Here is a 230686-nt window from a genome sequence, read left to right as displayed (position 1 = left end):
AGCAATCGGGCTACTTCTGCTTTCGTCGCCATGTCAGCCAGCTTGAAGGCGATGGCTTGCTGCTTGGCAATCGGTTGTCCGAACTGCTTGCGTTCCCGCGCATACTCTGTCGCGTACTGGACTGCGGCCTCGGCTATACCAAGGGCTTGTGCAGCAATCCCGATCCGACCGGAATCCAGATTCGCCATCGCGATACAGAAGCCTTCCCCTTCCTGCCCCAACAGGTTGGCAGCCGGTACACGCGCATTGTCGAATACGAGCTCTGTCGTATAGGAACCGTGTAATCCCATCTTCTTTTCCTTTTTCCCCACCGTGAAGCCCGGTGTATCCTTGTCTACGATAAAGGCCGATATTCCCTTGGTTCCCTTTGTAGAATCAGTTACAGCAAACGCGATATACGTATCTGCTTCTCCACCGTTCGTGATGAACACTTTGTTTCCGTTCAGGATGTACTCATCGTCTTTTTTCACGGCTGTGGTTCGGATACTGCTCGCATCAGAACCTGCATGCGGCTCGGTCAAGGCAAAAGCTCCGAGGTATTCCCCACTCGCAAGCTTGGTCACGTATTTACGTTTTTGCTCCTCGGTACCGAAGTAGAGAATCGGGTTCGTCCCGACGGAGGTATGCACGGACAAAATGACGCCTACTGTCGCACTCACCTTGGAAATCTCGTGAATGGCCAAAATGTAGGACATAAAGTCCGCTCCTGCTCCTCCCCACTCTTCGGCGATCGGAATGCCCATGAGCCCCATCTCGCCCATCTTTTTCAGGATCTGACGCGGGAACTGGTCCGTCTCTTCCATCACAGGGACGAAAGGTACGATCTCTTTCTGGGCAAAGTCTCGCACCATACGGCGCATCATCTCTTGCTCTTCGTTCAATCGGAAATCCATGTCCGTCCTACCTTTCTGCGAAAAGTCCTCTCTAGCAAAAGTTCAAAAAGTCGTCATTTCAGCACCGAGAAAGTGGCGAGAACCTGAAGAAGGAGGAGCGGAATGTAGAGAACTACATGAGCTCCGGACTTCGAAGGTGAACGCCACTTTCGACGTCGCATACACTCTCAGTACTACTTCGTGATCAAAAGACGACTTTTTGAACTACCTTGCCTAGTTGTACACGTAGAAACCACGACCGGATTTTTTGCCTAGCCATCCTGCTTTGACGTACTTGCGCAGCAACGGGCATGGGCGGTATTTCGAATCACCGAACCCTTCGTGCAGTACCTCCATAATGTAGAGGCAAGTGTCCAGCCCGATGAAATCAGCCAGCTGAAGCGGTCCCATCGGATGGTTCATGCCCAGCTTCATGACTTCGTCGATCGCTTCCGGTGTTGCAACTCCTTCGTACACGCAATAAATCGCTTCATTCAGCATTGGCATCAGTACTCGATTGGACACAAAACCTGGGAAATCGTTTACGCTCACGGGTACCTTGCTCATTTGCTTGGACAAATCTTCTGTCAGCTGATAAACCTCATCGGCTGTTTGCAGGCCGCGGATAATCTCAACCAGCTTCATCACTGGAACGGGGTTCATAAAATGCATCCCGATTACTTTTTCCGGCCGCTTCGTAACTGCGGCAATCTCTGTAATTGGCAGGGAGGATGTATTGCTCGCGAGCACCGTATGCGGTGGACATACCTCGTCCAGCTTGGAAAAGATTTGCGTTTTGACTGCCATGTTTTCCGTCACCGCTTCTACCACAAAATCCGCATCAGACGCATCTGCCAGATCAGTAGACAGTGTCAATCGACCGAGAATCTCTTCCTTTTCCGCTTCGCTAAGCTTGCCTTTTTCCACGTTGCGCGACAAGTTTTTCGTAATCGTAGCCAGGCCGCGTTCCACAAAAGCCTGCTGGACGTCGTTCAAATAAACACGAAAGCCAGCCTGTGCCGCTACTTGGGCAATCCCGCTGCCCATCTGTCCTGCCCCGATGACCATAATCGTTTGTACGTTCATGCAAAAAGGCCTCCCTTACTCTACTTTAATCAAGATGGCGTCACCCTGTGCGGCACCACTGCAAATTGCCGCGATCCCTAAGCCGCCGCCTCGTCTTTTCAATTCATAAGCAAGGTGCATAATGATCCGAGCACCACTCGCGCCAATCGGGTGTCCGAACGCAATCGCTCCCCCGTTTACATTCACTTTCTCTGCATCCCAGCCAACGATTTTGCCACTGGTCAAAATCACCGCGGCAAATGCTTCGTTTACCTCGAACAAATCGATGTCAGAAAGAGCTACTCCTGTCTTCTCTAGGAGCTTGTTAATGGCAAGCCCCGGAGTTGTCGCGATATAAGGTGCATCTGCGCCGACCTCTGCGTGACCAAGAATCGTCGCAAGCGGCTTGATACCCAGTTGCTGCGCTTTTGCATCCGACATCAACACCATCGCTGCCGCTCCGTCGTTGATTCCTGGAGCATTGCCTGCCGTGATCGTCCCGTCCTTTTTGTACACGGGAGGCAGCTTCGCCAATCCTTCCTCGGTGGTATCTGGACGCGGTCCTTCATCCACGATTACTTGCAGCGGCTCCCCTTTTCTTTGCGGAATGGAAACCGATACTAGCTCTTCGGCAAAAAGTCCATTTTCCATCGCTTGAGCAGCTCTCTGCTGACTGCGCAGTGCCCACGCATCCTGCTCTTCACGCGTAATCCCGTTCTCTTCCGCCACATTGCTGCCGTGCACAGCCATCGCCACTTGATGAAACGGGCAAGTGAGGCCGTCGTACATCATGAGATCGCGAACCGTCGCATCTCCCATTCTCATCCCGTTGCGTGCATCCGGCAGTGCGTACGGTGCGTTGCTCATGCTCTCCATGCCGCCAGCGACAATGATTTCTCCATCTCCTGCGCGAATGATCTGGTCCCCCAACGTCACTGCACGCATCCCTGACGCACATACCTTGTTAATCGTCTCGCTCGCTACATTCCACGGCAAACCAGCCTTGCGAGCCGCCTGGCGTGAGGGCACCTGACCCGCACCTGCCTGCAAGACCATGCCCATGATCACTTCGTCCACCTGATCGCCGGAAATGCCAGCACGCTCTACCGCTTCCTTGATTACAATGGAACCGAGCTCTACTGCCGATAGCGCTTTCAAAGATCCGCCAAGCTTACCAAACGGGGTACGCGTTGCCCCTACAATGACTGTTTTCATCGAATGACCTCCATTCGGATGGTGTTTCACATCAATAAAAACTAAATTGATCGAGCGTTCGTTCATTTTGCTTACTTTTATTTTGCCGTCTTCCGTACGAATAGTCAATCAATAATGAAAAAAAGAGCAGCCTGACTTTTGGGAGAGTCAGGCTGTTCTTGCTATTGTTGTGCCATCCAGCTTAGTTTCCAGAAGCCTTGTTTGTTTTTCTGCATTTTATATGCAACCTTATCCCTGTTGTCCTTGAAGGTCACCCATACAACCGCTTCCTTGTCAGACGTTTGCTCAAGCGTTATGTCACTTGCCAATTCTCGCATCGTTTTCAGCTGCTTCCAGCTATTTCGTGCTCCAACCGGATCTTTCTTCCTATCTTCCAAGTATTGCTCCAGTGTTGGCTTCTCTGATCCATCGTCCTCGATATGCAAAGCGTACTGCATTTCGAGCTGACCCTCTTGCTGTGCTGTCACATACAGCTTCCATACATCGATTGGAGATAAACCACGCAAAAGCTCATCTTTTTTCTCATACATGTAATTGTAATAACGATCCTGTTCCTCTGGCTTTAAATCAAATACGGACGTAGCTACTGGTGTTTGTGTCCCATCCTGGGGGACATCTACGACATCCTCATGAACGGTACCGTTGCTGTTCATTTTGAAAAGATAGACGTCTTTTCCTTGGACATAGCTTACGGTATACCAATGAAGCTTTTTATCCTTCCATCCAACTAACAGCTCCAAGCCCACGTCTCTTTTTAACAGACTTTCTGTCTCGATCATCGCCCAGTCTTTTCGTTTATACCCTTCTTTTGCGAAAATCGAATAGCCCCAATACTCATCTGCACCATCGTCCCCGCCGGCTCCGTAATCATCCATGGCTGTGTAAGTCGTCGAAACTTTGTCTTTGATTTGATCTTGTGTCATCCCAACACGCAAGGCACCGACGATTTCATCCACCGTTTCCATAATCGCCTGATCATCAGAGGCAGGATGAGCCTTTGGATCGGGCTTTTGATGGGTACCTGGCTCGGCAGACGTTCCGCTCGGCGTATGTGTACTCGTACTTTCCTTTTGCAGTAGATAAGGGGTAAACCCAATGACAAGCACAACCGCAACAAGTGCTGCGCTTACAGGGTAGGTGAAACGAAACCTTTTCTTGCCTTTCTTCTCGATATTCATGCGAATCCGCTCCTCCAAGCCAGTCGTATCGTCCATTCCGCGCAACAGTGTCCGGTCAGCCGTTCCCTTGAATTCCTCCAGCAATTTATCCAGGTTCATTCGATCCCCTCCTTTTCCAGGAGCGCTTTGAGCTTTTGACGTGCACGGTGCATTTTCGTATAAATCGCTCCTGCGGACGTGTCCATAATCACCGCAATCTCCTCGACGGACAACTCTTCGTAGTAGTGAAGAACAATCAACTGACGATAGCTATGCGGCAGCTTCATGACAAGATGAGCAAAACGGGCGCGAAGGTCATTTTGCAAAACGGTCGACTCTGCTCCCTCGACTACCTCTATGTCCACTTCTGGTTTGAAAAACAGGTGACGGAACGACCACGAGCGCAGGTGTTTTTTCGCTTCGTTGACGGCGATTCGGTACACCCATGTTTGCATCGAGCTCTCTTGGCGGAATTTCTCCAAGTTTTTGTAAGCTAACAGGAACACTTCCTGTGTGATATCCTCTGCCAAGCTGCGGTCCTTGACCATCAAATACACGAGTCGCAACACCTTTTTCAGATAGTGCCGGATCAATTCATCAAATAATGCCTCTTTTGTTTTGGTTAAGCCTTTCTCTGCAAGCTCCAGCTTCCTCACTCCCTTCCCACTCCTTTAGATTCAGCTGGCTCCTCTATCTTACAGTTTTTTTGCAAAAAAAAATGCGCAAGCCTCGTCGCTTGATCAGCATGAGACTTGCGCATGGTATGAACCTAGATGGCGTCTGCGAGAATTTCCGCGACGTCGCGTGTTTTGACGTGATCTTCCTGCTCTTTGGTCTTGATTCCATCGTTCATCATCGTCAGGCAGTATGGGCATGCACTCGCGATTTCCGTCGGCTTGACCTCCAGAGCTTGCTCCGTACGCGTAACGTTGACACGAGAGCCCTCATGTTCCTCCATCCACATCAAGCCGCCGCCCGCTCCGCAACACATACTGTCGCAGCCGCTGCGCTTCATTTCAACTACCTCTACGCCAGGAATGGCTTCGAGGATCACGCGTGGCTTGTCGTAAATTTCGTTGTAGCGGCCCAAGTAGCAGGAATCGTGGTAGGTGATGCGCTCCTTGACTTCCTTGGTTGGCTTCAATTTGCCTTCCTTCACCCACTCCGCCAACAGCTCGGAGTGGTGGTACACCTCTGCATTCAACCCAAACTCCGGATATTCGTTCTTAAACGTATTGAACGCATGCGGGTCGCAGGTGACGATTTTTTTGACTTCATACGCTTCAAACAAGGCGATATTTTCTTGGGCGAGCTGCTGGAACAAAAACTCGTTCCCAATGCGGCGAGCCGTATCACCAGAGTTCTTTTCCTCGTTGCCTAAAATGGCGAACTTCACACCTGCTTCGTGCATGAGCTTCACAAATGCCTGCGAAATTTTTTGGCTACGCAAGTCAAATGATCCCATCGAGCCTACCCAGAACAAGTACTCAAATTCCTCGACCTGCTTCACAGTTGGAACCTCGTACTCACCGTTCAGACCTTCAATCCATTTCGTCCGGTCTTTACGGTTGATTCCCCACGGGTTACCCTGACGTTCGATGTTGTTCAAGGCGCGCTGCGCTTCTGCTGGCATACTGCCTTCAGTCATGACCAGGTAGCGGCGCATATCGATGATTTTATCTACGTGCTCGTTCATTACCGGACATTGGTCTTCACAGTTGCGACAGGTCGTACAAGCCCACAGCTCCTGCTCGGTAATGACATCGCCGATCAAGCTTTTCTCATAAACCGCAGTTGCTCCTTCCGCTGTCGCCGCTACTTCAGATGCTTGGATCGCAATCTGGTTGGCAGTCGTCTGCGAAAAAGCGAAGCTCGGCATCCATGGCGTACGCGATGTCACCGACGCACCTTTTTCGGTCAGATGGTCGCGCATTTTCGTAATCAAATCCATCGGGGAGAGCATTTTTCCCGTTCCAGAAGCCGGGCACATATTCGTGCAGCGACCGCACTCCACACAAGCGTACAGGTCGATGAGCTGCGTTTGTGTAAAATCCTCAATCTTGCCGACACCGAATTCTTCCTGTGTCTCGTCCTCGAAGTTAATGCTGGTCAGCTTGCCTGGCGGGTCCAGCTTCTTGAACCACACGTTGACAGGCGCAAACAGCAAATGCGCGTGCTTGGACTGCGGCACATACACCGCAAAGCTGAGCAAGATGATTAGATGCAACCACCAGAAAATGTAAAAACCTACCGCTGCACCCGTTGGCCCTACCCCAATCGCAGAGAAGACGATCGCGAAAACAGATGAGATCGGAGCGAACGCCGATAGCTCATGTCCGAACCAAATTTGTTCAAAAGCGAGCGAGAGCAACACGGTCGCCATCAGGGAGGAAATCAGCAAGAGGACGAGCCCTGATTTGAAGCCGCGCTTCAGACGCTTGAGCTTTTCGATATAGCGGCGGTAAAAAGCGTAGCCGACCGCAGCCAAGATGAGAAACGTCGTGATCTCCTGCATGACAGAGAAGTACTTGTGAGCGCTACCAAAAGGAAGCTCGTAGCCTTTCGAAAGCCCTTTGATAATCAGCTCGATGGCTCCGAATTGCAGGGTGATGAAGCCGTAAAACATCACGACGTGCATCACGCCGCTCTTTTTGTCCTTCAGCAGCTTCTTGTGGAAAATGACGTTGTCCAGCATCAGATTGATGCGTGCCCCAAAGTCATTTTTCACATCTGGCTTTTTCCCCAGCTTGATGAACAAGTATCTGCTGTACACGACATGCCCGGCTAAATATAGCCCGTAAGCGAGAACCAGGAAAAAGGCGATCAAATTAATGAGTGCCAGCATGTTTTCTACTCCCCTCTATTGCGAGTTTGTCTTTGGACGTGGAAATCGTTTTTTCTATCTTATCAGAATCATGGAAATAAATGAATGAGTATTCAGTCAGTTTGTTTATTTTTTTCGAAAAATGAAACGATACTGAGCGACCGCTCATAATGGGCATAACTCGATCTTATCACACAAGTTGCGAATCATCCATCCTCTTCGTAGAGTTGGAAATATTCTTACGAAAAAAAAACAGCTACCTTTATACGGGTAGCTGTTGATCCTGCTTATTTTCCTGAGGCTTCCTTCGTCTCGGCAGTAGCCTGTTCTTTTTTGGTCTTTTGCTCCGACCGCACATCTGCGAGTGATTTGACCTTGGTTGCTTTGATACGCTTGTTGCGCGGCAGATCAGTCGGCTCCAGATTGTCTACCTCGTCTTGCATGAGTGCTGCGATACCAACTGCTTTGCCTTTTGCAGCCATGCAGTATTCGCAGTTTTCTTCATCATGCTCATGGTATTGCTTCGGCTCTGGATACGAGGTGATCACACCTTCAAAGTTGCGCAGGACAACTTTATCGGACGCTTGCGAAATGATGTAGTTCGGGCTGACAGGAATTTTGCCTCCGCCGTGTGGAGCGTCTACTACAAAGGTCGGAACTGCATAGCCGGAAGTATGGCCGCGCAGGTGCTCAATGATTTCGATACCTTTGCTGACAGGCGCGCGGAAGTGTCCGATTCCCTCCGACAGGTCGCATTGATAGATGTAATACGGGCGAACGCGAATTTTCACCAGGTCCTGCACCAGCTTTTTCATCGTATTCGCACAATCGTTAATGCCAGCCAAGATTACTGCCTGGTTGCCGAGCGGAACACCAGCATTAGCGAGCATTTCGCAAGCCAGCTTCGCTTCTGGCGTAATTTCCTTTGGATGGTTAAAGTGTGTATTGAGCCAAACCGGATGGTATTTTTTCAGGATATTGCAAAGGTTTTCGGTAATGCGCTGCGGGAAAACAACAGGTGCACGCGTACCGATCCGAATAATTTCAACATGCGGGATGTCACGCAGGCTGCTGATGATGTATTCCAGTACGCGGTCATTGATCAACAGACCGTCTCCACCGGAGAGCAGTACATCGCGGACTTCTGGTCTTGAGCGGATGTAATCGATACAGGCATCCAGCTGTTTCTTTGGCACACCCATGCCGATCTGACCGGAAAAGCGGCGGCGCGTACAGTAACGGCAATACATGGAGCATTGGTTCGTCACCAGGAAAAGCACGCGATCTGGATAACGATGTGTCAAACCAGGTACAGGAGAATCCGTATCCTCGTGGAGTGGGTCTTCCATGTCGTATTTTGTACGAACCATCTCAGAGGACAAAGGTACAGACTGCATGCGAACCGGATCGCTTGGATCGTCTGGATCCATCAGATGAGCATAGTACGGTGTGATGTTGAGTGGAATCGTTTGCGTAGAAATACGTACGCCCTCTTCCTCTTCAGGTGTCAGGTTGATTACCTGCTTCAAATCATCGACCGTCTTGATGGTGTGCGTAAGCTGCCACATCCAGTCATTCCATTGCTCGTCCGTGACATCCTTCCAAAGTTCTATCGAACGCCAATCACGTTTTGTCGCTACTGTCATGTGCATCCCGTCTCCTCTCGTCTTATGGTGAACCTCTTCGTTTCACTCAACCAAAAAGAGATGCAAGTGCCATGCCAACAAATCAAAAGATTTAGAAAATAAGGAATAGAGCGTTTCGTGAGCGCTTCTTATCCATTTGATCCTTCACGAGTCTGCCGAATTTTCGGCACTCAACAGGGAGGGATCATCCGCTGCGAGAGCTTGTATTGCAGTGTCTGTCTTGGGATGCCCAAGAGCTTGGCAGCACGAAGTACATTGCCGTCTGTTTGCTGCATCGCATCTTTGATCACTTTTTCCTCTACCTCACGCAAAATCTCGGGCAGCGTAAATCCTTCCTTTGACAGGAGTTGTGCCGAAATTGGCGCTTCATCTTTCTCAGACTGCGAGCGTTCCAGCAAATGAGCCGGAAGATGATCCAACAAAATGATGTCCGACTCCACCATATTCATGGCTGCTTCTATGACATGTTCCAGTTCACGTACGTTCCCCGGCCAATCATATGCAGCAAACAAACGTGCCACTTCACTGCTGATTCCACGCACATTCATACCGAAGATCCGGTTGAACTTTTGCAAGAAATGATCAATCAGCATATCCACATCTTCTCTGCGCTCGCGTAGTGGCGGCAGCTCAAAAGAGACGACGTTGATCCGGTAATACAGGTCGGTTCGCATGACTCCTCGCTCCACGAGCGACTGAGGTGCTTCGTTGACTGCGGCGATTACCCGTACTTCCACTTTGGTCGATTGGCTCCCACCGATCCGTCTAATCTGACCGTCTTGGAGTACTCGTAGCAGCTTTGCTTGTAAATCGAGCGGCATGCTGTTCAGTTCATCCAGAAATAAAGTACCGCCGTCCGCCAGCTCGAATAACCCTGGCCGATCATCGGCTCCCGTGAAGCTTCCTTTTGTCGTGCCAAACAGCAAGCTTTCGAGCAGCGCGGCCGGCAGCGCGGCACAGTTTTGCGCGATAAACGGCTTGCTGCTGCGGACAGACGCGTGGTGAATGGATTGGACAAACAGTTCTTTTCCTGTCCCTGTTTCGCCGTATATCAAAACGGGAGAAGTTGTCCGCGCAGCTTTTCGAGCGCGTTCTTTGAGGCGCTTCATTTTTTCACTCATCGTCAAAATATCTTCGAAATGGAAAGTCGTTTCATCCACCGAGTGTTTTGTTCGTTTCGGCTTGCTAATCTTGGCCTGAAGATCGACTAAGCGCTCCGACAGTTCTTTTAGCTTGCCAATATCCTTCGCCACCTCGACTGCACCGACTAACCGTTTGCCTACTCTCACCGGAAGTGTCGTGTTGATTGTCTCCACACGCATTCCCTTCCAGTTCTTATATGTCTGTGTCTGGTTGTAGATTGATTCGCCACTATCGATGACACGAAGCAGGGTACTCGACTGTCGATCAAGTGAAGGAAAAACCTCCAACAATGGCTTCCCCAACACCTCTTCTGAGGTCAGCCCATCGAGCTTGGCTGCGACGTGATTGTAGAAAATCGTAATGCCATTAGCGTCCACAACGTGAATTCCTTCATCGATAGCACCCAAGATCGCCTGCAACATTTCTACCGTATCTGACAACGGCATCCTGGCTTTCACTCCTTCCTTCCATCCATGCTGCCAAAAAATCATCACTTCGCCGAATATTCGGCACTTTTACAATGTTATCGATTACGCCCTACCTGAATGGCAAGCATTGCGGTATACAATAGATGTCCCAATACCCAGATGAAAAACGCTGTCAAACTCATCGCAGATTGACTCAACAGGCTAAATGGGAAAAACGCGATAGAAAAACCGAGCATCCAGTACAGCAAGTATCGTACCGATCGGGCTTTTCGTTCCCGCGGGTAAAAGTACATGAGAAAAAAGGCGACGATCACACTAATCAGCAGATGAATCAATAGTTCTACAATAGAGGGCAGATTCTCCATGCCCGGTACATAGCTGACATCAATTAAAACGGGAAAGGTATTGGTATCAAACAAACCATCTCCGAGCGCCAAAAAAGCAGCAAGACCCAGACCGGCTATTAGTCCATTTGCGAGTACAAACATGCTGTATCCCCCTTTCACTTCAGCCGCAAGTAATCCTATTGTACGTGCAAAAAACCGCCCTTGCAAAGGGCGGCTTATTTTCCTAGCTCTATTTTCAGCTCATGCTCACCAGCGTACTGCTCATTCATCCATAGCTGGTACGCGATTTCTACCTGTACAGGAACCTCTGCTTCGTAGCGGATTCGCAGCTTGTTCGTATGCGTCTCCATGGCAAACGGACCATAGGGACTTTGATAGGTAGAATGGGTGCTGGCTCCTTTTTCGAATTGCTGTCTGGTTGAAACCCCGCCCTGACGAACCAGCGTAATGGACGTATCTGTCAGCTTCAATGTCGTGCTTACTTCGCCTACGCCTTCCATCTGCTCTTTGTAGGTCAAATACCACGCAGATGCTTTTTGTACGCGCTTGCCTTCGTAGCTGTGGGTCGTTTCTTCCCAGTTTCCTTCGACATGATGCCGTGCCGTCAATTTCACTTGTATGTCTTGCATGCTGCTTCCACACTCCACTTTCTTTCGCTTCCCATTTATCCCTACATTCTACCCTTCATCGCTCCTGTGTGGCAACCGCCGCCTCTGCTTTGGCATCCGCCAGCAGGTATCTCATGGTAGCAGCAATCCCGATCGCCGCAAGCAACAGTAGACCCGCCAACACCAAGTACCCGACTCCTGCCCCCGTGTAATCGATCATAGCCGTAAACAAACCGATAAGGATCAAACGCATCATCATGCCGATTGAGTTGAAAAAGCTCATAACCCGCCCCATCTGATGCTTCGGCACAACTGTCATATAGAGCAATTGCCGAATCAAGCGCACAGAAGCGTTACTCCACCCGTAAAACGTGTACGCCGCAATCAGCGCCCAGCCATACGGTAAAGCTATCATGACGACAATGGCAATCGCGAACAACAACGTATTGCCGATCATGGCTGCCAGCTGCCCCATCTTGCGAACGACGATAGCAACGAGTAAACCTGCTGCCACGGCACCCGTTGCATACGTTACCTCTCCTAGCGAATAAACCGAGACACCCTCCTGCAGCGTTTGGCTTATGTAAACAGGCTTCAATAAGTTCGTCGCCATAACAGCAATGAAGGGCATGAGTGCGGATATCCCAAACAGCAGGAATCCTTTCTTTTGCCGGATGTACCGCCAGCTTTCCATCAGCTGCTCCGTCCACCCGACCCCCTGGTTTTGCTTCGCTTCTTTTTCCAGCGTGAAGGTATACGTCATGCTAGACAGCAAGGTAAAGGCGAACAAGTAGGTAATCGCATTGAAAATAATCACCACATGCAGCCCGTAGGAGCTAAGCAAGATCCCCGCAAACGCGCCAGCAAGAACGGATGCAGTCTGTCCTTCGATCTCGAGCAGACTGTTGATGCTATTGTAGTGCTTGGGCTCAAATGTCTCCTGAACCAGTGCGGACTGCGTCGGGTAATGAATTTGGTACATAAAGGTCGTCGTCAAATAGATAACAATCAGCATCCATTCGGTGTACTCTCCGAAAAAGCCCCAGATCGCAAGCATGCCAAGTACGCTAAATCCGATCAAGTTTTCTACCAGCAGCATTTTTTTGCGGGAATAACGATCGATGAGCGTCCCGATATACGGCCCAATGAAAAACATTAGTACGGCAGAAGTAAACATGGTGGAGCCCAAAAGTTGAGCAGAGCCTGTCGTTTCCACGAGGAACCAGGCAATCCCGATCATCGTCATGCCTTGCCCAAAGCCGGAGAATAGATTGGAAAAGAACAGCTTTCGAAATGGTGCGTAGGCAAATACTTCTCTCATGCAAACAACTCCTTTGTAAGAAAACCTCCGTCGACCTAAATCATCTCACTATTATGATTGTACTGATAATTTTATACTTTGTAAACAAAAATGTTTATTAATCAAACTGAACGTCTACCACCAATAAGAAAAGCCCCCGGTCTTTTTGCAAAACCGAGGGCTTATTTAGCGGATATCTTATTTTACAAAGCTCAAGAGCAGCTCGCGAACGAATTTGGACGCCGCGATTTGCGTCATTTCACTGTGGTCATACACAGGAGCAACCTCCACCAAGTCACAACCGATGACATTCGCACCGTTGTTTGCCATGAAGTGGATGGTATCGAGCAGCTCACGAGACGTGATGCCACCTGCTTCTGTTGTACCTGTTCCTGGAGCGTGCGCAGGGTCCAATACATCGATGTCAATCGTCAGGTAGATCGGACGGTTGCCGATGGTAGGCAGCACTTGCTTCACTGGCTCCAGTACATCGTATTTATACAGATGCATGTTTTCTTTTGCCCACTCAAACTCGTCCTTCATCCCGCTGCGGATTCCGAACGAATATACATTTTTACCGCCGATCAGGTTGCATACCTTTTTGATCGGAGTGGAGTGGGAGTATTCGTATCCCTCGTAGTTGTCACGCAGGTCTGTATGCGCGTCAAAGTGGAATACGACCATATCCTTGTACTTTTCATAAACCGCTTGGAATACTGGCCAGGAAACCAAGTGCTCTCCGCCAAGACCCAATGGGAATTTGCCATCTGCCAATACTTTTGCCACGAATGTACGAATCGCATCCAGGCTACCTTCCACGTTTCCGAAAGGAAGGGGAATATCGCCAGCATCAAAGTATTTGATGTCTTCCAACAGCCTGTCCAAGTACGGGCTGTACTCTTCCAGACCGATGGAAACCTCACGAATACGGGAAGGGCCAAAACGAGAGCCCGGACGGAAGCTCACTGTCCAGTCCATCGGCATACCGTAAATAACCGCTTGGCTTTCTTCGTAATTCCCGTGACTACGGATAAAGACATTTCCAGAGTATGCTTCGTCAAAACGCATAGGTGTAGTTCTCCCCCGATTAGTCGCGGGTCAGCTCAGCCACAAAGTTAGGCAGTTTGAAAGCAGCGTGGTGAACTTCCGCATTGTAGTATTTAGTGCCCAAATCTTTGATTTTCGCTGGATCTACTTCCAACGGATCGTGTTGCTTGGAAGCGATGGTGAAGCTCCACAGTCCGGATGGATAAGTAGGGATGCTGCAAGTGTAGAGACGAGTAACCGGGAAGATCGATTTCAAGTCTTTGAACACGCGCTTGATCAGTTCACGGTTGAACCAAGGAGATTCCGTTTGAGCAACCATGATACCGTCTGGTTTCAAAGCATCGTGAATGCCTTGGTAGAAACCTTTTTCGAACAAACCTACAGCCGGGCCAACTGGCTCTGTAGAGTCAACCATGATCACATCATACTCACCTTTGTGGTCATGAATATGTTTAATACCATCGATTACTTGTACATCTACACGCGGATTGCCTGTCAATGCACTCGCAATCTCAGGGAAATATTTTTTGCAAGACTCAATGACGCCACCGTCGATTTCAGCCAGAACTGCTTTTTCTACAGACGCGTGCTTTACGATTTCACGAATAGCACCGCCATCGCCGCCGCCCACAACCAGAACCTTTTTCGGGTTTGGATGCGTATTCAACGCGATATGAGAAATCATTTCATGGTAGACAAACTCATCGACATCGGTAGTCATAACCATGCCGTCGAGCACTAACATGCGACCAAACTGCTTCGTATTAATTACGTCGATTTGTTGAAACTCGGATTTCTCGCTGTATAGGGTCTCTGTAATTTTCGTTGTTATCCCGTGATTTTCCGTCTGTTTTTCGGTGTACCACAATTCCATATTCATGGCTATGTAACCTCCTTCAATTAACCGCATGAAAATACAATATAACAAGAAAATTATAGTAGCTGTCTTCCAAATTGCAAGATATTTTTCTGACGAGGAAAGTTTAACCAGCTTGCAAGCAACCCATACTACTAGTAACGTAGTATGTCCTATTTTATTGATTCAACCGCAGAAAGGAGGAGAGGCACACATGGAAGTCATTCGCGAAGCCCCATTGCTGCGCTATTTGCGTTGGGCTAAGAAATTTGTAAAATTTACCATTCTCAGCCTATTATGTTTCTCTTTTGCCATCTTGCTACTCATTTTGTACTTACGCTCACAACCACTTCCGGAAACGTTTGTGAAGCAAACCACAACGATTTACGCTTCCGATGGAGAGGTTTTGGATACGATGCACCGTGGCGAGAACCGGATTTCTGTGCCACTTGCAGAAATTTCACCCGCATTGCTTGATGCGACCATTGCGATCGAGGACCGTTCGTTCCGCGAACATTTCGGTTTTGATTGGAAAAGATTAGCTATGGCCGCTTATGTCGATGTCATTAACATGGACAAGCGTCAAGGTGCCAGCACCATCACTCAACAATTGGCAAGAAATCTGTACCTCAGCTTGGACAAAACATGGGAGCGAAAAATCAAAGAAGCCTTGCTTTCGATTCAGCTTGAACTGAATTACAGCAAGGATGAAATATTAGAAATGTACGTGAACCAGATTTATTATGGTCATTCAGCTTATGGCGTACAAGCTGCTGCCCAAACCTATTTCGGCAAGGACGCTAAAGATTTGACGGTTGCAGAGAGCGCCATGCTGGCAGGCATCCCTAAGGGTCCTACTTATTATTCACCATTTGTCGATTTGGAACGCGCCAAAGCCAGACAAAAGCTCATTTTGAATGCCATGGAGCGCGACAATCTACTGACATCGAAGGAAGTAGAGAAAGCCTACGCGGAACCAATCAAGCTGAAACAGCGGACAAACGAGAATGTAACCGAGCCAGCTCCTTATTTCCGCGATTACATCGCCAATTTGGTCAAAAACAAATACGGCATTGACGAAGAAAAATTTATTCATGGCGGTCTGAAAATCCATACGACCCTTGATCCAGTCGTACAAAAAAAGGCCGAGGATATTGTCGCCTCCGTCTTACCGAAGAACAATACGAATTTGCAGGTAGCCCTCGTCGCCATGGACCCTGCTACCGGCTATATCAAAGCAATGGTAGGTGGACGTGACTACAAGGTGAGTCAGTTCAATCGCGTGCTTGGTAAGAGGCAGCCCGGTTCCTCCTTCAAGCCGATCATGTATTTGTCAGCCTTGCAAAACGGCTATACACCGCTCACTTTGATGAAGAGCGAACCGACCGTTTTTACCTACGATAACAATAAGCAGTACATTCCCGGCAATTTTGGTGGAAAATATCCAAACGCACTGATCAACATGCGTGAAGCAATCAAAACCTCCGACAACATTTATGCCGTCAAGACCATTGATTTTCTCGGGCCGCAAAAAGTGGTCGATCAGGCAAAGCAATTAGGCATCTCCAGCTCGATGCAAGCAGTTCCCTCTCTGGCACTTGGAACTTCACCTGTCTCTCCCTTAGAGTTAAACGCAGCTTATGCAGCAATCGTCAACAAGGGACAGGCAGTGAAGCCTATTGCCATTACCTCTATCGAGGACAGCGAGGGCAACATTTTGGTTGAAGAAAAACCAGAGAAAACACAGGTAGCCGATCCTGTCGCATCTGCTCTCTTAGTGAATATGATGCAAAGTGTTTTTGAACAAGGTGGTACCGGATATCGCGTTGCTGGTGAAATGAACCGACCTGTTGCAGGGAAAACAGGTTCGACGGATTATGACGCTTGGCTGAGCGGATTCACTCCGCAGCTGGTTTCGACCGTATGGGTGGGTTACGACAAAAACCAAAAGGTCGATGACGTAAAGGAAGGCTATCTGTCCAAAAAAATCTGGGCCCAGTTCATGGAAAGTGCGCTCAAAGGTCAGCCCCCTGCACTCTTTGACATGCCAACTGGTGTTGTTTCTGTCTATATCGATCCCACTTCTGGAAAACTGGCGACCGAGCATTGTCCGAATCCACAGCTCTTTTATTTCGCCAGCGGAACAGAGCCTCAAGATTACTGCACGGATCACATCCCGAAGAATGAGACACCGACACCTTTAAAGCCGCCAGATTCTTCGACCTTCTGGCAGCGCATGGGCAGTTGGTGGAAACCGAATCAATAAAGAAAAAAAGGACGTTCCTCTTCATCGAGTACGTCCTTTTTGGTATGCCTATTAACCTTGCGTGCTCTGATTGTCCCCGCCGCCCACAACTCCATCTCCATCGGCAAAAACATGGTCGTTGACGATCGTAATCAGACCGGCATGATCAAGCTGTTCCAATACTTCAAACAAGCTGTCCCTTTTTCCAGCAGGGAGCTTGCGCACAAAGTTGTTTATCTCGGTCGGAGTCACGTGTGTGCGGAAATGGACGCCACCGTGCTTCACAAAATGATCATGCGATTGTTCATTACCACGGAGATCTTCTCCCAATGGGTACCGCCCCTTCCGTCAAAACAGTTTGGTTCAATCCTCATTAGTGTTCCGCGATATCCCAAAAACTATGATCAATCAAAGAAATTATATACACAAACAGGGAAAGAGTGACGGCTCTCTCCCTGTTTGTTGACCTAGTGTACATGTACACAGATATGGAAATAAGTTTACCTGACTTCAATTGTGTGAACAATTGATTTCACGATTTGTTCACAGACCGTTCACGATTTCCAACTTTAGGACAAATTTTGCTTTAATTCCTCAGTGGAATTCTCAAACATATCCGCGTTATTATCAATCAAAAGCTTTTTCAGAGCGGCTTTTTCCTTCTCGGATAGATCGGACAGCATAATGCGTCTCTTCATGGAGTAATCCATGCGATTCACGTGATCTGCCAAAATTTTGTAGCCCCGACGCGCTTCCCTATCGATTTCCATATAGCACGCGGTTGCCCCTGCATAATAAGGACCAGCTTCATTGCGATCGACTGTTACCCAAACGAGCCAATAAGGCTTTCCATTTGGTACTTCTTCTTTATTCATCGTCCATTTGATGCCCTTTTCTACAGAACTTTTGGCATGCAAGGCACCCATGTCAATGTACGCTTCGTCCCCATCGATAATGACCGAGGACACAGCATTCAGGTCGAGTACACCTTGACCAAAACCTCCGTGTACATCAGTTTTTCCACTCATAATGGTAAAGCCGCCTTTTTTATTATCAAAAATATCCATTTGAATACCCTCCAGACAATCATTCTCCTTCCTTTTATTCTACTCGAAATACGTGCTGTGACGCAATTTGCGTATGTGCCCAGTTATTTATCCATGGGCTTTTGGGTGTTTCGTGTTTCGTTTTTTGTTTACGAGCTGGATGATTTTTTCGATGCCCCATATGATCAGGATCGTTACGATAGCTGTATGGACCGCCATGGCAACCTTCATGACAAACAGTTCACCTAGCATCGTGTCAGAGGGAACAATAAACAAGTAGTACACAAAGCTGATAAAAAGAACACTTAGAAAGATCAACCAGCCGCGAAAGCCTAGCGTGAAGCGAATGAAAGCGGCGATGAGCAAACCGAGCAAAGACCCTGCAAACATCAATGAAAATACGAAAGGGCCGAGTATGAACCAGACAAACCAATTATCATCCATTGTCTTACACCCTTTGCTTTTGATGGCTACACATCATTGGAATCCGTAGATTCTTCTACCTCTGCCAGTCCACGCTCATCGAGCACGTAATGTCTGCCTGTTTCTTTGTAACGATCCGAATCATCTGACGAGAAGCGTTTGATCAGAAAGCGCGCTGACTCTTCTCCCTCTACAGCTACAGGCGGCTGGAATTTCAGGTCTTCACCATCTCGAACATGGATGACAACGATGCGATCGTGATATTCAATAGACAAGTCTTCCCGTACTTCTTTTTTATTGGCGTCGAGCGTAAAGGTCTGGCCGGATTTGTGTACCGTCACTTCAGGAAAGCTTTTGTCATCTTGTGCAATGATGTAATACAGGTAGTCAGCATTTTGATCCGGAACATTGCGCAATCCTGATTGTAATTCCTCATCTCCCTGTAGCAATCGTGTTACTTGGTCGATGACTTCTGGTATGGTTGGCAACTTGGCGTGTTCGCCTTTCACGTAGTAACGTTTTTTCATATCCTTCTGGGCGTAATTGGCACTCATATACGGCACGGTACCGTCCCCAACGCCAGGATCGAGAATAGGGGACCATTCGTTGTAAAAAGAATCATAAAAGTAACCGAGCAATGTTACTTGGCCTGTACCTACGATGGAATACTGTGGAACATTGATCGTTTTGTTATCCCACTTTTCATGCATCTTGCCGCCATGCCTGACGAGTGGCGCATAGTCGAGGCGAATATTTTTGTCCTTTAAAAATTCGTCGTAGGTGTAGTACTGAATGTTACTCTTTTTCAGGAAGCCAACTGTTTCAAAGTATTTTTTGGAGGGTAACAGCTCGTAAACGGCAGGCGCATAAGAGGAAATCACTTTCCCTGTTTCCTCATCCAGCCAAGGGATCGAAAAATTGTATCCGTGCTTAAGGGCCTGATATGCCCGTGGAGAGCCAAGGAAGGGTGTGCCCATATACACGACACGATTCACTTTGCGCTGGTAGGACACATTGGATAGAAGTGTTTCTTTTACCAAGAGCCCACCCATGCTATGTGCCACCAAATGCACCTGATTTGCCCCACTTGCCTTTAGTGCAGCATCGATTTCTTCTTTTAGAAGTTTGGCATTTTTGGTGCTGCTGTATCGCCAATCGTAAGGAAGTGCAAATAAGGTTCGGTGCTTCTTGTATCCCTGCTTCTCCAGTTCCTTTACCATGCTGTAATACTGTTCGGTAAGCTCTTTTAAAAACGGCGCATAGGAAAGATATTCGATGGCGTAAAAATCGTCTTTTTCCGGATGGATCGTCGCGTCACGGACGACTGGCTGTACATCTACACTATTTGGCTTGATCGGCTCCAGAGAGAGTAGCCTGCGGTGTTTGGGATCATTAATACCAATGAGACTATCGCCAAGTGCCAACCATATTTCCGATCTCTTTCCATTCTGTTCCACTTCGAGTCGCGATCCACCCACTCCCGGGATTAAGATAACCGGAATCGTTCTGTCTCCAATATAAAGACTGTACGAGTTTGCGGTAAATCCTGAGCGTTTGCTGGCCATGACCTTGACTTTGTAGGTTCCAGGATAGGCATTGAAAATCATATGTTCATCCGAATTCTTCGCTTTCTCGGATCTAGCGACTACTTTTCCAGCCTCGTCGAGCAGAAATACGTCCATATCCATTCCAGTAGGGATATCCTTGAGGGAGACCCCCACAGTAGAGGAGAGCTTAAAAGATACGCTGTAAAAATCCACATCCGTCTTTGAATGAAGATTTCCTACGATATTTCGTTTATACGCATCTAGCTCGTAGGCCGCCTCCATTGTGTCATTCGGCTCGTATCCATCTACCTTGTCCCCTCCTTGATCCGCGAAAAAATCAGCTCGCAAGCGGTAGTAGTAATCTTTCGAAAACGAGCCCTGCTTTCCAACGACCTTGATGTAGTACCATTTGTCTTTTTCCAGTGCCAGTCCCTCGATTAGCTCAGGCTCATTTCCATGCTGCTCTGAACGGGCAAGCTCCCGCTCCTCCTCATCATACACATACAAATCGTAGTCTTCGTTTGCCTGAATATCTGTGAGGGAAATATTCATCTTTCCATTTGTTGTTCCTCTGATTTTCCAAAAATCCACATCATCTTTGCTGCTAATCTTTCCATGGCTGTCCTTTCCATCAAATAGCCAATCCGATTTGCTGCCTAAGCTATCATTCGGCTCTACCTCAAAGCGAGCTTCTCTATTGCGTAGTTCCGCCTCTCCTGGCTTATTCTCGCCTGAAAAATGCGCATAAAATTCCTCTGCCAGCCGCGAAAGCTCTTCATCGGTGGCATCCTTCTCCTGTTCTTGTTCTTCCTCTTCTGGCGGAGCTTCGTTTTGGTCTTCGAGCTCTATTTCGATCAATTCTAACGGTTCTTCCTGATTGGCAGCCATTTCATCCCAAGGCGCCTTTTTGATTTTTATTTTTTCTACGGTCGGCTCTATGTGTTCAGGTAACGATAGCTCCCAGATACGTAACGGCTCTTCTGAATCATCGATGAACATCGTTACCTGGATAGGACGATCATCCATAGGCATTACGGCGAGGGAAATCTGAGACTCCCCGTGAAAAGAACGGGTTTTGCTGTCGCTGTCCTGATTAACAGACAGCTCGACTTTATCCGGAGTACCCGATAATAGTGCCTGAAAACGCACCTCTCCTTCGTCGATCCATGCCCACGCTTCCTCTACGAATATCTCCCGTTCTTTTGCCCAGCCCTGTTCCACTGTATTTCCCAAGCATAAAGCGAATAGGAGAAGTACACATAGCAAGCGCCGCGTGATTATTCCCACAAAAATCCCCCTCATCCTTTTTCTAGCTTTACAGTAGAAAAAGACAGAGAGGGGGTGCAAATATTTTTACTGAGTCGTATGGTTTCGGATTCCTTGTCGTTCCCATGCATTTGCAATGATACGGAAGGGTAGTTGATAATCTTTTAGTTCGTGTCCTTGCCCGGAGGCTTTATTTTGATAGGGGAAGCCCTTGTTTACATCAAAACGAAAGGAAACGGTGTAATAAACAGCATAGCTCGCATCCTTTTGGAAGCCATGCTGTTTATCCCCCATCAAAGGCGTATCTACGCCCACTTCACGAGCTCCTAGCTTGGAAGCGGAATAAGAAGGTCCTCTCCAGAGCTGGGGAGTCGCTTGTTGCAAGGCTAACAACGACTGTAACGACGTTTGGCGTAAGCCAGTTTCTGAAATCCACGCCCGCGCAGATGTCACGACAGGAAACTGGTTGCTCACAGGATGGCGGTGTCGATCCTGCAGCTCCACTTGTGTCAAAATGCGCTCCCCCGCGTAGTAATCATGTGGCTGGCTATTTGGATACCGGTCTCTGGCATGATACGCTGCCCATTCGGCTGTATGGCGAGTCGAGCCTGTTGCATTCGGCTCAAATACTTCAAAGGAGCGCTCTGCCCCTTTTACCGTAATGGTATAGCGTCCTGTCATTGTTTTGGATACGTTCTGTGGTTCACACATCTCTTCATCTTCGTCGTTCGTCGCGCAGCTCTCGTAGGACAGTTCAAAATCGACCTGATAATCCATCACGATGACAAAGCCGTTGATTTCTGCTTTGTACTTTTGCGATTGGAGTACTTGGCGCCAAGTCGTCTGCGTTGGGACCGTGGTTCCTGTGTACACAACCTCAGTGCCTGTAGATGCACTGCTTACCTGCCATTGCATCGGCGCTCCGGGGCCTGTCAGCTTCAGATCAAGCTGCGATGGTGTATAAACTGCCATGCTCTTGGCATCTGAAATCCACCCGGGATTCGCAGTGACGGTTACGTTTTTGATATCGTCCCCACTGACTGAACTCTCCAATTGTGCTTTAAATTGCGTGATTTTCTGATTGATCTCCTGCTCTGTTTTTTGGAAGCCTTCGTTTATTTTCGACTGATCAATGATCACGCGAATCGTAGCAGGCTCACGTTCCCACACGCCGTCTGTATGTAGCGGCAGTTTTTGTAGCTGTCGACCATCACTGTCATAAATCTCTAAGCCAATTTCACCGCCATCAAAATCGTCTCCACCATCAGGCGGCTCGGGAACTTCCCCACCAATTATTTTCACTGGCCAAGTCGCACGATTGTCCGTCCAGATCGTCTCGTTTTCCGGCATGGATTTCGCAGGGTTGATATGGGCAATAAAATCCTCGGATTTTTGTGGATACTTCGTCGGAACCGTGATCTTACGCACCTCACCCGGCTTGAATTCCTTCACGTCCAAGCTGGTTTCCTTTTCTGAACTAGCCCACCGTACAGCCAATTTCGTATCATGCGTTAATTTCCCGGCATTCTTCACGTTGAATGTAATCGTCCCATCGGTTCCTGCGGCTTGAGGGCTCTTCGGATCAATTTGAAAGCTCGATTTCACAATAAGCAAATTCTCTCCATCCGGTTTTGGAGCGCCTTTGCCGATTTGCACAAAAAAATGACCGTCGCAGCCATCACTCTGGGTTGAATAAAATTGCACCTTGTACAGCCCTTCTAAAAGTAGACCATTTTCGTCCCTCGGGAAATACACCCAGTGGCTATTTGTGGAGGTGTTTGAGCTATCGAGTGATTTTCCGTTTCGCTTTCTTTCCCAGGAGTTTGACGCAGGATCGAACCATCTCATAGAAAAGTGACTATCATCTGACAAAAACATACGAAACCGATACTTGTCTGGAATCTCATCTGCTGCTATTTCAATGGTTTCACCATGTTGAACATCCTTGCTCCACTTTTGGTTGTTTCGATTGATTTCTACTGACGCTAGAATATCCCAGCATTTTTGGTCGGATTCAATGGTGAATCGCACCTCCCCCGTACAGCCCGTCTCGGACTCGAACAGCAGTACGATTTCATCGCCAACATCTACGCTTGCCGGCAACATGAGCCTGAATGGCTCGTCCGCTGCAAGCTTGTCTGTTAACGCTGTTTTTCCTCCGGGACTCTTCCAATACCAGGTACCAGATACCTTCGAGGAAAACGATAGATTGGTATCGTATTGATCACCAGCCTCCGTAAAGTACTTGATGTATACGGGGTCTTTCAATGTAAAGCCTGAGCTGACTGATCCATTCATGCTTTCCCCTTCAGGAGAAAATGGCAGAGGTGGTTCGCTATGTACTAAAAACGCAACCTTTTTTTGATCAGCGATTGTGCAAGAAGCATCTTTTACGACGATCGTTATTTCCCAATTGCATTCAGGTCGCTCCCCCCACTTTGTCCCATCGAAGTTTAGCTTCAGTTTGTACGTTTTCCCTCGCTCGAATGGAAAATAGTACGGGTCATGAACATCCCCGTACGGAAGCTTTAAACTGGAGGAATCATAGGGTCCCCATCTGCCATTGTCATTTTCCTTGACTGGCAAGGTATAGCTTTTTCCGTTTGGAAGTGATACATCCCACTTGAGCGATGCCTCCGAGCTATCTCCGTGTTTGGTCGTGTATTTGGCTCGGAACGTAAGCGTATCGAACGGCATAATCTCAATCGTTTCACCGTTTCTTACTGCAGATGCCGACAGCGTTACAATGGGGCATGAGTCCTCCCCGTCTAGCGACTCTACTCTCAAATATTTCTCCCAGCACTCTGTTCCATCATCACTGATGTAGACGACTTTTACCCGTCCAGAGCTACCCACTCTACCTGTTGCGACCTTCCGATTCCCATTCGCTCCAGGCTTCATGTCATAACCATTCATTGTGTATTTTCCTGGTTTATTGGCAGATAGGGTGATATCGGCATTTTTTTCGACAGCAATATCTGAGCCGCCGCTTGCAACAGCATTGTGGTCTTTTATATCCTTGTCGCCAACGACTTGAATGTTCAGTTTGGTTTTTGTTGATCCGATCGAGCAGGCTGGACCTGGGTCAGGCTTTTCGGGATCGGGTTTTTCCGGTGGAGTTACATCACCTACTGTGAATTGTGCAGTATAAGGTGTCGAAACGCTTATGCTGCTTGATCCTTGGCGGCTTCTTTGATGCAGGTCGGTAATTGTTAGCGATACTTCATACACGCCTGGCTCGGTAGGCTTATATTCGGTATTTTTATAGGTCCACTTGTAGCCTGGGGGACTGCTTGTCTCGTTTACTGAGGGGATAGCCGTGCTTGGATCGTTGAATTTTTGATTAGATAAGATGCTCTTGTATCCACGTCCTGTTGACTTGTTGATCACATTTAAAGACCATACAAAAATGCCGCGGTCATAGTAAGAAAAGTCCGTGGCATTTGCATGGATCTCAACTGTTTCGTTGAGGTTGTATTTGGTTTTGTCAGTGGTTATGCTGCCGCTGGGTTGTGGGGTTGTTCGAAAGTGGCCTACTGAGATGTATCCGCCTTTGCCGTCTGGGACGAGGTTGTCTCCTTTGGTGTAGCCTGCGCCGCCTGATGCGGAGGCTAGTTCTGCGAGGTTGTAGGCTTGGTAGGCATCGAAATCAATTGCAGTATCGCTGGTAATTTTCTTACTATAAACATTAGCAGCCCCTCCGAGAATATAGTTAGGGTTTCCACCAAATCGATTGATCCAGTAAGCAGCTTCGTATTCGTCAACGAAGTACCATCCTCTGTCGGCCTTTTTGTATATATCTGCAAACCCTAATACTTTATTACTATCAATGGCCCGATCTACTTCAATCTGAGAAACTGTTGCACCAAGAAGTCCATCTATCTCTTCGATTTGAAGTACATCGTACACACCTTCTGGTACAAGCACCTTATTTGAATTAACCGTTGCGACTTTAATATTATGATAGTTTGGTGAGGCACCCGCAAAATTTGGATACGTAGTAACCAAACCAACTAATAGAAAAAACACAAGCACAGATAAAGTAAATTTTCTGCGCTTAATTAATAACATATGCATTTATTTCGTACCCTTCTCTGTATAAAATTTTCGGGTGTAATTAGTTTGTTCTAGAACAGGCAACTTTGTATATTTGTAGACTCCTGCATCGGTTGAGTCATTGTAGTTTATTATCAAAAAGGTTATAAAACTTACGTTATTTACAGGAATGTTAAAAGATTGATTGTTTAAAAAACCTTCTCTTCCGTCTGGCTTTTTATTGACTTGAGCTATGATCTTAAAATCACTATCACCCTTAGGCACCTTCCCACTAATCTTCCCATTCACAACCTTTAAGCTCTTATGAAACTCATCAGCAAATTTCGCCCCTTGCTCAAGCTGCCACTTATCCTTCCACAAATAACGCAAAATCTCCGCCGCTTCCCCTCGCGTCACAGGTAAATCCTCACGAAATTTAGGCTGACCACTAGGAGCTGGCTTCATCCATCCCCACGTGATAAGCGCCCCGGTATTAGTTAAATTCGGATTCTTTTCACCGCGAATCGGCTTCCATGCAGCATACACCAGCGCTGCCGTTTCTTCCTTCGTTAACAGTCTGTTCGGCTCAACCTTCACCCCCGCCAAAATCCCCGCTTTCTGCGCCTTCTCATAGCTCATCTTCGCCCAGTGCCCTGCTGGGAGCTGTGGCACGGGTGCTACCTCCTTCAATTCGCGAATGGCTACTAAACTCGCGATAAACTGCCCCTGCGTGATTTGACTATTCGGATAAAAGTTCCCCTTGCTATCCAGCCATAAGTATTTCTTCTGTACACCGAAATCAATAGCTGCCTTTGCTGTATGTGAAGCGTAATCCTTCGCTGGCGCAGCAGCTTGTACGGTAAGACTGTCAGCAACTCCAGTAAACCCTGCCATTGCAAGGACAGATGCTAGTAGGTATGACATCATTGCACGTTTGTTCATGGAATGACCCCCTCTTTATCGGATATTTTACCTATATTATCCATTTTTAGAAAGAGTCTGATTTAGGTTCCTTTGCAAAAAGCTTCGCAACGTATTCTCGGGCACCGCCCCTTCCAGCTTATCAACCACCTTACCTTGTTTGACGACAAAAACAGTGGGGGTTGCCTCTGCACCTAGTCGCGACGCTTCATCCAGCTCTTTCTGCTTATGGATATCCAGTCGTTGGATCATTTCGGGTGGATATGCCTTCACAACTCTCTCGAATGTCGGGCCGAACTCTGTACAATATCCGCAGCTATCACTATAGACGTACACCACTCTTACTTCTTGTGCACTGGCTGTACTCCACGTACTTATACCGACGGCAAGCATAACAACACCGAGCACGATCCACAGCCACCATTGCTTGCTTCTACTCACGTCCATCTCCCTTTCGCGAATCAAAATGTTTCATACGTATGCACTTGTCAAAGAACGATGCCCGTATTATGCAGCTCCGAACTGAGACAAAAAAAGCCAGCCCCATTGGACTGGCTGACATGTATAAAAAAAAGACGTACCACAACTCTTGCAAGTTCGTACGCCGTGCTTTTCCTCGTATGATGTTCCCTATTGCATAAGTGAACTGCCGCCGTCTTCCTTCATCAGCGCACGCAGTTCTTCAATAAACGCCTGCCCTTTTTGAATCTCTTCTTCGGTGTAGCGCTGCTTGCTCTTAAACGTAAAGATTTTGCCCTTCATTTCCTCATAGGGCAGATGGTTGAAATACAGAATCGTAGAAACCAGCTCGAGAAAACGGGAATTCTCCTCGTTCATACGCAAAATCGCACGTTCTCCACTACCGAAGTCAACCTCATGAAACTTGAGAAAATCATGACCGGTTTCGTTCAAAGAGTAACGATACATATGAATAGCACCTTTACTCTCCATTTGCTCATCCAGAAGCCCCATGTTGCACAGCTCATCTACTCTGAGCGTCAGCTCTTCCGAATATGGACCGTACATGTGAAACTCGTAGCGCTCATCGAAATCCATCTCCAGATGTTTTCCTATGTACACCATCTTTTGCAATTTTTTTCGCCCGCTCACTTCGCCGACTATCTCAATCAGGCGTATGATCTTGGCGTGACGATTAAGCATCCTCCATCACTCCCAGACGTTCTCGAATCTTACGGGAGAGATCCCCCGGCAAAGCCATGACTTTATCCAATGGAAAGTACAGCTTGTAATCAAAGCGCCGCTTTCCGCTAATGGCCTGTACAATTTCTGACTTCTGTGACAGCTCGACCAGTTCGCCTGAAGGCATTTGGAGCATAATCGGAATGCGCTCCTCTTCTTCTCCGGCACGGTAAAAATCATACGGAAGATCGGAGGTTGTGTCTACCTCCAAATAATACATCGGATCAATTCCGGCAGATTGAAATAGTTCTTTCAACTCAGACAGCAAGCGGAAATCCCTCGGATTATATTCGACGTATTTAAAGAGATTCCTGTCCAAAAAACGGGCGCACAAATCTTTCAACACAGGGTCTTGCTCTCTGCGCCAGAGCTGCATATAGAAAAGAATAATGGACTCATCCAGCGCCAAATAGTCAGCGAGCTCTACCTTCTCCTGCAAGAAAGGCAGCAACATGACAGGCTCCTGCATGAACGGATAGCCTTGGGAGAATAAGAGCTTCGCCCTTTGAAAAATTTTGCACAAGATTACTTCGGCACTCCGTGTCACGGGATGGAAATAAACCTGCCAGTACATTTGATAGCGAGACATGATGTAGTCTTCGACAGCATGCATCCCGCTGAATTTAAAGACAATGCCATCCTCCTGCGGCCGCATGACACGCAAGATTCGCTCAATCTCGAAATTGCCGTAATTGACGCCCGTATAGTAGGCATCACGCAGCAAGTAATCCATCCGATCGGCATCGAGCTGGCTGGAGATGAGGCTTACGATCAGTTTATTGTCATATGTCTTATTAATCACTTCTGCCAATTTCTTCGGGAAGCTATCATCAAACCGACGAAGAATTCGGTTGATTTGCGTATCTCCAAGCAAAATGGCACGCGTCCAATCCTCGTGGTGATACTTGAACACCTTTTCAAACGAATGGGAAAACGGACCGTGGCCCACATCGTGGAGCAAAGCCGCACATAGACACAGCAGCTTTTCCTCATAAGTCAACTGAATACGGCCTTCGAATGTCTCCAAAATTCTGCGCATCAGTTCATACACGCCAAGCGAGTGGTTAAAACGACTATGCTCTCCACCATGAAAGGTAAAAAAACTGGTGCCCAGTTGCCTGACTCGGCGCAAACGCTGGAATTCTGCCGAGTTGATCAAATCCCAAATGAATTTGTCACGCACGTGGACGTAGCGGTGGACAGGGTCTTTGAATACCTTTTCTTCATGAAGAAGCTGTGGCTGTTGCATCCTGGACACTCCCTTCCTGTAACTTCTCTTTTTTATGATTAATGAGTAGTTGCCTTTATCATATCAGTTTCTCATAAGATAATAACTCTATAATTGATTAAAAAACAACCACAAATAGAAACGTACGTTCCTTTCAAAAAATATAAAAAGTCATTTAATTTTGATATAAATAGAAGTCATAATATAAATAAGTTTTACATCGAATGAAAACACATATTCAAATACTAAACAAAATAATTAGAATATTGATAAATCTACAAACTGATCTATACTATAAATAATACACGAACAGAAAATACAGGAGATGAGACTCTATGATAAAAGATTTATCCACCTTGAGCACTACATCCCACTACATAACGTTAAAAGGAGTTCAAGGAATCCAATTCAACCATAGTGTGATATCAACACAATGCACAGTGAATAATATACTAAAGTTTATGGACGTAGATAAAAGCGTTCAAAGAGATACGATTGAACAACAAATTTCAAACATATCTAAATATATTCAATATGGCTTAGATGGAAACGACATATATTTCCCACCCATGATATTTTCAGCACGAGGTAAAGGAACCTTTCATAATGAAACTAACGATTTCCATTTAGATTTAGACGATAAGATGTACATTTTAGACGGACAACATCGCATTAAAGCATTTGAATTATTAACAAAACGCTTAGAATTAAAAAATGACCCTATAAATAAAGATAAGTTAAAAAAAATTCTAAATTTCCCTCTCAGCATTCAAATTTTCACCAATCTAACAACTGATCAAGAAAGACAACTCTTCACTGACATAAATACCAAGTCTTCAAGAGTAAATAATACTCTTCTCATTATGTATAAAAATAATGATCTATGTGGTGAGTTAGTAAAAGAAATTATTCAAAATCATCCATCGATCTCAGAAGATCGATTTGAAATTAGAAGTAAAACAACAAGAACTAAATTAATGACATCCGCTACTCTATACTCACTAATTAACGTATTAAATGAAGGGTTATTAGGCGGGCCGATGGTCATAAAAAGCAAGATAAATCCAGATAACTATAAATTATACAAAAAAAGAACTGAAGAATTTCTCACTCTATTAATCAAATACGCCCCAGAATATGCCTACGATAGAAACAAACACATAATTTTCATTCCAAATATCATCTCTTCAATTGCCCTCTTCATTTATACTACACAGAAAAAAAATCCAGCTATAAGTATGGAATTATTATTTGAAAAAGTTATTAAATCATTTGATTGGACTCACAAAAATAAAGAACTAAGAAATTTAGCTGTAAGTTATAATCCAAATACTAAGAAGTACAATTTTACAACAGGGGTAAGAACAATAAAATCAATATCACAATACTTAGAAAAAATTTTTGAGGGGGGCAAAAAATAATGTTCAATATTAAAGCCTTTGGAACCATAGGTTTAATAAATTTCTCAAATGACAAAGGAATTATGACATCTCAGCTTAAAGTCAAAGATATATTAAACATTTATAGAATCGACTCAACAATTAATAGAGATCTATCTTACAATAGACTCCCTCAGATAATTAAGTATATTGAAAGCCTTGATGGCAATATCGGGGTATTCTTACCATCTCTAGTTTTCTCATTTCCAGAAAATCCCCATAATTACTATAGTCCACAGGTTCAGGAGCTTACTATACCACCTGACATAAAATTAACTGTAATTGATGGTCAACATAGAATTAAATCCTTTGAAAAAATGGTTTCTACTATTACTGATAATGAAAAAAAACAAAAAGTTTTAGAAAGCTATATGACTGTTCAAATTTATTTTGGATTAAACCGTGATGATGAAAGAAGACTATTCTCAGATATCAACTCGAATGCAAGAAGAGTCTCTATGTCACTTGTCACAAGTTACGACACAAGAGATATCATGAATATTCTTGTCAATGAAATATTCAACTCATCAAGTTCTTTACAGGCAGTTCAAATTGAATTCAACAAAAGTAAAATTTTACGTCCAAGAAACACACACTTTTCTACGAGTGTAAGAATTAAGAAATTTATCAGCATTCTTCTTTTCGGTAAAAGGTCACTTAGTAATAAAAATGAAGCACAAGTAAAAAAACAGTATGATGATCTTTTTAGTTTTTTAGACAAGTTTTTTTCTTTACTATTTGGCGTTCTCCCTAATACCCCAGGAGACGTTTTACAGTATGTCTTAGGACATGAATCTTTACAAAACGCATTAGCTCTACACCTACACAACAAAATAATTATAGATTGTGAGTCAGAAATCACATGGATTGATAATTGGGAAGAAGAAATTGAATTGCTAGGACTTATTGATTGGTCTATTCGTAATACACTCTGGCATCCACACATGATTATAGCTAGAAAAAATTCGCCATACGAATTTAAGGCATTTGTTGATTCAAGACATAATGACCTACTGGAAATCCTACAATCAGAACTAGGCTAAACAACCTAACCACTAGTTCTTAACTAACAGAGTCCATTAAGTTATATTCACATTTTTATACATTATAAAAAAATGTAGCCAAAGCAATCTTGTTGGCTACATTTTTCATGTCTGTTTATTTTCCTTTTAAATGTTCAATTACCCATCATGAGTCTCTGCCTCAGGCCCATACAAATCCGGGCGCTTCGCGGCCTTTTTCGCCAGCTGTTTGATCTTGTGCTGCGTCAAAACCGTATAGAAGGACGGTACGACGATCAAGGTCAAAAGTGTCGAGAACGCCAAGCCGGAAATAATAGTGACCGCAAGCGGTTTGAATAAAACGTCACCTGAAATAGCTAACGGCATCATACCTGCAATCGCTGTAAGCGAGGTTATAAGAATAGGCCGTAGTCGTGCCTCACACGCAGAAATAACCGCCTGCTTCAGCTCCATGCCTGTATGACGTGCCTCCTCGATGAACTCGATCAAAACGATCCCGTTACGCACCACGATACCCGCCAAAGCAATAATTCCCATCATCGTCATAAAGCCTAGTGGCGTCTGGGTCACGAACAAGCCGATCAAGCTCCCCGATACAGCGAGGTAAATCGTACTGGTAACCAGTACAGGAATGGTCAAGGAATAGAATTGCATCGCGATCAAAATCAGGATCAGGAAAACGACAAGAATCGAGAGTTTGCCCATGTCGATAAAAATATCAGTCTGCTCAGAGGTCTCGCCGCCAATCTCATAGCGGTATCCTTCAGGCAAGGACAAACTATCGAGCATCGGTTTGATCTCTGCCATTACTTCTGTCGCTGTTCTACCTTTCAGATCACTCGTAACTGTCACGCTCCGTGACAAATCGCGATGCGGGATCGTCTGTGTACTAAAAGTCGGTTTTACTTCCGCGAGCTGTGACAACGGAATCAGTTCTCCACGCGCATTGGCAATGCTGAGTCGTTGGAACAGCAATGCAGGGTCTTCCTCGCCTTTTTGCAAGAACAGCTTCATATCTATCAGGTCTGAGCCCGTATCAAACTCGCTGACGGTAATGCCTTCGCTCACCAGACGCAATGTCGTGGACAAGTCCGTGTAGTTGACGAGCTTTTGCTCCATCAGCTCTTTATTGACGACAAATTCCAAGGTGTAGCGTTCTACCCCAAAATCGTCTTGCACATTGTACGTTCCCTCTAATCCAGCAACCTTTTCTTTTGCTTGTGCAGAAAGAGAGCGCAGCGTCTCAATATCCTCTCCATAAAAACGAATCACGACTGGTTTTCCAACCGGAGGACCTGCCTCCAGCTGCTTCGTTAAGATACTCGCTTCCGGATACAGCTTTTTGAATTCCTCCGTCCACGGCTCCAGCATGTTCTCGAGATGGGTCTCTTTTTCATTATAACGAACCACTAGCTGTCCGACGGTAATACCGCTTCCGGCAGCTGTATCTCCACCGAACATTTTCGGTGCACTACCTCCCGCGTACGCAGATACTGTCTCGATACCAGGCTGCTTCAACACCCAGTCTGCCGTCCCACGCACCACTCGGTCTGTTTCTTCCAGACTGTTGCCTACGGGGAGACGGATATCGATGAGAAACTGCGGGCGATCATCGTTCGGGAACAATTCAACCGGAGTGAGCGGTATCAATCCATATGCTGCCGTTCCAATCAATACGCCAATCATTCCTGCCAAAAGCGGTCGCTTCAAAATTTTCGGCATGAACTTGCTCGCATACCACTTGGTCAACTGCAACAGTTGTTTCCCCAACAGTCCAGCGGGCTTACGATACCCTTCTACGCCAGCCTTTCTACGTTGCTCATACCATTGGCGAAAGATCGGGATGATCGTCAGCGACATGACCATCGACGCCAGCATCGTCATCGAAATAATTACGGGAACCGGTCGAATGAACTGCCCGACGTTGCCACTCAAAAACATCAAGGGCGCAAACGACGCAATCGTAGCCAGCGTAGCGGTCGTGATCGAAATCGATACTTCCTTGGCACCATTAACCGCCGCAGCCATTGGTTTTTCACCCAGGACAGACAGTCTCCGCTCGATATTGTCATTGACCACCACGGCGTCATCGACCAAGATCCCCAGCACAATAATCAAGGAAACGATCGAGATCATGTTGAGTGAAATACCCAGAGATGGCAGGAACATAAGTCCCACAGCCAAGGAAATTGGAATCGCCATCGCTACTACCAACGATGTGATCAGGTTCAATCCGAGTGCACACACCACCAAAACAGCAACGATGGCAATCATCATTTCCCGGGTCAAGTCGCTAAAAAGCTCATCGACGCGTTCATTTTGACTATAAATCGAGTGTCTCTCGGCCCCAGCTGGAAGTGTTTTATCCAGAGTCACCATCATCTCGTCTACGCGCTTCTGCAAGGACGGCACATCACTTCCCGTCTCTGCATTGACGCTGATCGTGATCGAAGGCTTCCCATTGAAATACGAAGTCGTTTTCACCGTCTCCGTCGTCATTTTGACCGATCCAATGTCCTTCAGATAGATCGGGAAGCCCTCTTTTGAACGGGAGATAATGACTTTGTTCAGTTCTTCGACATCTGTATTTTCCGCCAGCTTGAGCTGGTAGGTCCGTTTTTCTGTGGTCAGGTCGCCAAGCGGGATTTTTTCATTTTCCTTTTTGACAGCCATCATCACCTGACTCCACGTGAGCCCGTACTGGCTCAGCTTTTGCGTATCAACCTCGATGTGGACTTCCTGCTCCGGTAGACCTTCCACCAGTACATCCGCTACGTTTGGAATGGTACGAAGCTGTTCTTTCCACGATTTTAGCATGGTACGCATGCTGTACAATTCCTCACGCGTGTCAGCAGTGACCGCAAACGATTGGACAAACGTACGGTTCAAATCATCATTGATGATCGGTTGTTTCGCATCGGCTGGCAGATCAGCCTCTGCGTCCTTTACCTTCTTCCGCAATTCATCCCATTTTTGCTTCGGGTCTACGTCACTCTTTGCTTCCACCATGATAAAAGAAACTCCGAGGGAAGATGAGGAAGATATATAGTTAAGTCCCTGTAATTCATTGATTTTCTCTTCCAGCTTTTTCGTAACAGCCTGCTCGACCTTTTCCGGCGAAGCTCCCGGGTAAACGGTCGTGATCGTCGCCATGTTCACGATAATATCCGGCATTTCTTGCTTAGGCAGTTGAAAAAAGCTGAGGGAGCCTACAAGTACAATCATGCTGAAAAATAGGAGCGTGATTTTGCGCTTTTGTACGATGTACTTGATCACGGTTGTGTACCTCCTGCCGCCTCGATTGGGTCACCGTCAAACAAACGGTCCACCCCTTTGACGATCAGTTGGTCTCCTTCTTTTAATCCGTTCTTGATCTCGAGCTTGTCACTTACAATCTGCCCGATGACTACGCTTGTTTTGACAGCCTTGCCGCCGGCATTGACGAAGACATGCGCGTCATCTTTTCCTCTACTGATGACTGCTTCTACTGGTACGTAGACACCTTCCTGCCCCGTTACCGTTTTGGTCGCTTTCACCACCTGACCAGCAAACCAGTCACGAGCTTGGTTGGCGATTTGGACCTCTACGCCAATCGTTCCGGTATTTTGGTTCGTGGCAGGAAATATTTTTGTCACTTTGCCATCCCGTTTTTGTCCATACAGGTCTAAGGAGATCGCCTCGCCTACTTTCCAGGCAGAAATCTCACGGTCAGGAACAGGCAATACGACTTTTAATGTGTCGATGTTGCCAACTTGATAGACGGGGCTACCTGAACCGACCAAATTACCTGCAGACGAGAGCTTCGCGATGATCGTCCCGTTAATCGGCGAGCGAAGCTGCGTTTTGGCAAGCGTATTGGCTGCCACTTCTTTGGCGATGACCGCCTGGTTGAAAACAGCCTGACTCAGCTGTTTGTCTTCTACACGAGCCCCTTGAGTAACCAGCGAATAGGACTGCTGTGCATTTTGCAAATCCTTTTGCGCAATCGTCAGTCCATTTTGTGCACTTTCAAACTCGCTTTTGGAGATGGCGTTTTGCTGATAGAGCTTTTCAATCCGGTTGAAATCATCCTGCATTTTTTGCAGAGCGACTGTTGCCTTCTCCACCAGTAATCGCGCCTGCGTCACTTCTTGCTCTCTCGCCCCATTAGTTACCTTGCTAAGATTCGCCGCACTCTGCTGCATAGCAGCGTTTGAAGAGGCGACTTGGAGCGAGTAATCCTGGGCGTTCACACGGGCAAGCACATCTCCTGCTTTAACCGTGTCTCCTTCTTTCCGGTTCATCTCCACGATACGACCGCCTACTTCAAAAGAGACGAGTGCTTCCTCCAAAGGAGCCAGTGTACCAGACAACTCCGTGACGGTTACAGCCTGCTCCTTCTTCACTTGTGCAACGACGACATTCTTCACTTCCTTCTGAGGTGCCGAAGCAGGTTGTTGCTCGCTGCAAGCCGTCGTTGCCAATAGTCCGATCATCATTACAGATACAAGCCATCTTCTCTTCATGACTTCCTCCGCCCCTATGTAGCTATGCTGTTTTTTATCGCTTGATGCCTTGTAGCAAGATTTCAGAAGCATTTTCAAAAAGCTCTTCTTCTGCCCTTCCGATATCGAGATTGACCCGATACTTCGCCATGAAGGCATAGAAGAAAGTGGAGACGAACATAAGAGCTGCCGTGAACGGATCTCCCTTTGGCAAATGCCCTTGCTCCTGAAACGCTAGGAGCTTGTTGGACAATACCTCGACTGCGGTCATCGGCAGGCTGCTGAACATCTGCACGACTTCCGGGTGGTTATCCGCTTCAATCATGCAGATCATGAAAATTTCTTTGCGCTCGACCAATAAGCCGTAATACGTACGTGCGTAGCTGACTAGCATTTGCTTGAGATCAGAAAACTCGCCTTGCAACCCTTGCTCCAGCTGCTCCCGGACATCCATGATTTCTTTCAGGAGCTCTGTCAAGATGCCTACCTTGTTCTTGAAGTGACGAAATACCGTCACCTCATTCACCCCTGCAAGCTCAGAAATCTTGCGTGTAGTCGCTCCCTTGTATCCCTTTTGTGCCATTAGCTGACGTGCGGCTGATAAAATTCGCTCACGGGTTTCCTGTTCCTCTTCGCCTCTCCCCCCCAGCTTCTGTTCTATATCTGGGTGATCCATAACGCACCTCCGTGCCAAGCAAGCAATTACTTGCATTATCATTTTTTCCAACCTCATTATAAATAGGAACTGCATGTATGTAAACACTTGCATGCAGTTCCAAATGTTAATTTTTCCTTGTCAGCCTTACCGTTGTGTCTTCGTCTTAATCTGCGAGCTTGGGTCTTGCTTGCATTCTGTGCTGTATTCGACCAGGTCGATTTCGCAGTCTGGTCCAATCTCGATCTTGTTGCCGCGAACGACCTTGGCCTTTGTGTTTTCCAAATAGATTTCGTCACCTTCAATCGTCTCTACGGACAAGGTATTGTTGAGAAAATGCTTTAATAACTTGCCCAAGGTGCTATTCCCTGTTCGACGTACCTCGATGTGCTCTCCGCCCATTTCTTTTGCTTCACAGCTGCCATGCAGAAGTACCTCGATTCGCCCTGCATTCAGCAGTCCTCCGATACTAAACGCACCGTTTGCCCGAAATACTTCCGCTTCGCAATCCCCTGCGGTTTTCAATGATCCGAGAACTTTTACATCCTCGCCTGCCATATTGCCCTGTACTTTGACATTGCCACCGACCTTTAGACTCATAAAATTCAAGTCGTCCGCAACATCAAGCTGACCATATACGGATAACGTATCCATCTTCACTTTGCCTTTAATCGTCGCATTGCCCTCTACTCTTGCCGATGATCCAGTGAGATCTCCCGTGATACTGACATGTCCCGCGCAATGAAGCGACTCGCACTCTACGTCGCCATTAATCTTGCCGTAACCCTGCACATCTACTTTGTTGTAAACGCCACCCGTAGCATTCACTGCTCCATGAAAGATCAAATCTGGCTTGTTATTGTTCTCGTTCTGCATGGTATGGTCTCCCCCTACAAATATTTTCCTTTTAATTCCTCGATGCAATTGGCTAGAATGAGCCGCGTCACTACCTTTACTCCGCTATCAAAATACAATTCGGTAGAGCCAGACACCAACACGAACGTGGAAATCCCCATCTTGCGCATAAAGATCAGCTCACACGGCTTCCCTTCGAATTTGGGATAGTGGCTAGCCAGTACCTGTAGCAATCCGCCGCCTTCTTCTACACTCAAGTCTCCAGCTGCCAAAAGCTTTTCCAACACATAGGCGTATAGTGCCTGCTGGAAGGTAAAGGTCCGTAAGCTCCCGAGAAAAACGTTAAACACTTCTAAAGAAGTAGTTGAAACAATGTTTCGTGCCAATAATTCATCTGCGGTCAACGACGTTCCACTCATACTTGGTGAAAACATGTCCGCCAATTCATCCAGCGATAGGTCGTCTTTCATGTTCAGAATCTTGTCGATTCGAGCCAAAATCTGTTCACGTGGGAAAAAGGTTTCTTGCCCTGTAAAAGTCGCTCGGCGAATGAACCACTCCTCTGGAATCAAGTTCTTTCGTTTCCAACGGTACAATTGTCCGTACGAAATGCCAGTTAGCTCCAGCAGGTCCTTCTTCGAGATATGATTTGTGTCCAAGTGAAGCACCTCCAAAAACAATGTAACATAACACTGTTACGTTATTCAACTACAGACTGTTTGACACTCGGGTGACTGTCACAAAATCTCTTTAGCTGGATCAAATAAGTGATTTGAATGCAGAAAGGGAGCATGACCTATGAAAAAACAAACACTAGCGGTGACAAGTATGATTGCCTTGCTGTTATCCGTTGCATCTCCATTTACAAACACACAAGCGCCAGCATATGCAGCTGGTCAGACGCCAGCAGTAGAGCCAGAAATGAAAACCCTTGCTCAGTTAAACAAAAATGTCGTAGAAGCGGCGAAACAAGCGATGCAAAAACAGGCTGGCGGCGTACCGATCGAACTGGACGAGATTATGGGAGAAACGGCAGATTGCTGGGTGATTGCGGCCAAAAACAACAGAGGTGAGGTGCTCGTTACCAAGCAGGAGGGCAAGGTTGTATCCGTATCCGTGAAATTAAAATGGAGCGAAGTAGCTGCTGATTTGCAAAATATAGCTACGAGCACATTAAAAGGAATGGATAATCAGCATACCTTTACAATTGATTGGGTAGAACGGATCAATTGGGAAAAAGAAAACATTTGGCTGTTCAAAGGGCAAAATGCATCGGTCAGCATTGACGCTGCCACTGGGAAGGTCAACGCTGCGACATTGAATTATACAAACGAGCAAATGAACCCCAATGTGGTCGATACAGCGCAAAAGACACTGAAGTCTCTTTCCAGCGGTAAAGCATCGGCTCTGCTCCCTGACGTAACACTAGTGAAAGAATCGCAAGACCGCTTGGATCAAGTATGGATTTTCATGGATACCGAACGAAAATACAGAATCGTCATAGGGGCGAAAACAGGGAAAGTAGTGGCAGCGACCATGATCAGTGAGTTCAGAGATGGGAACTATACCGCGGACGAAGATATTCCCAAGGTGTTTGCCAAACCGTTCTTTACAAAAGAAAGGGCGATTGCTGCTGCCAACCCGCTGATGAAAAAGGTTTTCAACCTCGATTTGACCGGATACAATGTTTCGTCCAAATATAACGTATATACGTTTACGAAAAAGGGGAATCCGACTGTTACGGTATCGATCAACCATAAAGGAGTCTTCTATGATTTCGCCGTTACGCCGGAAAATGGCTTGATTAACTAGGGAAACTGGACGCTGGCCGGACACAATCTCCCTTTACCAAATACACAAATGAAACCACCTAGTAAAGGTGGTTTCATTTGTTGTCCATTCTTATTTAAATTCCGCTTGCATCAAGCGTTTCATATCTGATGGTATCGGTGCCTCGACTACAATCTCTTTTTCGAGAAGCGGATGCAAAAAAGACAACTTCGAAGCATGCAGAGCCTGTCGACGTAACAAACCTCTCGCTCCCCCGTACATCGTATCGCCAGCAAGCGGGTGTCCAATGTGGGCAAAGTGAACACGAATCTGATGGGTACGACCCGTTTCCAGCCAGACTCGCGCAAGCGTCATTCCCTCAGAGGTCTGTTGCACCTCGTAATGCGTGATGGCAGGATCGCCACTCTCCACGACACGGCGCTTCGTAGGATGACGCGCATCTCGGCCAATTGGCGCATCAATCGTTCCAGCTCCCTCTGAGAGCACGCCACTGGCAACGGCAAGATACTCGCGATGAATGCCCCCTTCGCGCAGTAGCCTGTCAGCCAATTGATGACCGTAGCTGCTTTTGGCTACGAGAATAGCTCCTGATGTATCTTTATCCAGACGATGCACAGGATGTACGCTCTTCTGCTCACCACGTGCAGCAAGTGCATGTACCAACGTGTCGGTCTCTTGTTTAATCGGGTGCACCATCATGCCTGCCGGTTTGTTTGCAATCAAGAGATGATCGTCCTCGTACAAAATATCGATGGACGGCATTGGTGTGATCGGTCCCTCGGGCTTCGTATCATGCTGGGGCTGGCTAGACGGTAGCTCTTGTCGCTCGATGACCCGAACAGCGATTGTATCTCCTGCTTTTACTTGTCTTTGCAGGAAGGGCTGCTTGCGATTGAGCAAAACCCCCTTGCTTCTCGTCAGCCGCTGCATCATACGACCCGACACGTTGAGCTTTTGCCGGACGATTTGTTCTACGTTCATTCCCGTGTCTTGTTCACTGACGATGTATTCGATCCACTCTTTGCGGCTCACGTCTAATCCCTCTGTTCCATGCTTTTTTCTTATTGTAGCAAAAGGTTGCCCGAGATGCTCGTCTGTAGTCGTCCTCTTACGTTTGGCGGTGGGGGAAGCCCTGCCACATGTCTTCCAGTCGCCTGTATCCTCTCTTCGTTCGGGCGGTCTCCTTCCAGACATGTGACAGGGCTTACGAACAGCTTGTGATTACTTCGTGCTTTTAGAGCGTTTTGGTTGATATTCAGGGGAGAGTGTATGTAATGAAACAACAGCCCCGTAGGAAGAAGCGCATTTCCAGTCCAAGCGCCTCTGGAGCCCAACCCAGCTCCGGAATAAATGGCGGGGGTTTTCAGCTTCACTTATGAAACCCTTCCTCGAAACTTCTACGTTTGAAGCGCTCCCGCCATTTATTCCGGAGCGAACAGTCAATCCCCCTTGCAGGGCGTAGGCCGAAGCGTAGACTGGAAATGCGCTTCTTCCCTCATCGACAGCTACGTTAAAATGTGAAAAAACCACCACGCTAAGCATGATGGCCCTGTTATATCAACTTACCCTTTTAAGTTTTCCGGATTGAGTCCTTGCAGCTCTGGCAAAACGAACAAACCGTCTTTGCGAATCAGCACATCATCAAACCAGATTTCGCCGCCGCCGTACTCAGGACGCTGGATGTTTACCATATCCCAGTGAATTTGGCTGCGGTTGCCATTATCTGCGTTGTCGTATGCACGGCCTGGAGTGAAGTGGAAGCTGCCGGCAATTTTTTCATCGAACAAGATATCATTCATTGGATGCAGGATGTACGGATGCACGCCGATAGCGAATTCCCCGATGTAGCGCGCTCCTTCGTCCGTATCAAAAATTTGGTTGAGTCTCTCGGTGTTGTTAGAAGTTGCTTCGACGATTTTTCCGTCTACAAACTTCAGGCACACATTTTCGAATTTCGTACCCATGTAGCTTGTTGCTGCGTTGTACGTAATGGTTCCATTCACGGAGTTACGCACTGGGGCTGTAAAAATCTCGCCGTCTGGAATGTTGCGCAGGCCAGAGCAAATGATACTAGGGATGTCCTTGATCGAGAATTGAAGATCTGTTCCAGGTCCAACAAGACGCACTTTGTCCGTGCGATCCATCAATTGCTGCAAAGGCAAAAAGGCTTCGTGCATCTTTTTATAGTCCACGGAACATACATCAAAATAAAAATCTTCAAAAGCGACTGTAGACATGTTGGCATTTTGCGCCAAAGCCGTGGTCGGGTAGTTGAGTAGTGTCCAACGTACATTGTTCGTCAGGTAGTCATTCAATTCTTGCATCACACTTTGGTGTGCACGACGACGCTCTACCGGGACATCGGCCATCTCACTGTCGTTGGACGGACCATTGATGACGATATATGTATTCAAATCTTTGTACATTGGCTCTTCCCATTTTGCCAAATGAGTCGCACGCTCTGCACTTGCACCGAGCATCAGCTCACGTTGGATAGACGGGTCAATAATCCGTACGAACGGATAAGCTTCCAAGTCGTACGCCTGCTTAACCAATTCCTTCGCTAAAGCGTGACCCTCGCCACGAACTTCAATCAACAAGCTTTCTTTTTCCTTCAGGCGTACAGAATGGCTCAGCAAGTTTGTAGCCAGCTTGACGATGCGTGTATCCAGCATGCGATATCCCCCACATTCCTAACATGATTGGTTATTGTTAAAAAATATTTTACCGAATGAAGGTACCTTTTTCAATTCTCGATGTTCTTGGTACTATTCAAAAAAAACCAAAAAATTATCTTGCATAAATTCGACTCTTTCGAGTATTCTAATCAACAAGAGTTTACCTATGTAAAAAATTTGAAAGACGGGAGTGCTGAGTTCATGGTGTTTTCTGTAGTTATCTTCGCTTAGGTGGGGCCTCTTCTAAGGGGCACTGCCTCTTACAACCCTATCAAAAGCTAGAAACTGCAGGATGCCTGAACCGCTTCCGTCTTTTTCTCGATATGAATTGCGGGCCATGTTCTCGGGTGAACAGTCGGTTTACTGTACCTAAAACCATAGGTAGGTAACCGTCTCTCTTTTGTACCCCGTTGAACTGGTGATTTCCCGCCACCCTTGTATCGTTTGATAAAGCGCAAGCGGAAGAGCAGAGTCTCTACCCCGCTTGCGCTTTTTTACGTGGAATTTTTCCAAGAAGAGAACCGAGGTCAAAGCACCTGCAGAAATGAATGGAGGAATTCGTGTCATGATTTGGCGTTCGTGGGATCTTAACTTGAAGGTACGTCTTTTTGGCGAATTGATTACGCACACCTTCTTTTGGATGTACTTTCCGTTTATGGCGATTTATTTTAGCGATACGTTCGGGAAGGATGTAGCGGGGCTTCTGTTGATGGTGCCGCCGCTGCTCGGGATGCTGTCCAACCTGTTTGGTGGATATTTGGCTGACCGGGTAGGGCGCAAGTTTACCATGCTGCTCTCGCTCTGTACATCGACCGTGATGTTCGCGCTGTTTGCTTTCTCCCCGTCCCCTTGGGTCGACTATATTGCCTTCATCGGGATCGGGATCGCTGGTGCTCTCTACTGGCCTGCCAGCTCTGCCATGGTGGCTGATTTGACCACAGAAGACGATCGACGAATTGTCTTTGCTACCTTTTACACAGCGATGAACGTCGGGGTGGTTGCGGGTCCCGTATTAGGTTCTGTCTTTTTCGTCCATTATCGCCCGCAGCTGTTGATGTTCTGTACCATCGTTGAGTTACTTTTTGCAATCACCGTCTTTTTCCTGATCAAAGAAACGCTACCTGAACACGTCCGTCAGGAGAAGGCGAAGGAGCGTTTTTCCCTGATTCAGCAATTCAAGAGTTACGCCATTATTTTCCGAGATAAAGCATTTGCCCTGTACATTGGCGCAGGGATTTTGATCGCCATTGGATTCATGCAGTTGGATATTTACATGGCGTTGTATGTCAAAGAGCATGTTATGCAGCAACCATTATTTTCGTGGGGCAATTGGACTTATTCTGTCGGCGGAACCAGCGCATTCGGCTGGCTCATGGCCTTAAATGGTTTTTTGGTGGTTCTGTTTACACTGCCGGTCACACGCTGGTTTGAAAATTGGAGCGATCGCAACAGCCTCGTCATCTCCTCCATCTTATTCGGTCTCGGTCTGTTCTTGATGGCCTTTACGACGGATATTTGGCTTCTGTTCGGCTGTATGGCGATTTTGACATTCGGCGAGCTGATGCGCACACCAGTTGCCCAGAGCTTCATCAGTAAATACTCGCCGGAGGATGCACGCGGTCAGTACATGGGAGCCTCTTCGCTCCAGTTCTCGATTGGTCGCTTCATCGCTCCCCTGACGATCGGTCTATCCCAATGGATCGCTCCTGTTGGCGTATTCGGTGTCATCTTGGGCTTAACCTTAGTCAGTGCGTATCTGTATATCATTTTGTTCCGCATGATTGGTGCCAAAGAAGTTAGCTAGAGTAGAGCATGTCCGTTCTACCAAATCCCCTCCTCTCATATAAATGGGTCATAGATAGCTTGACCAGGAGGGGATCGTCACGAACCAGCCGAATGCCTTTGCAGCATTTAGAGAACAGCGAGGGGGCGTTTACCGAACTTCTACCTATCTTCAGTGGGGACCGAATTCAGAGGGCCATCGTTCTCTTGGGAGCTGTCTCTTATTGAACCCTGGTAGTGCCAAGCTTTTTCGTGAAAGACCTGCATCCGGCCATAGCATCATGGGTCAAACCACACTCGATCCCACCATGCGACAATTGATCCGGTTGGTGGAGGCGATCTACGGAAAACGGGCATTGGCAGGCAGATTTCATATTTACAACCTGTTTTCCGTACAAAATGCTGCTGCCGTTAGTGCCATTTCTCATTTCGAGCAACTCATTCATGAAAAAGAGACGACGCTCGAGGCTCAGCTTGTATCTACGCAGGAACTGCAAAAGCATCCGTGGCTCCTGCTCGGTTGGGGGCTTTCACACCACCATTCCTGGCAGCATTTTTCTTCGCTCAAGAAACTGTGGAAACAACGGATCGCAGCAGCAGGGGTACCGACTTTTGGCAAGCCCTGCCCCAAAGGAATCAATTACTACCATCCGAGTCCCCCTCTGCATGCGACGAAAGAAATGATCGTGGAGGAGCTGGTGGAGATCTATAGGAAAACGATTGGGCGAGAGTCTGCCCATCCGATTTAGATAGAAAAAAGAGTCTGTCTCCCCACAAAGAGGAAACAGACTCTTTTCCATTTACTACGGCATCTCGCTGCCCTCGAAAAATTCTGTTCTGTCAAAACGACCGCGCATCCACTTGTACGTATCCTCATAGATGGCGCGCTTGACAGGGTCCGTGCTCTTGACAGACTCTAGCAATGTCTTGGAGCCGAAGTAGTAAGCGTGTACGTTGTTTTTATCCATCCCCAGCTTGTGGGTGGCAACTAACTGATTGTAGTAGGTCTGATAAAACTTCGGATCATTGTACATCTTCCAGTCGCCTTCGATCTCGATGTCCATGTCGTACTTGTTGACGACGTCCAGTACCCCTTGAATACGGTCAATTCCTACCGGCTTGTCGCTGTAATAGCTCGGCTGCAGGAATGCCTTATCGAAATAAAGAGATTTCCACTCCGACACTCCCGGTGAACCGAAATACGGAATCCAATAGTATCGCAACGCCTCGTCATGCACCATGCTACCCATGTCACGAATCAGCTGGCGTTCTTTCGGTGCACTATCCTCTACCAGCTCATGGAACCAATAGATTCCTTCCAGCTTCAGATAAGCATATCCTTCCTTGTTCCAGCGCTTCATGAGCTCCTGGAAGTACCATTCCAGTGCAGCTTTGCGGTTCTGATACGCTTGCTCTTCCCCAATTCCCGCAGGGTTGAAGGAAAGGGATGCTTTCTTTTCATCCAGCTGGCCAAAATTGGTCTGACTGGCATTCGGATATGGCAGAGCCAACACGACATTTTCCTGTGTCGGTGTTGAATACAGCGTTCCGCGCAGGCGATTGTATTCCCGCATAGCTTGGTTAAGAGCATCCAGCTGCTTATTCGAACCGAACAAATCATTCATATACTTTGTCCAGCTTTCCTTCGTAGCAGGAATAGTCTGATACGGCAGGAACAGAATCGTATCAAACATCTGGTCACGCATATAACCATCTACGGTGCGGTAGCCAACCATCGGGAGGAAATCCTCTTTGGTCCATGTCCCGAGTTCGCCATGCTCTCCAGTATAAGCGAGCAGCATATTTTCCACACGACGCCCTGCTTGTTTGGCTTCTTCCAGCTTTGCCGGGTTTGGTGGCGGCAGCAAGACAGCGCCATTGTTCCACTCGCTATCCGTTTTTGCCCATACCTCCAGCTGGCGAGCGAACGTAAATACTTTCACCGGGAAGGATACCCGGACATAGCGAGTGTTGACGTCAGGCAAGGTCACGCTCAACGTGCGTGTAACCAGCTTGTCCTCTTTGGCGGAAACATCGTGAACGGCTCTTCCCGCATACGACCACACTTTCCCGTCGCGAGATACCTCGACTTCCATGTATTCTGGCATCGTGATGCCTGAAGTCTTCTGCTGCTTAAACGTCAGCGCAACTCTCTCCAATGGCTTCGCCTCGTCGAGCTCAACGGTCACCTTGCGCCCAAACTGACGGTGGTATCCCGTCCAGTCTTCTGTAGGCGTAACAAGCCCCCCTACTGGACCTGGATACTGCTTCTCCAGCTCTTGGAAATACGAGTCTGGCGCTCCAAAAGTAGTAACCGCTGTATAACTGCCTGGTGCGATATTGACCAGTTCGTCCTTCTTTGCTGGCTCCTCCGACTCTTCCTTTGGATCAGCAGGCTTCGTTGCATCCGTTTCTGTTGTACCTTTGTCTGCTTCTGGTTTTTCTCCCTCTACTACCGTCTTGCTTTCATCTACTTTCGTTGCCGAGTCATTGGACGAAGTCACCGGTGCAGTCTTTGGCGTGTCCTCTGCCTTTTCGACAGCTGGCTTACCAGCGTCCTTGATCTCAACCGGAATTGTCGTCGTTTTGTAGCCGACTGTCACCGTGAGATTCCCTTTTCCCGCAGTGGGGCCAGCAACAAAGGTTCCGTCAGCTAAAATGGTTCCCAGCTCGGGACGATCAAAAGCGAAAATAGGTGTAAACGGCAGCTCATCACCGTTGATACTGTTTACCTTCAAGCGTTGGCTCGTGCCAGCAGCCAAACTCAGCCGCTCTACATCTACCTTGTATTTCACCTGTTCTGCTTGCTGGTAGCGTGCATCCAAGACGCGCTCAGCGATCACAGCAGCCTCCGCACGCGTGACGGTTCCTGTCGGATTAAACTTGCCGCCAGCACCTTGCATCCAGCGCTGATTCGTTACTTCTTCCACGGCCGTTTTGGCGTAGTCTGCGATTTCTTCTTCATCGCTGTATGCAACAGGAATCTGACCTGCCACTTTGGTCACAGAGCCCTCTTTCATCAAACGAGACAGCATGACAGCCAGCTCTTGTCGTGTAAGCGGGTCTAGAGCACCCATGGCATGCTCACTTCTGCCGTTCATCACACCCAACTCAGAGAGTCCATATACGTACGGTGCATAAGGACTTTCCAATGGCACATCTTCAAAAGCTGCATCCTCGATTTCTGTTGGTTGAAGACCGATTACTTTTGTCAAAAGCACCGCAATATCCTGTCGAGAAATCGTGTTTTGTGGGTTGAAGCGGTTTTCTCCCTGACCACTGATCATATGAAGGGCTGCAAGTCTGTTTACGGCTTTACTGGCGTAGCTGTTGCCCAAATCTGTAAACTCCGTGTACGCTTCTTCTTGTTTTTTGAACTGATCTTCCAGCTTCTTGGTGTCTACCGCCGGTTTCTCTGGCTCTGTCGCAGCATGAGTCAACGGCGTGCTTTGGACCAGTAATGTAGTCGCTGCCAATAAAGCAACCAGCATTCTGCTCCCGAATCGTTTCTTGCTCATTGCATTTTCTCCTCCAATTATGCCCCTTCTTTATGTTTATTCGGTCGGGGTAACCATTGGCCCGCGCGGCGGTCTAGGTCCGAAAAACTGATAGTAATCTACCTTGATATTTCCGTTGTAGAGCTTGCGCTTTTTGCTTGCTGTACGACCAAAATGCTCCTCAAACTGTTCGTCGGACGTAATTACGTAGAATGACCACGTATCCATGGCAGCAAAGGTTTCCCCCATTTCGCCATACATCTTGGCAACCTGCTTCCATTCTCCCAAGCGCTCCCCATAAGGTGGGTTGCAAATCAAGTAGCCGTACTTGCGCTTGGTTCGCACATCCCGCACATCCATACGCTGAAAATGAATCAGGTCATCTACACCAGCCTCAGTCGCGTTGTGGCGGGCAATTTTCAGAATCTCGTCATCCATATCTGTCCCGATAATCTCCAGCTTTTGATCATAGCGCGCCAAATCATGGGTTTCTGCGCGAGCTTCACGCCAAGCTGTTTTCGGAATGATAGGCCACGTCTCAGAAACGAATTCCCGGTTCATTCCCGGAGCGATGTTTTGTCCAATCAACGCCGCCTCAATCGGAAGTGTACCCGATCCACAGAATGGGTCCATGAATACCCGATCAGGCTTCCAGCGAGACAGCATAATCATCGCCGCAGCCATGGTTTCCTTCAGTGGCGCTTGTCCGATCAATTCCCGGTAGCCGCGCTTGTGCAGGCCCGGTCCTGACGTATCAATCGTCAGCGTCGCCACATCCTTGAGAAGTGCCACCTCGATCTTGTACAGTGGCCCTTGCTCATCGAACCACTCACGCTTGTAGGTCTTTTTCAGACTTTCTACGACTGCTTTTTTCACGATCGCTTGGCAATCCGGCACACTGAACAAGGTAGATTTGACCGATTTCCCTTCCACAGGAAACGTCCCGTCCTCTGTGATCCAATCAGCCCATGGCAGTGCTTTTGTCTGTTCAAACAGCTCGTCAAACGTAGTCGCTTTGAACTCCCCTATCTTTAGACGCACGCGGTCGGCAGTTCGTAACCACAAATTTGTGCGGGGAATTGCAGAAATATCTGCGGTGAACGTTACCTTGCCGTTTTCCACCTGTACCGGCCCGTAACCGAGGGCCTTTACCTCTTCTGCTACTACTGATTCCAAACCAAAAGTCGCCGTAGCGATCAATTCTACTTTTTGCATTATGTAATCTCCTGTCCGTCCAATAATCCTTCGGGCAATGCCCTCATCCTACTACCTTACATATTATATTACCCCATTTACGAATAGCGTTGGTAATCTTGTGTGAACCTCTCTCCAATGGTTGGAGAGATTCTCGTTTCATTAAGCTGACTATTGCCTCGCTCTCCACGAAGGCTAGTTCCTAGCCTAGGCTTTTTTACGATAAGTTGTGAAGTTGTTGTAATGCCCGCTTGAGGATGTTTTTGGCTGCATTTACATCCCTATCACATTCCAAGCCACAGAAAGGACAATGATGTGTCCGCACAGCTAATGTTTTCTTTACGATTTCATCACAACTTGAGCATAGTTGACTTGTGTTTCGTGGATCAACTAGCATCACACGCTTACCAGCTCTTTCAGCCTTGTAAGTGGTGAACTGTACAAGTTGATTCCATCCCGCGTCAGCAATACTTTTTGAAAAGTGATGATTTTTTATCATATTTGTTATTTCCAGACATTCAAAGGCGATCAAATCATAGCCATTGACCAATTTGCTTGACACCTGATGGGCGTTATTGTTACGTTGATTCGCAACATACTCATACTGCTTAGCAAGGAGTGCAACAATTTTTTGGCGGCGAGTTGACCCTTTCTTTCGTCTGGATAAGATACGGTGCAGCTTTTTTAGTTGTCGCTCGCTCCTACGCAAATACTTCGGTGCATCATAAAAGTAACCATCCGATGTGATGGCCAAATGTTGTAAACCCAGATCAACACCGACCCATCTCCCTGTTGTTTGTATTTGCGTTTCAACTTCGCAAGATAAACAAACATAGTACCTTCCGTTTTTAGCGATGACTGTACATGTTTTAATTGTACCCTGCACTTGGCGATGAAGTTTGACGCGGACTAATCCAATTTTTGATAAATATATGTGGTTGCCTTCGAGAGAAAAACCTGTTTGTGGATACGTAAAGCTGTGATAGCGATTCATCCCCTTGAACCGAGGAAATCCAGCCTTTTCTCCATGCTTCAAACGTCTGAAAAATGCTTGATAAGCTTTATCCAGACGTTCGACTACATTCTGTAGGACCTGTGAATGAACACTATTATACTCTTTACATACCTTTTTTAATGAGGGCAACTCTTTTTTTTGAGAGTAGAACGTCAGAGATACGCCAAACTTTTTGTACGCTATGATTCGCTGTTCAAGCAGAGCATTATAGAGCCAACGACAATACATCAGCGTTTCGCTAATTTTTTCTAGTTGCTCTTTGGTGGGTTCAATACGGAACTTATAAGTTCGTAGCATTACAAGTCTCCTTCCTTAGTTTTTCTATGTACTTCCGAAGCACATATTCTGAGAAAAGAACCAATGGTTTTTATATAAAAATTATTGTTCCAAATCTAACCTCCCCATAGTTTTACAATATCCAAAGAAGGAACTTTTGGATGAACAAAAGGTGAATGTGGTCTTGCTCACCTCCTTCCATCATAATAACTTCACCTCTTTTTCTTGCGATTTCCAGAAAATATCCTTAAGGCAATGATCTATCTACCTATTAGATTACCGTCCGTGAATCCTAAATTCAAAAGACCCATCACCGAAAAACAGTGACGGGTACAGCATGTGGATCATCCATATGGGAAATCCTACGAAAAACTTTGCATACGGGAGGGAGTCAGCGTGCCAGAATTACCTGAGATGGAGACCTATCGCCGACTGCTACAGGAGAAAATCGGTAGCGGAACGATTACAGCCGCACACGTTCAGCGGGAAAAAACGATCAATCTGCCGCCTGCGGAATTTGCTCGTCTTTTGCAAGGCAATCGCCTGACACTTGTCGACCGACGTGGCAAGCATCTGCTCTTCCATCTGGAAAGTGGACATGTCCTGCTGCTTCACCTAATGCTCGGCGGCTTTCTATACCTAGGCTCTGCGGAAGACAAGCTAAAGCGAACCGCCCAAGTAACTCTTGCCTTTGGAGAACGCATTTTATATTTTCACGGCCTCCGTTTGGGCTACCTGCATTTACTCACCAACGTTCAGATCGACGAAAGACTGGCTCCACTCGGTCCCGAGCCATTGGACCCGCTGTTTATCTTTACCCGATTTACGGAGCTGCTCACTGACAAACGCAGTGTCCTCAAAACAGCATTAGTCAATCAGCATTGGCTGGCGGGCATCGGCAACTGCTATGCGGACGAAATCTGCTTTCATGCCGCCATCCTGCCTACCCGGACGATCCCGACACTTTCTTTCGAGGATCAAAAACGACTGTATCATTCCATGCAAACCGTGCTTAAAGAAGCGATTCGATTCGGCGGTTACATGCAGCCGCTCTTTTCTGGCGATTCCCTGACAGGTGGCTTCGATGAGCGCTGCCAGGTGTACGATCGCGGCGGAGAGCCTTGCCCGCGCTGTGGACAGCCTATCGAAAAGAGCGAGCTCTCCTCCCGCAAAGTATTCGCCTGCACGAACTGCCAGCATTGACAGACGTTTTCACTCCCTAGACGACAGGAGTCTTTGCGGCTTCCATCTGCTTAATCATAAACACCTGCTCCGTCTCGGAAGGACCAAATCCCGACGCTTGTAGTATTTCAACAAGCAAGGTATCAGCCGCGCGCAAATTAAACGTAGACCGGCGGCAATCGTGCTCAAGTGGCCCATACACATGCGCGAGTGCGGTTTTCAAAATGTCTTGTGCATCAGGATGCTCTGACTGTGCTACACATTGACGCAGCACGATCCCACTCACTTTGCCTTCTTCGTTTACTAAACACTTGTACATCGCATAGCCGACCGCCTGACCCTCTCTGTCTTCTACGAGCAGAGCCTGCGCATCTCGCAAGCTCAGCCAGTAATTTTGCCACGGGACATCGGTCACGTAAAACGGCACCAAGGCAGCTTCTGGGGCCAAAATGCTCCGAACCCGATAATCAGCCTGCACATTTGTCTGAAAGGCATTCTCCGCCAGCGGTCCACTCTGCTGCAAAAACAACAAACGATCCACGACGTCATAACCTTTTTGCTCATACAAGGCAATCGCTTTGGTATTTTGACTCAATGCCTCCAAGGTGGCTACTTCCACCCCTGCTTCCCGGTACAAATCCAATGTCGCCTCAATCAGTTGCTTTCCTACTCCTTGTCGACGATATTCCGTGGCGACACCCGTTCCACCATTCCACGCGACTTTTCGCCCTGCAATGGTCCTCATCCCGCTGGCCACTACGCCAATCGGCTCCGTACCGTCAAAAGCAACCACAGACAGGGATGGCACGTATCCTTCGCCCCCCAGTCGCTGGACAAGCATTTCTTCCGTCATCGTAAACTCGATAAAATAGCCTTCAAATCCTCTGTTCCACGCTTTGGTCACTTCTGCAAAGGTACAGTCGCTCATCCGTTTGATGGTAATCACGGTATCACCTTCCTAGTTTTTGATAAAATTATTTTAATCGATAAAATCTAAAAATTCAATCATCTCCATGCACTTTCTCTAGCTTTGTCACCCACATGCCTGACATGGTAATATGAAAAAAATCACTTACTCGGGAGGTTCCTATGCGCAAACAGCTTACGGTCGGCTCGCTCATTCCTGGACGATCTGACGTACAGATGTCGAGTCCAGCTCCCGTTCCCGTGCATACGTATACGTCGTTGAAAAAAACAGAAATGAGCCCGGCTCGCCCCAAATCAGAGCAGAAGCTCGTACAGGTGAAGCAACGCTCACAAACGATGCCAGTCCGATACACTCCCTCTCAGACACTTTTACAAGCTGCGCTCACGCAAGATCAACCCATCGCGTACAAATGCCAACAAGGGCATTGCGGCAAGTGCAGTGTACAGATCGTAGCTGGTGCATCATTACTCGACACCCCAACCGGACAGGAAAAAGCAAAGCTGGGAGAAAAACTCGCTACAGGCTATCGCCTCGCTTGTCAGAGCACATTTCGATCTTCGATTCCTACATAGAGGATATTTATAAAAGAAAAAGGTGGCCGTAGCATGAATCCTACACGCATCCTACTATTCGCTGGAGGCAATCTGGGCAACTGGGCGATCCAAGAGATTCGCGAAAATGACTGGCTCGTCGGCGTTGACAGAGGTGCCTTATTCCTCGTTCGCAACGGTCTTGTGCCAAGATTGTCGATCGGGGACTTTGATTCTGTCAGCTCCGAGGAAATGGCAGAAATCGAAAGCCACAGTATGCACGTCTCCTCCTGCGATCCCGTTATGAAAGATTTAACCGATACAGAGATGGCCCTTACTTGGGCAATCGAGCAGCAGCCCGAGGAAATTGTGCTGCTCGGTGTGCTCGGCTCTCGTTTTGACCATATGCTGGCAAACGTACACTTGCTGAACAAAGCATTGCAGACGGGCACCAACTGCCGTATCCTCGATGAGACCAATGAAATCCGTCTGATTGACCGCCACAGTACGATAGAGCAGAATCATTTTGATCATATCTCTCTGCTGCCTTTTACACCGGAAGTCACAGGGATTACCTTAACCGGATTCCTCTATCCGTTGAAAGACGCCACCCTGCGGATCGGTGACACGCTTGGCATCAGCAATCTACTAACGGAACAGACTGGAACGATCACGATTCAAACGGGCAAGCTGCTCGTTGTCAAAAGCAAAGACTAATCGTTAGAAAAAGAAAGGATCTCCTTTGCATGATGCAAAACAATGGAGATCCTTTTCCTTTTACCTGCACAAATCAAATGCAGACTACTCTTCCTCTACCTGCATCGGCAACTGCCAATCAATCTCTTGAAGCCCGCGCGAACACAAAAATTCATTGGTCCGCGAAAAAGGACGACTGCCAAAAAAGCCGCGATTCGCCGAAAACGGGCTCGGATGCGGGGAGGCGATGACGAAATGCTTGTTTCGATCAATGAATGCCGCCTTCTCCTGCGCATGCTTTCCCCACAGGATGAAAACGAGTGGAGTCTCCCGGTCGTTCAACAAATGAATAATTCGATCCGTAAACGTCTCCCACCCAATGTCCTTGTGCGAATTCGGAGTGCCGCGACGAACCGTCAGAACGGTGTTCAGCATCATGACGCCTTGCTTTGCCCAATGGTTCAGGTAACCATGCTGGGGAATTTCAAAACCGACATCGCTTTTCAACTCTTTGTAAATGTTGACCAGAGACGGCGGAGGCTTGATTCCCGGCTTGACCGAAAAGCTCAATCCATGTGCTTGTCCCGGTCCGTGATACGGATCCTGCCCCAAAATTACAACCTTTGCATTCTGATATTCAGTCAGGTGCAGCGCTGTGAATATATGATACATATCTGGGTAGATTGTCTGCGTCTGATACTCTTCCTTCAACGTCTGACGAAGCTTTACATAATAGGACTTCTCGAATTCATCGGCCAATACGGGGGCCCAGTCATTTTGCAATATGGTAGTCATGTTCCTCACCTTGTCCGCTGTTTTTTTCTACCTTACCACAAACCTTTCAATCACTGAACCACTGATTCGAGAACTAGGACCATTCTGATTTAGTCCTATCTTTCTCATGATTCCTAGTCTTTGTTTCCTAGTACCCTCGTTTGATAGCTTTTATCCTATGATCTTTGACATAATGATTGCTGGGAAGATTTAGACAAAAGAGAAAGGGAGAGGGTTTCACATCATGAAATGGGACATCAAGTCATTTTTAGGGGGCATTGTTGTAGGTTCGGTGCTCTTTTCCGGAATTGCCATTGCAGCACCCGCTTTTCCAGACGCGGAAGAAGGAATGAAAACACCGTTCACCTACTACTTTGACGGGTTGCCGAAATCACCAAGCAGCGACGTACAAGGCATCATGTACAAAAACTCCGTCTATGTGCCAATCCGCTTCGTAGCAGAGAACCTGAACAAACCGGTCATTTACGACGCGAGAACCAAATCGATTTTCATCGGTAAAATTCCAACAGCAAAAATGTACTCCAAAATGGAAGCGATCGAGCTGGTGAAAAAGAAATTCGCTGGCAAACTCTCGCCGACACATGTAGTCGAGTACGCTCACGACGACGAAAAAGGTCACTATGTCATTCAGGTGTACCAAACAGTCGTAAACAACTTCCAATCTGGCGACAGCTACACCAGTACGTATGGCTGGTTCGTAGTGAACCCGAATACCGGGGAAATTAAGTCGTTGTTATAATTTCTTCTGCACTTATCTATTCGTACGAAAAAGACAGCGGACTAGGGACCCGCTAGCACCGGAGGATATCCTTCCGGTGCCTTTTTTATTTTCTGGAAAAATTTAGATTGATCACCACTTGTCCCATGTGATAAGATCTCCCTACCGAAACTTAACAGACATTTTTATTTACTATTTATTTTATATAAGGAGTGAACTTGTTTATGTCTACCTTACCGAACTGGGCGAGTTTATACCTTCAACGTTTACAGCTAGATCACAAGTCTCCTAACCTCTCTTATCTTAGTGAGCTCTGTCGCGCGCATCTGCAGACCTTCCCTTATGAAAATGTAAGCAAGCTGCTCTTCTTCCGTGACGGAAAACATGTGGCACCGACCCCTGAGGAATATGTGCACAATGCGATCCACCATCATTTTGGCGGCACATGCTATACCACTAATCACAGCTTTCTCGCGCTACTTCGCTCCCTTGGCTTCTTCGGTCACCTCATCTTGCCAGGCGGTGGACATACTGCCATCCTGATCGACGGTCCGAACACAGGAGAGACACCCGTCTATGTGGATACGGGGGCTACCGCTCCTATCTTTGAGCCGATTCATTTTCTGGAAGACGGGAACCATTCCAGGCCTTTTGGCACTGTTTCGATGGAATTGACCAAAAGTCCCGATCATCCTGAACACTATCGCTTTACGCGGTATGAAAACGGAAAAGTGGCAATTCCTCCGTGGGATTTTCATCCGAATGAACGAAAAGAACTGTCCGACTTGTCGGAAGTCATCCGCTCCTCTTTTTTACCAGACGCCTTATTTTTGAATCGACTTCACATTCATCGTTTTCAGCTAGAGCAAGATCGCTTCGTGGTCCTCAAAAACAACACTCTCCACATCGGTTATTCAGATGGCACAGACCAGATAACACCACTCCACACTGTCTCTGATATAGAAGCTGCCGTAGCCGATGAAATGCAATTGCCACTTCTCCCTGTTCGCGAGGCGGTAGAAATCTTGCTCGAACGTGGTATTGATATTTTCTCTGCCCCCAAGAAAGAAAAAGTCCCACGTGAAAACGAAGCTCTCGATCGTCCTACCATTTGCTAATATCTGGTTGACAATGATAATATTTCTCAATAATATGGAAAAGTAGGGAAATGGTATATAAGGAGTGTCGCACTTCATGATGATGGAAATAAAAACATACGTCGTCCAGGAAGGTCATTCTGACAAAATCGTACAAGGCTTTAGCGAGCCTGGTGCTGTTGAGAAGGCTCCTGGTTTTGTAGATTTGAGCGTGCTGGTACAGAAGCCACGCAAAGGTGAAGAAGAAGTAGTCGTCATAATCCGCTGGGAATCAAAAGAAGCGTGGAAGCAGTGGGAGCTGAGTGATGTTCATCTGGCAGGTCACCGCGAAGCGCGCGAAGAAAAAACTCCTGAGTGGTACATTAGCGGCAATACCGGCCATTACGAGCTGAAAGCGAAAAAAGAACCGCAGTCTTCGTAAATACAAACAAACCAGCCCGGACCTCGGAAAACTCCGATCAATCCAGGCTGGTTTTTTATTTTCCCTCTATCCTTTTTCCAATCCGTACTTCTCCATCTTCCGGTACAAGGTCGACAAGCTGATTTGCAGCTCATTGGCAATCGCGGCTTTGTCCTGTCTATACTTGCCTGCGTTCAAGTAGCGCTGGAGAATGGAGCGTTCATAATCTGCCACCAGCTTTTCCAATCCCAAATCGCTGCCTACTGTCGTCGGTTCATCCTCGAACAACAAATACTCAGGAAGCTCCTCGTTGCCGATGACTTGCCCCTCCACCATGTTGACCATATACTCGACGGCATTTTCCAGCTGACGAATATTTCCCGGCCACTCGTATGCCTGTAGTCGTTGGACGAGTTGGGCTTCGAGCTCCAGCCTGCCTTTTTGCAGCAATGTCCCGTACCGATACAGAAAATGCTTCAGGTAAAGCGCGATATCCGCCGTGCGTTCACGTAACGGCTTTAACCGCAAGGGAATGACGTTGAGTCGATAATACAAATCCTCGCGAAATGTCCCTTCCCTGACCATGCTCTCCAAATCTCTGTGTGTAGCCGCAATGACACGTACATCGACACCCAGCGTTTTTACGCCGCCTACCCGATCTACTGTTTTCTCCTGTAGGACGCGCAACAGCTTGGGCTGGAGGGACAACGGAATATCTCCTACTTCGTCCAGAAAAATCGTTCCCTTGTGGGCCAATTCAAATTTCCCCGGCTTCCCTTCGCGTCTGGAGCCCGTGAATGCACCGCCTTCGTACCCGAACAACTCGCTTTCTAACAAGGTCTCGGGAATCGCCGCGCAATTGATTGCCACAAATGGCTGTCTGCTGCGCCCACTCTCGCAGTGAATGGCTTTTGCCAACAGCTCCTTGCCCGTTCCGCTCTCGCCCCGGATCAAGACAGTGGAAATGCTGTTCGTCACTTTTTTCGCTTTGGCAATCACATCGCGCAAGCCTGATTCTGCCCCAATCAGCTGGGCGAAATACACCGGATGAACCGAGGCCTGCGGCATTTCCTCTTGAATGTTACAACTCTTCTCCCGTTCCGCATCCAGCTCTAGCAGCTTGTGCTCAATCAAGGAGCTTGTATGCTGCAAAAACGGCATCCATTTTTCCGAATGGTGCAGCATTTTTTCTTTTTGCTCGGGGGAAAAGCCGATAATTCCGATGACCCCTACCGTCTTCTCCCGTTTGTGCACCGGAAATCCAATCGTCGCCAGCTCTCGGCATTGCTGCAAAAACTTGCAATTGCCGCACTCCGACTCGTTCTTTTTCATGTCAAAAATCATTCCCGGCTGTCCGGTTTGCAGGATCATTCGGAAAAACGATCCCTCCGGCGCAGGCAATCCAATCAACTCCTGATAGTAGCCGGTTCCGCTCACACGTATCCCTTGTTCATCCAGGATGGTGACATCGAGTCCCAGTACCTTGGAAATATTGTCGGCGTACGATTGAATGAAATCCTCAATCCGGGAAAACTCTGTCATGCCCAATCCTCCAGTTTCACGTTCCTTTATCCCCTAGACGCTGCCGCCATTGGCAGGCTAGCTAGCGCCTGCTCCAAATCCACGATGATATCCTCCACATCCTCCAAGCCAGTCGATAAGCGAATCAGACCGTCCGTAATGTTGAACTTGATCCGCTCAGAGGCAGGAATCGAGGAATGCGTCATCGAGGCAGGATGCTGTACCAGTGTCTCGGGATCTCCTAAACTAAACGATATCATAGCCAAGTGCAGAGCGTTAATGAAAGATTTGGCTGCCTCATAGCCGCCCTTTACTTCAAAGGAAACGATCCCGCCCATTCCGGCCATTTGCCGTTTAGCCAGCTCATACTGTGGATGCGAAGGCAGACCAGGGTAGTAGACGTGCGAGATTGCAGGGTGCTGCGCCAAAAACTCCGCCACTGCCTGCGCGTTTTTCCCATGCTGTCTGACACGCAAGCCGAGCGTTTTCAGCCCACGTAAGATCAAGAAAGCATCCCAAGCATTCAAATTTTGTCCCAAGTCTCCCATGACGTTTTTGCGCATGAATTGGATATGTTCCTGCTTCCCGACGATGAAGCCCGCGATGACATCGCCATGTCCGTTCAAATATTTGGTGGCGCTATGCACGACGACATCCGCCCCTAGCTCAAGTGGTCGCTGCAAATACGGCGTTAAGAAGGTATTGTCGACGATTACTACAATGCCATGTGCGTGCGCCAAACGTGACAACGCCGAGATATCTAAAACAGTCAGACACGGGTTCGAGGGTGTTTCGATGTACAGAACTTTTGTGTTCGGCAAAAAAGCTCTCTCGACAGCCTGCAAATCAGTGCAATCGACGAAGTCTGTCGCAATGCCATAACGTGGGGCCATCGTTGTAAGAAACTTGTAGCTCCCCCCGTACACATCTCGCGTACACACGACATGATCACCCTGCTTCAAAAAGGCGAGCAAAGCTCCAGAAATAGCTGCCATCCCACTGCTTACGCCCAAGGCAGCTTCGCCATTTTCCAATGCGGCGATTTTTTGCTCCAAGGTGGTGATGGTAGGGTTGCCGTATCTTCCGTAGTATGTTCCTTCCCGCTCGCCAGCCACGCACGCCGCTGCGGAGTCTGCATCTGGAAACGCGTAGGCCACAGCGGGCACCACCGCGGATACAACTGCTCCTGTTTTTTGGCAAGGCGTTTGTGCGGTATGAATAATGGAGGTGTCCATCTTCCACTTGTTTGTCGTCATTTCTCGTCTCTCCCTTTGGATTTTGCTGTTACCAAAGCATGTAGCAAGGAACATGCCAAGATGAGAAACCGCATCATTCCAGTGCTTTTCGCTTTTTGCACTCATAGACATTCGCAATCGTGCAAATGAACTTTTTCAGATCCACGCCAAAAAAGCCGTTAGTTGCCCTAACGACTTTTCGCATAGTTGCAATTGTGTTTTGCATAACTAAAAAAACAGCTTATACGAGCATGCCGCCAGCGCTTTTCCTGTATTTCAAAATGCCTTCTGCTGCTCGATAGGAGAGAGCACCCATCGTTCCTGTCGGGTTGTAGCCGCTATTGTGCGCAAAGGCAGAAGCACCGACGACAAATACGTTCTCCGCATCCCACATCTGCAAGTAGTTGTTAACTGCCGACGTTTCTGGAGAGGCTCCCATGATGACGCCACCTGTATTGTGCGTCGATTGGTATGGTGTGATATCGTAAGGTCCGAGCTTGCGGTTGATTTCGAGCTTCTCGTTCGCACCCATTTCTTTCACAATTTCCGCGCACTTATCTGCACAAAAAGCCGCCAGCTCCCTGTCCTGATCGACGAAATCATACGTAATACGCATCAACGGATCACCAAATGCGTCCTTGTATGTCGGGTCCAGATCAAGGAAATGCTGTCGAAATGGCATCGAAGCTCCTTGGGCGCCTACGGATATGAACCGATTCGTATATTTGATCGATGCAGCCTTGAAATCCTTGCCCCAGCTAGGCGTTTCCGGTGGCACCTTGTTCGTCCCGATTGGTCGGAAGCCGGTTTGTGTGACAGCGATATTCGCCCCATGGATAAATTTCAAATCGGCGTGATCGAAGTTATCACCATTGTAGTCATCCAAACACATTCCCAACGAGCCTGCGCCTGCAAAATTGTTAAACTCCTTGTCGTCGAAGAAGCCGACCGCGCCTCCTCTCATGACCTGGTAGGCGTAGTTTTTTCCGATTACGCCTTTTCCCGTTGCTGGATCATACGGTTTCCCCAGCTTGGACATGAGCAAGATTCGCGCGTTGTTGAATACATAACTGGTCATCACCACAATATCGGCGGGCTGTTCGAATTCCTCCCCTGTCGTGACATCCGTATACAAGACGCCTGTCGCCTTGTTCCCTGTATGTAAAATTCTGCGGACATGGGAATGCGTGCGAATTTCAAACTTCCCTGTCTTCTTCGCTACCGGGATCACCGTCACCACTGGATCGGCTTTTGCTCCGTACTCGCAACCAAACCTTTCACAGAAGCCACAGTACTGACAAGCTGCCCGAGCCACCCCGTCTGGATTGGTATACGCTTGCGAGAGATTTGCTGATGGAAGGATGTATGGATGCAGGTTTTTCTTTTTCGCCGCATCCGCAAACATTTTCATACTCGGTGTAGTACGCATCGGAGGTACCGGATAAGGACCGGAGCGTTTTCCCCCCAATGGATTCTCCTCGCCTGCGATTCCCGCCATCTTTTCAAACTTATCGAAGTATGGCTCCAGTTGATCGTAGGTAATGCCCCAATCCTGGATCGTCATTCCCTCTGGAATTTTCTTTGCCCCATACCGTTCAATCGTCTTGGAGCGAATTTCGAAATCATACGGCAGGAAGCGGAAGGTCTGTCCGTTCCAGTGGATACCAGCTCCCCCGAGTCCTGTCCCGATCAAAAAGGAACCGTATGACCGCATGGGAAGCGCGCGAACGTTCATTTGACTGCGGAACGTAATCGTTTCCTTGGACAAATCTTGCATCATCTCGTAACGAAGAGCGTAACGCAATTCATCGTGTACCATGAAGTAGTCTTCCGTTTTGCGCTCCTTGCCTCGCTCTAGACCCACTACTGTCAAACCTTGCTTGGTTAGCTCAGAAGCAATAATGCCTCCTCCCCAGCCCACCCCCACGATCACGACGTCAACCTTGGGCAGCTTTTTGGCCATATGTACAGTCCCCCTTAATGTTGTTGATGATCCCGCAGACTTAAGGGAGCCATCTTCACAAACTCAGGCTTATCGATCAGCTGTGTATACGCCATCTGATTACCTGGGAAATTCTTCATTTTCCAGCCTTCCATATTTTTATTGCCTCCGTACAGAGGGTCTGCATAAACGCCTTCGATCGTACTCGCCCGCAGCATATTGAAAAAAGTGCTCGCCGAAATGGTCGTCAATTTTACTTCATCGGTTTCAAAGGCCTTTAAAACTGCGTCCTGCTGCTCCGCCGGAAGTTCATAAAACCGTTTTCCGTGGGTACTGTTGCTATAGTTGTTCATCTCTTGAAGGCCGATATCGAATATTTCCCTACGTTTCAACCTGCCTTGATAGCCCTGTGTGATCTCACCCGGAAAAAAGGGCGCTTGCATGTATTCTCGAGCATTAAAGCCCCAATCACCCGCTAGCTGGTGGTCAATGAAATAAGCGGCACCGAGTGCCTTCGCGCCCGGACCCAGCTCATCCTCAGGATAAATGCGCTCACAAGCGGCATCCGCCACCTTAAATTGCTCAGGCGTAAAAAACATGAGCGCCTGATTGTAATCGGCCGCAGGGGGCGGTGCTGCTGGCTGCACCGGAGGTTCCGGTTTGCGGAGCAAGCTCCCTGCCACGCCACCCACGACCAAGCTACCGAGCACCAGGCCGGAGTTTTTCAAGAAGTTCCTTCGGGATACTGGCTGCTCCTTCACGTTGTTTGAATCTGCCAAATCTACCACCTCCAGTGATTTCCTTCCTTTGGTTTGTGCAATTTTTCCACAAGATAATCGTGTTCAACAGAAATTTTTCCAAGATGCTCCACTCATAACTTCATGCAGTGAACAAAGGATAAGTTTATCTAGGTAGGAAGACTTGGAGGGATCGTGATGAAGCACTTCCACACATGGGCTGGAACCGTAGGTTTAGGGACTGTACTTCTAATGACAGCTTGTATGAATCAGGCTGCTCAGCCTACGAAGCCACATCCGCCAGCACGTACACAGTCCATTGCACAAGCTCCAAAAGGCGCAACGGTTATTCCAAGCGTAGATCTCAATAAGAAATTCACGACAAACGCGCACGGTCATACGTATAGCGGGATGGGCAATGCTCTCTATAGCTCCATGGGCAGCTCACACCTACACACGGGTGGTCCTTCCACAAAGCTGGAGGCCCAATTGAAGGCAGCGGGCGTTCACGGTGTCCAGGCGTTGATTGTGAATGATGCCATCTACTTGGCCCCTTCTACTGCCAATGCGCAATCGATCAATCAAATGGACCCGATGCAGTCCCATCTCATCAGCAATTACTCCGGTAGCTCCAGTCGAGGACATGATGCCGCCCATACAAAATCAGGGAGCGGAACCGCAGGGACATTGGGTACGAGCGATCATCAGAGCACATTCGCACAAGCACGCTCCCAAATCGAGCGTATCTATGGAACGGATACACCCGTAAAGGTCGTGAGCTCGAAAAAAGGCATCAAAGCGCTAGAAACGGTGAAAAAGCACACGAGGGATCAAAAGGATCAGCAAGCCATGGCAGAACAGTTAAACGTGCTCATACGCGAAGCGAAGCGGTAAACAAAGAAAAAGGGACAAGCATACTCGCTTGTCCCTTCCTTATTTCGATAAAAAATCATGGATTTCGTTCACTGTCTCTTGCGGGTGCGTCACCATCAGCAAATGTTGTGCCTCCGGTATCATTTTCACCTTGGCCTGCTTCACAATCCTCTGGTAATTGGCGACTGCCTGTCGATGAAACTGCTGCTCTTCCTTTGACAATAAGCTGTCGTCAGCAAGCAGTAATAGCACGGGGCATGTCAGCTGTTGGAACAATTCCGGTTGGCTATAGACGCTGTACTCTTGGAAATAGGCCGAGAACGCCTCCCTCGGCAAACGGTATCCGTAGCTGCCGTCTTCCCTTTTCAAAAGCTCGTCTTGCATCCAGCCTTCTGGCATCACTCTCGTACCATACCGCTCTGCGAACTGCCTTTCCGCTTCCTCTACGGAAGTAAACCGCGTGGTAGCCAGCCGCTCAACAACCTTCTCCCTATTGAACCCGGGCACTTCTCCCAAGGAATAATAGCCTCCATCCAGCAATACGAGCGAAGCTACTCGCTTGGGCTCGCGAATCGCAAGCATCTGGGCAGGCACAGCGGAAAAGGAGGCTGCGACAATCGTCACTTGTTCGAGCTGTTCTTTCTCCAAGAGTTGAATCAAATCCGTCACGATTTGCTCAAACGAAAAGGAACCCTGGCTCACAGAATTCCCATGACCACGGATATCTACCGCAATCACCCGATATCGCTCAGCCAATGCTGGCAGGATGGGCGCAAACAGTAGCTTGGTGTTGCGAATGCTATGCAAAAGTAGCAGTGCAGGTGCATGTGGCTTTCCAGTGACGCCGTACTCCAGCGTGCCCCCTACTACCTGCAAACGATTGACATGCGAAAACAAAGCTTCGTTCATTTTGCCTGCCTCCTTACTAAATACGCCCCGGAATCAGCACGCCAATATGATCTGGATGTAACCTGGCGATGTAAAACAGTGCTGCGACGATACATACACCAGCCACTAGTGTGAGTACTTCTGTTTTTTTCCACCGTTTGCTGCGGTAAAACCGATGCTGACTGTTACGCATGCGAAAGCCTTTGGCATCCAATGCATTGGCGATCAGTTGTACACGCTTGAGTGAGTTGAAGATGAGCGGTACGAGCAAGTAGCTGTACTTCCTGATGCGTTCTGGAACATTTCCTTCGCTCGTCGACATCCCTCGTACCATCTGCGCTTCCCGAATGATCGCCAAATCATTTTTGACGAGGGGAATAAAGCGAAAAATGAGCGAGAGCAAATAGCTGATCGAAAACGGAACGCCAATCCCGCGAAGTCCCATCGCTATTTCTCTGGGCGAAGTTGTAAACATATAGTACATCGATAATAACGCGACATTTGCCAGTCGAAGTCCCATTCCCAATGCCCATAAGACACCGACATCCGTGATTTGCACGGGATAGTGGATCAACGGAATGGTGCTGCTCCAGTACGGAGTGCCTACATTGGTAAAAGGGAGCCACGTAATCACAGCAAAGCACGAACCGATTCCACCAACCAATACGTACGCCTTAATCATGGAGCGCTCCCAGCCCAGCTTGGCAATCAATGCGATGTTTATCGCCAACAGAACAATTAACGCACGTGGGTCCTGGAATAAAAAAGGGAGTAAGCCCAGCAGCACGAATACAAGCAGCGCGTAGCTCGGATGGGCATTCTTCATCTTAGATCCCCTCCCCCAGCAGCTGTTTTTTCATCGCTGTTAGCGTGAGTGGAATGGGGTCATGGACATCCACTGCTTTCCCGAAACGATAAATGGCAGGCGCTTCTACTTGGGCAGCAGCTAATACTTGTGGCTGCGAAAAAACGTGTTGTGGGTCCCCGTCGCATAGCAGCTTTCCTTTATGCATAACGATCACTCGCTGGGCGTATTCCGCTACCAAACGCATATCATGCGTGATGACGATGATCGTATGACCTTCCGCGTGCAAATGCCGCACCAGCTCCATCATTTCTTGCATGCCTCGGTAATCGAGACCGGTCGTAGGTTCGTCCAGCACGATCACTTGCGGCTTCATCGCCAAAATCGAAGCCACCGCAATCTTTTGCCGCGTGCCTTTGCTCGAAAAATGGGGCTCTTCTTCGCCCTTGTCGGATAATCCCACTGCTGCCAACGCCTCCGCGACAGCTTGCTCTATTTTTCCAGGCGGCCAGCCCATGTTTTTGGGCCCAAATGCTACCTCCGCCTTTATGGTCGAATGAAAGATTTGGTGATCAGGATTTTGATAGCAGTACGCCACGATTCTCGATAGTTGGGCAACGCTCATCGTCTTGGTATCGAGACCATTCACTTTGACGGTACCCTGTGTCGGCTTGTATAGACCGTTACAATGCTTGGCCAACGTCGTTTTACCGGAACCGTTTCCCCCGATGATCGCGACGAATTCTCCCTGCTTCAATTGGAGCGAAACGCCATGCAGCACCGGCTTTTCCTTTTCATAGCCATACCAGACCTCATCGAACTCAATGACGACACTCACATGCTTCCCTCCCGAACGAGCTGTGCTTCCTGGTAGTGGTTGTTCAAAAAATCGTCTTTTGATCACGAAGCAACTCTGAATGCTTTGTCACATCGAAAGTGACGTTCACCTTCGATGTCCGGTGCTCATGTAGGTGCCCCTACACTCCGCTCCTCCCTCTTCAGCTTCTCGTCACTTTCTCGGTGCTGAAAAGTCGATTTTTTGAACTCGCAATTGTAGTGGAGTGCCAGCTCCTCAACAGTCAGAGGCACACCAGCAGAGGACGCCGACATGACGCCTTCCTGGCATAGCATGTGATAGAGTCGGATGACATCCGGGACCAATATGCCATGCTCGTCCAACACGTCCACTTGAGCAAAAAATTGGCGAGTCGGCTGGTCCAATACGATTTTCCCCTCGGCAATCAGAATCATTCGGTCGCAAAAGGCCGCAAGCTCTTCTGTCGCATGGGACGATACCACAATCGTCATTTCTTTTTCCTGCTTCAGCCGTGCAAGAAGCGAGAAGACCTCCCGCGCTCCCACCGGGTCCAGCTCGGAAGTAGGCTCATCCAATATGAGCATCTGCGGACTGTGGGAAAGAGCGGATGCAATTGCCACCCGCTGCTTTTCTCCCCCCGATAGCTCAAGAGGTGACCGATCAGCAAAGCCGTTTAATCCGATCAGATCGAGTACCTCTGCCATTCTTTTTTCAATTCGCTCGTCCGACCACCCGACATTCTCAAGCGAGAAGGCAAGTTCCTCTTCTACAGTCAGCCCGATGAACTGGGTTTCCGGGTCCTGAAAGACGATGCCTTGCTCGCTTGTGGACTCGACACTCCCCACGAAATGTCCACCGTAGTTAGATGGAATCAGACCTGACATCGTCAATAGCAGTGTCGTTTTCCCTGCGGCAGCAGGTCCGACTACGCCGACTACTTCCCCTGGATAAAGAGCCAGATGAATGTCAGTTAGCGCAGGCAGTGCTCCCTCTTCATAGTGCCAATAGACTCCGTTTACTCGCAGCAATGGTTCTGTTTTCACCTTGCGATCCTGCTTTCATTCCCGAGATAGTTGAATTCCTGCAAGGGACGGCCCCGATAAAGTCCAGAGCGCTTCACGAATGGGTACAACAGCTTCAAGAGGATTGGTCCCAGAATCGCGGTTGAAATGGCTTGGTTCAAGAACACGGTTGGGATGTACCAGACCGCCACTTCTTTTGGTGTTAGACCCAGTGCCACGTTAATCAAAATCGCGCACGCTACCACAATCGAGCTGATCATGACAACAAACACGATATATTGAAGAACGCTGCGTTTTGTTTTCAGTGCAGGGTGACTCACAGCAAGCAACCCGATAAAACCACCCATAAAATTAGAAAAGAAACCGACCGCGATCGCATGAGGCGGTGCGCTTCCGGTTAACAAATCACTGACCATATTTCCAAAGGCAAGACCAATGCATCCCGGCAAGCCGAATAACATGCCAAATACGGGCTGAAGGGCATTGGCCGGACGGATCGGTACGGAAGGAATGAGCTTGATATTGGCAAGCATAATAATGGCAACAGTGTAGAGCGCGGCAGTGACGACAATCAGGACGTAATCTACCGTCGTCCACTTCCGCCGGAACAGATTTGAGAGCATCAGAATAACCCCTCCTTGTGTCAAGTGTTAATGTTTGGAATATTCCTGTAGCCAGTTTACTCTCTCTTTTCTGGATCGTCTAGAAGAGGGTGGGTAAAACATCACATTGATCTGGCTGTAGTGGTGGGGAGGAAACAGGAGAAAACGCTCAGCTTCTAGGGCCACCCCCTGGGGGATTGACTGCCCGACTCCATGCAAAAAGCGAAACCGCGTCCAAAGTGGTCGGTTCAGGATGTGTTTCAGAGGTGGACGCTTAAGGGCGTGTTTCGCTTTTTGCATTCCGTCTCGGTCGGTGTCCCTAAGATCTTCGCTGTTTTCTCCTGTTTCCTCTGCGAGCTGTTTGCTGTTCTCTTGCTTTGATTAGGGAGAATCAAAATCAATAAAAAGAGAGAGAATCATTGTTCTCTCCCATCCTGAATTCACTTTCAAATATTGTTACCAAAGCCACGTATGAAGAAGTGCATTTCCAGTCCAAGCGCCTCTGGAGCCCAACCTAGCTCCGGAATAAATGGCGGGGAATTTCAGCTTCACTTATGGAATCCTTCTTCGAAAATTCTACGTTTGAAGCGCTCCCGCCATTTATTCTGGAGCGGACAGTCAATCCCTCTTGCGGGGCGGAGGCCGAAGCGAAGACTGGAAATGCACTTCTTCTCCACGACAGCCACTCTACTCCTCAAACTTCACCATTTCCAAATTGGTTTTCTTGACCTTTACCAAGTACAACAAATAGATCAAGCCGACAAAGGTCCAGAGCAAGCCAAGCATCATGGACGTTGCTTCCAGGTTGACCCATAGAAAGGCGATGAACGTTGTCCCGATGAATGGAGACAACACGAAGCCCCACCAATCCTTGATATGCTTGTTCTTTTGTTTGCGGAAATAGTATGCCATTACGCTGATGTTCACAAAGCTAAAGGCGATCAGAGCGCCGAAGTTAATAAAGGAAGTTGCCGTTAACAAATCCATATACAAAGCGAGCAGCATCAACGCTCCGACCAGCAGGACGTTAAGCAAGGGAGTTCTCAGCTTTGGATGTACATAACCGAACCAGCGTCGCGGCAAAAATCCATCTCGTCCCATTGCGTACAATAAGCGCGTTACGCTCGTGACAGATACGAGCCCGGATGCTAGTGTCGAAGACAACGCTGCCGCTAAAAACACCAATTGAAAGATCGTCCCACCTATAAACAAAGCAATCTCCGCAGAGGCCGCTTCTGGATCAGACAATACCGAAACATCAGGAAATAATGATTGCATGAAATAAGATGCCGTAATAAACAACGCTCCTCCTGCGATTGCTACGAGCATAATCCCGCGAGGAATCGTCTTTTTTGCATCGACGGTTTCCTCCGTTAGCGTGGTTACTGCATCAAAGCCAAGGAAGGAAAAGCAAAGAATCGACGCACCAGAAAGCAGTGCAATGACAGACATATCCGGTGACACAAATGGACGCAGGTTGAATACTTGCCCAAGCCCGTCACCTTGCATCAGACCACGGATTGCCAATCCCGCAAATAACACGACGACCACGACTTGAAACAGCACCAGAATCGAGTTAACGGATGCGGTTACCGTTACGCGAAATACGTTTAACCCCGTCACCAATACAATGAAACCAATAATCCACCACGCGGTCGACACGTCAGGAAACACGGATGATAGGTATACTCCCGTCAACAAGGCGTTAATCATCGGTAAAAATAAATAATCCAACAAGGACGCCCATCCTACCAAAAATCCTGCATAGGGATGAATCGTTTGTTGCGTATACGTATATGCGGTCCCTGCTGAAGGGAATAGCCGTACCATCTTTCCGTAGCTTGCCGCCGTAAACAGGATCGCAAGAAGTGTGACTGCATAAGCAGCAGGAACGTGCCCCCCCGTATCTCCAGAAACAATGCCAAAGGTGTCAAAAACGGCCATCGGGGCCATGTAGCCCAGTCCAATTACGACAATATGTCGCAACTTCAAACTACGTGTTAGTTCTGCTTTCCCGTTCACTGCCTGTCCCCCTTTTTGTAACAGAATAATTATACACGCTGATTTATAATCACGAAAGAAAAAAGCACTGCTGCACACGGGTTCTCCATGCACAGCAGCGCTTGATTTATATGGGTATTTCCTATGCTTTTGGCAGTTCAAAGGAACTCTTCAACGATACAATCCGGTTGAATACGAGCTTATCATCTGTCGTATGCTTCGAATCGACATTGAAATAGCCATGACGGAAAAATTGATACTTGTCTTGTGGCTTGGTTTCTTTCATATTTGGCTCCACATAGCCTTGCAGCACTTCCAACGAATTCGGGTTAACGTTGTCGAGGAATGTGCCCTCTGCGTCTTCATCATCCATAATCAACGGCTCGTACAGACGGAATTCAGCAGGAACTGCATTGGTTGCATCCACCCAGTGGATCGTACCTTTTACCTTGCGACCTGTAAAACCGCTGCCGCTCTTCGTCTCAGGGTCATACGTGCAATGGATCTCGATCACGTTGCCATCTGCATCCTTCACGATGTCATTGCACTTAATGAAGTACGCGTGCTTCAGACGCACTTCATTTCCCGGGAACAGGCGGAAATACTTGCTCGGCGGGTTTTCCATGAAGTCATCCTGCTCAATGTAGATTTCGCGGGAGAACGGAATTTGACGATTGCCCATCTCTGGGTTCTCTGGATTGATCTCCGCTTCGAGCATCTCGACTTGTCCTTCCGGATAGTTCGTGATGACGACCTTCAACGGATTCAAAACAGCCATCGTACGTGGTGCCTTCAGTTTCAGGTCCTCACGGATGAAATACTCCAGCATTTTCTCGTCAACCGTGCTGTTAGCGCGCGCTACCCCTACTTCACGAGCGAATGTACGAATCGCTTCTGGTGTATAGCCGCGACGACGGAAGCCTGCGATGGTTGGCATGCGCGGGTCATCCCAGCCGTCTACTACATTCTCATCGACAAGCTGTTTCAGCTTGCGTTTACTCATAACGGTGTTGGTCAGGTTCAAGCGAGCAAATTCGTACTGGCGTGGTACTTTCTCCATTTCGCACTCGCGGACTACCCAGTCATACAACGGACGATGATCTTCGAATTCCAGTGAGCACAGGGAGTGTGTCACGCCCTCAATGGCATCCTCCAACGGATGAGCGAAGTCGTACATCGGATAGATGCACCATTTGTCTCCCGTGTTGTGATGCGTTGCATGGGAGATTCGATACAGAACCGGATCACGCATGTTGAAGTTCTGAGAAGCCATATCGATTTTCGCACGCAGCACCTTTTCTCCGTCCTTGAATTCCCCTTGGCGCATCCGTGCAAACAGATCCAGGTTTTCCTCCACAGATCGATTGCGGAACGGACTATCTGTGCCTGGCTCTGTCCATGTTCCACGCATTTTACGCATGTCTTCGGGAGACAGATCGTCTACGTAAGCCAAACCTTTTTTAATCAACAGCACCGCACGGTTGTACATCTCTTCAAAGTAATCAGATGCAAAAAACAACCCGTCCCATTCGAAGCCCAGCCATTGAACGTCCCTTTTAATGGCCTCTACGTATTCGATGTCTTCCTTTACCGGATTGGTATCGTCAAATCGAAGGTTGGCCTTGCCGGAAAATTCACGTGCCAACTCAAAGTTGAGGCAGATTGCTTTTGCATGTCCAATATGAAGATACCCGTTCGGTTCTGGGGGAAAGCGGGTAATGATTTCCTTTACTTTGCCCTCTTGCAAGTCATCAATCATGATATTGCGGATAAAATTGGATGCCGCTACCTTGTTTTCCAATGAAATCAACCTTTCACTTCACCTTTACATTCCATAATACTGATTCTCTACTCAGAGTTCAACAAAATCGGGTCGTTGACCGACCCGCTCACGTCTTCCATTGCTGCCTCGTTTGCCATTGTGACCTGCAATACAGATGAATGACAGAATCAATGGCTAAGCGCTGCTCCGTGATCCCACGAATCGTTTCGAGATGCTTCGGGGAAATCAGATGCAGCAAAGGCTGTTCAACATGATTGAAACGTTGGAATGCTTCCGCAGCAATCCGATCCCACTGCGGGTAATACCGAAGCAAGTCATCGGGCATTACGCGGGAGCGGTCCGTGTCGGACTCGGGCAAACAATCAAAAGGTTCATCCAGATTCAACGTCCCATAATCATCAGTCAACTCTTCACCCGGCAAAACATCCCGTGCAGCCAATTCCAGATCATACATGGTCGGCACACAATTCGCATGAAAGCTGTGGTTCACGTACCTTGCCTTATCCCAACAAAGAATGTACTTTCCGAACTGGTTCTTAAAGGAGTATTTTTGCACGTCCTGTTTTCGTAATGAGTCAAGTCTTTCCACAAATACAGGGTCCAATACCTGGTCCAAATTATCCTGTGCCCATACAATCGTTCCTTTTGGGATAAACTTTGTCGCAAACACACCGTACCCGATCTCATCGTTGATATAGCGCAATTCTGTATCGGGATGCATCATGGTCTTTGTTTCACTCCTTGGCGAATGTGCCTTTTTATCATCATAAGCAGTTTTGCCCCAGGAGGTGTGTGAATGTCTGCGAAAAACAACCTTCCCCATAACATTTCTCACTATTTTTCTGGATTAAAATATTTTTTCTTATTTACCACAAATGGTAAATAGTCTATATTATTGGCAAACGGAGTTTTAGGAACATTTTCCCACAACGATCGAATCAGTATATGTGTCAATTTTCTACTTCATCCATTGATATCGAAACGGCATACCCGGGGAAATCCGGCGACGCAAAGCTACAGGGGCTACCTCCGCAACAGCGGACACGCTTGCCAGCTACCGAAGTATTGATGTAGGACGAGACCAATGATCCTATATCATTGGTCTTTTTTTGCGCTCATAATGTCTATTTTTGTCTATTTTTGTATGTTTGTGTATTTTTAGTTTTTAAAGGAGGTGAGGCAACAGCGGATAGCCGGTTTAATGAATTATTATTCTATTCATCATGAAGGAGGTTTCATAGGAATGTCATTCTGGAAGAAACTCTCGACCGTCGCGCTGACTGCTGTCATCGGGCTATCAACGTTCTCTGGAGCACAAGCTGCTAACCGTCCAACATCGATGTCACCGAACGCAATGGTGACGACTCCTCACTATCTGGCTACGGCTGCGGCCCTGAAGACATTGGAAGACGGTGGAAATGCAGTAGATGCTGCTATTACAGCCGCTTCCACATTAGCTGTCGTCTATCCTCATTACACAACCATTGGTGGAGATAACTTCTGGCTCATCTACAATGCCAAAACAAAAGAGCTGAAGGCGCTGAACGGCAGTGGTCGTGCAGGCGAAAAAGCAACCATCGACTATTACAAAAACAAAGGCTACGAAAAAATCCCGTCCCGCGGTTATGAATCGGCAAACACTGTCCCTGGTGTCGTCTCCGGCTGGTGGGAGGCGTACAACTATGCCCATAAAAGCATGGGCAAGAGTAAGCTTCAATGGAACAGACTGCTGGAGCCTGCTATTGGATACGCCGAGAACGGATATCCAGTCTCCCCCAACCAAGTATATTGGACGAAATACGCGACAGATCCAACTGACAATGCCTTGAAGAATCTTCAACGTTTTGATGGATTCCGTAAAACATTCCTGAAGCCCAACGGCGATCCCTATGCAGCAGGCGAAATCCTAAAACAAAAGGATCTTGCCAATACTTTGCGAATCATTGCGAAAAAAGGCGCTGACGGTTTTTATAAAGGAGAAGTTGCTAAAAAAATCGTAGCAGACATGCAAGCCAACGGCGGATTGCTCACGTTGAAAGATTTTGAGAAGCACACCTCCACTTGGGCAGATCCGATTTCGGTAGACTACCGCGGTTATACAGCGTACAACGTTCCGCCTAACTCCCAAGGCATGGCTTCGCTCTCTATTCTTAATGTTTTGAACAATTTTGACCTCAAGAGCATGGGTGAAGGAACACCCGATTACTATCACACGATTGTGGAAGCTACCAAACAATCTTTTGCTGACCGCGACAAATGGCTGACTGACCCTGCCTTTGTGGATATCCCTGTGGATGAGCTATTGTCCAAGCAGCACGGGAAAGATTTAGCTGCGCGCATTGATATGAAGCAAGCCGCCAAATCCGTAGAACCGCTTGATCCAAAAGGCGATACAACCTGGTTCGGGATCGTTGACAAAGATGGAAATGCCGTGTCCATCATTCAAAGTCACTATTTTGACTGGGGTTCCGGCATCGTAGCGAAAGATACGGGCATCCTTTTGCAAAACCGCGGAAGCTATTTCTCTTTGGATTCCAAACACATCAATCACTTGGAACCAGGAAAACGCACCTTCCACACCATTAACCCAGCTATGCTCTTTAAAGGGGACAAGCCTTATCTTCTCTACGGAACACAAGGGGGAGAAGGACAGCCGCAAACGCAAGCCGCTCTCGTCACGCGTATCATCGACTTTGGTTTCAGCGTGCAAGACGCAATCGAAGCGCCAAGATGGCTGCATGGACGCAACTGGGGATCTGATTCCAACAATCTCAAGGTGGAAAGCCGCATCCCTCAAGAAGTCCTGGACGAGTTAATTAAGCGTGGGCATCCAGTCGAAAAGCTGGAAGCAGCCTATACCGATACGATGGGACAGTCCGGCGCAATTCTGATTGACCCGCAAACTAATGTAAAATTTGGCGGTGCTGACCCTCGCGGTGAAGGCGCAGCAATGGGATATTAATATTTTGTCAGACTGCTGAGACAATCTCAGCAGTCTATATTTCCTTGTGGCAACGGCTTTTCACAAAGAAAGAAATACCTCAATCACGGATTAGGAGCGGAAAAATCCTATGTTTTTGTTCAACAAACTCAGGAACAAAATGATCCTTTGGTTTCTCGTCGTGGCCGTCATTCCACTTGCTGCCGTTTCGTTGTTTATCACGAGTAGCTTTTCAACCATTCTGATTGATAAACAAAAATCATCCTATGTTGACCTTACTTCCAGTACAGCCATAGCTATGGATCAATATCTGGACCGGCGTATGACAGAAATTCAGATTTTAGCCCGTACCTCGGATATTCAATCCGATGATGCAGCGGCAAAAAATGAATTCATCCGCAAGTTTACCGAGGAAATGAAACTGTATGACGGAAATACGTTTATCGCAAGCGATGGAAAAGTAACGGCTGATACGTTCCCCAAAAGCGTTGGAATCAATCTTGGCGAGCGCCAATTCTTCAAAGACGGTATGCAGGACAAGCCCAGCTTCTCCGATGTTCTTGTTGCGAAGACAACCGGCAATCGCTCTATCATCGTCGCTTCCCCGGTAAAAACGAAAAACAATGAGAAGCTTGGTGTCTTGACCGGGCTCGTCAATGTAGATGACTTCACAGCTACATTTCTCAAGGATTTGAAAGTAGGCAATGATGGTTATCCGATTCTCATTGATAACAAGAACCAGATTCAGTACCATCCTACCCAGGATCTGATCGGAAAACCGCTTGAGGAATCCGCTCTGCCGCAACCATTAATAGAAATCCTTAAATCAGGAAAAACGGAAAAGGGCTCATACAGCTACTCGGACAATGGCAAGGAATACGTTGTCACCTATTCCCCCATTCCCAAGACCAACTTTGGTTTGTATCTGCATATCCCTGTCGAATCCATAACGTCTGCGGTTTCATCCGTTACCACCATGGTTACGATCATTGTCATCGTTGTTGTTGCTGTCGTGATCGCAATCGCATACGCTGTTTCTCGGCAAATCTCACGCCCTATTGCGGCAGTTGCCTCTGTGGCTAACCGCATTTCCGAGGGTGAACTGACTGTACAACCCTTGCAAATTCGAACCAAGGATGAGGTTGGACAGCTATCCCAATCAGTAAACACAATGGTGCTCAACCTGCGAACGATTATTCAACAAGTAAATGATTCAGCTTCAGATCTTGCTTCTGCAGCAGAGGAATTGTCGGTCAACGCCGACCATACGAGCAAGGCTACCGAGCAAATCGCAATAACGATTCAGGAAGTAGCTTACGGTGCGGAAAAGCAAGTGAAGAGTGTAGAGGAAAGTGTCACAGCAATTCAAGGCGTATCGACAGGGGCTCAGCAGGTTGCCACGAATGCACAGCAATCCGCCGAATCGGCTTTGGACGCTTCCCAAATTGCAGTGGAAGGCAATCAGGCCCTTCAGATCGTTATCAACCAGATGCAATCGATCGAGAACACTGTCGGCAACATTGCCGATATCGTCAAACGATTAGGAAACAGCTCGCAGGAAATCGGACAAATCGTACAAGTCATCACCGCCATAGCTGAACAAACAAATCTGTTAGCGCTTAACGCAGCTATTGAAGCGGCGAGAGCTGGTGAACAGGGGCGCGGATTCGCCGTTGTGGCAGACGAAGTGCGCAAATTGGCTGAGCAGTCCGCGCAATCCGCGCAACAGATCAAACTGTTGATTACGACGATCCAGCTCGAATCAAACCAGGCTGTTCTTTCGATGGAACAGGGCACCAAAGAGGTCGCCACTGGACTTACGGTCGTTAACAATGCAGGCAAGTCCTTCGAACAGATCCAAGATGCTGTCACACAGGTGGCAAGCCAAATTCAAGAAGTAAAGGCTTATTCTGAGCAAATGTCATTTGGCACCAAACAGGTGGTAGAATTGGTCAGTGTCATTGAAGACGTAGCGGAGAATTCTGCTGACGGAACACAAAGTGTGTCGGCCGCCACCGAAGAACAGCTGGCAGCTATGGAAGAAGTCAGTTCATCAGCTACTTCTCTGGCAAGAATAGCCGAAGAACTGCAATCTCATGTAAGCAAATTCAAGATATAGTCCAAACAACGAAAACAAGGAAAGCCGCCTGGCATGTTGCCCGGCGGCTCTTTCCTGCTTGCGCTTATACAAACTCCCACATCCGGTCAGGATGGTTCGTGCAAATTTGAACCTGAGGATGCCACGAAATGACTTCACGGATATGCTTCGGATCATCCAGCGTCCACGCGATGACTTTGAAGCCTTTTTCGATCGCGGCTACAGTTAGCTCACGAGTCAGGAACGGATATCCCATGGAAAGAATCGTAGCACCTGCTGCCTCCATCTGTTCCAGCATGAGTACAGGGCGGCCATATACAATCAGACCTGTCTCTACTTCTTGATCGAGCGCGCGGACGTGACGGATCAAATCATGGTCAAATGAAGTCACATGCACCGCTTGCTTCATCTCATGCTTTTCCAAAAGCGCGAGCACCTTTTCTGCGATACCAGGGTACATGTCACTTGTTGCTTTCAACTCGATATTTAGCGTGCAGCGACCTTTTACTGCGACCAGGACTTCCTCTAGTGTAGGGATTCGCTCGCCCGCAAACTTGTCGCCAAACCAGCTCCCTGCATCCAGCTCACGCAGCTCTGCCAAGGTATGATCCATGACCAGACCGCGGCCATTAGTCGTGCGTTCCAGCGTAAAGTCATGAATCAGCACCGGAACACCGTCACGCGTCAGTTGAACATCAATTTCCATTGCTTTGATAGCTGGCTCTGCCAAAGCCAGTCGAATCGCTGTCATTGTATTCTCCGGGGCTTTGCCTGACCACCCGCGATGTGCCATACAAATGTTCATTTCGCCAGCTCCTCTATCGCTTCGATTCTGTTATTTTTTCAAAAGCTTGCTGCCTTTTTCCGTCGCCGCCTGCATCGCTTCATCTACAGTCGCTTGGCCGAGCATCGCACGCTGCAGTTCTTTTTGAATCACATCCTGCAATTCTTTGTAGCCTGGAGCCATTGGACGAGGATAACCGTATTGCAGTTGCTCTACCGCGACCTTGAAGTTTGGATCTTTTTCGTAGAATGCCTTCATTTCAGCCGAATCAATTGCTTCTGTGGTGACAGGCATATAACCGGAAGCGATTGACCACGGAACTGTTTGCTCGGTATCCGTCATCCACTTCATGAACTCCCACGCTGCTTTTTTCTCCGCATCGGTCGACTTCGCCAGCATCACGAGATTCGCACCGCCCGTTGGCGTACCAAACGTTTTATTAGCTGGCAGGAAAGCTGCACCCATGTCAAATTTGGCATTTTTCTTCAATTCCGTCAAGGAACCTGTCGAGGTAAAAATCATGCCCACTTTTTGATTCAGGAAGTCTTGCTCTGCTACATCCCACGCATTGTAGTTCTCTCCTGGAGGGTTTTTCATGATGCCTTCCTTCACCATTTTGGACCAGAGCTCAAGCGGTGCTTTTCCTGCTTCGTTGTTGATCGTCAGCTCCTTGCCGTTCTCGCTCAGGATGTTGCCCCCGCCTTGGAAAACAAGCGCTTCGTAGAACCAGATATCAACAGGTGTCGAGAAGCCGTACCGGGTAATTTTGTCTCCTTCTTTTTTGCTCAGCTTTTGAGAAAAGCTGACGAGCTCATCCCATGTTTTCGGACCGTTTGAATCAAGTCCTGCTTCCTTTAACATATCACGGTTGATGTACAGCAGTGGAGTGGAGCGGTTAAATGGTACTGCGTACAGTTTGTCATTCCAATAAGAGTTTTTCATAAGACCTGGAATGTACTTCTTCTCATCCCCTTGCGAGTAGGGTGTCAAATCTTCCAATACCTTTGCATCCGCAAATGCTGCGATCGAAGCGATCTCGACCATCGTGACATCTGGATTGTTACTCGCTGCTACAGATGCCAGTACTTTGGAGTGGTTCTCTTGATACGCACCTTGGTAGGCTGGTTTGACGATAATATCTTTATGTGTTTCATTGAATTTTTTGACCATATCCTCAATTGTTTTCCCACGAACGCCACCCAACGCATACCAGAAATCAATTTGGACAGGGCCGCTGGTTGCTGTAGACGCTGCTGGCTGAGAAGTGCTACCTGTACTTGTAGACTGTTCTTTACCAGATGATCCGCATCCAGCCAATACTCCTGACAAACCGATAGTCAATGCACATAGAATCGTACCAGTCTTTTTCATTGAAAACATAGTTTGATTTCCTCCCTATTGTGATCCAATAATTTGACTTCCTTTTATTATTTGGATTGATAGATGAACGCTTTGATAATATGCCGTTGTGCCACGAAGAAAATGACGAGAATCGGTAGAATGAGAATCATGTTGCCCGCCATCATGACGTTCCACAATGTGCCGCCGTCGGACATGTGCAAGCTGGATATTCCGATCGGCAAGGTGCGCACCTCGTCACTGTTGGTCATAATCAGCGGCCAGAAATAGTCGTTCCAGTGGTAAATAAAGCTGAATAGTCCAAAAGTGACTAGCACAGGTTTCGCCATCGGCACCATGATCGTCCACATGATCTTCCATTCGGACGCATTATCCAGGCGTGCTGCCTCGATCACTTCATCGGGCACCTGCATGAATGCTTGCCTGAGCAGGAAGATTCCGAATGCACTGGCTGCGTACGGCAGGATGAGCGACCATAGTGTGTTGACGAGTCCCCAGCCACTCAATTGCACGTAAATCGGCAAAAAGATGACTTGTCCGGGAATCATCAAGACAATCAAGACAAGACCAAACAACAGATTGCGACCGGGAAACTTGTAACGTGCGAAAGCGTAAGCCGCAGGCACCGCCGTTAAAAATTGGAGGATCAAAATACCTACCGCAACCAGAATGCTGTTCCACGTATACATAAGGAACGGACCTGATTCCCACGCTTGGGCGAAGTTGCTCCACTCCCACGTCTCAGGCAAAAGCGTCGGGGGAAATTGCCGGACCTCTGGCATCGTTTTGAAAGCCGTCGATGCCATCCACAGAAACGGGAAAACGAACAGGAAAGCCACGATCAAAAGCCCAATCCATTCCACGGTCTTGCGTGAAGCCAAAATCACTCGATACATGCTGCTCCTCCTTTCATCACGAGTTCATCAACGATAATGCACGCGCTTGGACATCACCAGAAAATGCACAGCTGTTAAAATCCCTACCAGTATCAGCAAAATGACAGAGGCAGCCGAAGCAATCCCGCCATTGTAGAAGTCCATGCCCTGCTCGTAAATGTAGTAGACAAGCATGTTCGTACTATTGATTGGACCACCCTGCGTCATAATGGCAATCGTGTCAAACGCTTGAAAGGATGAGATCGTATTGATAATGAGTAAAAAGAATATCGTCGGTGACAGCATCGGTATCGTAATCCGTCTCAGCGTCCGCCACCACGGCGATTGATCGAGCGCTGCTGCCTCGTATATATCGCCCGGAATGCTTTGCAAGCCTGCGATGAAAATGAGAGTGTTATAGCCGACACCTTTCCAAATGCTGACGATAATCAGTGACAACAAGGAGCTTTTTGGGTCAGTCAGCCACGTATACGCAGGCAATCCGACCGCTTCCAGTCCTGCGTTCAACAGGCCAAACTGAGGGTCCATCAGCCACATCCACAGCATCGAGACAGATACCAACGAAATGATGTGAGGACTGAAAACAGTCGCCTGAATAATGCCGTACACCTTTGCCTTTTTATTCAGCCAGAGTGCGAGCAGGAAGGATAGCGTCAGGCCGATCCCCACTGTCGCAATGGTAAAGACCGCGGTATTTCCCAATACTTGATGAAAATCTCCGTCTACCATCAAGTCCTGATAGTTTTGCAAGCCTACCCATTCCATTTGCTCCAAATTGATCAATGACCAGTCCTGAAAGCTCAAATAAATGATCGAGCCAATCGGGTAAAAGAAGAACAGGATAAAACAAATCAATGCGGGTGCCAGATACAAGTACGGACGCAGTCGGGATGCGAGCTCAGACCATGCAAATGCCGACGGACGCACTTCTGTTTTCGACTGGCTTACACCCGGCAACTCCTGTACAGTTGCCGCTTTTCGCATCAGCTATCCCCTCCTGCACGTGCCGATACAGGCTCTCGTCCGCTCATGCGACCCACTCGTTTTCCGTTCCCTTTTTCAAACACATATATGTACTCCCACGGTACAGTGACGGTGACCGAGGAGCCGACCTGCATCGCTACCTCCGAGTCCGCTTTAACGATGACCCTGCCTTTTTCCGTCTCTACATGCAGGAGCGTGTCTGAGCCAAGAATTTCTCTGGATACGACCTGACCTCGTGCGTTCCACATCTCTTCGCTCGTAATGGCAGATACAGCAGAAGGCAACAACACTGCTTTTTCCGGGCGGAATCCCCATACGTGCTCACTCTTGCCCTCCGCAGAGACAATATTCATCGGCGGAGAACCGATAAATTGGGCAACAAACAGATTTTCCGGCTCCTGATACAAATCCATCGGGGTCGCTACTTGCATAATGTGTCCGTCATTCATGACGACGATCTGATCGCCCATGGTCACCGCCTCTACCTGATCATGTGTCACGTAGATGAAGGTGCTGCCGAGCTGCTTGTGCAGACTGGTCAATTCCACACGCATCTGATTTCGCAGCTTCGCATCGAGATTGGAGAGCGGTTCGTCCATCAGGAAGACCTTTGGCTTTTTCACCATAGCCCGAGCGAGTGCAACACGTTGCCTTTGGCCACCGGAGAGCTGAGAAGGCTTGCGTTTGAGATAATCGGATAGCCCGACGATTTCCGCGATCTCCTCTACCAGCACCTGACATTCCTTTTTCGATGTTCCACGGTTTCTCAAGCCATAGGCGATATTGTCATACACGTTCATCGTTGGGTAGAGGGCGTAATTTTGAAAAACCATCGCAATATCACGCTTGCCAGGTGGCAATTGGTTCACCGTTTGATCACCGATTATGATTTTGCCGTCCGTCACTGTTTCCAAACCAGCGATCATCCTGAGTGTGGTTGATTTCCCACAGCCGGACGGACCTACCAGAACCGTAAAGGAGCCGTCTGGAATGACCAAATCCAATCCTTTGACCACGCTTTGATTCTGAAAGGCTTTCGTTACCTGCTCCAACACCACACGTGCCATCTGTTTTTATTTCCCTCCTTGTGCTTTTGCGGCCAGCATTTCCGTAACAAATGTCTCGAAATCGGCGTAGCGGTAATCCGGAGAAGCGTAAAGCCATTTCTCTTGTCCGTACCACTCCAGCACGACAGATTGCACACCCGCTCCTACCGCAGCCAGTACATCGTAGCGACTGTCACCGATCATCATGGCTTGCTCGGGACTTTTACCTAGTGCCCCCAAAGCTTTTTGTACAGGCTCAGCCGACGGCTTGCCTCGTGATACATCATCGACGGTGACGATGCCCTCAAACAGATGCTCAATCCCTGCCATCTCCAGACCAGCCAATGTAAACTCTCGTTGCTTGTTCGTGACGATCGCCATCGTAAAGCCCGCCGCCTTCAGCTTTTCCAGCCCTTCGCGAACAAACGGAAACAGTTTGACGTGTTCTTCATGATGCTCCCGTACATAGGCGAAGTATCTCTGCAGCACTTCTTTTTTGTCAGGGACACCTGCTGCTGTAGCAACTGCCGCCAAAAAATCATCAAATGATTCGCCAAAACGCGCAAGAAGCTCTTCCCTGCTAAAATGTCCCGGTGCGTACTGCTCAGCCGTAAAAGCAACGGCATCCACGACCGCATCCCGACTGTCCAGCAAGGTCCCGTCCAAATCAAATAACAACGCTTGAATCAAGGTTCTTACACTCCTTCCACAGCAGGGGACTTCCGACTGAAACAGCTGTCGCTCCATGCTTTAATACTTCCTCCATCTGTTCCCGCTTGCGAATCAGCCCGCCAGAAATGATCGGGGTATCGATCACACTTCTGAATTCTTCGATAAACTCCGGCAGCAAACCAGGCATCAGCTCAACAGCGTCAGGCTGTGTTTCCTGCAAGGAGGTTAGTCCTGATTTAATCGAGTCGCTATCGACCAAAAACAAACGCTGAATCGTCAGCAGGCCTTGCTTTTTCGCCAGCTTGACCAGTGTGTTGCGCGTAGTGACGATCCCGTCTGGCTTGACGTAATGCGCCAGAAATGCGATGCCTTCCCGGTCATGACTGATTCCGCCAATCCGCTCCAAATGAAGAAATACAGGGATATTTTTCGACTTGAAATAATCCACGTAGCCTTTGATCACACCAATGTTGCCAATCGAGAGTACCGCAGCACTCAAATTTGCCTCTGCCGCTTTTTCCAGGTGCTTCGCTTCTTTTACGGAAGCGATCAGCTTGTACTGTGCCAGTCTTGCATGAAATTGTTCCTGGTTCACTCGCTTTAAGCCTCCTTATGCCCAAGACAAAAAACCCTGCGACATGACAATACCAAAGAACTCTCGATGAAAGTGCTTGGAAAGGCTGTCGGGGGTTTCTCCATGGCTCCAACCGAAGGGATGTGTTCACTTGTTACTTTGAATACTACTGTACGAGCGTTAAGGAATCTTGAAGCGAATGTTAATAAACGGAAAAGTTCATGTAAGGATGGAATTGACGGAATGGAAGAGCAGATGTATGATCCATCTATATTCAAATAATCAAATATTCGAAAATACGAAAAGAAGGGTTGCAATCATGAAGTGGGCACCAAGATTCGAAGGCTACGATCTCGTTTCCTTTCGAAAAGACTGTGTATCAGGGTTAATCGTCGGCATTATCGCGATACCATTGGGGATGGCATTTGCTATCGCCTCCGGAGTAAAGCCTGAATACGGGATTTACACGACCATTATCGCCGGCATATTGATTTCTCTCTTTGGCGGTTCCCGCTACCAAATCGGAGGACCTACTGGCGCTTTTATCCCGATATTATTTGCAATCGTCATGCAATACGGTTATGCAGACTTGCTCCTCGCTGGATTTATGGCAGGGATTCTCCTTGTTCTCATGGGGATTCTACGGCTGGGCGGGCTGATCAAATTCATTCCGCGCCCTGTCATCATCGGATTCACTTCGGGGATTGCCGTTATCATTTTCTCAGGTCAAATTGCCAACTTTCTCGGTCTGGAGCAGTTGCAAAGACATGAGGATTTTTTGTCCAACATGAGGGAAATCGTCCTTCATCTGAACACGATTAATCTATACAGCGTAGCCATTGCGATTTTGAGTCTCGCCCTTATTTTGGTGACTCCCCGATTCTTCCGTAGCATACCGGCCTCTCTCGTTGGACTCGTAGTCGCTAGTGTCGTTTCCGTCCTCTTTTTGGAAGGAAAGGTAGCGACGATTGGCTCTACCTTTGGAGAGATACCGAGTACATTACCCGGCTTTCATTTTCCTGAAATCACATGGGAACGTGTCCAAAAGTTACTGAGTCCTGCCCTGATCATTGCTATACTAGGAGCGATAGAGTCTTTATTGTCCGCTGTCGTCGCCGATGGAATGACACGCAGTCGCCACAACAGCAACCGGGAATTAATCGGCCAAGGAATCGCCAACATCGTGACTCCGTTATTTGGGGGAATTCCGGCTACTGGCGCGATTGCGAGAACAGCCACTAACATTCGAACCGGGGCAACCTCCCCCATGTCTGGCATCATTCATGGTCTGGTTGTTTTGCTGATCCTCCTACTGTTCGCCCCTTACGCCTCGCATATTCCGTTGGCGAGTATGGCGCCGATCTTGATGCTGGTTGCCTGGAATATGAGTGAGCGCAAGGAATTTGCCCACATGCTAAAAGCGAAGACGAGCGATTCTCTTGTGCTGGTGCTCACCTTCCTTTTGACCGTTTTCACCAATTTAACCGTCGCTATTGAAGTGGGGTTGGTGCTGTCTATCCTGTTATTTGTCAAACGAACGCGCGATAGCTTGCGGGTAGCTCAGGTGCTGCCTGATCCCTCTTCCAAGAACGACAAGGTCATGCCGCATATGGTTACTGAGGGGCACGATTGCCCGCAAATCAGCATCTACACGATTGAGGGTCCACTGTTTTTCGGGGATGCCGACTTGTTTGAAAGCTCCCTCATGCAAACCCTTCAGCGACATCCAAAGGTATTGCTACTGCGGATGGGAAAAGTCCCCCTGATGGACATGACCGGGGAAGCGAATTTATCCCGGATTGTGAAACAATGTATGGACCAAGGGACAACAGTCCTTATTTCCGGAATCCAAGCTGGACCCAAGAAAATCTTGCAGCGTACGGGGCTATATGGCCTCATAGGCGAAGCTCACTTTTTTACTCATACTGGAGACGCGATAGCGTATGCCCTCAGTCTACTGGATACCGGGAAGTGCCTCGGATGTAAGCATTTTGCCTTCCGCGAATGCACGCGCCTGTCCGCTCCTACTGAAACTTCCACATGATGTTACGATCGGAGGAACCTATCATTGAATTTGGAACTACAACAATTTAAAGCGAATTTTTTCAAGGCGTTGGGACATCCCCTACGGATTCGGATTCTGGAGCTGCTGGCGGAAGGTGATAAGAATGTAAACGAGCTTCAGACACTCATTGGGAGTGAAGGTTCCGCTGTTTCCCAACAGCTCGCCATTTTGCGGAACAATAATATCGTGTACGGAACGAAGGACGGAAACAAAGTCACCTACTCGCTGCGTGATCCGATGATCATCGAGCTATTGAGTGTGGCTAGACAAATTTTTAACAATCATCTGATTGATACGATCTCTATGCTGGATCGTTTTAACGAGGAATGATCGCTTTGGTTTGAGTCAACATAGTGGAGGAGAAGAAAAAGCACAGTTCTCTTCGACTCTGACACGCCCGCAAGGGGGATTCACTGAGCGTCTACACTGCAAAAAGGGGACCGTCGAGCCAAAGCCACCCTACGGGCGGAAGTTTCTCGAGGAAGAAGTGTTCGACATGCGGGTCCCCTTTTTGAAGTTCCGACTGGGTAGGCGTTGTCAAGGTCTACGAGCCCTGTGCTTTTTCTTCTCGCCAGCTTTGTTAGTTCATCGATGCCTTTTAAAACTACAAGAAAGCCCAGGACCTCTGAAACGTCCTGGGCTTACCTATTGTTACTGGGAAACTGCAATGGCTGCATCCAGTGCGATCAACGCTTCGGCTTCAATGGCTTTTGCCATCACATCGGTGTGCGGGTTATACGATTCGATCAAGTCTGCATCTGCATACCCGTCAATCGCTAAAATGGAGCCTGCCTTCATACCGCGAAGCGCCGCAATCACGAAGAGAGCGGTGTTTTCCATCTCGACTGCCAAAACGCCAGCTTTTTGGTACAGCTTGTGCGGGAACTCCAACACTCCACTGTAGAAGACATCGAGTGTCAGCGTGATTCCTTCAAATACCTTCAAGTCTGATGCGTTTGCTCCTGCTGCTTGTACAAGCGCGTCCACGACATGGCGATTGGCAACAGCCGGGAAGCCCGCCGGAACCAACTGACTGGTCAAGCCGTCTTGGCGAACCGCTGCGGAGCTGATGACGAGGCTGCCTGTCTCGATTTCTTTTTGGTATGACCCGGCAGTTCCTACGCGAATGATGACCTGAACGTCGCCCTTCGCCAGCTCCTCGAAGCATACCGCTGCTCCAGGTGCGCCTACCCCATGACTCACTACCGCTACCTCGACGCCTTTCCAAGTACCCGCATAGCTGTGATACTCGCGGTTTTCCCCGATTTGGCGCTGATCGTCGAGTTTCGAAGCAATCAAGGCTGCACGTTTTGGATCACCGCACACAATGACGCGCTTTGGCAGTTGTTCGGGATCTACCTTTAGATTCGTCAACATCTCAATCGAACTCCTTTTTCTCCCACTCATCCTCTGGTATCGGCAACGCTTCACCGGAGAACCGCTCTTCGCGGAACGGGTCTGCGATCAGATGAAATCCATTTTGCTCCCAGAAGCCGGGCTTGTTTTCCGTCATAAATTCAATTCCTCTGATCCACTTCACGCTTTTCCAGAAATACAGATGAGGAACAACCAGGCGAAGCGGCCAGCCGTGCTTGTCCGTCAGTCGCTCTCCATCAAAGGAGTGAGCCAGCAGCACATCATCACGCTCCAGATCAGCGAGCGGCACATTGGCAGTATAGTCGTGATCACCGTGCAGCATGACGAAGTTCGCTCGCGGAGTCACGTCAATTGCTTGCAAAAAATCACGAAAACGCACGCCTGTAAACGCATTGTCAAAACGGGACCAGCGCGTCACGCAGTGAATGTCGCTCGTCACTGTCACCTGTGGCATCGCCATGATCTCTTCGTAGGAGAGTGTCACTTCCTGGTCTACCTCTCCAAAAACGCGCAGTGTCCATTCGTTCATGTCATACACCGGCACGTCTCCCTCATGCAAAATGGGAAAGCGCTCTGTCAGGATTTGTCCTGGCGGAAGTCGTCTGGCGAGTCCCGGTCCCACTGGGGCAGGTACTTTCATTCTTTTGATCCGATCTGCCTTGTTCATATCGCATTTCCCCTTGTCTTCGCTGTCTATATGGCCTGTTGTTTAACGGGTGCTCTGCTGATTGTCGCTACCGATCTGACTCTTGTTCTTCAAGAAGAACATTGCCGCAATCGTCAGCACGTATGGCAGCATGGCCGTAAATTGCGTCGGAAGCGAAAAGCCCTGCAATCGAATACTAAGGGCATCCATCAACCCGAACAAAAAGCTCGAAGCCAAAATACCGAGTGGATGTGACTGCCCCATCATCATCGCTACCAATGCGATAAAGCCCCGGCCAGCCGTCATACCTTCTGTAAACATCGTAACTTGCCCCAGTGAAAGCTGTGCCCCTGCAATCCCGCACAATGCGCCACTCATCACAATCGCCAGCACCTGAAGTCCCGTCACTTTCAGACCGAGACTGCGCGCCGCAACGGGATTCAGACCAACTGCGAGGACGCGGAAGCCCGTAACCGTCCGATAAAAGAACACATACAACAGAATGGCAGCCAAAAAGGCAAAATACACGAGCGGCGAATGACCAGAGACAATGCCTCCGATGACCGGAATATCGTGAATGAAAGGAATCTCGACGGTTGGCAAGCCAGCCATATCCTTATCGTAAAACGCTCCTTTGACACCGAAGATCGCCCGCAGTGCAAATGTCGTCAACCCGAGCGCGAGAAAGTTAATCGCCACACCGACGACGATTTCATTCGCCCTAAGCTTGATCGTCATGTACGCGAACAAGAGCGAAAAGACAATGCTGACCAGCGCAGCAATCAAAACAGCCAGAATCAGATTCCCGGTAAAATGATTGCCGACAATCGCGGAAAAGGCACCGACCAGTACCAAGCCCTCCAGGCCTACATTAAAAATTCCGACACGTGCGCAGAGCGCTCCACCCAAAGCTGCCAACAAGATCGGCGTGACCATCCGAATGGTAGAACTGAGGAGGGACCAATCAAAGAGCTCCATGCGATTCCCCTCCTTTTGCCTTCCGCTTTTTCCACCAGTCGTAGCTGAACTTGGCAGAGATGAACAAAATCAATACGGCTTGTATAACACTTGCCAGCTCCAAAGGCACATCCGTATTGCGCTCTACACCCATGGCTCCTGTCTGAAAAGCAGCAAGCAGGATCGAAGTCACAATGATGCCAAGCGGGTGCGAGTTCGCAAGCAGCGCTGCCATCAGGCCCGTCCAGGCGAACCCAGGTACACTCAGGGCACCGTCAACAAAACGATAGTGCGCCCCCATTACCTCAACGGTTCCCGCCAAGCCAGCCAGTCCTCCACTGGCAAACATCCCGGTCAGCATCACCCGAATGCGATTAATTCCTCCGTATTGAGCAAACAGCGAGTTTTGACCCAGCATCTTCACTTCATAGCCAAAAGGCGTAAACCGAAGTACCCAGAACAACAGCAGCGCTGCAACGATCGCAAACAAAAAACCTGCATGCACGCTCATCCCGGCAAACAGCTTCGGAAGCCAAGCGCTTTTCTCCAGCATGACGGTCTGTGCCAGTGCCGCAGAACCCGAGCGATCCCGGAACGGCTCTGTCACGAGATAGCTCGCAAACAATACCGCGATGTAGTTAAAGAGCAACGTAGAGATGAGCAACGGAATGCGAAAACGGGCTTCCATAAAACCTGGCAACAACGCCCAGAACCCTCCGACTGCCATTCCTGCAAAAATACCCGCCACAATTTTGATCATTCCCGGTGCTGGCAAGTAAATCGCGACTAACGCAGCACTGACGGCACCCAGCACCATTTGCCCTTCCGCCCCCAGGTTGAATACCCCTGCCCGAAATGCGAGGGAAAGACCCAGGGCAATCAGCATGATAGGCGTAGCTCTCGCTAATGTAGACGTAAAGAAATAAAAACTGCCAAAGGCCCCTTTCCACATTTCCTGGTAGGTGCCCAAGATCGATTCGCCAACTGCAGCAATGACCAGCGCCCCGGTCAACAAACCGATGACGACAGCCAATAACGGCTGAACCAATGACTTAGATAGCTCTTTGATTGCTGCCATGAATGCTTCCTCCCGCCATGATCACGCTGATTTTTTCTTCGGTTGCCTCCAGGCGTGAAAGCTCTCCAGCGATTCGCCCTTTATACATGACCAAAATCCTGTCAGACAAGGCGAGAATTTCGGACAACTCGGAGGAGACGAGCAAGATCCCGTCTCCCTGATTGCGCTTTTCGATCAGCGCCTGATGGATGTACTCCATGGCACCGATATCTACCCCTCGCGTAGGCTCAGCCGCAATCAAAAACGGGGTTTCCTGTCCGAGCTCCCTTGCTACGATCAGCTTTTGCAAGTTTCCACCTGACAGATTCCCTGCCAGCTCCTGCAATTGTCGGGAGCCTGTCTTGATGGCAAACTGCTCAACCCAGCCTTTTACGACTTGGCGGAATTTCTCCCGCAAAACAACGCCGCGACGGTTGTAAGCAGGCTTTCGCTGATAGCCCATCAACGCATTTTCCTCGACGCTTGAGAGTTTGGCCGTTCCCCACAGGTAGCGATCCTCCGGAATATGCGCCAAGCCGGCATCCCGAATGGTGGCAACTGATTTGTTCGTCACGTCGTTGCCGCCTAACCGCACCTTTCCCTCCTGTGCCGCTCGCAAGCCGCTGATCGCTTGCAGCAGCTCGGATTGACCATTCCCGGAAACACCTGCGATTCCTACGATTTCCCCGTGGTGCACGGTAAAGCTGACTTGATCAAGCAGTGTCTGCTTTTCTCGAACCGTGAGATTCTCCACCTGCAACAAAGGGCCTTTATCCAGAGGAACTCGCTCAGCTAGCTCCTGCAATTCACGTCCGACCATCAGTCTGGCTAAATCGTCCGCATTGGTTTCTGTACGGGATACCGTTCCCGTCACTTTGCCTCCGCGCAGTACCGTAATACGATCAGCTACCTCCATGACCTCCTGCAACTTATGTGTAATCAAAATGACGCTCTTGCCGCTCTCGGCCAGGTTTCGAATCGTTTGCAGCAGGTCGCGTACCTCCAGTGGGGTAAGTACAGCGGTCGGCTCGTCCAGCACGATAATATCCGCACCCTGATACAGAACCTTCAGAATCTCGACCCGTTGCTGTTCCCCAATCGAGCAATTCGCTACCTTGGCCTGCGGCTGAATCGGAATGCGATACTGCTCACTAAGAGCCCGCACCTTGTCCTCCGCGTCATTTCTTTTGAAAAAACCCGCTTGATTCGGCTCGTATCCGATCACGATATTTTCAGTCACACTGAATTCTCCGAAGAGCATAAAGTGCTGGTGAACCATCCCGATTCCATTTCGAATCGCGTCCTCTGGTCCGCGGAAAACAACTGGCTTGCCATTTAACACGATCTCTCCCGACGTCGGCTGCTCCATCCCGTACAGCATCCGCATCAGTGTCGTTTTGCCCGCTCCATTTTCCCCGACAATCGCGTGGACTTCTCCTGCTGCCAGTGAGAACGACACCTTGTCGTTGGCGGTAAAATCTCCGTACTTCTTGGTCATGGCCCTCATTTCCAAGCGATCGGTCATTCCCACTCCCTCATTTCTGTACGTCCTTTTATGAAAATGGAAGACCGACTACACAGCCGTAGTCGGTCACATCCATCACTGTGCACAAGCTATAAATAAACGTTCAAAAAGTTGGCTTTTCAACACCGAGCTACCTTTTTAGAACTGGTCTGGTACTTTGCGAGTGCCAGCTACAATCTCATCGCTGATCGCTTTCACTTTATCCACCACTTCTTGTCCAATAAAAGCGTTCAGTGGCGTTTTGCTTTCGTGCGTGACATAGGTTACCCCAACACCTTTTTCTTTCAAGCCGTACGCCACAACACCTGGTTTGAACGTTCCTTCTACAAAGTTCTTCACCGTTTCATAAGCTGCCGCGTCGGTCCCTTTCAATTGGGACAGAACAATATGCTCTGGATCAATCGTGGTACGGTCAACGTCCTGACCTGCTGTGAAGAAGCCTTTTTCCTTCGCTGCTTCGAAAACGCCGAGGTCTCCTACTGCTGCTGCACCGTTAATGAAGTCAGCGCCTTTGGAAGCTTGGAGCAAAGCCAATTCCTTCGCTTTTGCCGGGTCAGTGAAGCTACCTACATAGTTGACCATCAGCTCTGCTTTTGGATTCGTCGCTTTCAAGCCCTCTTCGAAGCCAACTGTCCATTTTTTCAACTGCGGAATATCAAGAGCGACAACCATACCTACTTTGTTCGTTTTCGTTGCCAGACCTGCTGCTGCTCCCACCAGGTAAGCCGCTTCCTGCTCGCGGAAGGTAACACTGCGAACGTTTGGCAAATCCACTACAGTATCAATAATCGCAAAATTACGGTCAGGATTTTCGGTAGCTACTTTTTTCAATGCATCCTCTGATGTAAAGGAAGAAGTGATGATCAAATCATAATTTTCTGCAACAGCCACGCGCAGATTCTCTTCAATCGCTCCATGGTCCGTAGATTCAATCGTTTTCACTTCTGCGCCCAGCTCTTGTGCGGCTTTCTTCGCACCCTCATCCATTTGTTGGAAGAACGGATTCACACCGATTTTCTCGGGCAAAATCAAGGCAATTCGCTTTTTGGCCGCGCCCTCTTGTCCTGCTGATTGTCCTCCTGGCTGATCTGCAGGTGCGCTTGTGCCAGTCGAGCACCCTGTTGCCAATACTGCGAATGTCGTTAATGCCAGCAATAACTTCTTCATGATGTATCTCTCCCTATCCGAACTTTACGTTTTTCTTTATCCTATTAGGTAATGTACGGCTTTTTACCCAATTTTTCAATACTATTTACGAATATTATCTTATAAAATATATTTATCGTTCGTTTATTACCCCCTTTCCTTTTACAAATAAAACAAAAAAACTCTTCCCGGAGGAAGAGTTTGCGTACGTAGCCGTTCTCTTCCTCATCTGTCAAAACCATGGTACAGGTTTTGCAGGAATTGGCACCTTTCTGTTCATGCATAGACATGATCAGTGGTTGCCGGGCATCATCGGGCCAGTCCCTCCGCCGCTCTAGATAAGGTAGGTGAATATATTTAGTTACAATGGAATTCATTCTAGCAGAACGGTTCAAAAATGCAATTCTTTTTTCTCAATTCCAAACACTTCTAAAAGTGAATCGAATTTGAAGTTTAAAAAGTCGTCTTTTCAGCACCGAGAAATTGGCGAGAACCTGAAGAAGGAGGAGCGGAGTGTAGGAGACCTACATGAGCACCGGACTTCGAAGGTGAACGTCAATTTCGATGCCGAATCAGCTTTCAGAACTACTTCGTGATCAAAATACGACTTTTTAAACAACCTTTAACTAATTTACGTGAAAGGTTTGCTGGAGACGATGAGACAACGTATTCAGCTCGCCCAGCTCTTCCGTAATCTCACGCACTTTTTGATGCTGGTTTTCTGCTGTCGCAAACAGCTCTTCTAAGTTGGCTACGGATTCCTCGGTTACGGCTGTAATAGTCGACATCTCGATGGCAACTTCTCCGGAACGCACTTTTACCCGGTCCATGCTGGAGCTTACTTGATCAGCTGCTTCCAAGAAGGCCATCATCCCGGCACGCACTGCTTCAATGGAGGCCACTGTTTTCACGGCCAGCTCTTGGCCTTTTGCAACAGACGTTTCTCCATTGCTCATATGCTGCACCGCATTCTCACTTTCCTGATGGAGAGATTTCAGAATGTCGGTAATTTCCTGCGTAGCTGTCGCGCTTTGTTCCGCCAGCTTGCGTACCTCATCCGCTACAACAGCAAATCCACGTCCATGCTCGCCTGCACGCGCCGATTCAATCGCCGCATTCAGCGCCAAGAGATTCGTTTGTGTCGCGATCTGATTAATAGCGCCAACAATTTCTTCTACGCGATTCGCCTGTCGATTGAGCTGGTGAATCGTAGAGGCTGCTACATTGACTGCCTGCACAATTTGCTCCATCTGCGAGGACAGCTCGTTCATCATCTGAACGCTGTCTGTCAGACGACGGTTGTTTTGTTGCGATTCCGATTTCATTGCGTTGGTCTGTGTTGTGACTTCCTCGATTTCCTGGTCGATGGATTGAACCTCTTCTTCGATTTTCACCGTAGAATTCGCCTGCGATTCCATACCTGTGGCGACTTCCTTAAAGGCTACCATCATTTCATCTGTATTGCGCTTCGTACCTTCCGCATGCTCATGCACATGATCGCTTGTACGATCCAGCTGCTCCGTCATTTGCTGGATGTTCAAAAGCATTTCTCCCAGACGGCGCTCCTTCTCTTCCGCTTCCTGCCTTGCGTCATCAGCTTTTCGCAAGGAGGCTTGTCCGGCGAGACACAGATACGTGACGGCTCCCATCATCATGAGAATCGTGACAATACGCATAAGCAAATTGAGCTCCGAAAAATCACCTTCGAAAATCTCGTAGGTTCCCGTATAAAATCCGACAATCGTAACGATGATTTGGGCGATTCCCGCTGTAACTACCAGCTTCCAGTCCAAATAGGCTGCCAAAAAGCCCATGACGATAAAGGCGAGGAAGGTAACCTCCTGGTAATCGGTAAAGTGATCGAAGGAAATAGCATAAAACATAAGTCCGATTGCAACCAGATAACGAATCACATGACTATCTTTGCGAATGAAATAATACGGCGAAACAATTAGAGTGACCAGCAATCCCAAGGACGTCACTTTCCAGAAGTTCACATCCACTTGGTAGGCAATGAGTCCTGCCATCCACAAATGATTCCATAGGATGAAAATCATAAAGCCTTCTTTGTCAGTCAAGGTATTGCGAATCAATTGAATCATAATTGCCCCCCTTTTCCTTTTTACTTATGTATCGGATTCTTTCCCCATTATATAGCCAAACCTTTGCCAAATTTGTGAAAAAAGTAAGAACAGCCAAAAACAATTTCGAATAGGCTATTACACAACTCTCACGTACAGGAGGCAAACGGAGAAAAGTGGAACTCAATCAATTGCCAGCTACTGTGCTGACACGGACGATTAGCCGTCCGAACACCACGATTTACTATCCACAATTGGCAGGCCTAGCCAACCAACAAGCGGAAAAAGATATCAACCGGGCGATTTATCAAACGGTTCAAGGCTTAATTCACGAGCAACAACGGGTCCAGGTACCGGGAAATACAGAAATGCAAGGAAGCTACGAAATCAAGACAAACGAACGCGGCATTTTCAGTGTCGTGCTGAGCAACTACGCCTACACACCACAAATGGCTCACGGCATGACCTTCCTCGGGTCGATCACCGCAGATATCCAAACAGGCAAGCTGTATACGCTGCGTGAATTATTCAAGCCAGGAAGCGATTACGTCAAGGTGCTTTCCGAAAACATCAAGCGTCAAATCAAAGAAAGAAGCATCCCCACACTCAATGGCTTTACTTCGATTAAACCCGATCAAGATTATTACCTCGCCGACAAATCGCTGGTCATCTACTTTCAGTTGTACGAAATTACACCTTACTACGTCGGTTTCCCCATGTTCCCCATCTCGGTCTATGAACTGGAGCCGCTCATCAATGAAAAAGGACCATTGAGTATCTTGTCCGCAGATTAATCCTCCACCGTATTTTCCACCCAGGTGAGTGTCTTCTTCCATGACACTCGCCTGATTTTATTTGTGTCAGAAAATCCATTATTTCGCCATCGAATAAACGTTTACTTATATGTCCGAAACTGCTAGTATGTTATTGTACATATTTACTTAAGCAATAAAGTGTACGATATATCGGACCAGCTTTCCTGGAGGTATATACTCATGCAATATTATGGTCATCGAATTAGCCAAACCGCAAGAATATTCAGCAAATCATTAAATGGGACTATGTCTCCCATGGGATTATACAGTTCGCAATGGGGGATTATCCTTTGCTTGCATTATCGTGAATCGCTCACCCAGGTTCAATTGAGTAACTACCTGAATGTGGAAGCGCCGACGATTACCCGGACACTCACCCGATTGGAAGAGATGGGCTGGATTATTCGCTCAGAGGGTGATGACAAGCGTGAGCGCTATGTGTCCCTGTCTCCACAAGCAGTCGAACGGTTCCCGGAATGGCTGGAGGCCGCCAAAGAGCAAGAGGAACTGGCACTCCGCGGCCTTGACGAAGCAGAACTCGCTATCTTTAACCGCGTACTGAAGAAAATGAATGATAATTTGCAGACATCGTAGTAAGTAAAAAATGACTTCGCCCAAAAGCAATTTGGTGAAGTCATTTTTTGTTAGCCATTTTTCCTTGTACTATGGATGATGGTGTTGAGCTCTTGTTCCAATTGAATCAATTCAAGCTGTATCTGTTGCTTTTGCAATTGTTTTTTCTGTTGCAGCACTTGTTTTTTCAACTCATTTGATTCTTTGTCATTTGCTACGTTCGTTGTAGAAGTATCCTGATCCGGTTCCACCTGTCCAGTCGTGCCTATAGCCGATAGGAAGGCAGCCAGAACAGCGATCCACCCGCCTACCGCTGCCAGCTCATTCGCCAGATTTTTGTCAATCATCCTTCTTCCCTCCGTTTTTGGATGGCTTCTCCTGCAAATTCTTCTTTATATCTTGCATACTGTCTCGTAATTGAGCCATTTGCTGTTCAATTCGTTTGAATTGCCTATCATCATCTTTGTCATTGTCATTGTCATTGCCATTCTTATTCTTCCCATTGGCTTTCTTGTTCGATTGGATCAGCGGTTGCGCCGAAGTCGCATTTCCGCAAGCAGGCTTTTGACTTAATTTCGTTGTTTTATCAATGGCGAGTATGACAAAGCCAATCGAAATAATCCAAAGTGCTATTACAGCGGTATCGTCATCATCACAAAAAAACATAGATACCTCCATGCCAACAAAAGGTCGTGGTTTGATTATTGGCCCTTCTATACAATACGCTTCTGCCTAGTTCCTCGTGACATCGGGATCATTACTTTCCTGATGTTGTTCTGTCATGAAAAAGGCTCCCCACCAAGCACAAGCGTGCCCAGCAAGAAGCCTATTTGTTATGATCGTATTCGTTATTGCATGCGCTTCGCGATATTGCGAGCCATCCAGACCCCAGCAGCTCCAGCCTGAGCCAGACCACGCGTAATTCCGGCACCATCCCCGCCACAGAACAATCCTTTGATTTCTGTTTCGAATTCCTCAGTCAGTTTTGGACGTGCCGAGTAGAATTTCGCTTCCACTCCGTAAAACAATGTATGCTCGGAAGCGATTCCCGGCGTTACCTTGTCCAGAGCTTCCACCATCTCGATCAGACTTTTCATCGTATTGTAAGGCAACACGAGTCCCAAGTCACCCGGTACCGCTTCCTTCAGAGTAGGCTCCAGGAAGCCTTCCTTAATACGCGCCTCTGTAGAACGGCGACCGCGCAAAATATCGCCGTACTTTTGCACGATGACCCCACCGTTTGACAGATCATTCGCTCGCTTGCAAATTTCTCTCGCGTACTCATTCGGCTTGTCAAACGGCTCTGTAAACGTATGAGATACCAAGAGCGCAAAGTTCGTATTCATCGATCCCAGCGCTGGGTCTTTGTAGGAGTGCCCGTTTGCCGCCATGACTCCACTGTGGTTTTCCACGACCACGTGACCGGATGGATTGCTACAGAACGTCCGTACACGCGTTCCGACAGATGTATTGAAAATGAATTTGCCTTCGTACAAGTGCTCATTGATTTCGCGCATGACGACATCGGACGTCTCCACACGTACGCCTACGTCGACTTGATTGTTGTACATTTTCAGGCGGCGCTTTTTCAGGATATCGGTCAACCATGCGGAGCCATCGCGGCCTGGTCCGATTACCACGTAATCAGCTTCATACTCTTGGCCGTTTTTCAAGACGACACCTTTTACCTGATGTCCCCCTGCTTCTTTCACCGTAATGATGTCCTCGACCTCTGTCTTGAACATCATGTCGACATGCTTCTTCAAATGCTCGAAGATCGACTGGAGAATCTCCAGGTTTTGCTCCGTTCCCAAGTGACGCACCTGCGCTCGCAACAGCTTGAGTCCTGCTGCATACCCGCGCTGCTCGATGCTCTTGATCGTCTCTGTGGTCGGGTCCGTAATCGATTGGGTAGCCCCATGCTCCAAATTGATTTCATCTACGTATTTGATCAGCCCAAGTACAGTGGAAGGGCTGAGATAGTCTGTCATCCAACCGCCAAATTCGGTGGTGATGTTAAATTTACCATCGCTATAGGCGCCTGCTCCACCAAAACCACTGGTAATCGAACAGGCCGGCAAACAGCCTGCAAAATCTTTTTTTCCTGCTGGCGGCGGGCAGAGCTTAATCTTTTCCTCCAAGATCGGACAGCGTCTGCTATAGATGTCATGCCCTTTATCAATCAACAGCACCTTGGCATTCGGTGCTTTTCGCATTACCTCGTAGCATGTAAAAATCCCTGCTGGTCCTGCTCCTACAACGATCACATCATACTTATTCATTTCGTTCCCTCCCCGAAAAAATGCAAAAAATTCCCGGCCGACGAATAGGGTATACCAAACCTGCCCTATTCGTAGCCGGGAATTTACGGTTCCCTGTAGAGACCCTCAAACCATATTTCTGAGGATATACGAATACAAATCACTATTTCATTCGTCAAACCTGCGTTGTTCTTCACAACAATATGTATCGTAGCTTATAAGGTGAATCAAGTCAACCAAAAACAACCTATTTATTCGTCTTTTAAAGTTATTTTTATCGTAAACATGCCTTTACAATTCGTAAATACAACAAAATCCGAACATTTAAAAACGAACATTCGTTATTTCTGTTCATGCCTCTCTTTTGTCAGGAAGGAATCAAACACAAACGAATAGAATAGATAGAATTTTATGAAATATTTACAGTTCTTTCTTTCATTCAAATTCGAATTCAAAAAAGGATGAGGCCTGTACATGCGGGATTATCGCTATTATCAGTCTGCCTTTGCCGGTGTTCCCAAGCCGTTCGCTTTCGTCGACCTAGATCTGCTGGAGGAAAATGCGGAGCAAATTAGTTTGCAAAGCAATGGAAAACCCGTTCGAATCGCGAGCAAGTCGATTCGAAGCGTTGCCATTCTCAAACATGTATTGCAGTTGGACGATTGCTTTCGTGGTCTCATGTGCTATTCCGCTCCTGAGGTGCTTCACCTGTGCGAGGCAGGCTTCGATGACCTGCTACTCGGCTATCCTCTCTGGGAAAAAAGCTGGCTTTTGGCACTCGCCTCTGAGATTAAGAATGGACGCTCCATTACTTTGATGATCGACTCTCTCCCTCATGTCGAACAGCTCGAACAAATCGCCCGGGAAACAGGAACCAGACTGCCTGTCTGTCTCGATATCGACATGTCGTCTGATGTGTTGGGACTGCATTTCGGCGTCTGGCGCTCACCACTTCGCTCTCTCGAGGCGTCCCTCTCCCTTGCCAAGCGCGTTACTTCCTCCGATCATCTCTACCTAGATGGCGTCATGGGGTACGAAGCTCAAATTGCTGGCGTGGGTGATCGATACCCTCGTCAATTCCTGAAAAACAGCGTCATTCGTCTCCTCAAGCAATATTCCGTGAAAGAAGTGGCTGCTCGTCGTGCCACACTGGTGCATGCCATTCACGAGCTAGGTATTTCTCCCCGCTTCGTAAACGGTGGAGGAACGGGCAGCTTGCACTTGACCGGGAAAGAAGACGCCGTTACAGAGGTTACAGCAGGCTCCGGATTTTTTTCGCCTGGGCTCTTTGACTACTTTCAAGATTTCCGGTTTCATCCTGCTGCCGGATTTGCTCTGGAGATTATCCGCAAGCCCACAGAGCATATCTACACATGTGCCGGCGGAGGCTACATCGCCTCTGGCTCTGCTGGACGTGACAGACTCCCCAAGCCATACTTGCCAGCGGGAGCAAAGCTGTTCCCCAACGAAGGAGCAGGTGAAGTACAGACACCGATTCACTACCAAGGCATGGAAACGCTGGAGCTGGGAGACCCGATCTTTTTTCGCCATGCCAAAGCAGGAGAGCTCTGCGAACGTTTTACCCGGCTGTATTGCATCTCTGGCGGGAAAATCATCGAGGAAGTGACCACCTATCGGGGGGATGGATTATGCTCACTGTAAAGAAGCACGCGAATCACTGGACCAATTGGACAGGAAATGTACAAAGCCAGCCAAAGCAAGTCGCGATGCCAGGGTCCGTGGATGAAGTCGTGCAGCTTGTCCTTGCTTGCAAGAAGGCAGGTACACGGATTCGAGTCGTCGGCTCCGGTCATTCCTTCACTCGGCTCGTCCAGACAGAAGACTGCTTGCTATCCTTGGATCATCTCCAAGGAATCGTCAGTGTAGACCCTGCCTCTGATACCGTTGAAGTCTGGGCAGGCACCAAGCTCAAGACACTCGGATACCTCCTGCATCAAGCGGGCTACTCCCAAGAAAACCTCGGAGACATTAACGCCCAGTCCATTGCAGGGGCCGTCAGCACCGGAACACATGGCACAGGCATTCATTTTGGTAGCATCTCCACGCAAGTCGTCGGGCTGACAGTCGTGACCGCAGCCGGGGAGGTTTTAGAAGTATCCGAGCCATCTCGGCCGGAGCTGTTCAAAGCCATGCAAGTCTCTCTCGGTCTCTTGGGCATCATCGTACGCGTCAAGCTGCGTGTCCTCCCAGCCTATCGCCTGCGCTACCAAAGCCGTCGCATGCCCCTCGATGAGTGCCTGTCCTCTCTGGAGACGTTTAAAACCGAGCATCGGCATTTCGAATTCTTTATCTTCCCGTATTCGGACACCGTTCAGGTGAAATTCATGGACGAGACCAGCGATCCCCCTAGCGGCAATCAACGATGGAGCTATTTGAAAAAAATGGTCGTAGAAAATGGGCTGTTTTGGCTCTTGTCCGAGAGCTGCCGATTGCGCCCTTCTCTCACCAAAAGCGTCAGCAAGCTGTCCGCCCAAAGCGTTCCCTCTGTCCATGAGAGCGGCTACAGCCATCAGCTTTTTGCCACCCCTCGCCTTGTGCGTTTTTACGAAATGGAATACTGCATACCCGCTGAGCATATGGGCGATGCCATACGGGAGCTGTGTCAGGCGATTGAGCAGGAACGCTTTGCTGTTCATTTTCCGCTGGAATGCCGGTACGTCAAAAAGGACGACATCTGGCTCAGTCCTGCTTACGAAAGGGATAGTGCCTTCATTGCCGTCCACATGTACAAGGGCATGCCTTACGAAGCGTATTTTGCCCGGATGGAGGAGATTTTCGCTCGATATGGCGGACGTCCACACTGGGGGAAAATGCACAGCATGACCGCCGAGCAGCTTCATCAGGTTTATCCGCGCCTGCCCGATTTCCTCGCCATTCGCTCTGAGCTCGACCCTGACGGCTTGTTCGTGAACCCGTATTTAGCCGAGCTGTTCGGCATCTCCTGAAGACCATCCTTACGCCACAAAAATGCCCCTACCATATCATCATGGCAGGGGCATTTCTATTGAGCAGGAAGGCTTAGCCTTGCGTTGGGAGATTCGGTTTATGCGCCTTTTTGCGTCCATAGCGCACATAATAGAAGGTATAGAACAGCACGAGTGCACCAATTCCATAGAAGAGTCCAATTCGCTGTGTCGGGTCAAACGCCGGAAAGATAAGAATGAATGTGCAAAGAGCCAGACACAGGAGCGGCATCACCGGGTAAAACGGTGCTACGAACTGTAAATCTTCTATTTTTCCACCCTCACGCAAGTATTGACGGCGGAAATTGAATTGAGAGAGAGCAATCCCCATCCACGTGAAGGTAACCGCAATACCGGATACAGCCATGAGCAGCACGTATACCGTATCCGCTGCAACCACGCTGGTTAACAGAGATAGAAGCGAGAACGCCAGCGTCGCCAAGAGCGCGTTCAAGGGCACTTTACGCTTGGTCAATTTTCCAAAAGCAGGATGAGCCATATTGCTATGGGAAAGGGACCACAACAAGCGAGTGGCTGCGTACAAGCATGAGTTGCCGACAGACAACAGAGCCGTCAAGATGACGAAGTTCATGATATCCGCTGCAAATGGAATCCCCACTGCATCAAATACCGTCACAAACGGACTTTCCAAGAGTCCCAGCTCACTTGAGGGAAAGAGGGCGGACAAGATCGTGACCGACGCCACATAGAACACGAGAATACGAAACACAACGTTGCGAATCGCCCGCGGAATGGTCTTTTGCGGGTTTTCTGCTTCCCCGGCTGCAATTCCGATCAGTTCAGAGCCTTGATAAGAGAATACAACGTTCATCATCGTCACAAAGACGATCGCAATGCCAAACGGGAATAGTCCCCCATCTGCCGAGAAGTTGGAGAGAAACGGGGCGGGCCTTCCTTCCATACTGACAATACCGAATATAGCCCCTAGTCCGACAATAATAAAAATAAGAACGGCTAATACTTTAATTCCGGCAAACCAGTACTCGGTTTCTGCAAAACCTTTTGTCGTCAGCGCATTGAAGGTAAAGAGCAAAACGATAAAGAGCGCGCACCAAATCCAGATCGGTGTATCCGGGAACCACCGTTGCATGACCATGCCCGCGGCAGTAAACTCTACCCCTGCCGTTGTAGCTGACCCTAGCCAATACATCCATCCCAGTGTAAACCCGCTCGCCGGACCAATATACTTGCTGGCGTAGGCTTGGAAAGAGCCTGTTACTGGCATCTTTACAGAAAGCTCACCTAGGCACGTCATGACCAGATACAGCAAAATCCCGCCGATGATATAGGCGACAAGCGCTCCGCCTGGTCCAGCCTGATTGATCGTGAAGCCAGCGTTGAGGAAGAGCCCTGTCCCGATCACACCACCTAACGACAGCATAAACAGGTGGCGACTTTTCATGGAGCGTTCTAGCTGTGTATCTCTTTCATTCCCAGTGTTCATATGATTCCTCTCTTTCACCAGCTTTTTAAGAGGTATATCAGAGGTCTATAAAAGAAGAGAGAACTGCCTGCACTAGAAACGCAGGGACAGGCAGCTCAATCCTCCGTCTTGTTTGCGGAATTCAGACATATCCAGCTCAATCACATTGTAGCCAGCGTCAGTGATTTGCTTTTTCGTGCTATCAAAGCCTTTTGGAATAATGACGTAGTCGTTGATATGGATGCAGTTCGCAGAATACTCGACTTCTTTTTCCACGATCAGATGCTTGTATTGGCTAAATACTTCAGAATCGATGAATTCCCCAGCCAGAACCAGCAAGTCATTGCCAAGGTAGGCGATTCCTGTTTTCAGGTGGAAAAACTCTTTCAACGGAACAATGGTGACTTCATACCCGTATTTGGAGAGAATCTCGCGGAACTGGATGGCTCCTTCTTCATTGGTGCGTGTCGACAGACCGACATAGAAATGGTTATCTACCTGCATCACGTCTCCACCATCGAGGAAGCCAGGGGCCTGAATATATTCAATCGTGTCATAAAAACGAGGAAGCACCAATTTCATATCCTCAATTTCACCATTGCGGCTTTCTGCACCAGGATTGGTGATGACGGCGCACTTTTCCGTGAGGACAGCTGTATCTTCCACAAACGTAGAATCCGGGAAACGCTCGTCCGCTTCCAGAACGGTTACATCCAGACCTGTCTGTTTCAGCGCTTCTACATAAGCGGCATGCTGTTTGAGAGCAAGTTCAAAATCAGGTGAACCCAAATCAGAAGTCGTCAAACCATTTACATAACTCTTTCCCGGTTTTCTTACAATCGCACGTGAAAATTTCATGATGATAGATCTCCCTTCTGTTTTCGAATCTTGCTTTTGTCTAACAGTGGGCGACGGAGAAACGAGCATGTAAACGCTTCCTCATCTGCTGCTTTTGCTTGTTCATCGCCACCATGTTGCATTCATTTTCCTCTGAGCAATCACTCAGAAATATTCCGCATTGTGGAATCACTTCTGCAATACAAAATTACACTCTTAATGTAAAATAGTTTCAAATTTTTTGTCAACGAATTTTTATCTAGTCTGAATTATATTGATTCGGCTGAAAAATTCTGATAGATTGAGGTCATATTAAGCTGGCGTGACATTCAACGAGCAGTCACTATGCAACAAAGCCAGGAGGTAACCCACGTTGGTACAATCGATTGACCGGGCAATGAGCATCATCTCCGTCCTGGTATCAGATCCAAACAAGCAGCATTGGTCCATCTCGGAAATTGCTGAACAAACGAACCTACCACTGAGTACGGTACACCGTTTAATAAGCAGCCTCATCAAGCATGGACTCATCCTCCAGGTTCCTGAGAACAAGCAGTACAAGGTCGGCTATACGTGGATGGAAATCGGGCTGCGCATCCTGGACAAGATGGATATGCGCGCTGTCGCCCGAACTGTCATGGAGCGATTGGCAGCAGATGTAAGAGAAACTGTCTATCTGAACATTCCACAGGGCTCTCATGCCATCGTACTCGAACGAGTGGAAGGTCCCATGTCTGTCAGAAGCATGGATAATCTGGGCGAGCGTATTCCGCTACATATCGGTGCGGCAAATAAAACGATTCTCGCCAGCATGAATCCGACCGAAGCAGAGCAAATCGTGACCGATTTAATCCCGGATGCAGAAAAACGCCGTGAGCTGTTAGAACGGCTGCCAGAAATCAGACAAAGCGGCTATGCAGTCAGCTACGGTGAGAAAACCGAGGGCACCGCATCCATTGCCGCTCCTATCTTCGGCGTCAACCAAAAGGTCGTGGGCGCTTTGAGTATCGGCGTTCCGAGCTATCGGATCAACGAGCAACTCTTGTCCTCACTCATTGAACAAACCCAACAAAGTGCCAAAGAAATTTCCCACAAGATCGGTGCCTTACCTTAATTTTTTTGCCCACTAACCGGAAACAGTTTTCACTATACGGAAAACGGAGGCGTTTTTTATGCAAAAATGGCAATCAAAAGAGCAACTCGTTGATCTCTTGTGCAATTTGGTAAGCATCCCAAGCATTACAGGATCATCTGCCGAGAAGGACTTGCCTGGCTACGTCGTCGATCAGCTGCGCACCCTGCCTTATTATCAAGCCAATCCCGATCATGTGCGTGCGAATCCGACCGGGGACGGGCGCCATTTTGTCACTGCTCTGGTTAAAAAAGAAGGTGTACGAGACACCGTTATTCTCGTCAGCCATTTTGATGTGGTCGATGTCGAGGATTACGGCGCCTGGATGAAGCATGCTTTTGATCCGAAGACCCTCACTCCTCTCTTCCAACAAAACCAAGCGGATATGCCAGCAGACGTTCAACAGGATATTCGTACCGGCAACTGGCTGTTTGGCCGTGGCACCATGGATATGAAATGCGGACTAACACTGCACATGTCGATGATTGAGCAAGCGATTGCTGGAGAGTTCGACGGCAACATTTTGCTTCTGACCGTCCCTGACGAAGAGGTAAATTCTGTCGGGATGCGTGCAGCAGTCCCAGCACTGCTGAAAATCGCCGAAGAGTTCGACCTGAGCTACACGACCGTGCTCAACTCCGAGCCGATGTTTACCCGCTATCCAGGGGATACGAATACGTACTTGTACACAGGCTCTATCGGAAAAGTGCTGCCAGGCTTCCTCTGCTACGGCAAAGAAACACATGTCGGTGAGCCTTTTGCTGGGTTAAACGGCAATTACATGGCCTCTCAAATTACATGTGAGCTCGAGCTGAACACATCCTTCTGCGAGGTCGTCGAGGGAGAAGCATCTCCTCCGCCAACGAACCTGATTCAAAAGGATCTGAAAAAAGAGTACTCTGTGCAAATTCCGCATCGTGCTGTGACGCTGTTCAACCTGTTCCTGCTGGAAAAGCAAATGGAGGATGTCGTAGAGCCGCTGCTGGAATCGGCAAAAAATGTCGCAGAGCGCATGAAGCAAAATTACCTCAAGCACGCGAGCCAGTTTGCCAACTTTGCGCCTTTTAGCCCGCGGGATCTGTCCATTTCCGTCATGACTTACGAAGAACTGTATGCCTATGCGAAGAAAACGTACGGGGAAGAAAAGCTTCGCCAGCTGGAAGCAGATGTGATCACCAATCGCGGCGACAAGGACGATCGCGACACCACGATCGAGCTGGTGGATCAATTAGCGATTCTGTGCAAAGAACTGTCGCCGATGATGATCTTGTTCTTCGCACCACCGTTTTACCCGGCAGTTAGCTCGCGCAATCAGCCTCTGATCCAGCAAACGATGGAAGAGATGAAAGCATACGCGAGAGATCATCACCAGGTCAATTTGGTCAAACAAAACTACTTTGGCGGTATCTCTGACTTAAGCTACGTCGGACTCCAATATCCGGCGGCATCCATGAAGCCATTGGTAGCGAACATGCCTTTATGGGACAACGGCTACTCCATTCCGCTTCAGGAGCTCGAAGCTTTTGATGTACCTGTCATGAACCTCGGTCCAGTCGGACGTGACGCCCATCAGTGGACAGAGCGTCTGGACATCGACTATGCATTCGAAACGTTAAAAGACATGCTTCCTCGTTGCATCCAGTCTCTCTTGCAAAATGGGAAAGCATTGAAGGAATAGCAAACGGGAAAAGGTTCCTGTACCGATAGATTACTGTCGCGCGGGAGCCTTTTTCCTTATAATGAAGAAAAACCATTTCAGGGGAGGGTTACGCATGGAATTTCAAGCGAAAGAAAATGGCTTTGTCACTCAACTGTCCTACGGTGAGCTGCACGTATCAGGTGATGAACAGTATGGCTTTCGCCCCTACCAGCTCTTGGTCTCTTCCATCGCTGTTTGCAGTGGCGGTGTTTTGCGAAAAGTATTGGACAAGATGAGAATGCCGTGCACGGATATGAAAGTAACAGCAGATGTTCAGCGAAATGAGGCAGAGGCAAATCGGGTTGAAAAAATTCACCTCCACTTCATCATTACGGGTGAAAATATGAAAGAAGAAAAAGTGCAAAAAGCTATTGAAGCCGCGAGCAAAAATTGCCCGATGGTCCAATCTGTCAAGGGAAGCATCGTCGTAACCGAGTCCTTCGAATTGGTATCTTAATGGAAATGTGAGGTCATCATGCGCGACAATCGTGCTGCACATACAAGTACGTCTCTACCGCCAACTTCTTTGTTTCTTCTAAAAGACATACAGCAGATCACCTTGTCCCAAGCAGAAGAATGGCTATTTTCAGGGGAATCTACTCATGCCATACTCATCGTGACAAAAGGAACAGGTCGCATGCTGGACGAATCGGATCAAGCCAACAACATGCCAGAGGGAAGTGTTCTCATCATTCCACGAGAATCTTCCAGACAAGTACGGGCTGATACAGAAGATCCACTCCGCTTCCTTGTGTTCTGTTTTGACGTACTGCAACAACAAGATCCGCTCACCAATGCCTATATCCCGAATCGTTCCTGGCAGCTTGACCAAAAACAAAATGTCTTCAGCCAGATCGACAACTGCACGGAGCTTGCCCTCACTTTGTACGCCCACCAGCACGCCAGTGAGCCATTGGAAGTGTTTCAAAATCAGATTCGCTTTCAGCAATTGCTGCATCTGATATGGAGGCATGCAGAGCGACAAGCTGCTGTAGAGACGTCCACAGTCATCGATCAGACGATTTCCTACATCCATGCGAATTATGCGGAGTCCATCTCCTTGGATGACTTGGCGAATCGAGCTGGCCTGACCCCTCGGTATTACGCCGAGCTCTTCAAGAAAAAGGTAGGAAAAAGCCCGATTGATTATTTGACAAGCTGTCGGATGGAGCATGCGAAGACACTTCTGCGAGAATCGAATAAACGCTTGCGTGAGGTGGCACGCCTCGTCGGATATGCGGATGAGTTTTACTTCAGCAGACGTTTCAAGCAACAGATTGGGGTATCGCCCACTGTCTTTGTCCGCATGAACCAGAAGCAATTGGCTCCCATCACCTTCCACTATGCTGAGTATTTATTGGCTCTCGGAATCAGACCGATTGGCGCTCCGGAAGAGCAAGTCTTATATTTACGTGAGCAATTACGCGTGAAAGAAGCAGATGAAATCGTTAGCCTGCCTGAGAACACACCGGACTTGATCAAACCATTGCAACCGACGTTTATTTTGACGGAATCTACAAGAGATTACGCTGCTTTCTCCAAAATTGCCCCTACCTTTGCACTTCCCTGGCTTGCGCAAGATGTATTCGGTCATTTGAACATGTTGGCCGATATGTTTGATATGAAGGATCGGGCACACTCGTGGCTCAAGCAACATGAACAGAAGGTTGTAAAGGCGAAGCAATGCATCGACGCTCATATTCAGAAGAACGAAACATTCTTGATCCTCAATGTGCGTCCAACGAACCTATTGGCATACGGCGCCAGAAATATCGGACATGTGCTGTACAAATCTTTGAAGCTGACGCCGCCCAAAATGATTCAAGAGGAGCTGCAACGGAACCCAAATTTCTGGGCGACCCAAATCAACGAGGCTCAATTGAGTCAGTGCGCCGCCGATTGGCTGTTTGTCCACATTTTCGATGATGATCTCTCACGGTCACATTTCAAAAAGCTGATGGAACAGGATGTCTGGCAACAGATTCCGGCTGTGCAAAAAGGCCAGGTAGCCGTCCTCAACCCGATCTGGTTTTCGTACGACCCCCTCTCCCTCGACGTTCAACTGGAAGAGGCTGTCCATATATTGACTCAATCAACCACCGCCACATTGTCCAAAGAAAAACGGAATATTCTCCATGGATAATAAGAGCGGGTTCAGGGTAAGATGATCCTTGTTATTGAGAATCATTTTCAACCTTGGAGGATATACGAATGAAACGATTACGCATACAGGCTTGGCTTCCCGGATTCATGATTCTTTCCTTGCTCTTGCTCACTGCATGCGGTCAGACAGCCAGCCCTAATCCATCGGCACCTGCACAAGAGAACAAAGGTAGCGAAACACGCGTATTGAAGCACGCGAAAGGCGAATCCACCATTCCCTTGAAGCCAAAACGTGTCGTAGCCCTGCAATATGTAGGCTCTATGCTTGCTCTAGGTATGAAGCCAATCGGAGCATTGAAGGGACATATGGAAGGTGCCGACATGGCTCCGTTGGTCAGTGGCATCGAAGTCGTGGGAGATTATGATGCTTACAATCTGGAGAAAATCCTTGAATTGCAGCCTGACTTGATCTTGACAGGCTCCGATGACGAACAACAAGTATATGAGAAGCTGACAAAAATCGCTCCCGTTGTTGCCATCGATTTTGATCAACACGATGTCTTTGGTCATGTACAGAAGGTAGCGGAAGCACTAGGTATGGAGAAAGAAGGAAAGGCTTGGGAAGAAAAGTACAAAGCAAAGGTGGAAGAAGCTCGCAAGCTCGTACAAGCCAAGATCGGAAAAAACGAGACCGTCGCAGCTATGAACGTCCGTGCGAAAACAATCAAAATGTACGGCGCTCGTAATATGGGGCATGTTTTGTACAACGATCTACAGTTGACGCCACCTGCACTCATCAAGACCGAGATTGAAAAAGACCCGCTGTTTTGGTCAAATGACCTGTCGATGGAGCTTTTGCCAGAATATACGGCCGACCATATTTTCCTGATGCTGTTCCCAGGGGAAGATGCCACCCAATATCTAAAAGAAATCGAGCAAAGCAGTCTGTGGAAGAACTTGCCCGCTGTCAAAAACAATCATGTTTACGTAGTCGATGTGGATAGATGGCTTGGCTACGAGCCCATTTTGATTGAAAAGCAGCTGGATGAGGCTGTGCAGGATTTGACTGGAACGAAGAAATAATAAGAAGATCTGTGAAGGGCATTCTGGTTTGGGTCAACATAGTGGTGGAGAAGAAAAAGCACAGTTCTCTTCGACTCTGACACGCTAGCATGGGTGATTGACTGCTCGTCTCCATTTCAAAAAGGGGACCGTCGAGCCAAAGCCACCCTACGGGCGGAAGTTTCTCAAGGAAGAAGTGTTCGACAAGCGGGTCCCCTTTTTGAAGTTCCGACTGGGTAGGCGTTGTCAAGGTCTACGAGCTCTGTGCTTTTTCTTCTCACCAGCTTTATTGGCTTATCGATACATCCGACGATTATGAGAACAAACAGCCCGTCAGCTTAGTGTGCCGGGCTGTTTGTTTATTAGTTGCTAACAGGCTGTTGTTGTGGAACCTTCGCTCGGTTCTTTTTTCCCTCTGGAATGAGCAGATTCAAAAGCACCGTTGCCAAGGCCCCTACTGTAATACCTGACGATAAAATGTAGTTCACGAAATCTGGTACTCCTGCGAGTGCGTCCTTCGGCAGGACCGTTACCGCCATTGTCAGCAGGATCGGCAGACCAATGACCATCATCGTGCGATCATCAATCGTTATGTTCTGAATGACTTTGATCCCATTTGCCACAATCGCTACACACACGATCCCAAAAATTCCGTTGATGACTGGCTCCGGTATACAGGTAATCGCCGCCGACAGCTTCGGCACCAACCCAAGGGCAATCAAGATCAATCCTCCAGCCATAATCGCCATCCGGCTTCCTACTCCTGTCACCGCGATCAACCCAGCATTGGAGGAATAGCCAGTCGTTGGTGTACCTCCGAACAATGCCCCAACAAAGCACCCCAAGCCTTCACCGACAGCACCGCGATTCAGTCGCTCCTCGGTCAAATCACTGTTCGTTACTGTAGAGACGACGAACCAAGTCCCTGTTGTTTCAATCATGATAATCAAATAAACAAAAAGCATCGTCAAAACAGCACTGAGATCAAATACAGGAGCTCCATACGGAAATAGCTTCGGCATGGACAGCCACGGTGCTTGTCCAACCGGACTAAAATCTACCGTTCCAAAAAAAGCAGCCGTTACCGTTCCGACGAAAATCGCAATCAGGACAGATACAAGTCGAAAAAACGCACCCGCAACCTTTGCTCTTGTGCCAAGCAGCATACAGATGACAAGCACACCAGCAGAAACGACGGCAATTAAAATGTTTGTCCAAATATTTCCCGGGGAGTGATAAATGTTTCCCATCCCTGTAGGCATCAAGGCAATGCCCACGATGATGATTACCGTCCCGCCGACTAGCGGTGGAATGAATTTGCGAACCGCTTTGGCAAACCACTTCAATGGATAACCCATCAAGGCTACAAACAGCGCTCCGGGAATCATGCTGCCAATCATCGCACCCATCCCCAGCTTACTGCCGATCGCAGCCAGCGCACCGATGGGTACATAGGAAGGGCCTTGCACGACAGGCAAACGCAATCCAAATCCAGTCTGGATCAACGTCCCGATACCCGTCGCGAGAAAACACATTTGAATAAAGAAAGAAGTGCTTGAAGCGTCCATGGTCAGCAGCCCAGCAATAATAATAGGAGCAATGTACAAGTCCATAGCTAACACATGCTGCAAACCAAGTAAAAACGCCTTGCCCACACTGATTTTGTCATCGACGCCCACAACAAGCTGATTGCTTTCTCGATGTTGTTCCACTTTCAAAAGGCCTCCCTAGTGGTAATTTAGCTAATTACGAACGATATAAGTGGGATTATAACGGATAAATCCGTTTTTAGGCAACTATTCACGTAATAAATAGGTGGTAGTGTTTAATAATGTTCGTGTTTTCTGTTGACTTCCCTTCTGATCTCCCGCTACAATGGGTGAATAACCGAAGTATCGACAAAGGAGTGTCTCATCAATGATCGTGCAAGATACCGTGCTGCGTAATGAGTGGATCGTCGCCTGTCGTTCGGTGGATGTGCAAGACCGCCCGATCCAGGTCACCATTATGGGCGAGCGGGTCGTCCTCTTCCGCAACGAAGAAGGAATCCATGCGTTTAAAGACCTCTGTATTCACAGAGGCGCTGCCCTGTCTCTGGGCTGTGTCCGAGAAGGAAAGCTGGTCTGTCCGTACCACGGATGGGAATATGAAGCATCCGGAGCCTGTGTAAAAATCCCTCAGCTGCCTGCCGATCAAGCCATTCCAGGCAAGGCGCGCGCTGTTATATATGGCTGTGCAGAGCGCTATGGATTCGTGTGGGTGAATCTCGCTAACCAATCTCCTGAGTTTTTTGCCCTGCCGGAATTTGAGGATCATCGTTTTCGAAATGTCATTTGGGGGCCACAGACAGTAACGGCCAAGCCTCCACGCATCGTAGAGAACTTTTTGGATGTAGGCCATCTGGCTGTCGTTCATGAGGGTTATTTGGGTGTCGAAACACATATGGAAATCGGGGATTACCGCGTTCACCGCGACGAGAACGGTGTTATTCGCACGGATGAGATCAAGATTTTTCAGCCTGACCCGGACGGGACTGGTCAAGCGAAACACGTCTATTACACCTACGAAATCCTCCGTCCACTCACGGTAAAATTCACGAAACGCGATGCAGAAAACGGCAATCTGATGTCTATTTTGCTTACTGTGATGCCGCTGGATGAAGAGCGAAGCGTAGCTTATGGTGTACTTTCTTTTAATTATGAGACGAACCTTTCCGATGAGGAAATCATTAGCTTCCAAAACCTCATCTTTGCACAAGATAAACCGATCGTGGAAAATCAAAAGCCTGAGGACCTGCCGCTCGATCTGCAAATAGAGCTGTCCTTAAAATGCGATCGTGCGAGCATCGCTTACCGTCAATACTTGACGGAGATGGGTGTCACGCACGGTACCGCATAAAGCGTAAATAGTAAAGGACCTGCCAGCCCGTGTTTGTTCACATAGGCTAACAGGTCCTCTTTTGCTTTTCAGTCCCGCTATTATAAAAGTGGAGACAACAACCTCGTCAACGATTCCAGCAAGCGCAAACGCAGCGGTCGGTTCACATATTCTCCCAATGTCATTTCCCGGCAATCAGCCAGATCGGAGACAAACAGTTCCTCCAGCTCCTCTGCCATTTTCGAATCGTACATAAACGCATTCGTCTCGAAATTCAGCTTGAAGCTGCGAATATCGACATTGGCCGTTCCCACAGACGACAACTGGGTATCAACCACGATTGTTTTGGCGTGCATAAAGCCTTTTTCGTAGAGGAAACAGCGCACACCGCTCTTTAACAAATCACCAAGATAAGAATGCGTCGCCCAGAACACCATCAAATTATCAGGTTTTCCTGGGACCATGACCCGCACATCTACCCCAGACATTGCCGCCATTTTTAGTGCGGTCAGCATACTTTCATCGGGAACGAAATACGGCGTCTGCAAGTAAATCTTCTTCCGTGCCTTGTAAATCATCTTCAAAAAAGCATGCTTAATTTGCTCTTTTTCCGAGTTTGGTCCGCTCGATACAATCTGAACGCCAATCGTGCCCTCGGCCTCATGGATTTCTGGAAAATACACGAGTGACTCATGCATTCTTTTCGGTGCAGACAAATTCCAGTCCAGGAAAAAGCGTGCTTGCAGCATGTACACCGCTCTTCCCTCTATCAGCAGATGGGTGTCACGCCAATACCCCAGCTTCTTATCCTTGCCCAAGTATTCATCCCCGATGTTGAAGCCTCCGATATAGCCAATCTTGCCATCGATAATCGTCAGCTTGCGATGATTCCTGAAGTTGACCCGAAAATTCAGGAACGGAATCTTCGCCGGGAAAAAGGAGGCGACTTCCCCCCCTGCTTCTACCAGTGGGCGCAGAAACCGGGATGAGACACCAGAAGAACCTACCGCATCATAGAGCAATCGAACCTCGACGCCCTCCTTTGCCTTCTTCGTCAACAGTTGAATGAGCTGTTTCCCTAAATCATCGTCATTCAAAATATAGTAGAGCAAATGTATATGCTCGCGTGCTTCCTCCATCTGTTTGAACATGAGGTTGAACAAACTATGGCCTTCCTTAAAAACCTGAATGGTATTATCCTGCGTATAATACGCTCCATCACTTACCACGTTCATGAAAATCATGTCGCGGTGTCTCTCCATCTCAGGGTCGTTCACCTGTAGTTCACCATGGGCAAGCAACTGCTTTTGTCTATCGACCGCAGCCCGAAAATGAGAAAATTCCCCTTCCTTGAGCCGATACAGCTTTTTCTTGCTTAGCTTATGTCCAAAAATCAGGTAAACGATAAACCCGATGCCCGGCAAAAACAGCAAAACCATCAACCAGGCCCAGGTTGCCGCAATGTTTCGCCTCTCCATGAAAATAAGAACGGCAGCCAAAATCAGGTTACCTATTGTTATAATCGCAAATATTTTTTCAGACATTGCCATCACACCACATCCACCTCTAGGATTTCTCCCATATTACAACATTTACTATTGGGATTCATCCTTCCTATCCATCTAGTCTGTCCTATGTTGCCAATAGTTTTCCGCTCTTCATGATACATTTGTCGTCCAAATACACATCCGGCTCTTTGACAACCAGATCAATATGTACCCCCGCGACAATCGTCCCGCCAAACGTATTGTTGCTACCAAAGGCTACGTGAATCGTTCCGTATACCTTCTCATCCTCTAACACAACTCCCGTGATACGCGCCTTATCATTCGTTCCAATTCCGAATTCACCCAGCATCCGCCCGTCTTGGTCCCCAAGCATTTGCAGAAGGCGTTCACCCGCTGTTCCTTCTGCCTCTATGATCCGACCATTTTGGACCGTCAGCAGCAGGGGCGAATCAATTTTTCCGATACCCGCGATGGAGCCATCGACGAGGATTTGTCCCTCTGCTGTCCCTTCCAGTGGGGCAATATACGCTTCCCCGGAAGGTAAGTTGCCCGATTCACCAGGATTGACGTACATACCCGTACTCGGCACCCCATTGCGATCTGCGATGGAAAACGTCAGTGACTTGCCCGCTTTTTCGATTCGCACGGTACTTGCTCGGGTCAGCATCTCGGTCACGCGCTCGGTGAGTGCCTTTACTTGTGTATAGTCAGCGGAAATCGCTCCCGCAAGGAACATGTCTTCCGTAATAGCTGGCATGGTAGCCAGTCTCGTACCATTTGCTGCTGCTTCTTTTCGTGCTTTTGTATGCGTCAAAGAGTGCTGGGTCACACATACCACCACATCTGCGCTCTTCATCGCCGCTGCAACAGCCGCAGGAGGCTCTTGACCGGACTTTTCCCGCTCCTTCATGACCATCAGCATCGCTTCTGCTCCGAGCTGTTTACCAGCTTCCCAGAGCGCCTCCCCGATGTCCCGCTTCCGCTCGTCGGCCACCACCAAAAATGTCTCATTCGCCTGTAATGCCAAGCAATTCATCAAAATGCCTTTGCTGGATTCTATCAATGTCATGCCGCATCATCCTTCTCATCTATCTTATGGTTTAGATTATATCCACTTTTTTCTTGCAAACTCTTCTGTCTTCGCTAGATTGGATCGTTAGTCCTGCCCTTATTATGTTTATCGGAATCTTCTTGCTTTTGCTGTTAAATTTAGTATGATTAGAATACAAATGAAAACGCTTAAGACAATGAGGTCTTCTACCCGCGCTTTATTAATAGGCGCGGGGAAGGCCTTTTTCTTTTGAAAAAATGATAACGTTTTCATTTGGGGGATCGAGAAAAAGAAAAGGGGATGACAACCATGTCACACAGAAAAGCACAACCCAAAACGTGGTGGCTGACCATGCTGATGATCGTCGCTCTACTCGCGATGCAGATGCCAGCTTTGGCCAAAGACACCAACGTGCAGATGCTCGACAAGGGGAAATGGGCACCTGCGACTTATCAAGCCGTCCATGAATTGATTGAGAAAAACGGCATCAAGAGTGCCTCCTACAATGCCAAAAAGAAGCCGTATGCCATTTTTGACTGGGACAATACGAGCATCATGCATGACACAGAGGAAGCGCTGTTTGTTTACCAGATCAACCATTTGGCTTACAAGCTCACACCAGAAGAATTCGGGAAGGTCATCCGCACGAATGTACCAGAAGGACCGTTTTCCGACTCGTATAAAAATGTCGACGGCAAGCCTGTCACACTCGATGCCATCGCGACTGATCTCGTAGTCGACTACACGTACTTATATCAAAATTATCAAGGTCTTAAAGGAACGAAGTCGCTGGAGGAAGTAACAGCAACAGAGCAATTCGCAGATTTCAAAGCCAAACTGTTTTTCTTGTATGAAGCTATCAACGATACGCACAGCACCTCGATTGGCTATCCGTGGATCCTCTACCTCTTCACGAACATGACAGTGGAAGAAGTGCAAAAATTGGCGGAAGCATCCAATGATCACAGCCTAGGCATGGCGATTGAAAAAGTAAGCTGGACGAGCCCGAAATCGTTGGCAGGCAAAGCAGGCGTGGTGAAAGCATCCCATACAACGGGTCTGCGCCTCACTTCCGAAGTCGCAAACCTGATGAACACGCTGCGTGCTAATGGCATCGACGTGTATGTCGTGAGTGCCTCCTTGGAGGATGTCGTTCGTGTCTTCGCCACTCTCCCGAAATATGGCTACAATCTCCCATCGGAGAACATCATCGGCATGCGTCTGAAAACAGAAAACGGACGGATCACGAGTGTGTACCAGCCTGACTACCCGATCACGGTAGCCCACGGCAAGACGGAAGTGATCCAGGATGTATTGGTGAAAAAGTATGGTCATGGTCCTATCTTCATCGCGGGCGATAGCAACGGTGATTTCGAGATGATGACAGAGCTGGACAGCGTGCAGCTCGCTCTCGTCGTGAACCGCGTCAAGGGCGGCAAAATTGGGCAGCAAATTACCAAGGGTGCCGAACAGATGGGTAAGGCCAACCCAACGGTAGTCCTGCAAGGACGTGACGAGAACACAGGCATGTGGATTCCGAGCGAAGCCACAATCCGACTTGGGCAGAAAGAGCCGCAGTTGGTCGCGAAATAAACATGAAAAACCGCCCTTTGTACGGGGCGGTTTTCTTCTTTATTGATTGGTAACTGGAATTCTCCACTCTAGCGGATATTTTTTCTGAACAGCATCCAGTCGTAGGGTGAGCTTCTCCGGGAGCTTGGTTATTTCTCCTCCTTCCCAATCTCTGCTGTCCTCCAGCCGAATTTTGTACGTTGCTCGCTCGCGTCCTGACTGATCAACGGGTCCCTTGGATTGATGACCCATTTTAGCCCGGTAGGTTGTCCCCTGCCCACCTTGAAGTACCCACCAAGGCAAATAAATTCTCGTAATATCTTTGGAAAGTACATCGATCTCCATTTCCATTTGCTGTTTTTCCGAATCATCATCTTTTGCCAGCTTGATGCTTTTCAACGTAAAGATATCTTCTCCCACTTGTTTGATCACTGGCTTCTTGTTCAATTCATCCGGATGGAAGGTGACACTCATATCGTACGGGATCGCCTTATGGAGGCTATTTATGACGAGTGTCGCTGCTTTGCCTTTTGGCAACGGATCGGTGTCATTGATCCAACGGAAATGCCCATAGCGATCAATGGAATAAGAATTATATATGATTCTTTCCTTCCCCTTGCTGCCATCTGCTCCCTCGTAGTAATATCCCAGCCTATATTGCTGATACGGAAGAAATGGAGCATAATCGGGGTTCGTGGTCTTTCCGGTTAGCTTTTTTGCTTCTTGTTCCAGTTGTTTTTTGGTCGCCTCTGTCCATTGTGTTTCCAGCTCAATTCGAGTAGCCGTTGGCGTGTTGACGATCTGGTGCAAGGTCATCTTCAATCCATGCTTCGTCACTTGCGTTTGATTGACAGGCAGCACAGTTGTTGCAGCTGTTGTTTTTGCCATCGTGATCGGAACTTGCAGCTTCCAGTGTCCTTTTCTATCACCGATTTCATCAAAATGTATCGACAACGTCTTCGGAAGGGGCTCTTGTTCTTTTTCCCCGAGGATAAACCGGACGAATCCCACATTTTCTTCAAAGTTAGTTCCCCACTTGTCAGTCATGACCTCCCCATTGGCATCCAGCAATTCAACGGCATTGGATTCTGCGTTTGTCGCTGACGGATATGTAGGGAGCAACGGCTTGCCATCCGACTGCTTAATCATTAAAGCAACCATGACCTGCACCGGATCAGCAATGATTTCCTTTACCTCCAAGGTAATCCCCTGATCCGTAACAGAAAGATTCGATGTTTCGGAGAAGCCTTGTCTCGCCGCCTGTTGCACTCCTTCATCGGATCCGTCTTGAGCAAAGATCGATTTGACATAAGCCGCAAATGTTGGGGACACTTGCATGGTTCCGAGCAGCCCGAGTACGACAGCGGAAGCGATGCCGATGGAAGCCCATCTTTTGCTTCGGTAAAACGGACGCCCTCTCACCTGCAATGCGTTATTCTGGCTTGGCATTTGAAAACTCGGTGTCTCGACAGCTCCCGCTACTTTCCTAAGCGTCTCTTGGATCTGCCGCTCCTCGTTAGTCATGAGTCATTGCCCCTTCCCGCAAAAAATCAGATGGAATGCATTCCTTTTCCAATTGCTGCGCAATCAGCTTCCTGGCCTTATGCATGCGCGATTTGACCGTGCCCTCAAAGGAACCCGTAATTTTGGCGATCTCCGACACGCTGAAGCCCTCGTAATAGTAAAGAATAATAACCGCGCGATGCTCCGCCTTCATGCTGCGAACCGCCCGCCATATTTGCCGCTGCTCCTCTTGCTGGATCACGTTATCCAGCGGCGTCATCGCTTCTTCCGGGATCATCTCCTCATATTCCACTACAGGCTTTTGCTTGCGTACCAGATTCAGAGCCCGAAACGTAATGATCCGGTATAGCCAATTGCGAAAGGCCACTCCCCGTTTTTTATCGAGTCGGTCTATGTGCTGATACGCTTCGATGAGTCCTTCCTGAACGGCGTCCTGGGCCAGATGCTTGTCATGGATGATCAAATACGCTGTCCGGTATGCCATCGCCAGATAAGGCTTGACCAATTGTTCAAAAGCTTCAGGCTCGCCCTCTTGGCATTTGGCAATCAACTCCCACTCATCCACAGCACGTTCCCTCCCTTCGTTTTTGCTCTACTGTATATTCACGAGAACGCGGAGTTTGGTTCACGTTACATAGGCGAAAAAATACTGAATATGGAAAAACCCGTCCCCTGAACAGAAACGGGTGAATACTATTACAAGCACTTTCCACCTAAAGACTAAGTTTCATTTTTTCCTCGACGCTTATTACGTCCCAGTTATAAAACGAGGATTTCTGTAAGGTGAAAAGGAGATTTCCTGCATATACTTTTCGAATTCTATTATTTTCATCGTAATCTATCATGAGAAACTCTGCGATTAGCTGTATATGATCTCCGGTTCCTTCTACTTGTCTAACTGAAATCTCGGGTGATTTTAGATTATTCTTAGCGGCAAATTCAAAATAGGAGCGAATTAATTCAATTTGCTCTTGTTCCATTTGCACGTGGTTTTGTGTGCCATTTGCTATATTGTCTATAACGGTCCTTACTGCATTTTCTGGAGAGTATATCGTTTTTAGAATAAACCATCCTGCAATAGATATTATGAAAATAGCGATGACTATTCGTATCTTTTTCACTTCGATACCTCCTCTATAACAGGTCGAGAGGGTAAAGCGAATGGCTAAGGCTCTAAAATAAGAAATACAAAATTAAAGTGACCACATACAATTGCCATACTTTCATTTTGAATTTGATACATACCTTTTCCAATACGCCCGATAAGTATTCACAACATTTAAGTAATAGCCAAAAAACTCCCATACCAACGACTATGGCGAAATCGAACGGGCTGAGTCTGCTCTCGATGAAGTTATACACTTTCGTGATATGAAGGAAAATCACAAAGACGAGGAATGAATAGTATTGCATTGAAAAAACCTCCCCCATGTAATTACAACGAAAACAGGGAGCACCTAAGCCCCGATTTCCATTGTAATATCAGTTATCTTCTCTTCCTGTCCACTTCGTAATGATCTTGTAGTTGAGATAGACTTTGGGGAGCTATTTGGGAGGGGAAGAAAGGAGTTGTTCAACTTCGTTTCTAAGCTCAGAAATATTCTGCCCTGAATAATTTTCTTGCAGAAAATAAAGATTATTATGTTCTATTACTTCCAATGAAACTTGGGATACAAGGGTTTCCTCGTCATTAATCTTTATTTTTCCTTGAACTGACCCTACTATGTTATAGACGTCATCTTTATCTTCTGTTAAGAAAACAAAATATTTATTTCCTTCTTTCATAGGAATACTTCCTTCAATCCCTACCGATGTCATTCTGGGTTCACCATTATCATCATTCACTAATTTAGGTCCTGGCTTTCCTGCGAAATATTTGGCCGCCTCTCTTTCATCGAATTCCCCTCCAGTTTCCAGTACAGATACTGTATCACCTATCTCTACATCACCTTTATAGACTTTCGTTAATCTTAATTCAGAGACTGTATACACATCTAGTCTTTCATAATTAGGGTTATTTTTTTGAGAAATAACTTCAGCTTCGGCTATGATATCTGCATTTTCAGCTAGACCCTCCACGTCAGTGAATGTCTCGGTTAACATTGCTTCACCAGAAACTATTCTATAATCTGAATCACTGGAATAAAGAAAATTTTGTTTTTTTAAGTCACCTATATAGTAAGCAGCAAATCCTGCAATTGCTATAAAACCAATAGTAGCTAGTGCTATTTTTTTTGTGGATTTTAGATTCTTAATGCTAATCATTAGTATTCTCCTTCCTACAAAATGATAGACAAATTCCTTCTCTTGATGGGCATGGGGTCTGCTCACGATGCAAAAAAATAAGATATGGACCGAACCTTTTTCCGCTAAAGAGGCAATATAGTGTGTAAGCTGCTTATTCAGAGAACAAATAGAACAATCCTATCTCAATATTTACAACAAAAAAGGAGCGAATTAACTATGAAAAAACGATTAATTGGTGGAATGGTTGCTACTGCCATTTTGATTCCAGTTGCAGCATTTGCGGCTTCTGGCGTGATTGAAATGCCAACAAGAACAACGATGACTACTGAACAAATCCAGGTGGATGAGGTTGGCAAATCATCGCTTGAAAAGCTGTATCTCGCATTTCCCGAAACAAAATCGTTTGAGATTATCGATGCAAGCAACGTTCAAGGTGATGTATCCAAAGGGAAAAATTTAATCAACGTGAACCAAACAAGCATCGTACTACAGGAAAAAGGAGGAACCGGCAAAAAGATTACCCTCCATACAAACGGTAATACGGGTGAGATTGAACACGTGATTCAAGAGAATTGGGAGCCTAAGGAGAAGTCACTCATTACTTTAACCGATCAGGAAATCAAGGCGAAGGTAAATCATCTTATTGATAAAATGTATGGCAACGTCGAACAGTACGAGGTTGCTATAGAGCAAATGGAGAATCCAAATCAAAGAACATGGATGTTGAATTACACCAATGAGATGTTTGACAAACCGGTCTACCAGGTTTTTGTTCAGGACAATACCATTAGTGTTACTAAGATCGTAGGTATTCCTACAGGTCCAAAACCTTCAAACATGAAAGTAGAAGGTCTATTCTCTTTAAATGGTAAGCCTGATTATACCGCTGATGCCTTTTTAAACGATGAAAAACTGTTTGCTTTACTAAAAATGAGCGCGACAGAATTAAAGCAAGAATTAGCAAAAGGTAAAACTGTTGTGGAGATTGCAGCATCTAAAAATGTCTCGAAACAACAAGTGATTGATGTGATTGCAGAAACACAGGCTAGAGGACAACTTCAAGGTGATGGAGGACCGATCACCGAGCATTCACTGAAACAAATGATGAAAGCAATTGAACCAAAATTATTGCCAGTCATTGAACACAAAACGGAAACGGAATGGTAGAAAAACAGAGTTAACTGGGTTACACAGTAAAAGAGAAGAGGCGGGAGAACCGTCTCTTTTTTTATGGACTAATTTTTCAGAATTCAGGCCAAAATAAGCCAGATAGTCTGGTTTATTGGACTCGAAGGGTAACATACTTTACTGGACTTTCTTTTGAATCAAACGTAAACCTTAGTATATTCCCATTATTTTCATATTCCAATATAAACGTATGATCACCTGAGTCATCCATAAACTCTCTAGCGGGTTCTCCTAAGTTTTTTTTGATTTCCTCAGGTTTTCCAGTCATTCCAACAGTCTTTGGTTCGGCATTCATTAGGACGACTTTACTCGTATCCTTTACTTCATCAATTGAATTAGCATAGTCTTCGAATTGTAAATCAAAACCCTCATAATATACTGTGATTCCATACTCAGAATTTCCACTCTTGACGGGATTTCCGATTTTATCCAGAACCTCTTTCTTTGTTGCTCCAATGCCTATTAAGACACCTTCTAATTGTCCATTTTTCACCTTATCCAAAGTGTCCGATTGAGCAGAATTAACAGTGATATCTTCAGTTTTTTCAGAAATATTAGAGCAGCCAAGTACAGTTATTGAGCTAAGAACTACAACAAGCAAAGCATTACGACATATCTTAGGCAGATCAACCGCACTCCTCATAAAACCTGATTTACCTTAAATTGTATAAAATTCAATATAATAACTCAATTGATTGTTATTAAAGATGGGGGTGAGACATCAGTTCAATGTGAAGAGGGGTAGAGCCAACATTTTGACGGTTTTATACGATAAGTAATAGTGGATGGGTTCCTGACGGGCCTTAGCGGACATATTATTACGTTTAACTAGTATATTTTCTTTAATGACAGCGTTGGCTAGTTTAGGTTTTTCCAGACCTAATTTGCTAGTTACCTCTTCCATTTTTTCCACTAATGTAAATGTCTCGCAGCGCTTCTGGTTTTTCTTGTTTTTCAAGATATAACTCCTCAGACAAAAGCTCGTATTTCTCACTCCCACTCTATTCTCGAACTGTCACCTAGATGTTCAAATCCTTGATTTCGAGTGTATTCCTCAACATCTGGATGTTCTTTTAGGTCTTCCGTATTAATATTCTCTAAAACAGAGGGAGAAGTCTGGTCCTGTGTAAACGCAAAATTAACAAGACTTCCTGTGAGCAATGGTAGGGGTCACACCACGAAACAGAAAAAATTGTTAAGGATTTTCTGGAAACAAAAACAGAAGCGATTTCTCGCGTCCGTTGCTATTCTTCGTAAGGTGTAATCCAGAATTCCTTCCCTTCATGTTCGATTAGCTTATCTAGCCACTCCGTAAATGTCAGGTCTATATCAATCGGGTTGTCGAGGTCCATCGATTCAATCCATGTAAGATAGCCGTTACCACTATGTATTCTGTCTTGATCCACGCACACACAGCCTAATGAATGGCTGCTCCAAGCGATAGGATAGTAAGGATGGTCGATACTATACCCTTTCCAATAATCAATGATGTTGTGAGGGCTGAGTATCGTGCAGCGACTGCTGCCAAATTCTAAGTCCCGAAATAGTGCGGCTCTGCTGTACTGACATAAATAGCTGACATAATCCTCGGGTAAATCAAACGATTTTAGTATCTCTATCTCGGTGCCAGGATCGTTAGATTTATAAAAAATGAACTCAAACTCCTCGCCGATAATACGCAAATCCCCGTTTAGTATTTCTCTTATTCCTTTAATCTTTTCTAAAATGCGGTCAATAGAATTACTCACTCTGCTCTCACACCCTCCAATGAAATTAAGGACTGCCACTCAAATGACAGTCCGTTTTTACGTTTATTTTCGGTAATTATCCCACCACTTAGTGACTTCATGATGATACAGGATGTACTGGTTGGTATATTCTTTTCTGAGAAGCGGAATCAAGTTGTCCATATCGTTTGTTCCCCAATATTGTAATGGGATCATGTGATGGATTTCAACTTCATCCCAAGAGAAGTATTGAGGGGCGCCGTAGTGATTAGTATAATGTTTCTCGAATTTCGCTTTATACCCCGGCTCCCTCTCTCTCTTCTGGGGCAACAAGTCAGCGGGCGGTTTGATCAATTCAATGTTGGACTGGGGATCGACGTAATCTGGATATATTTCTCCTAAATTGTTAGTCAGGATACTTTTTACTTCCTTCAATGTGTCGATAGGTGCGGAACTACCACTCTGGAATGTAACAGTGCCGGTAAAAGTACCTGACCACCAGTAAGTCTCTGCATTCGCGCGCACCCTATCCTGTGATAGACTGACGTAAGGGGGTCTCCAATATGGTTTATTCGTTCTTTCTACTCGATATTTCCCGTCCTTTGTTACTGAGCGAGTGATAGAGTGAGTAGCCGATACAGAGGACACGCTACCGATCACGGCGGATACTTTAATATTCGAGTATATATCACCGCCTGCCCAGTCGGCTGTCATGATGTGGTCAAAGAACACTCCAACAGGTCTAGGAAACACACTCATCGGATTAGCAGCCCTAACCTCACTTATGTCAGATTCATCAACCTCATTAGCTCCATCGGCTTCGGCAGCTTCTTCATAAGTGAAGGCACCGAAGTCAAATTTAGAATCGTCTTCTTTTGTAACTGGTGCTGCATTGGGGCTATACACCATTTGACGCTCTCCGATGACTTCATCCGCTGTGCTGCTCTCTATAATAGTTACGTTTTTGCTTTCAAGGATGCGTGGTTCATTGATGGCCTCCGCCAATTCCTCCAGTGTTACCCCTTCCGCCAGCTGTATGGGAAGGTTTTCGAAATCAATGACTTCTTCTGTCTCAGCGATTTCCTTTGTACTTTCAGCAGATGCAGGCGTCGAGACTGACACAGGAGCAAATAACAATGAGAATACGACAAAAGGCACTAATGCTCTTTTGAATTTCTTCATAGCCTTCCCCACTCCCTCTTTTCATGTTTCTACATCTTTGCGCTACTGATCTAATTCTGTAGAAATTAATTCTTTCATTTTTTCATCATTTTTGATTGAATAACCAGAATGTACTGATCCAATTGCTGGCTTAATGCCACGACTTCATCATCCAAGAAATCATTCTTCTCTAAATACATTTGCACCAATTGTTCTCGCAATTGTTCCACAATGTTTTTCAAGTGATCAATATTGTAATAGGTTACTCCTTCTCGATCTAGAGGTAGCATGATACATTTACTTATAGGAGCTGTAACTGCTCCTCCTGCGGGCGTTCCTTTAACCTGTCGAAGGGGTGGAATGCCCTTTTTAAATGCAATTGCTGCTATAAGACTCACCCTACTTCCTTTACCACCGGATTATTCACTTGCTTTTAGTGACACCTGCGGCTCCTCTTTTTAGAGATGTTCTTAGATTTCTATTGCTTCATGGAACATTGTCACCACCTCCTCTTTTTTATATTTATTACATAATTAACCATATGTCGTTATGCGGGTTTTTACCGACTGCAAAAAATGGAATAAAAAAACATCCTGGCAGAGGATGTTTCATCAATCTACGATATATTCACAATGACCTAACAGGATGCTAGCCACCTAACTCGTTTTGGTTCCCTATTCGTTTATTCAAATTCCCTAACCATCCAAACAATGCTATGTATGTAAGAGCCTCATCATGTCGATTCATCAAATCTGCTAGGGAAAGGTAATGTATACTTTCTTCAATCCCTCTCTCGATCCGCCCTTTACCAAACTCATAAATGGCTGTCTGATACCGAAACTGGAGGTGTCGATCTAATCCTATTGCTTCTGTAAATTGATCGAAACTAGCAATTTGCGAAGAAAAGCGATCCAATATCTCATCTACACAAAAATTGTAGGTATTTGCTGATTTCATAATAGAAATCATACCAGCAAGTATTTCATTGGTGGGCAGGATCTCGAGATAGTCTGCATACTCTTCAATGATGCTTGTATTGCCAGACAACACCTCCAATGTGTAGGAGTTCGCCTTTGCCCATACTTTGAATCTTTCTACCTCTTTACGTCCGTCTTCATCAAGTAATTCAAACCCTCCTAAATCAGCGTAAACTTGCACATACTGCTTCGCCTCTTCATACAGTCCTTGCATTTCCAGTGCTGCGCCTTTATATAAATGTCCCATTCCGTAATAGTAGACAAGATGGCGCTCGTTTTTCAGGGGTTCCCCTTTTTTGTTTCTTTTTAACCTCTCCAATTCATGCATGTGAACAGTTTCTGCAAGAAGCCGTAACTCGTCACCGTACTCGCCTGATTTGTTCCACTTTTGCAAAGCAAAACAAACCCGTGCTAATTGGAATAAAGCATCGAGCTGGTAGTTCTCTGGAAGCCGATTTCGATACGGAGAAAACCGAATCACATTCTCCCAATTTTCTTCTGCATTTGTCCCTAGTACAGCACAAAATAACCGATACTGACTCATCACGAAGTGCTCAGAATAGCTATCTTTTTCATTCTCAATCACATATTCATAAAAGGGCACTGACTCTTTCAGTTGCCCTTTCTCATATAGTTGCTCTGCAAGGACAAACAGAATCAAGATGTTTTTCGGATTCTCTAACAATATGGAAACAACAGTCTCTATGCAATCCTTTCTCCCAACCTCCACGCATCGAGCCAAATACGGTATTAATCGTGGGCGCGAAATTCTCTGCACTGACAAACATTCTTCCGGGTATAATTCATATAACCAACCCTGCTCGCGTCCAAATACCTTGGCAAACGCATCTAATTGCCCTATGGTCATAGCCCGCGGCGGATTTCCATTAAGAATCTCACTCAAGCTTCCAGGGTTAATGCCCGTTAATTCCCCCAGCTTGCTTAATGTATAATCGTGCTTTCTCCGGCATTTTTCAATTTCTGACCGCAGCGACCGATGCATTGTCCCTTGCAGCCCCCCATAAAGGATCATCCCTAGAACCTTTCCTCCATTTTACAATTTATATTTTTAAAAAAAATACTACTTGACCTTCCTATCAATTCGTAATCCAGTTCGATACTATGATTCAAACATGTCAAGAGTCGGCAATTGCCTAGATAGATAATAGGTTAATGGAGGGTTTTAGAGGCCTTGAAGTGTGAGAAGGACTGATCTAATCCTTACTTTTCCGTTTTCAATCTGTTTTGTGCAATGACAATATATTTATCCAATTGTTGGCTTACAGCCAAAACCTTATCATGTACGAGACCATACTTTCCCGCCAATTCCATCATTTCCAGTCGTAGCTGTTCGATTCTATTATCCAACTCTAAGTGGCAACCGATTTCCTTTACCATGCCCCGGATCGTACACCTACTTTTAGGGGCTGATGCTGCTCCTCTTTTGGGGGAGTTTTCAGGGTGAAGAGAAACATCCATATCTAAAATACTTGCGATAGCAGTAATATCCAACGCCCCCTCTCTTTTACAATTTATTACATATAATTACTATACAGGGATGTGCAGAAATTCACTGACTAAGAAAAATTGAATAGAAAAAAACATCCCATCGGAGGGATGTTTTTTCGATCTCGATCTATTTAACTAACTATCCATGAATATCAATTCTTTAGCCCTCTGTTCCATGGTCGTACATAATTATACTGATATTATGGGGCTTCTCTGTGTATGGAGAACCAGTAAATAAAGCTAGAACCATAACCAGTGATAGAAAGAAACTTTTCATAGATGTAACCTCCTTGATTTTGTGTAAATCTGCCAAAAAACAGCATATAACAAGGTTACAGGTATTACTATCTAATTCTTTTTAGAAAGAATGTTCTCCTTTTTTCTGCCCGTTACAATGGTTTGATATCGTTCCACTTGTATTGGCGATGCATGTTGCCGGTACTCTTCAAATAACGCTATGCATTTAAGAGCATCTTCAAAGCGATTTATCAAACTGGCTAAAGAAAGACAGCATATCGTTTCTTCAATCCCTTTCTCTAGTCGCCCTTTACCGAATTCATAAATGGCTGCCTGATACCGAAATCGAATATGCCTGTCCAAACGAATTGCGTCGGTATATTGACCAAAATTGGCGATGTGCATTGAAAAGCGCTCTAATATTTCATCCACACAAAAATCGTAAATATTAGCTGATTTTATAATAGAAATTAAACCAGGAAGTATTTCATTTGGGGGAAGACTCTCAAGATAATCGGCATACTCCTCAATGGTGTTGGTATTACCAGCCAATACCTCTAATGTGTATAAGTTAGCCTTTGCCCAAATCCGGAACCGCTCTACCTCTTGATGTCCAACTTCATCCAGCAGCTCAAACCATCCTAGATCAGCATAAATTTGTACATACGACTTGGCTTGTGCATACATTCCTTGCATTTCCAATGTCGCGCCTTTATATAAATGTCCCATGGCGTAATAATACACAAGAGGACGTTCTGTCTCAGGCAGTTCACTTTTTTTATCTCTTTTCAATCTGTCCAACTCATGTATGTAAATCGTTTCCGCAAGATACCGTAATTCATCAGCGTACTGTTCCGACTTCTTCCATTTCTGCAAAGCATAAGAAACCCGCGCTAATTGAAATAAAGCATCCAGCTGATAGTTTTCAGGAAGCCTATTCCGATAGGGGGAAAACCGAATAACTGCCTCCCCATTTTCTTCAGAATTGGTCCCGAGTGCAGCCCGAAACAATCGATACTGACTCCTTACGAATTGCTCAGAATGTCCATCCTTCTCGCTATCAACGACAGCCTGATAAAAAGGTATGGATTCTTTTTGTTTCCCGCTTTCATATAGCTGTTCCGCCACTAAAAAGAGGGTCGAAATATTTTTAGGGTTGTCCAACAATTTAGGAACAACCTCTTCTATGCAATCCTGCCGCCCAACCTCTGCACATCGTATCAAATATGGTATCAACCGAGGGCGCGATATTCTCCCCTCTGATATACATTCTTCCGTATACAATTCGTACAACCAACCTGGCTCGCGACCAAACACCGCAGCGAGCGCATCTAATTGACCAATGGTCATAGCCCGCGGTGGATTTCCGTTCAGAATCTCGCTCAAGCTCCCATGGTTGATGCCCGTTAATTCACCTAATTTACTCAAGGTATAGCCGCACTCTCTACGGTGTCTTTCAATCTCTGACCGCAGCGACCAGTGCAATGTCCCTTGCAGCCCCCCCATAAAGAATCATCCCCTAAATTTTTCCTTTATTTTACAATAAAATATATTTTTTTGGTAGATTCGTCTTTACATTTCTTCATATTTTATTAAACTAGTTCGTCACTTTCCGCACAATTCCTCCAATGTCTTACAGGTGTTTGCACTACGTGACAATTACGCCCTCTTGAATCAGCTTTCATGCGAATACAGCCCCGTAGGAAGAAGCGGATTTCCAGTCCTAGCGCCTCTGGAGCCCTACCCAGCTCCGAAATAAATAGCGGGGGTTTTCAGCTTCAACCTCTGCAAATACATCCTTGAAACTCTACTTTTGAAGCGCTCCCGCTATTTATTTCGGAGCGAACAGAACCCGCCCTCAGCAGGGCGTAGGCCGAAGCGTAGACTGGAAATCCGCTTCTTCCCTCCACTACGGTTACTCCATCCACATTGTAAAAAAAGCTCCGCCAAAACATCTGGCGAAGCTTTCATTTTAAACCCGTGCTTATGGCATAGCTACTTTCATAACAGCACGAACGGAATCTGCGGATTTATCCAATGCTGCTTTCTCAGCAGCAGTCAGATCCAGCTCGATGACTTGCTCGATACCGTTTCCACCCAAGAGAGTTGGTACACCCAGGTAGATATCGTTGTAGCCATACTCGCCTTGGAGCAAAGCGATGGATGGCAGGATGCGCTTCTGGTCTTTCAAGATCGCTTCTGCCATTTCTACCAGAGCTGCCGCAGGTGCATAGTAAGCGGAACCGTTGCCCAAGAGAGCTACGATTTCGCCGCCGCCTTTGCGTGTACGCTCGACGATGGCATCCAGACGATCTTGTGGGATCAATTTTTCGAGTGGGATGCCGCCAGCGTAGGAGTAACGCAAGAGTGGTACCATGTCGTCACCGTGACCGCCCAATACGAAGCCTGTTACGTCATTTACGGATACATTCAGTTCCATCGCTACGAACGTACGGAAGCGAGCTGTATCCAGTACGCCGGATTGACCGATTACGCGGTGTTTCGGGAAACCGGACGTTTTGTAGAATGTATAGGTCATCGCATCTACCGGGTTGGACAGGATGAGTACGATGGAGTTTGGTGCATATGTTTTCACTTGCTCAGCAACAGAGCGCATGATGGCTGCATTCGTTGCTACCAAGTCGTCGCGGGACATACCTGGCTTACGAGCAATACCTGCTGTGATGATTACGATATCGGAGCCTTCGATGTCTTTGTAGTCAGAAGTACCTGTAATGCTAGCATCGAAGCCAAGGACTGGGGAAGCTTCCATCATGTCGAGTGCTTTACCCTTTGTTGGGTTTTCCAATTGAGGGATATCGACCAAAACGATGTCAGCCAGCTCTTTTTGCGCCATGATGAACGCAGTTGTCGCTCCTGTAAAACCACTACCGATGACGGCTACTTTTTTTCTACGAAATGTCATGCTGAATCCTCCTCGTCATGTTACAAGACTAGTTTCACACCACTTGCTTTTTGCTCCAGCATTTTGGAGAGAATGGTCCCAATGTGGGCACCCGCCTCAACCGGAGAAGTACCTTGACGATGAATATTCGAGATCACTGTACGCTCTGATTCTACCATACCTTTGCGTGGACGGTAGCACATGTACGCACTCATGGAATGTGCTGTAACCAATCCTGGACGTTCTCCGATCAGGAGCACCAATACTTCTGGCTCCAAAATCTCGCCAACGTGATCCATGCTGGCTACGCGTCCGCCCTTGATAAAAAACGGAGTGCCGCAGGTCAGTCCGTAGCTTTTCAGAGAGTCCATCAGGGATGGAAGTACGTCTTTCAGGTTTGCATCCACCGCAGCAGCACTCAAGCCGTCTGAAACGACGATTTGTACCTGTGGCTTCTTTTGGCCGCGCTCTTGCAGCAAGCGCACGCCTTCCTCAGTGAGGACGCGCCCCATATCCGGACGCTTTAGATAGTTTTCGGTGTTGTCATACTGTGTTTCCACTGTGAACAAGGAGTACTGATCGAGTACCGCTTGACTGACTTCACCGTATACAGCATCTACAGCCGCAGCATGGTCGCGACGCAATTCGAGCATCGTTTTGGTCAAAGGTCTCACACCTGTACGCCAAACTCCGATGCGCGCTGGCGTGCTGGACAGCAGTTCATCCAAGCCTTCCTTGTACTTCGGATTCGGTACATGTGTGGTTCTCTCTGGTTCTGTTGATGGAGCAGGCTGCTCGTTCACTACAGGAGCTTGCGCCGTCGTCGCATTCGCTACCGGCTCTGCCTTTGATTCCGATCTCAGTTGAATCAAGCCCGTCTCTGCTTTTGGTGACGGAGCTTGTTCTGTGGCCTCACCCAGCTTCTTTTGCAGTTCTGCTACTACTTTATCTACCAAGAAATCTAATTGTTGTTCCATCCGTCTTTCACCTCCTGATCTTACATGAAGATTGTCGGATCGCCTGCTTTTGCAGTCAGCCTACCGTTTTCCATGATGCCCATTTTCTCCAGCCATTTTTCAAAATCAGGAGCAGGGCGCAGTCCCATTACTTCACGGAATGCCGCAATATCATGGAAGCTCGTCGATTGATAGTTGAGCATGACGTCGTCAGCCATCGCTACGCCGATGACAAAGTTAACGCCTGCCGACGAGAGCAAAATACCGAGATTGTCCATGTCGTTTTGGTCGACCTTCATGTGGTTCGTGTAGCATACGTCACAGCCCATCGGCAAACCGTGCATTTTGCCCATGTAATGGTCTTCCAGTCCAGCACGGATCACTTGACGGCTGTCGTACAAATACTCAGGTCCAATGAAGCCAACTACTGTGTTCACGATAAACGGATTGTACTTGCGAGCAAGTCCGTAGCAGCGTGCTTCCATTGTTACCTGGTCCATGCCGTGATGCGCCTCGGCAGACAGCTCAGAGCCTTGGCCTGTCTCGAAATACCAGAAGTTCGGCCCGTAGGAAGTGCCTTGTTTGCGCATCAGCTCATCTGCTTCATCCAACAGTGCTACATCAATACCAAATGCATTGTTTCCTTTTTCACTACCCGCCAAGCTTTGGAAAATCAAGTCTGCTGGTGCCCCATTACGGATGGCACGCATTTGCGTGGAAACGTGAGCCAATACGCAGTTTTGCGTCGGGATATCAAACTTGGTCATCACGTCTTTGGTCATGTTCAAAATATCCTTCACGCTGTCGGCTGTATCGATAACCGGGTTGATCCCGATAACCGCATCGCCGATTCCGTAGCTCAATCCTTCGTACAGGGATGCCTTGATTCCTTGTACGTTATCGGATGGATGGTTCGGCTGTACACGAGAAGCCAATACGCCCTTATGACCGATTGCCGTGTTGGCATGCGTCACAACTTTGATCTTGGACGCAGCCGTGATCAAGTCCAGGTTGCTCATGAGCTTGGCAGTCGCTGCGATCATCTCACTGGACAAGCCGCGGCTGATTCGCTTGAGTTCATTATCGCCAGCTTGATGGCTCAAGATGTACTCGCGCAGCTCAGCTACACTCCAGTTTTTGATTTCGCTGTAAATCTTTTCGTTGATGCCTTCTTCGATCACACGCGATACTTCGTCTTCTTCTGCCGGAACCATCGGATTGTTGCGGATATCCGCCAATGTCAGATCAGCCAAAACTTGCTTGGCAGCTACACGTTCCCGGGAATCAGCAGCGGCGATACCAGCTAGCTGGTCGCCTGATTTATCTTCATTTGCCTTCGCGAAAATCTCTTTCAAATCGCGAAATTGATAGGTCTGTCCAAGCACAGTCGTTTTCGTGTTCATCACGTCCACCCCTTCTTACGTTACGGCCTTTCATCAAACGCGAGTGTTTTGACGACGACGGGAATGATCGTTCCCGAGATCGGCTCACCCAGATCGATGTAATCGCCGTATTCCACACGCACCTGATCGATGCAAATGATTTCCGGTGCCCCTTTGCAACGTAGCGCCAAGGCCTGCCCGAGCGCTTTCGCCATATCTGTTTCACAGATCACGACCATGGTTTGGCTCTCGGGGAAAGTTGCCCGGTATTGCTCCGACAGCTCCTGGGACAGCGTCTGCAGTAGAGCGTACGAGCAGTACCCGATGCCGGAGATCGCGAGTGCGAAAGGAATCCCTGTCGTTTTTTCAAACAGACGCTCACCCAGTTGGTAGATCGAAGCCACTTCCTGTCGCAGTCGTGTGGCATCTGCCAATTGTTCCTCGGTAAGCTCCAGCTTGAGAATCGGAATATTTTTGATCGGCAACAGCTCCGGCTTGATATGCACGGTTGAACCACTAATCTCCGTGCTCTGCATCCCCGCGCCAATTACCGTTGCCCGCACCGTTTGATCCGGGTCTAGCCACTGTACCGGATACGTTCCTTTTTCGCGCTCCTGCTGGAGTACATATCCGAGCAGTGGGCCAAAATCGCCATATCGGCTCGCATCCGAAATATTTTGGACGGGAGGTCCGCTCATGAGCAGACCCACACCGCCTGAGACAGTCAATTCAGCAACAGGGATGGAATCGCGCAAATGCGGTCCCACTACGAGCAAGCCCGATACTTGGCGCTCTTTGCCCGTCAAATAATCGAGCATGCTGCGTCCTAGCTGTTCGGCAACCTCTGTGAGCTGCGCGAATCCGATTTCCTGTCCGACTTGAATATGCAGTCCTTTTGCCGACAGCCATTGTTGAATGTTCGGCGACACGTATTGAACGACACCTTGCGGACTGAGACGGATCAGCCTTCCTCCGACGTGGAACGTAACCGTCGCAATCGCTCGGCCACGTTGGAAGTAGGCTGCATTCGCTGTTCCTCCGCCAATATCGACATTGACGATCACACCTTGCATGGCTTGCGAGCGTTTTTCTGCACCAGCGCCCTTGCCCGCCAGCACGCCCTCGAGGTCAGCACCTGCTGTCGCTACCACGAAATCCCCGGAGCGTTCAGCCAACAGATGAACGATATGCTGTGCGTTCTTTTTGCTGGCTGTTTCTCCGGTAATGATGACCGCCCCGGACTTGATTTGAGACAAGCTGATTTGTGCCTTGTCGTACTCGGCTGCAAGAATCGATCCGATTCCGTCAGCGTCGATTTCATCAAATCCGATGAGCGGTGTGGAATGTACTTCACTCGCATACAGCAATTGTCGCTCCACGATCTGATAACGCGGCAGCGAAAACGTGCTGGACATGCGACCCAATCGCAATCGGCTTACGATCATTTTGGTCGTGCTTGTTCCCACATCGATCCCGACGCTTTGGATCCATTGTTCGTCCATATGAACCTCCTTGAACCATTGGCGTGTCAGACGGGCCTTACGAAAAAACGCTTGAACAGCCGGATCCTCGCTTCCGGTCTGATTCAAGCGCCTTTGCTCTCTTCGTATCTACTTGTCACTGCTTTTTATGATAACGTCAGTACTAGCCTTGTATAAAAATGGCCTGCTCGCCCGACAAAATTTCCTCTGCCAGCTTCACAAGCGGCATGCGCCGTTGCATGCTTACTTGCTGCATCCATTTGTATGCCGCATCCTCTTCCAAGGATAGGGCACTCATCAGCTTTCCTTTTGCCTTTTCCACTGCCTTGCGATCCTCGATCTTTTGCTTCAGATCATTTATATCCTTCTTCAGTGAAACGACTTTTTCCTTTTGACTGAGTGCGATTTCTACTGCGGGAATCAAGTCATCCTCCGACACCGGCTTCACCAAGTAAGCCGTCACACCCGCTTTTCTGGCATCCTGGACGAGTTCCTTTTGGCTATAAGCCGTCAAAAGAAGAATGGAACTGTCTGAAAAGGAACGAATGATACTGCTTGCCTTGATTCCATTCAAGACAGGCATTTTCACATCCATGATAATCAGATCGGGCTTGTGACGATGGGCCAGTGAGACTGCCTCTTCTCCGTTTTTCGCCTCGGCAACCACTAAATACCCTTCATTTTCGAGCATCTCGCGCAAATCCATGCGAATAATCGGCTCGTCATCAACCACCATAATCTTCGGCTGTGTCATCTTCATCCTCCTTTTGGATCGGATAGAGTATGGTAACCTCTGTTCCGTTCCCAGTGTTGCGGAAATGCATGGTGCCTTCGAGGTCTTCCCTGACCAGCGTATCGACAATTTTCAGGCCGAGATGGCCCTTTTTGTGGATTTGCTCCATGTCCTCGATGCCTACTCCGTCATCTGTCACAGACAAACTAACGAAGTCTTCCTTGGCAACCAGTGCAATAGAGATTTTCCCTTCTTGCTGCTCATGGAAACCATGAATCATGCAATTTTGAATCAGCTCGGTGACGATTAAGGCAAATGATGTTGCTTTGTTGGACGGCAGATACACTGACTCGCCCGTCACCACAACGTGTATAGCTTGCTCAGAACGTCTCATCGAAGAGACGATTATTTTCGATATTTTGGTTAAAATCTCTTTGAAGTCAATCTGCTCCAGACCATCCTGTGCCAAGTATTCGTGAATAATGGCGATGCTGTTGATGCGATTGATGCTTTCCCGGTATACCTTTTCAATCTCGTTGGACTGCGAACGCCGCATTTGCAGGCGCAACAGGCTAGAGATGGTTTGCAAATTGTTTTTGACCCGGTGGTGAATCTCTTTGATCACCGCGGATTTGATCATTAATTGCTTTTCTTTTTCCCGAATGTCCGATATGTCTCGCAGGAGAATGAATCCCCCAATGATGTCTTGCTTGCGGACGGACGAAACCGCTTTCATCATGATAAAATGTTTGCCTTTTGACAGCTCCTCCTGAATATAACCCCCGTTGCGTACAAAATTCTCCGGGGTAACTCTCCAGGAAAAAATACGTTCGATGCTCTCGCCTTTTTCCGGCCGTTCAAAGCCAATCAAGGAGAGCAGCTTGTGGGCACGACCATTGGCGTACGTGATAACCCCACTCTGATCAAACAAAATCATGCCCTCGTGCAAAAGCGACGAAATGGGCAAATCAGGCACAGCAAACTGGATGAGCGTCTCGCTTAATTGCTCCGTTGTTTCCTTGAGCATTTCAACGTTCTTTTCCTGTTCCACCTGTTTGGATATATCTTGTTCAGTTATCAAGGTCCCGATTGTTTTTCCAGCTGCATTCGTGATGGGTACGACGCTTTGTCGCATCACGACCTGCTCCTGTGAAACCCCACGTGAACCGATGACGGGCTTGCCTGTAGTCAGACAATACATAACGGCCGGCTCATTAATCGCCGTCGCCAAATGCCCTACGACCGATCCACTGTACATAGAGCGTGCCGTACTCGGTGCAGCTTGTGCGACTACCATCGCAGCGCTCCGATCTACCGTCGGACAATCGATAAACATGTCCGCTTGAGACAGATCAGCAAAAATCTGAAGCTTGGAAGCCAGATCCTCCACAATCCGAATGTCGTCATCACTCAACGTCGTGGACGCTTTGCACACTTCTCGTATTGATTGCATGTGAACCTCTTTTCACCTGCTAGGAGTTGATATGACCTCATTTTCTCACAGACACGCTACGGCGGAAAGGGGTGTAATACTGGTTAATCACTCTTACTCGTTTACAATTTCTTGCAAATACGCTCGCAATTCTGATACTCCCTCACTTGTTAGCGAGGAGGTCCGGAAAATTCTCGCATTGCCGAGCGATTGACGCAGGAATTGTTCTGCTCTCTCCACATTTGCATCAGGATGATCCATTTTGGTAATGACCCCGATGCACGATTGCGGAAACCCTTGCGAAAAGCCAGGAGGGAAATAATTGCGTTCCCGCGTAGCATCCTGCACCATCACAATGACCTTCGCCTCAAGAGAGGTAGCCATAAGCGTGCGATAAAACATCGGGTTTTCGCTGTACTCACCCGGAGTGTCGATCGCCCAGTCCCGATATTCGAGCGCTTGAGTCTTCCGGGCAGGCTGTTCGTCATTGAACAGCGCCCGCACCAGAGAAGACTTTCCTGCTTCAATTGCACCGATAATCATTACACGGCCGGTCATGATTTCGTCACCAAGGCCGGTGTAAACCGCAGTTTTTCGCTCAGCACCTGATTGACCGCTTCGACTGCCATTTCAACAGCAGATACATCTCCTACGACAATCAGTGAACCTGTAAAACGATCGAGAAACCCAAGCTCGACGCCAGCAGCCTTTGTCGCAATATCTGCGGCAATAATGGCTGTTTCGGTAGGCGTCAAAGTCAAGATGCCGATCGCACCAGCCTCATTGATACCTAGCTTGGTATAGAGCATTGGGTCAGGGTTTGCGATTACATGAGCCAACGTGACCTGTTTCCCTGGTACGAATTCCTGGATGACTCGTGAACGTTCCTGTTCCATTCCTATTCCTCTCTTCCTGCGGCACCCGGCACCTCAAACGAATCCACAATGCCTACGATGATCGCATCGATCGGCACACTGGTGCCGGAGAAAAGGATTCGGGCAGGCGTCCCACGAGAGACGATAACCTGCTCCCCGATTCCCGCACCGATCCTGTCCGCTGCGATAACGGTTTGTCCGCCTTCTTCGCCACGCCAATCAATCGGCTGAACCACCATGAGCTTGAGATTTTCCATACCTGCTTCTTTTTGCGTGGCCCAGACGCTGCCGATCACTTTTCCCAAAAACATGCGATCACCCTTTTCCTAAATAGCTGACCGTAATGCCGCGTTCTCTCATGCTGTCATAAGCAAGCGGAGAAACAATTGCACCTTTTTTCACGATCAAAGTCGTATCGCGAAGCTCAGGCTGAGATCTGATCCAATCCGCTGTCAACAGCTTCCCGGAAAAGACGGCTTCTTGCTCATCCAAAGGAGTCAATGTCGGTTGTTCTGTCTTGGTAGTAGTCTCCACTTTTTGCAGCTGAGACTTCAGCTTCGAAACCACGCGATCAGCCAGACGGCGTTGCTCAGCAAACTCCACACCCAGTTCTTTCATGCCCTCAACGTGACGGTTGAACAGCTTTTCATAAGCAGGTGTCAGTGTCAATGTTTGCAGGGTACGACGGTCTGCGCGCTTGATTCCTGGCACATCGGAACCAGCGATGACGAATTTACCCGTCACCAATGCGGAAAAGACGATTTCCGCTTTGATCGTTCCTTTTAGACCGGAAGCAATTCTTGCTGCATTATCCAAATCGATTTCAGGAATCACGATACCGACATAATCTTTCGGCACTTCCAACGGAGCAGGAGCGTACTCATCTGCTGTAAGGATTCTGCCTGCTCCCCCACATTCGATCTTGTGCATTCCCAACCAAGAGGAGGTTTCTCCGTCCAGGAAGAGAATGTCATGGCAGATCCCGTGGTTTTTCAGTTGGATAAAATGATCCTGAAACGCCTCATGAGCCTGGCTGTCGCAAAAAACGTACAGGACACGAGGCGCTGTGCTTTGCTTTTCCGTATTCATCGACTGCAAAATTTCTTTTGTAATCGACGCCACCATTTCTCTGATGTCCATCAAGCTCAACCTCCGTTAGCCGGAGTAAAATTGCCCGTTCTTGCCGATCACTTTTACCCGGTCGCCCGTTTTCAAATTAGCGGCATTTCCTTCATCCGTATCAACGTGGAAATCAAGTGCAAACTGCGGATGTACACGAACGACTACATCTGGATAGATGATAGGACGATCGCTTTGCGTCGCCAGAATCAGCGAATCGCCATCCTTCACTTGATATTGCTCGGCATCTGCCGGAGACATATGAACGTGGCTCTTCGCTACGATTACGCCTTTGTCCATCACGACTGTCCCTTTTGCCGTAACGAGTACCATACCTGGTGTTCCTTCAATATCTCCAGACATACGCACAGGTGCCTGAACACCTACCGCAAAGCCGTCTGTTCTGGAAATTTCCACTTGTGTCGCGCCACGAGCTGGTCCCAAAACGCGAACCCCGTGGATGCTGCCTTTTGGTCCCACGATGGTAACTGTTTCTTGGCAAGCAAACTGGCCCGGTTGCGACAAATCACGCATTGGCGTCAATTGATGTCCGGCTCCGAAAAGCTTCTCGACATCTGCTTGCGACAAATGAATGTGACGGTTAGATACGCCCAAAGGAATTTCTCGCACTGCCTCGGCAGCTTGATTGGTGGAAGGCTGCTGGTTCTGATCAACTTGTTTCACTTGAATCCCTCTTCCTTTCAAGAAATCTGCCGCTGCTGGTGTTATTTTATCCCCTTTCTCAACGAGAAAGGGGTTTGGAATGCCTGACTTATGCATCGCTCTCAAGGATGCTTCTGTAATCACTGCCATAGGGATTTATTATCCTTCGAGTTTAGGCAGGATCAGTTCAATGTCTCCATGAGGGCGTGGAATTACGTGAATAGATACGAGTTCTCCTACTTTTTCAGCAGCAGCGGCACCTGCGTCTGTGGAAGCTTTTACTGCACCTACGTCACCACGTACCATAACAGTCACGAGACCGCCACCTACGTGTACTTTACCGATCAGTTTTACGTTCGCTGCTTTTACCATTGCGTCAGCAGCTTCAACTGCTCCTACCAAACCTTTTGTTTCTACCATTCCCAATGCGGACATTTCTCCAGCCATTTTCATTTCCTCCTTAATTATATCTCCAAAATTTTAGTGTTTTACGACTCTAAGTCGTCATTTCTGTTAACACGGATTTGATGATGTTTTTGATCTCATCGCGGCTCAAGCCAACGTTCATAGAAGAGACAGCCTGTAGGACAGCTTCTTCCGCTTGTGTCGCAGGAGCTGCTGGTGCTGGCGTTGATTGCGGCATTTCTTTGATGCCAAACGCAACACGCTTGATGTTGAACATATGCTTCGCACCGATGTTATCGGAAGTGACGTTGCCCCCTAAAGAACCGCATCCAAGTGTGAACGCTGGTTGTACGCCAGTCGTTGCACCAATTCCTCCGAAGGTCGTACCCGTATTTACCGGAATTCTAGATGCTGGCATTGCTTGACCATACGCTGCGATGACATTGTCATCCTGGGCGTGAATACCCGCTGTATGTCCAAGACCACCATGCTCCAGCAATTCGCGGCAACGGGCAAATGCTTCGCTGTCGCCTTGAACCGTGTAGAGAGCAAGGACCGGAGCCAGTTTTTCAACGGACATCGGATATGCTTTACCTACATTGTTCTCCTCCGCAACCAGGACACGCGTATCAGCTGGGATGGTAATACCCGCCATTTGAGCGATCACATGCGGAGAGCGGCCTACGATCTTCGCGTTCAGCGAGCCGTTTATCGTGACGATGGCAGCTACCTTTTCCTTCTCTTGCTCGTTCAGGAAGTAGGCGCCTTCACGCTTCAGGGCAGCAATCAATTGGTGCTTCATGGATTCTTCCACTACCAATGCTTGCTCAGAAGCGCAGATCGTACCATAGTCAAACGTCTTGCTCTGCACGATGCGCTTGGCAGCAGCAGCAAAGTCAGCACTGTGGTGGACGTAGACCGGAACGTTACCAGGTCCCACACCGTATGCAGGCTTACCGGAGCTGTACGCTGCGCGTACCATCGGCGTTCCGCCAGTCGCGAGAATCAAATTGGTCAGCTTGTGCTTCATCAATTCGTTTGTCGCTGGAAGCGTAGGCTTGGTAACGCAATGAATCAAGCCTTCTGGTGCTCCAGCCGCTACTGCCACCTGCGCCATCAGTCGCGCTGCTTCCAGCGTACACTTGGCTGCCGACGGATGCGGGCTGAAGACAATCGCATTTCTCGCCTTGAGGGAGACCATCGATTTATAGATAACCGTGGACGTCGGATTGGTGGAAGGTACGATACCAGCTACGATTCCGAATGGCTGCGCCACTTCCCACACTTTGTTCTCTTCGTCCTTACGGATGATGCCAACTGTTTTTACGTCTTTTACAGATGCGTACACATCTTGCGCAGCAAACAGGTTTTTCATCCGTTTGTCTGGAACGTTACCAAAGCCCGTTTCTTCTACAGCCATAGCTGCGAGTCGATCCGCATGCTCCACGCCCGCTTTGGACATGGCTTCGATGATCCGGTCAACTTGCTCTTGGCTGTAAGTAGCGAACTTGGCCTGTGCTTCCTTCGCTTGTGCGAGGTAGGTACGCACTTCCTGTATGGAATACAGATCAGCGTCGAGTGTCATTAGGCTTTGTCACCTCCGCCTTGTTTCTCTTCCAACAGACGAATGAGATCTTCTTTCTTCGCCATGTTGATTTCGTTCGTTGTCAGCGGGAAGTCCGCATACGAACGCGCCATTTTTCGCAGGTCATTGATGGATTGATCTTGCAATCCGGACACTGGCGCTTTAGCCGGCTCTGCCTTAACCTCTTCTTTCACTTCCGGTTTTAGCAGGTTTTTAATCATTCTTGGAACATTTTCGTCAGGACGTGGAATCACGTGTGAGTGCAGCAATCTTCCGACACGTCGAGCTGCGTCGGCGCCAGCATCTACTGCTGCCATAACCGAAGATACATCCCCGATCACGTATAAAGTGACGATTCCTGCGTCCGCTCCTTCATAAGAAACAACTTTGACGTCTGCCGCCTTGGCAGCAGCGTCTGCGGCAGCGATGAGAGCAGGCAAGCCCAGCGTCTCGATCATGCCGAGTGAATATGTTGTAGCGCGCATTTACATTACCTCCCCTTCAAGAGGAAAAATCCCTATTATCGTTTGACAGGCTGTTTGGCGACACTTCTTACGGCCTCGGCAAAAGCATCGGCGGCTGCCGTGCAGGCCGATTGGCTGCCAGTGAGTAGTGCTCCCCCAAAGTTCGTTTCTGTCGGTGGACCAAAAAATTGAACCATTTGTACATCTGCAGCCTTGAGGGCGGCATCAATACCATACATGGCCTCCAGCGGCGGAGCGATCAAGTAAGCAAGCGGCTCACCTTCGCGAATTCCGGCGGTTTGAGACAAGTAGCTGCCCGTCCGCGACACAACATGGGCGTAATACGCATGCGTCCCTTCATCATTCAAAGAGTAAAAGCATGCTCCGCTTTCCATAAATGCAACGGCTGCATCCAGTCCGCTCTGCACCTCCGATGGCGTCGCGCCTCCGATCATCCCGATGAACTCCCCGGACAACGGTCCAGACGCATGGCCTGAGCCTGCATAAAACGACTTGGCATACACAACTTCCACCGCTGCACTTTTGGTCGCTTCATCAATGGCCGTATACCCCACATCGTCAATCGTTGAGGTCAAAAGACCCAGACTGCGAATATGGGAAGGCAGGTTCAGCTTCTCCGCAAATTGAGGATCGACATTGGGAATCAGTCGGATCGCAAGCGGCGTCGCTCGAATTGGTTTTTCCATGCGTGTCACTCCTTTCAAGACAACATCCCTGATCAAAAGTAAAAAAAGGTGCCTAAACACGAAAAAATAAGCCGTGTTCAAGGGCACCTTTGCCTTTTGATTATTCACTTGTGGGTAGAAGATTACACGCTATTTACGTGGTCTTTTACCTGTCTCTAATGTAGAACAAGGTACAGAAAAATGCAAGCGTTTTCGGCATTCCGTCACTTTTCCATATTCCGGTCATATTACGGACACACACCCCCGTTACATTTGTGTTGTAGCCGAGACGGGCAAGCCCGCAAACAAGGCTCACCACAATCTAAAGACCCCCCAAGGAGGAATTTTACAATGAAAAAGAAAATGGCAATGACAGTTATGGCTTTGGCAGTATCCGCAATGGCAGGTTCCGCGTTTGCGGCAAATGAACCAGCGAAAACGACTGGTTCTTCTGCTCCACTGAAAATGGTGACCAAAGATGGTACAGATGCTCTTAACAAACCGATTTTTAACCTGGAGCAAATGGCAAAGGAAAAGGGCATCTCTGTGGAAGAGTTGATCAAGCAGCTTGAAAAAGAAGGAAAACTGACGAAAGGCGCAGCTACTATCACGAAAGACGGCGATCTGACAACTAGCTTCTCCTTCATTCCATTCGATGCCAACAGCGATAACAGTAAGCCGATCGACCTGGATGAAATGGCGAAAGAAAAAGGCATCTCTGTAGAAGAGTTGATCGAGCAGCTTAAAAAAGAAGGCAAGGTGATGACAGGAGTTGCTACCAGCTCCCCAGACGGCACCAATCCAGGCCTCACAGTCATTTCTCTCGATCCTGAAAACAAGGACGGCGGAGCATTCATCGCTCTGGACCCTGCTATGAATCTGGAAGAAATGGCGAAAGAAAAAGGCATCTCCGTAGAAGAGTTGATCGAGCAGCTTAAAGAAGATGGCAAGCTGGCAATGTATGCTTCCACGGCAGTTATCAATCTGGAAGAAGTAGCGAAAGAAAAAGGCATCTCTGTGGAAGAGTTGATCAAGCAGCTTGAAAAAGAAGGCACGATCGCCACTGGTGAAGCAGCTTCCTTTACTCACCCTGCAATCAGTTTGGAGCAAATGGCAAAAGAAAAGGGCATCTCCGTGGAAGAGTTGATCAAGCAGCTTGAAAAAGAAGGCAAAATCACACGGGGCGAAACAGTAGCACCTGCCTCCCTAAAATAAACCGTACGTCAATTGTGATACAAGCACACTGTCAAATAACGAAAACAAATACCTCTGACGCGATGTTGTCAGAGGTATTCCTCATGCATTTCAATTTATAGCGTAAGTCCACCGTCTTCAGCCACTATTGTATGCAAGTGTTTTCGGCATTCTGTCAATTTTCCATATTCTGGTCATTTTCCCGACACACGCCCCCGTTATCTTTGAGTTGCAGCCGTGACGGGCAAACCCGCAGGCATGGCTCAACACTATCTTCCAAAACCCCAAGGAGGAATTTTACAATGAAAAAGAAAATGGCAATGGCAGTAATGGCTTTGGCAGTATCCGCAATGGCAGGTTCCGCGTTTGCGGCAAGTGAACCAGCGAAGACGAAAGAAGCAATTTTCACGAAAGACGGCGATCTGACAACTAGCTTCTCCCTCATTCCATTCGATGCCTACAGCATTAACAGTAAGATGATCAGCCTGGAAGAAATGGCGAAAGAAAAAGGCATCTCTGTGGAAGAGTTGATCGAGCAGCTTGAAAAAGAAGGTAAATTCACACAGGGTAAAGCAGTTTCCTTTATTCAACCTGCAATCAGCTTGGAGCAAATGGCAAAAGAAAAGGGCATCTCCGTGGAAGAGTTGATCAAGCTGCTTGAAAAAGAAGGCATCACACGGGGCGAAACAGTAACGCCTGTCTCCCAAAAATAAACCGTACGTCAATTGTGATATAGGAACACTGTCAAATAACGAAAACAAATACCTCTGACGCGATGCTGTCAGGGGTATTCCTATATACATTTCAATTTATAGCGTAAGTCCACCGTCTTCAGCCACTGTTGTATGCAAGCCTTTTCGGCATTCCGTCACTTTTCCATATTCCGGTCATATTACGGACACACGCTCCCGTTACATTTGTGTTGTAGCCGAGACGGGCAAGCCCACAAACATGGCTCAACACCATATACAGAACCCCAAGGAGGAATTTTACAATGAAAAAGAAAATGGCAATGACAGTTATGGCTTTGGCAGTATCCGCAATGGCAGGTTCCGCGTTTGCGGCAAATGAATCAGCGAAAACGACTGGTTCTTCTGCTCCACTGAAAATGGTGACCAAAGATGGTACAGATGCTCTTAACAAACCGATTTTTAACCTGGAGCAAATGGCAAAGGAAAAGGGCATCTCTGTGGAAGAGTTGATCAAGCAGCTTGAAAAAGAAGGCAAACTGACGAAAGGAGCAGCTACTATCACGAAAGACGGCGATCTGACAACGAGCTTCTCCTTCATGAAATTCGATGGCAACAGCGATAACAGTAAGATGATGAACCTGGAAGAAATGGCGAAAGAAAAAGGTATCTCCGTAGAAGAGTTGATCGAGCAGCTTAAAGAAGAAGGAAAACTGACGGAAGCAACAGCTACCAGCAACCCAGACGGCACGATTCAGGGCTTCGCAGTCATTTCTCTCGATCCTGAAAACCAGGACGGCGGAGCATTCATCGCTCTGGACCCTGCTATGAATCTGGAAGAAATGGCGAAAGAAAAAGGCATCTCCGTAGAAGAGTTGATCAAGCAGCTTAAAAAAGAAGGCAAGCTGGCAATGAATGCTTCCACGACAACTATCAATCTGGAAGAAGTAGCAAAAGAAAAAGGCATCTCTGTGGAAGAGTTGATCAAGCAGCTTGAAAAAGAAGGCGCGATCGCCACTGGTGAAGCAGCTTCCTTTACTAAACCAGCAATCAGTTTGGAGCAATTGGCAAAAGAGAAAGGAATCACCGTTGACGAATTGATCAAACAGCTCGAAAAAGAAGGCAAGATCACAAAAGGTACAACAGTCGCAGTACCTACCATCAAAAAATAAGCGTTGCCTTTCAAGCACACACAAAAACCTCTAGCAGGAAACTGCCAGAGGTTTAGTTATGCCCTTCGCCATTCAACGGACACAAAACTCCATTATGCTAAACAACTGAACAAGAACATTTTTTACAAATGATGTCAGTCAAAATGATGTCTATCATTGCTATGATAAGTACAAATTGACTTGAGATAGATAGGAGGTGTTTCTTCGTGAAACGAATTCTACTCATCGAGGATGAAATGCCGATTGCCCGACTTGTCCAGGTCTACCTGGAACGAGCGGGCTATGAAGTAAAATGGAACGAGGGTGATCACGAGGCAATTCCGACTTTTTTCTCCTGGAAACCAGATCTTGTCCTACTTGACCTGATGCTGCCCGATCATGACGGCTTGGATATACTCGATCAGATTCGCCAATACGGCAGTTGCCCGGTCATTATTATCACAGCTCGCGGTACCGTGCCGGACAAGCTCCAAGGGCTGGCACAAGGTGCAGATGATTACATCGCCAAGCCATTTGATCCAGAAGAAGTGCTCGCCCGTGTACAAGCTGTGCTCCGCCGTTCCTCTTATATCGCCGAAGCAGATACGATCAGACTCGGGACACTTTCCATAGATGTTACTGCCCAAAATGCCTTGATCGGGAAAACACCCCTTGCCATGATGCCACGGGATTGGCAACTGCTCGTTTTCCTGGCGCGACATCCGAACCAATGCTTCAGCCGAGATCAGTTGCTGGATCAGGTGTGGGGAATGGATTTTGAAGGGGGCGATCGCTCTGTGGATACCGCAGTGAAGCGCTTGCGCAAAAGCTTGCTGCCTTGGCCGACTTCCGAAGGGGAAATCAGCACAATCAGAGGAATGGGGTATAGCCTGCGTGTTTACTAAACGATCTACTTCTACTAGAACTGCTGTACCGCTCTTGCGTTACTGGACGTGGCGCTATGCCTTGATATTATCGGTCATTCTTTTTGGTATCGGCTTTTTTGGCATCTATTGGATTAATAAAGCAGCTACAGAACAACAGTTTGAAGTACTGGAAGCAAGAACAGAGTTACTCGCTGATTCGTATACCAAGGTGTTGCTTGCCAAGAGCACCTCGACTTCTTCTGTAAAGATAGAGGATTTGGCACAAACAACAGTTGGTGTTTCTAGTCAGGCTGTCACTGGTGTGACTGGCCCTGCGTCTCCGGCTATTCCTGACACCGCAACACCCGCAGCCAATACCGCCATGATCGCATTTCGAGTCATGCCGACTGTCCCAATCGATCACGTGGTACAGATTTACGATGATGCGGGCAAGACGTTCAAGAAGGATATGCTGAATCAGACGACGACCGTTACCGTTGCGCAGTTGCCTACTCCTGCCCAGCCTGTGGACAAAACAAAGGAAATACGGGAGGTCGTTGCCACAAAGGGAGCTACCTGGCTGCGTGTAGGTGTCCCTTACTATGAACACAATGCAGTCGCAGGCACTTATTACGTCAGTACCCCCCTTAACAATGATTTGGTCCACACCTATATCACGATCATGGTTTCCATCGGAATCATCACTTTGTGCGGTTGGGCCATCGTCTATGTACTTTCTCGCTCGTTAACACAGCCCTTGCGGCAGTTGGCAATAGCGGCAGAGCAAATATCCAGCGGGAATTACACGCCGTCCTTGCCCAATTCTTCCAAAATCAAAGAAGCGGAAATCAGTCAGCTGATTCATTCCTTTGACGATATGGCGAAACGGCTTGGACAACTAGAGCGGATGCGCACCGACCTTTTGGCTGGTGTTTCCCATGAGCTACGTACCCCTGTCACCTCGATCCGCGGGATGATTCAAGCGGTCAAAGACGGCGTCGTGAAAGGTGCAGATGCGGATGAATTCATGCAAATCAGCATGGACGAAGCCAAGCGACTCCAGACAATGGTCAATGACCTCCTCGACTTTTCTTCAATGGAAGCAGGTGAGGTATTCGTCGAAAAGCAATCCATTCAAATCGACAGCACGTTAAATCAGATAGTCGCACAGGTGCAAACCTTGCCTTCATTTGCAGACGTATCTGTGACAGTTAACCCGACTGGACCAGAAATCGTATGGATCGGCGATGAATCACATGTTAAACAAATTTTGCTCAATTTATTAGGGAACAGCGCTGCTGCAAATGCAACGCAGATCGAGATCGGTGTCCATAATCAAAGCGACTTCCTCTCCATCGACGTGACCGACAATGGAAAAGGGATTCCTGAGTCAGAGGTTCCATTCATTTTCGAACGGTACTATCGCGGCGATAGCAAACGCAAAAAGAAACAGGGATTGGGGCTTGGCCTGACGATCTCCCGACTATTAGCAAAAGCACACAACGGAAATGTCGAATTGATTCGGACTTCTCCAGAAGGAACAACCTTTCGTCTTTCACTCGCCCATCCAGACCTCGTCCGCTTGAAATAAAAAGGAGGAAGCAGCACGTACCGAACGTGCCGCTTCCTCTTTTATGTATGGGCCCCCTCCGGCACATGTGTGCGGATAAGATCCATGAAGATGTCCAATGCTTTGGTGTGAAACTCGTCGGATTTCGTGACGAGCGAAAAGTCACGGGTAACCGGTGTCCCCGTCACCTTCAATGTGCAGAGCGTGCCGAGCTTGCGTTCCTTGCGGATGGCCCAATAAGACAGTAAGCTGATTCCCAGACCAGCCTCCACTGATTCCTTGATCACCTGTGTACTGCCGAACTCCATTCGCTTTTGCGGTGTGAATTGCAGTTGGCGAAACATTTTTTCAGCCGCTTCCCTCGTGCCTGACCCTTCTTCCCGCACAATCCACGTTTCCTTCATCAGCTCGTCAATGCTGATCTCAGACTGCCCAGCCAATCGATGCTCTGGAGAAGCAATCAAATACATACGATCATCAGCAAACGGCTCCACGCACATTTTTTCGTCCACATACTCCCCCTCAACAATCCCGACGTCGAGTTGTCGCTTCGCCACCAGCTCAGCAATGACTGTGGAATTGTGAATCGTAATCGTGGGGGTAATCATTGGGTAATACTGACGAAGACGCGCAATGACATGAGGCAGCACATACTCTCCATATGTGTAGCTGGCGCCAATAGTCAAATGCCCGCTTGGCGTATTCATCAAATCATCCACGAGGCTCTGCATCCGCGTGTACAAGCCCAAGATCTCCCGAGCGTGATGATAGACAATCTCCCCCGCTTTATTCAAGCGAACATATTTGTTGCTTCGCTCCAGGAGCTTTGTCCCTATCGTGCGCTCGAGCGCATGAATATACTGACTAACGGCAGGCTGCGTCATATGGAGCTCTTCTGCCGCTCGGGAAAAGTTCTGTCTGTCTGCAACGGTCACGAACACGAGCAAATGCTGATCCAACTGCCTTCACTCTCCTTTCCACCACTAACCATTCATTTCACTTATGATGATCATCGCAATGATTTATTTTTCTTATTATAACAGTTGCCGTATGCTGAGTTTGTAAATCTTTTCGAGGAGTGATGGCAATGGCAACTCCGATCAAAAGCAGCGTGCCATTGAATGAAAGCAATGCCGGCGTACAGACCGCAAAAAACAACGAAAGCAACCCCGCATCCTTCTCACTGTGGATGGCTGGAATCGCTTTTACTTTTTTCATCGCCCTGACAGGCTACGGCTTAGCGAAAATACCTGGCTTTCAACAAGTCGGCCCCCTCGCCTGTTCGATCCTGATCGCGGTCGCATACCGGCATTTTCGTGGATATCCGGAAGTATTGCGATCAGGGATTCAATTTTCCGCCAAACGTTTACTGCGTCTGGCTATTATTTTGTACGGTCTTAAGCTCAATATCGACGTCGTCTTGAATGAAGGCCTCGGGCTTCTCGTCTATGACGCTGGTGTCATTATCTTTGCCATCGCGGTTACGATGCTAATAGCCAAGTGGTTGAAAGCAGACTCTTCCCTCTCCCTCATGCTCGGAGTCGGTACAGGCGTCTGTGGAGCAGCGGCAATTGCAGCCGTTTCGCCTATCATTGCCGCCAAGGATGAAGATACCGCCATCGGGGTAGGAATGATCGCACTCGTCGGAACCCTATTTGCTGTTGCCTACACGATCCTGCGTCCATTTCTTCCCCTGTCCGCGGTCGAATACGGCATGTGGTCAGGAATTAGTCTGCACGAGATTGCCCATGTCGCATTGGCTGCTGCACCAGCGGGTCAAGATGGGCTAGCCATTGCACTGCTGGCAAAATTGGGGCGTGTGCTCCTGTTGGTTCCGCTCTGTTTTATCCTGATGGTTTGGATGAAACGCTCCGGGAAATTACAAAGTGGCACCAAGATTGAATTCCCTTGGTTCCTGATCGGCTTCCTCGCCATGAGTGTTTTTGGAAGCTACGTTCTCGGCACATCCATTCCTGTCTCAGAAGCGTTCCATAATGGCGTCGCCAATGTCACAACCTTTGTGCTCACCATGGCTATGGTCGGGCTTGGCCTCAATGTCAATCTGCGTGCACTGCGGACAAAAGCGGCGCGCCCACTGATTGCCATGAGTATTACTTCGATTCTTTTATCGGTACTCTCCTTTGTATTGGTATAAATAGCTGTGGATAACCAAATATTCGAATTCGAATTCGCCGATTTCTTGATAATCGGCGAGTTTTTTTGTGGATAAGGACAAACTTTATCCCCATATGTTGATAAAGATGTGTACATCTTTGCCAAGGGGGATCTATATGTCGAGAAAATGGTTGAGGAGACGACCGAACATCTTGTTCATCATTGTGGATCAGGAACGGTTTCCCCCTGTTTATGAAGAGCCTGCGATACGCGAATGGAGCGAGGATACACTCCACGCTCATGCTTTTTTGCGAGAGCATGGGTTGGAGTTCAAGCGTCATTACGTTGGCTCCACAGCCTGTTGCCCTAGCAGAGCTACCCTGTTCACCGGTCAGTATCCCTCTTTGCACGGCGTCACCCAGACCAGCGGTGCCGCTAAACGATCTCCCGACAGCGACATGTTCTGGCTTGATCGCAATACCGTCCCGACGATGGGAAATTATTTTCGTCAAGCGGGCTATCGGTGTTTCTATAAAGGCAAGTGGCATATATCCGATGCCGACATCTGGGTACCGGGCACCCACTTTCCTATCCCCAGCTATACCCCTATAACGGGAGTTCCTGATCCAGATAAAGAGCGCTTATACTTGCTTGCTGATCGGCTGGACGGCTATGGCTTTTCCAGTTGGATAGGGCCTGAACCGCATGGAATAGCGCCGCATAACTCCGGTTCGTCCGCAGCCATCGGAGTAAATGGTCGTGATGTGGTATACAGCAGCGAAGTCATAGAGCTGCTCCATGCACTGGACCTGAAAAAAAACTCCGTTGAAAGCTACCATCCTTGGCTGATCGTGGCGTCTTTCGTCAATCCACATGACATCGCGATCTATGGGGATATCTCTGCGGGCACACCGTTTTTTCGCTTCCATGTGGATAAGTCCGTTCCCACAGTTGCCCCGCCCCCTACTCAGCACGAATCACTTGCGACAAAACCGCGCTGCCAAGCGAGTTATCGGGAGGTATATCCACAAGCGTTCCAGCCCATTTCGGACCAAGCCCATTATCGAAGACTGTACTATCAGCTCCAGAAAAACGCCGATCGGGAAGTGATGCGTGTTCTTGAAGCACTCGCCTCCTGCTCGTTTTATCCCGAGACACTCGTCGTGTTCACATCCGATCACGGCGAATTGTTGGGCGCTCACGGCAATCTGCATCAAAAATGGTACTGTGCCTATGAAGAGGCGATTCACGTTCCTCTGATTATCCACAACCCACTCCTTTTTCCACACGCAACCTCCACAGAGCTGTTAACCAGTCATGTGGATATTCTTCCGACACTACTCGGGATGGCTGGAGCAGACACAGATAGGCTTAGTGAGGAGCTGATTTATACACATAGCGAGGTACGCCCGCTTGTCGGTCGTGATCTTACTCCCCTCATCTTGTCTCACGATACGGAATCTATCTCCAGCGAGCCGATCTACTTCATGACGGACGACGATGTGACAAAAGGACAGCATCAAGTGAGTGTGCAGCACCAACCCTATGACTCTGTCATCCCTCCGAATCGGATTGAAACGGTCCTCGCCTACATGTATTCCGCCGGGCACAGCGCTTTATGGAAATACTCCCGCTATTTTGCCGAGGATGTATACAACCCCACAATGACTGATTACGAATTGTACAATCTCACGACCGATCCTTTAGAAATACGGAATTTGGTAATCCTGCTCTACAAAACCACACACTCGGAGCGCGTCCGCCTGAAAATGGAGCTGCTTTTAGAAGAACAACGAGCCCAGAAGCGACTGACACCCTTTTCGCACCCTTTTGCACACCTTCTGTCTACTTGAACTTCCCGGAACAACAGAAAAACCCCTCAATTTTTGAGGGGCTTATCGTCTTTCCTTTTCTTTTCGCTATTCCTTTTCAGTCAATGCTTTTTCCAATGCTGCCATCGCTTCTTGTTCATCGACACCATCCGTGATCAGGGTAATTTCTTCCCCTTTTCCAATCGCTGCTGCCATAATTCCCATGATGCTCTTGCCATTTACATTTTTCTCATTTTTGATGATTTTAATTTCGCTGGAAAATGTCGTGGCCACCTTCACAAAATTCGCAGCAGGACGTGCATGCAGGCCGTGCGCCAATTGAACCACTATTTTTTTCTCTACCATTCTGATATGCCTCCTTTACTACACTCTCTCAAGCCATTCCTTCACGAACGCCTCTACTTGTGCAGAAGTGCTCATCTGTAAAATCGTATCAATCTGTTTCGCTGCGTCCTCCACGTTCAAACGACTCAGCTGTTCTCGCGCAGGCAAAATGCTCCCTGCACTCATACTAAATTCATCCAGACCCATTCCCAATAGAATCGGGATCGCGATTGGATCGCCCGCCATCTCTCCGCACATTCCTACCCATTTGTTCTGTGCGTGCCCTGCTTTAATGACGTTGTGCAGCAAGCGCAAAACGGCAGGGTGATAAGGCTGGTAGAGATAAGCGACCTTCTCGTTCATACGGTCGGCTGCCATTGTGTATTGAATTAAATCATTGGTTCCAATGCTGAAAAAGTCAACTTCGCGTGCAAATTGATCGGCCATCAGTGCCGCAGCAGGGATCTCAATCATGATACCCACTTCGTACTGATCGGATACTACAATTCCACGATCTACCAATGATTTTTTCTCTTCCTCCAAAATCGCTTTCGCCTGGCGGAACTCCTCCAGTGTCGCAATCATCGGAAACATGATTTTCAGATTGCCGTGTACACTTGCGCGCAATAGAGCACGCAGCTGCGTACGAAACAGTCCTTGGTTGTCGAGACACAGCCGGATGGCGCGATGTCCAAGAAACGGGTTCATTTCTTCTGGCAAAGCCAAGTAAGAGAGATGCTTGTCCCCGCCAATGTCCAATGTGCGAATAACCACCGGGCGGTCGCCCATATGCTCCAGCACGTGCTTGTACGCAATGTATTGCTCATCTTCCGTCGGAAAATCATTTCGTCCCATGTACAGAAATTCAGTGCGGAACAGCCCGACACCTTCAGCACCATTGGCGTTTGCCCCAGCAACATCTTCAGGACTTCCGATATTGGCGGCAAGCTCGACATGATGATTGTCCAACGTGACCGTTTTATTGTTCACAAGCTTCGCCAGTTCGGCTTTTTGCGCTTCGTAATCAGCCTGCTTGCGTTTGTAGACAGCGATCTCTTCTTCACTCGGGTCGATAATCGCGATTCCTTCATGCCCATCGAGAATGATGAGCGTCGCGGGCTGAACTGCACGAGTGATCCCTTGTGTTCCGACAACAGCAGGAATCTCCAGAGAACGTGCCATAATCGCAGAATGCGAGGTTCGTCCACCAATATCCGTGACGAAGCCTTTGACATAGCGACGGTCTAATTGGGCCGTATCGGAGGGCGTCAAATCATCCGCTACAATGATTACTTCCTCTGTCAGCTCACCAAGTCCTGCAAACGGTACCCCAAGTAAGTAAGAAAGTACACGTTTGGTCACGTCACGAATATCTGCTGCTCTCTCCCGCATGTATTCGTTATCCATTTGCTCGAAAAGTCCGATGAATGCTTGCGCGACATCATTCAAAGCACTTTCGGCGTTTGTCTTTTCATTTGAGATTTTATCTTTGACGGTATCGACTAGTTCCGGGTCTTCCAAGACGAGCAGGTGAGCTTTGAAAATGTCTGCATGATCCGTCCCCATCTCCCGCTCCACGCGCAGAACGATGTCCTCCAAATCATTTTTTGCTCGAGCCAATGCCTCTTGAAAGCGTTGGATTTCACTCGCCGGATCTTCAATCGCTACGGTATTGATCTGTAAATCGGGCGTTGTCAGTAAAAACGCCTTGCCAATGGCTATACCTGCTGAAGCTTTTACACCTGTGATCTTTTGGGACATCGTAACACCAGCCTCTCTCAATGGCTACCTGACCATTCCTTCAATCTGCGTGCCTGTGCGCGCACGATCTCCTCAAGAGGATGACCTGCCGGAATGCCGGTACAATTGTGTAATGTATTTTCCCATCCAAACTCTTTCAGGCTTGCTTGTATCTGTGCGGACTCCGCATCCTCGGGATAGTCGAATGCCAGTGCCGCTGCAATAGCCAGACCTAAATACTCTGGATTCATTCCTTTTTCCATACATTGCAGCGCTGGTCCGACCAAACGATCATGCTGCGACAGCTTGCGGATCGGCGAACGTGCCACCCTGACAATATCGTCAGACAGCAGCGGATTGGTGTATCTGCCGAGGATTTTTTCTACATACTGCCCATGAACTGGCGGGTCAAATCCGTACTTGGCAGCAAGCAGTGCACCTGTCTCCTGAAGAGCCGCGCGTGTCGCCTGAACAATCCGGTCGTCTCGCATCGCTTCATCAATCGTTTTCATCCCCAGCTGATACCCCAGGTACGCGATGACCGCATGGCCTGTGTTGACGGTAAACAGCTTTCTTTCGATGTACGGCGCGAGATCCTCCACATAGGTAACGCCCTCTATGGTAGGGACTTCTCCAACCATCTGCGACGAATCTACCACCCATTCGAAAAACGTTTCAACCATAACCAGCAGCTTGTCATCATGCTGCTGCAAAGGAACGATCCGGTCTACCGCTGCATTGGGGAATCCGATCCATTGTGCTGCCTTGGCTTGAACCGTTTCCGTCAGATGCTCATACACATGTTCCTTCAGCTTCTCACTGCCGCCAATCATATTTTCGCATGCAATCACATTCAGTGGCTTCGCATGAACAGAAAGTCTCCGGGTAATACCGGCTGCGATGGCCCCTGCAATGTGCGGAAGAATGCTGGGACCAACTGCCGTCGTAACCAAATCGGCAGTTGCGATCGCTTCAGCTACCGCCGTTACATCCTGACCATTTATCGCTCGAACTCCTTCCACGACCGACTCCGGTTTTCCTGTTGTTGCTAGTTGTACGCGATACATTTTTCGCTCATTTAGCTCATCGACCAAAGCCGCATTGACATCCACAAACGCAATTTCATAGCCAGCCTTTTGCAACAGTTGCCCGATAAAGCCTCGCCCAATGTTCCCTGCTCCAAAATGTACAGCTAGCATAGGAGATTACACCTCCTCGGAGAACATCGCGATGATTTCTTCCGCCGAAGCCGCGTTTACAATCCGCTTGACGTTTTCTTCCTCGGAGCAAAGAATCGCGATGTTCGAGAGCACCTCCAGATGCTCGTCTCCAACAGCAGCAATACCTACCAGCAAGTAAGCTGTATTTCCTTCTCCAAAATCTACACCCTCGGGAACTTGAATGATGGAGATCCCGGTGGATTGAATCTCTGCCTTGGATTCGTTTGTTCCATGAGGGATGGCTACGCCGCTTCCGATATATGTGGTCGCCAACTGCTCGCGCTCTTGCATTTTCTCTAGATACGCCTCCGTTACGTGGCCTGCACGCACTAGCAATTGTCCTGCCAGTCTGATCGCTTCTTCTTTATTGGCTACCTTTGCATTCAACATGATTTTTTCTGCTGTCAGTATGTTTTTCATTTCGATCTCTCCAATCCTATCTTTTTGAGGCAAAACGCATACATTTTGCCTGCTATATAATCAGCAATTTGCTGTGTTTCTCCGGTTTTCAAAACCACTTGCATTTCTTCTTCAATCAAAAGGGAGCTGATCTCACTGAGTACTTCCAGCCCTTCCTTCGGCACTTCTTTCGGCCCTAAAAGTAGCAGAAGCATGTCAATGGATATCACTTCTTCATCCATCGAGCGAAGAAGGACGGGCTCTCGCAATTGGTGAAACGTAAAAGACGCCTGGTTCACTGCTTCATTTCTTCCGTGAAAAAGAGCCAAGGATGTTCCCGGAATCCCCAAACCGCCGAGCTTTTCCCGCTCGATCAACTGCTTGACTACCGGTTCGACCTCCTCGATCGTTCCACGCTCTTTCAGCCTCTTGCTGATTTGGCTCAAAAGCTGGGCGATGTCCTGATCACGGTTATCCCATCTCATTCCCCACAGCCCGTCGTAAAGCTCATTGGCATACGCAGTGTAGTATTGCATAGCCCTTAGTTGTTCGATGGACTGCTGTCCTACGGGAACCAGCTGACTTTTCTCCTGATGGGATCGTTTCTGGTTCGTCGTGTGCAATTGATATTTAATTTTTTGGATGTCGTCTGGCGGAAGCAGCGGGCTGACCACGACATATTCTGCTGGATCGAGCGGCAATGGAAGGGTGGAAATGACCAAGTCATATTCCGTTGCTGGAACCTCTTCCAAATCGAACATGGACAGATTTTTCAAGCTGACGATTTCCGGTATTTCTTTTTTGATCCGCGTTGCCAAAATCTTGGAGGAGCCGATTCCGCTGGAGCATACCACTAATGCCCGGTACCACTGCTGCTCATGGCGCGTTCTCTCCAATGCCGCACCAAGATGCATCACCAGGTACCCGATCTCTTCATCTGGAACTTGTAGCTCTGGCAAAATCGTTTGGACTGCTTCACTTGTTACGGTAAATAGCTCAGGATAGTTTTGCTTGATCTGCTCGAGAATCGGATTGCGAATCTCCATCTTCCGCTGTAATCGGTACAACGCTGGCTCCAAATGCGTCAGTAGACCATGGAACAGCGAGGCGTCATTGCCAAGCGGGATGTCCAAGCGTTCTTCGCAGGCTTGAATGAAGCGTTTCGTAATGACCATGAGCTCCGTATTTTCGGTCCATACCTGGTCATCCGGAGAATGCCGCAGCTTGGCTCCCCTCAAATGCATCGTAATATAGCCGATCTCATCTGCTGGGATATCCATTTGGAAAATCTGCTTCAGTCGTTCCATGATGTTGCTGGCTATTTCGTATTCGGGAGTTCCATTCAATTCACTTAGGGTATTCTCGTCAAAATGAATGCCCTCGCCTTTTTCAATCCGTTCCATGGCCAATGCCAAATGCGTGACCAATCCGAGATAAGCGCTGTCTGCCAAAGGATAGGGAAGCTCCTCGTCCAGATGGCTCAATGCATTCTCGACCTTAATCAGCTTTTCCCGGTCAATCAAGCCAAGCAGCCGTTCTGATATCGAGTCGATGTCTCGCAATGCCTTGTTTTGAATATTTTCTTTGATAATCCCAATCAGCTCGTGATCGTCCAGATGCTCGGCAATCAGTCTGCTGATAGCCCGTCGCTTGGATGACTCTGTACCTTGCAGCTCTACGCCGTACCCTCTTTTTCGCAAGAGTGACAGATCGTAACGAGCAAGCATGGTCTCCAAATCATCCAGATCATGGCTGATGGTCGCTGTCGTCACTTTCAAATCGATCGCCAGCGAAATCAGCTTGACTGGCTCCGATGCCTCCAGAAGCGCGCACAGGATGATTGCCTTTCGTTCCTGCGCGGTGTATTCCTTCGTCATGTGATGCAGGACAGACATTCTGAGTGCAAGCTTTTGCTCGTCAGTCCCCACCACTTCAAGCCCTGAACCTGTTTTTCTGACCAGCTCCAGTTCAAATTCGTCAAACAAGGAAGCCAGCGCATCCAATTCCCTGTGAACGGTACGACCGCTTACTCCAATCTGCTCGGCGATCGAACCAACGGTAACTCCTTTTTGTTCCTTCAATAAAATCTCGATAATGGATCGCTGTCGAGAGGATACATGCATGTCTTCGTTCCCTCCTCAACGCCAAAGAGGGAAGACGCTAGCTCTCACTAGCGTTGATTCCCTTTACCCCAGGCGTTTGACCAACTTGTCATACTCGGGACTATTCAAGAAATTTTCAATGGAGATATGCTCCGCAGAAGGCGCTTTGACCTGCGCTCTTTCTGTTAAAGACTTGTGCGTAATGACGATATCAGCGTCACTTGGAATGTCGTTGATCGCCGTATTGATGACCGTAATCTCGGTCAGGCCCGCATCCTTGAACTTTTTGCGCAAGGACGCCGCACCCATCGCACTAGAGCCCATTCCCGCATCGCAAGAGAAGACAACTTTTTTCACGTCAGCAGCAGCTACCTCATGCTTCACTGGAGCTTCTACCGCTTCTTGTGCCTGTGCTTTTTTGCCTTTCATCTCTTGCATTTTTTCTGTCGCTTTTTCCAGTTCATCTTCGTCTGTCTTCGCGCTCATTTTCAAGAGAGCAGACGCGATGAGGAAGGACACGACAGTCGCTGCCAACACACCAGCCAGTACCGGTAGCAATCCACCACGCGGAGCCATTGCAATCAAAGCGAAAATACTACCTGGAGAAGGTGGCGCCACCAATCCTGCGCCAAGCAGCGTGAAGGTAAACACACCAGCCATCCCGCCACCAATGGCCGCTAGAATCAGACGCGGATTCATCAGCACATACGGGAAGTAAATTTCGTGGATACCCCCGAAGAAGTGAATGATGACAGCACCTGGCGCCGATTGCTTGGCACTGCCTCTGCCAGCAAGCCAGTATGCCAACAATATTCCCAGACCTGGCCCCGGATTGGATTCAAGCAGGAAGAAAATCGATTGCCCCAGCTTCGCCGCTTCATCCAGACCGATCGGGCTCAGAATACCGTGGTTAATCGCATTGTTCAGAAACAGGATCTTCGCTGGCTCGATGAAAATGCTGGCAAGCGGCAGCAATCCTGCACCTACAATGACTTCTACACCCGCTGCAAGCGCCTTGCTCAAGCCTACAACGACAGGCCCAATTGCTTGGAAAGCCAAAAGTGTCAGTAACCCGCCCACAATACCAGCGGAAAAGTTATTCACTAGCATTTCAAAGCCGGAACGAATTTTTCCTTCGAACAATTGGTCCACTTTTTTCATGACCCAGCCGCCCAAAGGCCCCATGATCATGGCTCCCAGGAACATCGGGATGTCTGCACCTACGACAACCCCCATCGTAGCGACGGCACCTACGACCCCGCCTCGAACATCATGGACCATCTTCCCGCCGGTATAACCGATCAGCAGTGGCAGTAAATACGTAATCATCGGTCCAACCAGTTTGGCCAAATTTTCGTTAGGCAGCCAACCCGTTGGGATAAATAAAGCGGTAATCAATCCCCAAGCGATGAAAGCACCGATATTCGGCATCACCATCGCACTCAAGAACCGTCCAAACTTTTGTACCGAGACCCGTATTCCACCCGAAGAGTTTTTTGTTTCCACGCTCTCCATACTGCACCCTCCTTTACCCCTATTTATGAGATGTTGACATGTTTAAAATGATAATTTGTACACCTCAAATATAAAGCGTTTTCATAGGGGGTAACAACAAAATCAAAGCGCGAATTTGTCTGACTCGTTGTTGCCAAAACTTAATTGCCCATAGGAAAAAGACCTCTGCCCAGTTGCAGAAGCCTTCTCCTTACAAATTATCCGATTCAACCTTGATCACTTTTCCAGTCTTCACATCGACATCGATCTCAAACACCTGATTTTGCTCGGTGAGAATAATAATTTCATACACGGGAACACCTTCGTCTTTTTCCAATTCAACATGGACAACCCGCCCTTTTACCTGCTGCAAGGCGATTCGTATAGCGTCCTCCTTGGTAATGTCTGTTGGCTCGATAATCGCAGAAATCTCCTTCGCCTGATCAAGGGAATGTCCAGTTGCATGAACCGACATCCCCCCACCCAATACGGCGAGCCAAATACCAGCCCACTTTCCAATGGCTGTTTTCCTCATGCGTGCACTCTCTCCCTGCGCGAAAAATCCGTGCCAAAACACTCCTAGTTTGTCACGGATCCCCCTAAATATTCGCAGGCAGGTCAACATGAAAAAAAGACCGATGCGCACAAGTGCACACCAGTCTTTGCTTACAATACCGCTCGATTCTTAGCTGCGTGGTGAACGAGATTCGCCACTGCGTGGACGGGAGTCACCGCTGCGTGGACGAGAATCACCACTGCGTGGACGAGAGTCACCACTGCGCGGACGAGAGTCACCACTGCGTGGACGAGAGTCACCACTGCGTGGACGAGAGTCGCCATTGCGTGGGCGAGATGGACGCTTTCCACCAAAACCGGAACCGGAACCGAAGCCACCTTTTCCTTTTGGAGGTAGCTTTTTCTTACCTACACGAAGAGGAGCCTCTTCTGTTAGGCGAACAGGAGTCATATCTGGCTCTTTGGTCAACAGCTTGAGTGCTGCGGATACGAGTGTTACGGAATCGACATCCTCCAGCAATTGCTCTGCCAGCGTTTTATAAGGAGACAGATCGTCTCTTCCAGATGCTTCGAGAATTTTGTCTACTGTCATCTTTTGTTGACCTTCCAAAGCCTCAGCCATCGAAGGAACCGCACGGCGCTCCATGCGACGGTTCGTTGTACGCTCAATCAGACGCAGATGGTCGATTTCACGGGAAGTCACAAACGTGATTGCCAGACCTGTTTTACCAGCACGTCCCGTTCTACCGATACGGTGAACGTAGCTCTCGGAGTCTTGTGGAATATCAAAGTTAAATACATGCGTTACACCACTGATGTCCAAGCCACGTGCAGCCACGTCAGTCGCTACCAGCACTTCGATCGTACCTTCCTTGAACTTGCGGAGCACGCTGTCGCGTTTCGCTTGATTCAAGTCACCGTGGATACCTTCTGCACCATAACCACGCTTGGTCAGGGCTTCGGACAGCTCATCAACTCTGCGCTTGGTTCTACCGAAAATGATAGCCAGCTCAGGGGAGTGAATATCCAGCAAACGGCACAGTACATCGAACTTCTGCTTTTCAGCTACTTCCATGTATTCCTGTGCAATGTTTGGCACGGTTACTTCTTTTGCTTTCACTTGAATAATGGTTGGTTCGTTCATGAACTGTTGTGCAATTTCCTGGATCGCTCTCGGCATCGTAGCAGAGAACAACAGCGTTTGACGATTGTCTGGAACCTCTTTCAAGATTTCCTTGATGTCGTCGATGAAACCCATGTTCAGCATTTCATCCGCTTCGTCCAAAATAACAACCTCAATGGCATCCAGACGAATGGTTTTTCTTCTCATGTGGTCCATGAAACGACCAGGTGTTGCTACGATGATTTGTGGACGTTTTTTCAACGCTTTGATTTGACGCGTGATGTCTTGACCACCATAGATTGGCAGTGCAGAGATGTTTTTAAATTGGGCAATTTTATTAATCTCTTCTGCAACCTGAACAGCCAGCTCACGTGTTGGAGTCAAAACAACCCCTTGAATATTTCCGCTTGTTTCATCCAAGCGTTCAATCAATGGAATACCGAATGCAGCCGTTTTACCAGTACCTGTTTGTGCCTGACCGATCAGGTCACGACCTTGCAGTGCTACAGGAACCGTTTGATCCTGAATCGCTGTAGCCTCTTCGAAGCCCATGTTGCTCAACGCTCTAACAATGGAGTGATGTAAGCCAAAATCATTAAAAGTCGCCAATGAATGTCAGTCTCCTTTATCAATACCTTCATCTATAAAATTCTCAAAAAAAAGGGCACTATTCCTTACGATCCGGAACATGCCCTTTTATCCCCGATTGTACGTAGCACCCTAAAGAACATAGCTGTAATCGTACCATGCAATGACTGAAAAAGCAAACTGCATATATACCCAAATTGCCTGATTTTGTGATGCTACCGTTTTTTAAAAATAACAAAGCAGCCCAGAATCAGGCTGCTTGTCTGTTATCGGATTATTTTACCCATTTGTTGTAAAGCTCATCAAACATTCCTTGAAGTTTCATCTCGTCCATCCACAGATCCAGGTAGTTAGCGAAGATAGTGTCTCCACGATGGATCATGTACGCTTTTTCACTCTTCGTGAACGGATTGTCGGTCAGAGCTGGATACAGGCGGGAATCTGCTTTGGAATACACAATTGCTTCCAGCGTATCTGTGATCATTACATCGTACTTACCGCTCGCTACCAGACCAGGAATATCGAGGTTGTTTTGTTCAACCGTTACAGTTGCTTTTGTCAGATGCTCACGAACGAATTTTTCGTTAGTGCCACCTGGATTCACACCAATGCGCACCTCTGGCTTGTTGATGTCTGCTACAGTCTTGTACTTGTCCTTGTCTTCTTTGCGGATGAGTGGAGCTTTACCGAACTGAATGTAAGGATCGCTCATGTGTGCTTTTTTCTGACGATCTGTGTTGCGCGTTACGCCTCCGACAGCAATATCGAATTTATTTGCCAAGAGATCGTCCATCAGTTTCGGCCAAGACGTTTGGACAAAACGCGCCTCTACTCCCAGGCTTTTTGCGAATTCTTTCATCGCGTCGATATCGTAACCTTCGAATTCGTTTGTTTTTGGATTCAAATATGTAAACGGTTTGTAGTCACCTGGAGTACCTACGAGGATGTAGCCTCTCGCAATGATTTCGTCCAAACGAGACTCAAACTTCTTCGCTTGCGGTTTTTTAGCAGCTTCAGCAGCTACGGTTGGGACAGGCTTAACCGCAGTTGCGGCAAAAGCACCTGTTCCTGAAGTCATGAGCATAGTTGCAGCGAGTGTGCTCGCCAAGATTGTTTTTGTAAATTTTTTCATCTGGTTTCTCCTCCTGTTAAACGGTAATGAATTTAGTGATCAGAAACAAACTCCATCATCCTTAATGGCATCCCCCCTTTCAAAGAAAGAGGACTTACAACCTGTTGAGCTGCCTCCTACACAGTAAACCTGCCGATTCCTTGCTGTAATTCTTCTGCCACTGCGTTCAAACGCTCGACAGACTGGCCAATTTCCTGGATGGCTTGAAGCTGCTCTTCGGTTGCCTTTGCCACCGTTTGCGCGTCGAGTGAAGCATGTTTCGCAATGTTATGCATTTCATCTACAGAAGCACTCACCTGTTGGGAGCCTGCTGACATTTGTTCAGATGCTGCGGATACTTCCAAAATGTGCGCGGCAACGTTACGGGAAGATTCCAAAATATGCCCGAAGATTTCACGAACCTCTTCAACCAGTTGGATACCATGCTGTGCGTTTTGGTTGCCCGCGGTCATGACCTCTACCGCGTGACGAGTATCCTGTTGGATTTCCCCGATCAGCATTGCGATTTTGGATGCGGATTCTTCGGATTGGTTCGCCAGCTTTTTCACCTCTCCGGCAACGACAGCAAACCCACGTCCATGCTCGCCGGCACGTGCTGCCTCAATCGAAGCGTTCAAGGCAAGCAGATTGATTTGCGAGGTCAACTGACTGATCGTATCGAGAATGCCTTCGATTTCTTTGGAACGATTGTTGAGCTGCTCGATGGCTACTGTCGCCTTCGATGTTCCCTCGCCAATGCTTCCCATCTGGAGAACTGCCTGCTCTACCACAGCAGTTCCTTGTTCTGCCTGCTCTGTTGCTATCTGGGCAGCCTCTGAAACATATGCAGACGTCTCCGCGATTTTCACGATGCCTGCTGCCATGTCATTCATAGACAACGCGACATCCTGCGAACTGGTGGCTTGCGCCTCTGCTCCCTCAGAAATCTGTGCAATAGACAAACCGATTTGGTTGATGTTTTCCGTCGCTTGTTTAATGCCTTCGGATACTTCCTGACTAAACTGCTGTACTTGATCAGATGACAGAGATACGTCTTCGATCAAATTTTTCAAGTGCGATACGGTCTGGTTAAAGTCACGGGACAGAACGGCAATCTCGTCTTTTCCATCAACCGTTACGGTCTCTCTCAAGTTCCCCTGCGCCACTACATTTACTGCGTGATTCAGACGCTCAATTGGTTTCACCATGCGTACAGCTAAGAAATAAACGAGGACAACCCCAATTGCCAACACGATGAGGGAAATAACCATCAATCGGACTGACAGTTGATCGACAGGCGCATGCAGCTCCGCTACAGGTGCAGTGATGTATACGCCCCAGTTCAAACTGGTAGGAGAATAGGAAGCAAATCGCTCTGTATTCTCGTATATATATTGGGCGATTCCATGATTCCCTTGCTTGATATCTTCGAAAGCAGTCTGAAGCTCAAGAATCCCCAAGTCGAGAATCGATTCCTTCAGAATGTACTCGCTATTCGGATGATAAATAAATGTTCCTGTTTTGCTTACTAAAAAGGCGTAGCCAAATTCTCCAAATTTCTCCTCGGACACCTTTTTTTGGATTTCATTGATAGGAATAGTAGAACCGATATAACCGTATTGACGATTGTCCTTCATCAATGGAACGACAAGGGTCACGATGTTATTCCCTGTCCGCTTCGAAATGACTGGCTCGGAGACAACAACCTTCCCTTCCCCTTTACTAGCTTCCTTAATATGCGGACGATCCGAGATGTCGGTCACTTCTCCCATGAAATTGATCACTTTCTTACCACTTAAGTCATGCGAAAAGAAGAACGTCTCAAACTCGGGGTTTTTCTTTTGGGCTTCTTGAATGAGTTTCAGGTCGAATTCGACATTTTGATCAGCCGACATCAACCCTCCGATCGTACTTACAATCTCAATTTTTTCTTGAAAGAAACCATCGATACGAATCGAGAGATTGCTAGCTGACAACTCAGCTTCTTTGTCCAGACTGTCTGCTAAAAGATTGGAAGCACTCCAATAGCTTGCACCGCAAACCGTACCCAAACTAATAACCAACAGCAGGCACAAAACGATAATTAGCTTATTCTTCAAACTATTTTTCATACCGAATCACTTCTCCCTTCTCTTTTTTCAACAAAAAAAAGACTGCCCACCGACAGTCCATCATGACTACGGTATGGCAACCCGGCTGTCCTAGCTGCGAAAGTCATTTGACTTCCGTCCTTAGACCCGTGGCTTTGCGTCCCTGCCTTTCAGCAGGTTTGCCTTTGTCATTCCTTGTTGTTTTTTCAATTAAGGTCCATATTTTTTTAATCTCACCTTTCATTTCCCATAACTTTCCGCCAATAAACCTCGAAATGGAAAAAAAGCTGACAACCTTTTACAGTTGTCAGCTTTTTGTCAAACTTTTTTGATTAGCTTAATCCGATCACTTGCCCATCCTCGTCTACATATAACGATTCCGCAGCCGGCTTTTTCGGGAGGCCTGGCATCGTAACCAAGCTTCCGGTCAGTGCGACGATAAAACCAGCTCCTGCTGATATGCGCACTTCGCTCACTTGAATCGTGAAGTCAACAGGTGCCCCCAACAGATCAGCGCGATCCGTAAAGGAGTACGGTGTTTTCGCCATGCACACAGGCAGATGGGACATGCCCATTTCTTCTACCTTTTGCATCGTTTTCAATGCAAGCGGCGAAAAGACAACCCCTGATCCACGGTATACTTCTTTCACGACTGTCTCAATCTTGTCTTTTATGCTGAGGTCTTCTTCATACAAGAATCGGAAGGATGAAGGACGCTCTGCTGCACGGGTCACTTTTTCTGCCAGCTCAACACCGCCTGCTCCTCCTTCTGCCCATACTTTGGACAGCGCCGCTTCGGCTCCGGCCGCTTGACACAGCGCAATTACAGCATCGACCTCTGCTTGGGTATCCGTCGCAAAATGATTGATGGCCACCACTGCTGGCACACCGAACTTCTGCAGGTTTTCCAGATGGCGCTTGACGTTTTCGAAGCCTTTTTCCAGAGCAGACAAATTCTCCACTGCGAGGTCAGGTACTTTTACCCCGCCGTTGTATTTCAACGAACGAACCGTAATGACCACGACAGCAGCCGATGGAGTCAGGCCTGCTTTTCTACACTTGATGTCAAAAAACTTCTCTGCTCCCAGATCCGCACCAAAGCCCGCCTCTGTTACGACGTAATCCGCCAGTTTCAAGGCCGTCTTGGTTCCAATCACGCTGCTGCACCCATGCGCGATATTGGCAAAAGGCCCGCCGTGAATAATGACCGGAGTTCCCTCGATTGTCTGTACGAGATTGGGCTTGATCGCTTCCTTCAAGAGAACGCACATCGCATCGACCGCGTTGATTTCTTCTGCCCGTACTGGCTGATCATCAAAATCGTAGCCAATAATGATATGGTTCAACCGCTCGCGCAAGTCTGTTAGATTCTCACTCAAGCATAAAATCGCCATGATTTCCGACGCGGTCGTAATCATGAAGCCATCCTCACGCGTCATTCCATTGCCGTCACCCAGACCAACAACGATGTTACGCAGTGCGCGGTCGTTCATGTCCATTGCCCGTTTCCAGACGATTTTCTTTGGATTGAGCCCACGCGAATTGCCATGGAAAATATGATTGTCGATCATCGCTGCCAACAAGTTATGAGCAGCTGTAATCGCATGAATGTCCCCTGTAAAATGCAGGTTAATTTCATCAGCCGGGAGAATTTGTGCTTGGCCACTTCCGGTTGCGCCTCCTTTGATCCCCATGCAAGGACCCAAGGACGGCTCGCGAAGCGCTGCAATTGTTTTCTTCCCGAGATAATTTAATGCTTGTGACAGACCAATCGTCGTAAGCGTCTTGCCTGCTCCCGCCGGGTTAGGGTTCATCGCTGTAACAAGAATCAGTTTGCCATCAGGGCGATCCTTCACTTGCTCCCATAGCTCATCTGATAGTTTGGCCTTATACTTTCCGTATAGCTCCAAATGCTGTTCTTCGATACCTGCAATCTTGGCAATTTCAACAATAGACTTCATGCTTGCCTCCCTGCCACACCAGAATGTAATGCACCAGTTACCAATCTTCTACATTCTGCATTTTTCCTTTTTCTCCTCTCCTCTTCGACACATTACGCAAAAGAAAAAGCCCACATTCTGACAAACGTTCAGAATGCAGGCTCTCTGTTATTTCTCGAAAATTTTTCCCGGATTCAAAATACCGTTCGGGTCCAGCACATGCTTCATGGCTTTCATAACGTCCAGTGCTTCTCCGTGTTCCTTGCGCTGGTATTTGATTTTCCCCACACCCACACCATGCTCTCCAGTGCAGGTTCCTCCCCGACTCAATGCGTATTCCACCAGATGGGCATTTACTTCCTCGGCACGCGCCACTTCTTCGGAGTCATTCAGGTCGATCATCAGGATAGCGTGATAGTTCCCATCCCCGACATGGCCTGCAATCGCTCCATCCAGCCCAGCTCGATCAATGGCTTGCCGCGCGTCCACAACTGCTCCTGCCAGCTCGGAAATCGGCAAGCAAACATCTGTCACCATCAGCTTTTTCCCGGGGGATTTGTGCAGGAAGGCATACGCTAGGTTATGACGAGCATCCCAGAGCTGCGTCCGCGCCTTTGAATCAGTTTCAAAAAGAAACTGCGTGCAGCCATGTCCATCGGCGATGTTCTGCGCAAAGTCGATATCATACGCGAGCCCTTGTTCACTGCCGTGGAACTCGATAAACAGCGTCGGCGCTTCCGGGTAGCTCGTTTCTTTGTACAGATTCACTTGTTGGATGGAACGTTCATCAACCAGCTCGATTCGCGCTACTTGAATACCCGCTCCGAGAATATCCACGACGGTATCGACGGCATCCTGCACGGAAGGGAAGCTGGCACGTGCCGCCGTTGTCGCCTCAGGGATGCCGTAAACACGCAAGGTCAGCTCTGTGAATACACCAAGCGTTCCCTCCGACCCCACAAACAGCCCCGAAAGATGGTAGCCTGAGGAGGATTTGGCTGTCATGCTCCCTGTACGGATGATACGTCCGTCCGCCGTCACCACTTCCAGATCGCGCACCTGATCACGCATTACGCCATAGCGGACAGAGGTTGTTCCACTGGCGTTTGTAGCAGCCATCCCACCCAAAGTCGCGTCCGCGCCAGGATCGACGGAGAAAAACAATCCGTGCTTTTTCAATTCTTTATTGAGCTGGGTGCGCGTCACACCGGGCTGGACTCTCACAAGGAAATCCTTCGGTCGCACCTCCAGCACTTGGTTCATCAAGGAAAAATCCATACTAATACCGCCCGCATAAGGAATCGCGTGGCCTTCCAGACTGGTCCCCATGCCAAACGGCGTTACCGCAATGCGCTTTTCGTTGGCCAGCTTCATGATTTGACTGACTTCCTCTGCCGTCTGCGGGAACACGACCACTTCCGGAAGATGCGGGGTATGGTACGATTCATCATGGCTGTGGTGCTCCAGTACAGTGGGATTGGTCGATACTCGTTCTTCCCCCAGCAGTCCCACTAACGCTTGCTTGTAATCCACGTTGGTTCCCCCTCCGTTACTTGCTCAAGTTAACAAGGAATAAGCTGATTTCAGGAATGTAAGTGATGAGCATCAAGTCGACGATCATGATGACCAAAAACGGGATCACCGCTTGCTCAATCTCCGTATTCTGGAGCTTCGCAATATTTCCTGCTACCAACAAATTGATCCCAACAGGTGGAGTCAGCATACCGATCGCGGAGTTGACGACCATGATCACCCCGAATAGCACCGGATCAATGCCCAAAGAATTCGTGATCGGCAGCAGGATCGGTGTCAGGAGAATGATCGTAACCGCCGTTTCCATGAACGTCCCCAAAATGAGCAGTAAGATGTTAATAATGAGCAACGTAATGATCGTGCTGTCGGTAATCCCCAGCATGAATTGTGCAATTTCCTGCGGGATGTTTTCCCTCGTCATCAGATAACCAAATGCATTGGCGGTCGCAATAATAAGCATGATGACCGCTGTCATGCTGGCAGAGCCCGCGAATATTTCCCCCAGGTCCTTCCACTTGATCTCCCGGTAGACGAAAAGCCCGACAACCAGACCGTAAATCACGGCTACAACCGCTGCTTCTGTTGGAGTAAAGATGGCCCCGTATATACCGCCAAGAATAATGATCGGCATGAGGATCGCCAAAATGGCGTCCTTGAATGCCTCCCAGATCTCTTTAGACGTATGCTTCTCTCCGCCACCCCAGCCGTTTTTCTTACTGATCCAATACGAGTACAGGATCAGCGAGATCGCTACAAGAATACCCGGCCCGATCCCGGCAATAAACAAGTCGCTAATCGAGGCACTCGCTGCTACCCCGTACAAAACCATTGGCACGCTTGGAGGAATCATGACACCGATCGTTCCCCCTGTTGCATGCAAAGCCGCAGAAAACCGGACATTATACCCTTTTTTGACCATGTGCGGGATCAAAATTCCCCCTACGGCTGCCGTTGTCGCAGCAGAAGAACCCGATATCGCTGCAAAAAAAGTACAACCCATGACCGCCACGATTGCCAATCCTCCCGGAAGGTTCCCGACAATCGTATTCGCAAAACGAATCAGCCTAGCCGAGATTCCGCCTGTTTCCATCAGCTTTCCTGCCAAGAGGAAGAACGGGATCGCCATCAGTGGGAAGGAATCTGTCCCGTTGAACATCTTCTGAATGACAACCAGAAGAGGGATGTTTCCCTCCAGCATAAACACGACAACGACAGATAACCCCAGTGCCACCCCAATCGGTACGTTCAGGATCAGGAGCACCAACAGTGTTACAAACAAAATCGTACCCACAATCTGGTCACTCCTTCCCGGTAATGTCTTTCCATGTCACATGGATCACGTTCATGATGAGTAAGGCACCGCTGACCGGAATCACCATGTATACATAGCCCATGGGAACGAGCAGAGTGGGTGAGGTTTGCGTCATGCTTCTCGTAGATAACAAGTAGCCTTGCTGAACCATGACGAGAAAGAAAAGCAGACTACACAAAGCGGCAATAACCAGCACCACCTTGTTCATGCGAGGCGACAAGTACTTTTGAATGTATTCTGTACCGATGTGTGCTTTGATCGACATCGCGTACGCTGATCCCAGAAACGTGATCCAGATTAGCAAATACCGAGCCAATTCCTCCGTCCATGCCAAGGGCTGGTCGAGCAAAAAACGGAAAAGCACCTGCAAGAAGACAGCGATCACCATAATAGCCAGAAGGGCAATGATGAAAAAACGAAGGATGCTGTTTATTTTGGAAACAAGGTTGCCCACACACAATCTCCTTTCGCAGGAAAAAGGGGAGAAAAGCCAGAGTGGCTCATCTCCCTTCTGCCGTTTATTTTGTATTTACAATTTGATCCACCAGCTCTTTGCCAAACTGCCCGGAAAATTTGTCATAGACAGGCTTCATCACATCGCGGAAAGCTTGCTTATCAACATCCTCGGTAATGACTACACCTTTTGCTTTAATATTGGAAATGGCCTCTTCTTCCATCTTGATCATCAACTCGCGCTCGTACTGACCTGCTTTTTTTGCTTCCTCGGCAAGAAGTTGCTGGACATCTGCCGGGAGCTTATCCCATACAGGCTTGCTGAACAAGATCATCGCCGCTGAGTAGACATGCCCGGTCAAGGCCATTTGTGTTTGCTTAGATTCATATAGCTTGTAGGTCTGTGCGACAATCGCCGGATTTTCCTGGGCATCGACGACTCCTTGTTGCAGCGCCGTCAGCGCCTCTGTCCAAGCCATTGGGGTCGGCTTCGCTCCCAATGCTTCGAATGCAGCCAGATGAATCGGGTTTTCCTGCGTGCGTATCTTCAACCCTGCCACATCTTCCGGCTTCTTGATCACCTTCGAACCGTTCGTAATATGGCGGAAGCCGTTTTCAGCCCAAGCCAGCCCGACCAGATTGGCGTTTTCCAAATCCTTGAGGATGTCCTGCCCGACTTGTCCGTCGAGTACCTTGTACGCCTGCTCACGGCTATCAAACAAGAACGGGAGATCAAGCACGCCCAGCTTCGGATGGAAGTTCATTACGGGCGCAGTCGAGGTAATCGACATATCCGCCGTTCCAAAGGTCAGCGCCTCTGTCAATTCACGCTCCGCTCCTAGCTGGCTCAGCGGATACACCTCGATTTTCACTTTTCCGTTCGAGCGCTTGTCGACATCCTCAGCCATTTTTTTCAATGCCAAATGGTATGGATGATCTTCCGTCAGTGAATGCCCTGCTTTGAATACATAGCTTTGGCCTTCACTTTTCGGCGCTTCAGTCCCCCCAGCTTGTCCCGCAGGCGGAGCAGTCTGTTGACCGCCTCCTCCTCCGCACGCCGCCAGAAATAAAGACACAGACATGATGCTCGCTAGCACGAAGCTCCCCTTCTTCCGAAACATGCGATAGTACCCCCTGTTGATTCTTTTGTTTTTTAAATAATATGAAAATTTAGTTCATTTTACTAGATCCCTCTTCCACCGTCTACATTCATGACCTCGCCCGTGACAATTTTGGATAGATCAGAAGCCAAATAGAGAGCCGCCTGCGCGATATCCTCCGGCTGAATCAACATGCCCAATGGAACACTGCTGATGAAAATATCTTTTTTCCCGGCCTCTACTTCCGCTTCATCTCCATTGATAAACTTACCCAGCATCGGTGTCTCTGCCGGCCCTGGATTGATGACATTGACCCGGATTTGAAAAGGAGCGAGCTCAATCGCCAGTGCTTTGCTCAACATGATAGCGGCCCCTTTGGACGCGCAGTACGCATTCAGCCCCGGACGGGCTCTGATCCCAGCAATCGAAGCGATATTGATGATGCTGCCTTTCCCCTTCTCCTTCATGTAGGGAACCGCATGCCTTGTCGTCAAAAAGATCGACTTCGTGTTCACAGACATGATGCGATCCCACTGCTCCAAGGTCAGCTCCTCAATGGGTGTAAACGCTTGGGGAACACCCGCGCAGTTGACCAGGACATCGATCGAGCCGTATGTTTCGAGCGTTTCCTTCACGAGTGCAGCGACGCTCGTATCGTCTGCCACATCCGTTTGCACCGCATGACCTTTTCCTTGTGGCAGCTCTTGAGCGACCACTACTGCCGCCTCTTTGTTCAAATCAGCCAGGATGACGTTGGCTCCCTCGTCCGCAAAAAGCTTCGCAATGGCCTTGCCCATTCCTGACGCGGCCCCTGTTACAATCGCCGTTTTTCCTTGCAAAAGTTGCCCGCTCATAGGTTGATCACCACCATTCGCTCTTCTGTCATCTCTTCGACTGCGTAACGCGGACCTTCCTTGCCCAGTCCGCTGTTTTTGATTCCGCCGTAAGGCATGACGTCATTGCGATAGGTCGATACGTCGTTGATCACCACGCCACCGTACTCCAGCACGCGTGCTGCTTTCATTGCGACGTTCAAATCACGGGTAAAAATCCCCGCCTGCAAGCCGTACTCCGAATCATTCGCTTGTGTAAAAGCATCTTCAAGGTCACTGTACGGAATGATCGTAACGACAGGCGCGAACACTTCCCGGCAAACCACCTTCATCTCTGGTCTTGTATCCACCAACACAGCGGGATAGAAGAGTGCCCCTTCCCGTTTGACAGGCATGAGCGATCTTGCCCCTTGGCTAATCGCTTCCTGTACCCATTCCTCTGTACGGCTCGCCTCTTTTTCACTGATCATTGGGCCGACATCCGTCTCCGGATCTTCCGGGTTCCCTACCTTCAATTGATGGACATGCGAGATATACAAGTCACTGAACGTCTGCATAACCGATTCATGCACGTAAATGCGCTGGACAGCAATGCATGCTTGACCAGCATTGTGAAAGCTGCGGGCGGCTGTTTGACGGGCTGCCAGCTCCAAATCTGCATCGAGGTGAACGATATTGGGAGAGTTGTTGCCCAGCTCCAGCGCAACGGGACGCATGCCACTTCGCTCCTTGATGCGGCGACCGACTTCTCCTGACCCGGTAAAGGTGTACATGGCGATGCGCTCTTCATCGAGCAGCCATTCCCCTACCTGACTGCCTGCCCCTGTCACGATATTTACATAGCCTTTTGGCAGGCCTGCTTCCTCCAGAATCTCCACCAACAGAAAGGTTGCGATAGGCGTGACTGTAGCTGGCTTAACCACCAGTGTATTTCCTGCGGCAAGCGCTGGCGCGATCTTGTGCGTGCTGAGCAGCAAGGGATAGTTAAACGGCGTAATGGCACCGATTACTCCCTTTGGCACCCGAATGGTAAAGCCCAGACGGTTTTCCGAGCCTTCTGTTGCTTGCAGCGGAATCATTTCCCCGTGAATTTTCTTGGCTTCCTCTGCCGACAAGCGCAGTGTATTGATCGTCCGATCCAGCTCATTCATCGCGTCCTTGCGCGTTTTGCCCACTTCGCGAATCAAGGATCGCTCCATCTCATCCCGGCGTTCCTCCATTAGCTCAGAGGCTTTCAGCAAGATTTTGTATCGTTGAAAAGGAGTCAATTTATCTGCCTTAAACGTCTCCCACGCAGCTTCCACCGCTTCTGTTACATGGTGCTGACAGGCCTTGGAAATACTCGCGATGCACTCGCCCGAGTACTTGTGAAGGACGGGAATGTAGCTCTCTGTTTTCACCCATTCTCCGCCGATGTACAAATCATACGATCTCGCTTCCATGTCCTCTTCCTCCCTTATATTTATCTCGTTGTTTGATAGATGTGGCGAACGATTTCGTCTCCCAATTCTTTTGTTGTCGCCGTCCCCCCAAGATCAGGAGTGAGCACCTTGCCATCTTGCAACACGTTTTCGATAGCGTTCATGATGACAGCACTGAGCTCTGGCAGATCGAGATGATCCATCATCATGGCGAGGCTCCATACTTGTGCGATTGGATTGGCGATTCCTTTCCCCGCAATATCTGGCGCAGAGCCGTGAATGGGCTCAAACATCGATGGATACGTACGCTCCGGATTGATGTTCGCAGAAGGAGCCAAGCCCAAACCTCCGACAATCGCTGCCCCGAGATCGGTCAAAATGTCCCCAAACAAGTTGCTCGCGACAACGACATCAAACGTTTCTGGTCGCGTGATGAAATACGCAGCAAGTGCGTCGATATGATACAGATTGGTCTGGATACCTGGGTATTCCTGACTGACTTCCTTGACGATCTCATCCCAAAACGGCATGGAATGGTTGATGCCGTTGGACTTCGTAGCCGCGGTTACGCTCTTTTTCGAACGTTTTTCCGCCAGTGCGTAAGCGTATTTGAGGATGCGCTCTGTGCCGTACCGGGTAAATACGTTGTTCTGCACCGCCATTTCGTACGGTGTCCCCTGGTGCATGCGCCCTCCCATATTGGAGTACTCACCCTCCGTATTCTCCCGCACCACGACGAAATCGAGATCGGCATGCCCTTTATAGCGAAGAGGGCTTTCCAGACCTTTGAGCAGCTTGACCGGGCGAAGGTTCACATACTGCTGGAATGCCCGCCGAATCGGCAAGATCAACTCCCATACAGAGACATGGTCTGGAACCTCGGGCGCACCAATTGCACCAAGTAGAATCAAATCATAGTCTTTTAAAATATGGAGTCCATTCTCCGGCATCATTTTGCCGTGTTGGAGATAGTAGCTACAGTTCCAATCCATGACATCACGAGCAAACCGAATGCCGCCGTGACTCTCTTCTATGGCTCCCAACACCTTCAGGCCTTCTTCCATGACCTCGGGACCGATTCCGTCTCCTGGAATTACTGCAATGGAATAGTGAAGCAACAGTCTCCCTCCTAAAAATCTAAATTTTTTGACTTTATTCAACACTATCCACTTGCATGATTAATGCCAAGCTTCGTATCGTGCACCCTGACCGGAGAAAAGTCTTCTATCCCTTCCTTCCATGCCTCACTCGCCTGGTAACATTGCAAAACAACGCAACAAAATGTTGCAACACGCATTGCAACATTTGTTCACGCCAAGCTATACTGTTTCATCCATTATGACTCTTCTTGATGGATCGGGGCTCCAATCTGGTATTCTTCTATTTTGCGGTATAGGGTATTTCGACCGATTTGCAGCATTTTAGCCGCCTTACTGACATTACCGCCACTTTTTTCGAGTGCCTTTTTGATCGCTCTTCTCTCTGTTTCACGTAGCGAAGGAATAGCATGATCCGAAGTCTCAGGCGAATCGACTTCCATCAACCCCTCCAGCTGAATATGATCGCAAGCAATGGTGTCCCCCTCTGCCAAAAACACCGCTTGAATCAGCACTCCTTGCAGTTCCCGGATATTGCCCGGCCACGAATAAGCACACAGCTTATCCTTTGCCTCGGTGGTTAGTATGTACGGTTGTTCTATGTCGATTTGCTGCAATAGATGCTCCGCCAACTGGATGATATCACTGCGCTTTTTCAATGACGGCAAATGAATGGAGACCCCTTTGAGCCGGTAGTACAGGTCAGCCCGAAAACGTCCCGCCTTGATCTCCTCTGACAGGTTTCGATGCGTAGCGGCAATGATCCGTGCATAAATAGGGCGTGATTGATTGCTCCCCACTGGGGTGACGACCTTTTCCTGCAAAACGCGCAGAAGTGCCGCTTGCGCACGCAAAGACATATCCCCGATCTCATCCAAAAAGATCGTGCCCTTTTTCGCCGCTTCAAACTTTCCGATTCTTCCTTCCCGATGTGCCCCTGTGAATGACCCACTTTCATATCCAAACAATTCGCTCTCGATTAAATTTTCTGGAATCGAACTACAGTTCACTGCGATAAAAGGCTCATGCGCGCGCGGACCTGTCTCATGGACCATTTGAGCGAACAGCTCTTTTCCTGTACCGCTTTCCCCCAATATGATTACCGGAAAATCTACCTGCGCTGCCTTTTGTCCGAGCATCTTTGCCTGCATGAAGAGCGGGCATGAACCAGCTAGACGCGGAAACGGCTTCAGCTGTTCTTTGGGTGCCGCAGACCAAAAACGCGGGCGATGATCTTTCACATTACGACCAGCACGCTCTTGCTCCGCACTTACTCTTGTTCCCAAGGCTTCCTTTCCGAGCTGCTGCTGCGCGACCTCATTTAGGCCCACGATACGCTCGTCCCGATCCAAGCCGACGAGTGCCAGCTTTCTTCGACCCTCTCCAGGGCTTGATAGAGTTGGTAAGGCAATCACGCGCTCCGCATCTGCTAACAAAAAGCGGTTTTGCAGAGCCTCTGCGATCATGCAAGCAATTGTTAGGGCAAACGGATGGGAATATTCTTTACGCGTACTAATGTCAATGATGCCCAACAGCTCACCCGCAGGTGAAAAAATAGGTGCCGCTGAGCATGTAAGAAAGCGATTTTCCAAGAAGTAGTGTTGCTCTCCCTGTACCTGAATCGGCTGTTGTGCGATCAGTGCTGTCCCAATCGCATTGGTTCCTTTATAATCTTCTGTCCAGTTCGCTCCGATTTGCAACTGTACTTTTTGTGCCTGGTTGGCGAAGACTGGGTCCCCGATCGTTTGAATAATATTTCCTTCCCGGTCAGACAAGAGTGCAATGTGCTCTGTCGATAACAAAAAGGGAGCAAGCTTGTTAAAAAGCGGGAGACTTTCGCGAATCAGAGGGTGATTATCCTGAATGATTTCTTTGATTCGTCGGGCAGAAATGATTTGATCATTGGCCTTCTCCGTAACCTTGAGGTTCGATTCCTGACAGCGCTTCCAAGATTGCTGAACAATCGTCGACAACACGATTCCCTCCCCCGAAAATCATTCCCTCTCAGTATAACATGAGAGTCTTTGCTATAGAAAAACCAGTCGAACCACGAGCACATTTGTCCCAATACGGAACACGACATGATCCATTATGGAACAATTTCTACCTTCATCCGCTCAAGAAAACGCTGTCATTTGGAGCTTTTCACGTTGGTACGAGACTTGCTTTTAGAGAGGGCTGTAAAGAAATATGTGATAAATGAGGAGGCGCTCGCAATGATCTATGCTCAGCCCGGCCAAGCTGGTTCCAAGGTGACTTTCAAAAATCGTTATGAAAACTACATCGGGGGTAATTGGGTTCCGCCAGTAAAAGGTGAGTATTTCGAAAACGTATCACCTGTAACAGGCAAGGTCTTTTGCGAGGTAGCCCGCTCGACAGCCGATGATATTGAGCTGGCACTGGACGCTGCCCATGAGGCAAAAGACGCGTGGGGTCGTACCTCTGTTGCACAGCGCGCGAATATTTTGTTAAAAATCGCGGATCGGATGGAAGCTAATCTGGAGATGCTGGCAAACGCAGAGACGTGGGAAAACGGCAAGCCTGTTCGTGAAACACTCGCGGCTGACATCCCGCTGGCGATTGACCATTTCCGTTACTTCGCCGGAGCGATCCGCGCGCAAGAAAGTACACTCGGTGAAATCGATAATGATACCGTCGCTTACCATTTCCATGAGCCACTCGGTGTCGTTGGTCAAATTATTCCGTGGAACTTCCCGCTCCTCATGGCTACTTGGAAGCTGGCTCCAGCCTTGGCTGCGGGCAACTGCGTCGTCCTCAAGCCTGCGGAGCAAACACCTGCATCCATCATGGTGCTGATGGAGCTGATCGGCGACCTGCTCCCTCCTGGCGTCATCAACGTCGTGAACGGCTTCGGTCTGGAAGCGGGTAAACCTCTCGCTTCAAGCAACCGCATCGCGAAAATCGCCTTTACGGGTGAAACGACGACAGGGCGTTTGATCATGCAATACGCTTCCCAAAATATCATTCCGGTAACGCTGGAGCTGGGCGGAAAATCGCCAAACATCTTCTTCCCGGATGTGGCTGCAAAAGACGATGCCTTCTTTAACAAAGCGATTGAAGGATTCGTACTGTTTGCGCTCAACCAAGGCGAGGTTTGCACATGCCCATCCCGCGCACTCATTCACGAAAGCATTTACGACCAATTCATGGAGCGTGCCCTGCAACGCGTAGCCAATATCAAGCAAGGAAATCCGCTCGATACCGATACGATGATCGGCGCACAGGCTTCTTTGGAGCAGGTAGAAAAAATCCTCTCCTACCTGGATATCGGCAAACAAGAAGGAGCCGAATGCCTGATTGGCGGCGCTCGTGCACAGCTTGCAGGTGATCTCGAGGGCGGCTACTACATCCAGCCAACTGTCTTTAAAGGCCACAACAAGATGCGCATCTTCCAGGAAGAAATCTTCGGTCCGGTCGTCTCCGTAACGACATTCAAGGATACAGATGAAGCGCTCGCCATGGCAAATGATACGCTGTATGGCTTGGGTGCTGGTGTATGGACACGCGACACGAATACTGCCTATCGCATGGGCCGCGAAATCCAGGCTGGTCGCGTGTGGACCAACTGCTACCACGCTTACCCAGCTCACGCAGCATTTGGCGGCTACAAAATGTCCGGTATTGGCCGCGAGACACACAAAATGATGCTGTCTCACTACCAACAAACGAAAAACCTGCTGGTCAGCTACAGCGATCAAGCTCTGGGCTTCTTTTGATCAATGAGCCAGCCTGAAAAAGTGCTCGCGACAGATGCTGCACTGGCACTAATTGAACGGCTTCGCGCCAAACACGGTGACCTGATGTTTCACCAGTCAGGGGGCTGCTGCGATGGCAGCTCCCCCATGTGTTACCCACTCGGAGAATTTCTCGTGGGTGAGCAGGACGTCCTGTTGGGCGAAATCGGTGGTTGCCCGTTCTACATGGGCAAAGCGCAGTATGAGTATTGGAAGCATACGCAGCTCATCATTGACGTCGTGAATGGGCGGGGCGGAATGTTTTCGCTGGAAGGACCCGAGGGGGTACGCTTCCTCACGCGTTCACGGGTATTTCCAGACATGGAACCGGAATAAAAGAAAGACCGCTCCTGCCTTTTTGCTGGCTGGAGCGGTCTTTTTTTTGCTTGGATGACTATCTCGATTTTTTGCGAGAGGTACGATTTGCAGGAGCATTGCTTGCTCGATTGCCTTGTTTTGCATTCGGGCGTGCTGAGCCGCGTTGAGCAGCTACTGGCTTGCCCTTGGAATTGCTCGACTTGCGTTCGAACCCACCTGTTGCTCGGTTACCATCCTTTGGCTTGCGATCGAAGCCACCTGTTGCTCGGTTACCGTCCTTTGGCTTGCGATCAAAGCCACCTGTTGCTCGGTTACCGTCCTTTGGTTTACGATCAAAGCCACCTGTTGTTGCTCGTTTACCATCCTTCGGTTTGTACTCAAACCCACCTGTTGTTGCTCGGTTACCGTCCTTCGGCTTGCGCTCGAACCCGCCTGCTGCACGGTCTCTGCCTTTCGCCTTGCTCTCAAAGCGACCTTCTACGCGTTCACGTTTCCCTGAATTACGCTCAGAACTGCCGCCTTTTGATTGACGTCTTCCATCTCCATCACGACGCTCTCTAGAGCCTTGCTGTCTTCCTTCAGCGGACTTTCCTATCCCTCTTGCCTCTCTGCCCTGCTTGTCCCCGCGCCGATCTGCTTTCTCGGCTCGCTCCCTCTCAGGCTTTTGCTTTTTCTGATCGCCCGACTCTCCACGATCCATTTCACGCCGCTCCAGAGACAGATTGATCCCTTCTTCAATCTCCCTGAGCTGCCCCCAATCCTTCGCCGCTACCAAGGTAAAAGCGGTCCCTTTTTCCTTGGCTCGCCCCGTTCTGCCAATCCGGTGTATATAGCTGTCCACATCTTCCGGGATATCATAATTGAAAACGTGCGTGACTCCCTCGACATCAAGCCCGCGCGCTGCCACATCCGTTGCAACCAAGTACTGAATCCTGGCCTCACGGAATCGCTTCATGACATCCTCGCGCTTCGCCTGTGACAAATCGCCGTGCAGCTCGTCAGACATATAATCGAGACCTTGCAGCTCTGCATTTAACTTACTGGCTCTGCGCTTTGTTCGGCAAAAGATCACCGCCAGAAACGGCCGTTGTTCATCCAGCAGACTGCACAGCGTAGCTTGCTTCGCACGATCTGTGGTCTCCACTGCAATTTGGCGAATATCATCTAACGTAATTCGCTTGCCCTGCACTTTGATGTTTTCCGGCTTTTGCATAAAGCGCTTCGCAAGTGCTTGCACCTGCTCTGACATAGTGGCCGAAAACAGCAAGGTCTGTTTTTCAAAAGGCGTATTTGCCATAATATCTTCTACCTCAGGCAAAAAACCCATATGAAGCATTTGATCCGCCTCATCCAGGACAAACATCGAGACTTGCGATAAATCAATCGTCCCTCTTCGCAGATGATCCAGCAAACGTCCCGGTGTCGCGATGACCACATGTATTTTTCCTTTCAGCTTTCTCAGTTGCTGATTGACATCTTGTCCACCATAAACCGCGAGTACTTGGATGTCTTCCAGCTTTTCCGTCAGCTTCTTTACCTCTGCCGTAATTTGCAAGGCAAGCTCCCGCGTAGGGGTAAGAATCAACGCCTGAACATGCGTCGCTTGTGGATCTGCTTTTTCCAAGATCGGCAGGACAAATGCGAGTGTCTTCCCGGTTCCCGTCTGTGCTTGCGCGATTACATCTTTTCCTTCCAGCACAACAGGAATTGCTTTTTCCTGAATCGGTGTAGGCTCGGTAATCCCGTTTGCTTGCAGAGCATCTATCAGTTCCTTATGTATTCCCAATCTCAAAAAATCAGTCAGTTTCGCCATCTCCATTCATAAATCGATCCATTATTACTTCGTACATACTGCCATGCCGATAAAGTATCGTACGCCATCGCGAGGTGTTTTTTCAAACGTAACGCCTCTCTGATAATACATATCCACGTCAGAATAGCGTACAAACAGCTCCGCGAACTCTTCCGGCGTCAGCTGATGAACATGGAAGGGCTCACTCGTCTGCATGCCCCGCCCTCTGCCAAATGGACTGGACAGCACGAGCGTACCACCTGGTTTCAGCATCCGATACAAGTTATCCATAAACAGCAAATCGTCTGCGACATGCTCAATCGTCTCAAAGCTCAAAATCGTATCAAACAACCCCAATTGCTCGGGAAGCGCCGGATCAAGTGCGTCACCCTGCTGATACGTAATCTTTTGATGGTTGTATTCCCGATTGGCATAAAATATCGTCGCCTCATCGTTGTCGACTCCGATCAATTCCGTCAGCTCTCGTTTTCGATCCTTTGCGATCATATGACATCCGTAGCCGGTACCGCAAGCGATATCCAACACTCGACCTTTTACATAAGGTGCGGCAAAATAATATCTGGCTATATGTTCCAGTAGCATGCCATTCGTAGATTTTAACAGCTTGGGGATGATTCTCTCCCCTGTCCATTCCAGCAAAGCCATCACCAATTTTCTCGTATTCTTCCTCACATCTTACCTTATTTATCGGCTTGATCCTATCAGCTAGCATTTCCTGAACACGGTTTATTAAGAAATTTGTAAGACATTTCATTACTGTTTTGTTAGAGCTGGGCGTTAAGATAGTACCATGAATGCATTCATAAGGTGGGACGAATCATGACCAAATATCAAGTCCTCGTAGTCGACGACGAGGCTGAAATCCGCGAAGCAATCGAAATCTATCTCAAAAATGAATCCATGACCGTATTCAAGGCTAGCAATGGACAGGAAGCGCTGGACGTACTGGAACGCGAAGAGATCCAACTCATCCTGATGGACATCATGATGCCAAAAATGGACGGAATGACTGCCACCTTTCAAATTCGCCAGAAAAAAAACATCCCGATCATCATGCTGTCTGCCAAGTCGGAGGATACCGATAAAATTCTCGGGCTCAACATCGGTGCCGATGACTATGTGACGAAGCCTTTTAATCCCTTGGAGCTCATCGCCAGGGTCAAATCTCAGTTAAGACGTTTTACCAATCTGGGAAGCGCTCAAATGACAGAAGATGAGATTCAGGTGCGCGGCTTGACCTTGAACAAAAGCACAAAAAATGTAGCGATTGACGGTAACGAGGTCAGGCTGACTGCTACCGAGTACAAAATCTTGGAGCTGTTAATGGAAAACAAGGGACGGGTATTTTCGATCGAGGAAATTTATGAACGGGTCTGGAGAGAGCCTTATATGAACGCGGAAAACACGGTGGCCGTCCACGTGAGACGCATTCGGGAAAAAATAGAGATCAACCCGAAGGAACCTAAATACTTGAAGGTGGTATGGGGAATTGGATACAAAATCGAAAAATAAACGCTTTGCGGTGCCCGTGCTCATTGTTATGATCGTGAGTATTTCGCTCGCTCTCCTGACAATGGCCGATCTGTACCATAAACGCGAGAACCTCCAAGAGGATAATTACTTTCAAAGCTCAGGCTTCAATCGTGAATTAGAGACATTTGCCGAGCTGGTGAAAAACGTTCATGTAGATTATGCAGATTACACTCCAGGAAAGCTCGACGAGAAGACAGCGAATCAGCTCAAAAAAGAGCATGAGGAAACCCTCCGGTCGATTAAGGAAAATAACCAGTTCTCAGATATGATAGAACGGGCAAAAAGTGAGGGTGACAACGAGAGAGTCGCCCAATTAACCGAAGAACATTCACGTAGCTTACAAGAAGACATCGCACGAGCAACTTCGCATTATCAGGAGCAGGTGAACAACAGAATCGCCGAAAGAGATGCTGAGTACGAGGAACGAAAAAACAGCCTCACTCTTCGAAGCGGCTCCTTCAAATACTATGTCACCGATAAAAAGAACAACAAAGCTTACACCAATCTCCCTCAAGAGCCTACAGAATGGGAACTGGCCCGATATGCGCGCCATACAATCAACCTCCCGAATACGAACGGAGATTTGGAAAGCATCAATCGCACTTATCAACTAAATCAACTAAGTGGTATCTTGTATGTCCCAAAAGAACCAGACGGATATAGTCAGGTCCACACAGATGCACTGTACTACGATTCCATTCGGGATCGGCTGATTGCCGAATTTGTCCTGCTCGGGGGCACTCTGCTCATTCTTGCACTCTGCTTCTGGTATTTGCCTGTCAGCAAAGCGTTAGAAGTACCGATAGTAGCGAAAAGCCTGGCAATGTTCCGTTTTATCCCGTTGGATATTCGAATGGCGCTGTCGTTCATACTTGGCATTACGTATTTCATTATGATCGCAAACACGCGCTTTTTCTTCTTACCAATTGATGCTGAGCATTTCTTCACCCTTGCGTTCGTTTCGTTGTTTACTGCTTACCTGCTTCTACAATTCATGGAGGCATGGCTTATGTACAACCAACCTGAGAGATTTACGCAGCAGTGGCAAAAGAGTATCCTTGCCAGACAACGTGTCCTTCTTCAAGAGAGCTACACCAATCGTGGCATGTTCTTCAAAGTATCCACGTTGTTCATCCTGACTGTCATGTTCGGGATGAGTATCGGTTTCGGATTCGTCGGGCTTGTCGAAGGGTCTGGTGGCTTACTGTTTTTCAGCTTTTTGTATGGCATGTTTTACATGACCGTGGTTTTCCCATACACTCTACGCCGCTTGGGACTGATGAACCGCATCATGCACGGTGCCTCCGAAATGGCTGGAGGCAATCTGAACGCTACGATTCAAAAGGTGAAAAAAGGGAAGTTATCTGATCTCGCGCACTCTCTCAACAACATCACAAAGGGACTCAAGCACGCGATGGAAGAGCAGATGAAAAGCGAGCGCATGAAATCCGAATTGATCACAAATGTTTCCCATGATTTAAAAACACCACTGACGTCGATTATTAACTACGTTACCCTGCTCAAGCAGGAAGATTTGACACCTGAGGAACGCAAGAGCTACGTCGATGTCTTGGATCGAAAAGCAGATCGACTGCGCGTCCTCATCGATGACCTGTTTGATGCAGCGAAAATGTCTAGCGGCGCGGTTGAGCTGAATATCGAGCAAGTGAATGTAGCCTCCCTACTCAACCAATCCATCGCTGAATTCAGTGACAAAATCGAGCAATCGACGCTCACTTTCCGTGTAACGACGGAACAGCCAAAGATCGTCGCCCCTCTGGATGGCAAGAAAACCTGGCGCGTATTTGAAAATCTGATCGGCAACGCTCTGAAGTATTCCATGGCGAATACACGCGTCCTGATCCATTTGGCAGAGACACAGGATGAGGTCATCCTGACGTTCAAAAATGTCTCCGCCTATGAAATCGACTTTGATGCACAGGAACTGTTTGAACGGTTCAAGCGCGCTGATCAATCCCGACATACTGAAGGCTCCGGCCTCGGCTTGGCTATCGCAAAAAGCATCGTAGAATTGCAAGGCGGCAGGCTGTCGATCGATATTGATGGCGATTACTTCAAAGTCACGGTTGTATTCCGCAAGCACGCGTAAGGATCAAATAGGAAAGCCAGTGCCCGTTCGTCAGGCACTGGCTTTATTACGTGGTTTTCACCCTGTTAGATGGCAAAGTTCCTTTCAAATAGGGACTCAATACTGGCAGCCACTTCTTGCTCGTCGGCACCCTCCACCTCAAACATAATTTCATCTCCGGTCTTTGCCCCCAGAGCCATTACGCTGAGGATGCTTTTGCCATTCGCCTGCTTGTCATTGTAGATCATCTTGACCGACGAGCTGTATTGATTGAGCAGGTTCACCAAGACAGAAGCAGGGCGAGCATGGAGACCTCCACTCACAGCTACTTCCAGATTCATTCGGATCAATTTCACGCCTCCCTTCCTGTCCTTCTGCTTATCATGCAAGTTCAAAAAATCGTCTTTTCAGCACCGAACCTCTTACAAGAAAAACTTCTCAATGACTTCTGCTACCCCATGCCGATCGTTCGTTTCCGTGACATGCCGAGCCAGCTGTTTCAGATCATCAGGAGCATTTCCCATCGCCACACCCATTCCGGCGAATTGGAGCATCTCTGCATCATTGTAATTGTCACCTACAGCAACGATCTCGTCAGGCTGAATCGCAAGCCTCTCACTCACTACCGCTAGACCACTTGCCTTGGAGATGCCCACAGGCAATATTTCCAAATTATTCGCGCCCGATGCCGTCACGCGAATCCCCGAAAGCTCGGCTTTCTCCAACTCTTGTCTTGCTGCCAACAGACGCTTCTCGTCGCCCGTGACGAATATTTTTGGAGCACACACTTCATGTTTTCGAACGTATCCTGCTATCAACCGCGAAGCCTGGATTTTGAGCGGGTATTGATTTTTCCAGAGCTGGCGCAGTGTCCAAGCATTTAACAGTGGAAACAAGTCCGTCCACTTCCATGTGCGATTCGTGACAGCATAAGACTCATGCAGCAGCATGACATCCAAGCCATGCGATACGAGTATATCTGTAATCCTCGCCGCTATCTCATACGGAATACGCTGTACATACAGCACCTGATCCGTCTTGGGATCTGCAACGTATGCGCCATCATGGGAAACAAGTGGTGCACTGATCTGGAACTGCTGCGCCAACGATTTGGCCGATGGGTATGCCCTGCCGGTTGCCAGTGTGACGTGGACTCCTTGCTTCACTAACTGGGTAATGGCCCGCTCTGTTACTTTGGATAAGGTATGGTTCGACATCAAAATCGTTCCGTCCACATCCAAGGCGAGGAGTTTGTATTTCACACGAGTCCCATCCTTATGTGACGGGCTTGAAAAACTGGGGCAGATGCTCCTTGTGCGCCTCCAGCATCTCATCGAGTATTTTTTTTGCGATCACGTCAGACGACACCAGCGGGTTAATATTCATCGCCAACAGCGCCTTATGGTAATCACCCGTTACAGCTGCCTCAGCTGCCACTCGCTCAAACGATTTGATTTGCTGTACGAGTCCACGCACGGGAACAGGCAAATCACCAACAGCCAAAGGAATCGGTCCTTCTCTTGTAATGACGCAGTTCACTTCGACTGCCGAATCATCCGGAATGCTGGCAATGGCTCCATTGTTGCGAACATTTACCGTCTGGATATCGCGCTTGTCGTTGTAAATGGAGTAAATGAGATTGCAGGCAGCCTCACTGTAGTAGGCACCGCCACGCTTCTCCAACTGCGGAGGCTTGATATCTAAGTCCGGGTCTTCGTAGAGCGCGAATAGCTCCGCTTCCACCTGCTTGACCACTTCAGCACGCGTACCCTTCTGCTCCGCTTCTTCCAGCTCATGCTCAAGCATCGTGCGGGTCTGGTAGTAGTAACGATGATACGGACACGGGAGAATCCCCAATGCTTTGATGAAATCTTTATCCCAACCAAGGTCCAAAATATTTTGCATCGTAATACCCGATTGGTCGCCCGTTATCTTATCGATTACCTGGGAAATGACGTTTTCCCCATCCAGGTACACACCCAGTCCGAAGATCATATGATTCAGTCCGGCAAAATCAATGTGAACCCGTGATTGCTCGACCCCTAAAACAGTGGCAACACCCATTTTCATCCCAATGGGAACATTACACAGTCCAATGACCTTTTTGCGGTTGGTATGTCGTAGCACTGCCTCTGTGACCATACCAGCCGGATTCGTGAAGTTAATCAGCCAAGCATCTGGACATAGCTCTTCCATGTCACGACAAATGTCCATAATGACCGGAATGGTACGCAAGCCTTTGAACAACCCGCCGGGACCATTGGTTTCCTGACCGATTACACCGTATTTCAAAGGAATACGCTCATCCTTGATCCGCGCTTCCAAGAGACCCACGCGCATTTGTGTTGTAACAAAATCTGCGCCCGCAAGTGCTTTCCGCCGATCCATCGTCAAATGGATCTCGATAGGCACCCCGGCCTTCTCTACCATCCTTTTTGCCAGGGCGCCTACTGTTTGCAGCTTTTTCTCGCCCTCCGGAATATCCACGAGCCACAACTCTCGGACGGGCAACTCATCGTAGCGCTTGATGAAGCCTTCCACCAGCTCAGGTGTATAGCTAGACCCTCCACCGATCGTTACAATTTTGATTCCGCTCATACTCCTGCCTCCTTGCCTTCATGGATTTGGCTGTACAGCTCTACAAACTCCGTAGCCAAATCCTTGACTGTTATCGCGTTCATCAAATGATCCTGGGCGTGAATCAAGAGCATGCTGATCTCAGTCTTTTCGCCCGCTATCTCCTTTTGGATAAGTGCCGTTTGATTTTGGTGTGCACGACCGAGCTCTTCTCCTGCACGCTTCAACGCATCCTCTGCGCCTGACAAGTCTCTATTTTTTGCCAGAGCGATCGCTTCCATTGCCAGACTCCGCGCGTTTCCTCCGTGAAGTATTAGTTGAAAAATAACGTCTGTATGGTCCAAATCTATCTCCACCTATCCAAGTTCGCTAAAAGTCACGAGCTGTATTTTTTGATCACGAATGTATTGCTTTAACTCTGCTGCTGTTAAGATTTTCAATTCTGTGGTTCGTTGCTTTGCGTATGAACTACCTGTCAGTACCGCTTCGTCCAAATAAGCAGGATGCGTCATGATCTCAACTACAGGATAATCTGCCATACCCTCTACGATTCTGACGAAGGATTGTACGGTTAGGTCATCTCCATAAAAATGATGAGAAAAGCCTTCTGTCGTCAAAACACTCGACTGGTCTCGCTGCTCCTCCGTCCCGGACATCCACGGATAGCGAACTGGCACTCTATATTCCTCTGCCAGCTTCAGAACAATTGGCAGAACGGCTGGATGTGCATGCACATGATGATGGCTGTCAATGTGTGTCAACGTAAGCCCCGACGCCACGAAAGCCCCTAGTTGAGCGCGAAGCTCCCGCTCAATCTCCTCCGGTACAGCGGCAACCAAATGATCTTGCCCGCGTCGAAAACGCCCCTCTCCATCCGTTAGCGATGGTACATCCTGACTAACTGGCGATCCGCATGTGAGTACCAGATGAATGCCTACTCCGAGCGTTGGATGTTCTTTGGCCAGCCCTACAGCGTGCTCGAACCCCTCCATATTGACCATCAAGGTCGTAGAAGTAACGACTCCTTCCCGATGCGCTTCGACGATACCCAGATTGACGCCTTTGGAATACCCAAAATCGTCTGCATTCACAATCAGTTTCATAGATAGCCTCTCCTCTAGCGATTACATAGTCACAGCTGTATCGGAAGCAGTACCAGCTTTTTCTTCACTTACCTTTTGTTTATCCCACAAGCGGAAGAACGGATAGTAGATCGCGAGCGAGATGAGGAAGTTCACGGCTTGAAGAACCATTCCCGATACTTTTCCGCCTGTAGCCAAATATCCGCTTACAAATAATGGTGTCGTCCACGGAACAGATACTCCGCTTGGCTTTGCTACCCATCCGAGCGACATCGCAAAATAGCTGATAAGGACCAATATGACAGGGGTAATCACAAACGGAATAATCAAGAGGGGGTTCATAACGATCGGCATTCCGAAGATGACCGGTTCATTGATGTTAAACAAACCAGGTCCGATCGAGAGTCTACCGATGTTTTTCATCTGTTTGCTTCGTGCCATGAATACCATCAGGACAACGAGAGCCAAAGTGGCACCTGATCCCCCTGCATATATCCACATGTCAAAAAATTGCGTGGTGACGACGTTCGGCAATTCACCGTTTGGATTTGCTTGAAACGCCGCTCTGTTCTGGTCCATCAGTGTCAGCCAGATTGGACTCATAATGCCACCGACTATCGCCGCACCATGCAAACCAACTGCCCAGAGCACATGAATAAGCAACACGCATATGATGGCGCCAATCAAGCTGCTACCGACCACACTCAATGGTCCGACAAGCAAATCTTTTACAATATTATGAATACTCTCAAAAGAAGTGTTTTCCAGAAGAATCCGAATCAGCCAGACAACGATAAGCACTGCACCCGCAGGGATCAATGCCACAAACGAACGAGAAACAGCAGGGGGAACTCCGGGTGGCATGGAGATGACGATTTTCATTTGGATAATTTTGCGGTAAATCTCGGTTCCTAAAATCGCCAATATCATGGCTACAAACAATCCCTGGCTACCCATCAGCGTGAGAGGAATGACTCCGCCAACTTCTTGGGCTGCACTCGCTCCTTCCGGGGTGAACATGATTTTATACGGAGTAGCGAGCAAGAAGGAAGCGACAGAAATCGCTCCAGCCGACAGCGGATCGACCTTGTATTTCTCTGCTAGTCGGTAGGCGACGCCAAAACTGACAATCAATCCCATGACGTCAAAAGTAGCGCCTACCGGATACAGCAGCTTCGTCCGCCATTTTTCGCCGAAAATACCACCCATGAATTCGTCATAACCAGGTATCGGTATGAAGCCAATAATGAGGAACAGTGAACCAATGATCAACAAAGGCAAAGTAAGGATAATTCCGTCACGAATGGCCTGCAGATGCTTTTGTTCCGCCATTTTTCCTGCTATCGGCATCATGCGGTTTTCCATAAATGAAACAAATCCGCCCATACGCATCCCCCTCCTACTGTTTTAGACGAAGTGCAAATTCAAGCACGTTTTTCCCGTTCAACGTTCCGTAATCAACGGTACTGATCACGTCTACAGGAATTCCTCTGGATGCCCCTTCTTTTTTCATCTCTGTCAGCTTGTAACGAACTTGTGGCCCCAACAAGAGCACTGCTGCTTGATCAATATGATTTTTCACATCATCTGCGGAAACTGCCCATATTTTAGCGTCCAACCCTTTTTCTCTGGCAGCCTCCTCCATTTTTTGAACCAGCAAGCTTGTCGACATACCCGCTGCGCAACACAATAAAATATTCATTGATTGTACCCCCTCCTCTCGACGAGTGATGCCTTATTGTAAGAGCAAGTTACGTGCCAAAACACCAAAAAATGTATGCGCTTACCAAAAAAACCGCATGGTTAGGCATATTTCGCGACCTCATCGCCTGTCATCCCCATTAGTGTTTTTATGTAAGCGCTGTAGTGTTTGATTTTGAATATGGAAAAGACAAAAAATAAAACACTGGTTACGCCAGTGTTTTATTGTGTATGAAGAAATTCATGATAAAACAAACGTCGTCTTCGCTGATCACTACCTCATACTTGTCTTCCAGCGGCAACAATTCATGTCGGATTAAGCTGTACAGCTTGCGGTTCTCCAGCAAAAAACTGTCTTTTTGAATATACGCCACTGATTGCGTCCCTGCTTTCAAGCGATCAACCAAGCAGCAGATGTGCAAGTAGGCCCCAATTCGCGTGTCAAAAACCAAAGAATTGTTCAGTCGCTCCTCCATACGGCCGACACACATCCTCACGTCAGCGAGAATATCTTGTCCCTCTACCATTTGCAGGTGCTCCCCCAGCGACTCTTGCATCTTCAGATAGGCCTCTTCCAGATCGATCACTTTCTGGATATCAGACATCGCCTCTCCGTTCAAAACATCGTCCATGCTATGGTGGCGCAACTCGCGGTCGAGAATGTAATTGCTCACCACGAAGAGAATTTTTCTCTCCTCTTTGATTTTTCGAAGCTGACTGCGGGCCTGTGCCTTATCGATCAGTTGCAGCGGCACAAATTCCAGCAGGTTATCATCGTACCTGAGCCTTGATTCCAGCAGCTTTTTCAAAAACAAGGCACTGCCTTCTCCAGACAGGCAGGCTGCGACGATCGTCAGCGCCGGAACATGCTTTTGCGCCTGTTCTTTCGGCTGCTCCTCCCGCTGGTAGAGTGAAATGCCCAAGACATCTCGGTAAACGTCCTCCAGTGAATGACCGAGCATCGCCTTTCGAGTGGCCTCGATCACATGTGGCGTGCTGACCATCGGAATGACTTTGACCGGAATGCCCATCTCCCGCTCGATGATCTCGCCAAAGCCGAGCAGCGACCCCATATCTACGAGCAGCAGCAATCCAGCCTTGCTCCCGATCTCTCTGGCTACTTTCAGTGCTTTTTCCAAAACACTCATGGAATCTTCTTCGAGCGGCAGGTCGATGGCTCTCGCATATTGTGTGACCAGCAATCGGTTCGTCACATCGACCATCGCTGTCGCACCGCCGCTGCCGTGCGTAATCACGAGCACCCCGATTGTTTCCCGTTCTTCCTCCATGCTGACATCGTCGAGCACGAAAAACATGGTCAAATATCCAGCCTCACCAATCGGCAGATCCATGAGTATCGCTTCTTCTATCATGCGCACGCACTCTAGCGCCACAGCAAACTCTTTCTTGTATTTGATTCGCACATGGTTGATTTGCGGATTTACGATCTGCTTACCTTGTGCGAGGCGCTCTTTCGATGTCTGAATATGCAGCGCGAGACCAAAGATTACCTTCTGGCTCAAAATCTTCTCCAGCTTGGCCTCTGCGAAGCGAACGATCTCTTCCACGAGGTGAATGATGAACGGGTCGATAATCCGGGCCATGTCGCCTTTATTTACACGTTGATGGACGCCTTTGATAAAGGTCGTAAAATAATTCTCGATGTCAAACTCCAATTCTTCTTCACTCACACCGAGGTTTTGCAGTTCATATATTTTTTGCTCGATTTTTTCATAGACACTGTCCGTCGTATCGCCTGTTTCTCGCCCGATCCAGATGCCCTCTTTTGATGGCTGCACGACAAAGCAATTGTGCTCCGTCCCGATGATTTCATCTAGCTCCTGCTTGTAATCCTTCACCAAAAGCAGCCCTTGCTTCACATGATGCGGCAGGTCCTGAACCGACACGTGCAGCTGATTCTTTTTTAACGAAATGAATTCGGCATAGGCGCTGGCGCAGGTGAGCTGAATATCCGTTTTTAACTGTCCAATGTTATTCGGGCAGTGATAGCACAAAAATGCCTGCACAGCATTGGCCGATATCTGAATCTCTCTCCCCAACCGAAAAGCCTCTTCTTGAAAAATCTCCATCGTAATACTAAAACGCTCTTCCAAGCCACGCTCAACCAAAGAGGGCAGCTTGATGACCATGGGAATACGCCTCATGAACGTTTTTAAGAGACTCGACTCCGGATTTTCTGTCGTGGCCATCACAATCTGGACGTGAGCCGTCCGCTCCATCTCTGTTTCCCCTACGCGACGGAATATGCCCTTATCCATAAAGGTAAAAAAGATTTCCTGTCCTTCCGCTGGCAGCCGATGCACTTCATCGAGAAAAAGAATGCCACCGTCTGCCTTTTCCACTAGTCCTTTGCGGTCCATCTCCGCTCCGGTATACGCCCCTTTTTTGACTCCGAACAATTGACTGATTAAGAGCTGCGGGTTATTAGCATAATCGGCGCAGTTAAAAATCACGAAAGGAGCATGCTTATCCAGGCGCCCAATATCAACGGCAAACTCGTGAATCATCCCAGCAAACCACGATTTGCCCACGCCGGTTTCCCCCAAAATCAAGCAATGCATCCCTCGCGGCGGATACAAAACGGCCGCCTTTGCCTGCTCAATACGCGTGATCAAGCTCTTGTTGGTTTTCGCCAGCCTGTCCAGCGACGTCTCCGCCAAATAGAGCGAATCGTTTCCTTGCTTGGCAAAAAACAGCGTCGGACGCCCTTCTTCCTTCTCGATTCTGCCTTCCTTCCACAAACGGTTCAAATCACTGCTCACATTCGCTCGACTCAAACCAAGCCGCTCAGCCAACTCTGAAGCGCTTACTTTTTTATCAGGACCAGCGTCTACTAACGTCTGGAATATTAAATCTAATCGTTTCACTCTATCACCCGCCGTTGAATAGATAGAAAGTCACGAAATGCACAACCAATCCTTTTCAATTCCACGAATATTTGGAAAAACCTGCTTTCCTATGAATATGATGGGCATATATACGTCTTTGTAAAAAAGGCCAATCTTGTCGTAAACCAAGATCAGCCTTCCATTTCCTTACTTTTTACACATTGACTTGTTGAATCGCTTGTCTCATGTCCAACGTATTGTCATTCATCGAACTGGACGCCTCGTGTACTTGCTTCATCATTTCTAGGTTCTGATTCGTTAGCATTCGAATTTGATTCGTTTGCTCGGTGACTCGGCTTGCAATCTGTGCAATGCTGTTGACAGTAGCCGCCACTTCTTCTGACCCCGCGGACAGCTCCTCCGTTGTAGCCGATACTTCCTGCACCTGTTCACTGACGAGTCGGAATGCCTGGACTGCATGCAGGAAGGATTGTTCTGCTTCGAGAGAAAGACCGACACCCGTTTCGATTTCTCTTGCCACGTTTTCCATTTCCTCACTGATCTTCTCTGACTCCCTGCAAATTCTGTCTAGCAAAGCTGCAATTTGATGCACGGACGTTGCAGAGGCGTCCGCCAGCTTGCTCACCTCTTTGGCCACCACTGTAAAGCCTAGACCGTGCTCTCCCGCTCTAGCCGCTTCAATCGAAGCATTCAGGGCCAAAATCTTGGTTTGCTCGGTGAACCCGCGAATCGTACCAAGTACGTTTTCAATCTGATTGGAATCGTGCTTCAATTGCAAAGCAATGTCCAATGTCTGTGCAGCTGAAGCCGAAATATCTTTCATTTGGCTATTCATTCTTTTCATCGCGAAATCGCCAGAATGAGCCATCTCGAGAGCATGGACAGAAGCATCCGATACGGTTGCAGATGACTCTGCAATTCGGCTAATGCCCACCGTAATTTCTTCGATGGCAGTGGCACTGTCGGCTGCACTTTTCATCTGCGAATTGGCTCCTTCGTATATCGCCTTTACATTTTCATTCACATGCTGGCCCATCTCAAGCAAATGATCTGCGCTATTGGCTAAATCCTTCGAAGATACAACCAACTGATCAGAGGTCTTCTCCATATTGACAACCAAGCCACGAACACGGCTATGCAAGTTTTCGGACATGGTGAGCATCGCCTTATACACCGTACCAATTTCATCCTCGGAACGAACGGGCTTTTCTCGCAAAATAGCCCCTGCTTTCGCCAAATCCCCCAATGCCATTTGCTCGGCACTCGCCCTTACCGTATGTAATGGCCCCAACGCTCGTTGCACAAACCAGACAATCGCTCCAATTGCCGCAAGCATGATGATAAGCAAAAACACATACACAGGAGTACTTTTCCAGATCACGTTCGTTACGAGCTGCTCATACACAGCGACATCCGTATCTATACCCAGTGCGCCAATCACGGAACCACTGGCGTCCTTCACCGGAGCATAGGCAGATATGTACGTCCCATACTCTGGATTTTCGATGATCGGAGAGCTTGCCTTTTGACCAGCCATAACTGCCTGAACAGCTGAAGGAGGCATATCTGTCACTTCATTGATTGGGGAGGCGGAAGGGTCATTTGGCGGGCGTCCATCAATCATAATTTTGGGAACCTGGTTCTCGTCAAACCGCACGAAATACACGTAGATGGCCCCAATTTGCGTTCGAAACACATCCAGCTCTTTACGTAACGACCAATAAAACTCGGTCTCCTCTGGCTGCCTTAAAAATTCAGCGTATCGATCAGTATTCATTTGAGCCGCGTAGCTCTCCACAATACGCAAATTGTAGCTATTGATTCCATCCTCCACAGCGGATCTGGTCTGCACAAACTGTGTAACAACACTTCCCGCCGCAAGTAAGATCAAAACGGCGATGATGACACACAAAATACGGACAATTAAATGCTTTTTCATGAATGATACCATCCGCTCGCTTCTCCCCCGTGCCTTATGATGAACAAATGATGACGCTTACTTTTAATTGCACGATTACCATCATAGGCGATTTCGGAGATTACGGATAGATATGTATATTCTGAATATAAACACCTGCACGCTTGTCCATCCTTTAATTTTTCCGTGTCCTTTGACTTATGTACGATATAATAGATAAATAATGATTGACAGGAGATAGCAAATCCATGATGGTTTTCATCTTGTTTACCATATGGGCATTAGGTCTGTTCGTACTGTTCACAGACCCGAAACGAACGTCGATCCGCTGGGCTTGTGCGACTGCCTTTGTTGGGGCTGGAGGCTTTATCTCAGGCGTGATTGACGAGACGATCATGCCCTATTTTGCAGATTACCTGGCCGCAAAGCCTGGGATCACGAACACCCTGATATTGGTAAGCCGCATCTCTTCTTTTGTTTGCCAAGTGGGTTTGCCCTACACGTTTCTCATGTTTGCTGTACACTCAACTGAATTTTTGTCTCGCAGAGTAAAGCTGACGATACAATACGCTGCTCTCATCCTGCCGCTTGGGATGCTTTGGATTACACCCGTTTATCCCGAGCTGCTTTTTAACTACTGGATTATGGTGGCATGGGTGATTCCGTTTTTTCTGTTCTCCTGTACGCTGCTTGTCGTGCAGTACATGCGAGAAAAAGACCCACTCGTGAAAAAGAACAGCTTTTTCACGAACGTACTCATCATCATTCCGTTGTTTTTCGTCTTTATTTTCATCTACATCATGCGTATCCAGAACGATTACGAGGCTTGGCGCTACAACATGGTCGTGGTCACGATCCAGTTTATCCTGATCGTTGCCATCAGCTTGAAATACGGCTTCCTTGGCGTCCGTCTCCGCGTAGAAAAAAGACGTCTGGACAGTACCTTGCGCGCCTTGACTTCCGGTGCCCAAATCATTAACCATACGATCAAAAATGAAGTAGGCAAAATCTCGCTATATGCCGACCGTATCGAGACATATGCAGATGAAACCAACCAGCCGTCTCTAAAAGAAGATGCGCTTGTCCTGATGCAATCCTCGCAGCATATGCTGGACATGATGAATCGGATTCAAAACCAGCTGCGGGACGTCGAGCTGCGCGAAGAACCATGTGACCCCGGCCAAATTATCGGGCAAGTCACACAAAATCTGACGCCCTATATCCTGAAGCAACAGGTAGAAGTCGTTAGTGAATTGGACGAAACACTTCGCTTGTATGGCGATGGAGTACAACTGCGCGAAGTCATCACCAACTTGTGCATGAATGCGCTGGAAGCCATGAAGGCGGGCGGCAAGCTTCATCTTCAGCTATTTTTGTCCTACAAGCATCTCATCATCACTGTCGCGGACACAGGCACAGGCATTACCAAAGAGAACCTGCCTCATGTACTCGATCCTTTTTTCTCGACAAAAAGGACAGGACAAAACTTTGGTCTTGGGCTCTCTTACTGCTACAACGTCATGCAAAAGCATCAGGGCCAATTGGAAATCTACAGTGAGCAAGGCAAAGGAACCACCGTTTTCCTGTTCTTCCCGAAAAAGCGCGTCATCATAACCGACTCTGAATAGCGAAAGGACGCTCACAAACATGAATCCAATCAGGGTATTTTTAGTAGAGGACGACCCCGTCTGGCGCAAAGGTCTCATTGACTTCCTGAACAAAGAACCGGATCTCACCGTAGTAGGGGAAGCCGGGTTCAAAGCAGAAGCAATCGAGCGCTTTTTGCCTGCCAAAGCGGATGTCGTCTTAATGGACATTAACTTGACCGAGAACAATCTGGACGGAATCGAAACGGCAATCGAATTCATGGCACTCCAAGCTGACAGTAAAATCATCATGCTCACCTCTCTGACAGACGAGGCAGTGATCGTGGAATCCTTCTCAGCCGGTGCCGTCAATTACATCAGCAAATCGAGCTTCAAGGAAATTCCCGACGCTATCCGTGCTGCTCACAACAGCCAATCTGCCATTCACCCTACGGCAGCTGCGGCACTTCGCAACGAATTTTTGCGTTTGAAAAACGATGAAAATCAAAAGCTGTTATCTCCCGCAGAAAGGGACATCCTACAACTAATCCACCAAGGTCATACGCAGACGCAGATTGAACAATCTCTCCACATCACGAAGCGTACGATCAAAAATCACATCAACCGAATCCTCAAAAAAATGGGCGTCAAAACAAGCAAGGAAGCGGCCGCAAAAGCCAGCCAAAAAAAGCTATTCTAGGTCTTATTACCAGGTACCAATGAATGTTGGTACTTTTTTTACATGCTCCACTCCTTACAATTAAAAGTGTGAGATCAAAAAGTCGACTTTTCAGCATCAAGAAAATGGCGAGAAGCTGAAGAAGGAGGAGCGGAGTGTAGGGGACCTACATGAGCACCGGACTTCGAAGGTGAACGCCAGTTTCGATGCCGAATAAGCTTTCGAAACTACTTCATGATCAAAAGTCGACTTTTTGATCAACCTCTAATTATCCCTTGTAAAGGTGTGGTCCACATGGCCCTTATTTATTCTTTCTTAAAAACGTTATTGATGTTATGGTTCCGTCCTCGTGTGCTTGGACTCTCCAAAATCGACTTGTCGAAGCCATCTCTTATCACTCCCAATCACATCTCCTTGCTAGATGCGGTACTCCTATCCTTTTGCTTGCCAAAAGAAGCGACCTTTGTCGTCAACACGGAGATCGCCAAGCGGTTTGCGTTTTTCCTCCGCTTCCGCAAGCATATCGCAATCGATCCGCTCAACCCGTACTCCATCCGCCACATGCTCCGCGTCCTCCGCAACGGACAGACGCTGGTGATTTTTCCAGAAGGTCGGATCACGACGACGGGCGGCATCATGAAAATCTACAGCGGTGTCGGCTATCTCGCTCTGCGAACTGGTGTAACGGTTTACCCGATCATCATTAAAGGCCTGGAACGTTCGATCTTCTCGTATTTGAAAGGAAAGCTGAAGCTCTCCTGCTTCCCTGATGTAACCATGACAGTAGGCACTCCGTTCACCATCGAGCGCGATCAAAACCTATCGATGCGCGAACAAAAAGCCACGGCCAATGATCGTATTCTGCGTATTCTCCAAGAAGGCTTGTTCGAGAGCCGGATGAAGCAAAACGTGAATCTGTTTGATGAAGTTCTCGAAGCAGCTCGCCTGAATGGTGCAAAAATGGAAATCGCCAAAGATCTGACGTCAGCGATCGACTACAAGACCTTGTTAATCGGTAGCTACTTACTCGGCAACAAATTGCAGCCAATGCTCTTGGGAAAACCGGTTGTCGGTATATTCCTTCCCAATTCAGTAGGTCATCTCGTAACGTTACTATCGTTGTTCCGCATCGGTGCCACTCCAGCCATCCTGAACTTTTCACTTGGCATTCGTTCGCTACTGGATTGCTGTGAGACTGCTCATATCGATACGATCCTGACCTCGCGTGTATTCATTGAAAAAGGGAAGCTGGAGCACATCATCGCAGGTCTTTCACCGAGCATGAAAATTATTTATCTTGAGGATTTGAAAGCATCCGCGACTGCTTTTGACAAAGTGTCCGCACTCTTCTCTTATTTGCGGAAGAAAAAAGCTTCAGCGGCTAAGAACGAGCTGATCCTCTTCACCTCTGGCAGTGAGAGCAAGCCAAAAGGTGTCATCCTGACGCATACGAATCTGTACGCGAATATTCAACAAGTGACCAGCGTGATCGATATCACGAGTCGCGACAAGTTTTTCAATGCACTGCCGATGTTCCACAGCTTCGGACTAACCGTAGGAACGCTTGTGCCAGTCGTCAAAGGAATTCCAGTCTATCTGTACCCAAGTCCGTTGCATTACAAGGCGATTTCGGAATTGGTCTACGATCAAAACGCAACGATCCTCTTCGGAACCTCAACCTTTATGGCTGGTTACGGGCGTATGGCCCACCCTTACAACTTCTACTCCCTGCGCTACGTATTTGCAGGAGCAGAAAAACTGAAGGACGATGTGCGCAAGCTGTGGATGGAAAAGTTCGGTGTACGGATTTTTGAAGGCTATGGGGCAACGGAAACAGCACCGATCCTGTCACTCAACACGCCGCTGGCTAACAAACCAGGAACCGTTGGGCGTTTGATGCCAGGAATGTCCGTCAAGCTGGAAGCAGTAGAAGGAATCGAGGCTGGCGGAGAGCTTTTGGTGAAGGGTCCAAACGTCATGAAGGGTTATATGATTCACGGAAAAGGCTTTGTTCCCGCTGAGGAATGGTACCACACAGGTGATTTGGTTACAGCTGACAAGGACGGCTTTCTCAGCATCCAATCCCGTCTGAAGCGCTTCGCCAAAATCGGCGGCGAGATGGTTTCGCTCAATCTGGTTGAAGAACTGGCTATGCAATGCTTCGGACACTCCGGTTTTGCTGCGATCACAGTGAATGATGCGCGAAAAGGGGAGCGTGTCCTGCTATTTACCACAGATGAATCGGTTCAACTGAGCCAATTGCGCGCGTATTTGACGGAAAAACAATACTCGCCATTGCTCATCCCAGGTACGATGCAAGTCATCAAGGCTCTACCACTTCTCGGTAGCGGCAAAACGGATTACGTCAGTCTGAAACAGCTGGTCGAAACGGGAGGAAAATGATGTGAACATACGATTAAAACCACTACAAGCCCTGTACTTCACTCAATTTCTATCGGCCTTTGCCGACAACATGATTTTGTTTGTCATCGCGAATCTGCTGCGGGAGAACGGTTTTTCTCCCGCGATGCTTGCACTCGTATCGATTTCATTCTTTCTCCCCTACGTTTTTCTCGCTCCACTGGTTGGGCCTTTTGCCGACAAGCACGCCAAATCTATCGTGCTGGTGATCGGCAACCTGATTAAAGCGCTTGGTGTCGTCCTGCTGTTTTTCATTGACCAGTCGAGCATCTTGATGCTGATGTTGTGTTACTTCACAGTAGGAGTCGGAGCGGTCGTGTATTCTCCGGCCAAGTATGGAATCTTGCCGGAGCTGACTCGAAATGAAGATGAACTGTTTCATGCGAATGCACGCATCGAAGCCTATACGATCTTTGCGATTTTGACAGGAATCGGTGGTGGTGGAGCCATCGCGAACATGACAGCGCCGCTTATCTCGTCAGGAATTTGTCTGCTGATCTATCTGCTGTCGCTCGGTATGACTTTCTTCATTCCGCGTATGAGAGGGAATGCATCGATTCGCTATGGAGCTGAAGCACGACGCTTTTTCATCGACTTCCAGCACTTGATGAATCGCCCGGAAACGAGCTTTGCCCTGATTGGAACCGGAGCATTCTGGATGTCCTCTGCTGTCCTGCGTGTGGCCGTTCTGGCCTGGATTCCCCTCGCGCTTGGGATTAACCCGGAAAGCTTCTCTGTATCGCTGATTCTCGCAACGACATCCATCGGAATTATCGCCGGAGCTTTTCTGGCTCCCAAGCTCATTCCATTGTCTCATTTCACTCGATCGCTGACATACGGATTCGGAATGTTTCTCATCATCGTGCTATTCCCTTGGACGAACATCACCTTTGTTGCCATCAGTCTATTGCTTCTCGTCGGGTTCATGGGAGGCGTGTTCATTATCCCGATGAATACCGTCTTGCAGGACGAAGGCAAGCGGATGGTTGGTTCCGGGAAAACGATTGCGATTCAGAACTTCATCGAGAATCTGCTAATGGCAGTAGGCTCCGGCATTTACTACCTGATCACCTATATCGGCATCTCCGTCTCTGGTGCGATTGTTGGTCAAGGGTTGCTGTTGCTCGGGTTCCTGGTGTACTTGGTGAAGTATCGCAGAAGAATCGTTCGTTGACAGATTGGCGTCATAGAAAAAGTAAAAGCCGTGACTACTCGCGTCACGGCTTTCTTGCGTTCATCTCTGTTATTTCTTTTGCTGCGTTTTGGTTGTCGGTGTGACCGATTTTTCCGCAGCCTTTCTCGCTTCGTTCAGCTGATGATAAAATTCACCTTTTGTTTTGATTGTCGCGAGCTTCGCTGCATCGACTTTTGCTTTTGCAGATAGCTCGGTGATTTCTTCTTTGGTTACCGCGTCCTTGATGTTGATGGAAGCGATATTGGTGTATTTGCCATCTGCCGTTTTCGGAGCGCTCAGAATGCCTGCATTGATCAGCTCTACTACGTCCTTGCGTTCAGGTGCAGTGGTGTCCACACCTGTAATCTTCCAGTTGTTTTGTACTTTTGGCTCGTAAACGCCCTTTTTCACTTCTTTCAGGTACGCAATAGCACGGTTGCGGATCGTTCCACCCGTTTCACCAAACGCACTGTTGTCTTTGGAAGACCACAGCTGTTCGAACTTGCGTCCTTCCAACGCGCCACCTTTTGCCTGCAAAGCTTCCATCCGGTATGAGTTCATTCCGAGCTTCAAGGTATCTTCAGCCTTGATCGGTTTCTCATCGAGCTTGCGCAGGTTCGTGATGCGGCTGCCGTATGGCTTGGTCAGGTCGATTTCGTATTTCACGCCACCGAAGAAATCGTTGGTGCTGTATTTGGAAGCGCGGCGTTTTGGATCAAAGCTAACTGTCACATCACCAGGGCGCGTGGAATTGAAGTAGCCCACAGCCCATTCCATGTAGTCCTTCAAGTCTTTTCCGGTTACTTTGTAAACGGTAATCTCGCCACCCGCGTATTGGTAGTTGTAGGCGATATCCTTTTTCTTGATCGGACCTACGTCCAGCTTTGCTTTGTCGTTGTCGATCTGGTGAGCAACCACGTCTGCTTTGCTATAGTAGAGCATCACTTCATGGAAAAAGTCGGATAGCGGCGTCTCCTGAATTTGTACCGTCGGGATGCCCTCGACCTCGTTTTTCGGTACCAGGTTCATGCCTTTGAGCTCTGCTACGACGATGTTGGCATCTGCACGCGCGAAATCATGAAAAGGCTGGAGCTTGGTCTCCAACGCTGCATCGGATACCGCTGGTGTGCCATCTGCGCCTTTTACAGGGACCGCAGTCGCTTCCTTGTTAGTCAGCACGACCTTGCCGTCTTTCTTTTCGAAAGTCAGGTCAATGCGAGAAAGATGCGTACCGTATTTGTCCGGCTCTGTGATCAGGACGCCGTTGATCTCTTCCTTTTTCACGAGCTTGTGCATGTGACCTGCAAAAATCGCAGTCAGCTCTGGAACGGCGTTTGCGATATCTGCTACACCCGTCCCCGGAATTCCGTTTTCATTCTCGATGCCCATGTGCATGAGACCGATCATGACGTCTACTTTGCCTTCCAGCTCTTTTACGGCTTTCTTGGTTTCTTCTACCGGGTTTTTGATCACGAGGCCATCCAGATGATCGGTCCCTTTTTCGAAATCAGTAATCATCGGCGTGTTCATCCCAATGACGCCGATTTTTACACCAGCACGCTCAATGATCGTGTACGCAGGCAAGAAGCGCTCGCCATTTTCCTTGTAAATGTTCCCTGCCAAAACAGAGCCTTTGTATTGGCTGCTGACCTTGTCCAAAACATCGAGTCCAAAATTAAATTCATGATTGCCAAAAGCCCACGCGTCATAGTTCATTTCGTTCATAGCGACCATGATAGGAGACTGCGGTTGGTCGTTAAAAAGCTCTGCCGAGTTGTCTTGGATCGAATCGCCTGCATCCAGCAATACGGTGTTCGGATTTTCTTTGCGAATCTCTTTAATCATCGTGAACAACTGCGTCATGCTGCCATTTGGATTCGGGCCATCCAGAGCATAATCCCACGGCATGAATCGTCCGTGAATGTCAGATGTACCCAGCAACGTAATTTTGGTAGGCGTTTCTGCGGCCTTTACCGGTGCGGCGATCCCCATCATCGCACTGCCTAACACCATGGATGTAAGTGCTACACTTAATAAGCCCTTCGCTAGTTTTTTCATGTTTTCCCCTCTGTCTCTCTTAATCTGTCAATGCCCCTCGATGGTGTTGCTCTAATTGTCCTCCTGTTCTATTTTGTATGAAAATTCTGGGTTGCTATCTAACTATAGCAGGCATATGGAAGGAAAAATAGCAAAAAAGCCGTGACGTAAATGTCACGACTTGATCGCTGCATAATTCTGCAAACACTCCAAAAAGAGTTCTCCGTATTTCTCGAATTTCGCCTCGCCTACTCCTTTGATCTGGAGCATGGCCTGTTTGTCAGTCGGACAAACACTGCTCATTTCCTTCAAGGTACTGTCTGGGAAAATCACGTACGGCGGTACTTTTTGTCGCGTCGAGATTTCCTTGCGCAATGCACGTAGATGCTCGAACAACTCGTCATCCTCTGTTAGCTGTACAGGACGTATCGAGATTTTTTGCACGACGCGCGCTTCGCCCCTCAGAACAGGCAATGCCCGCTCCCCCAGCTTTACGATTGGATATTGGCTCTCCGTCACTTGCAAATAGCCTTCGGCAATGAGGAGCTGGATCAAGTCTGCGATCTCTTTTTCCTTGTATTCCTTCATCAAACCATACGTAGGCAACTCGTCGAAGGAAAACTGGGTGACCTTTTTATTCTTGGAGCCTTTGAGTACCTGCGCGACGAGTGCGGCACCGAAGCGCTCTCTCATACGTTTGACGCAGGAGAAAATCTTCTGCGCTTCGAGCGTAATATCGGACAGCTCGGTCTCATCGGTGCAGTTCCCACAGCGCCCGCACGTGACAGCATCTGTTTCGCCGAAGTATTGCACGATGTTTTGCTGCAAGCAGCGCGGCGTCCGGCAATAGTCGATCATCGCGTACAGCTTTTTGTACTCAAGCTCCTTGCGCTCGTCCAGCAGTTGATTCTGCTCGATGAAAAACGTTTGCGTCTGGATATCCTGTGGCTGAAACAGTAGAATACACTCACTTGGCTCCCCATCGCGTCCCGCACGGCCTGCTTCTTGGTAATACGCCTCTAGGTTTTTCGGCATGTTGTAATGAATGACGTAGCGCACATTGGACTTGTCGATGCCCATACCAAATGCGTTGGTCGCGATCATCGTCCGGACATCATCGTACAGAAATGCCTCCTGGTTGGCCGCACGCTCCTCTTCCGTCAGTCCTGCATGGTATTTGGTCACAGCAAAGCCACGCTTGTCCAAGTCTGCATGCAAGGCGTCCACGTCTTTTCTCGTTGCCGCATAAATAATGCCCGCCTGCTGCTTATTCGCACGCAAGTACGCCTGAATGAATTCTCGACGGTTCTCCCCCTTGCGTACAGACAAGATGAGATTGTCTCTGCCAAAGCCTGTGATAAAAAGGCGCTCGTCCTGTAATTCTAGCTGTAGCTTGATGTCCTCTGTTACCTCCGGAGTCGCTGTCGCCGTCAAGGCTGCGACGAGCGGGCGCTGTGGCAAGGATCGAAGAAAACGGGCAATCGCCAAATAGCTCGGACGGAAATCGTGTCCCCACTGCGAGACGCAATGCGCTTCGTCCACTGCTATAAACGAAATCGGTACATCCTGAATCAGGTTTTGGAACGCCTCGGATTCCAAACGCTCTGGAGCGATATACAACAGCTTGTACTCTCCTCGAGCCGCCATACGCAGTCGGTCGCGAACCTCACTATAATCCAGTGAGCTGTTAATTTGGGTGGCGGGAATGCCCATGCTGACCAGCACGTCGACCTGATCCTTCATCAGCGAGATGAGTGGGGAGATCACGATGGTTACGCCGTCCTGGAGCATCGCTGGGACTTGATAACAGATGGATTTCCCGCCACCTGTGGGCATGATGCCTACGGTGTCATGTCCAGCTAACAGGCTCGTGATGATTTTCTTCTGGCCTTCACGAAATGATTCGTAGCCAAAGTACTTTCGTAAAATCTCTTGCGCTTTATCTAACAAAGAGAATCACCTTCTCTTTCGACAGGAATTTTCAATGGGTCTCTATTAGTGTAAACAAAGGGATTGGGACAAAACAAGGGGGGACTGGTTTGTTTGAGTCAACATTGTGGAGGAGAAGAAAAAGCACAGTTCTCTTCGACTCTGACACGCCCGCAAGGGTGATTCACTGTCCGTCTCCACTTAAAAAAGGGGACCGTCGAGCCAAAGCCACCCTACGGGCGGAAGGTTCTCAAGGGAGAAGTGTTCGACAAGCGTGGTCCCCTTTTTTAAGTTCCGACTGGGTAGGCGTTGTCAAGGTCTGCGAGCCCTGTGCTTTTTCTTCTCACCGGCCTTGTCGGTCATCCATACCTTTTCAAAAATAATAAAAAAAGCACCACATGGGTGCCTCATAAGTTAGCCTATGAAGAGATAGAAAAGATGAACCGCTTTTTCTGTATTACCCAAATGAACAAGTACACGATATATCCGATCATCCCGCCCGCTGTATTCAGGAGTAAATCATCGACATCAAACGTTCCTACATCCATCACGAGCTGTGTCAGCTCCACACCGAGGCTCAGCATCAGGGATAGCAGGGTGACTCTGAACAGGGAACCGGTTTGTTTCGGAAACAGGAGCGGCAGCAGGAAGCCTAGCGGCATGAATGCGATCACGTTGCCTACGAAGTTCACGGCACTATGCCAGCTTTGATAATACCGTATCCCTTTGACATAGTTTTCGATTTCATGAAACGGCACCAAATTACTTTGGTAACGCAACCGCTTCACAATCACAGACGGATCGCTCCAAATGATTTTCCACTGATCTACTAACAAGCTGGTATCCAAACTGCCGAATTTAAACAGCAATATTTTCACGACGAGAAACAAATAAAGGGCAAACACTGCATAACCAGCAATAGCAAGCAGCTCTGTTGGTCTCTCCATTTTTTGCACGTTATCCATTGTCAAACCCTCTCTCCATCAGTTTTTTTGTCTCTGTAAAACGAGTTGCATCTCCTTCAGCGCCCATCACGACAGAAATGAGCCGCTTGTCCCCCCGCTTCGCTGTTGCCGTGAAGTAATACCCGGCAGCATTGGTATAACCCGTTTTGAGCCCGTCTAGCCCTGCGATACTCCAATCAGCGTTTTCCCCATCGAGCTTGAGGTTGTTTGTATTGGATAGCTCGCCCGTCCATTTGACAACATCGGGGAAGTCGTTGAGCAAGTGGTACGCGAGCATTCCTACATCGCGAGTCGTCATTTCGTTTTGCCCATATCCAGTATCCAATCCGGTCGCATTTACAAACGAGGATGACCTCAGATTCAGCTCGGCTGCCTTCAAATTCATTTGTTCCGCAAATGCGGAGGTGCTGCCTGCCAAATATTCGCCGATTGCCACCGCTGCATTGTTTGCAGAGCCGATCGCCATCGCTTCATACAAATCTTTTATCGGATAGGCCTCTCCTGCGACAAGATGGACCCGTGATCCCCCAGTCGCAGCCGCATTCTCAGATACGACGATCTGGTCATCCCAATCGACTCGCTCTTCCTTAATGGCTTCGAGGAGCATATATTCGGTCATCATTTTTGACATACTTGCTACCGGGTAAGGCGTATCCGCATTTTGTTCGTACATGATTTCTCCTGTCTGGCTATCCAACAGAATCGCTGCCTGTGCATCGACCTTCTCGTATGTTTTTTCTGTTAGTGTAATGGGTCCTTGGAATTTCCAATCTGCTTCTACTGAGTCTGAATCGCGCAAAAGCGTCAACCCGACGAATATAGTCAGCATGAGCACAGCCCATGTTGTTTTCCTCATAAAAAAAGCCCTCCTACATCTGCAAAAACAAAGGTTGTAACCTTCATGCAGTCAGGATAGACTTTTCGATTAAAATTAACGGAAACGAAAGGTAAAGAAAAAGTAAAGCTTTTCTCAAATGCTTGAAATTGTATGTGGGAGCCAAACCGTGAAGGTCGTCCATTCCTTTGTACTTTCGACAGAAATGCTGCCTTGGTGTAGGTCGATGATGCTTTTGGCGATAGCGAGACCGAGACCCGAGCCTCCTGTCTCTTTCGAACGTGAGCCCTCCACCCGAAAAAAGCGTTCAAACAAGCTCGGCACATATTCAGCCGGGATCGGCGCTCCGTTATTGGCGACAGAAATCGCGATACCTTCTTCTTGCTGGAAGACGCGAATGACAATTTCCGTACCATCGCGTCCGTATTTCACAGCATTGGAAATGAGGTTTTCCAGAACACGAACGAGCTTGTCGGTATCTCCTGCCATTTCAATTTTTTGATCAGGCGTATCTACGACTAAACGCAGCCCTGCCTCATTCGCTACGAGTCGAAAGCCTACCGATACTTGCTCAACCAGCTCTACCAAGTCAAACTCCGTTCGGTTTAAATATGCCCCGCGATTGCGGACCTTCGTGTACTCAAACAAATCATTGACGAGCACATTCATCTGCTTGGCCTTCTCGTAGGCGATATGGGCGTAATGCTTGAGCTTCTCTTCGTCCTTGTATTTGTTCTGCTCAATCAGTCCTAGGTAGCCAATGATGGAGGTCAACGGTGTTCGCAGATCATGGGAAACGTTGGTGATCAGCTCATCCTTCGATTGTTCCAGCCGCCGCTCCTCCTCCATCGCATCCAAGGCGCTTTTGACCAGAGCATGGATGCTATCGACGACTTGGCCCAAGCTGCCGTTCGGACGAATGGAAATCTGGTGATGATAATTGCCTTTTGCAATGAAATGCAGCTCGCTTATGATTTGCGCCATCTGCTTTTGTTCCAGGTACTTGCGGATACGAACGACCGACCACGCCGCAAACATACCGGTTGCCAACAAAATAATTGGGATTTTGAAGGAGTTGATATCGAAATTGATCCGCAACCTCCAGATAAACTCTCTGATTTCCGGGATGGTGTACAAATAGTTGTTAGCAAAAAAATCAGCCATCTGAAAAACAGCGTAGATGATCATGAGGCCAAGCAGCAAATCGAAAAGGATGCGGATAAAATCCTTGGCTCTAAGCTTCAATTTTATAGCCGACCCCCCAGACCGTCTGTATCACCTTTTCGCCATTGGTCGCCTTCTCCAGTTTTTCCCGCAGGTTGCTGATGTGAACCATCACCGTCTTGTAGGAAACGAAATTCTCCATTTTCCAGCAACGGTCAAAAATTTCTTCCGAGCTGAATACTCGATTCGGATGACTTGCCAGAAGATGCAGGACGGAAAATTCCAATGCCGTCAGCTTGACCGGGGTGCCTTCTTTTGTCTGAACGAAGTGACTTTGCTTGTCGATAATCAATGGCCCCGCCTCAATCACATGATCCTGTTTGCTTGCCTGCGTGTAGTTCGACCGTCGCAGGAGAGACTTGACCCGCGCAATCACTTCCAACGGATTAAACGGCTTCGCTACGTAATCGTCTGCGCCCGTCATCAAGCCCAGGATTTTGTCCATATCATTCGTTTTGGCACTCGCCATCAGAATGGGGATGGTCGAGTTTTTTCGTATTCGCTTGGTAACTTCCAGCCCATCCAGATTGGGCATCATCACATCCAGAATGACGAGATCGATTGGTTTCTGCTCCAGCCTCTCCATCGCTTCCAGACCGTCAAAAGCCTTTTCGATCTCATACCCCTCGTTGCTCAAATATATCGCCATCAGCTCTACAATCTCTTTGTCGTCATCTACAATCAAAATCCTCACGGACAAACACCTCCGAACTCGTACATGATAGATATAGATAGCATCACTATAACAAGAATTGTTTAAGAAAAGGTAAAGCAAGTAATTGTTCATTATCATTATCGCCATTCCGTTCACGAGACCAACCGAGCGAATGAGAGAGCAATATTTCAAACATCCCCTTGTGTTATAACTAACTTGAATTTCAATCAAGGGAGATGAAACCATGAGTAATTTGAAAGGGAAAATTGCATTGGTTACCGGAGCAAGCCGTGGGATTGGTCGTGGCATCGCATTACGTCTGGCACAGGATGGCGCATTGGTCGTCGTACACTATGGAAGACGACAAGAAGAAGCTGAAGCAGTCGTATATGAGATTGAACAAACGGGAGGCCAAGCATTCGCAATCGGTGCGGACTTGCGCACCCTTGACGGCATTCGCGATTTCTATGCGACATTGGACGAAGCACTGCAGAAACGTACAGGGGATCATCATTTTGACATTCTCGTCAATAACGCAGGCATCGGACAAATCTTAACCTTGGAAGAGGCTACCGAGGAATCGTTTGACGAGGTCATGAACATCAATGTCAAAGCACCGTTTTTTATGATCCAACAAGCTTTGCCCCACCTAAGAGAGGAAGGCCGTATCATCAATCTCTCATCCTTTGTGACTCGTGCAGCTTCCCCAAGTGTGTTTACTTATAGTATATCGAAGGGGGCTATTAACACACTGACGCTAGCTCTGGCTAAACAACTGGGGAGCCGTCATATTACGGTAAACGCGATCCTGCCTGGCATTATTAATACGGAGATGAATGCTGGCACGTTGCAAAATAATCCGGATGGGCAGAAGTACGCCGCTGGACTTTCCACCTTCAACAGATGGGGAGAGCCTGATGATGTAGCGGATATTGCCGCCTTTCTCGCTTCCTCGGACAGCCGTTGGGTAACCGGTCAATTGATTGACGCCAGTGGGGGTTCGCATCTGTAATGGTTCTAAAAAAAAATAACCGATGACCACAATCACGGGAGCATCGGTTATTTTTATGAAGATACTATTCTTTTGGATGAATCATTTGTTCAGGGCGCACGACTTGATCAAATTGCTCTTCGGTCAGCAAATTGCTCTTGATCGCCGCTTCCTTGAGTGTGATGCCTTCTTTGTGAGCCAGCTTCGCTACGGCTGCCGCATTTTCATAGCCGATATGCGGGTTCAGTGCCGTCACCAGCATCAACGAGTTGTTCAGGTTTTCTTTGATCACTGTCAGATCAGGCTCGATGCCTACTGCGCAATTGTCGTTGAAGGACTTCATCGCGTCTGCCAACAATCTTGCGGATTGCAGGAAATTGTAGATGATCACTGGCTTAAACACGTTCAGCTCGAAGTTCCCCTGGCTAGCAGCAAAGCCAATGGCAGCATCGTTGCCCATCACTTGGCATACGACCATTGTCATCGCTTCGCTTTGGGTCGGATTCACCTTGCCTGGCATGATGGAGCTGCCTGGCTCGTTCGCCGGAATGATAAGTTCACCGATTCCGCAACGTGGGCCGCTCGCCAGCCATCTCACATCATTGGCGATTTTCATCAGATCCGCAGCCAGTGCTTTCAGGGCGCCATGTACATGAACGAGCTCGTCATGGCTGGTCAGCGCGTGGAACTTGTTTTCTGCGGTCACGAATTGGTGCTTCGTTTCCTTGCTGATTTCTGCTGCGACCATTTCACCGAAGCGCGGGTGCGCATTGATGCCTGTTCCTACCGCTGTACCGCCAATCGCCAGCTCACGCAGGTACTCATTGCTCTCCTTGATCATCTTTTCCGATTTTTCCAGCATGCGTACCCAACCGCTGAATTCTTGGCCCAGCGTCAGCGGAGTCGCGTCCTGCAAATGCGTGCGACCGATTTTGATGATATCCATATAGGCTTCGCTTTTTTCTTTCAGCGTTGCTTGTAATAGCTTAATTGCAGGCAGTACTTGCTCCTCGATAGCGACCAGTCCAGCCATGTGCATCGCTGTCGGGAATGTATCATTGGAGCTCTGCGATTTATTCACATCATCGTTGGCGTGGATGCGAGCCGAGCTACCCTTCTCTTGCAGCAATTGGTTCGCGCGATGAGCAATGACTTCGTTGACGTTCATGTTGGATTGCGTGCCGCTGCCAGTTTGCCAGACAACCAGTGGGAAATGCTCATCCCATTTTCCTTGGACCACTTCATCTGCTGCCGCCACAATCGCTTCTGCCTTTTCATTGTCGAGCTTGCCCAGCTTTTGATTCGCTAGAGCAGCGCTTTTTTTCAGGATGGCAAACATGCGAATCAGTGGAAGTGGCATTTTTTCTTCGCCGATTTCAAAGTTTTGGAAGCTGCGTTGTGTTTGGGCGCCCCACAGCTTATCCGCCGGAACCTTGATTTCCCCAATCGTGTCCTTTTCAATTCTGAATTCCATCTCGCATCCTCCTCAATATCGAACGTTTTACTTATGTCAAAAAGGAAATGAACCAGTTCTTCTCCATTAAAATGATAATGATTTTCATTCTTGTTATCAAGAGATGAAGTGTTTTTTTGGGAAAAATGAAAAAGAACTTTGTCCTCCAACGGTTGGGGTCGGGGGAAGCCCTGCCACATGTCTTCCAGTCGCCTGTATCCTCACTTCGTTCGGGCGGTCTCCTTCCAGACATGTGACAGTGCTTTCGTACAGCTTATTTGTAGTAGGAGGTTTTACAACGTTTTTTAAGCGATTCAGGGAGACTTCATGAGCTCCCTTTCAAGAAGTAAACAAAAAGCCGCGTAGAAGAAGCGCATTTCCAGTCCAAGCGCCTCTGTAGCCCGACCCAGCGCAGGGAAAAATGGGGGGGAATTTCAGCTTCACTTATGAAATCCTTCTTCGAAACATCTACGTTTGAAGCGCTCCCGCCATTTTTTCCGAAGCGGACAGTCTTCACCCTCAGCAGGGCGGAGGCCGAAGCGTAGACTGGAAATGCGCTTCTTCCCTCACGACAGCAACTAAAAAAGACGAAAGCCACACATGGCCTCCGTCTTCTAGTATTCCTTATTATCTGCTTTCTACTTCTACCGAAATGACGTGATCGACGGCCTTCAGCAAGCTGTATATATCCGTCGTATACGTATTTTCCGATGCTGTAATCATCATTTCCAGCTTTTGCAAACTATTGTCCAAGTCTTTGACCTTCACCCGCTTCACTTGCAGTTCGAGGTGCTTAATCTGCTTGAACACCAAATCCAAATCGCCCCCGCCTTCGACCACAATCTTGATCGACAAATCTCTTTGTCTGAGCGATTCTGGACCAATCAAGCGAAGAAGGATCGGGAACAAATTAATCGCCAAAATAATGAGGATCGTCGCGGTCACTGCCTCAAAATAAAATCCTGCTCCTACTGCAATCCCAAGTCCAGAAGCTGCCCAGACCATCGATGCTGTGGTCAAACCCGAAATGACATCATTACTCCGGCGTAGAATAACACCAGCCCCAAGGAAACCTACACCGCTCACAATTTGAGCAGCTAAGCGCAGAGGGTCCATATTTGTGTGTCCAGGCAAGGAGAACCGATGCACGGATTCAATCGAGACAATCGTAATGAGACAGCTCGCAACCGAAATAACCATGCTGGTTTTTACACCCAGCGGCTTGTGCTTGAGCTGCCGATCCATACCAATCATCAAGCCTAGAAATAGTGCAACTCCTAGTTTTAGCAAAAAATCATACGTCGTGAATACCGAGAGTGACATGAGTCTCTCCCCCCCATCTGCAATTGATGTCAGGTTATCTTCCATCGTCTATGATAAGAAGTATATCTGGTCTTTCACCTAGTGTAAACGGGGCTTTCATTCTTCATGCAAAAAGCGGAAAACCCCCACTTCAGGGATTTTCCGCTTATCTGTTTCCTTATGAATGGCTGCGAATCATGCGTTTCTGTAACGACAGCAGACGTCCAAAAAGGAAGATGGCACCAGCAGCCAATCCCGTAATCAGACCAATCCAGTATCCGAATGCTGCCAGCGAAGTGAATTTCGCCAGGATGTATCCCAAAGGCAAGCCAATCACCCAATAAGATATCAGCGCAACGATAAAGGTAACGGTCACATCCTTGTACCCACGAAGTACCCCTTGAATTGGTGCTGCGACGGCATCAGAGATCAGGAAGAGGATCGAGTACATCAAGAAATGCTGGGCAAGCTCCAACACCTCGATGTCGGTCGTGTAAAAACCAGCCACCTGCTTGCTAAACATCAGCAAGCTGATTCCGAACAAAAGGGCGATACCAAGCGCGATACCTATCCCCAAATAACTGTACTGCTTCGCGTCCCGGAACCTTTTGGCTCCAACCTCAAAGCCGACGACAATCGTCAACGCCATGGATATGCTCAATGGCACCATGTACAGGAATGATGCGAAGTTCATCGCGGCCTGATGCGCCGCAATTGTAATCGTGCTGTATTCACTCATGAACAAAGTGACGGCCGCAAAAATGCTAACCTCGCAAAAGATCGAAAATCCGATGGGAAGCCCCAGCTTCAGCAGCTCTTTCCATGCTTTCGTCGAGATACGATGAAATTGGGAGAACAAACCGAACTCAACGAATGGATGACGATTCACGACAAACAGCGTAATCAGCAAAATACACCAGTACGTTATGCCAGATGCAAGCCCGGCACCGATTCCACCCAGTCGAGGCAAACCAAAGTTACCAAAGATAAGAGCGTAGTTCAGTAGTACGTTAATCGGTAACGAAAGCAGGGTAATGAACATCGTTACCCGTGTCTGTCCTAATGCGTCGATAAAGCAACGGAACACCGTATAAAGAAACATCGGAATAATTCCAATAGCGATTGTATGCAGGAAGCCGCGAGCAATCGTGCGCACCTCAGGCTCCAATTGCATCCAGTTCAGGATCGGATCAAGCACCACACCACCGACGATGATGACACCGACCGCAATCCCCACACTCAAGTATAAGGCCTGCATAACCGTGTAAGGCACCTGATTTTGTTTCCCTGCCCCAACCATCTGTGCAACCATCGGCATGACAGCCATCAGAATCCCTGTCAAGCCTGCTTGAACAGGTGTCCATAGACTAGCCCCAATCGCTACCCCCGCCAAATCTGTCGGACTGGCATGTCCAGACATGATGGTGTCGGCGAACGTCATCGAAAACAGCGCCAGTTGTGATATCAAGATCGGAAGCAAAACAGCCAAAAACTGTCGCCATTTTTCTTTTAGCGAATAGGTTTCATTCATTTTTCATTTCCTTCTAACCTTATAAGATGGGCAACAATCCCGCATCAACTGTGGTCGGAGACTGTTTATCGTTCAAATTATAAGTATATCAAAACAAGTAGGAATCAGCAAAATAGTGGCTGCATTTACACAACAAAGCCCAGGCAGTTCACCCGGGCTTTGCAACATTATTCAGCCAGCTTCCATACATCGGCTTTCCCTGGCTCTTCGCCTTTGGTCCACCATTTCGCCTCATAAACCTTGTCTCCGTAGTTCACTTGCGCTCCGCCATCATACGCTTTGCCGGAATCCCACGACAGTACAACATCGCTCACCAGCTTCCACGCATCGGAATGGTCTGGCTTTTCTCCAGTTACCCACCATTTTGCTACGAATTCCAGTCCATCATACAAGACGCGGTCGCCCTGTACATACACAGCTGAGGAATCCCACTCGGCGATTTCACCTGGTACTTCAGGCTTTTTCTCCTTTGTGCTTGCAGCAAAAGGTGCGCTCTCTTCGGAAATATTTCCTGCGGCATCAACTGCCTTGACCGTATACGTATAAGATGTTCCTGCCGTTAATCCTTTATCAACAAAGGAAGGCTGCGCGACTGTCCCTACGCGAGAACCATCACGGTACACCTCGTATTTCACCACACCAACATTGTCACGGGAAGGACTCCACATGAGGTCGATTTCTGTCTCTGTTGGATGGTGAGTCATGATTCCTGCTGGTGCAGTCGGTGCTTCTGTATCCACGATATCTTCTGCTTTTGTGCGAACGGTAAGTGCTTTGCTAGCGTTAGACTCTTTCCCTTTGCTATCAACTGCCACAACGGTATAGCTATAAGCCGTAGCAGGCGTCAAATCTTTGTCCGTGTATGCTGTATCTTTGGTAGATGCGATTAATTTGCCATCGCGATACACGTCGTACTGCTTGATTCCCTCAGTTGCCACGGATTTTGTCCAGCCAAGCTCGATGCTTGTAGCTGTTTGCGATACGGAAGTCACATTGCCTGGAACAGTAGGCTTTTCTACGATACCTGTTCCATTGTTAATCAGATTCACGTCAATCGCCTGGTAAAAGGCCATGCCCGTATCGGCAATTTCCCAAACACCCAAAATAATGTGGTAACCGCTACGATCTGTCGGTACATTGCACGAATGCGTTACCGTGAATGGCGGTCTTTTCCCTCCGTCCTGGAACGAGCAGAACAGTTCCAGATCAGTTCGGGAAAGTGGCTTGTTTGGATTCCAATCTTTTTTCGTGATGTAATATTTCCACTCCGCTGTACTATGCGGGGCTGTCAGATTCCAAGTAAACGCATTTTGTCCACCCTGCAAGGTAATCTTGGTCCAGCGATCTGCTGTTTGTGTGTAAAGCTCAGGATAGCGGCCTGCACCGGTAAATTCACCATCGGCAGGACCAGATTGCGGGAACGAACCAATGCCCTCCACGCTTTGCGGCTCATACTGAATTTGACCGCAGCCTGTGTTTTGCCCCGTCTTACACAAGTAAGAGCGACTCGCTGGTGATTCGATGTACCCGTGTGCCGAGGCTTTCTCAGCAAACACGAGAGTAGCTGCGCCCGCCACCAGCATCATAGCCAGCATGAACAAAAGCGACAGCCCTTTACTGAACAGTGTGTTTCTCAACCCTACGTTATCCATTTATTTATCTCCTCTTTCCTGGATTAGGATCGAATACCATGTTACAGAAAATTTTCCCAATCTCCCAGATTCTGAATACCTAAACCAAAACCTACCAAATACCCGAATTCCTGTAAGGAAATAGGGAGATGATTCAGGAATGTATACCTATGCATGAAAATTTATATGCTTCTTTCGGGACTATTAGATCAAAAAAAGTTGCTTGCCGAAAACTTTCTTTTCAGCAAGCAACTTTTTCACATCAATAGCATTGGAACAATTTTCCCGTCATTTACATCGATCAACCCCAGATCCGTCAGCTTCAAGGCTGGACTGACCGGTAGGGAATGCGTGCTGATCGACATGATCGGGTTGTAGTGATCGTAACCGAGCGACTCCATAGCACGGCGAAGTTGTTCGACTTCCTTTGCGGTTTTTTCCAATGGTTCCTCTGTCAAAATGCCTCCGACCGGCAAATGAAGGCTCGCGATCACCTTGCCATCCTCCACCACGTAAAAACCACCTTGGTTGCGAATGACTTCATTGGCTGCGACCATCATATCGTGCGGATTGTGTCCGACAACCAAGAGATTGTGGTTGTCATGCGAATAGCTGGTGGCTACCGCACCTCGCTTGATCGTATCGCCGCTGATCAATCCATAGCCGCGATTGCCGTTTTTGCCATAGCGTTCAAAGACGGCGATCAAGCCGTACGGGCTCTCCTCCCACAAGAGTTGTCCTTCCCGCACCTCAGCGATTCCACGGTGATCCTCTGTAAAAGTAGAACCGTTTTGAACGAGCATGACCCGACATGGATAGCGATTGTCTGGCACATCTACTGTGACGTGGAAGTCTTGCTCCGTAAGTGGCGATAGCTTGATGCTCTCATAAAAGTGCGCAGGAAACTGCTTTTCTTTGACCACTTGTCGGTACTCTTCCTTGACGTCGTAAGCTTTCTTCCCATTTTTATAGACGCGTTCGATCTTGAGTTCATGCAGATCAGACAACAACAGGAAGTCCGCTATTTTGCCAGGAGCAATCGCCCCTCGATCCGTCATGTTCATACGTCTGGCTGGGGTAAATGTACTCGCGTAGATCGCGCGCTCTGGCTGCATGCCCATTTGAATGGCTTTTTTGACGATATGGTTCAAATGTCCACGATTGACCAAAGAATCGGTCATCACATCATCCGTCACAAAACAAAAATGCTCAGAAACATCTTCCTTGATCAAATAATCCATGACTTCATCCGTCATCGATTTTTCTTGAATCTCTAGAAACATGCCTGCTGCAATTCTCGCTTCCATGCCCTCACGCGTCTGGTGCGTATGATCGGAGTCCACTCCCGCATAAATGACGCGATGCAGGTCCAAATCAAGCAATTTCGGGACGTGCCCCTCGATGACGAGCTTTGGATACGTCTTGCGGATATGCTCCAGGATGCGATTCGTCTTGCAGTCAGGGTCCTTGATGATGTCTACGTAATTCATGATTTCGCCGAGGCAAATGATCTCTTCGGAACGCAAGAGCTCGTCCATGTCTGCCATCTCGACAGACCCACCTGTCGTTTCCATCGAGGTAGCTGGTACGGAACTCGGGATCGCATACAGCATATCAACGACACAATCACGGCTCGCACGAATCATCTCTTTGATCCCTTCAATTCCGAACACATTGGCCATCTCATGCGGCTCCGGTACGATCGTTGTCACTCCGTTTTGAATCAAGCCAAAGGAAAATGTCTCCGGCGTCACCATCGTGCTCTCAATATGCAAGTGAATATCGACCAGACCAGGAATCATGTAGCGACCTTGTCCGTCCGCGATCTCGGCAGCTTCAAATGTTTCCGTACTCCGCTCACCAATATAGAAGAATCGTCCATCCAAAACAGCGACGTTTCCTTTGATGAACTTTTTAAAATAGCTGTTAAACACTTGGACGTCTTGAATCAACAAATCGACCTTCACGAAAATAACCTCCTGTCTTTAGTCCACGAGTACCACTTTGTCTTTTGGAAACAGCAGATTGACGTTCAGGCCAGTCTTGTACGGCGTTTCCATCTCCTGATTGACCGTGAAGTCGCCCAACTCTGTTTCCACGACATATTGATAGCTGCGTCCCAAAAACGTGCTTACCTTTACCGTTCCGCGCAAACGGTTCATTCCAGACTCGGTGCTCTCTTCTGTCGTTACGAGAAGGTCATCTGGTCGCATTGCGCATTTTTTGCCGGACGGATTCGCCGTGCCCGGATTTTTGGACGCGGTAAAATGATGGTCACCGACACGCAGGCCGATTTCTCCGTTCTGCTCGGTGCGCTCTGCGAAGTCGATGAAGTTGGTAAAACCGATAAAGCGAGCGATAAACTCCGTCTTCGGATATTTGAAAATCGTGGCTGGATCGTCGAGCTGCTCGATCACACCCTTGTTCATAATCGCCACCTGATCCGAGATGGAGAAGCACTCCTCCTGGTCATGCGATACGTACACAGTCGTAATTCCCAGCTCCTGCTGAATGCGACGGATTTCTACGCGCATGTTGATCCGCAGGTTGGCATCGAGGTTACTGAGCGGCTCATCGAACAGCAGCAGGTCAGGCTGAATCACCAGTGCCCGGGCAATCGCCACGCGCTGTCTTTGACCACCAGACAGCTCCTTCGGGAAACGCTTTTCATAGCCGCCGAGACTCACGACTTCGAGAATTTGCTGCACCCGGGTCTTTACCTCTGTTTCATTGACCTTGCGCAGGCGCAAACCGAATGCCACGTTATCGAATACAGAAAGGTGCGGAAACAGCGCATAGCTCTGGAACACAAATCCGAAGTTGCGCTTGTTGACCGGAACCCGCGTATAATCTTTTCCGTCAAACATGAACCGACCATCTTTTGCTTCCAGAAAGCCCGCAATCAAGCGCAGTGTCGTCGTCTTTCCGCAACCGCTCGGACCGAGCAAAGAGATGAGCTGTCCTTTTTCGATATTGAGATTGAAGTTTTGCAAAATATATTGATTGTCATAGGCAACCGATACGTTTTCCAGCGTGAGCAATGCCATGAGTTGATGCCTCCGTTATCGTTTTGTAAAGTAGGAAAGCCCCATCAGACGTTCAATGATGAACATGAGAATAGCCGTAAGAATCATGAGCAGCACGGAAATAGCAGCGATCGTCGGATCGAAGTTGTTTTCTACGTACGTCAGCATCTGGATCGGCAGCGTGCTTACCCCTGGTCCTGTCATGAAAACAGAGATATCTACGTTGTTGAACGACTCCAGAAAAGCGATCAGAATCGCAGCAATAATCCCGGAGCGAATATTCGGCAAGACGACTTTGAAAAAGGTTTCGAGACGACCTGCCCCAAGGCTTAAAGCCGCTTCTTCAATGGCGAAGTCAAAATTGGACAAGGAAGATGCAATGACGCGAATGATAAACGGAAGCATCAGCACCGTATGACCGACGAGAAGTCCCGCATAAATCGGCAAATTGTACACGACAATGACGTATTTCAGCATGGCAAAGCCCATCACGATACCCGGAATCAGGACAGGTGAGATGAAAATGCCATTCAAGATGCCCTTGCCGCGAAAATCAAAGCGACTGAGTGCATAGGCTGCTGGAATCCCCAACAAGAGCGCCAAGAGATTCCCCAGCAAGGAAACGAACATCGACGTCTTGAATGTCGTCATGAACATTTCTACATTGAAAATGTTTTCGTACCACCGCCAGGAAAAGCCCTCCGGCGGAAACTTCAAGACGCTCCCCGGCTCAAACGACGTAAAAGAAATGATAATGAGCGGCCCTAGCAAAAACAGAAAGACGAGAGAGGTAAACAGGGCCAACCCGCGATTTTTCTCCTGCATAACTTCTACCCCTTCGGATTTAATTTCGTCGCCAGCTTGTTCATGAAATAGATGACGACAAATGTAATGACAATCATGATCGTGGCAATGACAGAAGCCAAATGCCAGTCATTGAGCGTAATCGCATTTTGATACAGGAACGTGGAGATGACCCGCTGTTTTCCACCTAGCAGGGCAGGCGTGGTGTAGGCGGTCAAGCTTCCGACAAACACCAGAATGCTACCGATGATGAGTCCCGGTACACTAAGTGGCACAATGACCTTCCAGAAGGCAATCAACTTGGAAGCACCCAAGCTCTCCGCCGCCTTCAGCAAATCTGGATCGATGTTTTCCATCACCCCTACCAGCGTAATAATGATCAGCGGCAGGAACAGATGAATCAAACCAATCATCATCGCAGTCGGCGTATACAATATTTCCAACGGCTTATCGATGAGCCCGATTGCAAGCAGCGAGCTATTCAATAAGCCCTTTTTTCCGAGAATAATCATCCAAGAGAACGACCGCACGACAGAGCTAGTCAGCAAAGGAAAAATCGCCAATGCCAGCAGGATGCCCTTTTTGCGTGGGCCCAGCTTGGAAATGTAGTACGCGGCAGGAAAACCAATCAGAACACACGCAATCGTCGTGACCAGACTGACCTGCAGCGTTGTCAGCATAATTTTCAGGAAGTACGCGTCGGTAAGAAATTGCAGATAGCCTTGAATCGTAAAGCTACCATCTTGATAAAAGGTGGATGCAATCGTCATCACGATCGGAATGACCATGAACAGCGTCAAAAACAGCACACCCGGCAACAGCAATAAATAAAGACCCGTTTTTCTCATCTGATTAACTCCCGTTCACGGTATCGTCAGGCTTTCAATGCGCCGATAAAACGCGCAAAGAACGCATCTGCATCTACGTCCAGACAGACGTTTATGTTCGGTTCTTTTTTCAGGCGGTTTTGAAAGTCGCAAACCGTTTGCCCATCACACAGCTCACTTCTCGTTTCAATATCTACATACAGCTTCTGCTTCTTCACCAGCTTCGGATCGAGTGCGACTGCGACAGCCAATGGATCATGCATGGCGCACGCATAAATGCCATTTCGCTGAAAATAGCGATGTAGGTAATCAGACGTACTCTGTCTTACGTACTCGCCCATCGGTGTATCTCCTAGCTCGCGAATATGCTCCTCGTTCAGCAGCACTCTTCGCGTCACATCCAGTCCAACCAGCGTCAATTGCGGGAATCCGGCATGAAACACAACCTTCGCTGCCTCTGGATCGACGTACATGTTATACTCCGCAACCGGCGTCACATTGCCATGCTCGCGGACCACTCCACCCATGAAAATGACTTCCTTGACGTGTTGGACCAGCTCCGGGCATTTTTTCACTGCCAGCGCCAAATTGGTCAGCGGTCCCGTCATGATGAGTGTAATCTCTCCGGAATGCGCGAGTACGTTTTCCACGATGAAATCAGGAGCAAAGCCAGCAGTCGGTTCCTTGTAAATCGGAACTCCGGCAAGGGCACCTCCCAAGCCATCTTCACCATGTACAGCGTGCTCGAAAAATAACGGTCGCAGCAACGGTTCAGATGCTCCGCAGACAACAGGGATTTGCTCACCGACTTGCAAGAAATCGAGAATTTTGCATGTGTTTTCTGTAGCTTTTTGCAGCGACACGTTGCCATTCACCGTAGTGATGCCAACCAGATCAAATTGCCCGCTCTTCACAGCGAGAATAATGCCAAGCGCATCATCAATGCCCGTATCCACGTCAAGAATGATCTTTTGCACGAGTGGTCCTCCTCACGTTCATTCCTCATAAGAAAACTTCTATCGAGGCCTATTCAACGTGGAGCGACCGCGTTTTAGCGGAATGTTTTCATGCGCTCCGGAATTTATTTTATAATTTCCTATACGTTGAAAAACGAGGGTATATCCCAAATTGTCTATACCCTCGCCCTTTGTTTTTCTATCGTTCGTTATTGCGTGATTTCACGATTCCAACGGTCAATCCATGCTTTAGAGTGCTCGTTAACGAATTTCATGTCCAGCATTTTCAGCTTGCTTACAGTTTCTTCCCCGTACGTTACGCCTTTTGCTTCTTCTTCTGTCAGTTGAACAGACTTGTTTACAGGAGAATCGATTTTTGCTTTTGCTGTTTTTTCCTGAACTTCCTTGCTCAGCTGGTAGTTGATGAAGTCTTCAGCCAGCGCTTTGTTTTTCGAGCCTTTTACGATGTTAACCGTATTCATGACCGCATATCCGCCGCTTGCAGGTTGTACGAAAACAGCTTCTGGAACAGCGGCTTTGATGTCTTTGAAGTACATTTCCATGATCGGTCCTACGCCGATTTCTTCTTGACCAAACATGTTCACGTATTCGGAAGTCTTATCGTAGAATTTCACTACATTTTGGTTGACTTCTTTCATTTTCGCAAAGGCTTGATCCTCGTTAAATTCCTTGCTGCCCGCGACCGCAGAAGCACTGTCGAGAACCATCGGGCCAGTTGTGGACGTAATGCTTGGCAGTGTCAGCTTGCCCGTCAGCTCTGGGTTCCACAGGTCTTTCCAATCCTTGATCTCTGTTTTCACGAGTTTTGGATTATAGGCAATCCCGAATTGGCCAATCGTGTAAGCTGGACCGTACTCCTCGCCCAGTGGTGCTTTGGCGATGTCGTAGATTTGATCCAGGTTCGGGATGCGGCTGCGGTCGATTTTTTCAAATGCGCCACTCTCAATCCCTTGCTGTGCATAGTAGTCAGAGAGGTAGATCAAGTCTACATCGGAGCTTCCTTGGCGAATTTTGTTCAGTCGTTCTGCGTTGTTCCCGATTTCCAGCACGATTTTCACGTTATGTTCTTTTTCAAACGGCTCATATACTTCTTTGCGGAAAAAGTCTTCGGAAAAGCCCCATGTGGAGATGACCAGCTTTTGTGGCTCACCCTTGGCTTCACCGCCAGCTCCTCCCGCTTGTGGTTGATCATTGCTGCCACAGCCAGCGAGAGCCAGTGACATCATAGAAAAAGACAGAATTCCAGCAAGTAATTTTTTCATCGTAATTCTCCTCCAGTTGGGTTCATTTGATGACAAAATATGGTGATACAATAAAAAGAAAAGTACCCTTGATTAGAACGTATCATTCTAAACAAGAGCACTTTTCTTCGTAAACAAAGAGAAGTGACACCCGTTTTTACGCAAAGTCTACGGTCTCCTCTTAAGATAGATCAAAAGAGAAAATCCGAACGATTGCGTCAGGTATTCAGTTCTGATTCAGCTAAAATAACATTCGTGATCGCCCACTGCGTAGGCGCATCATAGTCCCGTAGCACAGCTTCCAACGGCAACCCCATCTCTACTTCCAGTCGCTCTCGCAGTTTCTTCTTATAAAGAAGGGACATCCGAAAATCGACTTCGAGCTTGAGGGCCGGTGCTTCTCCTTCTAACGCTTCTGAGCGCGGAGAGCGGCGATGCTTGGCTTGGAACGTAATCATCTGATTTTCAATCGTGACTCGGAGCAATGTCGTTCCAAATCCGAACAACTCTTTTGCTATCTCATTATAGATGGCAGACAGCTTTTTTCTGGTTTCATTGGAGTCCACTAGAGTCATGTCATCACCTGCGATAGCTGGTATCGGGTTCATTCGCTCTCATTATACAAATGATTTTCCGATTCTTCAATAGAATATTCGTATTTAGATCAATTTCACATTTTTCCACCAAGTCATTCGTTTGCAAAAACAGTTGACACCTAAAAAATCAGTCGTTATAATCCAACTATCCAAATAAGAATTAACAACAATGTTTGGAATGATAATTTCATAGCACATTCTCTTATGAAGAGAGGTTGAGGGACTGGCCCTATGACACCTCGGCAACCTATCGCAAACGATACGGTGCCAAATCCAGCGGAATTTATTCCGACAGATAAGAGAGGTATTGTTGCAGTGTGGATACATACTCGCAGTTTTCGCCTCTTCTGTCGGAAGAGGCTTTTTCTATTCCATCTTACATCCAGAGAAAAGGGGTATTTTCATGAAAAAGACTGGTCTACTGCTCACTACACTACTGCTCGCTGCATCGCTCGTAACGGCTTGCGGCGGTAAACAAGAAGCTGCACCTGCTAACGGCGGCACTGCTGCTGAGCAAACCTCACTCAAGGTGGGCGTCACTGGCGGCCCGCACGAAGAAATTCTCAACAAAGTAAAAGAAGTCGCCAAAGGCAAAGGGCTCGACGTCGAAGTCGTCGTTTTCAACGATTACGTACAGCCGAACCAAGCTCTCGATAAAGGAAATCTCGATGTAAACAGCTTCCAAACCATCCCGTTCTTGGCGAAGTTCAATCAAGATCACAAAACAAAGATCGTCGAGGTCGGAAAAACCGTCACGTACCCGATGGGCCTGTACTCCACCAAGCATAAAAAAGTCGAGGACATCCCTGCTGGCGGCGTTGTCGGCATTCAAAACGACCCGACCAACCGAGCACGCGCCCTGCTACTCTATCAGGCAGCTGGCTTGATTAAGCTCAAGGATGGCGTGGGTGACAACGCAACACCACTGGACATCGTAGAAAATCCAAAAAATTTGCAATTCAAAGAGCTGGAGGCTGCTTTCCTGGCGCGCTCGCTGAGCAACGTAGAAGTCGCTTCGATTAATACGAACTTCGCAATGGAAGCTGGCTACTCCCCGCAAAAAGATGCGATCTTCGCTGAGACAGCTGACTCTCCATATGTAAACATTTTGGCAGTCAACGAAACCAACAAAGACAACCCCGCTGTCAAAAAACTGGTGGACATCTACCGCTCGGAAGAAGTGAAAAAATTCATCGACGAACGTTTTGAAGGAGCTGTACTGCCGTCCTGGTAAGATCGACGCCAGGAACATCAAGAACAACAAGGAGAACTCGTTATGATACAGCTAACCGATATTCATAAGTCGTATCAAGTAGGAAACAAGCAGGTAGAAGCATTGAAGGGCGTATCCCTGCAGGTGGAAAAAGGGCAAATCTACGGGGTTATCGGCTTTAGCGGAGCGGGGAAAAGCACCCTGCTCCGTACCATCAACCTGCTGGAGAAGCCGACTAGCGGTTCTGTGATCGTCAATGGCCAGAACATGCTGACCCTCAAGGAAAAAGAGCTGCGGCAAGCTCGCAAAAAGATCGGGATTATTTTTCAACACTTCAACCTGCTCTCTTCCTATAATGTCTTTGACAATGTGGCGGAAATCTTGCGGATGAATCGCGTCCCCAAAGATGTCATTAAGCGCAAGGTAGAAGACCTTCTCGGCTTGGTTGGCTTGTCTGATAAAGCAAACGCTTATCCTTCTCAGCTATCCGGTGGACAAAAGCAACGGGTGGGCATCGCTCGTGCGCTTGCGACTGATCCGGAAATCCTGCTCTGTGACGAAGCAACTTCCGCTCTCGACCCGCAGACGACCGAATCGATTCTGGAGCTGTTGCTCGACATCAATCGAAAGTTCAACCTGACAATCGTGCTGATTACACATGAGATGCAGGTCATCAAAAAAATCTGCGATCAGGTAGCCATCATGGAAAACGGTGTCGTCATCGAGCAAGGCTCTGTTCTGGATGTTTTCAGCAATCCGCAAGAGCAAACGACCCGTAATTTTATCAAAACGGTTTTCGACGATCAGGTACCACAGGAGATTTTGTCCAAAATAAAAGAAACCGGACCCGTTTCCAAAATTGTTCGCGTTGCCTTTCGCGGGGATGCTGCTCTCGATCCTGTTCTAGGAACACTATCTGCACGTTTTCCGATTAGTACCAATCTGTTGTATGGCTCGATTACGACCATAAAAGGAACAGCGCTCGGCATTCTGCTTTTGCACATATCCGGCGAAGAACAAGACATTCAAGATGGCATTCGCTACTTGCGCGAATCCGTCTACCGCGTAGATATTGTGTCACCAGAGGAGGTGCGGAGCTAATGGAGCGTTTGATTGATATGATTCCGGTATTCGGGCAATCTCTGCAAGAGACCGTCATTATGGTTGGGATTTCGTTGTTCATTGCGACACTGATCGGGATTCCGCTCGGGATTTTGTTGGTCATCACACAGGCGAATCACCTTTTCCCGAACAGAATCATCTATCACACCCTGAATACGATCATCAACATTGTGCGTTCGTTGCCTTTTATTATCCTGATGGTTGCGATCATTCCTTTTACGGAGTTGATCGTGGGCACTTCGATTGGGATTGAAGGAGCAATTGTGCCGCTCATCGTCTATACCTCGCCTTACATCTCACGCCTGATGGAAACGGCCCTGCATGACGTAGATCGTGGCGTTATCGAAGCGTACCAGGCAATGGGCGCATCCCGGACGCAGATTATTTTTCGCATCATGCTGCGTGAAGCACGGCCCGGCATCGTCCTCTGCCTGACCATCGCGACCATCGGTTTGATTGGTGCTACTGCTATGGCCGGGGCAGTCGGTGCCGGCGGACTTGGCGATCTCGCCTTGCGCTACGGCTACCAGCAATGGGACATCGAAGTCATGATCATTACTGTCGTTATCCTCGTCGTCCTGGTACAGCTCATTCAATCGTTGGGTAACTGGGCAGCCCGAAAACTGAAAAAGAGCGTGTAAATCGAAGAACCCCTGACGAGATCGCTTGTCAGGGGCTTTTTTGTAGGTATTTAGACCGAGCGTCACTGAAAGTTCGTTGGAATTTCGCTCAATATTCATGTAGACTTATATATACAAGTCATTTAAATGAGAGGGGCTACTCAAATAACATGAAAAAACTCATCATGATGTTGGTTGCCGTAATGCTCGTACTCGCTCCGGCCGGAGGATTCATTGATCATGCCGATGCGAAAGGCTATAAGTCCGGGAAAAAATCTTTTAACTCTAATACGGCTCCTACGAACACGCAAACGCCTAACAAAGCAGATACGAATGTAAATGCTTCAACAAATAAAGGCACAACAACTCCTGCTGCTACAGCAAGCAAAAGCGGCGGATTCATGAAAGGTCTCATGATTGGTGGTCTGGCTGGTTTGCTGTTCGGATCCTTGTTCGGTGACATGGGTATCCTGGGCTCCATCCTTGGCTTCATGATCAACCTGATGGCGATCCTCGCTGTGATTATCCTGATCCGCAAAGTGATCGTCTACTTCAAAAACAAGCGTGAGAAAGAACAGGAACTGAACGCATGGAAAAGATAACATTTTCCGAACAAGATATCATTAATGCGATCTGTATTCACGCAGCCTACAAAAAACAGTTGAAGCCACAAGATATCTCCGTCGAGCTGATGTGGGACGAAGAGTACGGCTTTTCTGCTGAAGTACACTGGATGGAGCGCCAACAAGTCTTCATCGAGATGAATATGATTGAAGCGATTCGCTACTACCTGGAGACCCAGATGCAGCGCAACCCTTATTCCGCCGGTATCGAGCTGGTATTGGACGACGAACAAGGGATCATCGCTCATATCACCTACTAACACTGGATAATCATTTGTTAACCCAAGGCCAATTTGTTCACGCATGTGAGCAGGTTGGCTTTTTACATATTGAATTTGACCTCGTTCCGTTATATACTTTAACTTAGTGAAAATGATTATCATTACTACATTTACTTATACAGGTACATACTTTGTTTAAAAAGGAGTTGTCCCATTGTGGAGCGCTTATACACGCAAAAGCTGGACATCGGATACGGTGAGCTTTCCATTGTCAAAGACTTGAACATCAGCATTCCTTCTGGAAAAATCACTGCCCTGGTCGGTGCAAATGGTTCTGGTAAATCGACGATCCTCAAAACTCTCGCCCGGATTATGAAACCAACAGGCGGACAAGTATTTTTGGACGGAAAATCGATCCACCAGCAATCGACCAAGGAAGTCGCCAAGCAACTGGCGATTTTGCCACAAAACCCAACCGCACCCGATGGCTTGACCGTGTCTGAGCTCGTTACCTATGGCCGCTTCCCCCATCAAAAAGGCTTCGGCTCTTTGACTAAGGAAGACAAAGAGATCGTAAACTGGGCTATCTCCATGACCGGCATGGCCGATTTCCATGATCGCCCGGTTGACCAACTGTCCGGCGGTCAGCGCCAGCGCGCCTGGATTGCAATGGCTCTGGCGCAAGGAACAGACATCCTTTTCCTTGATGAGCCTACGACATTCCTGGATATGGCTCACCAGCTGGAGGTTCTCAAGCTTCTGCAAAAGCTGAATGACGAAGAAAATCGTACGATCGTCATGGTCGTCCACGATCTGAACCACGCAACCCGTTATGCACAGCACATGGTTGCAATCTCTCGCGGAACCGTCGTCGCTGAGGGAAGTCCTGTTGAAGTCATGACGCCTGAGATGCTGCGTAAGGTATTCAACATCGAAGCAGACATCCTGATTGATCCTCGCACGGGTGTACCGCTCTGCCTCCCTTATGAGCTGTCTCATGCTGTGGATCAAAAGCAACCAAACGAAAACACGACCCAACCTGTTTACACGGAAGAGCGCAAGCTGGTTGGAGCCAGATAATTGTTAGAATCCGCTAGGCAAAAAGCCGGTTTTCACCACGTTTTACGGTGTAACCGGCTTTTTGCTATACCTACTTGCAGTTAGTCACAACTCCGACATACATATACCCCGTATAGGTATGTTAGTATTTGTTTGCAAGAAAAATATCCCATTTCAAAGGAGAGATCATCATGAAGGTTGCAATCTTGCTTTTCGATGGCATCACCGCATTAGATGCAATTGGTCCATACGATGTATTCGCTGCTACGCTGAAATGTGAAGTGAAGTTTGTGGCTAAGAAGAAAGGGTTAATCAAGCTTGACTCCAATATGGGTTATTTACATGCCGATTACAGTTTTTCTGAAGTTACTTCCGCTGATATTCTTGTTGTTCCCGGTTGCAGTCCGCCCAATTATAAAACCCCAATGAATGACGAAGAAACCCTACAGTGGATTCGCCACATACATGAAACAACGAAATGGACTACGTCTGTCTGCAATGGCTCTCTGATCTTGAGCGCCGCAGGCTTGTTACAAGGAGCCGTAGCCACCACTCATTGGGGTTCCTTCGAACTACTCCAATCTCTTGGAACCACTCCAACAGAGGAAAGAGTCGTTCGTCAGGGCAAAATCGTTACAGCAGCCGGTGTTTCCTCTGGTATCGACATGGCACTCCAATTAGTTGCATGGGAATTGGGAGAAGATATGAGTAAAGGAGTCCAGTTGATTTTGGAATACGATCCCCAGCCGCCGTTTGACTCGGGTTCACCTAAGAAGGCACCTGCTTTATTGGTAGAACAAATAAGAGGGATGTTGCAGGAGTTTGCAAAACGGGAGCCCCGGGTATAAATCAGCACGTTCTAAAAAATGAAAAGGCGACAGCCCAGGGAATGTCTTACTCCCTTCGGCTGTCGCCACTTTCTTTTCTAGCCTCTTACCACTTAACTTCTTTCAGAACTTCTTCTGCCATGCCAGCGGTAGATACCAATCCGCCACCAGACAAGTACCAGTTGCTAGAATCCAGGTAAATGATGTTGCCAGTTTTGAATGCTTTCGTGTTCTTAATCAGGTCGTTTTCTACAGTTTGCTGTGTAGAAGTAGACACTTCTTTATTCTTGGAAATCGCGTTACCACGATCAATTACGAACAGATAGTCTGGATCTTTTTCTGCGATATATTCAAAGGAAACGCTTTGACCATGGTTTTCTACGGAAATGTTTTTGTCTACAGGCGTAAATCCGAATTCACCATGCAGGATACCAAAACGGGAACCAGCGCCATAAGCGTTCAGCTTGCCTTCGTTAACCATAACGATCAGAGCAGTCTTGCCGCTTGCCGTTGCTTTTGCATTCAATTCCTTGATAGATGCATCGATTTTGCCCAGCTCTTCTTCTACTTGTGCTTCTTTACCGAAGATGGTACCCAATGTTTTCATGTTCTCTTTGAAAGATTCCATGTACTTCGCATTGTCTACACCCATGAAGATGGTTGGAGCAATTTTGTTCAGTTCTTCGTAAGCATCTTGTTGACGACCGGAAATGAAGATCACATCCGGTTTCATTGCATTGATTTTTTCAAAGTCTGGCTCTTTCAAGCCACCAATGTTTGTGTACTTCGCATCTTTGAACTTTTCCAGGTATGCAGGAATGCTGGAAGACTGTGCAACACCCGCTACTTCGATACCCAATTTGTCCAAGGAATCCAGAACACCGTAGTCAAATGCTACAACGGTTTTTGGATTCTTTTTCAGTTTTGCTTCACCCAATTTATGCTTGATCGTAACTTCTTCGGATGTTTGTGCAGCTTCAGGTGCTTTCGTTGCGTCCGCCGCAGGTGTTGCAGGAGCGGCGTTATTGGAGCCGCATGCAGCTGTGAATACAGCCAACAGTACTGCCATAAACAGCATGAGTAATTTTTTGTTCACTTCTCTCACCTCTATATAGAATGTAAAAGTATATAAAATTATTGATAGCTTGCTGATGAAACCCCCGGCAGGCCATCAAAATTTTAACGATAGGAAGATGGAGCTTACGCGAAATAGACACAGATTTTATTTTCTTCAATGTCTTCGATATGGATATCCATGTCATAGACATCTTTCAAGATCGGTCGTGTTATGATCTCATCTGTAGTGCCTTCCTTCACGACCTTTCCATCCTTGAGTGCGACGATATAATCCGAATAGACGGAAGCGAAGTTGATATCGTGAATGACAATGACAACCGTTTTGCCCCTTTCGTCTACCAGACGTCGCAGCACTTTCATGATCTGGACGGAATGCTTCATATCCAAATTGTTGAGCGGCTCATCCAAGAGGACGTATTCCGTATTTTGAGCGACAACCATCGCGATATAAGCGCGTTGACGCTGACCGCCACTCAACTGGTCGAGGTACTTGTGTTGAATGTCCGTGAGCTCCAAATATTGGATCGCTTCGTCTACATACTTCCAATCCTCTTTTGACAAATTGCCTTGTGAATACGGGAAGCGACCAAAGCTGACCAGCTCACGAATCGTCAACCGCACCGTAATGTGATTCGATTGCTTGAGAATCGAGATTTTCTTTGCCAGCTCACTGCTCTTTGTCTGCCTAATCTCCTGACCCTCAATGAAAACCTCGCCTTGATCCTTGGTCAATAGGCGACTAATCATCGACAGCAGCGTACTCTTTCCGGCCCCATTGGGTCCGATAAAAGACGTGATTTTCCCCTTGGCAATCTTCACAGAGACATTTTCCACGACATTTTTGCTACCATACTGTTTTGTGACATTCCGGACTTCTATCACGCTTTATTCTCCTTTAACAGAAGATAGATGAAGTAAACCCCACCAATAAAGTTGACGATGACACTGAGCGTCGTAGAGAACGCAAGTACACGCTCCACAATCAACAAACCGCCAACCAGTGCAATCACACTGATTAAAGACGAGCCCACCAGCAAGTATTTATGCTGATAGGTTTTCATAAACTGATGGGCGAGATTCGCTACCAGCAGTCCAAGGAAGGTAATCGGTCCAACGAGCGCTGTCGCGATCGATACGAGAATGGCAATAACAACGAGGAACCGCTTGATGACAAAATCGTACGGAATCCCCAAATTGATCGCCTGGTCCCGACCGAGTGATAACACATCCAAGTACTTGATGTATCGCCAGAAGTAAATCATGATTGCGATGACCAGAACAAAGCTCGTGATCAACAGGTCTGTTTTTACATTGTTGAAGCTGGCGAACATTCGGTCTTGCACAACCAGAAACTCATTCGGATCAATCAACACTTGCATGAACGTGGACAAACTGCTGAACAATGTGCCCAAGATCAATCCGACGAGGAGCAGGAAGTAAATGTTTTGCCCTTCCCTCTTAAACAGGAATTTGTAGAGCAAGCCAGCGAAAAGCACCATCCCACCTGTCGAGATCAGAAAGTTCACGTTGTTGTTCATCAAGGTGAAATGGGTGGAGCCAAACACAAAGATCACAAATGTTTGGATGAACATATAGAGCGAATCGAGACCAATGATGCTAGGCGTCAAGATTCGGTTGTTCGTGATTGTCTGGAAGATCATCGTAGAGAAGGCGATGATGCAACCGGTTAAAATGATGGCAAGAATTTTCTTAGCCCGCCGAGGAAGGACGTAATCCCAGTTGCCACCGGCGTCAATCATCATAAAAATGGCTATCAAAGCAATGGCCACAATCGACAGGGCACCTATCTTCGCTTTCATTGTTCATATGCCTTTCTTCTCATGAGTAAGTACACGAATATCCCGCTACCTATGACCCCAACCATCAAGCCGATGGAAATCTCGTATGGGAAAATGATGAGGCGTCCCAGGATATCACAAGCAAGTACAAACACCGCGCCAAGCAAAGCGGTATGAGATAAGCTTTTTTTCAGGTTATCTCCCAGGTAGATCGTAACCAGGTTGGGAATGATCAGCCCCAAAAACGGGATTGTCCCTACCGTGAGAATGACTACCGAAGTTACACAAGCGACGATGACCAATCCAATGTTGACGACATGCTTGTAGTTCAACCCGAGGTTGATGGCGAACTCTTCACCCATTCCCGCAATGGTGAACTTGTTCGCATACAAGTAAGCGATAATCACCAGCGGAATACTTATGTACAAAAGCTCGTAGCTGCCTTTCATGATGGTGGAGAAATCTCCATGCAACCAAGCAGACATGTTTTGCATCAGGTCATGCTTATAAGCGAAAAACGTCGTGATGGATCCGACGATGTTTCCAAACATCAGTCCCACTAACGGGATGAAAATGGAGTCTTTAAATTTGATTCTTTCAAGAATCTTCATAAAGACAAAGGTTCCAAAGAGAGCAAATGCAAAAGCAACGAGCAGCCTCACCCAAGAGCTCGCATCAGCGAACACCAAAAGTGAAACCAATATTCCGAATCGAACGGAGTCCTCAGTCCCTGCTGTCGTTGGAGAAACGAACTTGTTACGGGTCAGCTGTTGCATGATCAATCCGGCGATACTCATGCTGATCCCTGCGATGATAATGCTGATCAAACGCGGAATCCTGCTAATCCACAGCACTTGCACTTTGTCATCTGTGAGATTGAACAGATCCCACGGAGATATATCTTTCACGCCAATAAAAAGTGAAACGAACGATAGCAAAATAAGTGCTACAACCAAATATCTCTTTTTCATCGCGTCCCTACTCTTCTTACTTTTTCCTGGAGTAATGTTCCGTATTGACTCGAGTATTTACGAGAGAGAATAATTCTCATGATCATTAATAAAGAGATTCATTCTCAATTAGAACCACCTTTGTTATATTAGCACTTCTTTATTGGAAGGGAAAGCTTTTTTTCATTAGTCGGCTAATTTTCCCCTCAACCTTGTCAAAATACCGACAAGAACAAGAAAACCGCCAAGGCAAAAACCCTGACGGTTCTGATTTATTTAGATGTGTACGAGCCTTTTATGTTTTGAACGGTTCGCTCTCCGCTCCCGTCATTCTCAATGATTACATTTCCTTCGACAGTATCAATGACCATGTCGCCGCTTTCGTCGGATATCTTCATGTCACCCTTATGATTCCGAATAACCATATCGCCGGATTGATCGTGAATCTCTACATTTCCACCCGTATTTTCCATGTAGATATCACCCGAGTCGTCCTCGATCAGCTTGAGGGCGGACGCGTCCTTGATCAGGATGTCACCGGACTGGTCACGAATCTCTACCTCTCCGTTCGTATTCGTTAATCGAATATCACCAGAGTCATCCTCAATCGTGAGCTTTCCTGTTAGGTTCGTCATGTCAATATCTCCTGATCCATCGGTAAGGGCTATCGGCAGCTGGGCAGGAACGATTACCGTTAGCGTCATATCCACATAGTTTAAACCGATATCTGTCTTCACTTCGGATCGTAGTGTTGCGTTATTCCCATCCTTCTCGAGTGTAATGATGATGTCTTCGGGTTTGACATTTTTCGATTTGATCTCAGCCTCTACATGAATCGCGGTTGCTTTTTCATCACCTTTGACGACCAAATCGCCCGAATCGGTCACAATATTTAACGCCTCGATGGACTCCGCAGGCAATTCAAGCTGTCTTTTTTCTTCTTCCACATTGATCACGTTATTTGTGATCGTGCATCCGGCCAAACCGATTCCCACAACGATTAGACCTACTCCTATCCACTTTTTCATTTGTTTCATCTGTTGTTTCCTCTCGATACTGGTTATTTTTTCAAGATAAGCTCTATAACATCGTAGCAAAACAGCGTAGAAGAGAAATCAGGCTACAGCGTTGTTCCCTCGTCAGTCTGTAGACGGATATTCCATTGTAGAGATCGCGTCTTTTCCCTACACTACAAGTAAGAATATTTTCCCAATTGAATTGCCTCGGAGGGTAAAACAATGGACTTGAACCGAATCCAACTTGTTACGGATGCTTTTCCGTGCTTTTCCCTTGTTCCGGAAGCCGCATGGCGCCATCCTGACATAACAGTGGAACGCTTTTCTCCCCAGCTTACGATGCAGCAGGGTCATCTGTTTGCCCACGCCGCTTTTGTATTGTCAGGTAAGGTACGCATCTATATCATCAGTGAGTCAGGACGTGAGGTTACGTTATATCGGGTACAACGCGGGGGAGTCTGCGTCCTCATGATGGCAAGTATTTTAGGTGAGACGGGCTATGAAGTGTCCGCACAGCTAGAAGAGGAAACCGAGCTGCTGCTTTTGCCTGTAGATGTCTTCAAAGAATGGATGGATCGCTATAAGGACTTGCGTCAGTTTATTTACCGGAACATGATCAACCGAATGGTCTCCGTCACGTCTCTCGTCGAAGATATCGCCTTTAAACCAATCAACGCCCGCATCGCCGAATTATTGCTCCGTCGTACCACGGATTCTCGCAATCACCTATCCATCACCCATGAAGCGATTGCCATTGAACTCGGGACTGCCAGAGAAGTAATCAGCCGGTCACTCAAGGAGTTTGAGAAAGCCGGATGGCTTCAGTTAGGACGAGGCCGAATCGCTGCTATTCACCGCGATGCCCTCCAGGAAAGACTTTTTCTTGGTGATTGGTGAGTTTGGTGAGTAAGTTACAGAAGCAAATATCTTCTCTCTCTACAATGAAGTCGTAGCGACTACCCATGAAATGGAGAGGATGTTTCATGTCAAAAGCACGTTCGTATTATGAATCAGCAAATTTGTCGCATATCCCTGAATTGATGAAATTGGCCCCTGAGGCTGCCGCTTCTTATTTTTCTTTCGAGCGACAAATCTACCAGCAATCCCACCAGCTCCCGGTCAAAACGAAAGAGTTGATTGCCATTGTGGTCGCCCACGTGACTGGCTGCCCCTACTGCATCGATGTTCACGTCAAAAAGTATAAAGAACTGGGCGGCACGATGGAGGAAATTATGGAGGCTCTACTCGTTGCCGCAGTGACACGGTCCGGTGCCATCTTAAGTCATGGGGTCAATGCCTTGCTCGCCTATCGTGATGCTCCTGGTAAGCCAGATTGCTTTTGCTAACCCAAATATATCACTCATCTGGAAAATAAAACAAACGAATCCAGTTTCATTACGAGCTGGAATTCGTTTGTTTTTTCGCGTGTTCATCTACACTTTTTATGATAAATTATTGCGACATTTTTCCTATCAGTGTTATGGTAAAAGTAGACTACTTACTAAGAATAACGAACCGTTTCGAAACAGGAGGTTTTATGGCTCGTATACTGATAGCAGACGACTCCCTTGTAGTACGAGATTACATGAAAATCATTTTGGAACGGGCGGGCCATCAAGTCATTGCAGAAGCAACGAATGGATTGGACGCCTATCAAAAGTATGCGGCCCACCTCCCAGACGTGGTGACGATGGATATCAATATGCCAGGCATGAATGGCATAGATACCGTCAAAAAAATCATCG

The 230686-nt window shown here is 48.1% G+C and carries 203 protein-coding genes and 5 riboswitches (2 of these 208 running past the window's edge); of the genes, 55 read left to right on the top strand and 148 right to left on the bottom strand.

Features of this window, described 5'->3' with window-relative positions:
* From HP399_RS02895 to speE, 13 genes are all read right to left on the bottom strand, one after another.
* Window positions 1-893, bottom strand: the 5' portion of a protein-coding gene (locus HP399_RS02895) for an acyl-CoA dehydrogenase (RefSeq protein ID WP_173619735.1). The gene continues 250 nt to the left of window position 1, outside the view; 893 of the gene's 1143 nt are visible here — the first part of the coding sequence; the start codon lies at window positions 891-893; its stop codon lies off the left edge, out of view.
* Window positions 894-1106: 213 nt separating this feature from the next.
* On the bottom strand, window positions 1107-1958 hold the full coding sequence (locus HP399_RS02890) for a 3-hydroxybutyryl-CoA dehydrogenase (RefSeq protein WP_173619736.1): 852 nt from the start codon (window positions 1956-1958) through the stop codon (window positions 1107-1109).
* Window positions 1959-1973: 15 nt separating this feature from the next.
* Window positions 1974-3152: an acetyl-CoA C-acetyltransferase gene (locus tag HP399_RS02885; RefSeq protein ID WP_173619737.1), complete on the bottom strand. Its 1179-nt coding sequence runs from the start codon at window positions 3150-3152 to the stop codon at window positions 1974-1976.
* Window positions 3153-3313: 161 nt separating this feature from the next.
* A complete protein-coding gene (locus tag HP399_RS02880; RefSeq protein WP_173619738.1) occupies window positions 3314-4429 on the bottom strand; it encodes a hypothetical protein in 1116 nt (371 codons plus the stop codon).
* Window positions 4426-4965: a sigma-70 family RNA polymerase sigma factor gene (locus tag HP399_RS02875; RefSeq protein ID WP_173619739.1), complete on the bottom strand. Its 540-nt coding sequence runs from the start codon at window positions 4963-4965 to the stop codon at window positions 4426-4428. The genes HP399_RS02880 and HP399_RS02875 overlap by 4 nt, the downstream gene beginning before the upstream one ends.
* Before the next feature lie 113 nt (window positions 4966-5078).
* Window positions 5079-7154, bottom strand: coding sequence for a (Fe-S)-binding protein (locus HP399_RS02870; protein WP_173619740.1), 2076 nt, complete (start codon window positions 7152-7154; stop codon window positions 5079-5081).
* Between the two features lie 266 nt (window positions 7155-7420).
* Window positions 7421-8785 carry a lysine 2,3-aminomutase gene (gene ablA / locus HP399_RS02865; RefSeq protein WP_173619741.1) on the bottom strand — a complete coding sequence of 455 codons (1365 nt, stop codon included), beginning with the start codon at window positions 8783-8785 and terminating at the stop codon, window positions 7421-7423.
* A 164-nt stretch (window positions 8786-8949) separates the two neighbouring features.
* Entirely contained in the window at window positions 8950-10368 is a 1419-nt protein-coding gene (locus HP399_RS02860) for a sigma-54 interaction domain-containing protein (RefSeq protein WP_173619742.1), read from the bottom strand.
* Window positions 10369-10445: 77 nt separating this feature from the next.
* Entirely contained in the window at window positions 10446-10838 is a 393-nt protein-coding gene (locus tag HP399_RS02855; protein ID WP_173619743.1) for a hypothetical protein, read from the bottom strand.
* Window positions 10839-10912: 74 nt separating this feature from the next.
* The gene (locus HP399_RS02850) at window positions 10913-11326 is read right to left on the bottom strand and encodes a YwiB family protein (protein ID WP_047069857.1); all 414 of its coding nucleotides are present in this window, start codon (window positions 11324-11326) and stop codon (window positions 10913-10915) included.
* A gap of 55 nt (window positions 11327-11381) precedes the next feature.
* Window positions 11382-12626, bottom strand: a complete 1245-nt coding sequence (locus HP399_RS02845; protein ID WP_173619744.1) for an MFS transporter — start codon at window positions 12624-12626, stop codon at window positions 11382-11384.
* Between the two features lie 177 nt (window positions 12627-12803).
* Window positions 12804-13673: an agmatinase gene (gene speB, locus HP399_RS02840; protein ID WP_007724780.1), complete on the bottom strand. Its 870-nt coding sequence runs from the start codon at window positions 13671-13673 to the stop codon at window positions 12804-12806.
* Between the two features lie 19 nt (window positions 13674-13692).
* Entirely contained in the window at window positions 13693-14526 is an 834-nt protein-coding gene (gene speE / locus HP399_RS02835; RefSeq protein ID WP_026043396.1) for a polyamine aminopropyltransferase, read from the bottom strand.
* Window positions 14527-14722: 196 nt separating this feature from the next.
* On the opposite strand from speE, the gene HP399_RS02830 reads away from it, so the two are divergent.
* Window positions 14723-16774, top strand: a complete 2052-nt coding sequence (locus tag HP399_RS02830; RefSeq protein ID WP_173619745.1) for a transglycosylase domain-containing protein — start codon at window positions 14723-14725, stop codon at window positions 16772-16774.
* A 51-nt stretch (window positions 16775-16825) separates the two neighbouring features.
* On the opposite strand, the gene HP399_RS02825 is transcribed toward HP399_RS02830, so the two are convergent.
* The 9 genes from HP399_RS02825 to HP399_RS02785 form a co-directional block, all read right to left on the bottom strand.
* Window positions 16826-17083 carry a hypothetical protein gene (locus HP399_RS02825; protein WP_048035133.1) on the bottom strand — a complete coding sequence of 86 codons (258 nt, stop codon included), beginning with the start codon at window positions 17081-17083 and terminating at the stop codon, window positions 16826-16828.
* A gap of 239 nt (window positions 17084-17322) precedes the next feature.
* The gene (locus HP399_RS02820) at window positions 17323-17820 is read right to left on the bottom strand and encodes a YwhD family protein (protein ID WP_069851084.1); all 498 of its coding nucleotides are present in this window, start codon (window positions 17818-17820) and stop codon (window positions 17323-17325) included.
* Window positions 17821-17907: 87 nt separating this feature from the next.
* Window positions 17908-18243 carry a hypothetical protein gene (locus tag HP399_RS02815; protein WP_173619746.1) on the bottom strand — a complete coding sequence of 112 codons (336 nt, stop codon included), beginning with the start codon at window positions 18241-18243 and terminating at the stop codon, window positions 17908-17910.
* Between the two features lie 26 nt (window positions 18244-18269).
* Entirely contained in the window at window positions 18270-21056 is a 2787-nt protein-coding gene (locus HP399_RS02810) for a lipase/acyltransferase domain-containing protein (protein ID WP_173619747.1), read from the bottom strand.
* 66 nt (window positions 21057-21122) lie between these two features.
* Entirely contained in the window at window positions 21123-25112 is a 3990-nt protein-coding gene (locus tag HP399_RS02805; RefSeq protein ID WP_173619748.1) for an ABC transporter permease, read from the bottom strand.
* Window positions 25113-26012 (bottom strand): S-layer homology domain-containing protein, encoded by a 900-nt coding sequence (locus tag HP399_RS02800; RefSeq protein WP_173619749.1) that lies wholly within the window; start codon window positions 26010-26012, stop codon window positions 25113-25115.
* Window positions 26013-26048: 36 nt separating this feature from the next.
* Window positions 26049-26438 (bottom strand): thioredoxin family protein, encoded by a 390-nt coding sequence (locus tag HP399_RS02795; protein WP_173619750.1) that lies wholly within the window; start codon window positions 26436-26438, stop codon window positions 26049-26051.
* A 183-nt stretch (window positions 26439-26621) separates the two neighbouring features.
* Window positions 26622-27152 carry a YwgA family protein gene (locus tag HP399_RS02790; protein ID WP_007724796.1) on the bottom strand — a complete coding sequence of 177 codons (531 nt, stop codon included), beginning with the start codon at window positions 27150-27152 and terminating at the stop codon, window positions 26622-26624.
* Entirely contained in the window at window positions 27145-28440 is a 1296-nt protein-coding gene (locus HP399_RS02785) for an HD domain-containing protein (RefSeq protein ID WP_015893687.1), read from the bottom strand. Before HP399_RS02785 ends, HP399_RS02790 begins: the two co-directional genes overlap by 8 nt.
* Window positions 28441-28754: 314 nt before the next feature.
* Here HP399_RS02785 and HP399_RS02780 point away from each other — a divergent pair, with 314 nt between their 5' ends.
* Window positions 28755-29840, top strand: a complete 1086-nt coding sequence (locus tag HP399_RS02780) for a DNA sulfur modification protein DndB (protein WP_173619751.1) — start codon at window positions 28755-28757, stop codon at window positions 29838-29840.
* Window positions 29840-30901, top strand: coding sequence for a DNA sulfur modification protein DndB (locus tag HP399_RS02775; RefSeq protein WP_173619752.1), 1062 nt, complete (start codon window positions 29840-29842; stop codon window positions 30899-30901). The genes HP399_RS02780 and HP399_RS02775 overlap by 1 nt, the downstream gene beginning before the upstream one ends.
* A 138-nt stretch (window positions 30902-31039) precedes the next feature.
* Here HP399_RS02775 and HP399_RS02770 read toward each other — a convergent pair whose 3' ends face one another.
* The 5 genes from HP399_RS02770 to HP399_RS02750 all read right to left on the bottom strand — a co-directional run bounded on the left by HP399_RS02770 (window position 31040) and on the right by HP399_RS02750 (window position 37533).
* Window positions 31040-34156: an efflux RND transporter permease subunit gene (locus HP399_RS02770; protein ID WP_173619753.1), complete on the bottom strand. Its 3117-nt coding sequence runs from the start codon at window positions 34154-34156 to the stop codon at window positions 31040-31042.
* On the bottom strand, window positions 34153-35385 hold the full coding sequence (locus HP399_RS02765) for an efflux RND transporter periplasmic adaptor subunit (RefSeq protein ID WP_173619754.1): 1233 nt from the start codon (window positions 35383-35385) through the stop codon (window positions 34153-34155). Before HP399_RS02765 ends, HP399_RS02770 begins: the two co-directional genes overlap by 4 nt.
* A 34-nt stretch (window positions 35386-35419) precedes the next feature.
* Window positions 35420-36040 (bottom strand): TetR/AcrR family transcriptional regulator, encoded by a 621-nt coding sequence (locus HP399_RS02760; protein WP_173619755.1) that lies wholly within the window; start codon window positions 36038-36040, stop codon window positions 35420-35422.
* A 126-nt stretch (window positions 36041-36166) separates the two neighbouring features.
* The gene (locus HP399_RS02755) at window positions 36167-36895 is read right to left on the bottom strand and encodes a bactofilin family protein (protein ID WP_173619756.1); all 729 of its coding nucleotides are present in this window, start codon (window positions 36893-36895) and stop codon (window positions 36167-36169) included.
* Between the two features lie 14 nt (window positions 36896-36909).
* Window positions 36910-37533 carry a YhbD family protein gene (locus HP399_RS02750; RefSeq protein ID WP_173619757.1) on the bottom strand — a complete coding sequence of 208 codons (624 nt, stop codon included), beginning with the start codon at window positions 37531-37533 and terminating at the stop codon, window positions 36910-36912.
* A gap of 139 nt (window positions 37534-37672) precedes the next feature.
* Here HP399_RS02750 and HP399_RS02745 point away from each other — a divergent pair, with 139 nt between their 5' ends.
* Window positions 37673-38686, top strand: coding sequence for a hypothetical protein (locus HP399_RS02745; RefSeq protein ID WP_173619758.1), 1014 nt, complete (start codon window positions 37673-37675; stop codon window positions 38684-38686).
* A 90-nt stretch (window positions 38687-38776) separates the two neighbouring features.
* Here HP399_RS02745 and HP399_RS02740 read toward each other — a convergent pair whose 3' ends face one another.
* Together HP399_RS02740 and HP399_RS02735 are read right to left on the bottom strand one after the other, a co-directional pair.
* Complete coding sequence (locus tag HP399_RS02740; protein WP_173619759.1) at window positions 38777-39697, bottom strand: RluA family pseudouridine synthase; 921 nt, start codon at window positions 39695-39697, stop codon at window positions 38777-38779.
* Between the two features lie 530 nt (window positions 39698-40227).
* Window positions 40228-41340: an aminopeptidase gene (locus HP399_RS02735; RefSeq protein WP_173619761.1), complete on the bottom strand. Its 1113-nt coding sequence runs from the start codon at window positions 41338-41340 to the stop codon at window positions 40228-40230.
* Between the two features lie 568 nt (window positions 41341-41908).
* Between HP399_RS02735 and HP399_RS02730 the strand changes: the two genes are divergently transcribed.
* Window positions 41909-43147, top strand: coding sequence for an MDR family MFS transporter (locus HP399_RS02730; RefSeq protein ID WP_173619762.1), 1239 nt, complete (start codon window positions 41909-41911; stop codon window positions 43145-43147).
* A 202-nt stretch (window positions 43148-43349) separates the two neighbouring features.
* Window positions 43350-43874, top strand: coding sequence for a hypothetical protein (locus HP399_RS02725; RefSeq protein WP_228088437.1), 525 nt, complete (start codon window positions 43350-43352; stop codon window positions 43872-43874).
* Between the two features lie 54 nt (window positions 43875-43928).
* Here the strand turns inward: HP399_RS02725 and HP399_RS02720 are convergent, their stop codons facing one another.
* The 3 genes from HP399_RS02720 to HP399_RS02710 form a co-directional block, all read right to left on the bottom strand.
* Window positions 43929-46643 carry a DUF4855 domain-containing protein gene (locus tag HP399_RS02720; protein ID WP_173619763.1) on the bottom strand — a complete coding sequence of 905 codons (2715 nt, stop codon included), beginning with the start codon at window positions 46641-46643 and terminating at the stop codon, window positions 43929-43931.
* A gap of 36 nt (window positions 46644-46679) precedes the next feature.
* A complete protein-coding gene (locus tag HP399_RS02715; RefSeq protein ID WP_069851114.1) occupies window positions 46680-47837 on the bottom strand; it encodes a THUMP domain-containing class I SAM-dependent RNA methyltransferase in 1158 nt (385 codons plus the stop codon).
* 196 nt (window positions 47838-48033) lie between these two features.
* The gene (locus tag HP399_RS02710) at window positions 48034-49128 is read right to left on the bottom strand and encodes an RNA-guided endonuclease InsQ/TnpB family protein (protein WP_173619764.1); all 1095 of its coding nucleotides are present in this window, start codon (window positions 49126-49128) and stop codon (window positions 48034-48036) included.
* 375 nt (window positions 49129-49503) lie between these two features.
* Between HP399_RS02710 and HP399_RS02705 the strand changes: the two genes are divergently transcribed.
* The gene (locus HP399_RS02705; RefSeq protein WP_173619765.1) at window positions 49504-50310 is read left to right on the top strand and encodes an Fpg/Nei family DNA glycosylase; all 807 of its coding nucleotides are present in this window, start codon (window positions 49504-49506) and stop codon (window positions 50308-50310) included.
* A 16-nt stretch (window positions 50311-50326) separates the two neighbouring features.
* Here HP399_RS02705 and HP399_RS02700 read toward each other — a convergent pair whose 3' ends face one another.
* The gene (locus tag HP399_RS02700) at window positions 50327-51235 is read right to left on the bottom strand and encodes a GNAT family N-acetyltransferase (RefSeq protein ID WP_173619766.1); all 909 of its coding nucleotides are present in this window, start codon (window positions 51233-51235) and stop codon (window positions 50327-50329) included.
* Window positions 51236-51378: 143 nt separating this feature from the next.
* Between HP399_RS02700 and HP399_RS02695 the strand changes: the two genes are divergently transcribed.
* Window positions 51379-51789, top strand: coding sequence for a 2Fe-2S iron-sulfur cluster-binding protein (locus tag HP399_RS02695; protein ID WP_173619767.1), 411 nt, complete (start codon window positions 51379-51381; stop codon window positions 51787-51789).
* Between the two features lie 33 nt (window positions 51790-51822).
* On the top strand, window positions 51823-52464 hold the full coding sequence (locus HP399_RS02690) for a thiamine diphosphokinase (protein WP_173619768.1): 642 nt from the start codon (window positions 51823-51825) through the stop codon (window positions 52462-52464).
* Window positions 52465-52548: 84 nt separating this feature from the next.
* Here the strand turns inward: HP399_RS02690 and HP399_RS02685 are convergent, their stop codons facing one another.
* The gene (locus HP399_RS02685) at window positions 52549-53238 is read right to left on the bottom strand and encodes a uracil-DNA glycosylase (RefSeq protein WP_173619769.1); all 690 of its coding nucleotides are present in this window, start codon (window positions 53236-53238) and stop codon (window positions 52549-52551) included.
* A 223-nt stretch (window positions 53239-53461) separates the two neighbouring features.
* Between HP399_RS02685 and HP399_RS02680 the strand changes: the two genes are divergently transcribed.
* The 3 genes from HP399_RS02680 (at window position 53462) to HP399_RS02670 (ending at window position 55474) form a co-directional block, all read left to right on the top strand.
* Window positions 53462-53977, top strand: coding sequence for a stalk domain-containing protein (locus HP399_RS02680; protein WP_173619770.1), 516 nt, complete (start codon window positions 53462-53464; stop codon window positions 53975-53977).
* Between the two features lie 203 nt (window positions 53978-54180).
* Window positions 54181-55074 carry an arylamine N-acetyltransferase gene (locus HP399_RS02675; protein WP_173619771.1) on the top strand — a complete coding sequence of 298 codons (894 nt, stop codon included), beginning with the start codon at window positions 54181-54183 and terminating at the stop codon, window positions 55072-55074.
* Window positions 55075-55150: 76 nt separating this feature from the next.
* Window positions 55151-55474 carry an antibiotic biosynthesis monooxygenase family protein gene (locus HP399_RS02670; RefSeq protein ID WP_173619772.1) on the top strand — a complete coding sequence of 108 codons (324 nt, stop codon included), beginning with the start codon at window positions 55151-55153 and terminating at the stop codon, window positions 55472-55474.
* Window positions 55475-55540: 66 nt separating this feature from the next.
* On the opposite strand, the gene HP399_RS02665 is transcribed toward HP399_RS02670, so the two are convergent.
* The 4 genes from HP399_RS02665 to HP399_RS02650 form a co-directional block, all read right to left on the bottom strand.
* Window positions 55541-56995, bottom strand: a complete 1455-nt coding sequence (locus HP399_RS02665; protein WP_173619773.1) for a sigma-54 interaction domain-containing protein — start codon at window positions 56993-56995, stop codon at window positions 55541-55543.
* A 26-nt stretch (window positions 56996-57021) separates the two neighbouring features.
* Window positions 57022-58230: a trans-sulfuration enzyme family protein gene (locus HP399_RS02660; protein WP_173619774.1), complete on the bottom strand. Its 1209-nt coding sequence runs from the start codon at window positions 58228-58230 to the stop codon at window positions 57022-57024.
* A gap of 220 nt (window positions 58231-58450) precedes the next feature.
* A complete protein-coding gene (locus HP399_RS02655) occupies window positions 58451-60172 on the bottom strand; it encodes a GMC family oxidoreductase (RefSeq protein ID WP_173619775.1) in 1722 nt (573 codons plus the stop codon).
* 14 nt (window positions 60173-60186) lie between these two features.
* A complete protein-coding gene (locus tag HP399_RS02650) occupies window positions 60187-60939 on the bottom strand; it encodes a gluconate 2-dehydrogenase subunit 3 family protein (RefSeq protein ID WP_173619776.1) in 753 nt (250 codons plus the stop codon).
* A gap of 147 nt (window positions 60940-61086) precedes the next feature.
* On the opposite strand from HP399_RS02650, the gene HP399_RS02645 reads away from it, so the two are divergent.
* A complete protein-coding gene (locus HP399_RS02645; protein ID WP_173619777.1) occupies window positions 61087-61782 on the top strand; it encodes a hypothetical protein in 696 nt (231 codons plus the stop codon).
* Window positions 61783-61821: 39 nt separating this feature from the next.
* Here HP399_RS02645 and HP399_RS02640 read toward each other — a convergent pair whose 3' ends face one another.
* From HP399_RS02640 to HP399_RS02605, 8 genes are all read right to left on the bottom strand, one after another.
* A complete protein-coding gene (locus HP399_RS02640; protein ID WP_173619778.1) occupies window positions 61822-62670 on the bottom strand; it encodes an alpha/beta fold hydrolase in 849 nt (282 codons plus the stop codon).
* Between the two features lie 16 nt (window positions 62671-62686).
* Entirely contained in the window at window positions 62687-63475 is a 789-nt protein-coding gene (locus tag HP399_RS02635) for an energy-coupling factor transporter transmembrane component T (protein ID WP_173619779.1), read from the bottom strand.
* Between the two features lies 1 nt (window position 63476).
* Window positions 63477-64292: an energy-coupling factor ABC transporter ATP-binding protein gene (locus tag HP399_RS02630; protein ID WP_173619780.1), complete on the bottom strand. Its 816-nt coding sequence runs from the start codon at window positions 64290-64292 to the stop codon at window positions 63477-63479.
* A gap of 125 nt (window positions 64293-64417) precedes the next feature.
* Entirely contained in the window at window positions 64418-65314 is an 897-nt protein-coding gene (locus tag HP399_RS02625) for an energy-coupling factor ABC transporter ATP-binding protein (protein ID WP_173619781.1), read from the bottom strand.
* The gene (locus HP399_RS02620; RefSeq protein ID WP_173619782.1) at window positions 65311-65916 is read right to left on the bottom strand and encodes a QueT transporter family protein; all 606 of its coding nucleotides are present in this window, start codon (window positions 65914-65916) and stop codon (window positions 65311-65313) included. The genes HP399_RS02625 and HP399_RS02620 overlap by 4 nt, the downstream gene beginning before the upstream one ends.
* Before the next feature lie 666 nt (window positions 65917-66582).
* Window positions 66583-67917, bottom strand: coding sequence for an APC family permease (locus HP399_RS02615; RefSeq protein ID WP_173619783.1), 1335 nt, complete (start codon window positions 67915-67917; stop codon window positions 66583-66585).
* Between the two features lie 121 nt (window positions 67918-68038).
* The gene (locus HP399_RS02610) at window positions 68039-69706 is read right to left on the bottom strand and encodes a glutamine--tRNA ligase/YqeY domain fusion protein (protein WP_217367747.1); all 1668 of its coding nucleotides are present in this window, start codon (window positions 69704-69706) and stop codon (window positions 68039-68041) included.
* Window positions 69707-69785: 79 nt separating this feature from the next.
* Window positions 69786-70403, bottom strand: coding sequence for an SET domain-containing protein (locus HP399_RS02605; protein ID WP_173619784.1), 618 nt, complete (start codon window positions 70401-70403; stop codon window positions 69786-69788).
* A 249-nt stretch (window positions 70404-70652) separates the two neighbouring features.
* Window positions 70653-70741: riboswitch (cyclic di-GMP riboswitch) on the top strand.
* A gap of 181 nt (window positions 70742-70922) precedes the next feature.
* Between HP399_RS02605 and ggt the strand changes: the two genes are divergently transcribed.
* Together ggt and HP399_RS02595 are read left to right on the top strand one after the other, a co-directional pair.
* Window positions 70923-72641, top strand: coding sequence for a gamma-glutamyltransferase (gene ggt / locus HP399_RS02600; protein ID WP_173619785.1), 1719 nt, complete (start codon window positions 70923-70925; stop codon window positions 72639-72641).
* Window positions 72642-72750: 109 nt separating this feature from the next.
* Entirely contained in the window at window positions 72751-74739 is a 1989-nt protein-coding gene (locus HP399_RS02595; protein WP_173619786.1) for a methyl-accepting chemotaxis protein, read from the top strand.
* Window positions 74740-74803: 64 nt separating this feature from the next.
* Here the strand turns inward: HP399_RS02595 and HP399_RS02590 are convergent, their stop codons facing one another.
* Genes HP399_RS02590 through HP399_RS02560 form a run of 7 tightly spaced genes read right to left on the bottom strand, consistent with a single transcriptional unit; the run spans window position 74804 to window position 81054 of the window.
* Window positions 74804-75523, bottom strand: a complete 720-nt coding sequence (locus HP399_RS02590) for a glycerophosphodiester phosphodiesterase (RefSeq protein WP_173619787.1) — start codon at window positions 75521-75523, stop codon at window positions 74804-74806.
* A 30-nt stretch (window positions 75524-75553) separates the two neighbouring features.
* On the bottom strand, window positions 75554-76882 hold the full coding sequence (locus tag HP399_RS02585; RefSeq protein WP_173619788.1) for an ABC transporter substrate-binding protein: 1329 nt from the start codon (window positions 76880-76882) through the stop codon (window positions 75554-75556).
* Window positions 76883-76929: 47 nt separating this feature from the next.
* Window positions 76930-77757 carry a carbohydrate ABC transporter permease gene (locus HP399_RS02580; RefSeq protein WP_173619789.1) on the bottom strand — a complete coding sequence of 276 codons (828 nt, stop codon included), beginning with the start codon at window positions 77755-77757 and terminating at the stop codon, window positions 76930-76932.
* Between the two features lie 27 nt (window positions 77758-77784).
* Complete coding sequence (locus HP399_RS02575) at window positions 77785-78741, bottom strand: carbohydrate ABC transporter permease (protein ID WP_173619790.1); 957 nt, start codon at window positions 78739-78741, stop codon at window positions 77785-77787.
* Window positions 78741-79808 carry an ABC transporter ATP-binding protein gene (locus tag HP399_RS02570; RefSeq protein ID WP_173619791.1) on the bottom strand — a complete coding sequence of 356 codons (1068 nt, stop codon included), beginning with the start codon at window positions 79806-79808 and terminating at the stop codon, window positions 78741-78743. The genes HP399_RS02575 and HP399_RS02570 overlap by 1 nt, the downstream gene beginning before the upstream one ends.
* Window positions 79809-79814: 6 nt before the next feature.
* On the bottom strand, window positions 79815-80477 hold the full coding sequence (locus HP399_RS02565) for an HAD family hydrolase (RefSeq protein WP_173619792.1): 663 nt from the start codon (window positions 80475-80477) through the stop codon (window positions 79815-79817).
* Complete coding sequence (locus HP399_RS02560) at window positions 80455-81054, bottom strand: glycerol-3-phosphate responsive antiterminator (protein ID WP_007720024.1); 600 nt, start codon at window positions 81052-81054, stop codon at window positions 80455-80457. Before HP399_RS02560 ends, HP399_RS02565 begins: the two co-directional genes overlap by 23 nt.
* A gap of 298 nt (window positions 81055-81352) precedes the next feature.
* Between HP399_RS02560 and HP399_RS02555 the strand changes: the two genes are divergently transcribed.
* Together HP399_RS02555 and HP399_RS02550 are read left to right on the top strand one after the other, a co-directional pair.
* A complete protein-coding gene (locus HP399_RS02555; protein ID WP_173619793.1) occupies window positions 81353-83077 on the top strand; it encodes a SulP family inorganic anion transporter in 1725 nt (574 codons plus the stop codon).
* Between the two features lie 24 nt (window positions 83078-83101).
* On the top strand, window positions 83102-83428 hold the full coding sequence (locus tag HP399_RS02550; protein WP_005827573.1) for an ArsR/SmtB family transcription factor: 327 nt from the start codon (window positions 83102-83104) through the stop codon (window positions 83426-83428).
* A gap of 321 nt (window positions 83429-83749) precedes the next feature.
* Here HP399_RS02550 and HP399_RS02545 read toward each other — a convergent pair whose 3' ends face one another.
* From HP399_RS02545 to HP399_RS02515, 7 genes are all read right to left on the bottom strand, one after another.
* Window positions 83750-84475 carry a nucleoside phosphorylase gene (locus tag HP399_RS02545; RefSeq protein WP_173619794.1) on the bottom strand — a complete coding sequence of 242 codons (726 nt, stop codon included), beginning with the start codon at window positions 84473-84475 and terminating at the stop codon, window positions 83750-83752.
* A 1-nt stretch (window position 84476) separates the two neighbouring features.
* Window positions 84477-85142, bottom strand: a complete 666-nt coding sequence (locus tag HP399_RS02540) for a sulfite oxidase-like oxidoreductase (RefSeq protein ID WP_173619795.1) — start codon at window positions 85140-85142, stop codon at window positions 84477-84479.
* 42 nt (window positions 85143-85184) lie between these two features.
* On the bottom strand, window positions 85185-86099 hold the full coding sequence (locus HP399_RS02535; RefSeq protein WP_173619796.1) for an ABC transporter permease: 915 nt from the start codon (window positions 86097-86099) through the stop codon (window positions 85185-85187).
* The gene (locus HP399_RS02530; protein WP_173619797.1) at window positions 86086-87156 is read right to left on the bottom strand and encodes an ABC transporter permease; all 1071 of its coding nucleotides are present in this window, start codon (window positions 87154-87156) and stop codon (window positions 86086-86088) included. The genes HP399_RS02535 and HP399_RS02530 overlap by 14 nt, the downstream gene beginning before the upstream one ends.
* Complete coding sequence (locus tag HP399_RS02525; protein WP_173619798.1) at window positions 87131-88660, bottom strand: ABC transporter ATP-binding protein; 1530 nt, start codon at window positions 88658-88660, stop codon at window positions 87131-87133. Before HP399_RS02525 ends, HP399_RS02530 begins: the two co-directional genes overlap by 26 nt.
* Before the next feature lie 138 nt (window positions 88661-88798).
* The gene (locus tag HP399_RS02520; protein ID WP_173619799.1) at window positions 88799-89827 is read right to left on the bottom strand and encodes a BMP family lipoprotein; all 1029 of its coding nucleotides are present in this window, start codon (window positions 89825-89827) and stop codon (window positions 88799-88801) included.
* A 201-nt stretch (window positions 89828-90028) separates the two neighbouring features.
* A riboswitch (SAM riboswitch) is annotated at window positions 90029-90151 on the bottom strand.
* A 281-nt stretch (window positions 90152-90432) separates the two neighbouring features.
* A complete protein-coding gene (locus HP399_RS02515; RefSeq protein WP_173619800.1) occupies window positions 90433-91908 on the bottom strand; it encodes a methyl-accepting chemotaxis protein in 1476 nt (491 codons plus the stop codon).
* 155 nt (window positions 91909-92063) lie between these two features.
* On the opposite strand from HP399_RS02515, the gene HP399_RS02510 reads away from it, so the two are divergent.
* Together HP399_RS02510 and HP399_RS02505 are read left to right on the top strand one after the other, a co-directional pair.
* On the top strand, window positions 92064-92681 hold the full coding sequence (locus tag HP399_RS02510) for a DUF3298 and DUF4163 domain-containing protein (RefSeq protein ID WP_173619801.1): 618 nt from the start codon (window positions 92064-92066) through the stop codon (window positions 92679-92681).
* 201 nt (window positions 92682-92882) lie between these two features.
* Complete coding sequence (locus HP399_RS02505; RefSeq protein WP_173619802.1) at window positions 92883-93296, top strand: MarR family winged helix-turn-helix transcriptional regulator; 414 nt, start codon at window positions 92883-92885, stop codon at window positions 93294-93296.
* Between the two features lie 50 nt (window positions 93297-93346).
* Here HP399_RS02505 and HP399_RS02500 read toward each other — a convergent pair whose 3' ends face one another.
* The 3 genes from HP399_RS02500 to HP399_RS02490 form a co-directional block, all read right to left on the bottom strand.
* Window positions 93347-93622, bottom strand: a complete 276-nt coding sequence (locus HP399_RS02500; protein ID WP_173619803.1) for a hypothetical protein — start codon at window positions 93620-93622, stop codon at window positions 93347-93349.
* On the bottom strand, window positions 93615-93941 hold the full coding sequence (locus HP399_RS02495) for a hypothetical protein (RefSeq protein ID WP_173619804.1): 327 nt from the start codon (window positions 93939-93941) through the stop codon (window positions 93615-93617). Before HP399_RS02495 ends, HP399_RS02500 begins: the two co-directional genes overlap by 8 nt.
* Before the next feature lie 182 nt (window positions 93942-94123).
* The gene (locus HP399_RS02490) at window positions 94124-95557 is read right to left on the bottom strand and encodes an NAD(P)/FAD-dependent oxidoreductase (RefSeq protein WP_173619805.1); all 1434 of its coding nucleotides are present in this window, start codon (window positions 95555-95557) and stop codon (window positions 94124-94126) included.
* A gap of 52 nt (window positions 95558-95609) precedes the next feature.
* Window positions 95610-95709: riboswitch (purine riboswitch) on the bottom strand.
* 301 nt (window positions 95710-96010) lie between these two features.
* Here HP399_RS02490 and HP399_RS02485 point away from each other — a divergent pair.
* Window positions 96011-97198 (top strand): amino acid deaminase/aldolase, encoded by a 1188-nt coding sequence (locus tag HP399_RS02485; RefSeq protein WP_173619806.1) that lies wholly within the window; start codon window positions 96011-96013, stop codon window positions 97196-97198.
* Window positions 97186-98502 (top strand): D-arabinono-1,4-lactone oxidase, encoded by a 1317-nt coding sequence (locus tag HP399_RS02480; protein ID WP_173619807.1) that lies wholly within the window; start codon window positions 97186-97188, stop codon window positions 98500-98502. The genes HP399_RS02485 and HP399_RS02480 overlap by 13 nt, the downstream gene beginning before the upstream one ends.
* A 73-nt stretch (window positions 98503-98575) precedes the next feature.
* Here the strand turns inward: HP399_RS02480 and HP399_RS02475 are convergent, their stop codons facing one another.
* Together HP399_RS02475 and HP399_RS02470 are read right to left on the bottom strand one after the other, a co-directional pair.
* Window positions 98576-99985, bottom strand: coding sequence for an amino acid permease (locus HP399_RS02475; protein ID WP_173619808.1), 1410 nt, complete (start codon window positions 99983-99985; stop codon window positions 98576-98578).
* A gap of 72 nt (window positions 99986-100057) precedes the next feature.
* A complete protein-coding gene (locus HP399_RS02470; RefSeq protein WP_173619809.1) occupies window positions 100058-100822 on the bottom strand; it encodes a dimethylarginine dimethylaminohydrolase family protein in 765 nt (254 codons plus the stop codon).
* Between the two features lie 352 nt (window positions 100823-101174).
* Here HP399_RS02470 and HP399_RS02465 point away from each other — a divergent pair, with 352 nt between their 5' ends.
* The 5 genes from HP399_RS02465 to HP399_RS02445 all read left to right on the top strand — a co-directional run bounded on the left by HP399_RS02465 (window position 101175) and on the right by HP399_RS02445 (window position 106818).
* A complete protein-coding gene (locus tag HP399_RS02465) occupies window positions 101175-101915 on the top strand; it encodes an IclR family transcriptional regulator (RefSeq protein ID WP_173619810.1) in 741 nt (246 codons plus the stop codon).
* 58 nt (window positions 101916-101973) lie between these two features.
* Window positions 101974-103611: a M20/M25/M40 family metallo-hydrolase gene (locus HP399_RS02460; RefSeq protein ID WP_173619811.1), complete on the top strand. Its 1638-nt coding sequence runs from the start codon at window positions 101974-101976 to the stop codon at window positions 103609-103611.
* A gap of 94 nt (window positions 103612-103705) precedes the next feature.
* Window positions 103706-104089: an OsmC family protein gene (locus HP399_RS02455; protein WP_007720051.1), complete on the top strand. Its 384-nt coding sequence runs from the start codon at window positions 103706-103708 to the stop codon at window positions 104087-104089.
* Between the two features lie 18 nt (window positions 104090-104107).
* Window positions 104108-105775: a helix-turn-helix domain-containing protein gene (locus tag HP399_RS02450; RefSeq protein ID WP_173619812.1), complete on the top strand. Its 1668-nt coding sequence runs from the start codon at window positions 104108-104110 to the stop codon at window positions 105773-105775.
* 68 nt (window positions 105776-105843) lie between these two features.
* Window positions 105844-106818 carry an ABC transporter substrate-binding protein gene (locus HP399_RS02445; RefSeq protein WP_173619813.1) on the top strand — a complete coding sequence of 325 codons (975 nt, stop codon included), beginning with the start codon at window positions 105844-105846 and terminating at the stop codon, window positions 106816-106818.
* 341 nt (window positions 106819-107159) lie between these two features.
* Here HP399_RS02445 and HP399_RS02440 read toward each other — a convergent pair whose 3' ends face one another.
* Window positions 107160-108509: a uracil-xanthine permease family protein gene (locus HP399_RS02440; RefSeq protein WP_173619814.1), complete on the bottom strand. Its 1350-nt coding sequence runs from the start codon at window positions 108507-108509 to the stop codon at window positions 107160-107162.
* 205 nt (window positions 108510-108714) lie between these two features.
* On the opposite strand from HP399_RS02440, the gene HP399_RS02435 reads away from it, so the two are divergent.
* On the top strand, window positions 108715-109695 hold the full coding sequence (locus HP399_RS02435; RefSeq protein WP_173619815.1) for an aromatic ring-hydroxylating oxygenase subunit alpha: 981 nt from the start codon (window positions 108715-108717) through the stop codon (window positions 109693-109695).
* A gap of 80 nt (window positions 109696-109775) precedes the next feature.
* On the opposite strand, the gene cls is transcribed toward HP399_RS02435, so the two are convergent.
* Together cls and HP399_RS02425 are read right to left on the bottom strand one after the other, a co-directional pair.
* Window positions 109776-111224 carry a cardiolipin synthase gene (gene cls, locus HP399_RS02430; protein ID WP_173619816.1) on the bottom strand — a complete coding sequence of 483 codons (1449 nt, stop codon included), beginning with the start codon at window positions 111222-111224 and terminating at the stop codon, window positions 109776-109778.
* An 82-nt stretch (window positions 111225-111306) separates the two neighbouring features.
* The gene (locus tag HP399_RS02425) at window positions 111307-112251 is read right to left on the bottom strand and encodes an aminopeptidase (RefSeq protein ID WP_173619817.1); all 945 of its coding nucleotides are present in this window, start codon (window positions 112249-112251) and stop codon (window positions 111307-111309) included.
* A gap of 291 nt (window positions 112252-112542) precedes the next feature.
* On the opposite strand from HP399_RS02425, the gene HP399_RS02420 reads away from it, so the two are divergent.
* Entirely contained in the window at window positions 112543-113826 is a 1284-nt protein-coding gene (locus HP399_RS02420) for a haloacid dehalogenase-like hydrolase (RefSeq protein ID WP_173619818.1), read from the top strand.
* 39 nt (window positions 113827-113865) lie between these two features.
* Here the strand turns inward: HP399_RS02420 and HP399_RS02415 are convergent, their stop codons facing one another.
* The 4 genes from HP399_RS02415 to HP399_RS02400 all read right to left on the bottom strand — a co-directional run bounded on the left by HP399_RS02415 (window position 113866) and on the right by HP399_RS02400 (window position 117594).
* Window positions 113866-115329 (bottom strand): DUF4179 domain-containing protein, encoded by a 1464-nt coding sequence (locus HP399_RS02415; protein ID WP_173619819.1) that lies wholly within the window; start codon window positions 115327-115329, stop codon window positions 113866-113868.
* Window positions 115322-115894 (bottom strand): RNA polymerase sigma factor, encoded by a 573-nt coding sequence (locus HP399_RS02410; protein WP_173619820.1) that lies wholly within the window; start codon window positions 115892-115894, stop codon window positions 115322-115324. The genes HP399_RS02415 and HP399_RS02410 overlap by 8 nt, the downstream gene beginning before the upstream one ends.
* 148 nt (window positions 115895-116042) lie before the next feature.
* Window positions 116043-116450 carry a hypothetical protein gene (locus HP399_RS02405; RefSeq protein WP_173619821.1) on the bottom strand — a complete coding sequence of 136 codons (408 nt, stop codon included), beginning with the start codon at window positions 116448-116450 and terminating at the stop codon, window positions 116043-116045.
* Between the two features lie 424 nt (window positions 116451-116874).
* Window positions 116875-117594 carry a hypothetical protein gene (locus HP399_RS02400; protein ID WP_173619822.1) on the bottom strand — a complete coding sequence of 240 codons (720 nt, stop codon included), beginning with the start codon at window positions 117592-117594 and terminating at the stop codon, window positions 116875-116877.
* Window positions 117595-117792: 198 nt separating this feature from the next.
* Between HP399_RS02400 and HP399_RS02395 the strand changes: the two genes are divergently transcribed.
* Window positions 117793-118743 carry a hypothetical protein gene (locus HP399_RS02395; protein ID WP_173619823.1) on the top strand — a complete coding sequence of 317 codons (951 nt, stop codon included), beginning with the start codon at window positions 117793-117795 and terminating at the stop codon, window positions 118741-118743.
* Window positions 118744-118855: 112 nt separating this feature from the next.
* Here the strand turns inward: HP399_RS02395 and HP399_RS02390 are convergent, their stop codons facing one another.
* From HP399_RS02390 to eutL, 23 genes are all read right to left on the bottom strand, one after another.
* Window positions 118856-119407 carry a DUF4309 domain-containing protein gene (locus HP399_RS02390; RefSeq protein ID WP_173619824.1) on the bottom strand — a complete coding sequence of 184 codons (552 nt, stop codon included), beginning with the start codon at window positions 119405-119407 and terminating at the stop codon, window positions 118856-118858.
* Between the two features lie 78 nt (window positions 119408-119485).
* A complete protein-coding gene (locus HP399_RS02385) occupies window positions 119486-119722 on the bottom strand; it encodes a hypothetical protein (RefSeq protein ID WP_173619825.1) in 237 nt (78 codons plus the stop codon).
* A 286-nt stretch (window positions 119723-120008) separates the two neighbouring features.
* The gene (locus tag HP399_RS02380) at window positions 120009-120512 is read right to left on the bottom strand and encodes an SMI1/KNR4 family protein (protein WP_173619826.1); all 504 of its coding nucleotides are present in this window, start codon (window positions 120510-120512) and stop codon (window positions 120009-120011) included.
* 63 nt (window positions 120513-120575) lie between these two features.
* Window positions 120576-121673 carry an HNH endonuclease signature motif containing protein gene (locus HP399_RS02375; protein ID WP_173619827.1) on the bottom strand — a complete coding sequence of 366 codons (1098 nt, stop codon included), beginning with the start codon at window positions 121671-121673 and terminating at the stop codon, window positions 120576-120578.
* Between the two features lie 74 nt (window positions 121674-121747).
* On the bottom strand, window positions 121748-122050 hold the full coding sequence (locus tag HP399_RS02370) for an aspartyl-phosphate phosphatase Spo0E family protein (protein ID WP_173619828.1): 303 nt from the start codon (window positions 122048-122050) through the stop codon (window positions 121748-121750).
* A 250-nt stretch (window positions 122051-122300) separates the two neighbouring features.
* Window positions 122301-123632 carry a helix-turn-helix domain-containing protein gene (locus tag HP399_RS02365; RefSeq protein ID WP_228088436.1) on the bottom strand — a complete coding sequence of 444 codons (1332 nt, stop codon included), beginning with the start codon at window positions 123630-123632 and terminating at the stop codon, window positions 122301-122303.
* Window positions 123633-123850: 218 nt separating this feature from the next.
* On the bottom strand, window positions 123851-124027 hold the full coding sequence (locus HP399_RS02360) for an aspartyl-phosphate phosphatase Spo0E family protein (RefSeq protein ID WP_228088435.1): 177 nt from the start codon (window positions 124025-124027) through the stop codon (window positions 123851-123853).
* A 459-nt stretch (window positions 124028-124486) separates the two neighbouring features.
* Window positions 124487-125881, bottom strand: coding sequence for a helix-turn-helix domain-containing protein (locus tag HP399_RS02355; RefSeq protein WP_173619831.1), 1395 nt, complete (start codon window positions 125879-125881; stop codon window positions 124487-124489).
* A 478-nt stretch (window positions 125882-126359) separates the two neighbouring features.
* Complete coding sequence (gene mdh, locus HP399_RS02350) at window positions 126360-127301, bottom strand: malate dehydrogenase (protein WP_015893779.1); 942 nt, start codon at window positions 127299-127301, stop codon at window positions 126360-126362.
* Between the two features lie 20 nt (window positions 127302-127321).
* Window positions 127322-128257 (bottom strand): ethanolamine ammonia-lyase subunit EutC, encoded by a 936-nt coding sequence (gene eutC, locus HP399_RS02345; RefSeq protein WP_173619832.1) that lies wholly within the window; start codon window positions 128255-128257, stop codon window positions 127322-127324.
* Between the two features lie 20 nt (window positions 128258-128277).
* Window positions 128278-129639 (bottom strand): ethanolamine ammonia-lyase subunit EutB, encoded by a 1362-nt coding sequence (locus tag HP399_RS02340; protein ID WP_007720091.1) that lies wholly within the window; start codon window positions 129637-129639, stop codon window positions 128278-128280.
* Between the two features lie 20 nt (window positions 129640-129659).
* Window positions 129660-131120, bottom strand: coding sequence for an ethanolamine ammonia-lyase reactivating factor EutA (locus HP399_RS02335; RefSeq protein WP_173619833.1), 1461 nt, complete (start codon window positions 131118-131120; stop codon window positions 129660-129662).
* 142 nt (window positions 131121-131262) lie between these two features.
* Window positions 131263-131853, bottom strand: a complete 591-nt coding sequence (locus HP399_RS02330) for an ANTAR domain-containing response regulator (RefSeq protein WP_173619834.1) — start codon at window positions 131851-131853, stop codon at window positions 131263-131265.
* Complete coding sequence (locus HP399_RS02325; RefSeq protein ID WP_173619835.1) at window positions 131825-133285, bottom strand: sensor histidine kinase; 1461 nt, start codon at window positions 133283-133285, stop codon at window positions 131825-131827. Before HP399_RS02325 ends, HP399_RS02330 begins: the two co-directional genes overlap by 29 nt.
* A gap of 93 nt (window positions 133286-133378) precedes the next feature.
* Entirely contained in the window at window positions 133379-133822 is a 444-nt protein-coding gene (locus tag HP399_RS02320; protein WP_173619836.1) for a EutP/PduV family microcompartment system protein, read from the bottom strand.
* Window positions 133819-134160 carry an ethanolamine utilization microcompartment protein EutS gene (gene eutS, locus HP399_RS02315; RefSeq protein ID WP_007720097.1) on the bottom strand — a complete coding sequence of 114 codons (342 nt, stop codon included), beginning with the start codon at window positions 134158-134160 and terminating at the stop codon, window positions 133819-133821. Before eutS ends, HP399_RS02320 begins: the two co-directional genes overlap by 4 nt.
* Window positions 134161-134162: 2 nt before the next feature.
* Window positions 134163-134450 carry a EutN/CcmL family microcompartment protein gene (locus tag HP399_RS02310; RefSeq protein ID WP_007720099.1) on the bottom strand — a complete coding sequence of 96 codons (288 nt, stop codon included), beginning with the start codon at window positions 134448-134450 and terminating at the stop codon, window positions 134163-134165.
* A gap of 4 nt (window positions 134451-134454) precedes the next feature.
* Window positions 134455-135279 (bottom strand): hypothetical protein, encoded by an 825-nt coding sequence (locus HP399_RS02305; protein ID WP_173619837.1) that lies wholly within the window; start codon window positions 135277-135279, stop codon window positions 134455-134457.
* A 15-nt stretch (window positions 135280-135294) separates the two neighbouring features.
* On the bottom strand, window positions 135295-136071 hold the full coding sequence (gene pduL, locus HP399_RS02300; protein ID WP_173619838.1) for a phosphate propanoyltransferase: 777 nt from the start codon (window positions 136069-136071) through the stop codon (window positions 135295-135297).
* A 9-nt stretch (window positions 136072-136080) separates the two neighbouring features.
* On the bottom strand, window positions 136081-136368 hold the full coding sequence (gene eutM, locus HP399_RS02295) for an ethanolamine utilization microcompartment protein EutM (RefSeq protein ID WP_007720104.1): 288 nt from the start codon (window positions 136366-136368) through the stop codon (window positions 136081-136083).
* A gap of 49 nt (window positions 136369-136417) precedes the next feature.
* Window positions 136418-137911, bottom strand: coding sequence for an acetaldehyde dehydrogenase (acetylating) (locus HP399_RS02290; protein ID WP_173619839.1), 1494 nt, complete (start codon window positions 137909-137911; stop codon window positions 136418-136420).
* Window positions 137911-138396 (bottom strand): BMC domain-containing protein, encoded by a 486-nt coding sequence (locus tag HP399_RS02285; protein WP_106839573.1) that lies wholly within the window; start codon window positions 138394-138396, stop codon window positions 137911-137913. The genes HP399_RS02290 and HP399_RS02285 overlap by 1 nt, the downstream gene beginning before the upstream one ends.
* A 35-nt stretch (window positions 138397-138431) precedes the next feature.
* Window positions 138432-139082 carry an ethanolamine utilization microcompartment protein EutL gene (gene eutL, locus HP399_RS02280; RefSeq protein ID WP_106839572.1) on the bottom strand — a complete coding sequence of 217 codons (651 nt, stop codon included), beginning with the start codon at window positions 139080-139082 and terminating at the stop codon, window positions 138432-138434.
* A gap of 330 nt (window positions 139083-139412) precedes the next feature.
* Between eutL and HP399_RS02275 the strand changes: the two genes are divergently transcribed.
* The 5 genes from HP399_RS02275 (at window position 139413) to HP399_RS02255 (ending at window position 144552) form a co-directional block, all read left to right on the top strand.
* A complete protein-coding gene (locus tag HP399_RS02275) occupies window positions 139413-140276 on the top strand; it encodes a hypothetical protein (protein ID WP_173619840.1) in 864 nt (287 codons plus the stop codon).
* Window positions 140277-140557: 281 nt separating this feature from the next.
* The gene (locus HP399_RS02270; RefSeq protein WP_173619841.1) at window positions 140558-140968 is read left to right on the top strand and encodes a hypothetical protein; all 411 of its coding nucleotides are present in this window, start codon (window positions 140558-140560) and stop codon (window positions 140966-140968) included.
* A 281-nt stretch (window positions 140969-141249) separates the two neighbouring features.
* Window positions 141250-142116 (top strand): hypothetical protein, encoded by an 867-nt coding sequence (locus tag HP399_RS02265; protein ID WP_173619842.1) that lies wholly within the window; start codon window positions 141250-141252, stop codon window positions 142114-142116.
* Window positions 142117-142322: 206 nt separating this feature from the next.
* Window positions 142323-143000, top strand: coding sequence for a response regulator transcription factor (locus HP399_RS02260; protein WP_144618621.1), 678 nt, complete (start codon window positions 142323-142325; stop codon window positions 142998-143000).
* Window positions 142990-144552 (top strand): sensor histidine kinase, encoded by a 1563-nt coding sequence (locus tag HP399_RS02255; RefSeq protein ID WP_173619843.1) that lies wholly within the window; start codon window positions 142990-142992, stop codon window positions 144550-144552. The genes HP399_RS02260 and HP399_RS02255 overlap by 11 nt, the downstream gene beginning before the upstream one ends.
* A gap of 41 nt (window positions 144553-144593) precedes the next feature.
* Here the strand turns inward: HP399_RS02255 and HP399_RS02250 are convergent, their stop codons facing one another.
* Window positions 144594-145490, bottom strand: coding sequence for a LysR family transcriptional regulator (locus HP399_RS02250; RefSeq protein WP_173619844.1), 897 nt, complete (start codon window positions 145488-145490; stop codon window positions 144594-144596).
* Window positions 145491-145618: 128 nt separating this feature from the next.
* On the opposite strand from HP399_RS02250, the gene HP399_RS02245 reads away from it, so the two are divergent.
* The gene (locus tag HP399_RS02245) at window positions 145619-146686 is read left to right on the top strand and encodes a YeiH family protein (protein WP_173619845.1); all 1068 of its coding nucleotides are present in this window, start codon (window positions 145619-145621) and stop codon (window positions 146684-146686) included.
* Between the two features lie 136 nt (window positions 146687-146822).
* Window positions 146823-148499 (top strand): sulfatase family protein, encoded by a 1677-nt coding sequence (locus HP399_RS02240; protein ID WP_173619846.1) that lies wholly within the window; start codon window positions 146823-146825, stop codon window positions 148497-148499.
* 66 nt (window positions 148500-148565) lie between these two features.
* Here HP399_RS02240 and HP399_RS02235 read toward each other — a convergent pair whose 3' ends face one another.
* The 19 genes from HP399_RS02235 to HP399_RS02145 all read right to left on the bottom strand — a co-directional run bounded on the left by HP399_RS02235 (window position 148566) and on the right by HP399_RS02145 (window position 172847).
* Entirely contained in the window at window positions 148566-148823 is a 258-nt protein-coding gene (locus HP399_RS02235; protein ID WP_173619847.1) for an HPr family phosphocarrier protein, read from the bottom strand.
* 18 nt (window positions 148824-148841) lie between these two features.
* Window positions 148842-150563 carry a phosphoenolpyruvate--protein phosphotransferase gene (gene ptsP / locus HP399_RS02230; protein WP_173619848.1) on the bottom strand — a complete coding sequence of 574 codons (1722 nt, stop codon included), beginning with the start codon at window positions 150561-150563 and terminating at the stop codon, window positions 148842-148844.
* A gap of 17 nt (window positions 150564-150580) precedes the next feature.
* Entirely contained in the window at window positions 150581-151741 is a 1161-nt protein-coding gene (locus HP399_RS02225; RefSeq protein WP_173619849.1) for a mannitol-1-phosphate 5-dehydrogenase, read from the bottom strand.
* A gap of 6 nt (window positions 151742-151747) precedes the next feature.
* Window positions 151748-152182 carry a PTS mannitol transporter subunit IIA gene (locus HP399_RS02220; RefSeq protein WP_016739619.1) on the bottom strand — a complete coding sequence of 145 codons (435 nt, stop codon included), beginning with the start codon at window positions 152180-152182 and terminating at the stop codon, window positions 151748-151750.
* Window positions 152179-154284 carry a BglG family transcription antiterminator gene (locus HP399_RS02215; RefSeq protein ID WP_173619850.1) on the bottom strand — a complete coding sequence of 702 codons (2106 nt, stop codon included), beginning with the start codon at window positions 154282-154284 and terminating at the stop codon, window positions 152179-152181. Before HP399_RS02215 ends, HP399_RS02220 begins: the two co-directional genes overlap by 4 nt.
* Window positions 154285-154347: 63 nt before the next feature.
* Window positions 154348-155778, bottom strand: a complete 1431-nt coding sequence (locus HP399_RS02210) for a PTS mannitol transporter subunit IIBC (protein WP_173619851.1) — start codon at window positions 155776-155778, stop codon at window positions 154348-154350.
* 190 nt (window positions 155779-155968) lie between these two features.
* The gene (locus HP399_RS02205; protein WP_173619852.1) at window positions 155969-156292 is read right to left on the bottom strand and encodes a PepSY domain-containing protein; all 324 of its coding nucleotides are present in this window, start codon (window positions 156290-156292) and stop codon (window positions 155969-155971) included.
* A 150-nt stretch (window positions 156293-156442) separates the two neighbouring features.
* A complete protein-coding gene (locus tag HP399_RS02200) occupies window positions 156443-158005 on the bottom strand; it encodes a degradosome RNA helicase CshA (protein WP_173619853.1) in 1563 nt (520 codons plus the stop codon).
* 253 nt (window positions 158006-158258) lie between these two features.
* Window positions 158259-159116, bottom strand: coding sequence for a transporter substrate-binding domain-containing protein (locus tag HP399_RS02195; protein ID WP_173619854.1), 858 nt, complete (start codon window positions 159114-159116; stop codon window positions 158259-158261).
* Window positions 159117-159232: 116 nt separating this feature from the next.
* A complete protein-coding gene (locus tag HP399_RS02190; protein ID WP_173619855.1) occupies window positions 159233-161206 on the bottom strand; it encodes a methyl-accepting chemotaxis protein in 1974 nt (657 codons plus the stop codon).
* Between the two features lie 72 nt (window positions 161207-161278).
* Window positions 161279-161379, bottom strand: a riboswitch (cyclic di-GMP riboswitch).
* A gap of 138 nt (window positions 161380-161517) precedes the next feature.
* Window positions 161518-163146, bottom strand: a complete 1629-nt coding sequence (locus HP399_RS02185; RefSeq protein ID WP_173619856.1) for a formate--tetrahydrofolate ligase — start codon at window positions 163144-163146, stop codon at window positions 161518-161520.
* A gap of 147 nt (window positions 163147-163293) precedes the next feature.
* On the bottom strand, window positions 163294-164658 hold the full coding sequence (locus HP399_RS02180) for an FAD-binding oxidoreductase (protein WP_173619857.1): 1365 nt from the start codon (window positions 164656-164658) through the stop codon (window positions 163294-163296).
* A 16-nt stretch (window positions 164659-164674) separates the two neighbouring features.
* Window positions 164675-165949, bottom strand: coding sequence for a TRAP transporter large permease (locus HP399_RS02175; protein WP_173619858.1), 1275 nt, complete (start codon window positions 165947-165949; stop codon window positions 164675-164677).
* A 7-nt stretch (window positions 165950-165956) separates the two neighbouring features.
* A complete protein-coding gene (locus HP399_RS02170) occupies window positions 165957-166424 on the bottom strand; it encodes a TRAP transporter small permease (RefSeq protein ID WP_173619859.1) in 468 nt (155 codons plus the stop codon).
* Window positions 166425-166488: 64 nt separating this feature from the next.
* Complete coding sequence (locus tag HP399_RS02165) at window positions 166489-167544, bottom strand: TRAP transporter substrate-binding protein (RefSeq protein WP_173619860.1); 1056 nt, start codon at window positions 167542-167544, stop codon at window positions 166489-166491.
* 62 nt (window positions 167545-167606) lie between these two features.
* Window positions 167607-168377 carry an SDR family oxidoreductase gene (locus HP399_RS02160; protein ID WP_173619861.1) on the bottom strand — a complete coding sequence of 257 codons (771 nt, stop codon included), beginning with the start codon at window positions 168375-168377 and terminating at the stop codon, window positions 167607-167609.
* A complete protein-coding gene (locus HP399_RS02155; RefSeq protein ID WP_173619862.1) occupies window positions 168374-169798 on the bottom strand; it encodes an aldehyde dehydrogenase family protein in 1425 nt (474 codons plus the stop codon). The genes HP399_RS02160 and HP399_RS02155 overlap by 4 nt, the downstream gene beginning before the upstream one ends.
* Window positions 169799-169818: 20 nt before the next feature.
* Entirely contained in the window at window positions 169819-170895 is a 1077-nt protein-coding gene (locus HP399_RS02150) for a tartrate dehydrogenase (RefSeq protein ID WP_173619863.1), read from the bottom strand.
* A 218-nt stretch (window positions 170896-171113) separates the two neighbouring features.
* Window positions 171114-172847, bottom strand: coding sequence for a sigma-54-dependent Fis family transcriptional regulator (locus HP399_RS02145; RefSeq protein WP_173619926.1), 1734 nt, complete (start codon window positions 172845-172847; stop codon window positions 171114-171116).
* 243 nt (window positions 172848-173090) lie between these two features.
* Between HP399_RS02145 and adh the strand changes: the two genes are divergently transcribed.
* Both adh and HP399_RS02135 read left to right on the top strand, forming a co-directional pair.
* Window positions 173091-174611 (top strand): aldehyde dehydrogenase, encoded by a 1521-nt coding sequence (adh, locus tag HP399_RS02140; protein WP_173619864.1) that lies wholly within the window; start codon window positions 173091-173093, stop codon window positions 174609-174611.
* Window positions 174612-174614: 3 nt separating this feature from the next.
* A complete protein-coding gene (locus HP399_RS02135; RefSeq protein WP_017252554.1) occupies window positions 174615-174965 on the top strand; it encodes a DUF779 domain-containing protein in 351 nt (116 codons plus the stop codon).
* Window positions 174966-175023: 58 nt separating this feature from the next.
* On the opposite strand, the gene HP399_RS02130 is transcribed toward HP399_RS02135, so the two are convergent.
* On the bottom strand, window positions 175024-176766 hold the full coding sequence (locus HP399_RS02130; RefSeq protein WP_173619865.1) for a DEAD/DEAH box helicase: 1743 nt from the start codon (window positions 176764-176766) through the stop codon (window positions 175024-175026).
* An 18-nt stretch (window positions 176767-176784) separates the two neighbouring features.
* Window positions 176785-177405 (bottom strand): class I SAM-dependent methyltransferase, encoded by a 621-nt coding sequence (locus tag HP399_RS02125; protein WP_173619866.1) that lies wholly within the window; start codon window positions 177403-177405, stop codon window positions 176785-176787.
* A 174-nt stretch (window positions 177406-177579) separates the two neighbouring features.
* Between HP399_RS02125 and HP399_RS02120 the strand changes: the two genes are divergently transcribed.
* Both HP399_RS02120 and HP399_RS02115 read left to right on the top strand, forming a co-directional pair.
* The gene (locus HP399_RS02120) at window positions 177580-178272 is read left to right on the top strand and encodes a response regulator transcription factor (RefSeq protein ID WP_173619867.1); all 693 of its coding nucleotides are present in this window, start codon (window positions 177580-177582) and stop codon (window positions 178270-178272) included.
* Window positions 178250-180403: a sensor histidine kinase gene (locus HP399_RS02115; RefSeq protein ID WP_173619868.1), complete on the top strand. Its 2154-nt coding sequence runs from the start codon at window positions 178250-178252 to the stop codon at window positions 180401-180403. The genes HP399_RS02120 and HP399_RS02115 overlap by 23 nt, the downstream gene beginning before the upstream one ends.
* A gap of 65 nt (window positions 180404-180468) precedes the next feature.
* On the opposite strand, the gene HP399_RS02110 is transcribed toward HP399_RS02115, so the two are convergent.
* From HP399_RS02110 to HP399_RS02070, 9 genes are all read right to left on the bottom strand, one after another.
* The gene (locus HP399_RS02110) at window positions 180469-180732 is read right to left on the bottom strand and encodes an HPr family phosphocarrier protein (RefSeq protein ID WP_007724557.1); all 264 of its coding nucleotides are present in this window, start codon (window positions 180730-180732) and stop codon (window positions 180469-180471) included.
* 72 nt (window positions 180733-180804) lie between these two features.
* On the bottom strand, window positions 180805-181644 hold the full coding sequence (locus HP399_RS02105) for a Cof-type HAD-IIB family hydrolase (RefSeq protein ID WP_173619869.1): 840 nt from the start codon (window positions 181642-181644) through the stop codon (window positions 180805-180807).
* Window positions 181645-181657: 13 nt separating this feature from the next.
* Window positions 181658-182980: a 6-phospho-beta-glucosidase gene (locus tag HP399_RS02100; RefSeq protein WP_173619870.1), complete on the bottom strand. Its 1323-nt coding sequence runs from the start codon at window positions 182978-182980 to the stop codon at window positions 181658-181660.
* Window positions 182977-183303, bottom strand: coding sequence for a PTS sugar transporter subunit IIA (locus HP399_RS02095; RefSeq protein ID WP_039960970.1), 327 nt, complete (start codon window positions 183301-183303; stop codon window positions 182977-182979). The genes HP399_RS02100 and HP399_RS02095 overlap by 4 nt, the downstream gene beginning before the upstream one ends.
* Before the next feature lie 12 nt (window positions 183304-183315).
* Window positions 183316-184062: a chitin disaccharide deacetylase gene (gene chbG / locus HP399_RS02090; RefSeq protein ID WP_173619871.1), complete on the bottom strand. Its 747-nt coding sequence runs from the start codon at window positions 184060-184062 to the stop codon at window positions 183316-183318.
* 21 nt (window positions 184063-184083) lie between these two features.
* Entirely contained in the window at window positions 184084-185427 is a 1344-nt protein-coding gene (gene celB / locus HP399_RS02085; protein ID WP_370642607.1) for a PTS cellobiose transporter subunit IIC, read from the bottom strand.
* Window positions 185428-185440: 13 nt separating this feature from the next.
* The gene (locus tag HP399_RS02080; RefSeq protein WP_007724569.1) at window positions 185441-185743 is read right to left on the bottom strand and encodes a PTS sugar transporter subunit IIB; all 303 of its coding nucleotides are present in this window, start codon (window positions 185741-185743) and stop codon (window positions 185441-185443) included.
* 208 nt (window positions 185744-185951) lie between these two features.
* Window positions 185952-188630 (bottom strand): sigma-54-dependent transcriptional regulator, encoded by a 2679-nt coding sequence (locus HP399_RS02075; protein ID WP_173619873.1) that lies wholly within the window; start codon window positions 188628-188630, stop codon window positions 185952-185954.
* 175 nt (window positions 188631-188805) lie between these two features.
* Entirely contained in the window at window positions 188806-190551 is a 1746-nt protein-coding gene (locus tag HP399_RS02070) for a methyl-accepting chemotaxis protein (protein ID WP_228088433.1), read from the bottom strand.
* A gap of 227 nt (window positions 190552-190778) precedes the next feature.
* On the opposite strand from HP399_RS02070, the gene HP399_RS02065 reads away from it, so the two are divergent.
* The 4 genes from HP399_RS02065 to lplT all read left to right on the top strand — a co-directional run bounded on the left by HP399_RS02065 (window position 190779) and on the right by lplT (window position 196390).
* Window positions 190779-192158 carry a HAMP domain-containing sensor histidine kinase gene (locus HP399_RS02065; RefSeq protein WP_173619875.1) on the top strand — a complete coding sequence of 460 codons (1380 nt, stop codon included), beginning with the start codon at window positions 190779-190781 and terminating at the stop codon, window positions 192156-192158.
* Window positions 192159-192177: 19 nt separating this feature from the next.
* Window positions 192178-192816: a response regulator gene (locus HP399_RS02060; protein WP_007724579.1), complete on the top strand. Its 639-nt coding sequence runs from the start codon at window positions 192178-192180 to the stop codon at window positions 192814-192816.
* Window positions 192817-193089: 273 nt separating this feature from the next.
* A complete protein-coding gene (locus HP399_RS02055; RefSeq protein ID WP_173619876.1) occupies window positions 193090-195198 on the top strand; it encodes an AMP-binding protein in 2109 nt (702 codons plus the stop codon).
* Between the two features lies 1 nt (window position 195199).
* Window positions 195200-196390, top strand: coding sequence for a lysophospholipid transporter LplT (lplT, locus tag HP399_RS02050; RefSeq protein WP_173619877.1), 1191 nt, complete (start codon window positions 195200-195202; stop codon window positions 196388-196390).
* A gap of 69 nt (window positions 196391-196459) precedes the next feature.
* Here lplT and HP399_RS02045 read toward each other — a convergent pair whose 3' ends face one another.
* The 6 genes from HP399_RS02045 to HP399_RS02020 all read right to left on the bottom strand — a co-directional run bounded on the left by HP399_RS02045 (window position 196460) and on the right by HP399_RS02020 (window position 204080).
* Window positions 196460-198403, bottom strand: coding sequence for a bifunctional metallophosphatase/5'-nucleotidase (locus HP399_RS02045; protein WP_370642733.1), 1944 nt, complete (start codon window positions 198401-198403; stop codon window positions 196460-196462).
* 198 nt (window positions 198404-198601) lie between these two features.
* The gene (gene recQ, locus HP399_RS02040) at window positions 198602-200377 is read right to left on the bottom strand and encodes a DNA helicase RecQ (RefSeq protein ID WP_173619879.1); all 1776 of its coding nucleotides are present in this window, start codon (window positions 200375-200377) and stop codon (window positions 198602-198604) included.
* Between the two features lie 398 nt (window positions 200378-200775).
* A complete protein-coding gene (locus HP399_RS02035; protein ID WP_173619880.1) occupies window positions 200776-201321 on the bottom strand; it encodes a VanZ family protein in 546 nt (181 codons plus the stop codon).
* Window positions 201314-202177 (bottom strand): D-alanyl-D-alanine carboxypeptidase family protein, encoded by an 864-nt coding sequence (locus tag HP399_RS02030; protein ID WP_173619881.1) that lies wholly within the window; start codon window positions 202175-202177, stop codon window positions 201314-201316. The genes HP399_RS02035 and HP399_RS02030 overlap by 8 nt, the downstream gene beginning before the upstream one ends.
* Before the next feature lie 114 nt (window positions 202178-202291).
* Window positions 202292-203401: a sensor histidine kinase gene (locus HP399_RS02025; RefSeq protein ID WP_173619882.1), complete on the bottom strand. Its 1110-nt coding sequence runs from the start codon at window positions 203399-203401 to the stop codon at window positions 202292-202294.
* The gene (locus HP399_RS02020; protein WP_217367750.1) at window positions 203391-204080 is read right to left on the bottom strand and encodes a response regulator transcription factor; all 690 of its coding nucleotides are present in this window, start codon (window positions 204078-204080) and stop codon (window positions 203391-203393) included. The genes HP399_RS02025 and HP399_RS02020 overlap by 11 nt, the downstream gene beginning before the upstream one ends.
* Before the next feature lie 199 nt (window positions 204081-204279).
* On the opposite strand from HP399_RS02020, the gene HP399_RS02015 reads away from it, so the two are divergent.
* A complete protein-coding gene (locus HP399_RS02015) occupies window positions 204280-205047 on the top strand; it encodes an SDR family oxidoreductase (protein WP_173619884.1) in 768 nt (255 codons plus the stop codon).
* Window positions 205048-205111: 64 nt separating this feature from the next.
* Here HP399_RS02015 and fumC read toward each other — a convergent pair whose 3' ends face one another.
* From fumC to HP399_RS01960, 11 genes are all read right to left on the bottom strand, one after another.
* Entirely contained in the window at window positions 205112-206500 is a 1389-nt protein-coding gene (gene fumC / locus HP399_RS02010) for a class II fumarate hydratase (RefSeq protein ID WP_173619885.1), read from the bottom strand.
* 606 nt (window positions 206501-207106) lie between these two features.
* The gene (locus tag HP399_RS02005; RefSeq protein ID WP_173619886.1) at window positions 207107-207802 is read right to left on the bottom strand and encodes an MgtC/SapB family protein; all 696 of its coding nucleotides are present in this window, start codon (window positions 207800-207802) and stop codon (window positions 207107-207109) included.
* Window positions 207803-207959: 157 nt separating this feature from the next.
* A complete protein-coding gene (locus HP399_RS02000; RefSeq protein WP_173619887.1) occupies window positions 207960-209312 on the bottom strand; it encodes an MATE family efflux transporter in 1353 nt (450 codons plus the stop codon).
* Window positions 209313-209479: 167 nt separating this feature from the next.
* Entirely contained in the window at window positions 209480-210964 is a 1485-nt protein-coding gene (locus HP399_RS01995; RefSeq protein ID WP_173619888.1) for a lytic polysaccharide monooxygenase, read from the bottom strand.
* Between the two features lie 236 nt (window positions 210965-211200).
* Entirely contained in the window at window positions 211201-212910 is a 1710-nt protein-coding gene (locus HP399_RS01990) for an adenine deaminase (RefSeq protein ID WP_173619889.1), read from the bottom strand.
* 18 nt (window positions 212911-212928) lie between these two features.
* Window positions 212929-213990, bottom strand: a complete 1062-nt coding sequence (locus HP399_RS01985) for an ABC transporter ATP-binding protein (RefSeq protein WP_173619890.1) — start codon at window positions 213988-213990, stop codon at window positions 212929-212931.
* Between the two features lie 15 nt (window positions 213991-214005).
* Window positions 214006-214794, bottom strand: coding sequence for an ABC transporter permease (locus tag HP399_RS01980; protein WP_017252586.1), 789 nt, complete (start codon window positions 214792-214794; stop codon window positions 214006-214008).
* Between the two features lie 5 nt (window positions 214795-214799).
* Window positions 214800-215621 carry an ABC transporter permease gene (locus HP399_RS01975; protein ID WP_173619891.1) on the bottom strand — a complete coding sequence of 274 codons (822 nt, stop codon included), beginning with the start codon at window positions 215619-215621 and terminating at the stop codon, window positions 214800-214802.
* 26 nt (window positions 215622-215647) lie between these two features.
* On the bottom strand, window positions 215648-216577 hold the full coding sequence (locus HP399_RS01970) for a nucleoside hydrolase (RefSeq protein WP_173619892.1): 930 nt from the start codon (window positions 216575-216577) through the stop codon (window positions 215648-215650).
* Between the two features lie 188 nt (window positions 216578-216765).
* Window positions 216766-217839 carry an ABC transporter substrate-binding protein gene (locus HP399_RS01965; protein WP_173619893.1) on the bottom strand — a complete coding sequence of 358 codons (1074 nt, stop codon included), beginning with the start codon at window positions 217837-217839 and terminating at the stop codon, window positions 216766-216768.
* Window positions 217840-218036: 197 nt separating this feature from the next.
* Window positions 218037-218393 (bottom strand): DUF2294 domain-containing protein, encoded by a 357-nt coding sequence (locus tag HP399_RS01960; protein ID WP_173619927.1) that lies wholly within the window; start codon window positions 218391-218393, stop codon window positions 218037-218039.
* A 220-nt stretch (window positions 218394-218613) separates the two neighbouring features.
* Window positions 218614-218716: riboswitch (SAM riboswitch) on the top strand.
* Window positions 218717-218817: 101 nt separating this feature from the next.
* Here HP399_RS01960 and HP399_RS01955 point away from each other — a divergent pair.
* From HP399_RS01955 to HP399_RS01925, 7 genes are all read left to right on the top strand, one after another.
* Window positions 218818-219648: a MetQ/NlpA family ABC transporter substrate-binding protein gene (locus HP399_RS01955; protein WP_173619894.1), complete on the top strand. Its 831-nt coding sequence runs from the start codon at window positions 218818-218820 to the stop codon at window positions 219646-219648.
* Window positions 219649-219690: 42 nt separating this feature from the next.
* Window positions 219691-220728, top strand: a complete 1038-nt coding sequence (locus HP399_RS01950; protein ID WP_173619895.1) for a methionine ABC transporter ATP-binding protein — start codon at window positions 219691-219693, stop codon at window positions 220726-220728.
* On the top strand, window positions 220728-221390 hold the full coding sequence (locus HP399_RS01945; protein WP_173619896.1) for a methionine ABC transporter permease: 663 nt from the start codon (window positions 220728-220730) through the stop codon (window positions 221388-221390). Before HP399_RS01950 ends, HP399_RS01945 begins: the two co-directional genes overlap by 1 nt.
* A gap of 149 nt (window positions 221391-221539) precedes the next feature.
* Window positions 221540-221971, top strand: coding sequence for a hypothetical protein (locus tag HP399_RS01940; protein ID WP_173619897.1), 432 nt, complete (start codon window positions 221540-221542; stop codon window positions 221969-221971).
* Window positions 221959-222252: a YxcD family protein gene (locus HP399_RS01935; RefSeq protein ID WP_007724639.1), complete on the top strand. Its 294-nt coding sequence runs from the start codon at window positions 221959-221961 to the stop codon at window positions 222250-222252. The genes HP399_RS01940 and HP399_RS01935 overlap by 13 nt, the downstream gene beginning before the upstream one ends.
* 177 nt (window positions 222253-222429) lie before the next feature.
* On the top strand, window positions 222430-223293 hold the full coding sequence (locus HP399_RS01930) for an ABC transporter ATP-binding protein (protein ID WP_173619898.1): 864 nt from the start codon (window positions 222430-222432) through the stop codon (window positions 223291-223293).
* Between the two features lie 170 nt (window positions 223294-223463).
* A complete protein-coding gene (locus tag HP399_RS01925; protein WP_173619899.1) occupies window positions 223464-224120 on the top strand; it encodes a DJ-1/PfpI family protein in 657 nt (218 codons plus the stop codon).
* Between the two features lie 85 nt (window positions 224121-224205).
* On the opposite strand, the gene HP399_RS01920 is transcribed toward HP399_RS01925, so the two are convergent.
* The 5 genes from HP399_RS01920 to HP399_RS01900 form a co-directional block, all read right to left on the bottom strand.
* On the bottom strand, window positions 224206-225195 hold the full coding sequence (locus HP399_RS01920) for a siderophore ABC transporter substrate-binding protein (RefSeq protein ID WP_304502537.1): 990 nt from the start codon (window positions 225193-225195) through the stop codon (window positions 224206-224208).
* 104 nt (window positions 225196-225299) lie between these two features.
* Window positions 225300-226058: an iron ABC transporter ATP-binding protein gene (locus HP399_RS01915; protein ID WP_173619900.1), complete on the bottom strand. Its 759-nt coding sequence runs from the start codon at window positions 226056-226058 to the stop codon at window positions 225300-225302.
* Window positions 226055-226996: an iron chelate uptake ABC transporter family permease subunit gene (locus tag HP399_RS01910; RefSeq protein ID WP_173619901.1), complete on the bottom strand. Its 942-nt coding sequence runs from the start codon at window positions 226994-226996 to the stop codon at window positions 226055-226057. The genes HP399_RS01915 and HP399_RS01910 overlap by 4 nt, the downstream gene beginning before the upstream one ends.
* Window positions 226993-227946 carry an ABC transporter permease gene (locus HP399_RS01905; RefSeq protein WP_017246627.1) on the bottom strand — a complete coding sequence of 318 codons (954 nt, stop codon included), beginning with the start codon at window positions 227944-227946 and terminating at the stop codon, window positions 226993-226995. Before HP399_RS01905 ends, HP399_RS01910 begins: the two co-directional genes overlap by 4 nt.
* Before the next feature lie 251 nt (window positions 227947-228197).
* Window positions 228198-228962, bottom strand: coding sequence for a DUF4097 family beta strand repeat-containing protein (locus tag HP399_RS01900; RefSeq protein ID WP_173619902.1), 765 nt, complete (start codon window positions 228960-228962; stop codon window positions 228198-228200).
* Window positions 228963-229163: 201 nt separating this feature from the next.
* Here HP399_RS01900 and HP399_RS01895 point away from each other — a divergent pair, with 201 nt between their 5' ends.
* From HP399_RS01895 to HP399_RS01885, 3 genes are all read left to right on the top strand, one after another.
* Window positions 229164-229838, top strand: coding sequence for a Crp/Fnr family transcriptional regulator (locus HP399_RS01895; RefSeq protein ID WP_173619903.1), 675 nt, complete (start codon window positions 229164-229166; stop codon window positions 229836-229838).
* Window positions 229839-229924: 86 nt separating this feature from the next.
* On the top strand, window positions 229925-230287 hold the full coding sequence (locus HP399_RS01890; RefSeq protein WP_106833498.1) for a carboxymuconolactone decarboxylase family protein: 363 nt from the start codon (window positions 229925-229927) through the stop codon (window positions 230285-230287).
* A gap of 191 nt (window positions 230288-230478) precedes the next feature.
* Window positions 230479-230686, top strand: the 5' portion of a protein-coding gene (locus HP399_RS01885; protein ID WP_007724662.1) for a response regulator. Its footprint extends 149 nt past the window's final position; the window shows 208 of its 357 coding nt (coding positions 1-208); its start codon is at window positions 230479-230481; the stop codon falls past the right edge of the window.

It is taken from the genome of Brevibacillus sp. DP1.3A (assembly GCF_013284245.2).
Lineage (GTDB): Bacteria > Bacillota > Bacilli > Brevibacillales > Brevibacillaceae > Brevibacillus.
This window is presented reverse-complemented; position numbering and strand designations above follow the sequence as displayed.

What these genes read in the sequence shown, in the direction of transcription:
- HP399_RS01935 (WP_007724639.1), top strand. Translation starts at nt 221,959, where the DNA reads ATGGAAAAGATAACATTTTCCGAACAAGATATCATTAATGCGATCTGT.
- HP399_RS01985 (WP_173619890.1), bottom strand. Translation starts at nt 213,990, where the DNA reads ATGGCATTGCTCACGCTGGAAAACGTATCGGTTGCCTATGACAATCAA.
- HP399_RS02745 (WP_173619758.1), top strand. Translation starts at nt 37,673, where the DNA reads ATGAAAAAACAAACACTAGCGGTGACAAGTATGATTGCCTTGCTGTTA.
- HP399_RS02515 (WP_173619800.1), bottom strand. Translation starts at nt 91,908, where the DNA reads ATGATTCAATTGATTCGCAATACCTTGACTGACAAAGAAGGCTTTATG.
- HP399_RS02460 (WP_173619811.1), top strand. Translation starts at nt 101,974, where the DNA reads ATGCAAAAATGGCAATCAAAAGAGCAACTCGTTGATCTCTTGTGCAAT.
- celB (WP_370642607.1), bottom strand. Translation starts at nt 185,427, where the DNA reads ATGGGCGGATTTGTTTCATTTATGGAAAACCGCATGATGCCGATAGCA.
- HP399_RS02800 (WP_173619749.1), bottom strand. Translation starts at nt 26,012, where the DNA reads ATGAACAAACGTGCAATGATGTCATACCTACTAGCATCTGTCCTTGCA.
- HP399_RS02290 (WP_173619839.1), bottom strand. Translation starts at nt 137,911, where the DNA reads ATGACACTCGACGCTGATCTGTATTCCATACAGGAAGTGCGTACCTAC.
- HP399_RS02320 (WP_173619836.1), bottom strand. Translation starts at nt 133,822, where the DNA reads ATGACCGGCCGTGTAATGATTATCGGTGCAATTGAAGCAGGAAAGTCT.
- HP399_RS02715 (WP_069851114.1), bottom strand. Translation starts at nt 47,837, where the DNA reads ATGCAAAAAGTAGAATTGATCGCTACGGCGACTTTTGGTTTGGAATCA.
- HP399_RS02795 (WP_173619750.1), bottom strand. Translation starts at nt 26,438, where the DNA reads ATGGACGTGAGTAGAAGCAAGCAATGGTGGCTGTGGATCGTGCTCGGT.
- HP399_RS02525 (WP_173619798.1), bottom strand. Translation starts at nt 88,660, where the DNA reads ATGACCGATCGCTTGGAAATGAGGGCCATGACCAAGAAGTACGGAGAT.
- HP399_RS02775 (WP_173619752.1), top strand. Translation starts at nt 29,840, where the DNA reads ATGTTCAATATTAAAGCCTTTGGAACCATAGGTTTAATAAATTTCTCA.
- HP399_RS02070 (WP_228088433.1), bottom strand. Translation starts at nt 190,551, where the DNA reads ATGAAAAAGCATTTAATTGTCCGTATTTTGTGTGTCATCATCGCCGTT.
- HP399_RS02640 (WP_173619778.1), bottom strand. Translation starts at nt 62,670, where the DNA reads ATGAACGAAGCTTTGTTTTCGCATGTCAATCGTTTGCAGGTAGTAGGG.
- HP399_RS01925 (WP_173619899.1), top strand. Translation starts at nt 223,464, where the DNA reads ATGAAGGTTGCAATCTTGCTTTTCGATGGCATCACCGCATTAGATGCA.
- mdh (WP_015893779.1), bottom strand. Translation starts at nt 127,301, where the DNA reads ATGACATTTCGTAGAAAAAAAGTAGCCGTCATCGGTAGTGGTTTTACA.
- HP399_RS02055 (WP_173619876.1), top strand. Translation starts at nt 193,090, where the DNA reads ATGGCCCTTATTTATTCTTTCTTAAAAACGTTATTGATGTTATGGTTC.
- HP399_RS02220 (WP_016739619.1), bottom strand. Translation starts at nt 152,182, where the DNA reads ATGAAAAACATACTGACAGCAGAAAAAATCATGTTGAATGCAAAGGTA.
- HP399_RS02360 (WP_228088435.1), bottom strand. Translation starts at nt 124,027, where the DNA reads ATGGTAAAGGAAATCGGTTGCCACTTAGAGTTGGATAATAGAATCGAA.
- HP399_RS02855 (WP_173619743.1), bottom strand. Translation starts at nt 10,838, where the DNA reads ATGTTTGTACTCGCAAATGGACTAATAGCCGGTCTGGGTCTTGCTGCT.
- HP399_RS02785 (WP_015893687.1), bottom strand. Translation starts at nt 28,440, where the DNA reads ATGCAACAGCCACAGCTTCTTCATGAAGAAAAGGTATTCAAAGACCCT.
- HP399_RS02120 (WP_173619867.1), top strand. Translation starts at nt 177,580, where the DNA reads ATGACCAAATATCAAGTCCTCGTAGTCGACGACGAGGCTGAAATCCGC.
- HP399_RS02530 (WP_173619797.1), bottom strand. Translation starts at nt 87,156, where the DNA reads ATGGCAGCAATCAAAGAGCTATCTAAGTCATTGGTTCAGCCGTTATTG.
- HP399_RS02660 (WP_173619774.1), bottom strand. Translation starts at nt 58,230, where the DNA reads ATGACGACAAACAAGTGGAAGATGGACACCTCCATTATTCATACCGCA.
- HP399_RS02575 (WP_173619790.1), bottom strand. Translation starts at nt 78,741, where the DNA reads ATGCGAAAAGCGGCAACTGTACAGGAGTTGCCGGGTGTAAGCCAGTCG.
- eutC (WP_173619832.1), bottom strand. Translation starts at nt 128,257, where the DNA reads ATGGAACAACAATTAGATTTCTTGGTAGATAAAGTAGTAGCAGAACTG.
- HP399_RS01890 (WP_106833498.1), top strand. Translation starts at nt 229,925, where the DNA reads ATGTCAAAAGCACGTTCGTATTATGAATCAGCAAATTTGTCGCATATC.
- HP399_RS02485 (WP_173619806.1), top strand. Translation starts at nt 96,011, where the DNA reads ATGCGGGATTATCGCTATTATCAGTCTGCCTTTGCCGGTGTTCCCAAG.
- HP399_RS02535 (WP_173619796.1), bottom strand. Translation starts at nt 86,099, where the DNA reads ATGGAGCTCTTTGATTGGTCCCTCCTCAGTTCTACCATTCGGATGGTC.
- HP399_RS02755 (WP_173619756.1), bottom strand. Translation starts at nt 36,895, where the DNA reads ATGCAGAACGAGAACAATAACAAGCCAGATTTGATCTTTCATGGAGCA.
- HP399_RS02685 (WP_173619769.1), bottom strand. Translation starts at nt 53,238, where the DNA reads ATGACTACCATATTGCAAAATGACTGGGCCCCCGTATTGGCCGATGAA.
- HP399_RS02100 (WP_173619870.1), bottom strand. Translation starts at nt 182,980, where the DNA reads ATGAGCGGAATCAAAATTGTAACGATCGGTGGAGGGTCTAGCTATACA.
- HP399_RS02585 (WP_173619788.1), bottom strand. Translation starts at nt 76,882, where the DNA reads ATGTTTTCAATGAAAAAGACTGGTACGATTCTATGTGCATTGACTATC.
- HP399_RS02540 (WP_173619795.1), bottom strand. Translation starts at nt 85,142, where the DNA reads ATGAACAAGGCAGATCGGATCAAAAGAATGAAAGTACCTGCCCCAGTG.
- HP399_RS02815 (WP_173619746.1), bottom strand. Translation starts at nt 18,243, where the DNA reads ATGGATGATAATTGGTTTGTCTGGTTCATACTCGGCCCTTTCGTATTT.
- HP399_RS02475 (WP_173619808.1), bottom strand. Translation starts at nt 99,985, where the DNA reads ATGAACACTGGGAATGAAAGAGATACACAGCTAGAACGCTCCATGAAA.
- HP399_RS02245 (WP_173619845.1), top strand. Translation starts at nt 145,619, where the DNA reads ATGGCAACTCCGATCAAAAGCAGCGTGCCATTGAATGAAAGCAATGCC.
- eutM (WP_007720104.1), bottom strand. Translation starts at nt 136,368, where the DNA reads ATGGCTGGAGAAATGTCCGCATTGGGAATGGTAGAAACAAAAGGTTTG.
- HP399_RS02340 (WP_007720091.1), bottom strand. Translation starts at nt 129,639, where the DNA reads ATGAACACGAAAACGACTGTGCTTGGACAGACCTATCAATTTCGCGAT.
- HP399_RS02235 (WP_173619847.1), bottom strand. Translation starts at nt 148,823, where the DNA reads ATGGTAGAGAAAAAAATAGTGGTTCAATTGGCGCACGGCCTGCATGCA.
- HP399_RS02395 (WP_173619823.1), top strand. Translation starts at nt 117,793, where the DNA reads ATGAAAAAACGATTAATTGGTGGAATGGTTGCTACTGCCATTTTGATT.
- HP399_RS02205 (WP_173619852.1), bottom strand. Translation starts at nt 156,292, where the DNA reads ATGAGGAAAACAGCCATTGGAAAGTGGGCTGGTATTTGGCTCGCCGTA.
- HP399_RS01955 (WP_173619894.1), top strand. Translation starts at nt 218,818, where the DNA reads ATGAAAAAGACTGGTCTACTGCTCACTACACTACTGCTCGCTGCATCG.
- HP399_RS02490 (WP_173619805.1), bottom strand. Translation starts at nt 95,557, where the DNA reads ATGAATAAGTATGATGTGATCGTTGTAGGAGCAGGACCAGCAGGGATT.
- HP399_RS02605 (WP_173619784.1), bottom strand. Translation starts at nt 70,403, where the DNA reads ATGATGCATCCCGATACAGAATTGCGCTATATCAACGATGAGATCGGG.
- HP399_RS02495 (WP_173619804.1), bottom strand. Translation starts at nt 93,941, where the DNA reads ATGTTTTTTTGTGATGATGACGATACCGCTGTAATAGCACTTTGGATT.
- HP399_RS02450 (WP_173619812.1), top strand. Translation starts at nt 104,108, where the DNA reads ATGCGCGACAATCGTGCTGCACATACAAGTACGTCTCTACCGCCAACT.
- HP399_RS01905 (WP_017246627.1), bottom strand. Translation starts at nt 227,946, where the DNA reads ATGAAAAAGAGATATTTGGTTGTAGCACTTATTTTGCTATCGTTCGTT.
- HP399_RS02500 (WP_173619803.1), bottom strand. Translation starts at nt 93,622, where the DNA reads ATGATTGACAAAAATCTGGCGAATGAGCTGGCAGCGGTAGGCGGGTGG.
- HP399_RS02590 (WP_173619787.1), bottom strand. Translation starts at nt 75,523, where the DNA reads ATGAACATTTGTATGGCACATCGCGGGTGGTCAGGCAAAGCCCCGGAG.
- HP399_RS02415 (WP_173619819.1), bottom strand. Translation starts at nt 115,329, where the DNA reads ATGACTAACGAGGAGCGGCAGATCCAAGAGACGCTTAGGAAAGTAGCG.
- HP399_RS02710 (WP_173619764.1), bottom strand. Translation starts at nt 49,128, where the DNA reads ATGCTACGAACTTATAAGTTCCGTATTGAACCCACCAAAGAGCAACTA.
- eutS (WP_007720097.1), bottom strand. Translation starts at nt 134,160, where the DNA reads ATGGAACAGGAACGTTCACGAGTCATCCAGGAATTCGTACCAGGGAAA.
- HP399_RS02820 (WP_069851084.1), bottom strand. Translation starts at nt 17,820, where the DNA reads ATGGATATTTTTGATAATAAAAAAGGCGGCTTTACCATTATGAGTGGA.
- pduL (WP_173619838.1), bottom strand. Translation starts at nt 136,071, where the DNA reads ATGGCAGTGATTACAGAAGCATCCTTGAGAGCGATGCATAAGTCAGGC.
- eutL (WP_106839572.1), bottom strand. Translation starts at nt 139,082, where the DNA reads ATGGAAAAACCAATTCGAGCGACGCCGCTTGCGATCCGACTGATTCCC.
- HP399_RS02195 (WP_173619854.1), bottom strand. Translation starts at nt 159,116, where the DNA reads ATGAAAAAATTTACAAAAACAATCTTGGCGAGCACACTCGCTGCAACT.
- HP399_RS02505 (WP_173619802.1), top strand. Translation starts at nt 92,883, where the DNA reads ATGCAATATTATGGTCATCGAATTAGCCAAACCGCAAGAATATTCAGC.
- HP399_RS01960 (WP_173619927.1), bottom strand. Translation starts at nt 218,393, where the DNA reads ATGACTCTAGTGGACTCCAATGAAACCAGAAAAAAGCTGTCTGCCATC.
- HP399_RS02580 (WP_173619789.1), bottom strand. Translation starts at nt 77,757, where the DNA reads ATGTATCGAGTGATTTTGGCTTCACGCAAGACCGTGGAATGGATTGGG.
- HP399_RS02030 (WP_173619881.1), bottom strand. Translation starts at nt 202,177, where the DNA reads ATGAGGAAAACAACATGGGCTGTGCTCATGCTGACTATATTCGTCGGG.
- HP399_RS02210 (WP_173619851.1), bottom strand. Translation starts at nt 155,778, where the DNA reads ATGGAGAGCGTGGAAACAAAAAACTCTTCGGGTGGAATACGGGTCTCG.
- HP399_RS02780 (WP_173619751.1), top strand. Translation starts at nt 28,755, where the DNA reads ATGATAAAAGATTTATCCACCTTGAGCACTACATCCCACTACATAACG.
- HP399_RS02675 (WP_173619771.1), top strand. Translation starts at nt 54,181, where the DNA reads ATGTCTACCTTACCGAACTGGGCGAGTTTATACCTTCAACGTTTACAG.
- HP399_RS02695 (WP_173619767.1), top strand. Translation starts at nt 51,379, where the DNA reads ATGCGCAAACAGCTTACGGTCGGCTCGCTCATTCCTGGACGATCTGAC.
- HP399_RS02125 (WP_173619866.1), bottom strand. Translation starts at nt 177,405, where the DNA reads ATGGCTTTGCTGGAATGGACAGGGGAGAGAATCATCCCCAAGCTGTTA.
- HP399_RS01995 (WP_173619888.1), bottom strand. Translation starts at nt 210,964, where the DNA reads ATGGATAACGTAGGGTTGAGAAACACACTGTTCAGTAAAGGGCTGTCG.
- HP399_RS02890 (WP_173619736.1), bottom strand. Translation starts at nt 1,958, where the DNA reads ATGAACGTACAAACGATTATGGTCATCGGGGCAGGACAGATGGGCAGC.
- HP399_RS02035 (WP_173619880.1), bottom strand. Translation starts at nt 201,321, where the DNA reads ATGGATAACGTGCAAAAAATGGAGAGACCAACAGAGCTGCTTGCTATT.
- HP399_RS02330 (WP_173619834.1), bottom strand. Translation starts at nt 131,853, where the DNA reads ATGACACAGCCGAAGATTATGGTGGTTGATGACGAGCCGATTATTCGC.
- HP399_RS02305 (WP_173619837.1), bottom strand. Translation starts at nt 135,279, where the DNA reads ATGGACATCAGAGAAATGGTGGCGTCGATTACAAAAGAAATTTTGCAG.
- cls (WP_173619816.1), bottom strand. Translation starts at nt 111,224, where the DNA reads ATGGCAATGTCTGAAAAAATATTTGCGATTATAACAATAGGTAACCTG.
- HP399_RS02005 (WP_173619886.1), bottom strand. Translation starts at nt 207,802, where the DNA reads ATGTCACTCTCGGTATTCACGACGTATGATTTTTTGCTAAAACTAGGA.
- HP399_RS01900 (WP_173619902.1), bottom strand. Translation starts at nt 228,962, where the DNA reads ATGAAACAAATGAAAAAGTGGATAGGAGTAGGTCTAATCGTTGTGGGA.
- HP399_RS02390 (WP_173619824.1), bottom strand. Translation starts at nt 119,407, where the DNA reads ATGAGGAGTGCGGTTGATCTGCCTAAGATATGTCGTAATGCTTTGCTT.
- HP399_RS02000 (WP_173619887.1), bottom strand. Translation starts at nt 209,312, where the DNA reads ATGAATGAAACCTATTCGCTAAAAGAAAAATGGCGACAGTTTTTGGCT.
- HP399_RS02670 (WP_173619772.1), top strand. Translation starts at nt 55,151, where the DNA reads ATGATGATGGAAATAAAAACATACGTCGTCCAGGAAGGTCATTCTGAC.
- HP399_RS01975 (WP_173619891.1), bottom strand. Translation starts at nt 215,621, where the DNA reads ATGAGAAAAACGGGTCTTTATTTATTGCTGTTGCCGGGTGTGCTGTTT.
- HP399_RS02555 (WP_173619793.1), top strand. Translation starts at nt 81,353, where the DNA reads ATGAAGTGGGCACCAAGATTCGAAGGCTACGATCTCGTTTCCTTTCGA.
- HP399_RS02400 (WP_173619822.1), bottom strand. Translation starts at nt 117,594, where the DNA reads ATGATTAGCATTAAGAATCTAAAATCCACAAAAAAAATAGCACTAGCT.
- HP399_RS02655 (WP_173619775.1), bottom strand. Translation starts at nt 60,172, where the DNA reads ATGGCCAAAAAGCTGCCCAAGGTTGACGTCGTGATCGTGGGGGTGGGC.
- HP399_RS02760 (WP_173619755.1), bottom strand. Translation starts at nt 36,040, where the DNA reads ATGGATCACCCAGATATAGAACAGAAGCTGGGGGGGAGAGGCGAAGAG.
- HP399_RS02335 (WP_173619833.1), bottom strand. Translation starts at nt 131,120, where the DNA reads ATGGACGAACAATGGATCCAAAGCGTCGGGATCGATGTGGGAACAAGC.
- HP399_RS01945 (WP_173619896.1), top strand. Translation starts at nt 220,728, where the DNA reads ATGGAGCGTTTGATTGATATGATTCCGGTATTCGGGCAATCTCTGCAA.
- HP399_RS02325 (WP_173619835.1), bottom strand. Translation starts at nt 133,285, where the DNA reads ATGCAATCAATACGAGAAGTGTGCAAAGCGTCCACGACGTTGAGTGAT.
- HP399_RS02265 (WP_173619842.1), top strand. Translation starts at nt 141,250, where the DNA reads ATGAAAAAGAAAATGGCAATGACAGTTATGGCTTTGGCAGTATCCGCA.
- HP399_RS02470 (WP_173619809.1), bottom strand. Translation starts at nt 100,822, where the DNA reads ATGAAATTTTCACGTGCGATTGTAAGAAAACCGGGAAAGAGTTATGTA.
- HP399_RS02850 (WP_047069857.1), bottom strand. Translation starts at nt 11,326, where the DNA reads ATGCAAGACATACAAGTGAAATTGACGGCACGGCATCATGTCGAAGGA.
- HP399_RS02690 (WP_173619768.1), top strand. Translation starts at nt 51,823, where the DNA reads ATGAATCCTACACGCATCCTACTATTCGCTGGAGGCAATCTGGGCAAC.
- HP399_RS02240 (WP_173619846.1), top strand. Translation starts at nt 146,823, where the DNA reads ATGTCGAGAAAATGGTTGAGGAGACGACCGAACATCTTGTTCATCATT.
- ggt (WP_173619785.1), top strand. Translation starts at nt 70,923, where the DNA reads ATGTCATTCTGGAAGAAACTCTCGACCGTCGCGCTGACTGCTGTCATC.
- HP399_RS02480 (WP_173619807.1), top strand. Translation starts at nt 97,186, where the DNA reads ATGCTCACTGTAAAGAAGCACGCGAATCACTGGACCAATTGGACAGGA.
- HP399_RS02860 (WP_173619742.1), bottom strand. Translation starts at nt 10,368, where the DNA reads ATGCCGTTGTCAGATACGGTAGAAATGTTGCAGGCGATCTTGGGTGCT.
- HP399_RS02130 (WP_173619865.1), bottom strand. Translation starts at nt 176,766, where the DNA reads ATGGAGATGGCGAAACTGACTGATTTTTTGAGATTGGGAATACATAAG.
- HP399_RS02045 (WP_370642733.1), bottom strand. Translation starts at nt 198,403, where the DNA reads ATGGTGTTAGGCAGTGCGATGATGGGGATCGCCGCACCGGTAAAGGCC.
- ablA (WP_173619741.1), bottom strand. Translation starts at nt 8,785, where the DNA reads ATGCACATGACAGTAGCGACAAAACGTGATTGGCGTTCGATAGAACTT.
- HP399_RS02645 (WP_173619777.1), top strand. Translation starts at nt 61,087, where the DNA reads ATGAAGCACTTCCACACATGGGCTGGAACCGTAGGTTTAGGGACTGTA.
- HP399_RS02060 (WP_007724579.1), top strand. Translation starts at nt 192,178, where the DNA reads ATGAATCCAATCAGGGTATTTTTAGTAGAGGACGACCCCGTCTGGCGC.
- HP399_RS02225 (WP_173619849.1), bottom strand. Translation starts at nt 151,741, where the DNA reads ATGCTAGCTGTACATTTTGGAGCAGGGAACATTGGGCGAGGCTTTATC.
- HP399_RS02420 (WP_173619818.1), top strand. Translation starts at nt 112,543, where the DNA reads ATGTCACACAGAAAAGCACAACCCAAAACGTGGTGGCTGACCATGCTG.
- HP399_RS02680 (WP_173619770.1), top strand. Translation starts at nt 53,462, where the DNA reads ATGAAATGGGACATCAAGTCATTTTTAGGGGGCATTGTTGTAGGTTCG.
- HP399_RS02065 (WP_173619875.1), top strand. Translation starts at nt 190,779, where the DNA reads ATGATGGTTTTCATCTTGTTTACCATATGGGCATTAGGTCTGTTCGTA.
- HP399_RS02830 (WP_173619745.1), top strand. Translation starts at nt 14,723, where the DNA reads ATGGAAGTCATTCGCGAAGCCCCATTGCTGCGCTATTTGCGTTGGGCT.
- HP399_RS01910 (WP_173619901.1), bottom strand. Translation starts at nt 226,996, where the DNA reads ATGAAAGCGAAGATAGGTGCCCTGTCGATTGTGGCCATTGCTTTGATA.
- fumC (WP_173619885.1), bottom strand. Translation starts at nt 206,500, where the DNA reads ATGGAATTCAGAATTGAAAAGGACACGATTGGGGAAATCAAGGTTCCG.
- HP399_RS02730 (WP_173619762.1), top strand. Translation starts at nt 41,909, where the DNA reads ATGATTTGGCGTTCGTGGGATCTTAACTTGAAGGTACGTCTTTTTGGC.
- HP399_RS02310 (WP_007720099.1), bottom strand. Translation starts at nt 134,450, where the DNA reads ATGTTTTTGGGAAAAGTGATCGGCAGCGTCTGGGCCACGCAAAAAGAA.
- HP399_RS02455 (WP_007720051.1), top strand. Translation starts at nt 103,706, where the DNA reads ATGGAATTTCAAGCGAAAGAAAATGGCTTTGTCACTCAACTGTCCTAC.
- HP399_RS02275 (WP_173619840.1), top strand. Translation starts at nt 139,413, where the DNA reads ATGAAAAAGAAAATGGCAATGACAGTTATGGCTTTGGCAGTATCCGCA.
- HP399_RS01950 (WP_173619895.1), top strand. Translation starts at nt 219,691, where the DNA reads ATGATACAGCTAACCGATATTCATAAGTCGTATCAAGTAGGAAACAAG.
- HP399_RS02545 (WP_173619794.1), bottom strand. Translation starts at nt 84,475, where the DNA reads ATGTTGACGAATCTAAAGGTAGATCCCGAACAACTGCCAAAGCGCGTC.
- speE (WP_026043396.1), bottom strand. Translation starts at nt 14,526, where the DNA reads ATGGAATTGTGGTACACCGAAAAACAGACGGAAAATCACGGGATAACA.
- HP399_RS02595 (WP_173619786.1), top strand. Translation starts at nt 72,751, where the DNA reads ATGTTTTTGTTCAACAAACTCAGGAACAAAATGATCCTTTGGTTTCTC.
- HP399_RS01980 (WP_017252586.1), bottom strand. Translation starts at nt 214,794, where the DNA reads ATGCAGGAGAAAAATCGCGGGTTGGCCCTGTTTACCTCTCTCGTCTTT.
- HP399_RS02570 (WP_173619791.1), bottom strand. Translation starts at nt 79,808, where the DNA reads ATGGCACGTGTGGTGTTGGAGCAGGTAACGAAAGCCTTTCAGAATCAA.
- HP399_RS02790 (WP_007724796.1), bottom strand. Translation starts at nt 27,152, where the DNA reads ATGCTTAATCGTCACGCCAAGATCATACGCCTGATTGAGATAGTCGGC.
- HP399_RS02765 (WP_173619754.1), bottom strand. Translation starts at nt 35,385, where the DNA reads ATGAAGAGAAGATGGCTTGTATCTGTAATGATGATCGGACTATTGGCA.
- HP399_RS02870 (WP_173619740.1), bottom strand. Translation starts at nt 7,154, where the DNA reads ATGCTGGCACTCATTAATTTGATCGCCTTTTTCCTGGTTCTCGCTTAC.
- HP399_RS02185 (WP_173619856.1), bottom strand. Translation starts at nt 163,146, where the DNA reads ATGAAGTCTATTGTTGAAATTGCCAAGATTGCAGGTATCGAAGAACAG.
- HP399_RS02190 (WP_173619855.1), bottom strand. Translation starts at nt 161,206, where the DNA reads ATGAAAAATAGTTTGAAGAATAAGCTAATTATCGTTTTGTGCCTGCTG.
- adh (WP_173619864.1), top strand. Translation starts at nt 173,091, where the DNA reads ATGATCTATGCTCAGCCCGGCCAAGCTGGTTCCAAGGTGACTTTCAAA.
- HP399_RS02425 (WP_173619817.1), bottom strand. Translation starts at nt 112,251, where the DNA reads ATGACATTGATAGAATCCAGCAAAGGCATTTTGATGAATTGCTTGGCA.
- HP399_RS02285 (WP_106839573.1), bottom strand. Translation starts at nt 138,396, where the DNA reads ATGCGCGCTACAACATATTCACTCGGCATGATCGAGACGCTGGGCTTG.
- HP399_RS02435 (WP_173619815.1), top strand. Translation starts at nt 108,715, where the DNA reads ATGATCGTGCAAGATACCGTGCTGCGTAATGAGTGGATCGTCGCCTGT.
- HP399_RS02155 (WP_173619862.1), bottom strand. Translation starts at nt 169,798, where the DNA reads ATGGAAGCGAGATCGTATGATTTGTACATCGGCGGAGAATGGGTGAAA.
- HP399_RS02520 (WP_173619799.1), bottom strand. Translation starts at nt 89,827, where the DNA reads ATGAAGAAGTTATTGCTGGCATTAACGACATTCGCAGTATTGGCAACA.
- HP399_RS02135 (WP_017252554.1), top strand. Translation starts at nt 174,615, where the DNA reads ATGAGCCAGCCTGAAAAAGTGCTCGCGACAGATGCTGCACTGGCACTA.
- HP399_RS02160 (WP_173619861.1), bottom strand. Translation starts at nt 168,377, where the DNA reads ATGAGCGGGCAACTTTTGCAAGGAAAAACGGCGATTGTAACAGGGGCC.
- speB (WP_007724780.1), bottom strand. Translation starts at nt 13,673, where the DNA reads ATGCGTTTTGACGAAGCATACTCTGGAAATGTCTTTATCCGTAGTCAC.
- HP399_RS02165 (WP_173619860.1), bottom strand. Translation starts at nt 167,544, where the DNA reads ATGTTTCGGAAGAAGGGGAGCTTCGTGCTAGCGAGCATCATGTCTGTG.
- HP399_RS02845 (WP_173619744.1), bottom strand. Translation starts at nt 12,626, where the DNA reads ATGAGAGAAGTATTTGCCTACGCACCATTTCGAAAGCTGTTCTTTTCC.
- HP399_RS02445 (WP_173619813.1), top strand. Translation starts at nt 105,844, where the DNA reads ATGAAACGATTACGCATACAGGCTTGGCTTCCCGGATTCATGATTCTT.
- HP399_RS02635 (WP_173619779.1), bottom strand. Translation starts at nt 63,475, where the DNA reads ATGAAGAATGCCCATCCGAGCTACGCGCTGCTTGTATTCGTGCTGCTG.
- HP399_RS02805 (WP_173619748.1), bottom strand. Translation starts at nt 25,112, where the DNA reads ATGCATATGTTATTAATTAAGCGCAGAAAATTTACTTTATCTGTGCTT.
- HP399_RS02080 (WP_007724569.1), bottom strand. Translation starts at nt 185,743, where the DNA reads ATGAATATTTTATTGTGTTGCGCAGCGGGTATGTCGACAAGCTTGCTG.
- HP399_RS01895 (WP_173619903.1), top strand. Translation starts at nt 229,164, where the DNA reads ATGGACTTGAACCGAATCCAACTTGTTACGGATGCTTTTCCGTGCTTT.
- HP399_RS02365 (WP_228088436.1), bottom strand. Translation starts at nt 123,632, where the DNA reads ATGCATCGGTCGCTGCGGTCAGAAATTGAAAAATGCCGGAGAAAGCAC.
- HP399_RS02885 (WP_173619737.1), bottom strand. Translation starts at nt 3,152, where the DNA reads ATGAAAACAGTCATTGTAGGGGCAACGCGTACCCCGTTTGGTAAGCTT.
- HP399_RS02720 (WP_173619763.1), bottom strand. Translation starts at nt 46,643, where the DNA reads ATGAGCAAGAAACGATTCGGGAGCAGAATGCTGGTTGCTTTATTGGCA.
- HP399_RS02355 (WP_173619831.1), bottom strand. Translation starts at nt 125,881, where the DNA reads ATGGGGGGGCTGCAAGGGACATTGCACTGGTCGCTGCGGTCAGAGATT.
- HP399_RS02735 (WP_173619761.1), bottom strand. Translation starts at nt 41,340, where the DNA reads ATGCTGGATACACGCATCGTCAAGCTGGCTACAAACTTGCTGAGCCAT.
- HP399_RS01940 (WP_173619897.1), top strand. Translation starts at nt 221,540, where the DNA reads ATGAAAAAACTCATCATGATGTTGGTTGCCGTAATGCTCGTACTCGCT.
- HP399_RS02665 (WP_173619773.1), bottom strand. Translation starts at nt 56,995, where the DNA reads ATGACAGAGTTTTCCCGGATTGAGGATTTCATTCAATCGTACGCCGAC.
- chbG (WP_173619871.1), bottom strand. Translation starts at nt 184,062, where the DNA reads ATGAAACTGATTGTGAATGCAGACGATTTTGGGTATTCCAAAGGCGTC.
- HP399_RS02620 (WP_173619782.1), bottom strand. Translation starts at nt 65,916, where the DNA reads ATGCTCTCAAATCTGTTCCGGCGGAAGTGGACGACGGTAGATTACGTC.
- HP399_RS02015 (WP_173619884.1), top strand. Translation starts at nt 204,280, where the DNA reads ATGAGTAATTTGAAAGGGAAAATTGCATTGGTTACCGGAGCAAGCCGT.
- HP399_RS01965 (WP_173619893.1), bottom strand. Translation starts at nt 217,839, where the DNA reads ATGAAAAAATTACTTGCTGGAATTCTGTCTTTTTCTATGATGTCACTG.
- HP399_RS02375 (WP_173619827.1), bottom strand. Translation starts at nt 121,673, where the DNA reads ATGAAGAAATTCAAAAGAGCATTAGTGCCTTTTGTCGTATTCTCATTG.
- HP399_RS02270 (WP_173619841.1), top strand. Translation starts at nt 140,558, where the DNA reads ATGAAAAAGAAAATGGCAATGGCAGTAATGGCTTTGGCAGTATCCGCA.
- HP399_RS02215 (WP_173619850.1), bottom strand. Translation starts at nt 154,284, where the DNA reads ATGCATGTATCCTCTCGACAGCGATCCATTATCGAGATTTTATTGAAG.
- HP399_RS02880 (WP_173619738.1), bottom strand. Translation starts at nt 4,429, where the DNA reads ATGAACCTGGATAAATTGCTGGAGGAATTCAAGGGAACGGCTGACCGG.
- ptsP (WP_173619848.1), bottom strand. Translation starts at nt 150,563, where the DNA reads ATGTCCCAAAAGATCACAGGTGTAAAAGCTTCAGCAGGTATAGCCATT.